The organism is Hymenobacter caeli (assembly GCF_013294115.1).
GTDB lineage: Bacteria > Bacteroidota > Bacteroidia > Cytophagales > Hymenobacteraceae > Hymenobacter > Hymenobacter caeli.
The window spans coordinates 1-226,632 of record NZ_JABSNP010000004.1 but is presented as its reverse complement, the minus strand read 5'-3'; the positions used below and the strand labels follow the sequence as shown (position 1 = coordinate 226,632).

201 protein-coding genes, 2 tRNA genes and 1 pseudogene (1 of these 204 only partly in view) are annotated in these 226,632 nt (G+C 66.3%); 105 read left to right on the top strand and 99 right to left on the bottom strand.

The features are described 5' to 3' along the window. From mfd to HNP98_RS06240, 3 genes are all read left to right on the top strand, one after another. Positions 1-2,790, top strand: the 3' portion of a protein-coding gene (gene mfd, locus HNP98_RS06250) for a transcription-repair coupling factor (protein ID WP_173809182.1). 624 nt of this gene lie to the left of the window's left edge; 2,790 of the gene's 3,414 nt are visible here — the last part of the coding sequence; its start codon lies beyond the left edge, outside the window; it ends in the stop codon at positions 2,788-2,790. A 37-nt stretch (positions 2,791-2,827) separates the two neighbouring features. Beyond that, a complete protein-coding gene (locus HNP98_RS06245) occupies positions 2,828-3,025 on the top strand; it encodes a hypothetical protein (RefSeq protein ID WP_173809181.1) in 198 nt (65 codons plus the stop codon). Positions 3,026-3,309: 284 nt separating this feature from the next. After that, a complete protein-coding gene (locus HNP98_RS06240; RefSeq protein ID WP_173809180.1) occupies positions 3,310-3,525 on the top strand; it encodes a hypothetical protein in 216 nt (71 codons plus the stop codon). A 58-nt stretch (positions 3,526-3,583) separates the two neighbouring features. On the opposite strand, the gene HNP98_RS06235 is transcribed toward HNP98_RS06240, so the two are convergent. Both HNP98_RS06235 and HNP98_RS06230 read right to left on the bottom strand, forming a co-directional pair. Beyond that, on the bottom strand, positions 3,584-6,121 hold the full coding sequence (locus tag HNP98_RS06235) for a TonB-dependent receptor plug domain-containing protein (RefSeq protein WP_173809179.1): 2,538 nt from the start codon (positions 6,119-6,121) through the stop codon (positions 3,584-3,586). A gap of 145 nt (positions 6,122-6,266) precedes the next feature. Further along, positions 6,267-6,977 (bottom strand): DsbA family oxidoreductase, encoded by a 711-nt coding sequence (locus tag HNP98_RS06230; protein WP_173809178.1) that lies wholly within the window; start codon positions 6,975-6,977, stop codon positions 6,267-6,269. 263 nt (positions 6,978-7,240) lie between these two features. On the opposite strand from HNP98_RS06230, the gene HNP98_RS06225 reads away from it, so the two are divergent. From HNP98_RS06225 to HNP98_RS06215, 3 genes are all read left to right on the top strand, one after another. Continuing rightward, positions 7,241-8,245 (top strand): aldo/keto reductase, encoded by a 1,005-nt coding sequence (locus tag HNP98_RS06225; protein ID WP_173809177.1) that lies wholly within the window; start codon positions 7,241-7,243, stop codon positions 8,243-8,245. A 68-nt stretch (positions 8,246-8,313) separates the two neighbouring features. Next, complete coding sequence (gene proB / locus HNP98_RS06220) at positions 8,314-9,405, top strand: glutamate 5-kinase (RefSeq protein WP_173809176.1); 1,092 nt, start codon at positions 8,314-8,316, stop codon at positions 9,403-9,405. A 129-nt stretch (positions 9,406-9,534) separates the two neighbouring features. Next, the gene (locus HNP98_RS06215) at positions 9,535-10,797 is read left to right on the top strand and encodes a glutamate-5-semialdehyde dehydrogenase (protein ID WP_173809175.1); all 1,263 of its coding nucleotides are present in this window, start codon (positions 9,535-9,537) and stop codon (positions 10,795-10,797) included. Between the two features lie 33 nt (positions 10,798-10,830). Here HNP98_RS06215 and HNP98_RS06210 read toward each other — a convergent pair whose 3' ends face one another. Beyond that, positions 10,831-11,283, bottom strand: coding sequence for a DUF2141 domain-containing protein (locus HNP98_RS06210; RefSeq protein WP_173809174.1), 453 nt, complete (start codon positions 11,281-11,283; stop codon positions 10,831-10,833). A 108-nt stretch (positions 11,284-11,391) separates the two neighbouring features. Between HNP98_RS06210 and HNP98_RS06205 the strand changes: the two genes are divergently transcribed. Further along, entirely contained in the window at positions 11,392-12,729 is a 1,338-nt protein-coding gene (locus HNP98_RS06205) for an NAD(P)/FAD-dependent oxidoreductase (RefSeq protein ID WP_173809173.1), read from the top strand. A 131-nt stretch (positions 12,730-12,860) separates the two neighbouring features. Continuing rightward, on the top strand, positions 12,861-13,685 hold the full coding sequence (locus HNP98_RS06200) for an alpha/beta fold hydrolase (protein ID WP_173809172.1): 825 nt from the start codon (positions 12,861-12,863) through the stop codon (positions 13,683-13,685). 42 nt (positions 13,686-13,727) lie between these two features. Here the strand turns inward: HNP98_RS06200 and HNP98_RS06195 are convergent, their stop codons facing one another. Continuing rightward, positions 13,728-14,249, bottom strand: coding sequence for a hypothetical protein (locus tag HNP98_RS06195; protein WP_173809171.1), 522 nt, complete (start codon positions 14,247-14,249; stop codon positions 13,728-13,730). An 81-nt stretch (positions 14,250-14,330) separates the two neighbouring features. On the opposite strand from HNP98_RS06195, the gene HNP98_RS06190 reads away from it, so the two are divergent. Both HNP98_RS06190 and HNP98_RS06185 read left to right on the top strand, forming a co-directional pair. Further along, positions 14,331-14,690, top strand: coding sequence for a winged helix-turn-helix domain-containing protein (locus HNP98_RS06190; RefSeq protein ID WP_173809170.1), 360 nt, complete (start codon positions 14,331-14,333; stop codon positions 14,688-14,690). A 113-nt stretch (positions 14,691-14,803) separates the two neighbouring features. Continuing rightward, positions 14,804-17,461, top strand: coding sequence for a TonB-dependent receptor (locus tag HNP98_RS06185; RefSeq protein WP_217425665.1), 2,658 nt, complete (start codon positions 14,804-14,806; stop codon positions 17,459-17,461). Between the two features lie 194 nt (positions 17,462-17,655). Here HNP98_RS06185 and HNP98_RS06180 read toward each other — a convergent pair whose 3' ends face one another. Then, positions 17,656-18,210: a histidine phosphatase family protein gene (locus HNP98_RS06180; RefSeq protein WP_173809169.1), complete on the bottom strand. Its 555-nt coding sequence runs from the start codon at positions 18,208-18,210 to the stop codon at positions 17,656-17,658. Between the two features lie 247 nt (positions 18,211-18,457). Beyond that, positions 18,458-19,393: an EamA family transporter gene (locus HNP98_RS06175; protein ID WP_173809168.1), complete on the bottom strand. Its 936-nt coding sequence runs from the start codon at positions 19,391-19,393 to the stop codon at positions 18,458-18,460. 221 nt (positions 19,394-19,614) lie between these two features. On the opposite strand from HNP98_RS06175, the gene HNP98_RS06170 reads away from it, so the two are divergent. Beyond that, positions 19,615-20,349, top strand: a complete 735-nt coding sequence (locus HNP98_RS06170) for a head GIN domain-containing protein (protein WP_173809167.1) — start codon at positions 19,615-19,617, stop codon at positions 20,347-20,349. Between the two features lie 141 nt (positions 20,350-20,490). On the opposite strand, the gene HNP98_RS06165 is transcribed toward HNP98_RS06170, so the two are convergent. Continuing rightward, positions 20,491-23,400: a TolB family protein gene (locus HNP98_RS06165; RefSeq protein ID WP_173809166.1), complete on the bottom strand. Its 2,910-nt coding sequence runs from the start codon at positions 23,398-23,400 to the stop codon at positions 20,491-20,493. A gap of 163 nt (positions 23,401-23,563) precedes the next feature. On the opposite strand from HNP98_RS06165, the gene HNP98_RS06160 reads away from it, so the two are divergent. Then, positions 23,564-23,962: a hypothetical protein gene (locus HNP98_RS06160; protein ID WP_173809165.1), complete on the top strand. Its 399-nt coding sequence runs from the start codon at positions 23,564-23,566 to the stop codon at positions 23,960-23,962. Here HNP98_RS06160 and HNP98_RS06155 read toward each other — a convergent pair. From HNP98_RS06155 to HNP98_RS06145, 3 genes are all read right to left on the bottom strand, one after another. Further along, positions 23,959-24,378, bottom strand: coding sequence for a hypothetical protein (locus tag HNP98_RS06155; RefSeq protein ID WP_173809164.1), 420 nt, complete (start codon positions 24,376-24,378; stop codon positions 23,959-23,961). The two genes, HNP98_RS06160 and HNP98_RS06155, sit on opposite strands and share 4 nt — an antisense overlap. A gap of 116 nt (positions 24,379-24,494) precedes the next feature. Continuing rightward, complete coding sequence (locus HNP98_RS06150; protein ID WP_173809163.1) at positions 24,495-25,499, bottom strand: fatty acid desaturase; 1,005 nt, start codon at positions 25,497-25,499, stop codon at positions 24,495-24,497. A 99-nt stretch (positions 25,500-25,598) separates the two neighbouring features. Next, entirely contained in the window at positions 25,599-28,139 is a 2,541-nt protein-coding gene (locus tag HNP98_RS06145; protein ID WP_173809162.1) for a TonB-dependent receptor plug domain-containing protein, read from the bottom strand. A gap of 277 nt (positions 28,140-28,416) precedes the next feature. Here HNP98_RS06145 and msrA point away from each other — a divergent pair, with 277 nt between their 5' ends. From msrA to HNP98_RS06115, 6 genes are all read left to right on the top strand, one after another. Next, the gene (gene msrA / locus HNP98_RS06140; RefSeq protein WP_173809161.1) at positions 28,417-29,100 is read left to right on the top strand and encodes a peptide-methionine (S)-S-oxide reductase MsrA; all 684 of its coding nucleotides are present in this window, start codon (positions 28,417-28,419) and stop codon (positions 29,098-29,100) included. A gap of 165 nt (positions 29,101-29,265) precedes the next feature. Further along, on the top strand, positions 29,266-31,152 hold the full coding sequence (locus tag HNP98_RS06135) for a PAS domain-containing sensor histidine kinase (protein WP_173809160.1): 1,887 nt from the start codon (positions 29,266-29,268) through the stop codon (positions 31,150-31,152). Positions 31,153-31,306: 154 nt separating this feature from the next. Beyond that, positions 31,307-32,506, top strand: coding sequence for a methionine aminotransferase (locus HNP98_RS06130; RefSeq protein ID WP_173809159.1), 1,200 nt, complete (start codon positions 31,307-31,309; stop codon positions 32,504-32,506). A gap of 134 nt (positions 32,507-32,640) precedes the next feature. Beyond that, a complete protein-coding gene (locus HNP98_RS06125) occupies positions 32,641-33,429 on the top strand; it encodes an amidohydrolase (RefSeq protein ID WP_173809158.1) in 789 nt (262 codons plus the stop codon). A gap of 320 nt (positions 33,430-33,749) precedes the next feature. After that, entirely contained in the window at positions 33,750-34,034 is a 285-nt protein-coding gene (locus HNP98_RS06120) for a hypothetical protein (protein WP_173809157.1), read from the top strand. Positions 34,035-34,083: 49 nt separating this feature from the next. Further along, entirely contained in the window at positions 34,084-34,413 is a 330-nt protein-coding gene (locus tag HNP98_RS06115; protein ID WP_173809156.1) for a hypothetical protein, read from the top strand. Between the two features lie 224 nt (positions 34,414-34,637). On the opposite strand, the gene HNP98_RS06110 is transcribed toward HNP98_RS06115, so the two are convergent. After that, positions 34,638-34,790 (bottom strand): T9SS type A sorting domain-containing protein, encoded by a 153-nt coding sequence (locus HNP98_RS06110; protein WP_173809155.1) that lies wholly within the window; start codon positions 34,788-34,790, stop codon positions 34,638-34,640. 685 nt (positions 34,791-35,475) lie between these two features. Here HNP98_RS06110 and HNP98_RS06105 point away from each other — a divergent pair. From HNP98_RS06105 to HNP98_RS06095, 3 genes are read left to right on the top strand one after another with little or no spacing between them, the layout of a single operon-like run. Continuing rightward, positions 35,476-36,225, top strand: a complete 750-nt coding sequence (locus HNP98_RS06105; protein ID WP_173809154.1) for a sigma-70 family RNA polymerase sigma factor — start codon at positions 35,476-35,478, stop codon at positions 36,223-36,225. After that, entirely contained in the window at positions 36,222-37,385 is a 1,164-nt protein-coding gene (locus HNP98_RS06100) for a FecR family protein (RefSeq protein ID WP_173809153.1), read from the top strand. The genes HNP98_RS06105 and HNP98_RS06100 overlap by 4 nt, the downstream gene beginning before the upstream one ends. Continuing rightward, on the top strand, positions 37,382-38,917 hold the full coding sequence (locus tag HNP98_RS06095) for a hypothetical protein (RefSeq protein WP_173809152.1): 1,536 nt from the start codon (positions 37,382-37,384) through the stop codon (positions 38,915-38,917). The genes HNP98_RS06100 and HNP98_RS06095 overlap by 4 nt, the downstream gene beginning before the upstream one ends. Before the next feature lie 52 nt (positions 38,918-38,969). On the opposite strand, the gene HNP98_RS06090 is transcribed toward HNP98_RS06095, so the two are convergent. The 9 genes from HNP98_RS06090 to HNP98_RS06050 form a co-directional block, all read right to left on the bottom strand. Further along, complete coding sequence (locus tag HNP98_RS06090) at positions 38,970-40,217, bottom strand: glycosyltransferase family 4 protein (protein WP_173809151.1); 1,248 nt, start codon at positions 40,215-40,217, stop codon at positions 38,970-38,972. Positions 40,218-40,452: 235 nt separating this feature from the next. Then, positions 40,453-42,597, bottom strand: a complete 2,145-nt coding sequence (locus tag HNP98_RS06085; RefSeq protein WP_173809150.1) for a protein-disulfide reductase DsbD family protein — start codon at positions 42,595-42,597, stop codon at positions 40,453-40,455. Positions 42,598-42,623: 26 nt separating this feature from the next. Next, the gene (locus HNP98_RS06080) at positions 42,624-43,904 is read right to left on the bottom strand and encodes a DUF3570 domain-containing protein (RefSeq protein ID WP_173809149.1); all 1,281 of its coding nucleotides are present in this window, start codon (positions 43,902-43,904) and stop codon (positions 42,624-42,626) included. 39 nt (positions 43,905-43,943) lie between these two features. After that, positions 43,944-44,180, bottom strand: coding sequence for a DUF4266 domain-containing protein (locus HNP98_RS06075; protein WP_173809148.1), 237 nt, complete (start codon positions 44,178-44,180; stop codon positions 43,944-43,946). Further along, complete coding sequence (locus HNP98_RS06070; protein WP_173809147.1) at positions 44,177-45,274, bottom strand: FAD:protein FMN transferase; 1,098 nt, start codon at positions 45,272-45,274, stop codon at positions 44,177-44,179. The genes HNP98_RS06075 and HNP98_RS06070 overlap by 4 nt, the downstream gene beginning before the upstream one ends. A 4-nt stretch (positions 45,275-45,278) precedes the next feature. Further along, positions 45,279-45,737 carry a thioredoxin family protein gene (locus HNP98_RS06065; protein WP_173809146.1) on the bottom strand — a complete coding sequence of 153 codons (459 nt, stop codon included), beginning with the start codon at positions 45,735-45,737 and terminating at the stop codon, positions 45,279-45,281. Positions 45,738-45,780: 43 nt separating this feature from the next. Further along, positions 45,781-46,239, bottom strand: a complete 459-nt coding sequence (locus HNP98_RS06060) for a QcrA and Rieske domain-containing protein (RefSeq protein WP_173809145.1) — start codon at positions 46,237-46,239, stop codon at positions 45,781-45,783. Between the two features lie 417 nt (positions 46,240-46,656). Continuing rightward, positions 46,657-48,981, bottom strand: a complete 2,325-nt coding sequence (locus HNP98_RS06055; RefSeq protein ID WP_173809144.1) for a T9SS type A sorting domain-containing protein — start codon at positions 48,979-48,981, stop codon at positions 46,657-46,659. A 146-nt stretch (positions 48,982-49,127) separates the two neighbouring features. Next, positions 49,128-49,598, bottom strand: coding sequence for a GNAT family N-acetyltransferase (locus HNP98_RS06050; protein WP_246274995.1), 471 nt, complete (start codon positions 49,596-49,598; stop codon positions 49,128-49,130). Positions 49,599-49,712: 114 nt separating this feature from the next. On the opposite strand from HNP98_RS06050, the gene HNP98_RS06045 reads away from it, so the two are divergent. From HNP98_RS06045 to HNP98_RS06035, 3 genes are all read left to right on the top strand, one after another. Further along, complete coding sequence (locus HNP98_RS06045; RefSeq protein ID WP_173809143.1) at positions 49,713-51,032, top strand: UDP-N-acetylmuramoyl-tripeptide--D-alanyl-D-alanine ligase; 1,320 nt, start codon at positions 49,713-49,715, stop codon at positions 51,030-51,032. A 153-nt stretch (positions 51,033-51,185) separates the two neighbouring features. Beyond that, the gene (locus HNP98_RS06040) at positions 51,186-52,331 is read left to right on the top strand and encodes an alpha/beta fold hydrolase (protein ID WP_173809142.1); all 1,146 of its coding nucleotides are present in this window, start codon (positions 51,186-51,188) and stop codon (positions 52,329-52,331) included. A 307-nt stretch (positions 52,332-52,638) separates the two neighbouring features. Then, complete coding sequence (locus HNP98_RS06035) at positions 52,639-54,345, top strand: carbamoyltransferase family protein (protein ID WP_173809141.1); 1,707 nt, start codon at positions 52,639-52,641, stop codon at positions 54,343-54,345. 116 nt (positions 54,346-54,461) lie between these two features. Here HNP98_RS06035 and rfbC read toward each other — a convergent pair whose 3' ends face one another. Together rfbC and HNP98_RS06025 are read right to left on the bottom strand one after the other, a co-directional pair. After that, positions 54,462-55,016 carry a dTDP-4-dehydrorhamnose 3,5-epimerase gene (gene rfbC, locus HNP98_RS06030; protein ID WP_173809140.1) on the bottom strand — a complete coding sequence of 185 codons (555 nt, stop codon included), beginning with the start codon at positions 55,014-55,016 and terminating at the stop codon, positions 54,462-54,464. A 202-nt stretch (positions 55,017-55,218) separates the two neighbouring features. Next, a complete protein-coding gene (locus HNP98_RS06025) occupies positions 55,219-56,334 on the bottom strand; it encodes a glycosyltransferase family 4 protein (RefSeq protein ID WP_173809139.1) in 1,116 nt (371 codons plus the stop codon). Between the two features lie 160 nt (positions 56,335-56,494). On the opposite strand from HNP98_RS06025, the gene HNP98_RS06020 reads away from it, so the two are divergent. Together HNP98_RS06020 and hflX are read left to right on the top strand one after the other, a co-directional pair. Beyond that, entirely contained in the window at positions 56,495-56,785 is a 291-nt protein-coding gene (locus HNP98_RS06020; RefSeq protein ID WP_173809138.1) for a c-type cytochrome, read from the top strand. 123 nt (positions 56,786-56,908) lie between these two features. Next, a complete protein-coding gene (gene hflX / locus HNP98_RS06015) occupies positions 56,909-58,240 on the top strand; it encodes a GTPase HflX (protein WP_173809137.1) in 1,332 nt (443 codons plus the stop codon). Between the two features lie 260 nt (positions 58,241-58,500). Here hflX and HNP98_RS06010 read toward each other — a convergent pair whose 3' ends face one another. Then, positions 58,501-60,225 carry a M28 family metallopeptidase gene (locus HNP98_RS06010; protein ID WP_217425664.1) on the bottom strand — a complete coding sequence of 575 codons (1,725 nt, stop codon included), beginning with the start codon at positions 60,223-60,225 and terminating at the stop codon, positions 58,501-58,503. A 134-nt stretch (positions 60,226-60,359) separates the two neighbouring features. Here HNP98_RS06010 and HNP98_RS06005 point away from each other — a divergent pair, with 134 nt between their 5' ends. Beyond that, positions 60,360-60,548: a hypothetical protein gene (locus tag HNP98_RS06005; protein ID WP_173809136.1), complete on the top strand. Its 189-nt coding sequence runs from the start codon at positions 60,360-60,362 to the stop codon at positions 60,546-60,548. 127 nt (positions 60,549-60,675) lie between these two features. On the opposite strand, the gene HNP98_RS06000 is transcribed toward HNP98_RS06005, so the two are convergent. Beyond that, on the bottom strand, positions 60,676-61,083 hold the full coding sequence (locus HNP98_RS06000; protein ID WP_173809135.1) for a GlcG/HbpS family heme-binding protein: 408 nt from the start codon (positions 61,081-61,083) through the stop codon (positions 60,676-60,678). 183 nt (positions 61,084-61,266) lie between these two features. On the opposite strand from HNP98_RS06000, the gene HNP98_RS05995 reads away from it, so the two are divergent. Further along, on the top strand, positions 61,267-62,655 hold the full coding sequence (locus tag HNP98_RS05995) for a leucine-rich repeat-containing protein kinase family protein (RefSeq protein ID WP_173809134.1): 1,389 nt from the start codon (positions 61,267-61,269) through the stop codon (positions 62,653-62,655). Positions 62,656-62,695: 40 nt separating this feature from the next. Here the strand turns inward: HNP98_RS05995 and treF are convergent, their stop codons facing one another. After that, positions 62,696-64,267, bottom strand: a complete 1,572-nt coding sequence (gene treF, locus HNP98_RS05990) for an alpha,alpha-trehalase TreF (RefSeq protein ID WP_173809133.1) — start codon at positions 64,265-64,267, stop codon at positions 62,696-62,698. Between the two features lie 124 nt (positions 64,268-64,391). Here treF and HNP98_RS05985 point away from each other — a divergent pair, with 124 nt between their 5' ends. The 6 genes from HNP98_RS05985 to HNP98_RS05960 all read left to right on the top strand — a co-directional run bounded on the left by HNP98_RS05985 (position 64,392) and on the right by HNP98_RS05960 (position 72,473). After that, positions 64,392-64,886 (top strand): SixA phosphatase family protein, encoded by a 495-nt coding sequence (locus tag HNP98_RS05985; RefSeq protein WP_173809132.1) that lies wholly within the window; start codon positions 64,392-64,394, stop codon positions 64,884-64,886. A gap of 74 nt (positions 64,887-64,960) precedes the next feature. After that, positions 64,961-67,996, top strand: a complete 3,036-nt coding sequence (locus HNP98_RS05980; RefSeq protein ID WP_173809131.1) for a sensor histidine kinase — start codon at positions 64,961-64,963, stop codon at positions 67,994-67,996. Between the two features lie 94 nt (positions 67,997-68,090). Then, entirely contained in the window at positions 68,091-68,744 is a 654-nt protein-coding gene (locus HNP98_RS05975; protein ID WP_173809130.1) for a response regulator, read from the top strand. 313 nt (positions 68,745-69,057) lie between these two features. Further along, positions 69,058-69,231, top strand: a complete 174-nt coding sequence (locus HNP98_RS05970) for a hypothetical protein (protein ID WP_173809129.1) — start codon at positions 69,058-69,060, stop codon at positions 69,229-69,231. A gap of 154 nt (positions 69,232-69,385) precedes the next feature. After that, the gene (ppk1, locus tag HNP98_RS05965) at positions 69,386-71,458 is read left to right on the top strand and encodes a polyphosphate kinase 1 (RefSeq protein WP_173809128.1); all 2,073 of its coding nucleotides are present in this window, start codon (positions 69,386-69,388) and stop codon (positions 71,456-71,458) included. Positions 71,459-71,537: 79 nt separating this feature from the next. Then, positions 71,538-72,473, top strand: coding sequence for an alpha/beta fold hydrolase (locus tag HNP98_RS05960; RefSeq protein WP_173809127.1), 936 nt, complete (start codon positions 71,538-71,540; stop codon positions 72,471-72,473). A gap of 272 nt (positions 72,474-72,745) precedes the next feature. Here HNP98_RS05960 and HNP98_RS05955 read toward each other — a convergent pair whose 3' ends face one another. From HNP98_RS05955 to HNP98_RS05945, 3 genes are all read right to left on the bottom strand, one after another. Then, positions 72,746-72,970, bottom strand: coding sequence for a hypothetical protein (locus tag HNP98_RS05955; protein ID WP_173809126.1), 225 nt, complete (start codon positions 72,968-72,970; stop codon positions 72,746-72,748). 56 nt (positions 72,971-73,026) lie between these two features. Continuing rightward, positions 73,027-73,383 carry a hypothetical protein gene (locus tag HNP98_RS05950; protein WP_173809125.1) on the bottom strand — a complete coding sequence of 119 codons (357 nt, stop codon included), beginning with the start codon at positions 73,381-73,383 and terminating at the stop codon, positions 73,027-73,029. Positions 73,384-73,622: 239 nt separating this feature from the next. Further along, positions 73,623-73,973, bottom strand: coding sequence for a hypothetical protein (locus HNP98_RS05945; RefSeq protein ID WP_173809124.1), 351 nt, complete (start codon positions 73,971-73,973; stop codon positions 73,623-73,625). A gap of 207 nt (positions 73,974-74,180) precedes the next feature. Here HNP98_RS05945 and HNP98_RS05940 point away from each other — a divergent pair. Beyond that, positions 74,181-75,329: pseudogene (locus tag HNP98_RS05940) on the top strand (acyltransferase family protein). A gap of 247 nt (positions 75,330-75,576) precedes the next feature. Here HNP98_RS05940 and HNP98_RS05935 read toward each other — a convergent pair. Together HNP98_RS05935 and HNP98_RS05930 are read right to left on the bottom strand one after the other, a co-directional pair. Then, positions 75,577-77,094, bottom strand: a complete 1,518-nt coding sequence (locus HNP98_RS05935; protein WP_173809123.1) for a DUF4394 domain-containing protein — start codon at positions 77,092-77,094, stop codon at positions 75,577-75,579. Positions 77,095-77,203: 109 nt separating this feature from the next. Further along, positions 77,204-77,422, bottom strand: coding sequence for a hypothetical protein (locus HNP98_RS05930; protein ID WP_173809122.1), 219 nt, complete (start codon positions 77,420-77,422; stop codon positions 77,204-77,206). Between the two features lie 250 nt (positions 77,423-77,672). Between HNP98_RS05930 and HNP98_RS05925 the strand changes: the two genes are divergently transcribed. Together HNP98_RS05925 and HNP98_RS05920 are read left to right on the top strand one after the other, a co-directional pair. Further along, positions 77,673-78,584: a PDDEXK nuclease domain-containing protein gene (locus tag HNP98_RS05925; RefSeq protein WP_246275009.1), complete on the top strand. Its 912-nt coding sequence runs from the start codon at positions 77,673-77,675 to the stop codon at positions 78,582-78,584. Positions 78,585-78,653: 69 nt separating this feature from the next. Continuing rightward, positions 78,654-79,589 carry an HNH endonuclease gene (locus HNP98_RS05920; RefSeq protein WP_173809121.1) on the top strand — a complete coding sequence of 312 codons (936 nt, stop codon included), beginning with the start codon at positions 78,654-78,656 and terminating at the stop codon, positions 79,587-79,589. A gap of 77 nt (positions 79,590-79,666) precedes the next feature. Here HNP98_RS05920 and HNP98_RS05915 read toward each other — a convergent pair whose 3' ends face one another. Continuing rightward, positions 79,667-83,650 (bottom strand): metallophosphoesterase, encoded by a 3,984-nt coding sequence (locus tag HNP98_RS05915; RefSeq protein WP_173809120.1) that lies wholly within the window; start codon positions 83,648-83,650, stop codon positions 79,667-79,669. Positions 83,651-83,808: 158 nt separating this feature from the next. Between HNP98_RS05915 and HNP98_RS05910 the strand changes: the two genes are divergently transcribed. From HNP98_RS05910 to bglX, 9 genes are all read left to right on the top strand, one after another. After that, positions 83,809-85,122, top strand: coding sequence for a Pycsar system effector family protein (locus tag HNP98_RS05910; RefSeq protein ID WP_173809119.1), 1,314 nt, complete (start codon positions 83,809-83,811; stop codon positions 85,120-85,122). A 38-nt stretch (positions 85,123-85,160) separates the two neighbouring features. Then, positions 85,161-85,235: transfer RNA gene (locus tag HNP98_RS05905), tRNA-Arg, on the top strand. An 80-nt stretch (positions 85,236-85,315) separates the two neighbouring features. Beyond that, complete coding sequence (locus HNP98_RS05900; RefSeq protein WP_173809118.1) at positions 85,316-85,885, top strand: hypothetical protein; 570 nt, start codon at positions 85,316-85,318, stop codon at positions 85,883-85,885. A gap of 205 nt (positions 85,886-86,090) precedes the next feature. After that, complete coding sequence (locus tag HNP98_RS05895; protein ID WP_173809117.1) at positions 86,091-86,699, top strand: RNA polymerase sigma factor; 609 nt, start codon at positions 86,091-86,093, stop codon at positions 86,697-86,699. A 103-nt stretch (positions 86,700-86,802) separates the two neighbouring features. Beyond that, positions 86,803-87,816, top strand: a complete 1,014-nt coding sequence (locus HNP98_RS05890; protein WP_173809116.1) for a FecR family protein — start codon at positions 86,803-86,805, stop codon at positions 87,814-87,816. Between the two features lie 143 nt (positions 87,817-87,959). Beyond that, a complete protein-coding gene (locus tag HNP98_RS05885; protein ID WP_173809115.1) occupies positions 87,960-91,298 on the top strand; it encodes a SusC/RagA family TonB-linked outer membrane protein in 3,339 nt (1,112 codons plus the stop codon). A gap of 120 nt (positions 91,299-91,418) precedes the next feature. Continuing rightward, complete coding sequence (locus tag HNP98_RS05880) at positions 91,419-92,942, top strand: RagB/SusD family nutrient uptake outer membrane protein (RefSeq protein WP_173809114.1); 1,524 nt, start codon at positions 91,419-91,421, stop codon at positions 92,940-92,942. A 230-nt stretch (positions 92,943-93,172) separates the two neighbouring features. Further along, complete coding sequence (locus HNP98_RS05875; protein WP_173809113.1) at positions 93,173-94,531, top strand: glucoamylase family protein; 1,359 nt, start codon at positions 93,173-93,175, stop codon at positions 94,529-94,531. Between the two features lie 222 nt (positions 94,532-94,753). Beyond that, complete coding sequence (bglX, locus tag HNP98_RS05870) at positions 94,754-97,078, top strand: beta-glucosidase BglX (protein WP_173809112.1); 2,325 nt, start codon at positions 94,754-94,756, stop codon at positions 97,076-97,078. A gap of 15 nt (positions 97,079-97,093) precedes the next feature. Here the strand turns inward: bglX and HNP98_RS05865 are convergent, their stop codons facing one another. Continuing rightward, positions 97,094-97,339, bottom strand: coding sequence for a hypothetical protein (locus HNP98_RS05865; RefSeq protein ID WP_173809111.1), 246 nt, complete (start codon positions 97,337-97,339; stop codon positions 97,094-97,096). Positions 97,340-97,651: 312 nt separating this feature from the next. On the opposite strand from HNP98_RS05865, the gene HNP98_RS05860 reads away from it, so the two are divergent. The 5 genes from HNP98_RS05860 (at position 97,652) to HNP98_RS05840 (ending at position 101,952) form a co-directional block, all read left to right on the top strand. Next, positions 97,652-98,086, top strand: coding sequence for a PepSY-like domain-containing protein (locus HNP98_RS05860; protein WP_173809110.1), 435 nt, complete (start codon positions 97,652-97,654; stop codon positions 98,084-98,086). Positions 98,087-98,184: 98 nt separating this feature from the next. Continuing rightward, entirely contained in the window at positions 98,185-98,922 is a 738-nt protein-coding gene (gene pxpB / locus HNP98_RS05855) for a 5-oxoprolinase subunit PxpB (RefSeq protein ID WP_173809109.1), read from the top strand. Continuing rightward, positions 98,912-99,916 carry a 5-oxoprolinase subunit C family protein gene (locus tag HNP98_RS05850; protein WP_173809108.1) on the top strand — a complete coding sequence of 335 codons (1,005 nt, stop codon included), beginning with the start codon at positions 98,912-98,914 and terminating at the stop codon, positions 99,914-99,916. Before pxpB ends, HNP98_RS05850 begins: the two co-directional genes overlap by 11 nt. Positions 99,917-99,982: 66 nt before the next feature. Further along, positions 99,983-100,756, top strand: a complete 774-nt coding sequence (locus HNP98_RS05845; RefSeq protein WP_173809107.1) for a LamB/YcsF family protein — start codon at positions 99,983-99,985, stop codon at positions 100,754-100,756. After that, positions 100,756-101,952 (top strand): NRAMP family divalent metal transporter, encoded by a 1,197-nt coding sequence (locus HNP98_RS05840; RefSeq protein WP_173809106.1) that lies wholly within the window; start codon positions 100,756-100,758, stop codon positions 101,950-101,952. The genes HNP98_RS05845 and HNP98_RS05840 overlap by 1 nt, the downstream gene beginning before the upstream one ends. Positions 101,953-102,092: 140 nt before the next feature. On the opposite strand, the gene HNP98_RS05835 is transcribed toward HNP98_RS05840, so the two are convergent. Continuing rightward, positions 102,093-102,380, bottom strand: a complete 288-nt coding sequence (locus HNP98_RS05835) for a hypothetical protein (RefSeq protein WP_173809105.1) — start codon at positions 102,378-102,380, stop codon at positions 102,093-102,095. A gap of 244 nt (positions 102,381-102,624) precedes the next feature. Between HNP98_RS05835 and HNP98_RS05830 the strand changes: the two genes are divergently transcribed. The 9 genes from HNP98_RS05830 to HNP98_RS05790 all read left to right on the top strand — a co-directional run bounded on the left by HNP98_RS05830 (position 102,625) and on the right by HNP98_RS05790 (position 112,302). Then, on the top strand, positions 102,625-104,076 hold the full coding sequence (locus tag HNP98_RS05830) for a phytoene desaturase family protein (RefSeq protein WP_173809104.1): 1,452 nt from the start codon (positions 102,625-102,627) through the stop codon (positions 104,074-104,076). Positions 104,077-104,202: 126 nt separating this feature from the next. Further along, positions 104,203-105,306: a hypothetical protein gene (locus HNP98_RS21810; RefSeq protein ID WP_173809103.1), complete on the top strand. Its 1,104-nt coding sequence runs from the start codon at positions 104,203-104,205 to the stop codon at positions 105,304-105,306. Then, a complete protein-coding gene (locus HNP98_RS05820) occupies positions 105,303-106,103 on the top strand; it encodes a cytidylyltransferase domain-containing protein (RefSeq protein WP_173809102.1) in 801 nt (266 codons plus the stop codon). Before HNP98_RS21810 ends, HNP98_RS05820 begins: the two co-directional genes overlap by 4 nt. Before the next feature lie 94 nt (positions 106,104-106,197). Next, positions 106,198-107,055, top strand: coding sequence for a transketolase (locus HNP98_RS05815; RefSeq protein WP_173809101.1), 858 nt, complete (start codon positions 106,198-106,200; stop codon positions 107,053-107,055). A 143-nt stretch (positions 107,056-107,198) separates the two neighbouring features. Continuing rightward, the gene (locus HNP98_RS05810; RefSeq protein WP_173809100.1) at positions 107,199-108,152 is read left to right on the top strand and encodes a transketolase family protein; all 954 of its coding nucleotides are present in this window, start codon (positions 107,199-107,201) and stop codon (positions 108,150-108,152) included. A gap of 162 nt (positions 108,153-108,314) precedes the next feature. Continuing rightward, on the top strand, positions 108,315-109,649 hold the full coding sequence (locus HNP98_RS05805) for an aminotransferase class III-fold pyridoxal phosphate-dependent enzyme (protein ID WP_173809099.1): 1,335 nt from the start codon (positions 108,315-108,317) through the stop codon (positions 109,647-109,649). A gap of 208 nt (positions 109,650-109,857) precedes the next feature. Beyond that, positions 109,858-110,664 (top strand): SDR family oxidoreductase, encoded by an 807-nt coding sequence (locus HNP98_RS05800; RefSeq protein WP_173809098.1) that lies wholly within the window; start codon positions 109,858-109,860, stop codon positions 110,662-110,664. A gap of 131 nt (positions 110,665-110,795) precedes the next feature. Further along, positions 110,796-111,290, top strand: a complete 495-nt coding sequence (locus HNP98_RS05795) for a KdsC family phosphatase (RefSeq protein ID WP_173809097.1) — start codon at positions 110,796-110,798, stop codon at positions 111,288-111,290. A gap of 127 nt (positions 111,291-111,417) precedes the next feature. Beyond that, entirely contained in the window at positions 111,418-112,302 is an 885-nt protein-coding gene (locus HNP98_RS05790; protein ID WP_173809096.1) for an N-acetylneuraminate synthase family protein, read from the top strand. A gap of 29 nt (positions 112,303-112,331) precedes the next feature. Here HNP98_RS05790 and HNP98_RS05785 read toward each other — a convergent pair whose 3' ends face one another. Beyond that, entirely contained in the window at positions 112,332-112,547 is a 216-nt protein-coding gene (locus HNP98_RS05785; RefSeq protein WP_173809095.1) for a hypothetical protein, read from the bottom strand. Between the two features lie 21 nt (positions 112,548-112,568). Between HNP98_RS05785 and HNP98_RS05780 the strand changes: the two genes are divergently transcribed. Genes HNP98_RS05780 through HNP98_RS05770 form a run of 3 tightly spaced genes read left to right on the top strand, consistent with a single transcriptional unit; the run spans position 112,569 to position 114,686 of the window. After that, entirely contained in the window at positions 112,569-113,597 is a 1,029-nt protein-coding gene (locus HNP98_RS05780; protein WP_173809094.1) for a sterol desaturase family protein, read from the top strand. Positions 113,598-113,599: 2 nt separating this feature from the next. Further along, positions 113,600-113,977 (top strand): DMT family transporter, encoded by a 378-nt coding sequence (locus HNP98_RS05775; protein WP_173809093.1) that lies wholly within the window; start codon positions 113,600-113,602, stop codon positions 113,975-113,977. 40 nt (positions 113,978-114,017) lie between these two features. Then, positions 114,018-114,686: a response regulator gene (locus tag HNP98_RS05770; protein ID WP_173809092.1), complete on the top strand. Its 669-nt coding sequence runs from the start codon at positions 114,018-114,020 to the stop codon at positions 114,684-114,686. Positions 114,687-114,730: 44 nt separating this feature from the next. On the opposite strand, the gene HNP98_RS05765 is transcribed toward HNP98_RS05770, so the two are convergent. Continuing rightward, positions 114,731-115,474, bottom strand: a complete 744-nt coding sequence (locus tag HNP98_RS05765) for a DUF1345 domain-containing protein (RefSeq protein ID WP_173809091.1) — start codon at positions 115,472-115,474, stop codon at positions 114,731-114,733. 60 nt (positions 115,475-115,534) lie between these two features. On the opposite strand from HNP98_RS05765, the gene HNP98_RS05760 reads away from it, so the two are divergent. After that, positions 115,535-117,025, top strand: a complete 1,491-nt coding sequence (locus HNP98_RS05760; protein ID WP_173809090.1) for a nicotinate phosphoribosyltransferase — start codon at positions 115,535-115,537, stop codon at positions 117,023-117,025. Between the two features lie 176 nt (positions 117,026-117,201). Here HNP98_RS05760 and HNP98_RS05755 read toward each other — a convergent pair whose 3' ends face one another. The 14 genes from HNP98_RS05755 to HNP98_RS05685 all read right to left on the bottom strand — a co-directional run bounded on the left by HNP98_RS05755 (position 117,202) and on the right by HNP98_RS05685 (position 134,159). After that, positions 117,202-117,879, bottom strand: a complete 678-nt coding sequence (locus HNP98_RS05755) for a zinc ribbon domain-containing protein (protein ID WP_217425662.1) — start codon at positions 117,877-117,879, stop codon at positions 117,202-117,204. A gap of 117 nt (positions 117,880-117,996) precedes the next feature. After that, positions 117,997-118,668: a hypothetical protein gene (locus tag HNP98_RS05750; protein WP_173809089.1), complete on the bottom strand. Its 672-nt coding sequence runs from the start codon at positions 118,666-118,668 to the stop codon at positions 117,997-117,999. Between the two features lie 3 nt (positions 118,669-118,671). Beyond that, entirely contained in the window at positions 118,672-119,769 is a 1,098-nt protein-coding gene (locus HNP98_RS05745) for an AIR synthase-related protein (RefSeq protein ID WP_173809088.1), read from the bottom strand. A gap of 68 nt (positions 119,770-119,837) precedes the next feature. Further along, on the bottom strand, positions 119,838-120,200 hold the full coding sequence (locus HNP98_RS05740; protein WP_173809087.1) for a hypothetical protein: 363 nt from the start codon (positions 120,198-120,200) through the stop codon (positions 119,838-119,840). Between the two features lie 6 nt (positions 120,201-120,206). Next, on the bottom strand, positions 120,207-121,715 hold the full coding sequence (purF, locus tag HNP98_RS05735; RefSeq protein WP_173809086.1) for an amidophosphoribosyltransferase: 1,509 nt from the start codon (positions 121,713-121,715) through the stop codon (positions 120,207-120,209). An 87-nt stretch (positions 121,716-121,802) separates the two neighbouring features. Continuing rightward, a complete protein-coding gene (gene purN, locus HNP98_RS05730) occupies positions 121,803-122,507 on the bottom strand; it encodes a phosphoribosylglycinamide formyltransferase (protein ID WP_246274994.1) in 705 nt (234 codons plus the stop codon). Continuing rightward, positions 122,504-123,784 carry a phosphoribosylamine--glycine ligase gene (gene purD / locus HNP98_RS05725; protein ID WP_173809085.1) on the bottom strand — a complete coding sequence of 427 codons (1,281 nt, stop codon included), beginning with the start codon at positions 123,782-123,784 and terminating at the stop codon, positions 122,504-122,506. Before purD ends, purN begins: the two co-directional genes overlap by 4 nt. 74 nt (positions 123,785-123,858) lie before the next feature. Beyond that, complete coding sequence (locus tag HNP98_RS05720) at positions 123,859-124,224, bottom strand: hypothetical protein (RefSeq protein ID WP_173809084.1); 366 nt, start codon at positions 124,222-124,224, stop codon at positions 123,859-123,861. A gap of 289 nt (positions 124,225-124,513) precedes the next feature. Next, complete coding sequence (locus HNP98_RS05715; protein WP_173809083.1) at positions 124,514-125,464, bottom strand: phosphoribosylaminoimidazolesuccinocarboxamide synthase; 951 nt, start codon at positions 125,462-125,464, stop codon at positions 124,514-124,516. A 6-nt stretch (positions 125,465-125,470) separates the two neighbouring features. Further along, positions 125,471-126,304: a phosphoribosylformylglycinamidine synthase subunit PurQ gene (locus tag HNP98_RS05710; protein WP_217425661.1), complete on the bottom strand. Its 834-nt coding sequence runs from the start codon at positions 126,302-126,304 to the stop codon at positions 125,471-125,473. A 101-nt stretch (positions 126,305-126,405) separates the two neighbouring features. Then, positions 126,406-129,480 (bottom strand): phosphoribosylformylglycinamidine synthase subunit PurL, encoded by a 3,075-nt coding sequence (locus HNP98_RS05705; protein ID WP_246274993.1) that lies wholly within the window; start codon positions 129,478-129,480, stop codon positions 126,406-126,408. 39 nt (positions 129,481-129,519) lie between these two features. Then, positions 129,520-130,146, bottom strand: coding sequence for an orotate phosphoribosyltransferase (gene pyrE, locus HNP98_RS05700; RefSeq protein ID WP_173809081.1), 627 nt, complete (start codon positions 130,144-130,146; stop codon positions 129,520-129,522). A gap of 162 nt (positions 130,147-130,308) precedes the next feature. Beyond that, positions 130,309-131,076, bottom strand: a complete 768-nt coding sequence (pyrF, locus tag HNP98_RS05695) for an orotidine-5'-phosphate decarboxylase (protein WP_173809080.1) — start codon at positions 131,074-131,076, stop codon at positions 130,309-130,311. A gap of 815 nt (positions 131,077-131,891) precedes the next feature. Further along, positions 131,892-134,159, bottom strand: a complete 2,268-nt coding sequence (locus tag HNP98_RS05685) for a T9SS type A sorting domain-containing protein (RefSeq protein ID WP_173809079.1) — start codon at positions 134,157-134,159, stop codon at positions 131,892-131,894. A gap of 387 nt (positions 134,160-134,546) precedes the next feature. On the opposite strand from HNP98_RS05685, the gene HNP98_RS05680 reads away from it, so the two are divergent. Next, on the top strand, positions 134,547-135,914 hold the full coding sequence (locus HNP98_RS05680; protein WP_173809078.1) for a sigma-54-dependent transcriptional regulator: 1,368 nt from the start codon (positions 134,547-134,549) through the stop codon (positions 135,912-135,914). 442 nt (positions 135,915-136,356) lie between these two features. Here the strand turns inward: HNP98_RS05680 and HNP98_RS05675 are convergent, their stop codons facing one another. Further along, a complete protein-coding gene (locus HNP98_RS05675; RefSeq protein WP_173809077.1) occupies positions 136,357-136,743 on the bottom strand; it encodes a T9SS type A sorting domain-containing protein in 387 nt (128 codons plus the stop codon). A 189-nt stretch (positions 136,744-136,932) separates the two neighbouring features. Between HNP98_RS05675 and HNP98_RS05670 the strand changes: the two genes are divergently transcribed. The 3 genes from HNP98_RS05670 (at position 136,933) to HNP98_RS05660 (ending at position 140,072) form a co-directional block, all read left to right on the top strand. Next, positions 136,933-138,054 (top strand): NAD(P)/FAD-dependent oxidoreductase, encoded by a 1,122-nt coding sequence (locus HNP98_RS05670; protein WP_173809076.1) that lies wholly within the window; start codon positions 136,933-136,935, stop codon positions 138,052-138,054. 75 nt (positions 138,055-138,129) lie between these two features. After that, positions 138,130-139,308, top strand: a complete 1,179-nt coding sequence (locus tag HNP98_RS05665) for a type III polyketide synthase (RefSeq protein WP_173809075.1) — start codon at positions 138,130-138,132, stop codon at positions 139,306-139,308. Positions 139,309-139,367: 59 nt separating this feature from the next. Continuing rightward, positions 139,368-140,072 (top strand): methyltransferase domain-containing protein, encoded by a 705-nt coding sequence (locus tag HNP98_RS05660; RefSeq protein WP_173809074.1) that lies wholly within the window; start codon positions 139,368-139,370, stop codon positions 140,070-140,072. A 33-nt stretch (positions 140,073-140,105) separates the two neighbouring features. Here HNP98_RS05660 and HNP98_RS05655 read toward each other — a convergent pair whose 3' ends face one another. From HNP98_RS05655 to HNP98_RS05635, 5 genes are all read right to left on the bottom strand, one after another. Further along, entirely contained in the window at positions 140,106-140,531 is a 426-nt protein-coding gene (locus HNP98_RS05655) for an energy transducer TonB (RefSeq protein ID WP_173809073.1), read from the bottom strand. A 92-nt stretch (positions 140,532-140,623) separates the two neighbouring features. Further along, positions 140,624-141,526 (bottom strand): histone deacetylase family protein, encoded by a 903-nt coding sequence (locus HNP98_RS05650; protein WP_173809072.1) that lies wholly within the window; start codon positions 141,524-141,526, stop codon positions 140,624-140,626. A 205-nt stretch (positions 141,527-141,731) separates the two neighbouring features. Then, on the bottom strand, positions 141,732-142,781 hold the full coding sequence (locus HNP98_RS05645; protein ID WP_173809071.1) for a cellulase family glycosylhydrolase: 1,050 nt from the start codon (positions 142,779-142,781) through the stop codon (positions 141,732-141,734). Positions 142,782-142,841: 60 nt separating this feature from the next. Beyond that, a complete protein-coding gene (locus HNP98_RS05640; protein ID WP_173809070.1) occupies positions 142,842-143,321 on the bottom strand; it encodes a BLUF domain-containing protein in 480 nt (159 codons plus the stop codon). Between the two features lie 171 nt (positions 143,322-143,492). Beyond that, positions 143,493-143,567 (bottom strand) — tRNA-Val (locus tag HNP98_RS05635). Between the two features lie 209 nt (positions 143,568-143,776). Here HNP98_RS05635 and HNP98_RS05630 point away from each other — a divergent pair. Together HNP98_RS05630 and HNP98_RS05625 are read left to right on the top strand one after the other, a co-directional pair. After that, on the top strand, positions 143,777-144,460 hold the full coding sequence (locus HNP98_RS05630) for an outer membrane beta-barrel protein (RefSeq protein WP_173809069.1): 684 nt from the start codon (positions 143,777-143,779) through the stop codon (positions 144,458-144,460). A gap of 27 nt (positions 144,461-144,487) precedes the next feature. Beyond that, positions 144,488-144,988 carry a DUF6992 family protein gene (locus HNP98_RS05625; protein WP_173809068.1) on the top strand — a complete coding sequence of 167 codons (501 nt, stop codon included), beginning with the start codon at positions 144,488-144,490 and terminating at the stop codon, positions 144,986-144,988. Between the two features lie 67 nt (positions 144,989-145,055). Here the strand turns inward: HNP98_RS05625 and HNP98_RS05620 are convergent, their stop codons facing one another. From HNP98_RS05620 to HNP98_RS05610, 3 genes are all read right to left on the bottom strand, one after another. Continuing rightward, a complete protein-coding gene (locus tag HNP98_RS05620) occupies positions 145,056-145,634 on the bottom strand; it encodes a type 1 glutamine amidotransferase domain-containing protein (protein ID WP_173809067.1) in 579 nt (192 codons plus the stop codon). A gap of 570 nt (positions 145,635-146,204) precedes the next feature. Beyond that, positions 146,205-148,628 carry a mechanosensitive ion channel family protein gene (locus HNP98_RS05615; protein ID WP_173809066.1) on the bottom strand — a complete coding sequence of 808 codons (2,424 nt, stop codon included), beginning with the start codon at positions 148,626-148,628 and terminating at the stop codon, positions 146,205-146,207. Between the two features lie 64 nt (positions 148,629-148,692). Continuing rightward, the gene (locus HNP98_RS05610; RefSeq protein WP_173809065.1) at positions 148,693-149,217 is read right to left on the bottom strand and encodes an acyl-CoA thioesterase; all 525 of its coding nucleotides are present in this window, start codon (positions 149,215-149,217) and stop codon (positions 148,693-148,695) included. A gap of 102 nt (positions 149,218-149,319) precedes the next feature. On the opposite strand from HNP98_RS05610, the gene HNP98_RS05605 reads away from it, so the two are divergent. The 3 genes from HNP98_RS05605 to HNP98_RS05595 all read left to right on the top strand — a co-directional run bounded on the left by HNP98_RS05605 (position 149,320) and on the right by HNP98_RS05595 (position 152,288). After that, positions 149,320-151,341, top strand: coding sequence for an FAD-dependent oxidoreductase (locus tag HNP98_RS05605; RefSeq protein WP_173809064.1), 2,022 nt, complete (start codon positions 149,320-149,322; stop codon positions 151,339-151,341). Between the two features lie 23 nt (positions 151,342-151,364). Beyond that, positions 151,365-151,748: a hypothetical protein gene (locus HNP98_RS05600; protein ID WP_173809063.1), complete on the top strand. Its 384-nt coding sequence runs from the start codon at positions 151,365-151,367 to the stop codon at positions 151,746-151,748. A gap of 123 nt (positions 151,749-151,871) precedes the next feature. Beyond that, complete coding sequence (locus HNP98_RS05595; protein ID WP_173809062.1) at positions 151,872-152,288, top strand: hypothetical protein; 417 nt, start codon at positions 151,872-151,874, stop codon at positions 152,286-152,288. A gap of 11 nt (positions 152,289-152,299) precedes the next feature. On the opposite strand, the gene HNP98_RS05590 is transcribed toward HNP98_RS05595, so the two are convergent. The 4 genes from HNP98_RS05590 to HNP98_RS05575 form a co-directional block, all read right to left on the bottom strand. Then, entirely contained in the window at positions 152,300-152,803 is a 504-nt protein-coding gene (locus HNP98_RS05590; protein WP_173809061.1) for a hypothetical protein, read from the bottom strand. Between the two features lie 255 nt (positions 152,804-153,058). Next, a complete protein-coding gene (locus tag HNP98_RS05585; RefSeq protein WP_173809060.1) occupies positions 153,059-153,853 on the bottom strand; it encodes an SDR family oxidoreductase in 795 nt (264 codons plus the stop codon). 14 nt (positions 153,854-153,867) lie between these two features. Further along, positions 153,868-154,467, bottom strand: coding sequence for a Uma2 family endonuclease (locus HNP98_RS05580; protein WP_173809059.1), 600 nt, complete (start codon positions 154,465-154,467; stop codon positions 153,868-153,870). A gap of 42 nt (positions 154,468-154,509) precedes the next feature. Beyond that, on the bottom strand, positions 154,510-155,961 hold the full coding sequence (locus HNP98_RS05575) for an aldehyde dehydrogenase family protein (RefSeq protein WP_173809058.1): 1,452 nt from the start codon (positions 155,959-155,961) through the stop codon (positions 154,510-154,512). A 234-nt stretch (positions 155,962-156,195) separates the two neighbouring features. Between HNP98_RS05575 and HNP98_RS05570 the strand changes: the two genes are divergently transcribed. Continuing rightward, positions 156,196-157,326, top strand: a complete 1,131-nt coding sequence (locus tag HNP98_RS05570; RefSeq protein WP_173809057.1) for a phosphatase PAP2 family protein — start codon at positions 156,196-156,198, stop codon at positions 157,324-157,326. Between the two features lie 71 nt (positions 157,327-157,397). On the opposite strand, the gene HNP98_RS05565 is transcribed toward HNP98_RS05570, so the two are convergent. The 3 genes from HNP98_RS05565 to HNP98_RS05555 form a co-directional block, all read right to left on the bottom strand. After that, positions 157,398-158,084 carry a hypothetical protein gene (locus HNP98_RS05565; RefSeq protein WP_173809056.1) on the bottom strand — a complete coding sequence of 229 codons (687 nt, stop codon included), beginning with the start codon at positions 158,082-158,084 and terminating at the stop codon, positions 157,398-157,400. Positions 158,085-158,404: 320 nt separating this feature from the next. Continuing rightward, positions 158,405-159,070 carry a hypothetical protein gene (locus HNP98_RS05560; protein ID WP_173809055.1) on the bottom strand — a complete coding sequence of 222 codons (666 nt, stop codon included), beginning with the start codon at positions 159,068-159,070 and terminating at the stop codon, positions 158,405-158,407. Positions 159,071-159,243: 173 nt separating this feature from the next. Further along, the gene (locus tag HNP98_RS05555; protein ID WP_173809054.1) at positions 159,244-160,113 is read right to left on the bottom strand and encodes an SDR family oxidoreductase; all 870 of its coding nucleotides are present in this window, start codon (positions 160,111-160,113) and stop codon (positions 159,244-159,246) included. Between the two features lie 295 nt (positions 160,114-160,408). Here HNP98_RS05555 and HNP98_RS05550 point away from each other — a divergent pair, with 295 nt between their 5' ends. The 3 genes from HNP98_RS05550 (at position 160,409) to HNP98_RS05540 (ending at position 162,429) form a co-directional block, all read left to right on the top strand. Then, complete coding sequence (locus tag HNP98_RS05550; protein ID WP_173809053.1) at positions 160,409-161,140, top strand: SGNH/GDSL hydrolase family protein; 732 nt, start codon at positions 160,409-160,411, stop codon at positions 161,138-161,140. Positions 161,141-161,199: 59 nt separating this feature from the next. After that, positions 161,200-161,802 carry a pseudouridine synthase gene (locus HNP98_RS05545; protein WP_246274992.1) on the top strand — a complete coding sequence of 201 codons (603 nt, stop codon included), beginning with the start codon at positions 161,200-161,202 and terminating at the stop codon, positions 161,800-161,802. A 123-nt stretch (positions 161,803-161,925) separates the two neighbouring features. Next, positions 161,926-162,429 carry a cold-shock protein gene (locus tag HNP98_RS05540; RefSeq protein ID WP_173809052.1) on the top strand — a complete coding sequence of 168 codons (504 nt, stop codon included), beginning with the start codon at positions 161,926-161,928 and terminating at the stop codon, positions 162,427-162,429. 76 nt (positions 162,430-162,505) lie between these two features. Here HNP98_RS05540 and HNP98_RS05535 read toward each other — a convergent pair whose 3' ends face one another. After that, positions 162,506-164,956: an outer membrane beta-barrel family protein gene (locus HNP98_RS05535; RefSeq protein ID WP_173809051.1), complete on the bottom strand. Its 2,451-nt coding sequence runs from the start codon at positions 164,954-164,956 to the stop codon at positions 162,506-162,508. Positions 164,957-165,183: 227 nt separating this feature from the next. On the opposite strand from HNP98_RS05535, the gene HNP98_RS05530 reads away from it, so the two are divergent. Both HNP98_RS05530 and HNP98_RS05525 read left to right on the top strand, forming a co-directional pair. After that, positions 165,184-166,296, top strand: coding sequence for a sensor histidine kinase (locus HNP98_RS05530; RefSeq protein WP_173809050.1), 1,113 nt, complete (start codon positions 165,184-165,186; stop codon positions 166,294-166,296). A 135-nt stretch (positions 166,297-166,431) separates the two neighbouring features. Then, positions 166,432-167,118 (top strand): LytR/AlgR family response regulator transcription factor, encoded by a 687-nt coding sequence (locus HNP98_RS05525; RefSeq protein ID WP_173809049.1) that lies wholly within the window; start codon positions 166,432-166,434, stop codon positions 167,116-167,118. 236 nt (positions 167,119-167,354) lie between these two features. On the opposite strand, the gene HNP98_RS22190 is transcribed toward HNP98_RS05525, so the two are convergent. From HNP98_RS22190 to HNP98_RS05455, 15 genes are all read right to left on the bottom strand, one after another. Then, positions 167,355-167,477 carry a hypothetical protein gene (locus tag HNP98_RS22190; protein ID WP_262889094.1) on the bottom strand — a complete coding sequence of 41 codons (123 nt, stop codon included), beginning with the start codon at positions 167,475-167,477 and terminating at the stop codon, positions 167,355-167,357. A 227-nt stretch (positions 167,478-167,704) separates the two neighbouring features. Continuing rightward, positions 167,705-168,025, bottom strand: a complete 321-nt coding sequence (locus tag HNP98_RS05520; RefSeq protein WP_173809048.1) for a hypothetical protein — start codon at positions 168,023-168,025, stop codon at positions 167,705-167,707. 48 nt (positions 168,026-168,073) lie between these two features. Then, entirely contained in the window at positions 168,074-169,480 is a 1,407-nt protein-coding gene (gene lpdA, locus HNP98_RS05515; protein ID WP_173809047.1) for a dihydrolipoyl dehydrogenase, read from the bottom strand. Between the two features lie 140 nt (positions 169,481-169,620). Continuing rightward, entirely contained in the window at positions 169,621-170,073 is a 453-nt protein-coding gene (locus tag HNP98_RS05510; protein WP_317171048.1) for a hypothetical protein, read from the bottom strand. A gap of 126 nt (positions 170,074-170,199) precedes the next feature. Further along, positions 170,200-170,892 (bottom strand): carboxypeptidase-like regulatory domain-containing protein, encoded by a 693-nt coding sequence (locus HNP98_RS21510; RefSeq protein ID WP_217425660.1) that lies wholly within the window; start codon positions 170,890-170,892, stop codon positions 170,200-170,202. Positions 170,893-170,954: 62 nt separating this feature from the next. Further along, positions 170,955-171,392, bottom strand: a complete 438-nt coding sequence (locus tag HNP98_RS05500) for a hypothetical protein (RefSeq protein WP_173809046.1) — start codon at positions 171,390-171,392, stop codon at positions 170,955-170,957. Positions 171,393-171,497: 105 nt separating this feature from the next. Next, positions 171,498-171,881, bottom strand: coding sequence for a hypothetical protein (locus HNP98_RS05495; protein WP_173809045.1), 384 nt, complete (start codon positions 171,879-171,881; stop codon positions 171,498-171,500). Positions 171,882-172,516: 635 nt separating this feature from the next. After that, on the bottom strand, positions 172,517-173,224 hold the full coding sequence (locus HNP98_RS05490) for a Crp/Fnr family transcriptional regulator (RefSeq protein WP_173809044.1): 708 nt from the start codon (positions 173,222-173,224) through the stop codon (positions 172,517-172,519). Between the two features lie 193 nt (positions 173,225-173,417). Continuing rightward, entirely contained in the window at positions 173,418-173,972 is a 555-nt protein-coding gene (locus HNP98_RS05485; RefSeq protein WP_173809043.1) for a DUF4126 family protein, read from the bottom strand. 89 nt (positions 173,973-174,061) lie between these two features. After that, positions 174,062-175,771 (bottom strand): 2-oxoglutarate dehydrogenase complex dihydrolipoyllysine-residue succinyltransferase, encoded by a 1,710-nt coding sequence (gene odhB / locus HNP98_RS05480; protein WP_173809042.1) that lies wholly within the window; start codon positions 175,769-175,771, stop codon positions 174,062-174,064. Positions 175,772-175,802: 31 nt separating this feature from the next. Then, on the bottom strand, positions 175,803-176,213 hold the full coding sequence (locus HNP98_RS05475; protein WP_173809041.1) for a HEPN domain-containing protein: 411 nt from the start codon (positions 176,211-176,213) through the stop codon (positions 175,803-175,805). Next, on the bottom strand, positions 176,203-176,523 hold the full coding sequence (locus HNP98_RS05470; RefSeq protein WP_173809040.1) for a nucleotidyltransferase domain-containing protein: 321 nt from the start codon (positions 176,521-176,523) through the stop codon (positions 176,203-176,205). Before HNP98_RS05470 ends, HNP98_RS05475 begins: the two co-directional genes overlap by 11 nt. 62 nt (positions 176,524-176,585) lie before the next feature. Beyond that, complete coding sequence (locus tag HNP98_RS05465; protein WP_173809039.1) at positions 176,586-179,519, bottom strand: 2-oxoglutarate dehydrogenase E1 component; 2,934 nt, start codon at positions 179,517-179,519, stop codon at positions 176,586-176,588. A 214-nt stretch (positions 179,520-179,733) separates the two neighbouring features. Further along, positions 179,734-180,747: a hypothetical protein gene (locus HNP98_RS05460; protein WP_173809038.1), complete on the bottom strand. Its 1,014-nt coding sequence runs from the start codon at positions 180,745-180,747 to the stop codon at positions 179,734-179,736. Positions 180,748-180,885: 138 nt separating this feature from the next. Next, positions 180,886-181,287, bottom strand: a complete 402-nt coding sequence (locus HNP98_RS05455) for a hypothetical protein (protein WP_173809037.1) — start codon at positions 181,285-181,287, stop codon at positions 180,886-180,888. A gap of 154 nt (positions 181,288-181,441) precedes the next feature. On the opposite strand from HNP98_RS05455, the gene HNP98_RS05450 reads away from it, so the two are divergent. Then, positions 181,442-181,927: a hypothetical protein gene (locus tag HNP98_RS05450; RefSeq protein WP_173809036.1), complete on the top strand. Its 486-nt coding sequence runs from the start codon at positions 181,442-181,444 to the stop codon at positions 181,925-181,927. Positions 181,928-182,130: 203 nt separating this feature from the next. Here HNP98_RS05450 and HNP98_RS05445 read toward each other — a convergent pair whose 3' ends face one another. Continuing rightward, the gene (locus HNP98_RS05445; RefSeq protein ID WP_173809035.1) at positions 182,131-183,834 is read right to left on the bottom strand and encodes a hypothetical protein; all 1,704 of its coding nucleotides are present in this window, start codon (positions 183,832-183,834) and stop codon (positions 182,131-182,133) included. A gap of 171 nt (positions 183,835-184,005) precedes the next feature. Between HNP98_RS05445 and HNP98_RS05440 the strand changes: the two genes are divergently transcribed. The 5 genes from HNP98_RS05440 (at position 184,006) to HNP98_RS05415 (ending at position 188,078) form a co-directional block, all read left to right on the top strand. Beyond that, positions 184,006-184,794: a hypothetical protein gene (locus tag HNP98_RS05440; protein WP_173809034.1), complete on the top strand. Its 789-nt coding sequence runs from the start codon at positions 184,006-184,008 to the stop codon at positions 184,792-184,794. A gap of 52 nt (positions 184,795-184,846) precedes the next feature. Next, entirely contained in the window at positions 184,847-185,491 is a 645-nt protein-coding gene (locus HNP98_RS05435; protein ID WP_173809033.1) for a hypothetical protein, read from the top strand. A gap of 144 nt (positions 185,492-185,635) precedes the next feature. Then, complete coding sequence (locus HNP98_RS22425; protein ID WP_380266804.1) at positions 185,636-186,070, top strand: CsbD family protein; 435 nt, start codon at positions 185,636-185,638, stop codon at positions 186,068-186,070. Between the two features lie 121 nt (positions 186,071-186,191). Then, on the top strand, positions 186,192-186,803 hold the full coding sequence (locus tag HNP98_RS05420) for a 3'-5' exonuclease family protein (protein ID WP_173809032.1): 612 nt from the start codon (positions 186,192-186,194) through the stop codon (positions 186,801-186,803). A gap of 72 nt (positions 186,804-186,875) precedes the next feature. Then, positions 186,876-188,078 (top strand): glycoside hydrolase family 130 protein, encoded by a 1,203-nt coding sequence (locus HNP98_RS05415; RefSeq protein ID WP_246274991.1) that lies wholly within the window; start codon positions 186,876-186,878, stop codon positions 188,076-188,078. Here the strand turns inward: HNP98_RS05415 and HNP98_RS05410 are convergent. From HNP98_RS05410 to HNP98_RS05400, 3 genes are all read right to left on the bottom strand, one after another. Further along, on the bottom strand, positions 188,075-188,692 hold the full coding sequence (locus HNP98_RS05410) for a Uma2 family endonuclease (protein ID WP_173809031.1): 618 nt from the start codon (positions 188,690-188,692) through the stop codon (positions 188,075-188,077). The genes HNP98_RS05415 and HNP98_RS05410 overlap by 4 nt on opposite strands. A 119-nt stretch (positions 188,693-188,811) precedes the next feature. Continuing rightward, positions 188,812-189,360, bottom strand: a complete 549-nt coding sequence (locus HNP98_RS05405; RefSeq protein ID WP_173809030.1) for a suppressor of fused domain protein — start codon at positions 189,358-189,360, stop codon at positions 188,812-188,814. 114 nt (positions 189,361-189,474) lie between these two features. Continuing rightward, positions 189,475-190,683: an NAD(P)-dependent oxidoreductase gene (locus HNP98_RS05400; RefSeq protein WP_173809029.1), complete on the bottom strand. Its 1,209-nt coding sequence runs from the start codon at positions 190,681-190,683 to the stop codon at positions 189,475-189,477. 295 nt (positions 190,684-190,978) lie between these two features. Here HNP98_RS05400 and gcvP point away from each other — a divergent pair, with 295 nt between their 5' ends. Further along, positions 190,979-193,894, top strand: coding sequence for an aminomethyl-transferring glycine dehydrogenase (gene gcvP, locus HNP98_RS05395; protein WP_173809028.1), 2,916 nt, complete (start codon positions 190,979-190,981; stop codon positions 193,892-193,894). A gap of 81 nt (positions 193,895-193,975) precedes the next feature. Here the strand turns inward: gcvP and HNP98_RS05390 are convergent, their stop codons facing one another. Continuing rightward, the gene (locus HNP98_RS05390; RefSeq protein ID WP_173809027.1) at positions 193,976-194,284 is read right to left on the bottom strand and encodes an SH3 domain-containing protein; all 309 of its coding nucleotides are present in this window, start codon (positions 194,282-194,284) and stop codon (positions 193,976-193,978) included. 174 nt (positions 194,285-194,458) lie between these two features. Here HNP98_RS05390 and HNP98_RS05385 point away from each other — a divergent pair, with 174 nt between their 5' ends. Both HNP98_RS05385 and HNP98_RS05380 read left to right on the top strand, forming a co-directional pair. Then, positions 194,459-195,064, top strand: coding sequence for a DUF4136 domain-containing protein (locus HNP98_RS05385; protein ID WP_173809026.1), 606 nt, complete (start codon positions 194,459-194,461; stop codon positions 195,062-195,064). 249 nt (positions 195,065-195,313) lie between these two features. Next, on the top strand, positions 195,314-198,226 hold the full coding sequence (locus HNP98_RS05380; protein ID WP_173809025.1) for an MSEP-CTERM sorting domain-containing protein: 2,913 nt from the start codon (positions 195,314-195,316) through the stop codon (positions 198,224-198,226). A 128-nt stretch (positions 198,227-198,354) separates the two neighbouring features. Here HNP98_RS05380 and HNP98_RS05375 read toward each other — a convergent pair whose 3' ends face one another. From HNP98_RS05375 to HNP98_RS05365, 3 genes are all read right to left on the bottom strand, one after another. Continuing rightward, positions 198,355-198,750 carry a DUF805 domain-containing protein gene (locus HNP98_RS05375; RefSeq protein WP_173809024.1) on the bottom strand — a complete coding sequence of 132 codons (396 nt, stop codon included), beginning with the start codon at positions 198,748-198,750 and terminating at the stop codon, positions 198,355-198,357. Positions 198,751-198,761: 11 nt separating this feature from the next. Further along, positions 198,762-199,658 carry a lipoyl synthase gene (gene lipA, locus HNP98_RS05370; RefSeq protein WP_173809023.1) on the bottom strand — a complete coding sequence of 299 codons (897 nt, stop codon included), beginning with the start codon at positions 199,656-199,658 and terminating at the stop codon, positions 198,762-198,764. Positions 199,659-199,760: 102 nt separating this feature from the next. Further along, the gene (locus HNP98_RS05365) at positions 199,761-200,639 is read right to left on the bottom strand and encodes a hypothetical protein (protein ID WP_173809022.1); all 879 of its coding nucleotides are present in this window, start codon (positions 200,637-200,639) and stop codon (positions 199,761-199,763) included. A 130-nt stretch (positions 200,640-200,769) separates the two neighbouring features. Between HNP98_RS05365 and HNP98_RS05360 the strand changes: the two genes are divergently transcribed. Next, positions 200,770-201,180 carry an OsmC family protein gene (locus HNP98_RS05360; RefSeq protein WP_173809021.1) on the top strand — a complete coding sequence of 137 codons (411 nt, stop codon included), beginning with the start codon at positions 200,770-200,772 and terminating at the stop codon, positions 201,178-201,180. A 193-nt stretch (positions 201,181-201,373) separates the two neighbouring features. Here HNP98_RS05360 and ytxJ read toward each other — a convergent pair whose 3' ends face one another. From ytxJ to HNP98_RS05345, 3 genes are all read right to left on the bottom strand, one after another. Further along, on the bottom strand, positions 201,374-201,721 hold the full coding sequence (gene ytxJ, locus HNP98_RS05355; RefSeq protein ID WP_173809020.1) for a bacillithiol system redox-active protein YtxJ: 348 nt from the start codon (positions 201,719-201,721) through the stop codon (positions 201,374-201,376). Between the two features lie 122 nt (positions 201,722-201,843). Continuing rightward, on the bottom strand, positions 201,844-202,188 hold the full coding sequence (locus HNP98_RS05350) for a hypothetical protein (RefSeq protein WP_173809019.1): 345 nt from the start codon (positions 202,186-202,188) through the stop codon (positions 201,844-201,846). Beyond that, positions 202,142-202,585, bottom strand: coding sequence for a hypothetical protein (locus HNP98_RS05345; RefSeq protein WP_173809018.1), 444 nt, complete (start codon positions 202,583-202,585; stop codon positions 202,142-202,144). The genes HNP98_RS05350 and HNP98_RS05345 overlap by 47 nt, the downstream gene beginning before the upstream one ends. A gap of 220 nt (positions 202,586-202,805) precedes the next feature. Here HNP98_RS05345 and HNP98_RS05340 point away from each other — a divergent pair, with 220 nt between their 5' ends. The 4 genes from HNP98_RS05340 to HNP98_RS05325 all read left to right on the top strand — a co-directional run bounded on the left by HNP98_RS05340 (position 202,806) and on the right by HNP98_RS05325 (position 208,702). Beyond that, positions 202,806-205,145 carry a M20/M25/M40 family metallo-hydrolase gene (locus tag HNP98_RS05340; protein ID WP_173809017.1) on the top strand — a complete coding sequence of 780 codons (2,340 nt, stop codon included), beginning with the start codon at positions 202,806-202,808 and terminating at the stop codon, positions 205,143-205,145. 210 nt (positions 205,146-205,355) lie between these two features. Further along, entirely contained in the window at positions 205,356-206,318 is a 963-nt protein-coding gene (locus tag HNP98_RS05335) for a proline iminopeptidase-family hydrolase (RefSeq protein ID WP_173809016.1), read from the top strand. A gap of 52 nt (positions 206,319-206,370) precedes the next feature. After that, positions 206,371-206,829, top strand: coding sequence for a hypothetical protein (locus tag HNP98_RS05330; protein WP_173809015.1), 459 nt, complete (start codon positions 206,371-206,373; stop codon positions 206,827-206,829). Between the two features lie 61 nt (positions 206,830-206,890). Then, complete coding sequence (locus HNP98_RS05325) at positions 206,891-208,702, top strand: ABC transporter ATP-binding protein (RefSeq protein WP_173809014.1); 1,812 nt, start codon at positions 206,891-206,893, stop codon at positions 208,700-208,702. 9 nt (positions 208,703-208,711) lie between these two features. On the opposite strand, the gene HNP98_RS05320 is transcribed toward HNP98_RS05325, so the two are convergent. Then, the gene (locus HNP98_RS05320) at positions 208,712-209,239 is read right to left on the bottom strand and encodes a hypothetical protein (RefSeq protein ID WP_173809013.1); all 528 of its coding nucleotides are present in this window, start codon (positions 209,237-209,239) and stop codon (positions 208,712-208,714) included. A gap of 96 nt (positions 209,240-209,335) precedes the next feature. Here HNP98_RS05320 and HNP98_RS05315 point away from each other — a divergent pair, with 96 nt between their 5' ends. From HNP98_RS05315 to HNP98_RS05305, 3 genes are all read left to right on the top strand, one after another. Then, on the top strand, positions 209,336-209,602 hold the full coding sequence (locus HNP98_RS05315) for a barstar family protein (protein ID WP_173809012.1): 267 nt from the start codon (positions 209,336-209,338) through the stop codon (positions 209,600-209,602). Between the two features lie 69 nt (positions 209,603-209,671). After that, positions 209,672-209,920 (top strand): DUF6364 family protein, encoded by a 249-nt coding sequence (locus HNP98_RS05310; RefSeq protein WP_173809011.1) that lies wholly within the window; start codon positions 209,672-209,674, stop codon positions 209,918-209,920. Next, positions 209,917-210,333, top strand: a complete 417-nt coding sequence (locus HNP98_RS05305) for a type II toxin-antitoxin system VapC family toxin (protein ID WP_173809010.1) — start codon at positions 209,917-209,919, stop codon at positions 210,331-210,333. Before HNP98_RS05310 ends, HNP98_RS05305 begins: the two co-directional genes overlap by 4 nt. 3 nt (positions 210,334-210,336) lie before the next feature. Here the strand turns inward: HNP98_RS05305 and HNP98_RS05300 are convergent, their stop codons facing one another. After that, complete coding sequence (locus tag HNP98_RS05300) at positions 210,337-212,370, bottom strand: alpha-ketoacid dehydrogenase subunit alpha/beta (protein ID WP_173809009.1); 2,034 nt, start codon at positions 212,368-212,370, stop codon at positions 210,337-210,339. A gap of 62 nt (positions 212,371-212,432) precedes the next feature. Between HNP98_RS05300 and HNP98_RS05295 the strand changes: the two genes are divergently transcribed. Together HNP98_RS05295 and HNP98_RS05290 are read left to right on the top strand one after the other, a co-directional pair. Next, on the top strand, positions 212,433-212,825 hold the full coding sequence (locus tag HNP98_RS05295; RefSeq protein ID WP_246275004.1) for a HEPN domain-containing protein: 393 nt from the start codon (positions 212,433-212,435) through the stop codon (positions 212,823-212,825). Next, a complete protein-coding gene (locus tag HNP98_RS05290) occupies positions 212,801-213,112 on the top strand; it encodes a nucleotidyltransferase domain-containing protein (RefSeq protein ID WP_173809007.1) in 312 nt (103 codons plus the stop codon). Before HNP98_RS05295 ends, HNP98_RS05290 begins: the two co-directional genes overlap by 25 nt. A gap of 139 nt (positions 213,113-213,251) precedes the next feature. Here the strand turns inward: HNP98_RS05290 and HNP98_RS05285 are convergent, their stop codons facing one another. Then, the gene (locus tag HNP98_RS05285; protein WP_173808995.1) at positions 213,252-213,398 is read right to left on the bottom strand and encodes a hypothetical protein; all 147 of its coding nucleotides are present in this window, start codon (positions 213,396-213,398) and stop codon (positions 213,252-213,254) included. A gap of 240 nt (positions 213,399-213,638) precedes the next feature. On the opposite strand from HNP98_RS05285, the gene HNP98_RS05280 reads away from it, so the two are divergent. Continuing rightward, positions 213,639-216,245, top strand: a complete 2,607-nt coding sequence (locus HNP98_RS05280; protein WP_173809006.1) for a TonB-dependent receptor plug domain-containing protein — start codon at positions 213,639-213,641, stop codon at positions 216,243-216,245. Between the two features lies 1 nt (position 216,246). Here the strand turns inward: HNP98_RS05280 and HNP98_RS05275 are convergent, their stop codons facing one another. Continuing rightward, a complete protein-coding gene (locus HNP98_RS05275) occupies positions 216,247-217,905 on the bottom strand; it encodes an FAD-binding dehydrogenase (protein WP_173809005.1) in 1,659 nt (552 codons plus the stop codon). Between the two features lie 311 nt (positions 217,906-218,216). Between HNP98_RS05275 and HNP98_RS05270 the strand changes: the two genes are divergently transcribed. Then, on the top strand, positions 218,217-219,491 hold the full coding sequence (locus HNP98_RS05270) for a M16 family metallopeptidase (protein WP_173809004.1): 1,275 nt from the start codon (positions 218,217-218,219) through the stop codon (positions 219,489-219,491). A gap of 165 nt (positions 219,492-219,656) precedes the next feature. Here the strand turns inward: HNP98_RS05270 and HNP98_RS05265 are convergent, their stop codons facing one another. The 3 genes from HNP98_RS05265 to HNP98_RS05255 form a co-directional block, all read right to left on the bottom strand. Then, positions 219,657-219,998: a hypothetical protein gene (locus HNP98_RS05265; protein WP_173809003.1), complete on the bottom strand. Its 342-nt coding sequence runs from the start codon at positions 219,996-219,998 to the stop codon at positions 219,657-219,659. A 90-nt stretch (positions 219,999-220,088) separates the two neighbouring features. Next, positions 220,089-220,481 carry a hypothetical protein gene (locus HNP98_RS05260; RefSeq protein ID WP_173809002.1) on the bottom strand — a complete coding sequence of 131 codons (393 nt, stop codon included), beginning with the start codon at positions 220,479-220,481 and terminating at the stop codon, positions 220,089-220,091. 203 nt (positions 220,482-220,684) lie between these two features. After that, positions 220,685-221,020, bottom strand: a complete 336-nt coding sequence (locus HNP98_RS05255; RefSeq protein ID WP_173809001.1) for a hypothetical protein — start codon at positions 221,018-221,020, stop codon at positions 220,685-220,687. A gap of 114 nt (positions 221,021-221,134) precedes the next feature. Between HNP98_RS05255 and pheS the strand changes: the two genes are divergently transcribed. The 5 genes from pheS to HNP98_RS05230 all read left to right on the top strand — a co-directional run bounded on the left by pheS (position 221,135) and on the right by HNP98_RS05230 (position 226,542). Further along, entirely contained in the window at positions 221,135-222,208 is a 1,074-nt protein-coding gene (gene pheS, locus HNP98_RS05250) for a phenylalanine--tRNA ligase subunit alpha (protein WP_173809000.1), read from the top strand. Positions 222,209-222,254: 46 nt separating this feature from the next. Next, positions 222,255-222,875 (top strand): Uma2 family endonuclease, encoded by a 621-nt coding sequence (locus tag HNP98_RS05245; RefSeq protein ID WP_173808999.1) that lies wholly within the window; start codon positions 222,255-222,257, stop codon positions 222,873-222,875. Positions 222,876-223,004: 129 nt separating this feature from the next. After that, positions 223,005-224,318: a 30S ribosomal protein S12 methylthiotransferase RimO gene (rimO, locus tag HNP98_RS05240; protein WP_173808998.1), complete on the top strand. Its 1,314-nt coding sequence runs from the start codon at positions 223,005-223,007 to the stop codon at positions 224,316-224,318. Between the two features lie 217 nt (positions 224,319-224,535). Next, a complete protein-coding gene (bshC, locus tag HNP98_RS05235) occupies positions 224,536-226,125 on the top strand; it encodes a bacillithiol biosynthesis cysteine-adding enzyme BshC (RefSeq protein WP_173808997.1) in 1,590 nt (529 codons plus the stop codon). A 33-nt stretch (positions 226,126-226,158) separates the two neighbouring features. Then, positions 226,159-226,542, top strand: a complete 384-nt coding sequence (locus HNP98_RS05230) for a hypothetical protein (protein ID WP_173808996.1) — start codon at positions 226,159-226,161, stop codon at positions 226,540-226,542. The last annotated feature ends 90 nt before the right edge of the window (positions 226,543-226,632 follow it).

Here is a 226,632-nt window from a genome sequence, read left to right as displayed (position 1 = left end):
GAGCTGTTCGGCGACGAGATTGAAAGCATCCGCACGTTCAACCCGGAAACGCAGCTGTCGGTGGAGCCGCGGCCGCAGGTGAGCATTATTCCGAACGTGCAAACCAAGCTGTTGCAGGAAAAGCGGGAGGCTTTTTTCGAGTTTTTACCCCCCACGGCCTGCCTGTGGCTGAAGGACGTGCGCCAGACGCTGGACGTGGTGGCGGACCTGTACGAGCGGGCGGAAACCAACTTCCAGGCGATGCTGGGCGAGGGCGGCGGCATGCAGATTGTGAGCAAGCCGGCCGACTTGTTTGAGTCGGGTAAGAACTTCAAGAAGTCGCTCGACGGCTTTGCGGTGGTGGAGTTCGGCAAACGGTTCCACTTCAAAAATGCCGACTCGTTTCAGTTTGGAGCCAAGCCGCAGCCGAGCTTCAACAAGGAATTCCCGCGGATGGCGAAGAACCTGCGCGAGAACCAGGTGCGCGACTTCACCACGATTATTGCCGCCGACACGGTGCGGCAGGCCGACCGGCTGCGCACAATTTTCGACGAGATTGACAACAACGTGCAGTTCCAGCACCTGCTGCTGGCCCTGCGCGAGGGCTTTGTGGACGAGCAGATGGGCCTGGCCGTGTACACCGACCACCAGCTGTTTGAGCGCTACTACCGGGCCCAGGAAACCAAGAAGTTCTCGAAGAAAAAGGCGCTGACGCTGCGCGAGCTAAAGACCTTGCAGCCCGGCGACTACGTGACGCACCAGGACTACGGCATTGCCCGGTTTGCGGGCCTCACGCAGGTAGATATTAACGGGCAGATTCAGGAGGCCATCCGGCTGGTGTACCGCGACGACGACGTGCTGACGGTGAGCATCCACGCGCTGCACAAAATTGCCAAGTACAGCGGCGCCGAGGGGGCCCCACCGAGCATGAGCAAACTGGGCTCGCCGGAGTGGGAGAATAAGAAGCGGGCCGTCAAGAAGAAGGTGAAGGACATTGCGGCCGACCTTATTCGGCTGTACGCCAAGCGGAAGACGGCCCCGGGCTTCGCCTTTTCGGCCGACGGCTTTATGCAGGCCGAGCTGGAATCGAGCTTCATTTACGAGGACACGCCCGACCAGGCCAAGGCCACCGAGGACGTGAAGCACGACATGCAGCAGCCCCACCCGATGGACCGCCTTGTCTGCGGCGACGTGGGCTTCGGCAAGACGGAGGTGGCCATTCGGGCGGCCTTCAAGGCCGTGGCCGACGGCAAGCAGGCGGCGGTGCTGGTGCCGACGACCATCCTGGCGATGCAGCACTATAAGACGTTCCGGGACCGGCTGGCCACGCTGCCGGTGACCGTGGAGTACGTGAACCGCTTCAAAACCACGAAGCAGATCAAGGAAACCTTGCAGCGCGTGGCGGAGGGCAAAACCGATATTCTGATTGGCACGCACCGGCTGACCAATAAGGACATCGTTTTCAAAGACCTCGGCTTGCTGATTATCGACGAGGAGCAGAAGTTCGGCGTGAAGACCAAGGACAAGCTCAAGGAGCTGAAGGTGAACGTGGACACGCTCACGCTCTCGGCCACGCCGATTCCACGGACGCTGCACTTCTCGCTAATGGGGGCCCGGGATTTGAGCGTAATTGCCACGCCCCCGCCCAACCGCCAGCCGGTGCAAACCGAGCTACACGTGTACGACGAGATTCTGATCCGCGACGCGGTGGCCCGGGAGCTGAAGCGCGGCGGGCAGGTGTTCTTCGTGCACAACCGCATCAAGGACATCGAGGAAGTGGCGGGCATGATTCTGCGCCTCGTGCCGGACGCCAAGATCACCTACGCCCACGGCCAGATGGAGGGGGACTTGCTGGAGAAGCGCATGATGAAGTTCGTGGAGGGCGAGTACGACGTGCTGGTGAGCACGAGCATCATCGAGAGCGGGCTCGACATTCCGAACGCCAACACCATCATCATCAACCGGGCGCACCTGGCCGGTCTCAGCGACTTGCACCAGATGCGGGGCCGCGTGGGCCGCTCCAACCGCAAGGCCTACTGCTACCTGCTGACGCCGCCCGTGGCCGGCCTGCCCGCCGACGCCCGTAAGCGCCTGAGCACGCTGGAGGAGTTTTCGGACCTCGGCGCAGGCTTCAACGTGGCCATGCGCGACCTCGACATTCGCGGGGCCGGCAACCTGCTGGGCGGCGAGCAGAGCGGCTTCATCAACGACTTAGGTTACGAAACCTACCACCAGATCCTGGACGAGGCGGTGCGCGAATTGAAGGAAACCGAGTTCAAGGACCTGTTCATGGGCGACTCGAACCAGCGCCTGCAAGCCGCCGCCGGGGCCGCCCGCAACCACGAGTGCAGCGTGGAAACCGACCGCCAGGTGCTGATACCGGACCGCTACGTGAGCAACGTGTCGGAGCGCTTGCAGCTGTACGCCAAGCTCGACCGGGCCGAGAAGCCCGAGGCCCTGCGCAAGCTACTGGCTAGTATGGTAGACCGCTTCGGGCCCCTGCCGGCCGAGGTGGAGCAGCTCGCCGACCTCGTGCGCCTGCGCTGGCAAGCCGGCCGCCTGGGCTTCGCCAAGCTCACGCTGAAGCGCGACACGCTGAAGGGCTACCTGCCCGCGGGCCCCGAGCACCAGGCGTACTTCCAGGGCGACCAATTTGGCGACATTCTTAACTACGTGCAGACCCACGCCCGCAGCGCCAGCATGAAGGAACGCAAAGAGCAGTTGGTCATCACGTTCGAGGAAGTGAAGTCCATCCCGCAGGCCAAAAAGGTACTGGCCGAGCTGGGCAGTGCTGAATTGGTGGAGGCATAAAACCGGATTTCGCTACCTTGCGCAAAACAATTAACCCATGGATTACAACGAGCGTTTTGGACAGATTGAGGCCCTGCTGGCCGACCTGCTGCGCCGCATGGACCGGCACACCGAGCAACAAGGCACCCGCGCCGATGAGCAAGGGGCCCAGATGGATGCGCTACTCCCCATCCTCACCGCCTACGAAGCGCGGTTTCAGCGGCTGGAAGCGGCCGTTTTCAATAAGGCCATCTAGAATTCCGGCGCTTGAGAAACTGATGGATCCCGGCTTGGTGGTTACCGAGCCGGGATTTTTATTACCCTTCCCCACCATTGCTGCTCGCCGCTGACCGAAGCTAAACAGTAGGATTAAACCTGGGAAAAACTTGCTACGGAGCGGGCCAAAACGGCGCGGGAAGTGTTGTTATGGCCTACGCTTTCCCTTCCTTTTTTTTTATGAAAAAGCTCCTTTTCCTGGCTGTCCTGGCGGCTGGTATTGCCACCGCCCAGGCTTAGTCGGGCCCCACCAACCACAAGCCCGTGGTGGGCAACCCCGAAACGGCCGCGCCCAACGGCCCGGTGAACGCCGGCGTGAAGCCCGGCCAGAAAGTGGACACGGCCCCCGCCACGGGGGCCAACCGGGCGTCGCGCTCCAGCTCCACGGCCAAGGCCGCCCGCCAGGGCACAGCCACGGGCAACGACAAACCCCAGTCGATGGGCAAGAACGCGGCCGTGAAGCCGGGCGCGAAGAAGTAGCCCGGGCCACTGCCAGCGCCCCCTGGCCGGCCCCCCGCCCACGCGAGGGGCCGGTTTTTTATTTATTGCCCTGCACCACCACCGTGGCGGTGCCGCGCACGGGCTGGCCGGCGGGCGTGAGCCCTTCGGCCACTACTTGGAAAGTACCGTTAACGTCGGCCGTGAACACTGTGAAGGCGGCCTCGCCGGCGGCGTTGGTGCGCACGTCGGGGTTCCAGTAGAGGGCGGTGCGGCGCGGGTCGGGGCCCGGGGCGGTGAGCGTGGGGGCCCCGTAGCGCGGCGCGTAAAATTCGCGGGCCTGGTAGTAGCCGGGCAGGCGCACGGTGGCAATGCCCGGCGCGGGGCCCTTGTCGGCCCCCTTGTACTTCGAGTCGCCGCGCTTGGTGTAAATGGCGATGGCCCCGCCCGAGCCCCCAAAGATGGCCGCCTCGGTGCCTTTGAAAACTTCCACGGCCTCGATGTCGTTGGACGTGAGGTTGCTGATGAATTCGAGGTCCACCTTCTGGCCGTCCAGGATGAAGATGGGCGTGCCCTGGTTGCGAATCTGCACGCTCATGTTGGGCGGGTTGCCGGTGACGGTGAGGCCGGCGATGCGCCCTTGCAGCACCTGGAGGATGTTCATGCCCGACTGGGCCGAAGGAATTTCGGTGAAATCGACCAGCGTGCCGCCCGTGGCCCCGTAAAGGCGGCGCGAATCGTTGGGCGGCACCACCACGCGCTTGGCCGTCACGGCCACGTTGCCGAGCAGGATGTTGCGCACCACCATGCCCGCGTGCAGGTTGGGGTTCATCTCGTGCTCGTCGGCCTGCTGCTGGCGGCTGCGCTTCATGTAATCGACGATGGCGGGCGGCGGCGCGGGCAGCGGCGGCAGCGGCGGGCCCACGAGGGGCGGCCCGGTGTCGGTGCGGATGACGACGTTGGAACCGCCCTGGGCCCGCCGGGCTTGCAGGGTCACCACGGCCGTGTCGCGGCCGTCGAAGCCCACGAAGTTGAAGCGGCCGCTGGCGTCGGTGGTGCCGGTGGTGACCTGCCGCACGGGCCGGGTCTCAACGAACGTGAGCTGGCTGTTGGGGATGGGGCGGTAGCCGTGCTCGCTCAGCACCTGCCCGCTGAGGGCCAGCGCCTTGTCGGCGGCAAACGGCACAGCGGCCGGCTGGCCGCTCAGCACGTCTTTCCACACGAAACGCCGCCAGCCCTGGGTCAGCAGCAGGTTGTCGAGGGCCTGGGCCGTGGCGGCCGACGGGGCCTGGAAGTAGTAGCCGGGGTTTTCGACGTAGCCCGCCAGGTCCGACGTCAGCAGCAGGTTCGAGGCGATGGTTTCGGCGTTGGGGTCAAGGCCGCCCACGCTGCCTTCGGCCACGGCCACCGAGAAGTGGGCGGCCACGGGCTGGCCGGCGGCGTCGGCCACGCGCACGCGCACCTGCACCGGGGCCCGCAGGCCGTAGCTGGGCCGGTCGGCGGTGATGGTGGCGGGCAGGGCGGCCGGGCCGTTTTGCACGAAGGCCAGCCGCTCGGCCTGGGGCGTGCCCTTCTCGTCAACCAGGGTAATGTGCAGGATGCCGTTGGGGTAGCGCGCCTTGGCGAGCCGCCAGGTGGCCGGCGCGGGCCCGTCGAGCGGGCGCTGGCCGATGTACACCAGGTAGCCGCGCACCTCCGTGAGCAGCATGGCCTGGGCGGGGGCCGTGGTGCCGGGCGCGGCGTGGTAGCGGGCCTCCACCACGTACTCGGCCCCGGCGTCGGCTACGTGCAGCACGTAGCCGCTGGCCTGCGGGGCCGGCAAGGGGTAGTCGGCGGCGCCGCCGCCGGGCAGCGTGAGGTGGGCGTGGTACTGGTGGCCGGCGGCGGGCACGAAGGCGAAGCGCCCCATGCCCAGGTGCGCGGTGGCAAAAGCGGCCACCACCACCGCGTTGCGCTCGTCCAGGATTTGGCCACGCACGTCCACGCCGCGGCCGCCGGGGGCCACGGCCTTGCAGGCCACCACCGCGGGCAGGCCCTCCACCAGGCTGCCGCCTTCGGGGAAAAACTGCACGTCGGGCCGGCCCCCCGGAGCCGCCGCGGGGGCCGGGGCCCCGGCCTTGCGGGCGGCCGAGGCCATCGGCGGCACGGCTTCGGCGGTGTAGGGCGAAGCGGGCCACACCTGCAAGCGCCGGCTGTAGATGAAGTTATCGCCGGCGTTGCGCATCCAGGTGGTGTAGGCCCGCAGCTGGTACACGCCGGCCGCCAGCGTGTCGGTCACGTCGATGTCGCCGGCGGCGCGGCCGCCTTGCAGGCGCAGGGTGCGGCGCGACACGATTTTCTGCTCCGGCGACACCAAATCGACGTACAGCACCCGGCTCGTGGAGTCGGCCTGGTGGCGCAGGGCGTCCACCACGTAGGCGCTGAACCAGATGGTTTCGCCGGTGGCGTACACCGGCTTGTCGAGGTGCAGGTAGGCTTTCTCGGGCAGCACGGCGGCGTAGTACTCGCTCACCTGCCGGGCGATGCGCTGGAGGATGTTCTCTTCGGGGGGGCGGGGCCGGGCGGCCGTCAGGGCCAGCAGGCCGGGACCGGCCAGCAGGGCCAGCGCCCAGCCGTTGCGGAAAAAAGGTGCGTTCATCGGTGAAAGCTACTCAGGATTTGGCCCCCCAACGCGAGGATAAGCCGTTTGGGGGTGGACGCCGGATGAAGCCCCCGGGGCCCCAACGCCAAACGGGCCCCGTCATTGCTGGCGGGGCCCGTTGCAAAGGGCCGGCCGGCCGCGCTTAGTCGCAGCCGTCGGGGCCGCAGGCGGGGCCATCGGCGGCGCCGGCCACGGCCACCAGCTGGGGCCGGGCGGGCTGGGCCTCTTCCCACACCTTGTTCAGTACTTCGGTAAACAGTTCGGCCGGCTGGGCCCCCGACACGGCGTACTTGTCTTCGAATACGAAAAAGGGCACGCCCTGCACGCCGATTTGCTGGGCCTGGTACTCGTCGTAGCGCACGGCTTCGGCGTATGTACCGGCGGCCAGCGCCTGGCGAATCTCGGCGGCGTCGAGGCCCACTTCGGAACCGAGTTGCACCAGGGTGTCCACGTCGTTCAGGTCGCGGCCCTGGGTGTAATAGGCGGCCATCAGGCGCTCCTTGGTGGCATCCTGGCGGCCGTGGTGGGCCCCCAGGTGAATGAGTTGGTGGGCCAGAAAGGTGTTGGCCGGCACGGCACGCTCGAAGTCGTAGTGCAGGCCCACTTCCTTGGCGACGCCGGCCATGTAATCGTTCATTTTGCGGCCCTCGGCCAGGGAAACGCCCTTTTTGGCGGCCAGCGACGCGTGGATGCTCACGCCGGGCTCGGGCACGAAGTCGGGCGTGAGTTGGAAGCTGCGCCACGTCACCTCCACCGTTTCGGGGTGGCCAAACTGCCGGAGGCCCTCTTCGAAGCGGCGCTTGCCGATGTAGCAGAACGGGCACACCACGTCGGACCAGATTTCAACTTTCATAATTACAAGTAGTTGCGGGGTTGAAAAAACCAGCGGCGCGGACCCGCGCGGCGGTTCATTATCCGGTAACAAGCACCGGGGGCCCGAATGTTCACCCCCGCCGCGCCGGGTACCTGGCCGGGCGCCGGGCCCGCGGGGGCCAGCCGTTCCAAGCCCGCCAGGGTTCAGCTTGCGCAAACCGGGGGCAACGTTTTGCACCGGAACCGGGTAAAACGGGTTCGGGCTTGGAAGCCTTTTCATTCGTTTATCAACTCCTCACCATCATGGAATTTCAAGAATTGGGCGCTTCCGGCGTCAAGGTTTCGCGCATCACGTTCGGCAGCTGGGCGGCCGGCGGCTGGATGTGGGGCGGCACCGAGCAGAACGACGCCGTGGGCGCCATCCACGCCAGCTACGACCTGGGCGTGACGAGCATCGACACGGCCCCCATCTACGGGCAGGGCCTGAGCGAAGAGATTGTGGGCGAGGCCATCAAGAGCCTGCCGCGCGACAAGGTGCAGGTGCTCACCAAGTTCGGCATGCGCTGGGACCTGGCCCAGGGCGACTTCGCCATGAAGAGCAAAAACAACCAGGGCGAGGACATCGACGTGTACAAGTACGCCGGCCGCGCCAGCATTATCAAGGAGTGCGAGGACAGCCTGCGCCGCCTGGGCACCGACTACATCGACCTTTACCAGCAGCACTGGCCCGACGTGACCACGCCGATTGACGAGACCATGGAAGCCGTGCAGCGCCTCGTGGAGCAGGGCAAGGTGCGGGCCGTGGGCGTGAGCAACTACTCGGTGGCGCAGATGGAGGAGGCCGAAAAAACCATCAAGCTGGCCTCCAACCAGGTGCCGTACAGCATGTTGCGGCGCGACATTGAGAAGGACGTGGTGCCGTACTGCCGGGCCAACAACAAGGGCATCCTGGTGTACAGCCCCTTGCAGCTGGGCCTGCTGACGGGCAAGATGAAGCCCGGCCAGCACTTCGACGCCAGCGACCTGCGCAGCACCAACAAAATGTTCCGGCCCGAGAGCGTGACGCGGGTGAACGAGTTCCTGAACAAAATCCGGCCCCTGGCCGAAACCAAGGGCGCCACCCTCGGCCAGCTCGTGCTGCGCTGGACGCTGGCGCAGCCCGGCATCACGGTGACGCTGGTGGGGGCCCGCAACCCCGAGCAGGCCGTGCAAAACGCCCGGGCCATCGACGTGCCGCTCTCGTTCGAGGAAATCGACTTCATCGGCAAGCAGCTGCGGGCCCTGGAACCGGCCGCGGCCGCCGCCTAGGGCCAGGGGCCCCGCCCCCGAAAATTGAAAAGGCGCGGCTAGCTTTGGCCGCGCCTTTTTTTGTGTCCATGCCCCTGCCCTACCGCCGCCTCGTCGTCAAAATCGGCTCCAACGTCCTCACCCGGCCCGACGGCCTGCCCGACCTGGCCCGCCTCACCGAGCTGGTGGCCCAGGTGGCCGCGCTGCACGCCCGGGGCCTGGAAATCATTGTGGTATCGTCGGGGGCCGTGGCGGCCGGGCGCAGCCTGCTCACCCTACCGCCCAGAACCGACGCCGTGCGCAGCCGCCAGGTGCTGGCCGCCCTGGGCCAGGTGAAGCTGCTGGGCCTGTACGCCGAGCGCCTGGCCACCCACGGCCTGCTGGGGGCCCAGGTGCTGGTGACGAAGGAAGACTTCCGCGACCGCCGGCACTACCAGAACATGCAAAACTGCTTCCTGGAGCTGCTCCAGCAGCAGGTGGTGCCCATCGTGAACGAGAACGACGTGGTGGCCGTCACCGAGCTGATGTTCACCGACAACGACGAGCTGGCCGGCCTCATCGCCGCCCAGCTCAACGCCGATGCGCTCATCATCCTCAGCAACGTGGACGGCATTTTCGACGGCGACCCGGCGGCCCCGGGCTCGCGGGTGGTTCAGGAAATTGCGCCGGGGGCCACGGGCTTCGCGGGGTTCATCACCACGCAACGCTCGCAGTTTGGGCGCGGCGGCATGCTCACCAAGTGCCATATGGCCCACAAGGTGGCCAAGCTGGGCATCGGCGTGCACATTGCCAACGGCCGCACCGCCGGCATCCTGCCCGCCGTGCTGGCCGGCACCGCCGTGCACACCTGGTTTCGGCCGGGCAAAACGGCCTCGGGCCGCAAGAAGTGGCTGGCCCACGCCCAGGCCGCGGCCCAGGCCGTGGTGCGCGTGAACGCCGGGGCCCGGGCCGCCCTCACCGCGCCCGGCCACGCCAGCAGCCTGCTGCCGGTGGGCGTGGTGGCCATCGAAGGCCCGTTCCAGAAGGGCGACATCGTGCGGCTGACCGACGACGCCACCGGCCAGCCCTTCGCCCTGGGCATAGCCGAGTACGGGGCCGACAAAGCCCTGGAGTGGCTGGGCCAGCAGCACAAAAAGCCGCTGGTGCACTACGATTACCTGTTTTTGAACCCCGAGGCGTAGGGCCCGGCTGCGAACGGGCGGCGGCTCGTTTGTCACCGGGGCCCCGGGGTGGCCTGAACGCAACGGCCGCCCGGCGGCGAGAAGCCGGCCGCCCGGGCCGTTCTTTGCCGGGCTTTCACTCCGCTGCCCATGACTGCCACCGCCACCGACTACCCCGCCCTGTTTGCCGCCACCCAGCGCGCCAGCTACGCGCTGGCGGCCTGCGCGCCCGCCGCCACCGATGCCGTGCTGCGCGAGCTGGCCGCCGCCGTGCGCACCGAAACGCCGTTTTTGCTGGCCGAGAACGCCCGCGACCTGGCCCTGATGCCCGCCGCCGACCCGCGCCACGACCGCCTGCGCCTCAGCGCCGAGCGCCTGGCCGGCATCGCCGCCGACCTGGAGAACGTGGCCGCCCTGCCTTCGCCGCTGGGCCAGGCGCTCAGCGAGCAAACCCTGCCCAACGGCCTGCACCTGAGCAAGGTGCGGGTGCCGCTGGGCGTGGTGGGCATCATCTACGAGGCGCGGCCCAACGTGACCTTCGACAGCCTGGCGCTGTGCCTGAAAACCGGCAACGCCTGCCTGCTGAAGGGCGGCTCCGACGCGGCGCACTCCAACGCGGCGGCCCTGGCCGTGGCGGGGCCCGTGCTGGCCCGCCACGGCCTGCCGCCGGCCGCGGCCACGCTGCTGCCCCCCGACCGCGCCGCTACGGCCGCGCTGCTCGGGGCCGTGGGCTGGGTGGACGTGGTGATTCCGCGGGGCAGCCAGGGGCTGATTGACTACGTGCGCCAAAATGCCCGCGTGCCGGTCATCGAAACCGGGGCCGGCGTGGTGCACACCTACTTCGACGCGAGCGGCGACCTGGCCAAGGGCGCGGCCATCGTCGCCAACGCCAAAACCCGCCGCGTGAGCGTCTGCAACGCGCTCGACTGCCTGCTCATCCACGAAAGCCGCCTGGTTGATTTGCCGGCGCTGGCGGCCCCGCTGGCCGCGGCCGGGGTGGAAATTTTTGCCGACGCGCCGGCCCTCGCCGCGCTGGCCGGCCACTACCCCGCCGCGCTGCTGGCCGCGGCCGGCGAAGCGCACTTCGGCACCGAATTTTTGTCTTTACGCATGGCCATCCGCACCGTGCCCGACCTGGCGGGGGCCCTGGCCCACATTGCCCGCCACGGCTCGCGCCACAGCGAGGCCATCGTGTCGGAAACGCCGGCCCACCTCGATACTTTTTTGCAGCGCGTGGACGCGGCCGCGGTGTACGCCAACGCCTCCACGGCCTTCACCGACGGGGCCCAGTTCGGGCTGGGGGCCGAAATTGGCATCAGCACCCAGAAGCTGCACGCCCGGGGCCCCATGGGCCTGGAAGCGCTGACGAGCTACAAGTGGCTGGTGCGCGGCGACGGGCAGGTGCGGGCCTGACCCCCTTCTTCCGGCGGCGCGGCCGGCGCGGCTTTACGGCACCAGGGTGATGCTCACGACTTTACCGCCGCCCTCGACCAGGAACTTGCACTGCTCGAAGTTGGGGGCTGACAGGTGGGGGCGCACGTTGTTGGAAAACGCGTAGGGCTCGGTGGGGATGCCCAGGAAGTTGCGGTCCATCCGGCCGTTGTCGTTCGTGTCCTGCGACAGGGCCACGGCCCACTCGCCCCTGGCCAGCTCCACGGGCACCGAAATCTCGGTTTTGCCGTTGGGCTTCACCGCCAGCCGCAGCGCCGACTGGCCGGCCTTGAGGAACTTGTCGGGGGCGTTGTAGAAGTTGAGCTTCACCACCGATTCCGTGGACCGCAAGTTGGTTACCACCACCGTCACGGCCACGGTTTCGGCCCGGGGCGCGGGGGCCGGGCCGGCGGTGCCGGGCAGCCCGCCACCGCCGAGCAGCAGCGAAAAAAACAGCAAAGCCTTCATATCGCGGGAATCAGTGAACGGGCAATGGGGTTCGGCCGTAACGTGGGGGCGCCGCGAAAGAGTTCGCCGGACGGGGCCCGCGGTGCGCCCCGCTGCATCTTTACATTTATGGAAGGACTGACGAAGATTGACGATTTGGGCCAGCCGCGGGTGGTCATCATCGGGGGCGGGTTTGGGGGCCTGGCCCTGGCCCAGGCGCTGGCCGGCGTGCCGGTGCAGGTGGTGCTCATCGACAAGCACAACTACCACACGTTCCAGCCGCTGCTCTACCAGGTGGCCACGGCCGGGCTGGCCCCCGACAACATCGTGGCCCCGTTCCGCAAAACGCTGGGCCGCCAGAAAAACTTCTACTTCCGCCTGGCCGAGGTGCAGGCCATCGACGCCACGGCCCAGGTGGTGGAAACCAGCATCGGCCTGCTGCGCTACGACTACCTGGTGCTGGCCACCGGGGCCACCGCCAACTACTTCGGCGACGCCGAGATGCAGCGCCACGCCATCGCCATCAAGAGCGTGGGCGACGCCCTGGAGCTGCGCAACACCGTGCTGGCCAACTTCGAGCAGGCCCTGCAGCTCGGCGACGCCGAAAAGCTCAACAGCCTGCTCGACTTCGTGATTGTGGGCGGCGGCCCCACCGGCGTGGAAATGGCCGGGGCCCTGAGCGAGCTGCGGGCCCACGTGTTTCCGAAGGACTACCGCGAGCTGGACTTCCGGGAGATGGACATCCACGTGGTGCAGAGCGGGCCGGTGCTGCTCAAGGGCATGTCGGCCGAGGCCTCGGCGCAGGCCCTCCTGGACCTGCGGGCCCTGGGGGTGCAGGTGTGGCTCGACGCGCGGGTGAAGTCGTACGACGGCTACACGGCCACGCTCAACAACGGCCAGCAGCTCATTACGCGCACCCTCATTTGGGCGGCGGGCGTGACGGGGGCCCCCGTGGCGGGCCTCGGCCCGGCGTGCCTGGGGCCCGGCAACCGCTACCAGGTGGACGAGCACAACCGCGTGGCGGGCTACGACAACGTGTTCGCCATCGGCGACATCGCCCTGATGAAAACCGCCGCCTACCCCGACGGCCACCCCCAGGTGGCGCAGCCCGCCTTGCAGCAGGGCCGTTTGCTGGGCCAAAACCTCGCCCGCCTGCTGGGCGGCCAGCTGATGCAGCCCTTCGAGTACGCCGACAAGGGCAGCATGGCCACCATTGGCCGCAACCGCGCCGTGGCCGACCTCAAGCTGTTCGGCCGCGAGTACCACCTCGGCGGCTTCCTGGCCTGGATGGCCTGGAGCCTGGTGCACGTCATTGCCCTGGTGAACTACCGCAGCCGCATCGCCGTGGCTTTTACTTGGGCCTGGAACTACTGGAGCCAGGACAAGGGGTTGCGCTACATCCTCGGGCGGGTGAAGGCCGACCCCGTGGTGAACGCCGCTTCCACGGCTGGCAAGGCCATCGTGTAATAAAAAAAGTGAAGTGATGAAATTTTAACGAGAGATACCTACATTTAGTCGCGCGATTTACCTATTTCAACGGGCAATAGGAAAATTGGGCAGGAAACGCGGCTTTATTCACCTATCTTAAGTTGAAACCCATGACTACTACTTTTTTCTCGCCCGTCCAGCGCCACAACGTGCGGGTCACGGGCGCGGGCCCCGGGGCCCCGGCCATCGTTTTCCTGCACGGCCTGGGGGCCGACCAAAGCACGTGGCACTTGCTCGTGCCCGCCTTCGAGCCCCAGTACCAGGTGGTGTGCTTCGACCTGCTGGGCTTTGGGCAGTCGGACCCCACCGCCTACGACCCCGCCCGCCACGACTCGCTCCAGGGCTACGCCACCGACCTGCTGGCGGTGCTGCGCGAGCTGGCGCTGTACAACGTGGTGTTCGTGGGCCACTCGGTCAGCGCGATGATCGGGGTGCTGGCCGCCGTCCGCGAGCCGGAACGCTTCGACCGGCTGGTGCTGCTGGCCCCCTCGCCGCGCTTCATCGACGACGACTGCTACGTGGGCGGCTTCGCCCAGCACGACATCGACGAGCTGCTGGCGGCCATGGAAAACAACTACACCGGTTGGGCCGGGGCCCTGGCCCCGGTTCTGCTGGGCCCCGACCAACCCGAGCTGGTGATGAAGCTGACCAACAGCTTCTGCCGCTCGAACCCCGAGCTGGCGCAGCAGCTGGCCCGCGTCACCTTCCTCTGCGACCACCGCCTCGACCTGCCCTTTCTGGCCACGCCGGCCCTGATTCTGCAAAACGCCCGCGACGTCATCGTGCCGCTCGCCGTGGGCCGGTACCTGCACGAGCAGCTGGCCGACAGCCAGCTGCGCATTATCGACACCACCGGCCACTGCGCCCACCTCACCGCCCCCGCCGAAACCCTGGCGGCCATCGCCCACTTTTTGCCCGAGCGGGTAGCGGCTTAACTCTTCTGCTGGAAAACAAACTTATACGCCCTGCCGGGGCCGCTACGGCGCGGCCGGCAGGGCGTATTGCTGCCCGTCGAGGGCCACGTACCCGGCCAGGAGGAGGCCCCGGTGCCGCGCAGCCACGCGGCCGGGCCCCGGGGCCTGGCTGACCACGAGCCACACCACGCGGCCGTTCAGGCGGCGCTCGTCGAACAGCACCCGGTTGTTCACGGTGGCGTAGAACCGCTCCTGCACGCGGCCGTTGCGGTGGTAGCGGGTTTGCTGGCTCCAGAAAATGAGCACCGGGCGGGCGGCCCCCAGCGGCGCTTCCCCCGGGCGGGCCGCCGGCCGCCGGCCGCCCCGCGCCGTGAAGCCGCTTACCTGGGTGCGCCGCCGGGGGCGGCCCAGGGCGTTGGTGGCGAGCCGCGGGCTGGTTTGCTGCACCTGCTGCCGGAGCTGCTCGGCCTGCCGCAGCAGGGTGTCGCGGGCGGCCAGGGCCCGGGCGGGGTCGGCAATGACCTGGGCGCGGGCCAGGGCCCCGGTAAGCAACAGGAACGACAGGGTAGCCAGGCAACGGAACATGCGGCGCGCGAAAAAGTGGCAGTGGCCCAAAGCTAAGCTTGACGCGGCCTTGCTAGCCGGGCTGGCGGCTACATTGCGGGCATGAAAGACCTCCTGCCCGCCCCCGCTGCCTACCGCCTCGCCGGCCGCGTGTGGGTGCAGGGCCCCGACGACCGGTTCCTGGGCATCGGGCGGCTCGAATTGCTGGGCCACATCCGGGCCACGGGCTCCATCTCGCGGGCCGCGGCGGCCATGGGCATGTCCTACAAGCGGGCCTGGGACCTGGTGCACTCCATGAACACCCAGGCCCGGCAGCCGCTGGTGGCCACCCAAACCGGCGGCAAAAGCGGCGGCGGCGCGGCCCTCACGCCCGCGGGCGAGCAGGCCCTGGCGGCCTTCGAGGCCGTGCAGGCCCGGTTCGAGGCGTTTCTGGCCGAGGAAACCCGGCGGCTGGCCGAATAAAGAGTTTTCGGGGAGCATGCCGCCGCCGCGCCCCCGGCCCGGCAAACAATTGACCGGGCTCACCGTTATATTTGCCAAACTATAACCCTTAGAATTGTCCCTTTTAACCTTGCATGGCGCATAATTTACGTTACCTGTGTGGCACTACGGCCACGGTTTTTGCCTTTGGATTTTTGCTCGGCCCCGCGGCACTGGCCCAGTCGGGGCCCCGCCCGCGCCCCGCCGCCCGCGCCGACTCCGCCCGCTCGCAGGTGGGCCTGGGCGAGGTGGTGGTGGCCGCCTCGCGGGTGGAAGAGAGCATCTTGCAGTCGCCGGTGACGGTGGAGAAGCTCAACCCCCGGGCCCTGCGCCTCACGCCGGCCCCCTCGTTTTTCGACGCCATCGACTACCTCAAGGGCGTGCAGGTGATTACGCCCAGCCTGGGCTTCAAGGTCATCAACGCCCGGGGCTTCGCCAACACCACCAACGTGCGCTTCGCCCAGCTCGTGGACGGCGTGGACAACCAGGCCCCGCACATTGGGGGGGCCATCGGCAACGTGCTGGGGCCGAGCGATTTGGATATTCTGTCGGTGGAAATCGTGCCGGGCACGGCCTCGGCCCTGTACGGGCTGAACGCCATCAACGGGCTGGCCAACTTCGCCACCCGCAACCCCTTCCAGTACCAGGGGTTGAGCGTGCTGCAAAAAACGGGCGTCAACCACCTCGGCGACCCCAACGTGGGGGCCAAGGCGTATTCCGAAACCAGCGTGCGCTTCGCCAAGGCGCTGTCGGACCGGTGGGCCTTTAAAATCAACGGCACCTACCTGCGCGGCTACGACTGGGTGGCCAACGACCAGACCGACATCAACCCCAACGGCAACAGCACCACCGGCTTGTTCGGGCCCGACAACCCCGCCCCGGACCAGGTGAACCGCTACGGCAACGAGTCGTCGGACCGCAGCACGCTCACGCTCGGCGGCAAGCAATACGCGGTGGCCCGCACCGGCTACGACGAAAAAGACGTGACCAGCTACGACCTGCGCACGCTGAAGGGCGACGTGGCCGTGCACTACAAGGTGGGGCCCGAAGCGGAGCTGAGCTACACCTACCGGGTGGCCAGCTTCGACAACGTGTACCAGCGCTCGAACCGCTTCCGCCTGCAAGGCTACCTTTTGCAGCAGCACGCCCTGCAATTGACCGGGCCCGTGGTGCAGGCCCGCGCCTACCTCACCCAGGAAACCACCGGCCAGAGCTACAACCTGCGCTCGGCGGCCGAAAACATCGACCGCAGCTACAAGCCCGATGCCGCCTGGAACCAGGACTTCACCAACGCCTGGAACGCCGCCACGGCGGGCGGCCAGCCCGTGGCGCAGGCCCTGGCCACGGCCCGCGCCGCCGCCGACGCCGGCCGCTACCAGCCCGGCACCGCCGCCTTCGACCAGAAGCTGAAGGACCTGGCCAACATCAACAACTGGGACGTGGGCGCGGCCCTGCGCGTGCGGGCCAGCCTGGCCCACGCCGAGGCCCAGGTGAACCTGGCCGAAGCCCTGCGGCGCGGCGGCCACGCCCTGCCCGCGGGCCTCGACCTGCTGGCCGGGGCCGACCACCGCAGCTACCTCGTGGTGCCCGACGGCAACTACTTCATCAACCCCGAGAAGGAACACGCGCCCACCGACGAGCTGGTGTACAGCAAAACCGGCGGCTTCGTGCAGGCCGGGGCCCACTTGCTGGCCGACAAGCTGCGCCTCACGGCCACGCTGCGGGTGGATAAGAACGACTACTTCAGCGCCAAGCTCAACCCGCGCCTCACGGCCGTGTACTCGCCCACGCAGCGCCACAACTTCCGCCTCAGCTACCAGAGCGGCTACCGCTTCCCGAGCCTGTTCGAGGGCTTCAGCAACGTGAACAGCGGGCAGGTGAAGCGCATCGGGGGCCTGCGGGTGATGTCGGACGGCGTGTTTGAGAACAGCTACCTGCGCACGAGCATCGACGCCTTCAACGCGGCCGTGACGGCCAACGTCAACGCCAACACCTCCACCCAAACCGCGGCGCAGAAGAAGGCGGCGGCCATCCTGGCCAACCAGGGCACGCTCGTCAAAAATCCCTACACGTACATCAAGCCCGAGTACATCCGCTCGCTGGAGCTGGGCTACAAGGCGGCGCTGGGCCCCGGCGGCCGCCTCCAGGCCGACGTGGACTTCTACTACAACGCCTACCGCGACTTCATTGCCCAGGTGGAAGCCTACGTGCCCCAGACCAGCGCCGGCGCGGCCCTGACCACCGGCACCGACCTGAACGTCATCGCCACGGCCCTCAGCGCCCGCGCGGGCCAGGCCCGCTACCGCCTCTGGACCAACTCGCAGAGCCAGGTGTACAACTACGGCGGCTCGCTGGGCCTGCGCTACGAGGCGGCCGGCGGCTACCTGCTGGGGGCCAACGCCACCTTCGCCCGCCTCGACCGCACCGAGAACGGCGACGGCCTGGAAGACGGCTTCAACACCCCGCGCTGGGCCTACAACCTGAGCCTGGGCAACGAAAAAGCCGTGGGCAACTTCGGCTTCGGCCTCAACTACCGCTGGCAGCAGCACTACTACTCGCAAACCTTCCTGGTGAACGGCGACGTGCCCGCCTACAACACGCTCGACGCGCAAATCACTTACGCCGTGCCCGCCCCGGACCTGCGCTTCAAGCTGGGGGCCAGCAACCTCCTCAACAGCTACTACGTGACCTACCTCGGGGGCCCCAGCGTGGGCGGCCTCTACTATTTGGCCGTGACGTACAGCGTGAAGTAGCCTTCACCGCCGGGTTTGGCAAGTGTATTGGGCCGTGAGAATAATTAGCAAAAGAGGCCGTCATGCTGAGCGTAGCCGAAGCATCCCTACTGCGTAAGTAATTATTTACCGCCGCGGGAGAGATGCTTCGACAGGCTCAGCATGACGGCCTTTTTGCCTGTTTTTAATTCCGCAATAATTACCTCCCAGCCGCCCTAATCCGGGCAGATAATGGATGGGTGGATGTGCTCTTTGCTCCTGGCCAGCGTGGGGCGCTTGGCCTTGCCCTTGGCCCCGCCGCCGTGGAAGCTAATGGTCCAGATGCTGTCGAAATCGGCGTCGGGCCAGGCCAGCGGGGTGTTGATGCCCAGCTTCTTGGCAATTTCAAGGATGTTGTTGTGCTCCCAGACCAGCAGCACCGTGCCCCGCTGGCGCCGCAGCATCTTGGCGAGGCCCTTGGCATTGTCGACGGCGTAGTCGCTGTTGATGGTCAGGTTGTGGCGCACCGCGTAGGGCATCACGGTTTGCAACATGCGGATGGTGGTCGTGTCCTTGCCATCGGTGCCGATGAGCGGCACGTAGGTGAAGTCGGGCGGGGTGGGCATCAACTTATTGAGCACGGCGGGCAGGGCCAGGGCCCTATTCAGGCCGGCGCAGGACAGGTTGTCGCCCTCCGCGGGCTTTTCGCCGTGCCGAATGATTACCACCCGCAGCACAGGCGGCTTGGCCGGGGCGGGCTCCTTCAGCGCGAAGGGGCTGAGCAGGTACAATAAATACAAGCGGGATTTATCAACTTCGGTGGGGCAGGCATGCGGGCTGGAACGGGTGGGAATTGTTGGATAGGCAGGGTACAGCTTCAAGAGCAGTTTGTTGGGCAAGCGCACCTAATCTGCGCTTCGGGCGCGGCGCTGGCAGCACGGGTTTGGGCGATTGAGACGCGACACTTCGCGTCTCAATCGCTGCCCAGCAGTTGTTCCAACCCTGAAACGCGCAGTGCCGCGTCTCTACCGCCCAGGGTTACCCCTTTTTCGCTGCCTCCGGGGCCCGGCTGCCCAGCAGCAACAGGCCCACGGCCACCACCACCAGGGCCCCGCCGCCGAGCATGGGCCAGCTCAGCTGCTCGCCGCCGAAGGCCCAGCCCAGGCCCACGGCCACCACCGGGTTCACGAAGGCGTAGGTGCCGGCCAGGGCCGGCGCCACGGCTTGCAGCAGCCACACGTAGGCCGTGAAAGCCACCAGCGAACCGAACGTGACCAGGTATGCATACGCCCACCACGACTTGGCGCTGACCGCCGCCAGGTGCAACTGCTGGGCTTCGCCGCGGGCCAGGCCCAGCACCACCATCACCAAGCCCCCGCACAGCATTTGCATGCCGCCGGCCACGAAGGGCGAGGCCGCCGCGCGGTGCCGCTTGCCGTAGAGCGAGCCGATGGCCCACACCACGGCCGCCGTCAGCACGCACCCGATGCCGAGGGCCTCGTGGCCCGGCAGCGCCACGGCGTGGCTCCCGCCCGCGGCCCGCGCCAGCAAGTACACGCCCGCCAGGCCCAGCCCCAGGCCCAGGGCCGCCAGCGGCGTGGGCCGCCCCGATACCCCACTGGCCCAGCCCAGCAGCGCCAGCAGCATGGGCACCGTGGCCACCAGCAGCGCCGCCAGCCCCGACGGGATATACTGCTCGCCCAGTGTCACGCCGCCGTTGCCAAAGGTGAGCAGGCAAATACCGATCAGCAAGGCCCGCCCCCAGCTGCGCAACGGCGGCCGCGGGGCCCCGCGCAGCCGCATCACGCCGTAGAGCAGGCCCCCGGCCAGGGCGTAGCGGGTGCCGGCCATCAGCAGCGGCGGCAGGCTCTCGATGGCGAACCGAATGCCCAGGTAAGTGGAACCCCAGATGACGTAAACCAGGGCAAAAGCCGTGAATAGCGCCGCGCGCGACGGCTTGGAAGAAACAGGCATAGAAACGCGGCCACGGGCCGTACCGGTTGAAGCCGTAAAAAACGCCTATTTCCAGCAGAGGCGCGGCCTGGCGAGGGCGTTGCAGGCCGGGGGCACGCTTGGAAAGCGGATAAGAAATATATTTTGGGCCCTTTGTAACGCCGGGGGCCCCGGGTCGGTAATCAGCCCCGAACCCCGTACCTTACCTGCTGCCCACCCCCTTACTAACCAACCCTTTCCGCATGGCTACTTCTTCCCTCCTCCCTTACTTGCTGGGCACGGCCCTGGCCCTGGCCACCACCGGGGCCCGCGCCCAGCAGCGGCAGGCCCGCGCCGTGTCCGGCAGCTTCGAGAAAGTCGAGTCCAGCGGCGGCATCGACGTGTACCTCGCGCAGGGCCCCGCGGCGGCCGTGGCGGTGGAGGCCCTGCCCGAGGCCCTGCCCCACGTGGTGACGGAGGTGCGCGACGGCACGCTGCTGATTCATTGGGAGAAGGATTTCTCGTGGAAAAACATGACTTCGTGGAACAGCCTCGCCGGCCGGCAGCGCAGCGTGAAGGTGTACATCACCGCCCCGCGCCTGACGGGCCTCGCGCTGAGCGGCGGGGCCGACGCCCACGGCCAAACCCCGCTGCGGGCCGACGACTTCAGCATCCGGGCCAGCGGCGGCTCCGACGTGACGCTGCAATTGCAGGCCAAAACGGTGCACGCCGAATCGTCGGGCGGCTCCGACGTGACGCTGACCGGCCGGGTGGAGCGGCAGGAAATGCGCTTCAGCGGCGGCTCCGACTACCACGGCTTCGGCCTGCAAAGCACCACGGCCACCGTCAGCGCCAGCGGCGGCTCCGACGCCGACGTGTGGGTGGACGGCGAGCTGACGGCCAACGCCTCGGGCGGCTCCGACCTGCACTACAAAGGCACCGCCCGCCTCCTCAACCCCGGCCGCAACGACGACGACGACGTGAAGCACGTGCGGTGAAGAGTCGGGGCCCATGCGAAAAAACCTCACCCCCGTCCCCTCTCCTGCGGAGAGGGGTGCCGGTCGTCGGCGAATAATTGAACGAGCAAATTGAGCGCACCCCTCTCCGCAGGAGAGGGGCCGGGGGTGAGGTTCCCCGCCTTACAGCCGCACGTTGAGCGCCAGCGGCTGCACCACCCACCGCTGCAAATAGCTGCTGTAGGCCACGCGCAGGCCGGCCTCGATGGGCGTGCGCAGGTGAAACACGTTGAACAGGGCCAGCACGTCCGCGCCGCCGTTGCGGAAATCCTGGGTGGCGCGGGCGTTGGCCGTGCGGCTCACGGGCACCAGGCTGCTGCCCCGGGCCACGTCGGCGAACACGTCGGCCCGCAGGCGCTGCACGTACAGCACCCGGCCCACCGACCAGTGCACGAAGGCCAGCGGCAGGTGATAGTCGGCGCTGGCCGCGGCGAGGCGGTCGAAGCTGAGGTAGCTGGTTTCGGCCCGCGGGTACGAGATGGCGGCCGTGAAATTGTACTGGTTCTGCTGCTGGTACTGGTAGCCGGCGCGCAGGCGCAGGGCGTGGTGCGCGGCCAGGCCGGGCAGGTACACGGCCGCCTGGGCCCCCACCTGGGTGGCCTGCAGGTTGGTGCCGAAGGGCGTAGTGCGGTAGGTGGCCAGCAGCGTGGCCCCGCCGCGGGGGGCCACGTCGCGGGCGCTCTGCTTGAGCTGGCTCGCGTAGGACAGGGAGGTTTGCAGGGCGTGCAGCGGCGTGGTGGGGCCGGTTTCGCTGTACAGGCGCGTGGGCAGGTCGTAGCCATAAACCTGCTCGTGGAGGTAATAGGCCCCCAGCGTGAGGGCCTGCAAATACTTGGATTTAGTGAGCACTAATGGAATGCGGGCCCCGACCAGCAACCGGGCCACCTGCCACTGGTCGCGTCGCAGGCTGTCGAGGGGCAGAGTCCTGTCTACGTAACGCGAAGCGTTGCGCCCGCCGTAGCTGGCCTCCACGTCCAGCACCGGGAAGCGGCCCTGGTAGCTCACAGCCGCGGTGCCGGCGAAGGTGCGCTCCGTCTGGTCGTAGCTCAGGCCGGCAAAGGCCTGGGTAGTGCTCAAAAAATCCTGCGAGCGCAGGCCTACGGTCACGGCGTTGCCGGCCGGGCTCTGCACCACGCCGTAGCTGAACACCCGAAACGCATGGGCCACCGGCCGGTAGCGCCGCACCCCGTAGCGCGGCCCTGCCGAATCGGGGGCGGCCAGCAGCGCCGTGATGCGGGCCGCCCCCGGCTCGCCGGCGGCCAGGGCGGCGGCGTAGGGGCCCGGTGCGTCGGCCAGAGCGGGGGGCCCCAGGAGCGTCCAGGCGGCGGGGTCGAGGGGCATCTCCACGATGCGGGCCCCGGTAGCGCGATAGTCGTGAAAAGTCAGATGCTGGCCGTCGGGTGAAACCGCCGCGTGGTAGGCCCCAAAGGGCCGGTTCGTCACCCGAAATGTCTGGCCCGAAGCGGTGTTGACGGCGTAAATGTTATCCACCCCCGACTGCGGCGAGTTGTAGAGCACGTAGTCGCCCCAGGGCTGGGGGTTGGCCAGGTTCACGTTGGCCACGGGCAACAGGCGCTGGGCCGCGCCGGTGGCGGGGTCGAGGAGTTCCAGGGTTTTACCGGCCGCGCTCAGGGCCACGGCCACGATGCGGCGGCCGTCGGGCGTCCAGCGCGGCTGCTGGTAGAAGTCGTTGCGCGGATTGGGCAGCTCCCGGAGGATGGCCCCGGAGCGGGCGTCGAGCACCACCAGCGCATGGCGGTAGGCCGCGCTGGTGCGCACGGCCACCAACCGGGCCCCGTCGGGCGAGAGGGCCGCGGCGGCGTAGCGCCCGCCCCGGCCCACCGTCCGCAGCCGGCCAGTCGTCAAATCCAGGATTTTCAGCTCCGAAAACACCCGCTCTCCCCAGCGCGGCTGCTGCCGAAACTCGGGCCACACCGCCGCCCCGCCGCCCACCGACAGCATTTCCGGGATGTTCAGCAGGCCCGGCGTGAACACCTTTCGCTCGCGGCCGTGGCGGCCCAGCAGCACCAGCTGCGGCACGTTGTTCAGCCCGCTTTTCAGGGCCAGCACCGTGCTGTCGGTCACGTACTGCGGGTACTGGTACTGCGTAAAAATGTGGGTATCGGCCTGCCCGGCCAGCTCGCGCACCTCCGTGGGCGCGGGCCGGGCGGCCCGCTCGGTGCGCCAGGTCGAGTCGAGGTCGGCCATCGTGCGGGCGTACAAGTCCTCCACCCGCAGGCCGGTGGTGCGGCGGATGCTGTTCGAGAACGAGAACGGGTAGAACGGAAACCGGTAGTACTCGTCCAGCACCCGCGCCCACACGTCGGGCCCCCGGTGCGCCTTCAGGTACGAAGTCATAAAATAGCCCAGCACGTACCAGTCGGGCACGTTGTCGCGCAGCGAGCCGTTCACGGCCTTCTGGTAATTGTAGCGCTGGCCGCTCAGCAGGTTGGCCCGCAGGCCCACCCCGAAGCTGGGGATGCGCCCGCGCCCGCTGCGCGTGAGGGCCGTTTCGGAGCCCACGGCGTCGCCCTCGAAAAACCACTGCGGCACGCCCACCGCCGCCACGCCCAGGGCCCCGTCGCCGAGCAGCGGCACCAGGGCCCGCCCCACGCCCTCCCGCGCTTTATCAAACTGGTTCACGTGCCGGAACTCGTGCACCACCAGCCCGTCGAGCCAGTCCACGGTGCCCAGGCCCTGCCCCTGCTGCGGGGTGGTGAAAAACTCGGCGTGGCGCGGCAGAAACGTCACGAACCCGTTGCTCACGGTCGTCTGGTTTTGCAGCACCACCGCCAGGGGCCGGGCCTGCACGCCCAGCGTGGCCCCGTCGGGCCCGTGCACGGCCTCCAGCCGCCCGGCCGTGCGCTGCGCGGCCGAGTCGAGCCCGGCCGGGTACAGCACCCGGAAGTGCGGCGTGCGCACCTCGCGCCAGCGCAAATCGGGCGGGTTCTGGGCGATGACGGGCAGGCTCTGGGCCCCCGCGGCCCCGGCAAAAAACAAGCCCCCCAGGGCCCCCAGCAACAAACGACGCATGTTTTCCCGAAGCCGTAAAAGCCGTTGGCTGCGCGCCAGGGCCCCGGCCGGCAAGCTACTTACATTCGATGAGTTGCGGCTGAGGTTGGCGCGGGGCCGTGCAACCCTTGGCGGGGCTGGCGGCTCCTGTTTTTGGTTCTTTCCTTCCCCTTTTCTTCCGACTATGCGCCTACACTTACTCCTACCGTCTGCCCTCGTATTTGGCGCGCTACTAGGCTGCAAGCACGACGTCGACACGGCCCCCGCGTGCTACTCGGGTACGGTGCTGTACGGCAGCTGCATCGATGGCTTTTTGGTGCAAGTCGATGAGCAATACGCTATTGGTCAGACGTTGCCGGCCGCGTCGGCTCCCGGAGGCACCGACCTGCCCAACGTCATTGCGGCCGTCAACGCCCTTCCGGACTCGGTGGGTAAGCCCGGGCAGCGCTTTTATTTTACGTACCAAAACGACCCCAAGCGCCAAGCCCCTTACTACTGCTACGTCAACCGGCCGCCGCTGCCCGTTCCGCACTTGGTACTCAGCAACGTGGCCACCACGCCCTGCGCTCCGCTTGTGCCCTAGCCCGCACCTTGCCGCGCCGCCCGCAGCCACGCCCGCGCCTCGGGCACGCCGCCAAAAATGCGCATCTGGAAGCTGCCGGCGATACCGCTGGCCATGGCCTGGGCCGAGAGGGCGGCGAACGACTCGGGGCTGACGACGTGAGCAAAGTGGGTGAGGCCGGCGGCAATGGCCCGGGGCGTCCAGTCCTGGGCAATCCACTCCACGGCGTGGTCCCACGGCCCCAGCACCAGGGTGTTGTCGTTCAGCAGGTACGGGCAGCGGTGTTGGGCAATGATTTCCAGGCCGGCGTTGGCCGCCGTGATGATGCCCTCGCGGGTTTGGTAGCCCATCCAGTTGTTGTACACGAGGTTATCGGCCGGCTCGTATTCCGCCGTCATGATAACCTTGCCGAAGGCGTTTTTTACTTCTGTTTTCATGCGAACGGGGAGACGGCGTAAAGGTAGCGCCCTCAGCGACAGGTAGCATTTTTTCAAGCCCGCAAAAAAAGGGCGGCCCGCGGCGGGCCGCCCTTTTTTTGCGGGGCCCCGGGGCCCTACGCCGATGCCAGTTCCTTATCCGGTACGCTCATATCCTTGAGGGTGGCGGTGCCGCGCTCCTTGCGCATGACGCGCGAGTAGAGGCTGATTTCCTGGTCGAACAGGAACTGAAAAAACAGCTTGGTGTAGCTGGTGTGGGCCAGCAGCGGCTCGTAGAACTCGGGCGCTACCTGCTTGAGCTTGGGCAGGTTGTTCCACGGAATGCTGGGCATGTCGTGGTGCTCGTTGTGGAAGCCCACGTTCAGGTTCACGCCGTTCAGGCGGCCGTAGTAGGAGTAGGTTTCCTGTGTCTCGCTCAGGGTGAGGTAGTGCTCCTGAATCCAGCGGGCCCCGAGCGGGTGCAGGCCCACCGAAAACCAGAAGCTCAGGAACAGGTACAGCATCGCCGTCCAGCCGAAAAAGTACACGATGGCCACGTCGAACACGATTTGGGCCACGATGTTGGCCGCCACGTAGCGGTCGACGACGGCCACCTCGCGGCAGCGCATCGTGCGGATGACCTGGAACACGGGGAAGAAAAACAGCCAGACGGCCTTGCCGATGCTGTAGTTTTTAATCAGCTTGGCCTCGTACCAGTCGGGCAGGTCGGCGTCCAGCTCGTGCACGCCCTGGAACACGTGGTGCTTGATGTGGAAGTTCTTGAAGCTGACGGCCGTGGGAAAAACCGACGGGAAGTTGGCCAGGATGCCCGTGGCCACGTTCTTCCACAAGCCCTTGAACACCAGGTTGTGGGCCGCCTCGTGGATGACCACGAACAGCGTGTGCGAGAAAAACGCCCCCACCAGATAGGCCACCGGCAGGGTCCAGTACCAGGCCTGGTGGCGCAGCAAATACGCAATGAGTACCTGCGCCGCCACGCAGCCCGCCCCAATGAGGAAGGTGGCGGGGTTGCGGGTCATGAGCTGCTTGACCTCGGGGTGGGCCCGCACAATCTGGCGGGTGCGCACGCGGTGCGGCTCGGTGGCGGTGGCCACGGTGAAAGCGGTGGGGGCGGTAGCCATGCGGGTAGGGCGGGGCGAAAAGCACGGCCATCGGCGGCGCGCACTGTCCGGCCAAAGTTACGCCGAATAGGTTCCGCCGCGGGCAAACCCGGGCGGGACCTACGGCCGCGGGGCTACTTGCAGGGCCCCGCGGCCCAAGGCCGGCTGCCCGGCCGCCGACACGCCCTGTGCCACCAACTGGAAGCGCCCGGCCGCATCAGCGGTGTAGAAGGTCAGCTCGGCCTCGCCGGCGGCGTTGGTGCGCACGTCGGGGTTCCAGTACAGGGTGCGGCGGCGCGGGTCGGGGCGCTCGGCGGCGGCGGGCTGGGGCCGGTCGTAGCGGGGCTGGTAAAACTGCCGGGCGCAGGCGTAACCGGGCGCGTTCACGGCCACAATGCCCGGCGCCAGTTCGTCCGACGGCCGGTAGGTGGGCGACCCGCGGCGGGTGTACACGGCCACCACGCCCCCAGCCGCGCGCGACCCGTAAATCGCGGCCTCGGGGCCCTTGAGCACTTCAATGGTTTCGACGTCGCGGGCCGGGAAAAACGTCAGCGCATCTTGGTCCACGGGCACGCCATCGAGTACAAACAGCGGCCGACTATTGCCCGAAATGGACGAGGCTCCCCGGATTTGAACCATCACGTTGGGCTCGGCCCCGGTAATGTTCACGCCCGCAATCCGGCCCTGAAGCACCTGGAACACCGTCAGGTTGGACACGGCCATTTGCGCGGGGTCATCAAGGCGCAGCACGGTGGCGTTGAACGGGTTGTAGAGGCGGCGGCCGTCCGGCACCACCACTCTTTTAGCCCGCACGCTCACGTTGCCCAGCAGGATGGTTTTGGCCGTGTCGCGGCGAAAGCGGCGGTCGGCGGCCACCTGGGCCTGGGCCCCACGCAGGGCCCCGGCCTCGGCGGGCGAGGGCAGGCGGGGCAGCGGCGGCAGGGCCCCCGCGGACACGGGCGGACCGGCGTCGAGGCGCAGCACCACGTTGGCGCCGCCGCGGGCGGTGCGGGCCTGGAGCGTGAAGCGGGCCGTGTCGCCGCAGCCGCCCAGGCCGTTGAACAGGAACCGGCCCTGGTCGTCGGTGGTGGCGGGCAGCACCAGGCGGTGGGGCTGGCTGCGCAGCAGCACCAGCCGGCCGTTGGGCACGGGCTTGCCGCTGGGCGTCAGCACCTGCCCCCGCAGGCCCAGCGACTGCGCGGCGCTGAACGGGCGCGGCGGCAGCTGGCCGGCCAGCACGTCTTGCCAGGCGAAGCGCCGCCAGCCCTGGGTCAGCAGCAGGTCGTCGAGGGCCCCGGCGGTTTCGGCGGTGGGGTCGTCGAAGTAGTAGCCGGGGGCCTCCACGTAGCCCGCCAGGTCGGAGGTCAGCAGCAGGTTCGAGGCGATGGTTTCGGCGTCGGCGGCGGCCCCGGCGGCATCGGCCACGGCCACCGACAGGCGGGTGGCGCCCACCGGCTGGCCGGCGGCGCCGGTCACTTTCACCTGCACGCGCACCGCCTCGCGGGGGCCGTAGGCGGGGCGGTCGGGGGCCAGGGCCACGCGCAGCGGGGCGGCCTCGGGGGCGAAGGCCAGGCGCTCGGCCTGGGGCACCCCGGCCCCATCAAACACGGTAAAGTGCACGATGCCGGCCGCCAGCTTGGCCCGCGGGATGCGCACCATGAACTCGTCCTGGCCCACCACGCTGCCTTGGCCCAGGTAGCCGATGGCGCCCCGCACCTGGGCCAGCAGCAGCACCTGCCCGCTGGGGGCCCCGCGCTGGCGAATGCTCACGCGGAAGGCGTTGGGTTCGGGCGTCACGTGCAGGGCGTAGCCGCTGGCCTGGGCCGCGGGCAGCCGCACCACCAGGGGGCCCCCTTGGGACTGGGCCACCACGGCGCGGTAGCGCTGGCCGGGCTGCGGCACCAGCCGGAACGTGCCCATGCCCAGGTGCGTGCTCCGAAAAGTAGCCACGGGCCGGTCCTGGGCGTCGAGCACCTGGCCCGCCACGTCCAGGCCGCGGCCGGCGTAGTCCACGGCTTTGAAGGCCACCACGCCTTCGAGGCCCTCCACCAGGTTGCCGCCTTCGGGAAAAAACTGCACGTCGGGCGGGGCCCCCAGGCGGCGGGCCTCGGTGCGGGCGGCCGCGGCAGTGGTGTGCTCAGCGGCCTTGGCGTCGGGGCCGTCGGCGGCGGGGTCGGCGGCGGGCCACACGCGCAGGCGGCGGCTATAGAAGAAGTCGGGGCCGGCGTTGCGCATCCAGTCGGTGTAGGCGCGCAGCTGGTAGGTGCCGGGGGCCAGCGTGTCGGGCAGGGCCAGGGCCCCGGGGGCCCGGCCGCCGGCCAGGTGCAGGGCCTGGCGCAGCACCACCCGCCGCTGGGCCGACACCAGCTCGACGTGCAACACCTGGCTCAGCGAGTCGGGCCGGTGCTGCTGGCCGTCCACCAGGTAGGCCCCGAACCACACGGTTTCGCCCGCCGCGTAGGCGTCGTGGTCGAGGTGCAGGTAGGCTTTTTCGGGCCGGGCGTCGGCGTAAAATGTTTGCACGCCCTGCACCAGGCGGCGGATTACTTCGTCGGGGGCCCCGGCGGCGGGGCGCAGGGCCACGGTGCCCAGCCCCAGCAGGCCCAGGCCGGCGAGGGCATAAAATCGAAAGCGACGCGGCACCGGGTAGGGCGTTGGCATGGCACGGAAGGAAAAACAGGAAAGGTAGTGCTATATACGGAAGGAAAAATGGAAAAGGCAGTGCTATATACGGATGCTGCGTGGAAGACACGTGAGCCCACGGGTCTACCGCGAATTACCTGGTCCGGGGAGCCTATTCGGCGGGCTTTTTGTTGAGGAAATAACCGATTCGGGTGGCCCGTGTAAGGTTTGCCCGGCGCGGCCGACTACCGAGTCAGCACGCGCCGCCATCCGGCGGGCAACGCTCTTTCGTACTATAGCTTTCCCCCGCATTCCCATGAAAAACTTATTGCATACGGCTCTCGGCCTGGCCCTGCTGGCCGGGGCCACCGCCTGCGGCTCGCCGCAGGCCCAGGCGCAAGCCAGCACCGCCAAGCCGCCGCGCTCCACGGCCGGCTTTGCCCCGGCCAACCTGGCGGGGTTGTCCACGGCCACCTTTGCCGGGGGCTGCTTCTGGGCCCAGGAGGAGGCGTTTGAAGAGATAAAGGGCGTGAAGCAAGTGGTGAGCGGCTACACCGGCGGCACCGTGGCCCACCCCACCTACGAGCAGGTGGCCGGCCAGGAAACCGGCCACACCGAGGCCGTGGCCATCTACTACGACCCCAAAGTCATCAGCTACCAGCAGCTGGCCGATATCTTCTTCACGGCCTCGCACGACCCCACCCAGCTCAACCGCCAGGGCCCCGACACGGGCCCCGAGTACCGCTCGGCCGTGTTTTACCGCACCCCCGAGGAGAAAAAAGAAATCGAAGCCACCATCGCCAAGGTGAACGCCTCGAAGGAGTACGACGGCAAAATCGTGACCCAGGTGGTGCCCCTCCAGCAGTTCTGGCCCGCCGAAGACTACCACCAGGGCTACTACCGCCTGCACCCCGACAACCCCTACATCGCGGGCGTGTCGGCCCACAAGGTGGAGCACGTGCGCAAGCTATTCCCCAACCTGTTGAAGCCAGTGCTGTAGCGCTGCCCGGGCCCCGGCCAGCAAGTTACCTCAATGCCCCGGCCGTTTGGCCGGGGCATTTTTTTGGGGCCGGCCGGCCGCGCCGGCGGCTAACAGAAGCCCGGGTGGGCGGTTACCTTTGGCCCGGTGCCGTGCCGGTGCTGCCTCACTTTGTTTGCTGCCGCAATGCCTGCCCCCACTGCGCCCGCCCCTGTATTCGATTTCCGGCTCGTGTTTGCCGCCCTGCCCGCGCCCCACGCGCTGTTGGGCTCCGACGGGCGCGTGGAGGCCCTCAACGACGCGTTTCTGGCGCTGCTGCCGGGCCCGGTGGGCGCGGGCCTGCACCAGCAGCCGCTGGCGGCGCTGCTGGCGGCCTGCGAGGCGGCGGGGGCCTGGCTGGCCCCCGCGCCCGTGTGGGCCGAGGTGCTGGCCACGGCCCTGGCCACCGGCCAGGGCCAGACACTGCTGCCCGCCCTGCACCCCGCCGCGCCCGCCGGGGCCCGCTACTGGCGGGGCACTTTGCAGCCCCTGCCCGAGCACTACCCCGCGCCCCGCGGCCTGCTGCTGCGCCTGCTCGACGTGACCGACCAACTGCACCTGGAGGCCGACCCGCTGCGCGGCTACCTGCGGCTGCGGGGCCTCACCGAGCACCTGCCCCAGCAGGTGTGGACGGCCGACGCCGGCGGCCAGATGGAGTTTTTTAACGAGCGCACGGCCGAGTTCCTGGGGCCGGCCACGCGCGAGCGGGCCCGGCACGACTGGCGGCGCGCCATCCACCCCGACGACCAGGCCCCGGTGCTGGCCCGCTGGCAGCGGGCCGTGGCGCAGGGCACCTTTTTTGAGGCCGAGCTGCGGCTGCTGCGCCACGACGGGGCTTACCGCTGGGTGCTGGCCCAGGCCCAGCCCGCCCGCGACGCTCGGGGCCGGGTGCTGCGCTGGTACGGCACCAACACCGACATCCACGAGCTGCACACCCTCACCCACCAGCTGGTGCGGCGCGAGCGGGAGTTCCGCTTCCTGGCCGAAAGCCTGCCCCACCTGGTCTGGGCCGCCGACGCCGACGGCCGCCTCACCTTCGTGAACCAGCGCTGGGTGGAGTACACGGGCCTCACCCTGGCCGAGTCGCAGCGCACGGAGTGGGCCCTGCTGCTGCCCCCCGAGGAGCGGGCCGCCGCCGCCCGCGACCGGGCCGCGTACCTGGCCGCCGGCCAGGAATTCGAGCAGCGCACCCGCTTCCGCGAGGCCGGCACGGGCGCGTACCGCTGGTTTTTGCACCGCGCCCAGGCCCTCTACGACGAGCAGGGGCAGTTCCTGCGCTGGTACGGCACCAGCACCGACGTGGACGACTCGGCCCGCACCCAGGTGCTGCTCGAAGACCAGAACCAGCGCCTGGTGCGGGCCAACCAGGACTTCGACAACTTCGTGTACGCCGCCAGCCACGACCTCAAGCAGCCCATCAACAACATGGCGGGCATTTTTGAGGAGCTGACCCGCACCGCCTACTTCCGCGACCCCGACGCCGTGAAGCTCATCGAGTACTTCGAGCGGGCCCTGGGCCAGATTTACGGCACCATCGACGACCTCACGGCCGTGGTGCAGCTCCAGCGCCCCGAGCCGCCCGCCCCCGAGCCGCTGGCCCTGGAGCCGCTGGTGCGCGACACCATCCACAGCGTGCAAAACCAGGTGACGCGCCTGCAGGCCGCCATCACGCTCGACTTTGCCCAGTGCCCGGAGGTGCGCTACGTGCGGGCCCACCTGCAAAGCGTGCTCTTCAACCTGCTCAGCAACGCCCTTAAGTACGCCGCGCCCGGCCGGCCGCCCCGCATCGGGCTGCGGGCCGCCCCCGACCCCGCCACCGGCCGCCCCGTGCTCACGGTGCAGGACAACGGCCTGGGCATCGACCTCGACCGGTTCGGGGCGCAGCTCTTCCAGCAGTTTGCCCGCTTCCACGCCCACATCGACGGCACCGGCACCGGCCTCTACCTCGTCAACCGCATCGTGCAAAGCCACGGCGGCCGCCTCGAAGTGGCCAGCGTGGTGGACGCCGGCACCACGTTCACCATTTACCTGTGATGGGTGGTTTGGTGCTTGGGAAAAGAACGTCATGCTGAGCGAGGTGAAGCATCTCTCCCGCGGCAGTAAATCAATCGGTTGGATTACTTGCGCAGTAGAAATGCTTCACTTCGCTCAGCATGACGTTCTTTTCCCAAGCACCAAATACCAGAATATGAACTCCAAGCTGCCCGACGTGGGCACCAGCGTCTTCACCCGCATGACCCTGCTGGCCCAGGAAACCGGGGCCCTGAACCTGGCCCAGGGCTTCCCCGACTACGACCCGCCCCGGGCCCTGCGCGAGGCGCTGGCCCGCCACGCCCTGGCCCCCGGCGGCCACCAGTACGCGGCCATGCCGGGGCTGCCGCGGCTGCGGGCGGCCATTGCCGCGCAGGTGGGCCGCCTGCGCCCCGGGGCCCCCGCGCCCGACCCGGACGCGGAAATCACCGTCACGGCCGGGGCCACCGAGGCCCTGTACGCGGTACTGGCGGCCGTGGTGCGGCCCGGCGACGAGGTGCTGGTGCTGGAGCCGGCGTATGATTTGTACGGGCCCGCCATCCGGCTGCAAGGCGGCGTGCCGCGCTACGTGCGCCTGCCCGCCCCCGATTTTCGGCCCGACTGGGACGCGGTGCGGGCGGCCTTTTCGGCCCGCACCCGGCTGGTGCTGGTGAACTCGCCCCACAACCCCAGCGGGGCCGTGTTTTCGGCCGCCGACTGGGACGCGCTGGCCGCCCTCGTGGACGGCACCGACGCGCTGGTGCTCAGCGACGAAGTGTACGAGCACCTGGTGTTCGACGGGGCCCCGGCGCGGAGTGCGCGGCAGCACCCGGGCCTGCGCGGGCGCAGCTTCGTGCTCTCGTCGTTCGGCAAAACCTACCACGCCACCGGCTGGAAGGTGGGCTACTGCGTGGCCCCGCCCGCCCTCACGCGGGAGCTGCGGCGGGTGCACCAGTTCGTGACCTTCAGCGTGAGCACGCCCACCCAGCTGGCCCTGGCCGACACCCTGGAGGCCGACCCCGCCGACGCCCACGCCCGGGGCCTGGCCGGCTTCTACCAGGCCAAGCGCGACCTGTTCCGGGGCCTGCTGGCCGGCGCGGGCTGGGACCTGCTGCCCGTGCCGGCCGGCTACTTCCAGCTGGCGGGCTACGCGGCGCTGTCCGGGGCCCCCGACGGGGCATTCGCCGAGGAGCTGGCCCGGCGCTGGGGCGTGGCCGTGGTGCCGGTGTCGGCCTTTTACCACGACGGCCACGACCCAGGGCTGGTGCGCTTCTGCTTTGCCAAGGAGGCCCCCACGCTGGAAGCCGCCGCCGAGCGGCTGCGGGCCGGTACCCACAAGCTGTTCACGCCCAAAATTGGTCCGGCAGCGGCCGGCTAGTAGCGCGAACTTTGTAGTTCGCGCCGCTGAACGGTGAGTGTACAACAATCATCGCCGCGACGAAGCGAGCGTCGCGAACTACAAAGTTCGCGCTACTAGCCGGCGACTCATTCTACAAAACCGTTTACCATCAAATGGCCCCTGACCTCACCCTTACCCTTGTGCAAGCCGATTTGCATTGGCACGACGCGGCCGCCAACCGCGCCCAGTTCGATGCCCTGCTGGCAGCCCACGCCCAGCCCACCGACTTGATTGTGCTGCCCGAGATGTTCACCACCGGCTTCAGCATGGACGCGGCGGGCCAAGCCGAAACCATGGACGGCCCCACCGTGGCCTGGCTGCGCGCCACCGCCGCCCGCCACGACGCTGTGGTGACGGGCAGCGTCATCATCCGCGAGGGGGGCCACTACTACAACCGCCTGCTGTGGGCACGGCCCGACGGCACGCTGGCGCACTACGACAAGCGCCACCTGTTCACCTTCGCCGGCGAGCACCGCACCTACACGGCCGGCCGGGGGGGCCCGCCGGTGGAGGCGTGGCGCGGCTGGCGCATCTGCCCGCTCGTGTGCTACGATTTGCGCTTCCCGGTGTGGAGCCGCAACCCCGCCGCCGCGCCCTACGACCTGCTGCTGTACGTGGCCAACTGGCCCGCCGTGCGCCGGGGCCCCTGGCAGGTGCTGCTGCAAGCCCGCGCCCTCGAAAACCTGGCCTGCGTGGCCGGCGTGAACCGCGTGGGCACCGACGGCTCCGGCCACGCCTACGCCGGCGACTCGGCCCTGCTCGACGCCCGCGGCCAGTACCTGGCGGAAGCCGGCGACGCCGTGGGCTGCTTCACCCGCACGCTGAGTTGGGCCGATTTACAGGACTTTAGAGCCAAGTTTCCGGCCTTGCAGGACGGGGATGCGTTTGCGCTGACTTTGTAGTGGCGTTTGCGGCGAGTAGAGCATCTGCTTACAGCATAGCAGCCGCTCTACCACCCTACTCTAGGTTTTAATAAAAGTATTATTAGGTCAGGGGAAAGAGAAAATTATGCTAATTTAGAGGGCTTTATATTCATAAAAGTGTTAGCAAAAGATTCTACTAATTATTGTGACAATTAAAAGAAATTTGGTTTTTAATTCAAAGTGAATAACACCATAAAATATTTGTCCATTATATTAATATTTATATTTTTCCCTCTCTTCTAATCCACATTTGATCAACATTGGTCCCGGCGGAAACGCTCTCTGGTGTGAGATTTCGCATGGTCACCTACGACCGGGGTGGAGGAAATCTTGTTTTAGAAGAAGCATTTGATTATAAAAAATCACTTCAAATAAAAACGGCTCTTTTAGACTACAATAAGGATGCTGGTGAAGCTGTAGCCGAAGCTGTTGGATGCGCTGTGAGTATTGGATTTAATAAATTTGGCAAAGCAAAAAGGGTTAATGAAGTCATTAATGAATTAACAGGTATTTCAGTTGCTAATGGCACAGGTGCTTCAATATCAGGGACTGTGAAACAGATGAGAGATGAAGATTCAGGCTAAGAAGGAGTAATTATTTTTACGCCTTGAAATATTTTTGAGTCCCCAACATATGAAGTCCTTCAAACCGCTGAAAGCATTAATTTTTGTGGGATTTGTGGCCTTGGTAGTCGTTTGTTCTGAAATATGGACAAACAAAGTCAAGAGCCAGCTCGACAAAAATGGCGTTAACGTACATGCGAAAATTACAAGAGTAGTCTTTTCAAGAGGATATAATATTGATTTTGAATATAATTATAAGTTAACTCTTTATAAGAATGATAGCGGTACTAGAGAATTTAGTTGTCATGTAGGTGATTCTATTCTCATAAGAATATTACCAGAAGATCCTGACGGGAATGTTTATATAATAAAAAAACTGTATTCATATGACCAAAATTAATTCTAAAATATTGTTTTTTGCTTTTCTAGCCCTAATGGAATGGTCTAGATCATCCTGCACAAACAATCAAATATGTAGTTTTGCCTTGCTTTAGATAACTGTCAGTTTTTTATTTAGTATGGTGTTTTTTTAATTGTACTGTTTTTCTTTTCTATCGTTAACTATTAGCCTGCGCTTACACCCCCCTTTGATCCCAAGCATAAGTTCAGCAACTTGCTCTGCCGCTACTGCACCGCCAGGCGCTGCACCACGGCGCTGCCGTCGGCCGCTTCGGCCCGCACTAAATACACGCCGGGGGCCAGGCCACTCAGGTTCAGCAGGTGCTGGCGGGCCGGGGCGTCGGCGGGGCGCACGCGGCGGCCGGTGAGGTCGAGCATTTTTCCGGCGTACCGAGCGGGCGCAGGGCCTGCATTTCGAGCGACTGCGCCCGGATGCCCCAAAATATGCTGGCCGGCGACGGCCCCACGGAGCCGCTGGCAGTCAATCCAAGGCGGTACCAAGAGCCGTCTGCATGTTGCGCCGGCCGCAGAGAATGGTGCCGGGCTATTGGAAGTACCGGGCCGGGCCCAGCCCTTGGCCGGGCTGGTGGGATTGCCGGCGGGTGCGGCCACTGCGAGGGGCAGGACGGCCAGGGTACCGGCGGGGGTAGGGCCGGCCTTCTTCTGGCAGGCGACTGCCGCAACGAACAGCCCCGCTGCGGCCGTTACCGCAGTAGGTTGCGCAGAAACTTTAGCAGCCATGAAATGAAATCAGGGGGTCAGGACCGCAGGCCGACGAGGGCGGGCGTGCCTGGCAGGGAACAGATGCCCGGCCGGCCCCCGCCCCCGCGCCCCGCCGTTCTTTGGGCAGCCCCGGCCGCGCCTACCTTTAGCCGCGGGGCGCGGATGGCCAACGCCAGCCGCCCCCGACCCGCCGTGGCCGAACCTATTTCCGTAAATTGAACTTGGCGTTCCGGGCGCGGGCCCGGCTCACCCGGAAGCTCGCCCCCCGCGGCCGCGGCCGGGGGCGCTTATGCGCCCGTGTTGAACCACTTATTAACCCGAGCAGCAACGGTTAATTCCTATGGCTAAATTCGACGATGCGGCGCTCGATGCACGCCTGACGCTGCTGCGCCAGACCGACCCGGCGGCGTTTCTCGAACAGCTGTTCCAGGCCTTTTACGCCCCGCTGGGCAGCCTGGTGTACCGCACGGTGCCCGACCGGGCGGCGGTGGAAGACATTTTGCAGGACGTGTTTTTGCGGGTGTGGCAGGGGGTGGCCACGCTGCCGGCCCTCGACTCGCACCGGGCCTACCTCACGCGCATGGCCCTGAACGCCGCCCTGCGCCACCAGCAGCGCGCCCAGCGCCAAGTAGCCTGGGACGAGGCCCCGCTTGCCCCCGCCCCGGTGGCCCCCGACGCCCTGGCCGGCCTGCACGCGGCCGAAGCGGCCGAGGCCGTGGCGGCGGCCCTGGCCCACCTGCCGCCCCAGTGCCGGGCCGTGTTCGAGCTGAGCCGCTACGAGGAGCTGAGCTACCTGCAAATCGCCGAGGCGCTCGAAATCTCGCCCAAAACCGTGGAAAACCAGATGGGCAAGGCCCTGCGCATCCTGCGCCGGGAGCTGGCCGGGGTGCTCAAAAACCTGTACGGGCTGCTGTTCTACCTGCTGGCGTGCCGGGCCCCGGGCGGCGGGTTGGGGCCGGCCGCGCCGGGCATGGCCCGGCCGGCCCCAACCCAGTTTCAGGCTTATTTTTCGGGGCGGCGTGGGGGTAGCGTGCCCGGGGCGTATCTGTCCCTGGGGCCCGTTGCCTTTCCCCCCAGCCTTTCAGCATGACGCAACGCTACCCCGACCCGCCCGATGCCCCCTGGGCACTGCTGGCCCGCCACCTGGCCGCCGAAACCTCGGCCGCCGAGCGGGCCGAGCTGCGTGCCTGGGTGCAGGCCGACCCGGTGCACCTGCAGGTTCTGGCCACCGTGACCCGCGCCTGGGAGCGGGCCGGCGAGGCGCAGGCCGGCCCCGTACTCTTTACGCCGGCCGACGTGGAGGCCGCCTGGCAGCGCTTCCGGCCCCTGATGCAAGCCGTGGCCCCCCCACAAGCGGAGGAGCCGGCAGTTGCCCAAGCCGCGCCGGTGGGGCGGCCGCTGCGGCCCGGCGCGGTGCCGGCCGCCCCCGGCTGGTGGCAGCTGGCCGCCGCGCTCGCGCTGCTGGTGGGCGGCAGCTACCTGTTGACCGACGGGCAGTTCCTGCGCAAGCGCGACGCCGTGACCACCTATGCCAGCGCCGCCCGCCGCCAGCTGGTGCGCTTGCCCGACGGCAGCCGGGTGTGGCTGAATGCCCACTCGCGGCTGCACTACCGGGGGCTGAGCACGCCGGCCAGCGCCGGTACGCGGGCCGTGCAGCTCACGGGCGAGGCGTATTTTGAGGTGGTGCCCGACCCCGCCCGGCCCTTCCTGGTGAGCACGGCCACGGCCCGCGTGCGCGTGACGGGCACGGCCTTCAACGTGCGGGCCTACGCGGCGGAAGACTCGGTGGAAGTGAGCGTGACCCGCGGCCGGGTGTGGCTGCTGCGCCTCGCCGCCCCCGACAGCGTGCTGCTCACGGCCGACACCCGCGCCGCCCTGCGTGCCGCCGATGCCCCCGGCCGCGTGGCCGCCGCGCTGCGCCGCACCCCCACGGCCGACCACAACTTCCGGGCCTGGCAGACCGATACGCTGCGCTTCCGCGACACGCCGGTGGCCCAGGTGGCCCACACGCTGCGGGCCACCTTCGGCACGGCCGTGACGCTGCTGAGCGCCGGCCTGGGCAAGTGCCGCTTCACCGGCACTTTTGCCCGCCCGCAGCCCCACCAGGTGCTGGCCGTGCTGGCCGCCGCCACCGCCAGCCGCCTGGGCCCCGACGGCAGCGGCGGCTACGTGCTGGCCGGCCCCGGCTGCGCCGCGGATACGGCCGCGGCCGGCCTTACGGATTCGGCCACCCTAGTTGCCCAGCCGTGAGCGGGGGCCCGGGGTACTGGCCCGGTGCGGGCCGCGCGTTGCTGGTGCTGGCGGCCGCCGGGCTAGCCGGCGGCGGGCCGGCGCGGGCGCAGCAGCCCAGCCCGCCGCCGGCTGGGCCGGCGGTACTGGCGCGCCCGGTAGCGCCCACGCCCGGCAACCGCCCGCTGGGCGAGGTGCTGGCCGAACTATCGCGCCAGAGCCGGTTGCCGTTCAGCTACAGCAGCTCGCTCATTCCGGTGGGGCGCCGCTACCGGCTGGCAGCGGGGCCGCCGCGCCCGCTGGGCGCGGTGCTGCGCGAAGTGCTGGCCGCCACCCACCTATCCTACGGCTTGCTCGGTGGCCAGCTGGTGCTGTGGCCCGCCGCCGCCGCCCTGCCCGCCGGCGTGACCGCCGTGAACGGCTACCCCGCCCGCAGCGGGCCGCCCCTGCCCGGGCGGGCGGCCTTCGCCGCTCAGCGGCCGGCCCCCACGGCCCGCCCCGCCGCGGCGTTCCCCCCGGCTCGGAAGGATGGGGCCCCGGCGCTTGCCGCCGGCCCGCCGGCGGGTACCGGTGCGCCCCTGGTTGCTTTCTCCACCCCGGGGCCCCGCCGACGGACGAGCAGTGCGCTCGGCACGGCCGGCGGAATGTCAGCCGGGCGGCGGCCGGGCCGGCCAACGGCCGCGCCGCCTAGCCGCGCCGCACCGGCGGAGGCAGCCAATTCCCCGCTTCGCCCCGGCCCCGCCGCCCGGGCCAACGGCCAGGTAGCAGCCGGCGCCGCGCGGGCCGCGGGCCAGTCCTCCGGGGCCCGCCCGCGGCCCGCCCCCCCCGGCAGCGGCGGCGGCCTAGCCAAGCCGCTAAGCCGCGCAGCGGCCGGCCAGCGGGCCAGTGCCTCGCCGCAGACGGACCACGAGGCGGCGCGCGCCCTAACCTTCTTATCGCCGCGAATTAGTCTATTGACAAACAGTAGCTTAGATAATAACGGTTTGCCAATTCCTGCTTCGCTGGCTACCATACAGCCGGCCCGCGCACCGGCTAGCCCCCCGGCGGTGGCCCCTGGCAAGCGCCTGGACCTGGCCAACGCGTGGGGCCACACTTACCTGCGCGGCGAGGCCTGGCTGAGCGAGGGCCTGCCCGTGGGCGGCATGGTCAAAATCGGTGTGCAGCACGCCTACCTGGTGCTGAACGCGGCCATTGGCCCGTTCGACCGGCGCTCGGGCGTGGCCTGGGGGCTGGGCCTGGGCACGGCCGGCCGGGCGCGGGGCCGCTTCACGCCCAGCGTTGACCTGGTGGCGTGGGCGCTGCCGAGCGACGACGACGACGACGACATCCGGCACGCGCGCCTCGTGCAGCTGCGGCCCCTGCTGGCCTGGCAGCTCAAGCGCGACGGCAAGGTTTCGCTGCTGCTCGGCCCCACCCTCAACCTGGCCACGGCCGCCCAGCGAGGGGCCCGCCGCTGGTCGTTTGGCCAGGACCAATGGCTCTGGCTGAATTCGACGGACGACCAATCGGTCAGGCGCCTGTGGCCGGGCGTGCAGGCGGGCGTACGCTTTTAAAAAGATGGTCAACAACTACTAACCAGCTGTAAGCACGGCAACTATGGCGCTGTCAGGTTGTTAGCTTCCCCGTCCCCAACACGCCGGCCGGGGGCAGTGACCAGCCCACCAGCTCGCGGGTGATTTCCTCGACGGGGGCCGGCGGCGGCATTGGGGGGAGGCGGGGGCCCCGCCCCGCCCGGTGGGCCACCAGCTCCTCGTACACGCGCTGCTGCTGGTCCAGGATGGCGGGCCAGGTCTGGCGCTGGGCGAAGGCCAGCCCGTGCCGGGCCATGCGCTTGCGCTGGGGTTCGTTTTGAACCAATTCGTGCAGATTGCGGGCTAGGTCGGCCGCGCAGTGGGGCGCGAACTTGAGGCCCGTGACCCCGTGCTCGACCAGGTCGGCCGAGCCCCCGGCGTCGGCCACCAGGCAGGCCAGGCCCGAGGCCATGGCCTCCAGCGTCACGTTGCCGAAGGTTTCGGTGGCGGAGGGAAACACCAGCGCGTCGCTCGAGGCGTAGGCCGTGGCCAGGGCCTCGCCGGCCTGGTAGCCCAGAAAATGCGCCTGCGGCAGCTGCCGCTGCAAGGCCCCGCGGGCGGGGCCGTCGCCCACAAACACGAAGGCTGCCGTGGGCTGGCCAGCCAGTACCTCGGGCAAGGCCTGCGCCAGCAGGGCCAGGTTTTTTTCCCAGACCAGCCGCCCCACGTACAGCAAGATGCACGCGGCCGGGCCGGCACCGCCCGCGCCGATGGCCCGCCGCCACGCGGCCGAGCGAAAAGCGGGGCTGAATGCCCCCGTATCGACGCCGTGGGGCAGCACCCGCGTGCGCCGGATGCCCTCGGCGGTGAGCGCGGCCTGCATCGTGCGCGAGGGCACCAGCGTGAGCGTGCAGGCGTTGTACACCAGGCGGTTGTGCCAGCGCAGCAGGGGGGCCAGCACGCCGCTGCCGTGGTAGCCCACGTAGCTGGCAAAATCGGTGTGAAAGGTGGCCACGCACGGAATACCCAGGCGCTGGGCCAGCCGGCTGGCCGCCCAGCCCAGCCAGAACGGCGCGTGGATGTGCAGCACGTCGGGCGCAAAGGCGGCGAGCTGGGCCAGCAGGTGGCCCGGCCAGCCCGTGCTCATGCGGTAGGGCGCGTAGCCCGGCACCGGCACGCTGCGGGTGCAAAGCTGGGCTTCGGGCAAGCTGGGGTCGGGCAGGGCCGTAATCCAGCACACGTCGTGGCCCTGGGTGCGGTGGTATAGTACCAGCCGCTGCAACACCCGCGAAACGCCATCCTGGCCGGGCGTCATGCATTCGGAGAAATAGGCAATCCGCATACTCCAGAAACTAAAAAATGAAACGCTGCCGCAGGACCACCCCCGGCCGGCCCCGCGCCCTATACCCAGCTGCTTGGGGGAGGCGCAACTCAGACCCTACCCCCACGCTTTTAGAAAATTTATTCCCTGGCTCCTTAATCAAAGCGCAGCTTTCGGCTCACCTGCTAGCCCTTGTAAAAATCAGCGCATTATCCTTATTTTTAAATTAATAAACTCATTTCCATTTAGTTAAAGACTATCGCGAGCGGGTGAACGAGGCGGTCAACGCGACTCCGACGGCCACGGCCGGCCGGCGGTAGTGGCGCTGGCCCGCGTCGAGGAACTGAGCAAAGGCGGCCGCATCGGGCTGGTAGGCCACGGGCGCCACCAGGGGGCGGGCCAGCGCGTCGGCGGGGTCGAGCAGCACGTAGTAGGGCTGAGCGTTTACGCCGTAGCGGGTCACTTGCAGGTCGGCGTTTTGCTTGCCCAGGGTGGTTTTGAGCTGGTGGTCGCGGGGCGAGGTGTACCACTGGCTGTGGGGCAGTTCGGCCTTGTCGTCCACGTAGAGGGCCACCACCACGTAGTCGCGCTGCAGGCGGGCCAGCACCTGCGGGTCGCGCCACACGCTGGCCTCCATCCGGCGGCAGTTCACGCAGGCGTGGCCGGTGAAGTCGATGAACAGCGGCTTGTGCTGGGCCAGGGCGCAGCGCCGGGCCTGGGCCAGGTCGAAGTAGCCGCGCAGGCCGTTGGGCAGCTCCAGGAAGTCGCCGTAGCGCGGGGCTTCGCACGGGCCGTTGGCCACGGGCAGCGGGGCGGCCGGGGCGGCGGTGGCCAGCGAAAAATCGTGGCTGCTCTGGGGCGGCAGGTAGCCGGCCAGCAGCGGCAGCGGGGCCCCGAAGAGGCCCGGCACCAGGTACACCACAAAGCCCAGCGCGGCCACCGCCAGCAGCAGCCGGCCCACGCTCAGGTGCGCCATGTCGGAATCGTGCGAGAGCTTGAATTTGCCCAGCAGGTAGAGCATCAGCATGCTGGCCAGGGCAATCCAGAGCACCATGTAGAGGTCGCGCGGGAGCAGGCCCCAGTGGTAGGCCAAGTCGGCCATGCTCAGGAACTTGAGGGCGAGCATCAGCTCCACGAAGCCCAGCGTCACCTTCACCGTGTTCAGCCAGCCGCCCGAGCGGGGCAGGCCTTTCAGCCACGAGGGGAAGATGGCAAACAGCGTGAACGGCAGCGCAAACGCCAGCGAGAAGCCCAGCATGCCCACCACCGGCGTGAGCGTTTGGCCCCGCGCGGCCAGGCCCAGGATGGTGGCCACGATGGGCCCGGTGCACGAAAACGACACCAGCACCAGCGTGAAGGCCATGAAAAACACGCCCAGCCAGCCGCCCTTGTCGGCCCGCGCGTCCATCTGGTTCACGAGGCCGTGGGGCAAGGTTATTTCAAAGAGCCCCAGAAACGAGAGCCCGAACACCACGAATACCACGAAAAACACCAGGTTGGGCAGCCAGTGCGTGGCCATGAAATTGGGGCCGTCCTCGCCCAGCAGCCGGGCCACCACTACGCCAATCAGCGTGTAAATCAGGATGATGCTCAGGCCGTACACCAGGGCCTTGGTGATGCTTTGGCGGCGCGTGCCGCTGCTGCCGGTGAAGTACGACACCGTCATGGGCACCATCGGGAACACGCAGGGCGTGAGCAGCGCCGCCAGCCCCGACAGGAAAGCCAGCAGCCCGAAACTCCACAGGCCATCACCGGTGCCCAGCGGCACGGCGGCGCGGGCGCGGGCGGCCGGCAGCGGGGCCAGCGGGGCCGGCGCATTGGCCGCCACCGGAGGGGTAGGGAGTGGTAGAGGGCCAGCGGTAGTCGGCAGGCTAGCAGCCGGCGGCGCGCTGGCGGGCGCGGCGGCCCCGGCCGGGCCGCTCACCGCCAGGGGCCCGAAGGTCAGCGTTTCGCTGCCGGGCACGCAGCGGCCGTCCACGTCGGTGCAGGTCTGGTACTCGACCTCGGCCTTGAGGGTGAGGGCGCCCGGCCGCAGCACCCGAATGCGCTGGCGCACCTGCCCCCTCGTTTCAAAATAGCTAATGGTGCCCTTGAATACGTCGTCGTATTTCTGCTTCGCCCCGACGGATACCGGCTTGCCTACCAGCGCGTAGGCCGGGCTTTTGACGAACGAAAAGGCGAACACCGTGGGGCCCAGCTCGGGGTCGAAATTGGTGGCGTAGAGGTGCCAGCTGGGCTGCACGCGGGCATTTACCAGCAGGTCCAGCTCCTGGCCCACCCGGGCGGTGGGGCGGCTCAGGGCCGGGCGCAACTTGGTGGGCGCGAGCACCTGGGCCCCGGCAGTTTGGCCCAGCAACAGCCACCCGGCCAGCAACAGCCAGCGGCGAAGGGAAGAATCCATGATGGTGGGGACGGGCGGGGCCCGGGTTAGGGCATGACGAAGGAGAAGTCCACGCCGACGATGTTGGCCGTCAGGCCGGTGGTTTGCCAGTAGTGGCCGTAGCGCAAATCAATGGACTTGAACTTGGCCACCCGGTGGCCCAACGGCACCTTGAACCGGCCCAGCCCGTAGAGCGGCGCGTAGCGGAAGCCCAGGCCCAGCTTCTGGGCCGAAAAGGCCGCCAGGTCGTAGTCGGAGGTGTAGTATTCGTCGGCCACCGAGTGCTCGAGGTAGGGCGCAAAGTAGTCGGCCGCCGTCTGGGTGTGGTAGCGGTAGAAGGGGTACACCGTGAAAAACTGCGTCAGCTTGACCGGCGTTTCCAGCTCGAAGGTGTGGGCCTGGATGCCGAAGTTGTCGTTGTAGAACCGGTAAAAACCCCGGAACTGCACCAGGTCGGTGGCGTAGTAGTTCAGGCGCAGGCCCACGGGGTACTTGTTGCGCAGGCGGGGCAGCACCTCGGTTTTGGCGGTGCCCAGCTGGCCGGGCGTGCCCAGCGCGGGGCTGCTGTCGTAGAAGTACACCCGGTGGAAGGGCGTGCTCAGCAGCCCGCGCTGGCTCACCAGCTCGGTGCTCACGGCCACTTGCAGGCGCTTGCTGAGGACCTGCGAGTACACGACGCTCAGGTTGTAGCTCTGGCGGTTGTCGGAGCCCGAGCCGTGCTGCTGGTTGCCGCCGCCGGTGCGCAGCTCCACGGGCCGGATGAGGGTCACCTGGTCGAGGTACACCTGCCCGGCCACGCTCAGCTCGCGGTTGCCGTCGCGCGAGGCGCGGGCCCAGGACCCAACCAAGTTAAACGACTGGTAGTCGTATTCTTTGGAAGCCCCACCGCCAATGCCCACAATGGTGCGCTTGTCCTGGAGGGTGCGGGAATAGCCCAGGTCGAGGTGGACGCGCACGTCGTGCGCCGAGGGCGACGAGAGCACCTGGTCGATGCGGTCGGTCGAGGCCGAGGCGTAGTAGTCGAAGCCGATGTTGGCCGTGATGCGCGCCACCGAGTCGAGCGGCACGTTCAGGACGATGGTGGGGGACACGTCGGTGAGGTGCTGGGTGCCGATGCCGCCCTCCACGGCCCCGTGGTCGCCGTTCTGCTGGTAGTAGCTGCTGAGGACGTCCACGGTGGTTTCGCCGACGGAAACGGGCCCCGCGTTGACCACCACGGGCGCGGCCGGCACGCCCGAGCCGTCGAGGCGGTTGGGGGTGGGCGTGCCCTGCGCCCGGGCCGCGCACGGCACCGCCAGCACCAGGCCGAATAAAAGTAAAAGTCTCATTGACAGTAATTTATCTCACTTGATTTGATTGCCGGGGCCCTAGTTGCAGCCGCAGCCGCCGCCCACCTTGCCGCCGTTGGCCCCGCCCGCGCCTTCGCGGTAGCTCTCGAAGTTCACCTCCGGGGTCTCGACTTTTTTGGTGGCCAGCTGCATGTCCTCGTCGTTGAGGTAGGCCTTCTGGTAGGCGGCCACCGACACGCAGCCGGGCAAGGCCAGGGCCCCGGCCAGCAGCAAGCCCAGCGCGGCCGGGCGGAAAAAACGCGAATTACGGCTCATGGTTTGGGGTTGGCGGCGGCCGTGGGGGCCGCGCTGTGGTAAGAGTTAAGCTGCATTCCTTTGGAGACCAGCGTTTGGCCGGCGTCGGTAATCACGGTGGCGTCTACGCCCTTGAGGCGGTTTATCAGGGCCAGCCCGTCCACGGGGCCCAGCACGAACACGGCGTCGTCGAGGGCGTCGGCCAGCTCCACGTCGGGGCAGATGATGGTGACCGAGCGCAGGCCCGTGGCCGGGTAGCCGGTGTGGGGGTTGATGATGTGGCCGTAGTACACGCCGCCCACCGTGAAGTACTGCTCGTAGTTGCCGGCCGTGACCACCGCCAAATCGCTGACCGTCAGCCACGACGACACCGCGTGCGGCCGGGCCGGGTCGCCGATGGCGATGCGCCAGCCGCTGCCGTCGGCCTGCTTGCCCCAGCAGTACACGTCGCCCGAGCCGTTGATGAGGCCCCCGGCGATGCCCATTTTTTTCATGGTTTCCGCGGCCCGGCGCACTCCGTAGCCTTGCAGCACGCCGGCCAGGTTGATGCGCATCCCCTTCTCGGGCAGGAAAACCGAGTGCGCGGCCGGGTCGAGCCGCACCTTTTGCCAGCCGATGCGCTGCACCGAGCGGCGCACCGTGGCCGAGTCGGGCAGGCCAGGATGTTCTTGCCGGTCGAACTGGTAAATCTTGTCGCCGCTGGCAAAGGTGACGTCGAAGGCCCCGCCGCTGAGCGCCGAAATCTTCAGTGTGCGCTCGATTAAATCGTACACTTCCGGGTCCACCGCCACGGGCCGGACGCCGGCCGAGCGGTTGATTTTGACCACTTGCGAGGTCGAGTCCCAGTAGGAGAAAAGGCGGTCGATGCGCCCGGTTTCGCGCAGGCCCGCGCGCAGCGCCCGCCAGGCCAGCGAGTCGTCGGCCGACACGGCCGTGAACGTGAAGTGCGAGCCCATCAGGTGCGCCGCGCGGGTGTAGGCGCGGGGCACGCGGGCGGCGGCCACGGTGGGGGCCTGCGCCGCCGCCGCCAGGCTGCCGCCGGCGCACAGCCCCACCAGCAGGGCGGCCCGCACCTGCCGCTGCCAGGTAGCCAGGTAGTTCGTTTGTAAGGCCATGCGCTTAGTTTTTGGCGAGGAGCTGGCTCAGGTAAGCGTCGTAGGCGGTGGCCCCGCCGGGGCGGTAGCCGGTGCGGGCCAGCACTTTGCCTTCTGGCGAGAGCAGCACCACGGCCGGGAACACCCCTTCTTTGTTGAGCCGAGCGGCGGCTTCCTCGTTGCGCTTGGTCTGGGCCGGGTCGAGGCGATTTTTCTTGTTGCGCGGGAAATCGAAGCGCGCCAGCACGAACTTGCCCCGGGCGTACTGCGCAAACTCGGGCTGGTCGAACACCTCCTGCTTGAGCATCATGCAGGGCTTGCACCAGTCGGAACCCGAAAACACGGCCAGCACCGGCTCCTGGCTGGCCTGGGCCTGGGCTAGTGCCGCCGAAAGGTCCGAGGTCCAGGCCGGGGCGGGGGCCGTTTGCGCCGACGAGCTGCCGGCCGCCAGTAGTGCGCCGAGCGAAAAAAGGAGGATACGCATAAGGAGAAAGCTAAAGAAAAACAGGAACCAGGCACAGAATGTCCTAGCTGCTGATGGTGAGAATGTTGCCGCTCTGCGCCACGGTGTATTGCCGCAGCCCGCTCGAAACGGGGCCGCTGACCACGGCCCCGCTCAGATTGAAAATGGCGTTGTGGTTGGGGCAAATGAAGCGGCTCTGCGACGGGCTGAAGTACACGCTGGTGCCCTGGTGCGGGCACGGCGCCTGGAAGGCCAGGTAAGTGCCCGCCGTGGTTTTGGCCACGATGATGGCGCGGCTGTCGGCGTAGATGTACCCCACGGCCGCGTCGTTGAGCGGCGTGCTGGTCGTGGCCGTCAGGTCGACGGTAAGGTTGACGTTGGCGGGCGCCGCCGGCACCGCCGCGCTGTCGCTCCCGGTAGCGGCGTTGCAGCCACCCAGGCAGGCCGAAGCCAGCAGCGAGGCCGCGCCCAGGCCAAACAACTGCAAAAAATCTTTGCGGTTCATCTCCGAAATTGTCGCCATCACAAAAGGGGGAAAGTGGGTGAAAAACGTAGAGAACCCTTCATAATTGCTGCCGTCAAAGGTGATGCTTCCTCTACCCAGGTGCAGTGGACGTTAGTAAGATGCGTTAGGACAGGCCAACCCCCACGGGCTGCCCAAGTTTATTTTTTTGGCGGCCGGGCAGGTGCGCAGAGCTAACGACTCAGAAGTTAATAACGACACCCTGCCCTCGTTCGACTAGAAAATTCAACCTGGCCAATCGGCGCTTCCGGCTGATGAGGACCGCCGTTGAAGCAAGTGGAGAACAGTTCACAAAAACTCATTAACCGCTTAACGTACAACGAACTGGAATCAAGTACCTCAAACAGAATGGACCTGCACTTGCACCCCCATTTAATCCTGGGTGCAAGTGCAGCAATCCGGTGCCACCGCTCCCAGTTATTGCACCGCCAGCCGCTGCACCGCGGCGCTGCCGTCGGCCGCTTCGGCGCGCACCAGGTACAGGCCCGGGGCCAATCCACTTAGGTTCAGCAGGTGCTGGCGGGCCGGGGCGTCGGCGGGGCGCACGCGGCGGCCGGTGAGGTCGAGCAGCGACACGCGGGTGGGCTGGGCGGTTTCGGCGGTGGCCTGGGCGCGGGCGGGGTTGGGGTAGAGGGCCAGGCCCAGGGCCGCGGCGGCCGGGCGGGTGGGCGTGGGCACGGCGGCCCCGCGGCGCACGGCGTAGCTGCTCACGCCGCCCGCCTCGGTGCCCACGAACAGCTCGGGCACGCCGTCGGCGTTGAGGTCGGCGGCGGCCAGGCCGTAGCGCACCAGGGGGCCCTGGCCCAGGCGGTTGCCTTCGTACTGGCCCAGCAGGGCGTTCCAGAACAGGTCGGTGCGGGGCGCGGCGGGCCCGGTTACCAGGGTGCGGTAGTTGCTGAAGAACCGGACGGCCCCGGTGTTGTCGGCCGTCACGAGGTCGGGGCGGCCGTCGCCGTCGAAGTCGGCCACGGCGGGGCTGAGGTGGTAAGGCCGGGCCCCGGCCGCGTCGCGGATTTGCCCGAAGTCGTTGTTCACCGCCACGAAGGCGTTTTCCAGGGCCACGCCCGCGCCCTGGTTGCGGAAGTAGCGCAGGGCCATGCCCGGCTCGGTGTAGTTGTCGGTGCCGAGGAGCAGGTCCACGTAGCCGTCGCCGTCCACGTCCGTAAAGCACGGCATGTCGCCGATGAACGAGGGCAACACCCCGCTGCCGGCCGCGCCCTGGGGCTTGAAGTAGTTGGCCGTGGCCGGGTCGAACGCCGCCGGCTGCCCGGCCCGGGCGGTGTTCAGGATGTAGTAGATATAATTGACGTTCTGGTAATTGGCTGCGTAAGCCAAGTCCAGGGCCCCGTCGCGGTTAAGGTCCACCAGCACCGGCTTGAGGGCGTAGAACAGGGCCGGCGCGGTGCCCTTGGCGGCCAGGCCCAGGTAGTCGCGCGTCACGAGGCGGAACACCGGCTGGGTGGCCGTGCCCACGTTGCGGTAGTAGGTGAGGCTGGCGCGGTACTGGCCGTTCACGCGGTCGGCGTAGCTGCCGATGAGCATATCGGCCAGCCCGTCGCCGTCGAGGTCGCCGAAGGCGGGGGCGGCCGCCTCGCTTACGTCCACCATGTCGTTGGTGAGGAAGCCTTGGGGCTGGAAGCTGAACGCCGGGGCCCCGGTGGCGGCCGCGTTGCGGTACAGGCGCACGTTGTCGCGCTGGCTCACGAAATCCTGGCGGTTGTCGAGCGTGTTGGAGGCCACCACCAGGTCCTTGGTGCCGTCGAAATCCGTGTCGATCAGGTAGCCCGCCGGGAACACCGCCAGGCGCACGGGGTTGGCCGCCGACGGGAAATCGGTGCGGATGGCGCTGGCCGTGAGCGCGGCCTGCTGATTGGTGCCCTGGTTGAGCAGCGCCACCAGCTCGGGGCAGTTGTCGCGGCCGTCGAGCACGTCGTACACGCCGTCGCCGTTGAGGTCGAGCGTGAGCAGGTTGTGGCCGCCGGTGTGCTCGGGCCGGGCCGCCGCCCCGCCCCGGCAGGCCAGGCCCGGCAGCTGGTAGGCCGCGCAGCCCACGCAGGCCTGCAGCTGGGCCCAGTAGTTGGTGTCGATTTTAAAGTTCAGGGCCGCCCCGCAGGCGTCGGGGCTGTTGTTGAGGTACAGCTCCACGAGCGTGGCGCTCACGAAGTCGTAGCTGAGAATGTCGAGCTTGCCGTCGCCGTTCACGTCGGCAATGGCGGGCATGTTGTAGCCGCCGATGGTGAGGTTGCTGGTGCCCGTGCCGGCCCCGGTGAACAGAATTTGGTTGGTGGCGAGCACGAAGCTGGGCCGCCCGCCGGCCCCGGCCACGTTGTGAAACACCCGGATGTCGCCCCCGTTCACGTAGCTGAACAGGTCGGGGCGGCCGTCGCAGTCGTAGTCGCGCAGCAGGGCCCACCCCGCCAGGTCCGCCGGAAACAGGGCCTCGTAGTCGGGCGCGTACTGCCAGCGGCGGCTACCGTCCTTTTGTAGGGCGCTCAGAAACGTGTAGCAGCGGCTGCTCTGGCGGTCGAAGGCGAAGAGGTCGTCCTGGCCGTCGCCGTCGAGGTCGATGATGCTGAACTGCGGGGTGCTAAGGCCCCCGGCCCAGGCCTGGCGCAGCGTGTCGGTGCCCTCCACCACCGGGGCCAGGGCCCGGTACTCAAACCCAAACGCGGCCGACTGGGCCCGGGCGGCCCCGGCGCTCAGCACCAGCAAAAACAGGAAAACGGCGGCGCGGCGCAGCATACGGGGCAATAACAAGCGGTTAGCAATCAACAACCAACGGGGCATCTTTATTGTGGCGCGGCGGCCCGCCCCGGCCCGCCGCAGGGGCAACGCACAGCGGGCCGAAAAAGAGCCCGCCGGCCGGTTCGCTCCGGCCCGCGGGGCGCTCAGCCCGCGTCTTTTTGCAGGCACACGCTGTTGGCCACGCCGGCGTACTGCCCGTAGTTGGGGATGCGCTGGTAGCCGCATTTTTGGTACAGGCCAATGGCCTCCGGCTGGTTGAGTCCCGTTTCCAGCACGCAGCCCGCGCAGGGCAGCTCCCGGGCCCACCGTTCCAGCTCGGCCAGCACGGCCTGCGCCACGCCCTGCCCCCGGCTCGCGGGCCGCACGTACATGCGCTTGATTTCCACTTGCTGGCCGGCAAACTCCTTGAAGGCCCCGCAGCCCACGGGCTGGTCGTGGCGGTAGGCCACCACCGCGTGCTTAACCTGGGCCATTGCCGCCTGGTTGAGCGGGGCGTAGAACGCGTGGGCAGGCCCGTCGCGCACCTGCAAATCCTGGTCGAGGAGGCGCACCAGGGCGCGGAAATCGGCGTTGTCGGCGGTGGCCCGGGTCAGGTGCAGCATGGGCGGGGGCATATTTGGATGTTGGGGCGGCGGGGCCGCCCGCGCAAGTAAGCGCCCCCGCGCCGAGTTCGCGGCTAAATTTGCGCCCGCGCCGCGGCCGGGTTTGGCCGCGGTCCTTTCCTGCCCATGCCCGCATTCGACCTACCCGCCCTCTACGCCCACTACCTGGCCGCCCACGGCCAGGTCAGCACCGATTCGCGCCAGCCCCAGCCGGGCACCCTGTTTTTTGCCCTGAACGGGCCCAGCTTCCGGGGGGCCGATTTTGCGCCCCAGGCCCTGGAAAAAGGGGCGCTGGTGGCCGTGGTGGACAATGCCGGTTTAGCGGCTACGGACGCCCGCTACTTCTTCGCCCCCGACGCGCTGGCGGCCCTGCAAGCCCTCGCCGCCCACCACCGCCGGCAGTTTGCGGGCCCCGTGCTGGCCGTGTCGGGCTCGAACGGCAAAACCACCACCAAGGAGCTGCTCACGGCGGTGCTGGCCAAGAAGTTCCGGGTACTGGCCACGCTGGGCAACCTCAACAACCACATCGGCGTGCCCCTCACCCTGCTGCGCCTGCGGCTGGCCGAGCACAACTTCGCCGTGGTGGAGATGGGGGCCAACCACCGGGGCGAAATCGCGGCCTACTGCCAGTGGGCCGCCCCCACCCACGGCCTGCTCACCAACATCGGCAAGGCCCACCTCGAAGGCTTCGGCGGGGCCGCGGGCGTGGCCCTGGGCAAGGGCGAGCTGTTCGATTACCTGGGGGCGCACGGCGGCCTGGCCTTCGTGAACACCCTGGACGCGCAGGTGGTGGCCCGCGCCGCCGCGGTGGCCCAGCGCCGCACCTACCCCGGCCCCGCCGACGACTACCCCGCCACCCTGCTGGCCGCCGACCCCGCCCTGGCCCTGCGCCTGGGCGCCACCGGGCCCGACGTGGCGGTGCACATCACCGGCGACTACAACTTCCCCAACCTGGCCGCCGCCGCCGCCGTGGGCAAGTTTTTTGGCGTGCCCACCGGCGACGTGGCCGCCGCCCTGGCCGCCTACAACCCCCAGAACAACCGCTCGCAGCGGCTGCGCACGGCCAGGGGCAACGAGCTGATTCTGGACGCCTACAACGCCAACCCCAGCAGCATGGCCGCCGCGCTGCGCAGCTTCGCGCAGCGCTCCGCGGCGGCCGGGCAGGGCCAGGTGGCCATCCTCGGCGACATGTTCGAGCTGGGCCCCGAAGCCGAAGCCGAGCACCGGGCCCTGGGCGAGCTGCTGGCCCGCCTGGCCCTGCCCGAGGTGGTGCTGGTGGGCCCCGAAATGGCCCGCGCCCACGCCGTGGCGGGCCCGGGGGCCCGCCACTTCGCCACCAAAGCCGAAGCCGCCGCTTGGCTGGCCGCCGCGCCCCTCGCCGGCCGGCAGGTACTCATCAAAGGCAGCCGCGGCATGGCCCTGGAAACCCTGGTGGAGCTGCTGTAGCTTCGGGGTAGTGCGGCCCGGGGCAACCGAAGCAAGCGGCTGATGTACCGGATAGTTGGCGGCGGCGCGGCCGGGCTTCGCGGCGGGCCGGCGTAGCTTCGCAGCCCACGGCACGCGGCCCCAACGCCCGCGCCGGCACCCCACCCTCCCGCCATGAAACTACTTGCTGCGCCCGCCCTGCTGCTGTGCCTGGCTGCCGCGTTGCTGCTGGGCCCGGCCCCCGCATTTGGGCAGGCCGGCGGCCGCCCCGACGGGTACGCCAAAGCCCGGGCCATCGTCGCCGACCTGGATTCCATCGTGGCCCCCAACGGCGTGCAGGAAGCCTACGCCGTGCCGATTGGCGGCGTCAGGCAGTGGCTGTTCGTGCGGGGGCAGGACCGCCGCAACCCCATCCTGCTGCTCGTGCACGGGGGGCCGGCCTCGCCGCTGGCCCCGGTGGCGTGGGCGTTTCAGCGGCCGCTGGAGGAGTATTTTACGGTGGTAAGCTACGACCAGCGCGGCGCGGGCAAAACCTACGCGGCCAACGACACCGCCGGCCTGGGCCGCACCCTGCGCATCGAGCAGTACGTGCAGGACGCCATTGAAGTAGCCGAACTCGTGCGGCGCAAGTACGGCCAGCCCAAAGTCATCCTGCTGGGGCACAGCTGGGGCACCATCGTGGGGATGCGGGCGGCCCTCAAACGGCCCGACTTGTTTTATGCCTACGTAGGGGCAGGCCAGGTCATCAACGTGCGGGAAAACGAGCGCCTAAGCGTTGAGTACGCCCTCCAGCAAGCCACCGAGCACCGCAACGAAGCCGCCCTGCGCGAGCTGCGCTCCATTGCCCCTTACCCGGGCCGCCAGCCCATCACCCGGGAGCGCATCATCATCGCCCGCAAATGGCCGCAGTACTACGGCGGCCTGGCCGCTTACCGCAACACGTTTGGGTACTTTTTCGACGCGCCGCAGCTCTCCCCGGCCTACACGCCGGCCGAGGTGGCCGCCATCGACCAGGGCAGCCTGTTCACCCTGGCCCGGGTGCTGCCCGAGTTTCTGACCGTTGATTTTACTTCGGTCACCTCCTTTCCCATTCCCGTTTTCATGCTGATGGGCCGCCACGACTTCACCACGCCCTCGGCCCCCACCGCCGCCTGGCTCCAGCGCGTAAAAGCCCCGCTCAAAAAGGGCATCTGGTTTGAAAACTCCGCCCACCTAATCTCTTTGGAAGAGCCGGGCAAGCTGCTCGTCACGCTCCTGACGGAAGTACGGCCCCTGGCCCTACCGGCGGTGAGCGGCAGCAAGCGGCCGGTGCGGCCCTAAGGAAAAATCCGGCGGAGCGCGGGCGGCGGGCCTGATGAAGCTGGCAGTAGCCGCGTGGCCGGGCTTTGCGGCGGGCACCGGCTCCCAGCTCCTGATGGCCCGCAGCTTTAGAGCGGTTTCCAGGTCAGTGCACGGCCGCGAATCAGTAGCGCGAACTTTGTAGTTCGCGTCGCTCGCTTCGTCCTTGCGATGGCCAGCGCGTGTTAACCGTTCAGCGACGCGAACTACAAAGTTCGCGCTACTGCCCCCGGGCGGCCCACGGCCCTAAAACCGCGCTACCCCGGGCCGTGCCTACCTTTCGGCCCGTATGGCGCAGCGCATCCTCGGTATCAATTGCAGCGGGTTTCACTCGTCGGCCTGCCTGCTGGGCCCCGACGGGCAGGTGCAGTTCGCCATTGCCGAGGAGCGTCTGAGCCGCGTCAAGCAGGACAAGGCGTTTCCGCGCCAGGCCATTCGGTACTGCTGCGCGGCGGCGGGCATCGGGGTGGCGGACGTTACGGACGTGTTTGTGGGCTGGAACCCGGCCCCTTACCTGCTCCAGCCCCGGCAGGGCCTGGCCGAGGCCCTGCACGACCGCGGCAAGCTGGCCCAGCTCGCCCTCAACGAGCTGGCGGCCCTGCAAGGCGGCGCGCGTCGCGTCGAGCAGCTGCTGGAGGGGCCCGCCGGCACCCGCACGCGCCTGCACTACGTGGACCACCACCGGGCCCACTTCGCCAACGCCTTTCTCACTTCGGGCTTCGCCGAAGCCGACGTGTTCGTGGCCGACGGCTTCGGCGAGCAAACCACCGGGCTGCTGGGCACGGCCGGGCCCCAGGGCCTATCGGAGTTGGCCGCCAACCGCACGCCCCACTCGCTGGGCCTGTTCTACGGGGCCTTCACCGAGTTTCTGGGCTTCCGGCCCAACGGCGAGGAGTGGAAGGTGATGGCCCTGGCCGCCCGCGGCAACTGGCGCACGTTCTACGACCAGCTCCGGCCCCTGATTAGCGTGGACGACCTGCACTACGAGCTGGATTTGCGCTATTTTGAGTTCTTTCTCTTTTTCACCCCGCACTACTACTCGCCCAAGCTGGTGGCGCTGCTGGGCCCGCCCCGGGCCCCCGGGGCCCCGCTCGGCCCGCGCGACTACGACCTGGTGGCGGCGGTGCAGCGCGTGGTGGAGGACGTGGTGGCCGAGCTGCTCGCCAACCTGCACGCCCGCACCGGGCAGCCGCGCCTGGTGCTGGGCGGCGGCCTGTTCATGAACTCGGTGCTGAACGGCAAGCTGCGCCAGCGCACGCCCTACCAGGAAATCTTCATCGGCGGCACGCCCGACGACACCGGCATCGGCGTGGGCAGCGCCCTGTACGGCCACCGCTACGTGCTGGGGGGCCCCGCGCCCGCCGCCGCAGAGGCCCACAACTTCTTCGGCCGCGACTACCCCGCCGCCGAGCTGGAAGCCGAGCTGCTGCGCCGCAAATTGCGCTACGAGCAGCCCGCCGACCTGCCCGCCGCCGCCGCGGCGCTGTTGCACGGCGGCGGCGTCATCGGCTGGTTTCAGGGGGCTTCGGAGCTGGGGCAGCGGGCCCTGGGCCACCGCAGCATTTTGGCCGACCCCACCCGGCCCGACATGAAGGCCCGGGTGAACGCCAGCATCAAGTACCGCGAGGCGTTCCGGCCCTTCGCGCCGGCCGTGCCCGCCGAGCGCCAGCACGAGTTTTTCGACCTGCCCGCCGGCGAAACGGCCTTTTTTATGGAAAAGGTGTTTGCCCTGCGGCCCGCCGCCCGGGCCCGCCTGCCCGCCGTGACCCACGACGACGGCACCGGCCGCCTGCAAACCGTGGCCGCGGCCGGCAACCCGCTGTTCCACCAGCTGTTACTGGCCTTCGAGCAGCTCAGCGGCGTGCCCGTGCTGCTCAACACCTCCTTCAACCTGAACGGCATGCCGATGGTGGAGTCGCCCGCCGACGCACTAAATTGCTACCTCGGCTCGGGCCTGGACGCGCTGGTGCTGGGGCCGTTCCTGCTGCGCAAATAGTAGCGCGGCTGTTGGCGCGGCGGTAGCGCGAACTTGGTAGTTCGCGTCGCTCGCTTCGTCCTGCCGACGGCTGTAGCAACGATTGCCGGGCAGCGACGCGAACTACGCAGTTCGCGCTACAGCGAAAACGGGCTGTCCAAATCGGCCAGCGTGGGCAGGATGGCGTCTTTGGGCGAAATCGTGGGGTTTTCCACGTTCCAATCGATGCCCAGCGCCGGGTCGTTCCAGAGCAGGCCGCCCTCGGCCGCCGGGGCGTAGTAATCCGAGCATTTGTAGAGAAACAGCGTGTCTTCCTCCAGGGCTACGAAGCCGTGGGCGAAGCCGACGGGCACGTAGAAAATGTTGCCCAGCGCGGCGCTCAGCTCCACGGCCACGTGCTGGCCGTAGGTGGGCGAGCCGCGGCGGATGTCCACCACCACGTCCAGGGCCCGGCCCTGGGCCACGCGCACCAGCTTGGCCTGGGCGTGCGGCGGCTTTTGAAAATGCAGGCCCCGCAGCACCCCGGGCTGCGACTTGCTCTGGTTGTCCTGCACCCAATCGAGGCCCGCGGGCAGGCCGGATTCCTGCATCAGCCGGGCGCTAAAGGTTTCGTAAAAAACCCCGCGCGGGTCGCCGAACAAGCGGGGAATGAACTCGATAAGGCCGGCTACGGGATACTGTTTTACTTGCATGAATTAATTTTTACTTGCATGAATTAATTGGGGAAGAATTTAAAATGAGCAAAAAGGAACGTCATGCTCATCTGGCGTCCGCGCAGCGGAGCGGAGTCGAAGCATCTCTACTGCGGCAGTAAACCAATCGATTGAATCAGTCAGCGGTAGAGATGCTTCGACTCCGCTCCGCTGCGCTCAGCATGACGGTCAATTTATTTTATTACGCATGGCCGATTGCTTGCACGGCAGCCAGGTACTGGGCCAGCACCAGCTTTTCGTCAAAAGTAGTTTCGGCCAGCGCGCGGCTGGCCTGGCCCATTTGCTGCAATTCCGGGGGCCCCAGGCGCAGCACTTGCAGCATTTTGGTGGCCAGGTCGGGGCCCGAGCGCACCTGGCAGAGGTAGCCGTTCTGGCCGTCGCGCACGGTGTCGCGGCAGCCGGGCACGTCGGTAGTCACCAGGGGCTTGCCGCAGGCGGCCGCTTCGAGCAAGGTTTTGGGCGTGCCCTCGCGGTAGCTGGGCAGCACCACGCAGTCGGCCCGGTGCAGGTGGCCGGCCACGTCGTCGGCGCGGCCCAGGTACTCTATGTCGCCGCCCGCGAGCCAGCCCTCGAACACGGCCCGGGCCACGCCCACGCCGCCGGCCTCGTCCAGGGCCCCGAGCAGCTGCACCCGGGTGCCAGGCGCGGCCTGGCGCACCAGCTTGGCGGCCTCAAAGTATTCCTGAATGCCTTTCTCGTAGAGCACCCGCGCCACCATCAGGAACACGAACGGCTCGTTGCGCGTGAACGCCGCAGCCGGCCGGAACCGGGCCGTGTCCACGCCCGAGCCGGGCAGCAGGCCGGCAATTTCGGCCCGCACCAGGCCGCGCGCAATGAAGAGCTGGCGGTCGTCGGCGTTCTGGAAAAACACCCGGCGCGGAAACCGGAACGCCACCCGGTACAGGCCCAGGGCCACCCGGCTGGCCAGGCTGGGCACCAGAAACACCGTGCCCAACCCGCTCACGTTATTGATGCTGGGCACGCCCGCCAGCCGCGCCGCCAGCGTGCCGTAGATGTTGGGCTTGATGGTGTAGTGCAGCACCACGTCGGGTTTCTCCCGCCGGTAAATCTTGTAAAAGCGGCGCGTCAGCTGGGCATCTTTGGCGGGGTTGGTGCCCTTGTTTTCCATCAAAATCGGCACGTAGCGGCAGCCCAGCTCGGTTTCGAGACGCGCGGAGTAGTCGTCGGGCGGGGCAATGGCCAGCACCTCGTGGCCGGCGGCTTGCAGGGCCCTAACCAGGCCGGCGCGGAAATTCCAGATGTTCCAGCTGGTGTTAATAACGAGGGCGACGCGCATTCGGGGGCAATGGGTGAAGGAGTGAATGGGTGAATGAGCGAATGAATCAGGAAGGCCCCATTCACTCATTCACTCATTTGCTCATTCACTGACGGGGCAAAGGTCGCGACAACCGCGCCGCCGCGCCGACCTTTACGGGCCTAATCTTTGTTGTTGCGGTATGATGCTTTGCGCCCTGTTGTCCGTTTTCGTTTTGGCCCCCGCCCCGCCGCGGGCCGCGCCGCCCGCGCTAGCGGGCCAGGTCCTGTTCCAGCAGAACTGCACCCGCTGCCACGGGGCCAACGGCAAGCTAGGCCGCAATGGGGCCCACGACCTCACCAAAAGCAACCTCAACGACTTTGGCCGCACCTACCTGGTCACCAACGGCCTGGGCAAAATGCCAGCCTTCAAAACCAAGCTCACCGCCGCCCAGATTGCGCAGGTGGTGGCCTACTCGCAGACGCTGAAGTAAGGGCCCCAGGGCCCCGGCTCAGCCATTGCGCGGCGGCGGCCGTAGATTCTTTTTTAGTGGCGGCCCCGCCGGGGACCCCGCCGTACCGGGCCGCCCACAGGCCGCGCCCATCGCCTTTCCCACATGGCCAACAAACCGAACTCGAACAGCCGCAATACCGGTAGCACCCGCAACTTCAACACCGACACCACCCAGGCCCACACCTCGGCCGGCACGGGCAAGAGCCGCGTGCACGCCACCGCCGCCGAGCACGAAACCGCCGTGCTGGTAAGCGTGCCCCCGCGCCGCCAAACCGAGGCCCAGACCACCGAGTACATGGACGAGCTGGCCTTCCTGATCGAAACCGCCGGGGCCACCGCCACCGAGCGGTTCGTGCAGCGCCTCGAAAAGCCCGACATCCGCAGCTACGTGGGCGAGGGCAAGCTGGGCGAAATCAAGGCTTACGTGAAGCACCACGGCACGAGCATGGTGGTGTTCGACGACGACCTCTCGCCCTCGCAGCTGCGCAACCTGGAGGCCGAGCTGAAGGTGAAAATCGTGGACCGCTCGCTGCTGATTCTGGACATCTTTGCCCTGCGGGCGAAGTCGGCCACGGCCCGCACGCAGGTCGAGCTGGCCCAGTACCAGTACCTGCTGCCCCGCCTCACCGGCCTCTGGACGCACTTGGACAAGCAGCGCGGCGGCGTGGGCATGAAGGGCCCCGGCGAGACGGAAATCGAAACCGACCGCCGCATCGTGCGCGACCGGATTGCCTTCCTCAAGGAGAAGCTCGAAACCCTGGACAAGCAGGCCACCACCCGGCGCAAAGACCGCCAGGGCCTCATCCGCGTGTCGCTGGTGGGCTACACCAACGTGGGCAAAAGCACGCTGATGAACGCGCTGGGCAAGGCCGAGGTATTCGCCGAAAACAAGCTCTTCGCCACCGTCGACGCCACCACCCGCAAGGTGGTGCTGAACAACACGCCGTTCCTGCTTTCCGACACCGTGGGCTTCATCCGCAAGCTGCCCACCAAGCTGATTGAGAGCTTCAAAAGCACCCTCGATGAGATTCGGGAGGCCGACCTGCTGCTGCACGTGGTGGACATTTCGCACCCCAACTTCGAGGAGCAAATCCAGGTGGTGCACGATACGCTGCTCGAAATCGGGGCCGCCGAGAAGCCCGTGCTGCTGGTGTTCAACAAAATCGACCAGTACCGGCCCGACGACATCCCGGCCGACGACTTCGCCGCCGAGGCTGCCGAAGCCGAGCGCCAAACCGCCGCCCGCCCGCCCCTGGCCCAGCTGCAGGCCACCTACATGGCCCAGCTGCACGACCCGGTGGTGTTCGTCTCGGCCCAAACCAAGGAGAACCTCGACGAGCTGCGCCAGCTGCTGGGGCAGCGCGTGGCGGCCCTGCACCAGCAGCGCTACCCGCACCTGGCGGCGGGCGAGTACGGGGAATACGAGGCCGAATAGCCCGGGGCCCCTGTGGGTGGTCTGACTGCGTATAAGAATAAAAAGCTCCCCGCCCGACCATTTGCACGGTCGCGCGGGGAGCTTTTTTACATGCGGTGGGCTGAAACGGGTGGTCCGGCGAATTGCCCGAAGGGCTTCGTCGGGCCACTCTGACTAAAAAACAGCGGCTCCGGGGTATCGCCAGAGTGGCCCGACGAAGCCCTTCGGGCAATTCGCCGGACCACCCCGCTTTAAATCATTCCCTTTTCCAGAAAAGCTACCTATTGCGGCCGGCTTTTCAGGCGCACGGCCCGGAATTCGGAGCTGGCTTTCCACTGCGGGAAGGTGGTTTCGGCGGCCAGCTTCTGGCCGATGCGGAACAGCAGGCGGGCGTCCTGGGCGGCGCCGCGCAGGTCCCACTTGGGGTCGTACTGGTCGGAGGGCTGGTGGTAGTTGTGGGCCTCGAAGTCTTCGCGCTCCTTTTCGGCGAAGGCCTTGCCGTGCAGGCGGCTGTCGAACGAGCCGCTGGCGTAGAGGGCCGGGATGCCCACCTTGGCGAAGCTGAAGTGGTCGGAGCGGTAGAAGCTGCCGGTTTCGGGGTGCTGGTAGGGGATGACGTAGCGGTTTTGCTCCTTGGCGGCGGCCCGGGCGTAGTCGTCCAGGTCCGACTGGCCGTAGCCGGTGATGGTGAGGTCGCGCATGGGCCCGAAGGCCAGCAGCTCGTCCATGTTAATGTCGGCCACCGTGTTAGCCACCGGAAACAGCGGGTGCTGGGCGTAGTAGTCCGAGCCCAGCAGGCCCTGCTCTTCGCCCGTCACGGCCAGGAACACGATGCTGCGCTGCGGCTTCTCCTTGGCTTGCTCGAAGGCGGTGGCAATGGCCAGCAGGCCGGCGCAGCCGCTGGCGTTGTCCAGGGCCCCGTTGTAAATCGAGTCGCCCTTGATGGCCGGGCCGATGCCCAGATGGTCCCAGTGGGCCGAGTAAATAATGTACTCTTTGGGCCGGGTGGCGCCGGGCAGCACGGCCACCACGTTCTTCGAGGTTTTGTAGGTGATTTTGTTGTGCAGCGTGGTCGTCAGGCTCAGGCCCAGCGCCTTGCCCTTGAAGCCGCGCTGGTTGGCGGCGGCGTACAGCGCGTCGTAGTTCTGGCCGGCGGCGGCGAAGATGCGCTTGGCGGCGTCCAGCGTCATCCAGCCTTCGAGGGCCACTTTGCTCGCGCCGTGGTCGGGCGTGGTGGGGTGCAGCTTGGCCCCGCCGTTGCTGCTCTGCACCACCGTCCAGGGGTAGGAGGCGGGCTTGGTGTCGTGGACGATGAGCAGGCCGGTGGCCCCGTGGCGGGCGGCCTCCTCGTACTTGTAGCCCCAGCGGCCGTAGTACGTCATGGCCTTGCCCTGGAACATGGTGGTGTCGTTGCCCGCGTTGCCGGGGTCGTTGATGAGCACCACCACGGTCTTGCCCTTCACGTCGAGGCCGGCGTAGTCGTCCCACTTATACTCGGGGGCCGTCACGCCGTAGCCGGCGAACACCAGCGGCGAATCCTTGATTGCCACCGTGGGCTGCTCGTGCTCGGTGAGGAACATGAAGTCGGTGCGGTACTTGAGGGCCAGGCTTTTGCCGTTGCCGGCCACCGTGGCCACCGAGTCGGGTCGGCCGGCAATTTCCACCAGCGGCACCGGCTGGAAGTAGCTGCCGCCAGGGCCCCCGGGCTTTAGGCCCAGCTTCTTGAACTCGGCGGCCAGGTAGGCGGTGGCCTTGTCTTCGCCCGGCGTGAACGGCCGCCGGCCCTGAAACGCATCCGAGGCCAGCACCTGGATGTGCCGGGCCAGCAGCGCGGGCGTGATGCCGTCGGCGGGCGTGGGCACGCTGGCCGTGTCGGTGGGCGCGGCTTCGGCCGCGGGGGCCCCGGCGGCGGTGTCCGCGGTAGTGGTTTTGCCCTGGCAGCCGGCCAGCAGCAGGCCAGCCACGGCCGGGGCCAGCCAGGCGCGCATCGTCAGTAAGTGCATCATAAGTTGGGAAAAATGATAAATGGTCCCGGCGGGGGCCCGCCGCGAATGTAGGAACCGAACCGCCCGGCGGCGGGCAACGCCCGCCGCGCCCCCGCGTAGAAAGCCCATCTTCTAACCTTAACCTGATTTCACTGATGAGCGATAACACCACACCGGGCAGCACGCTGGGCGACCTGGTTTCGAGCCTATTTGGCGGCAACAAGACCGGCAGCGACGTGGCCAAGGGCTTCACTTCGCGCCACAAGCTGCTGAGCGGCGCGCTGCTGGCCGCCGGGGCCTTCTACCTCTACAAGCGCGTCAAAAACAAGGAAACCGCTTTCTAAGCCGCCTTGCAAAAGCAAGCGGGTTGTCGGACAAATCTTCGCCCGTAAAAAAACCGGCTGGCAAAACGGTCGTGCGGCACTTGCTCCGCACGGCCGTTTTGCCAGCCGGTTTGATTAACCAGCTACCCTAGCGGGGGCCCACGGCGTTGGCCCCGGCCTCGGCCACGGCGTGGTCGTCTTCCACGGTGCTGCCCGACACGCCGATGCCGCCCATCATCAGCCCGCCGTCGCCCTTCAGGGGAATGCCGCCGGGGAAGGTGATGAGGCCGCCGTTGGAGTGCTCGATGCCGAAGAGCGGGCCGCCGGGCTGCGAAAGGCCGCCGATGGCCCCGGTGGGCATGTCGAAGTAGCGGGCCGTTTTGGCCTTCTTGATGGCGATGTCGAGCGAGCCGAGCCAGGCGTCGTCCATGCGAATCAAGGCGACGAGGTTGGCCCCGGCGTCGACCACGGCGATGTTCATTTTCACGCCCATTTCGAGGGCTTTTTCGTGCGCGGCCTGCACGGCGGCTTGTGCTTGTTTGAGGGTGAGACCCATGGTGTGGTGGTGGGGAAGGGGGGTGAGTAAAAAACGTGTGCGCAAGTAACCAAATTTTGGCCCCCCGGGTTGGCCCGGCCCACGCTTTGCGACGATACCCGGCCCGCTTTGCGACAATAGCACCGCCGGCCCCGGGCGGGGCTCCGCCCGAACCGGCCGCCCGCTTTGCCCCACCTTTGCCCCATGCACACCCTCGCCCAACTCCGCGCCGGGGCCCTGGCCGGCCTCACCCGCCTCGATTTATCCGAAGGCCTGACGGAGTTTCCCGCCGAAATTTTTGATTTGGCCGACTCGCTCGAAGTCCTCAACCTGTCGGGCAACGCCCTGTCGGCCCTGCCCGCCGACTTGCCCCGCCTGCACAAGCTGCGCGTGCTATTCTGCTCCGATAATCAATTCACCGAAGTGCCGGCCGTGCTGGGGCAATGCCCGCGGCTGAGCATGGTGGGCTTTAAGGCCAACCGGATTCGGACGCTGCCCGCCGGGGCCCTGCCGCCGGCCCTGCGCTGGCTCATCCTCACGGATAATCAGCTCGAAGCCCTGCCGCCCGAAATCGGGAACTGCGCCAAGCTGCAAAAGCTGCTGCTGGCCGGCAACCGCCTCGCCCACCTGCCCGCCGAGCTGGCGAATTGCACCCGGCTGGAACTGCTGCGCCTGGCCGCCAACCGCCTAACAGCGCTGCCCGCGTGGCTGCCGCAGCTGCCGCGCCTGGCCTGGCTGGCCTACGCCGGCAACCCGTTTTGCGCCGCCACCGAGGCCGCCGTCGAAGCCCGCCACCCCATCGGCACCATCGACTGGGCCGCGCTGGAATTGGAAGAGCAGCTCGGCGAGGGCGCGTCGGGCGTCATCTCCCGGGCCCGGTGGGCGGGGGCCCCGAACGGCCCCCGGGAAGTGGCGGTGAAAGTGTTCAAGGGCGCGGTAACCAGCGACGGGCTGCCGCAGAGCGAGCTGGCAGCCTGTATCAGCGCCGGTACCCACGCTAACCTGATTCCCGTGCTCGGCAAAATCGGCCACCACCCCGCCGGGGCCCAGGGCCTGGTACTGGCGCTGGTGGGCCCGGAATACGGCAACCTGGCCGGCCCGCCCAGCCTGGCCACCTGCACCCGCGACGTGTACGCGCCCGGCACCGCCTTCGGCCTGGCGGCCGTGCTGCGCCTGGCGCGGGGCGTGGCCGCGGCCACCGCGCACCTGCACGCCCAGGGCATCCTGCACGGCGATTTGTACGCCCACAACATCCTCCACGCCCCCGACGGCACCGCCCTGCTCGGCGACTTCGGGGCCGCCGGCTTCTTCGACCCCGCTGGCCCCGGGGCCCCCGCCCTGCAACGCCTGGAGGCGCGGGCCTTCGCCTGCCTGCTCGACGAGCTGCTGAACCACTGCAACGCGCCCGCCACCTCGCAGGTGGTGCGGGCCCTGCGCGAGGTGCAGCGCCGCTGCGCCCAGCCCCGGGTGGCCGACCGGCCGCTGTTTGCCGAAATTGAGGCGGCGCTGGCCGCCGCCGGCAGCGCCGGCCGCCGCGCTCCCGCCGGCCCCCCGGAAGCCGCAGAAACCGCAGAACCCGTGCCCCAGCAGTAGCGCCGTAGCGCCGTAGCGCCGCATCGGGGCGCGGCGGCCGCTACTGCCCCGGGGCGGCGGCCGGGTAGTGGTTCAGCAGGTTCAGCAGCACGCCGTTGGTCCAGCCGAAGCCGTCTTGCAGGGGGTACTCGCCACCGCCGGCCTTCAGCTGGGTGTCCACCACGTTGTACTTCTCCAGCAGCTTGCCGGTTTGCTCGAACACACGCACGTTCAGGGCGGTCCAGCGCTGGGCCACGGTGCGGGCCAGCGCGGGCTGCTGGTAGCGGGCCAGGCCCTGCACGGCCAGCCACTGCAAGGGGGCCCAGGCGTTGGGCGCGTCCCACTGCTGGCGGGTGGTGGCCAGGGTGGTGGCCAGCCCCCCGGGCTTGAGAAAATCCTTGCCCAACTTGGCCGCCACCAACTGGGCCTGGGGCGCGGTGGCCAGCCCGAAGGCCAGCGGGTACACGCCGGCCAGCGTGGGCTGCGGGGCCGGGCGGCGCGTGCGCCAGTTGTAGTCCACGAACCAGCCCAGCTGCGGGCTCCAGCAGCGGGCCAGCACGGCCCGGGCGCGGCGGGCGGCGGCGGTTTGGAAGTCGCGGGCCCGCGCGGCGTTGCCTTGCAGGGCGTAGGTGCGGGCCAGCAGCTGCTCGGTGCGGTAGAGCAGGCAGTTGAGGTCGACCGGCACCAAGTCGGTGGTTTGGATGGAGGCCAGCGTGCCGGCCGGCCCGAACCAGCGGCTGCTGAAGTCCCAGCCCGAGGCGGCGGCGGCCCGCACGTTGCGGTAGAACTGCGCGGCCGGCTGCGCACTCAGCTGTTGGGCGGCCACGTCTTCGGCGTACGACTCCTCGCGGGGCGCGGTGCTGGCGTCCCAGTAGCGGTTGAGCAGGGTGCCGTCGGGCAGGCGCACCACGGGGCCCCGGGCCTGGCCGGCGGGCACGGCGGCGGCGTCGGCCATCCAGTAGCAGTACTCGCGCAGCAGCGGGGCCTGGTAGCGCAGCAGCACGGTGTCGCCCTCGGTCTGGGCCAGCAGGGCCACCATCGCCCCAAAAAACGGCGGCTGCGAGCGGGTGAGGTAGTAGGTGCGGTTGCCGTTGGGCACGAAGCCGTAGCGCCCGATCAGGTAGGCGAAGTTGTCGAGCATGTGCCGCACCAGGGCCAGGCGGTGGCTTTCCACCAGGCCCAGCATGGTGAAGTACGAGTCCCAGTAGTACACCTCGCGGAAGCGCCCGCCGGGCACGATGTATGGGTGCGGCAGCGGCACCAGCGACGAGCCCGCGGGCAGCGCCGCGTCGTCGGCGCGGCGGGCCAGCACCGTCCACAGCGTGTCGAGGTGGTGGCGGATGCCGGCCGGCACGTCGCTCTGGTAGCCGCCGGCCGCCGCCCCGGGGGCCCGGAAGTGGGCGTCGGCGAAGGCCTTCAGGTCGAAGCCCGGGCGGGTGTGCTCGGCCTGGTAGGCCTGCTCGATGGCGGCGGGCGGCTGCAAGGGCGTCGCGTCCACGAAGGTTTTGCCGTCGGCGTACACGTGGCCGAGCTGCACGGCCTCGAACAGGCCCGGGTAGAGCTGCCGGGGCGAGGGCTGCCCGGCGGCGCGGCCGGCGCCCAGCAGCAGGGCGGCGAAAAACAGGTGTTTCATGAGCGGGCGAGGGTGGGAGGCCCGGAAGATAGGGCCGTTTCGGGCCCGGGGCCCCGCCCCGCGTTAATAAATAGTAACGTTGCGGCAACCTTACGCCGCGCGCCGCCGCGCTAGCTTCGCCCCCATGAAAACGCTTTACCTGCTCCGCCACGCCAAGTCCAGCTGGAGCTTCGACGACCTCACCGACCAGGAACGCCCCCTCAACGACCGGGGCCGCGACGACGCCCCGCGCATGGGCCAGGCCCTGGCCCGGCGCGGCATCGTGCTCGACGCGCTGGTCAGCTCCTCGGCGGTGCGGGCCCTGAGCACGGCCGTGCTGGTGGCCCGCGAGCTGAAGTTTCCGCACGAGAAAATCACCGTGGAGCCCGCCATCTACCGCGCCGACGCCGATGCCCTGGTGGCCCTCGTGCAGGCCCTGCCCGCCGCGGCCGACGCGGTGCTGCTCGTGGGCCACAACCCCACCATCACCGACGCGGCCAACGCCCTCTCCCCCACTTCTTTCAACGAGCTGCCCACGGCCGCCGTTGTCTGCCTGCGCTTCAGCACCGACACCTGGGAAGCGGCCAGCCGCGCCAACGCCGAGTTTTACTTCTACGACTACCCGAAGAACGCGGGGTAGGGCCCGCCCCCCGGCGGCGCTGGCCCCGGTGGTAGTACATTCGCTTTTAAACCAAGCGTTTACTCTGCCTGCCGATGACGCACGCCCGGGCTTCAATCGCAACGTGGTACGGCGGGGCCCTGCTGCTGGCGCTGGCCGGCCCGGCCCGCGCCCAGGGCCCCGCCGGCCGGCTGCTGACCACCGCCGACGGCCTGGCCGACAACACCGTGCAGTGCATTGCCCAGGACCGGCAGGGCTTCCTGTGGGTGGGCACCCAGGACGGGCTGAGCCGCTACGACGGCAGCGCTTTCCGCACGTTTCGGGCCGATGCGCGGCAGCCGGGGGCGCTGGCCGGCAACTTCGTGCGGGCCCTGGCCCCCGACGCGGCCCGCGGCGGCCTGTGGGTGGGCACCGGCAGCGGCGTGTGCTACTACGAGCCGCGCACCGAGCGCTTTGCCCGCGTGCCCGCCGATTCTTCGGCCAGCTACTTCGTGAACGCCCTGCTGCCCGACCCGGCGGGCGGCGTCTGGATTGGCACCGAAACCGGGCTGTGGCGCTACGCCCCCGCCCGCCGGCAGCTGGCCCGCTACCAATACGTTGCCGCTGGGGCAGCGGCCAGCGCCGGCCGGCGCAACTCGGTGCGGGCCCTGGCCCGCGACGGCGCGGGCACCCTGTGGGCCGGCACCGGCGAGGGCCGGCTTTGCCGCTTCGACGCCGCCACCGGCACCCTGCGCCCCGAGCCCCGCTACGGCCCCCCGGGCCCGGCCCCGCTGAGCGCCCTGGCCGCCGCGCCCGGCGGCGGCCTGTGGGCCGGCACCGAAGCCGGGGGCCTGCGCTACCTGCCGCCCGGCGGGCCGGCCGTCGAGGTCATCAGGCCCCGGCCCGGCGGCCCGGCCGTGCGCGGCATTTGGGTGGACGCCCGGGGCGGGGCGTGGGTGGCCACGGCGGCCGGCCTGCGCTGCTGGCCGGCCCCGCCCGGGCCAGCCGCAGCGGGCCCCGGCCCGCTGCGGCTGGCCGGCGACGTGCAGGCGCTGGGGCCCGACCGCACCGGCCAGCTGTGGGCGGGCACCAGCGCGGGCCTGCGCCGGCTCGACACCCGCCCCTCGCCGTTTGCCCGGCTGGCCCCCGCCGCCACGGGCCCCGTGTGGGCGGTGGCCGCGGCCCCCGGCGGCCTGTGGGTGGGCACCGAGCAGCAGGGGCTGCTCCGCCTCGACCCGCGCACCGGGGCCGTGGCCGAGCGCCTGCGCCACCGCCCCCGGGACCCCGCCAGCCTGGCCGACGACTACGTGCGGTGCGTGCTGCCCGACGCCGCCGGGGGCCTGTGGGCCGGCACCCAGCACCAGGGGCTCGACTACCGCCCGCCCGGGGCCGCCGGCTTCCGGCACTTCCGGCACGCGGCGGCCCAGGCCGCCTCGCTGGCCGACGATTTTGTGCGCTGCCTCTACCGCGACCCGCGCGACGGGGCCCTGTGGGTGGGCACCGAGGGCGGCCTGAGCCGCTTGGCGGACGAAAAAAATGGCCGCTTCGTGACGTACCGCCACCGGGCCGGCGACCCGCGCGGCCTGCCCAACAACTTCGTGCGCTGCGTGCTGCGCGACCGCGCCGGCCGCCTGTGGGTGGGCACCGGCGGCGGGGGCCTCTGCCGGCTCGACGACCCCGCCACCGGGCGCTTCACGGCCTTTACCGCCAACGCCCGCGACGCGCGCAGCCTGCCCGGCAACTTCGTGCGGGCCCTGTGCCTCGACGCCGCCGGCCGCCTCTGGGTGGGCACGGAAGACGGCGGCCTGGCCCGCCTCGACGACGCCCGCACCGGGCGCTTCACCGCGTTTGGCGAAGCCCAGGGCCTGCCCAACGGCGTGGTGTACGCCGTGGTGCCCGACTCGGCGGCCTTGGCCCTGTGGGTGAGCACCAACCGGGGCCTGGCCCGCCTCGACCTGGCCACCGACCGCCTGACCGCCTTCGACGCCCGCGACGGCCTGCCCCAGGACGAGTACAACGCCGGCGCGGCCGGCCAGGGCCCCGGCGGCCGCTTCTACTTCGGCGGGCCGGGGGGGCTGGTGGGCTTCCGGGCCGCCGCCTTGCCGCCGCCGCCGGCCCCACCGGTGCTGCTCACCGGCCTGCGCCGCATGAACCAGGCCGTGACGCTGCCCGACACGGCCGTGGGCCAGCGCCGCCTGCTGCGCCTGGGCCCCCGCGACTACGTGCTGACGCTGGACTTCGCGGCCCTGGACCTGCGCCGGGCAAGCCGCTACCGGCTGTTTTACCAACTCGAAGGCTTCGACCCCGACTGGGTTGCGGCCGGCCCCCGGCGCGAGGCCACCTACACCAACCTCGGCCCCGGCCAGTACACGTTTCGGGTGCGGGGGGCCGGCGCGCCGCCCGGCGCGGGGGCGGCCCTGCGCCTGGTGGTGGCCCCGCCCTGGTACGGCACCTGGTGGTTCCGGGCGCTGGCGGCGGGCGCGGCGGCGGGCGCGGCCTGGCTGGCCTACCGCCAGCGCGTGGGCCAGCTGCTGGCCCTGGAGCGGGTGCGCCACCGCATTGCCCGCGACCTGCACGACGACATGGGCTCGACGCTGAGCAGCATCAACCTGCTCAGCGAGCTGGCCCGCCAGCACCAGCTGGGCCAGCGCCCCGCGCAGGCCGCCGGCCTGCTCACCCAAATCCAGGACGCCTCGCGCCAGATGCTCGACGCCATGGACGACATCGTGTGGGCCATCAACCCGGCCCACGACGGCATGGCCGACGTCACGGCCCGGATGCGGGCCTTCGCCGCCGAGCTGCTGGAGGCCCGCGGCATGGCCCTGGCCTTCGACGTGGACCCCGCTGTGGGGGCCCTGCGCCTGCCCATGGAGCGCCGCCGCGAGTTCTTCCTGGTCTTCAAGGAGGCCGTCAACAACGTGGCCAAGTACGCCGGCGGCCAGCACGCCCGCGTGGCGCTCACCTACGCCCCCGGCCAGCTCTCGCTGCTGGTGGCCGACGACGGCGTGGGCTTCGACCCCGCCGCGCCCGCGCGGGGCGGCGGCCACGGCCTGGCCAACATGCGGGCCCGCGCCGCCGCCCTGCGCGGCGAGCTGACCCTGACTTCGGCCCCCGGCCGGGGCACGGCGGTGCGGCTGCGGCTGCCGCTGTAGCGCCGGGGCGGGCGGCTCAGTACCACATGTTTATGTGGTTGCGCCGGGCGCGGGCCCGCCTTACCTTCACCGGGCACCCGCCGCCCCCCGCCCGATGGACCCCACCCGCCTGGTTCTGTACGAAGACAACGCCGGCCTGCGGGCCAGCCTGGGCGCGTTTCTGGCCGGGGCCCCGGGGCTGCTGCTGGTGGGCGAGTTTGCCTCGTGCGCGCAGGCCGGGGCCGACGCGGCCCGCCTGCGGCCCGACGTGGTGCTGATGGACATCGACATGCCCGACTGCTCGGGCATCGAGGGCCTGCGGCGGGTGAAGGCCGCCGCCCCGGCCACCCTGGTGGTGATGCTGACCGTGTTCGAGGACAACGACCGGGTGTTCGACGCCATTTGCGCCGGGGCCGACGGCTACCTGCTGAAGAAAACCCCGCCCGCCCGCCTGCTCGAGGCCATTGCCGAAGTGCGGGCCGGCGGGGCCCCCATGACGCCCGTGGTGGCCCGGCAGGTGCTGCGCCTGTTTCCGCGGCCGGGAGCCGCCCGCTCCCCGGCCGCGGCCTCCGAAGCCCCCCCCCTCAGCGCCCGCGAGCTGGAAATCCTGGGCCTGCTGGTGGAAGGCTACAGCTACAAGATGATTGCCGCCCGGTGCTTCATCAGCCTCGACACGGTGCGCTCGCACATCAAAAAAATCTACGAGAAGCTGCACGTGCGCTCCAGCACGGAAGCCGTGAGCAAGGCCCTGCGCGAGGGCCTGGCCTGAGGGGCCCCGCCCGGCAGGCCGCCCGGCCGGCCAGGCAGCATCGAATCACATGAATATGTGATTGACAGCATTTAATCGGGGCCCTACCTTCGTTAAGGTGGTCAAGCAGTTGATAACCAAGATGAAATTTTACCAGCCTTGCCCGCCCGCTGGCCTTTGCGGCGGGTGCCTCCCTTCCTTTTTTCAGCTATGTGCTACTATACTATTCCCCTGGCCAGCGGCCAGGTGCTGGTCGTGTTTCGGCCCAAGTAGGCCGGGCCGCCCGGCCCGGCCCCAGGGTTTTTTGCCCGTCTCCACCCCTCCCTTCTTTGCTATGGAAACCTTCGTTCCTTTCCCTTCGGGGCCGGCCGCGCTGACGGCGGCCCGCTTTTACGCCCGCCCCACGGCCGCCCCCGAGCCCGCCGCTGGCCCGCACTGGTCGTGGTGGCTGTTTTTGCTCGGCGTGCTGGCCTGCACTTTCGCGGGGCCGGCGTGCGCCCTGGGCTAGGCGGCCCATTTGGCGGCCAACGCCCGGCCCCACAACGCGCTGGCGGGCCTTGGCGCCCCCCGCCGGCCGGGGGTAACAAAAGGGTAACGCATCGCGGGGCGGGCGGGCCCCGGCGGGACTGCTGGCGGGGCGGGCGCTGGCTGATATTTGCGGGATGAAAACCCTTTCCCGCGACCTGAGCTGGCTGCGCTTCAACGCCCGCGTGCTGCAAGAGGCCCAGTCCGACGCGGTGCCGCTGCTGGAGCGCCTCAAGTTCCTGGCCATTTTCAGCAGCAACCTCGACGAGTTTTTCAAGGTGCGGGTGGCCACGCTGCGGCGGCTGGTCAAGCTCAAGAAAAAAACCCGCGCCCAGCTCGAGGAGAGCCCCCGGCGGCAGCTCAAGGCGGTGCTGGCCGAGGTGCAGCGCCAGCAGGAGGCCTTCGGGGCCACCTACCGCGAGCAGCTGCTGCCGGCCCTCGCGGCGGCCCGTATCCACCTGCTGGGCGAGGCCGCGCTGAGCGCCGCGCAGCGGGCCTGGGTGCTGGAATATTTTGCGGAATCGGTGCGCGACCTGCTCTCGCCGGTGGGGCTCGACGACACCCTGCACCACCTGTTTTTGAAGGACCAGGCGGTGTACCTCACCTTTTTTCTGACGAAGCCCCGCGCCGCGCCGGGCAAGGGCAAGGGCAAGGGCCCCGAAGCCGAGCGGGTGCTGGTGCTGGAGCTGCCCACCAAGCGCCACGGCGGCCGCTTCGTGCAGCTGCCGGCGGTGGGCGACGAGCGCTACGTGATGTTCCTGGACGACGTTATCCGGGCGGGGGCCCCCGGCCTGTTTCCGGCCTACGCCGGGGTGGCGGTGCACGCCGTGAAGCTGAGCCGCGACGCCGAGCTGGACCTGGAAGACGAGGTGAGCGACGATTTGCTGGCCAAAATCCGCAGCAGCCTGGCCAAGCGCGCCACCGGCTACCCGGCCCGCCTGCTCTACGACCCCGAACTGCCCCGCGAGGTGCTGCGGGCCCTCAAAGCCAAAACCGGCATCACCGACGACGAGCTGGTGGCGGGCAGCCGCTACCACAACTTCCGCGACTTTTTCGGCTTTCCCGGCTTCGGGCCGGCCGACTTGTGCTACCCCGCCCGGCCGCCCCTGCCCCACCCCACGCTGCCGCGCACGGGCTCCCTGCTGGCCGCCATCGGCCGGCGCGACCACCTGCTGCACCTGCCCTACCAGCCCTTCGACTACGTGACGCGCCTGCTGCGCGAGGCCGCCGCCGACCCGCAGGTGTCGGCCGTGGCCATCACCCTCTACCGGGTGGCCGCCAAAAGCGCCGTGGCCAAGGCCCTGCTGAAAGCCGTGAAAAACGGCAAGCAGGTGACGGTGGTGGTGGAGCTGAAGGCCCGCTTCGACGAGGAAGCCAACATCCACTGGGCCGAGAAGCTGCAACGCGCCGGGGCCCACGTCATCTTCACGCCGCCCGAGCAGAAGGTGCACGCCAAGCTGCTGCTCATTACCCGGCGCGAGGCGGCCGAAACCACCCGCCGCTACGCCTACCTCAGCACCGGCAACTTCAACGAGGACACCGCCGCGCTCTACACCGACCACGGCCTGTTCACGGCCGACGAGCGGCTGACGCGCGAGGTGGCCGCCGTGTTCGCCTACTGCCACGACCGCCAAACCCCGCCCGTGCTCGAGCACCTGCTGCTGGCCCCCTTCGCGCTGCGCGACCGCCTGACCGAGCTGGTGGACCACGAAATCAAGTTGGCCCACAAGGGCCAGCCAGCGTCCATCATCCTCAAAATCAACGCCCTGCAAGACCCTGGCCTCATTACTAAGCTTTACGCCGCCAGCAAAGCCGGCGTGCGTGTCGAGTTGATTGTGCGCGGCATTGGCTGCCTGGTGCCGGGCCAGCCCGAGCTGAGTGAAAACATTGCCCAGCGCGGCCTCGTGGACCGCAACCTGGAGCACAGCCGGGTGTACGTGTTCGGCAACGGCGGCGCGGAAAAAGTGTTCGTCTCGTCGGCCGACTGGATGACGCGCAACCTTGACCGCCGGGTGGAGGTGGCCTTCCCGCTCTTCGACGAAACCCTGCGGGCCGAGGTGCGCCAGCTGCTCGATTTCCAGCGCGCAGACAACGTGAAGGCCCGCGACTTCGACAATTGCTTCATCGGCCCCGAGCCCGCCGACGCGCCCCGCGTGCGGGCCCAGGAAGCCACCTACCAGTGGCTGAAGAAGCGCAAGCGGCGGCCGTAGCGGTGCCCCCGGCATTAATATACGAAATATTTCGTACTTATGTGCGCCAGTTCCCCAACGCTCATTCAGCCCGTCTTCCATGCCTGCTTATTTGCTTTGCTTCAAGTTTTTGTGCCGCCCCGCGCCTACTCTGAGAGCCGTATTCTTCCTGGGCCTGCTGCTCGGTTGCGGGCGGGCCTTTGCGCAGAGCCCCGCCGCCAAAGAAGCCGCCTACGAGCGTTTGCAAAAGACGACCACTTACGGCCGGGACGCCAAAGCGGGCAAGTTTTACCGCCTCCGGGGGTTTGGCATGTACTGCGAGGTGTACGGGGCGGGGCCGCCGCTGCTGCTCATCCACGGCAACGGGAGCAGCATCAGCGCGTTTGCAAAGCAAATTCCGTACTTCGCCAAAACCTACCGGGTCATCGTAGCCGACAGCCGGGGGCACGGCAAATCGGTGAACCGGATTGATTCGCTTTCATACGAGATGATGGCCGACGACTACGCGGCCCTGCTAACGGCGTTGCACGTCGATTCGGCCCGGGTGCTGGGCTGGAGCGACGGGGGCATCAACGGGCTGCTGCTGGCCATCCGGCACCCCGAAAAAGTGAAAATGCTGGCCGTGACGGGGGCCAACCTGCGCCCCGACACCACGGCCGTCGAGCCCGACGTGCTCCGGCGCGTGACGCGCACGTACACGAAGTTCAACGCGCTGTTCAAGCAGCCGCAGCCGAAAACCCCGCTGGACTCGCTGGTGCACAAGTACTTCCGGCTGCTGGTGGAGCAGCCCCACATCTCCCGGGCCGCGCTCCACCAGATTGCCGTTCCTACGCTCGTCATCGGCGGCGACCACGACGTGATTCGCCCGGCCCACACGCTGGAAATCTTTGCCAGCCTCCGCCAAGCGTACCTATGGATTCTGCCCAACTCCGGGCACAGCACGCTGGTGGCGTACGCCGAGGAATTCAACAAGACCGTGGATGCCTTCTTCAAAACCCCGTACCGGAAAATTGAGGACCGGGCCCGGGAGTTCTGAGTGGCGTGGTAAGCTCAGCTGCGCGGCCATGCGTTTTGAAGCCAGCACTTGCTTACCCCCCCCGTTTCGCTTCTCCCTCCAGGATTAAGTTTGCGCAGCAGCTGCTAGAGCGGCTGGCGCGGCTGAGGGAAGCCTCGGCGCCAACTTAAAATGGCGCAGGGCTTAACGCGTGAAGGCATAACCACTCGCCGGGCCCCGGCTACGCCAACGGCCCCGCCCTTCGGGCGAAAGGCGGGGCCGTTGGCGTAGCCGGGGCGGCGGGGCCCCGGCGGCTAGTGGCCGCGGTGGTCATCGTGGCGGTGCTGGGCTTCCCAGCGGGCCCGCTCCTGGTCGCGGCGGCGCTCCAGGTCGCGCTGCTCGCGCTCGTAGCGGATGCGTTCCGTGCGCGACATGTGGCGCGGGTCGTGGTCACGGTCGAAAGGAGCGGCCGAAGCGGCCGTGGCAGTGGCGGCCAGCAGGCCCAGGGCGGTAACGAACGAAAGCAGGGCAGTTTTCATGGGGATGGGGTTAAGGGGGTTGAAAAGATGAAAGGAAACGAAAAGCGGTGAAGTAGTTACAAGTGGATTTGGATGGCCACGGCCACGGGGCGGCGCGGCTGGGGCTGGGGCTGCGGATAAGCCCGCTGCGGGTAGGCTACCTGCGCGGGCTCGTAGCCGTAGCGCGGGCCGCGGTCGTCGCGGTTGGAAGCGCGGTCGTAGCGGTAGGCCGCGCGGCGGTCTTGCTCCCGCCGGTAGTCCGGGCGGGGGCCGCGGTCGTAGTCCCCGTCAAAACGGTGGTCGCCGTAGTGGGCCGGGCCCTGCGCCACGGGCGGGCGGCGGGGGCCCTCCTGGTTCGTAGCAGGGGCAGCGAAGGCGCTGGCGGCCGTAAGCAAAGCAGCGGCGGCAAACGAGGCAGACAGGATATTTTTCATGGCGTTTTACGATAAAGTGTTTAAAAGACAGCTGGTTGTGATACCAAAAACCAGCAACCGCTGCCTAAACTACCTTATGCAAACCCACGGCCGGAAATGGCCCCAGCGGAAAATCTCCGGGCGTAGGCCCCCAAAACCTCGACCAGTAGCCCGGATGTCCAGACCCTGCCGCCGTAATGGCCGCGCTGGCCGGGGCCCGGCCCGGGTTCGGCAAGCCCGGGCCCCGCTGGGGCACGCGGTTAGTACCGGCAATCGGTCCAGTGCAGGAGCTGGCCGTGAAAGGGCATCTGGTCCGCGAAAAAGGCCAGTAGCGCGGCCGCCGTGGCAAACCCATCGGCCCGGGCCAGTACCAGCAGCTCGGCCGGGCCCAGCGGGCGGCCGTCGATGCGCAGCCCGGTGGCCGTCAGCTCCACCTCCTGCACCCGCACGATGGGCCAGGGGCCCCAGAACTCGTAGCAATCCGGCTGCTGGGCCCGGGCGCAGAACTGCGCCACCGCTCCCATCCGCCACCGCTGCCCTGACCGGATGGTGTGGATTTTGGTGCCCGCCACGATGGCGGGGATGAAGGCTTCGTTGAAACCAAGAACCATGAGCGGGCGGGTTGGGGGCCCAAAATTACGCGGCAGGGCCCCGGGGAACCGGTTTTGGCCCAGTGGCGGCCCGGCTTCTTTTGCCACGCGCGGAGGCTGCCGTGCGCAGGGGCAGGGCGGGCCACCCGCTGGTGTATCTTACGGCCCGCTTCGCGCGGCCAGCCGGTGGATCAGGCGACTTAAACCACTAGCAAACAGCTTAATTACATGAAACCACGGGTAGCGGCCGGGCCGGCCACCAGCACGCTGGGCGCCAAGCCGCACTACGCCATTCTGGACGGGCTGCGGGGCGTGGCGGCGCTGCTGGTGGTGGCCTTTCACCTGTGCGAGGCGCACGCCACCAGCCACCTCGACCAGGTCATCAACCACGGCTACCTGGCCGTCGATTTTTTCTTTTTGCTCTCCGGCTTCGTCATCGGCTACGCCTACGACGACCGGTAGGGCCGGCTGACGCTCAAGGACTTCTTCAAGGCCCGGCTCATCCGCCTGCAACCGATGGTGGTGCTGGGCATGGTGGTGGGGGCCGCGTGCTTCTACTTCCAGGCAGGGCCCCTGTGGCCCGCCATCGCCCAGGTGCCGGTGTGGAAAATGCTGCTGGTGATGGCCATCGGGTGCACCCTGCTGCCGGTGCCGTTGTCGCTGGATATTCGGGGCTGGCAGGAGATGCACCCGCTCAACGGGCCCGGCTGGTCGTTGTTCTTCGAATACGTGGCCAACCTGCTGTACGCGCTCGGGGCCCGGCGGCTGTCCAAGGGGGCCCTGGCGGTGCTGGTGGCGCTGGCCGGGGCAGCCCTGGTGCACCTGGCCGTCAGCAGCCCCACCGGCGACGTCATCGGCGGCTGGTCGCTGAACGCCGAGCAGCTGCGCATCGGCTTCACCCGGATGCTGTACCCGTTTTTTGCCGGCTTGCTGCTGTCCCGCGTGGCGGTGTTGGGCCGGGTGCCGCACGCTTTTCTCGGGTGCAGCCTGCTGCTGGTGGCGGTACTGGCCTGCCCGCGGGTGGGCGGGGCCGCGCACCTGTGGCAAAACGGCCTCTACGATTCGCTGAGCATCATCCTACTGTTTCCGCTGGTGGTGTGGCTGGGGGCCAGCGGGCAGGTAGCCGGGGCGGCGGCGGGGCGGCTCTGCACGTTCCTGGGGGCCCTGTCCTACCCCATCTACATCACGCACTACCCCCTCATCTACACGTACACCGCTTGGGTGAGCCGGCACAAGCCGCCGCTGGCGCTGGCGCTGCCCGTGGCCCTGCTCACGTTTGCCGCCGCCATTGCCCTGGCCTACGCCTGCCTCAAGCTGTACGACGAGCCGGTGCGGCGGTGGCTGAAAGGAAAGTTTTTGACCCCAAAAACCGCCTGAGCCGCAGGCCAGTGGCGGAGCAGCAGCTTACAGCGCAGGCGCAGCAAAAGCCGCTTGGGGCCCGGCGCAATTTCCCCGTCAGCCCGCCCCGGCCCCAGGGCCCGCCCGGCTCGCCCGGGCCTTGCCGCGGCCGCGTCATTACGCAGCACAACGGCGCAAAAAAGCCCCGCACCATGGCTGGTACGGGGCCTTTGGTGGCGGTGGCCCGCCCGGCACACGGGCCGCGGGGGGCCCGTAGGGCGCCGGGCTAGAACCCGAGGCCCACGGCCATGGCCTGCAACGGCCGGGGCAAATCGGCCCCTTTGGCGGCGGCGCCCGTGGTCAGGTTGATGGTGTAGACGCTGGCGGTGGTGCCCACGGTCAGCACGGCGAAGCCGGTGCCGCTGGTGCCCCCGATGTCAAAGCCGTTGACGCCGGTGGTGTTCACGCCCAGGGCCCCCACCGATACCAGCGTGCCGGCGTTCGGCGGGTCTTGCCGGTAGAGGGCATCCGTGTTGGAATCAATGGCGAACAGCACGGTGGTGGTGGCGCCCGCGAAATTGTTGGTGTAAGCGGCGGCCGTCACGCTGGGCGTGCCGGGGTTCAGGTTGCCGTCCACAATGGCCACCCCATCGGCGGGGTTAACGCGCAGGTTAACGCCGGCGTCGCTGACGATGCGGATCCGGTCCACCGTGGGGTTGAAGTCGAAGCCGAAGTTGGTGCCGGTCAGCGCCAGGGGCGTACCCGTGCCCACCACCGCGGCGGCCCCGGAAGACGAGTTAATGGTGTAGAGGCGGTTGGTACTGCCCAGGCCGTAGAGCTGCCCGTTGAGGGGCCGCATGTCGAGGCCCACGATGCGCTCCCCGGTCTGCAAGCCCGTCAGGGGCTTGGCCACCTGGGTTTGGGGGGCCGTCGGGTTGAAGGCCACGAAGTTGTTGTCGGCATCCACGCCGTAGGCCACGGCCTGCGTCGGAATGGCCACCCCGATGATGTTCGTGCCGGCCGGGAAGTTGTCGTAGCGCGTGGCGCGGCCCGTGGCCAGGTCAATTTTGTACAGCCCGGCGCGGTTGTCCACGGTCAGGGCGGCGAAGGCGTTGTTGTCCACGGCGGCAATGTCGAAGCCGGCCGCGCCGGTCACGTTCACGCCCAGGTCGCCGATGGCCACCAGCGTGCCGTCGTTGGGGGGGTCCTGGCGGTACAGCTTGTCGGTGGCCGGGTCGATGTCGTAGAGCACCGTGGTGCTGGCCCCCGCCACCGGGTTGGTGTAGGCGGCGGCCGCCACGGTGGCGCCCGCCGCGCCGTTGATGCTGCCATCCGTAGCAGCCACGGCGCCGGTTTCCGGGTTCAGGCGCAGGTTTTGGCCCGTGTTGCTCACCAGGCGCAGGCGGTCCACGGTGGGGTTGAAGTCGATGGTGGCCGACGTGCCGCTGATGGCCGGCGTGAAGGCCCCCGCCCCTATCGCGCGGGCCACGCCGGTGGCGGGGTTGATGACGTACAGGCGGCTGGTGCTGCCCAGGCCGTAGAGCTGGCCCGTGGCCGGCCGGTAGTCCACGCTCAGGATGCGCTCGTTGCTTTGCAACCCGGTAATGGTAACGGCCGCCGGGGCCGTGGCCACGTTGTTGGCGTTGAACTGGAGCAGCTGGTTGTTGTCGGAGAGGGCCTGGAAAGTCAGGTCTATTTTGTTGATGGTAACCGTATCCGAATCGTCTTGGCAGGCAGTGAACAGGCCGGTCAGGCCCAGCAGCAGGGAAAGCGAACCGACGCTTTTGAGCGAAGAATATCTCATGCAAAATGAATATTTGGTGAATTCATTTTCTTACGATGGGCACCTCCATTCGGATTGAATAAGCTGGATACTAACGCCAATACACTGATTTACATGCATTAAAATCGTATTAAAATCGTATTTTACGCCTTTTCACCCCATGGCCAGGGCGCTTGCAATGCCCCGGGGCCCGTGCCCCGCCGGGCAGTAGCGGGCCCCAAAACAGGAAATCGAACCCGACGAACACCAGCTTTTCCTCGCCCACCGAGTAGGTCACGTTCACCACGGCTTGCTTGAGCACGTCCACGTACACGCCGCCGCCGAAGCCGGGGGCCCGTTGCACAAGCACAAGCCGGCCAAAAGCAACTACTACGTGAACCAGCCGCTGTTTGAGCTGCTGGCGCGGCTGGGGTAGCGGATTTGCCGGGTGCTGTTAGCGGTTGTAAGTTGCTGTTCCACCCCCGTTCGCCCCCCCCCTTATGCAGCCCACGCCTGCCGACTATTCCACCCTGCTACTGGCCGTGAAGCAGCGCGTGCGCGAGGCGCAGTACCGCGCCTTGCAGCAGGTGAACCAGCAGCAAATCCAGCTTTACTAGGACCTGGGCCGCCTTATTGCCGAGCGCCAGCAGCAGCACGGCTGGGGCAAAAGCGTGGTCGAAACCCTGGCCCGCGACCTGCAGATGGAGTTTGTGGGCGTAAGTGGATTTTCCGCTTCCAACTTGTGGCGAATGCGCTCGTTTTTTCTGGAATACCGGGCTGATGAATTTCTCGCACCATTGGTGCGAGAAATTAGCTGGACTCATAATGTGCTGATTTTCGAGAAGTGCAAGACTTCCGCAGAGCGGCTTTATTACCTGACGCAGACCAGAAATAACAGCTGGACCAAAGCCGTATTGGAGCAGCAAATCCGCGCCCGCGCTTACGACAACACGGTGCTGGCCCAACAGAATTTTGCTGCTACCCTGCCACCAGCGCAGCTGCCCGCCGCTACCCTGGCCCTGCGCGACGAGTACACCTTCGGCTTCCTGGCCCTGGCGCCCGAGCACTCCGAGCACGAGCTGGAACAGGCCCTGCTCGGCAACGTGCGCCGCTTTTTGATTGAGATGGGCGGCGACTTCACCTTTATCGGCAACCAGTACCGGCTGGAGCTGGAAGGGCAGGAGTATTTTATCGACCTGCTGCTTTTTCACCGCGAGCTGCAATGCCTCGTAGCCGTGGAGTTGAAAGTAACTGAGTTCCGGCCCGAGTACGCGGGCAAGGTGAACTTCTACCTCTCGCTGCTGAACGAGACGGTGCGCAAGCCGCACGAGCAGCCCAGCATCGGCATCATTATTTGCCAGAGCAAGCAGCGCACCGTGGTCGAGTTTGCCCTGCGCGACGTGCAAAAGCCCATCGGCGTGGCCACCTACTCCCTCACCGACACGCTGCCCGCCGAGCTCCGCCCCTTCTTCCCCAGCAACGAGGAGCTGGTGCTCCGCCTCGATGCCGTGACGGCCGCGCTGCGGGGGTAAATGGTGCCGTGAACCAGCCGCTGTTTGAGCGGCGGGCGCGGCGGGGGTAGCGAGACTAACTTGCAGGCTATGAAATATTATCTCGGCGCTACCGATTGGCGATGGTATAATTATTTGAGTGGCCGCACGCCAGAAGATGTAAACTTCTGGCGGCCCGGTGGGCAAACAGCTTTTCGGGTTTTAGAACCAGGTGGCCCCTTCTTATTCAAGCTAAAAAGCCCTCACAATACAATTGGCGGAATGGGCTTTTTTGCGGCCCAAAGCCAACTGCCCCTCTCGTTGGCCTGGAATACTTTTCAGAGCCGTAACGGGTTTGATACCCTGGAGCAGTTTCGGACTGCTATTCAGCAGTACCGAGGCGATGCAGACCGCAACCCTTTAATTGGCTGCATCGCGCTTACTAATCCAGTATTTTTTAGAGAGGAGGACTGGATACCAGCTCCCACTAACTGGAGCAATAGCATTGTGCAGGGCAAAACGTACAACACGCAGGACAGTGTTGGTGCCGCTTTATGGCAGCGACTGGAAGCAACGGTAGCAAATTATCTTACCAATGTTCCGACTACCAGCAGCAACGCCTTCGTGGTTGCCGAAGACACTCCGCAGTACGGGGAATCGGTTTTACGCAAAGTGCGCATTGGTCAGGGTGCTTTCCGGCTTTCGGTGACCGATGCCTATGCGAAGCGGTGCGCCATAACTGGTGAGAAAACATTGCCCGTATTGGAAGCAGCGCACATCAGGCCCTATGCTTCAGCGGGGCCAAACCTGACCACTAATGGGCTATTGCTACGCTCCGATATGCACAAGCTATTTGACGAAGGCTACCTCACAATAACACCTGATTTCAAGGTTGAAGTCAGCAAGCGTATTCGCGAAGAATTTGATAATGGCAAAGAGTATTACCAGTACCACGGAAAAGACCTGCTGATATTACCAAGGGCAGTCAATAACAAACCATCGGCACTTTATTTGGAATACCATAACAGCAATATCTTTCAGGCTTGAGGGACCCGGCAGTGCCCGCAAAAAGCCCCGGCCGCCACACTGGCAGCCGGGGCTTCTTGCTGAAACTGCTGGGGGCCCTAAAACAAAAAATTAAACCCCACGAACACCAGCTTCTCCTCCCCCACCGAGTAGGTCACGTTGATGATAGCCTGCTTGAGAATGCCCACGTACACGCCGCCGCCGAAGCCGGTGTGGAAGGCGTCGAGGCCCCGGCGCACGTCCGCGTCGGAGTACACGCGGCCCGCGTCGGCCAGGCCCAGGACGCCGAGCGTGCCGGGAAATAGGTAAGCGTTGAAGCTAAAGAGCTGCAGGCGGGCCTCGAAGTTGCCATAGAGGGACGTGCGGCCGGCGTAGCGGGTGCGGCGGTAGCCGCGCAGGTTGGTGGTGCCGCCCAGCGTGTTGGCCTGGTAGAAGCGGTAGTCGCCCAGGTTGTGCTGCACGCCCACGCGCCCGGCGTAGGTGATGCGGAAGGGGAAGCTGGGCGTGAGGTAGGCGCTGATTTCCGAGCTGAGACGGCCGTAGGTCAGCTTCTCGCTGTTGAGCTGGAAGTTGTACTGGGCCTCGTTGTGCCAGCGCAGGCCGATGCGCGTGTCCTTGTCGGCGTCCACGGCGTCGATGTTGAAGTAGAACAGGCCCCCGAGGTACTCGTTGGATTTGAAGTCAGAGGAGCGCACGCCGAAGCGGCGGTTTTCGTTGCCGGGCCCGATGCTGTCCTGAATCACCTTGCCAATGGGGTCGGTTTCGACCCGGAACTGCTCGTACTGGGGCCCCACGCCCACCTTGATGAAGTTCAGGATGTGCCGCTCGAAGGTGGGGGCCACGGAGAAGCGGTTGAAGCGCACCCGGTACGAGTTGTTGACGGTGTAGTTGGTGGCCCGGGGCTGGTCGGGGGGGCGCACCGCGAGGTTGCGCGTGTCGTTGCCCAGGCCGAAGAAATTGTAGAGCAGCTGGGGGCCGTAGAACTGGGCCGCCACGTGCAGGTCGACGTGCCCGAACACGCGGGTGAACTGGCCGGTGTAGCGCAGGTTGTAGGCCTCGCGGGCCGGGGCGAAGTTGGCCGTCAGGGTTTGCTCCGAGCCGAAGGGGTCGCGCCGGAAGCCGTAGCGCCGGTGCGTGACGCCGCCGCCCAGCAGCAGGCCGTCGTCGATGTTGTAGCCGAAGAACACGGCCGGGCCGGTGTAGTTCAGGCGGTAGTCCTTGAGGTCGAAGCGCTTGGGGTGGTCGTAGCGGCTCACGTCCACGCCCGGCTCCAGGCGCAGGCGGGCCTCGGAGCCGGTCAGCACCACGTTGCCGGTGTCGGCGTCGTACACCTGGGTGCGGTGGCGGATGCCGGCCACGTGCGAGCGGTCGATGATGGAGTCGCGCCCCGTGCCGCCGATGATGCGCAGCTTAATGGCGTTCTGCACGTCGCCGCGCACCTCAAATACGTCCTGCCCGGCGATGCCGTAGAGGCGCAGCTCGTCGGTGATTCTCACGTCGAGCGTGCGGTCGTAAATCGTGCTCAGCTTGCCCTTCTTGCTGATTTTCTCCACCGTCACGCGGGTGGTGCCGTCGGGCCGGCGGTCCACCGTGAACTTCTCGTTCTTCTTCGTGCCGCGCACTTCCACGATGTCGGCCAGCAGGTCGGCGTACTTGCCGGCCACGTCGGGCAGCAGGGCCCGGCGGCTCTTGAGCTTGGCCACGATTTCGGCCCCGTGCAGGGCGTAAATCTGGGCCGGCCACCGGTCTTTGAAGGCTTTCTCGATGACCTCATCCGTCAAATGGGCCTTCAGGTACTCGGCCTGCTCCACCCACTGCGCCCGGCTCACGCCCCCCAGAAAAGTACGGTCGTTGCTCAGGGCCGTCTGGTTCAGGCCCTTGTAGTCGGCGTAGTCGTAGCCGAAGTTTTGGAAGTTGCGCACCGCGAACTTGCGGCTGCTGAGGTAGGGCAGCACCCCGTCGCCCTTAAAAAAGGCGATGTCGCGGTCCTTGGGCACGGCCACGTAGGTGCGGGCCCCGTCCGCGCCCTTCTGCTCGCTCCAGCGCCACTGGTCCTCGTGGCGGTCCCAGTCGCCAATCCACATATCAAACAGGCGCGAGCGGGCAAAGGCCACCCCGTCCACGCGGTTGTCGTTGTCGTCGAGCAGCTTTTCCAGCATCTTGTCGGTGTCCACCAGCTTCGTGGCGAAGTCGAGGCTGGCTACGTTGCTCTGGCTGTCCTTCACGTCCTCTTCCAGGGCCACCGGCGTGTTGGCAAACTGCCGGTAGTACTGGCCCAGCAGCGGGTCGGCGGGGATGTAGCGCGGCACCGGGTTGGTGTGCAGGATGCCGGCCGCCGTGCCCAGCGGCGGCAGCGCAAACGAGGCGTAGGGGTGCTGGGCCGACACCTGGTCTTGCAGCACGGCCTTGGCCAGGCCGGTGCGCAGGGCCTCGGGCAGCACCGCGGCGGGGTCTTTGTCAATCGTGCGCAGCGTGAAGCCGTGGCCGGCCTCGTTGCGCAATTTCAGGGAGGCGGTTTGCTTGCCGCCGCCGGTTTTGTAGGGCGTCAGGCCCCCTTTTTCGGTGGCGATGTCCAGCACCCGGAAGGCCACCGGCGTGGCCCACTCTGCGCGGTAGTGCCGGCCCAGCAGCCAGTCGTGGAACTTGCCGTGGCGGTTGTAGGCCGGGTTCACGGCCAGCGTGCGCAGGCTGTCGCGGCCGAAGTCGGGCCGCTGGGCGGGCAGGCCGGCCACGGGCGCTTCGGACTGGTCGTCGTCGTCCTTTTTCTTCTTCTTTTTCTTCTTGCCCGACTTGCCGGCGGCCGCGGCCACCACGCCCCGGTCGGCGCGGGTGTACATCAGGGTGCGGTACACCTGGTGGGCGGTTTCGCCCTTGCCGTCGGGCACGATGAACTCGGCCCACACTTGGCCGTTGTCGTAGTAGTTCACCCGGGCGAAGCCCTTTTCCTTGTCCGAAAACAGGGCCCCGCCGGCGCGGCCGGGCTTCACGTGCTGGGTTTTGCAGCCCGAGCCGCTGGTGATGTAGCTCGTGTTGCCCTCCTTGAAGTACTGAAGGTTGTGCTCGTGCCCGTTGGAGTACACCACGTTGGGGTATTTGTCAAAAATCGTGGTCAGGGCCTTTTTGTACGCCTGGTAGGCCGGGTAGGCCAGGTCCTGGCTGATGCCGCCGTACTTGCGGGCCAGCGGGTAAATCGAGCCGATGACGGGCAGCGGCACGAAGGCGTACTTGAACACGATGCTGAGCGGAAACAAGTGGTCGGCAAAGGTGAAGTAGCCGCCGTGCACGCCGTCGGAGTACAGCGGGTGGTGGGCAATCACCATGATGTGCTTGTCCTGGTTGCGGGCGATGATGTCGTCCACCTCGGCGTAGATGTCGGCGTCGGTGGCGATGCCGCAGAAGCCGTTGGCGGCCCGGAACTCGGGCGGCGTCAGGAACCACTGCGAGTTCAGGAAAATCAGCACCAGGTTGTCCTGCACCCGCACCTCGTAGGGCCCCGGGCAGCCGTCGCGCGGCAGCCAGAAGTCGCCGGTGTAGGCAAACTTGGTCGAGTCCTGCTTAAGGTAGTTTTCCGTGAACTCCTGCTCGCGGTTCACCTGGGCCAGGCCGTTGCGGGTGCCCTGGATCCAGTCGTGGTTGCCGGGCGTCATGTACTTCTCGCCCCGGTAGCCCTTCAAAATATCAAGCTGGGCGGTGATGCGGCCCTCGGCCGTTTTGCGGTCCACGGCCCCCACCGGCGGCATGCCCTGGTTGTAAATGTTGTCGCCGAGAAACACGGTGGTGCTCCGGGCCCCGGCCCGCAGAATCTGCCGGTGCAGGAAGTTGAGCGAAGGCTCGCCGCCGTTGGCCGGCAGCACGGGGTTGCCCACGTCGCCAATCAGGAACACGGAGTAGGTAAGGTGGCTGGAGTCGGGCAGCGGGGTGTTTTTCCAGGCGCGGCCGGCGCGGCGGTAGTTGGGCTTGGGGTGCAGCGGGTTGTCGGGCGACTCGCCGGCCTCGCCAATCTCTTCCAGCTGGGCCCGCACCGGGGCCGGGCGGGCGGCGAGCAGGCCGAGCAGAATAATGAAGCGGAAAAATGTCTTCATCGAAGAATATATGGCAAAATAACTATTTAAAGGCCGCCCCGGACCGGGGTTCCGCAAAACTAACCGGGCCGGGGCACGTTGGCCGGGCCGGCGGGTTTAACTTGCCCGCCCGCGTTTGCGTTGAAAGCAGTTGCGCGGCCCTTTCGTCCCGCCCCCGCATGGATATTTCCCCCCTTCCGGCTTCGCCCCCGGCCGCCGCGCCGGCCCCGGCGGCCGGCCCCGACCCGGCCTTGCCCGCCAAAGCCCCCAAAGCCGCTAAGGCCCCCAAGCCCGAGCCTTCGGCCCTGGCCAAGGCCGCGCAGGCCTACGTCACGCCCCTGCTCGAAACCCAGCTGCCCGCCACCCTCACCTACCACACGCTGCGCCACACCGCCGCCGTGGCCAAGGAGGCCCGGGCCCTGGCCGCCGCCGCCGCCCTCGACGCCCCCGACACCGAGGCCCTGCTGGTGGCCGCCTGGTTCCACGACACCGGCTACCTCGACGTGTACGACGGCCACGAGTACCGCTCCATGGAGCGGGCCGACGCCTGGCTGGCCACCCAAAACGTGCCCGCCGCCCGCCGCCAGCTGGTGCAGGACCTCATCCGGGCCACCCACCGCGACGAGCCGGCCGACACCGAGCTGCAAAAGCTGCTCGTGGACGCCGACCTGAGCAACCTGGCCCGCGACGACTTCCGCGCCAGCGCCGAGCTGCTGCGCACCGAGTGGGAGGTGGCCCTGGGCAAAACCTACGCCAGCGAGGACTGGGCCGAGCTGCAGCTCGAATTCATGCGGGGCCACAAGTTTCGCTCCGAGGCCGGCAAAGAGCGCTACGGCAAAGACTTCAAAGCCAACAAAAAGGAGCAGCGGAAGGAGCTTAAAAAGATTGAGAAAAAGACCAAAAAGCGCGCCGAGGCCAAAACCGAAACCTTCGCCGAGCCCAAGCGCGGCATCGAAACCATGTTTCGGACCATGTACGGCAACCACATGAAGCTGAGCGACATGGCCGACAAAAAGGCGAGCATGATGATTTCGCTCAACGCCGTGCTGCTCTCGGTCATCATCACCTACCTGGGGGCCAAAAGCTCGGCCCTGGGGCCCTCCTTCACCCGCAACCCCATGCTGGCCGTGCCGATGGGCATCCTGCTGCTCACCTCGCTGGGCTCGGTGGTAACGGCCATCCTCTCGGCCCAGCCCGACGTGACGAGCTTCAAGTGGCTCAAGAAAAGTCCCGAAATTGCCAGCAACCGCCGCGTCAACCTCCTGTTCTTCGGCAACTTCACCAAGCTCAGCCTCGACAACTTCCAGGCCGGCATGCGCGAGCTGATGCGCGAGAAAGACGCCCTCTACACCAACATGGTCACCGACGTGTACTACCTCGGCGAGGTGCTGGCCCGCAAGTACGGCCTGCTGCGCAAAAGCTACTCCATCTTCATGGTGGGCCTCATCCTCACGGTGCTCTCCTTCGGCATTGTGCTGGTGTATAAGTCGTAAGAAACCGCCGGGTGGGCCGTACTTTTGCCGGCCGCTACGGCCCCGTAGTTCAACGGATAGAACAAGGGTTTCCTAAACTTTAGATGTGAGTTCGATTCTCGCCGGGGCCACCAATTAATTTTGTAAATTTTTAATCAGCAGTATTTTACTCGTTAAAAATACAGTTTTTTTTACTTTTACCTTACTGATTGCTATGAAAAACTATTCCGCTCTACTGCTGCTACCGGCCGGCTTGCTGCTGGCCCAGTGCGCCAAGGCCCCCGAAGTGGCCCCCAAGGTGGATTACGACCAGAAAAGTGCGGACATTGTACAGGCGGTGAGCCCCTCGGTGGCGGGCACGTGGGCGATGCGGCGCCTGGCCTTTAAGGCACAGCCCGTCAGTTACTTCCGGAAGGATAGCGTGTACGAAGACTTTGCCACCATCGACATTCGGCCGGCGGCCGTGGCCCGGCACTCGCCGGCCGACCCGCGCTATGCCGATTTCACCGGCTTGTTGCACTACAAGAGCAAAACCTACCCCGTTCAATTTGAACTAACGGCCAGCCCCGAGCGCCTTGTCCACGACCAGGGCCCCCCAGCGCTGTTTTTATTCGAGTACAACTTCCCCGTCGGCTCGCATCCTACCGAAGAGGAAGAGGCCTTCTTGCAATACCTGGGGCTGATCGGCGATAATTTCACCCTAGAAGTAGCGCAGGGGCCGCCGGCCATGACCTGGCGGGGCACGAGCCGGGGCGTCGATAAAATCGACCTCGTAAAAAAGTAACGGCTTTCCACCGGCGGGCTTTCCGGACGGCGGCCGTTTGGTGCCGCAACGGCGCTCCCTGGCCGGGGGCACCGTCTGCATTATTGGCCCGTCATTATTCTACCAATAATTTAGAATAATTGATTAACATTGTAGAGGGCCGCGCATGATTAGGCAGGTACGCCGGGCCCCACGCTGTGGCCCGGCCCTGCTTTTCCGATTCGGTATGCCCCTGTTTGCCTCGTCTGCGCCCCGCGTGCCCCGGCCCCTGGCCGGGCACGACGACGCGGCCCTGGTGCGGGCCCTGGGCGCGGGCAGCGAGGCGGCCTTTGCGGAAATCTACGAGCGCTACTGGTACGAGCTTTACGTCGTGGCCTACCGCAAGCTGGGGGCCCCCGAGCTGGCCGAAGAAGTGGTGCACGACGTGCTGGCCGCCCTCTGGCAGCGGCGCGCCCAGCTGGCCATCGACTACCTCAAGGCCTACCTGCTGGGCGCGGCCCGCTACCGCATCATTGATGCGCTGCGGGCCCGCCTGGCCCACGCCGGCTACCTCGACCAGCAGCGCCCCCGCCAGGCCGCCGCCGACCACGGCACCGAAGATGCCTTGGCGGCCAGCGACTTGTCGGCCGCGCTGCTGGCCGGCCTGCGCCAGCTGCCCGCCCACACCCAGGCCGTGTTCCGGCTCAGCCGCTTCGAGCACCGCTCGGTGCCGGAAATCGCCAGCCGCCTCCGGCTCTCGCCCAAAACCGTGGAGTACCACCTCACCCGGGCCCTCAAGCTGCTGCGCGTGAGCCTGCGCGACTTCGTGCTGCTGGCCCTTGTCTGGCTGTGGTAGAGCCCCGGGGCCGGGAGTTTTATTTTTTACGGGCCGGCCAGGGTAACGGGGTTGTTCTCCGACTTACAAAATGAACCCGGCCTCGCCGGCCGTTTCCCTTCCCATGCCCCCCACCGAACTCCAGGCCCTGTTGCACCGCTACCGCGAAGGCACCTGCACCCCCGCCGAGATGCGGGCCGTGGAAGCCTGGTACGCCGCCCAGCCCGACGGGCCGGCCCCGGCCCTGTCGGCGGACGGGCGCGAGGCGCTCCGGCGGGCCCTGTGGCAGCAGCTGCGGCCCGCCCGCCGGCTAAGTAGCTGGCCGCCTGCAGCCTGGCAGTGGCTGGCCGCGGCCGCCGTGGCCGCGGGCCTTGGCGTGGGCAGCCGGTGGCTGGGGGCCCCGGCCGCCGGGCCCAAAGCGCCGCGGGCGGCCGCGCCGGCCGCTGCCCGGCCGTGGCTGGTGCGGCAAAACGCCACCGCCGGGGCCCTGGCCGTGCGGCTGCCCGACGGCAGCCGCGCCACGTTGCGGCCGGCCAGCCAGCTGCGCTACCGCCCGGGGTTTGCCGGCGGGCGGCGCACGGTGTACCTCGTGGGCGAGGCGTTCTTTCAGGTGGCGCACGACGCGGCCCGTCCCTTCCAGGTGTACACCGCCGACGTGGTGACGCGCGTGCTGGGGACCAGCTTCACGGTGCGGGCCTACCCGGCACAGGCCGAAACCGTGGTGCAAGTGCGCACGGGCCAAGTGCGCGTGAGCCCCCTGCGGCCCGCGGCAGGGGGGGCCACCGCGGCCGCCGTACCGGGGCCCATCCTGCTGCTGCCCAACCAGCAGGCCGTGTACGCCCCGGCGCGCCAGCAGCTGCACCGCGAGCTGGTGGCCCAGCCGGTGCTGCTGGCCCCCCAGCCGTTTGCCTTCGACAACCGGCCGGTGGCCGAGGTGCTCGAAGCCCTGAAAACGGCCTACGGCGTGGACATCCGCTACAGCCCGGCGGCCGTGGCGGGCTGCACCGTCAACCTCAACCTGCGCCGGCAGGCCTCGCTCTTCGCGAAGCTCGACGTGCTGTGCCAGGCCACGGGGGCCACCTACTCGCAGGCCGACGCGCAAATTACTTTTCATTCGACCGGCTGTCAGGCAATTTAATTCTGATTAAATCACGCATATTCATTGCAATCGTTTGCATAATCCCGGCTGCGGGCCTGGACACCCGGGATGAATAACACCGAGCATTCTCGTTCTGCGCGGCGGCAGCTCCGCCCATTGATTCACTTTTTTCTTCCCACCCTATGCTACCAAGGCTACTTCCCTCACCGAGCCGGCCCTGCCTCAAGCGGGCCGCCTTGCTCCAGCCCCTGTGCCTCACGCTGTTGAGCACCATCAGCATCGCGGCGGCCGGCCCCACGGCTGCCCAGCCCTCGCTGACCCAGGCCGTGACCCTCAACGCCCGGGACGCGGCGGTGTACCGGGTGCTGGCCGACATTAAGAAGCAGACGGACGCGCACTTTCAGTACAGCCGCCAGCTCATCCGGGCCGACCGCCATGTGAGCCTGAAAGCCACCGGGCAACCCCTGGGCCAGGTGCTGACGGCCCTGCTCGGGCCCCTGCGCATCGGCTACACCCTCACCGACGACGGCATCGTGCTGAAGCCCGAAGCGGCCGGTACCGTGACGGGCCGCGTGGTGGACGAGAAAGGCCAGGGCCTGCCCGGCGTGAACGTGGTGGTGAAGGGCGGCACCACCGGCACCGCCACCGACCCCGACGGCAACTTCAGCCTGGCCGTGCCCGATGGGGCCACGCTCGTGTTCAGCTTCGTGGGCTACGCGCCGCAGGAAGTGGTGGTGGGCAGCCAGACGACCCTCAGCGTGGCGCTGGCCCCGGACGCCAGGTCGCTGAGCGAAGTGGTGGTGGTGGGCTACGGCACCCAGCGCCGCCGCGACCTGACCGGGGCCGTGGCCCGGGTGGAGGGTTCCGAAATCGTGAACCAGCCGGTGCAAACGCCCACCCAGGCCCTGCAAGGCAAAATTGCCGGCGTGCAGATCATCAGCGACGGCTCGCCCAACTCGCAGCCCACGGTGCGCATCCGCGGCACGGGCACGCTGCTGGCCGGCGCCAACCCGCTCTACGTGGTGGACGGCGTGCAGACCACCGACATCCGCAACCTGAGCAACGCCGACATCGCCTCGATTGACGTGCTGAAGGACGCCTCGGCCGCCGCCATCTACGGGGTGCGCGGGGCCAACGGCGTCATCATCGTGACCACCAAGAAGGGGGCCCTGGGCAAGCCGGTGCTCAGCTACAGCGGCACCTACGGCTTCAAGGAAGCGGCCCACATCGTGGAGATGGCCAACGCCGACCAGTACAAGAGCTACATCACCGACACGTCGCCGGGCACCACCTTTCCGAGCTACCCGGGCTTCACGGGCAGCACCAACTGGTACAAGGAAATCCTGAAGCGCGGCACCTTCCAGAACCACAACCTGGCCGTGTCGGGGGCCACGGACAACGTGCGCTACTACTTCTCGGGCAACCTGTTGCAGGACGACGGCATCGTGACGCAGAACAAATTCCAGCGCCTGACGGTGCGCTCCAATACCTCGTTCTCGCTCTCGGATAAAGTCACCATCAGCTCGCAGGCCTCGTACAGCCACGCCGACACGCGCGACGTGAACCTGGGCGCGGCCTACCTCAACGCCTACCGGGCGGCCCCCATCATCCCGGCCCGGCAGGGCGAGCTGTACGGCAACACCGCCGCCTACGGCAACGTGGGCAACCCCCTGCTCGACATCGACAAAAACAACAACCGCTCGCTCGAAAACCGCTTGCAGGGCAACATCGGCCTCGACGTGCGGCCCGTGGAGTGGCTCACCCTGCGCTCGGCCATTAACCTGGATTTGAACTTCAACAACCGCACGACTTACAACTACCAGTTCAACAACGACGCCGCCACGTTCATCGTCGCCGGCGGCAACCAGCAAAGCCCCACCAGCAGCCTGGGCGTGATGCAGAACAACTCCTACCGCTATTTGTGGGAGAACACGGCCACGTTTCACAAGACCTTTGGCGAGAAGCACGACCTGACGGTGCTGGCCGGCACCACCACCGAGGAAGGCCAGACCACGCCGCTCTACGGCTTCCGCCGCGGCGTGCCCGCCGACCCCAACCAGTGGTACCTGAACACCGGCGACCCCAACACGTCGGTGGTGAACCCCTACGACCCCAACGCCCCCGACCCGGGGATGCTGCCCTCGAAAGACCGCCGCTTCTCGGTGCTGGGCCGCGTGAACTACGCCTACGCGGGCAAGTACCTGCTCACGGCCAACCTGCGCTACGACGCCTCGTCGAAGTTCGCGTCCGACCGCCGCGAGGGCGTGTTTCCGTCGCTGGGCGTGGGCTGGGTGCTCTCGGACGAAGACTTCCTGAAAGACGTGAAGGCCCTGAGCTTTCTGAAGCTGCGCGGCAGCTACGGCCGCCTCGGCAACGACCAGATTCCGACCAACTCCTACGTGACCACGGCCGACATCAACGTGCCCTACGTCATCAACGGCCAGCCCACGCTGGGGGCCGTCATCAGCCAGTTGAAGGACGGCAGCGTGCACTGGGAAACCACCAGCGAGTACGACGCGGCCGTGGAGTTCGGCTTCCTCGACAACCGCCTCACCGGCGAACTGACCTACTACAGCAAGCGCACCAGCAACGCCCTGATTCCGATTACCATCCCCGGCATCCTCGGCGACCCCGACAACCAGCTCATCACCAACGCCGCCGACATCACCAACAAGGGCGTGGAAGCAGCCCTGAACTGGCGGGCCAAGGTGGGCGAGGGCTTCAGCTACAATTTTGGGGTGAACGCCACTTTCAACCAAAACCGCATCGCCAACCTCAACGGCGGGCAGGCCCTGTTCGCGGGGGCCAACCTGGTGACGAAGTCCGACAACGGCCAGCCGGCCGGGGCGTTCTTCCTGCTCGACGCCATCGGGGTGTACCAGACGGCCGACGAGATTGCGAAGTCGCCCAAATCGACCTTCGGCACCGGGCCCAACGGGGGCCCCCAGGTGGGCGACCTGAAGTACGCCGACACCAACGGCGACGGCGTGATTGACCTCAACGACCGCAGCTACTTCGGCTCGTACCAGCCGCCGGTGTACTTCGGCGTCAACGGCGGCGTCAACGTGCGCAACTTCGACCTCTCGTTCGTGTTTTCGGGCAACCTCAACAACAAGGTGTACAACGCCAAGAAGCAGGCCCGCTACGCCGGCACCGACAACGTGGAGGCCAGCTTCGCCAACGACCGCTACACGGCCGCCCACCCCTCGAACACCAACCCCAGCACCCTGGCCAGCAGCCTGCCCAACTCGACGTACTTCCTGGAATCGGGCTCGTACCTGCGCCTGACCAACGTCATCGTGGGCTACACCTTCCCGGCCGCCGGCCTCGACAAGGCCCACATTGCCACGCTGCGGCTGTTTTTGTCGGGCCAGAACATCTTCACGGCCACCAAGTACACGGGCTTCACGCCCGAGCTGCCCGGCGGGCCCCTCAACTCGGGCATCGAGCTGGTGGGCGACACCAGCAGCTACCCCACCCCCCGCACCCTCACGGTGGGCCTGACCGCTAACTTCAAATAGATTGGTTGTTAAATTGTTGATTATTAAATTGTTGATTCTAATAACCTAGCGGTTACCAATCAACCATTTAACAATCAGCCACCAACAATTTAACAATCAACAATGAATCAATCCTCCCCTATGAAATCCTCCTCCCTATCCCTGGGCCGCCGGGCCGGCGTGGCCGCCCTGGCCGTGTCGTTGGCCGTGGCCAGCGGCTGCAAGCAGTTCCTCGACGTGGCCCCGCAGGGCCAGCTCAGCGAAGACGCCATCAAGGCCGACCCCGCCGCCGCCCAGAAGCTGGTGGACGGCGTGTACAACGCCCTGTACCTCGGCGGCTTCGGGCCCGACGTGAGCGGCTTCCAGTACATCATCCTCACCGACATTGCCTCCGACGACGCCGACAAGGGCAGCACGCCGTCGGACTACACCGACGCGCTGAACATCGACAACTTCACGGCCACCTCGTCCAACGGCAACGTCAACAATTCCTGGAACGGCTTTTTCCAGGCCGTGGCCCGCGCCAACCAGGCCCTGGACAAGATTCCGCTGAGCCCGGCCGCCGACGTCGTCAAGAACCGGCAAATCGGCGAGGTGCGCTTCCTGCGCGCCTACTTCTACTTCAACCTGGTGCGCCTGTTCGGGCCCGTGCCGCTGCTCAACGGCGTGCCCACGGCCGGCGACGCCAACAACCCGGCGCTCCAGACCCGGGCCTCGGTGGCCGACATCTACGCCTTCCTCATCGGCGACCTGCAATTTGCCGTGGACAACCTGCCGGCCAAGGCCACCGCCGACGTGGGCCGCGCCAACAAGCAGTCGGCCGAGGCCATGCTGGCCAAGGTGTACCTCTACCAGAAAAACTACCAGAAGGCCTTCGACCTGACCGCCGACGTCATCGCCAACGGCGGCTACGCCCTGTACCCCACCTACGCCGACATCTGGCGCACGGTGGGCAACAACAACTCGGAGTCGGTGTTCGAGGTGCAGACCGGGGTGAACGCGGCCTGCAACAACTCGGCCGTGCCGATTTACACCATCTGCCAGGGGCCCCGGGCCGGCGGCAAGTACGGCTGGTCGGACCTGGGCTACGGCTTCAACACGCCCAGCCTGGCCCTGGCCAACGCCTACGAGGCCGGCGACGTGCGCAAGGCCGGCACCATCATCACCATCACCAACCAGGGCACGGTGCTCTGGGACGGCTTCCGCATCCCGAGCCAGGACTCGGTGGAAGGGTCGCGCTACAGCTACAAGGCCTACCACAGCCGCACCAAGGAGCCCAACTGCGGCAACACCGACTACCTGCCCAAGAACGTCCGCATCATGCGCTACGCCGAGGTGCTGCTCATCCACGCCGAAGCCGCCCTGCAAATCGGCAACGCCGGGGCCGCCGCCGCCGACCTCACCGCCGTGCGCACCCGCGCCGGCCTGGGCCCCAAGGCCGCCACGCTGGCCAACATCTGGCAGGAGCGCCGCGTGGAGCTGGCCATGGAGCACGACCGCTTCTTCGACCTCGTGCGCCAGGAAAGCGTAACGCCCGGGCGCATCGTGCCCATTTTCGCGGCCCAGGGCAAAACCTTCGTGAAGGGCAAGCACGAGATTTTCCCCATCCCGCAGCCCCAGATTGACCTGAGCGGCGGCGTGCTGACCCAGAACCCGGGGTATTGATTTCACTTTTAGACCATTCAGCGGTGCGCCTCACGGGACCCCTCTGGGGCCGGCCCCCTCTCCGTTGGAGAGGGGGTGCGTTCAACGATTGAATAGGGTAAACCAGTAATTTGAACAAGCAAATTGAACGCACCCCCTCTCCAACGGAGAGGGGGCCGGCCCCAGAGGGGTCCCGTGAGGCGCACCGCTGAACGACAAATACACGTCCTAAAAAAACGGCCTGCTACCAAATGCGCATACTACTCCTGCTTCTGCTGCTGCTGCCCGGCCTCCTAGCCGCCCAGCCCACGCCGAAACCCGCCAAAAAACCCGCCGCGCCGGCCGCCTTCGACCCGCGCCAGCGGCCCCGCCACCTCAGCGACGAGCAGCTGCTCGACCAGGTGCAGCGGCAGACGTTCCGGTACTTCTGGGACTTTGGGCACCCGGTGAGCGGCATGGCGCGGGAGCGCAGCAACAAGTCGTATGACTACGGGGCGGAGGTGGTGACGACCGGCGGCACGGGCTTCGGCATCCTGGCCATCATCGTGGCCGCCGAGCGGGGCTGGATTACCCGGGCCCAGGCGGCGGCGCGGGTGAGCAAAATTGTGAATTTCCTGTGGAAGGCCGACCAGTACCACGGCGCGTTTCCGCACTGGTACGACGGGGCCACGGGCCACACCATCCGCTTCAGCCCCAAAGACGACGGGGCCGACCTCGTGGAAACCTCCTTTATGTACGAGGGCCTGCTCTGCGCCCGCCAGTACTTTACCCAGGACACGCCCGACGAAAGCAACGTGCGCAACAAGGTGGGCTGGATGTGGGAGGGGGTGGAGTGGAGCTGGTTCACCCAAGGCCAGAACGTGCTGTACTGGCACTGGAGCCCCAACAACGGCTGGAGCATGAACCACCAGCTGCACGGCTGGAACGAGGCCCTGGTGACCTACGTGCTGGCCGCCGGCTCGCCCCGCTACGCCATCGACAAGGCCGTGTACGACCAGGGCTGGGCCACGGGCCCCGACTACCTGAACGGCAAAACCTACTACGGCCAGCCGCTGCCCCTGGGCCCCGAGCTGGGGGGCCCCCTGTTCTTCTCGCACTACTCGTTTTTAGGCCTCAACCCCCACGGCCTGAAGGACGCGCACGCCGACTACTGGGCGCAGAACCAAAACCACACGCGCATCAACTACGCCTACTGCGTGGCCAACCCCAGGCACTACCCCGGCTACGGCCCCAACGCCTGGGGCCTCACGGCTTCAGACAGTTACCAGGGCTACGCCGCCCACTCGCCCACCGAGGATTTGGGCGTGATTTCGCCCACCGCGGCCCTCTCGGCCATGCCCTACGCGCCGGCCGAGTCGATGCGGGCCCTGCGCCATTTCTACGACGATTTGGGGGATAAAATCTGGGGGCCCTACGGCTTCGTGGACGGCTACAGCGAGGCGCACAACTGGTACGCCACCTCGTACCTGGCCATCGACGAGGGGCCCATCGTGGCCATGATGGAGAACCACCGCAGCGGCTTGCTTTGGAAGCTCTTCATGAGCGCCCCGGAGGTGCAGCGCGGCCTGACCAAACTGGGGTTTGAGAGCCCGGATGTCAAGAAGCCATAGGCAATTTCGCGCCGGCACGGGGTGGCGCGGGGCGCGGTGGGGCGGTGGGGCGGCGGGGTGGTCCGGCGACTTTTTCAGTCGTCGGACCACTCTTACAACGCCCCGAAACCGCTGTTCAATCGTCAACCGTTCACGGATAAGAGTGGCCCGACGACTGAAAAAGTCGCCGGACCACCCCGCCCCACCCCGCCCTTCTACCAATTCTTTTCCCTTTTCCTTCTCATGACCCACCCCACCCGTACCCTGCGCGCCGCCCTACTGCTGCTCGCGCTGGGGGCCCTGCCGGCGGCGGCCCAGCAAGCCGCCGCGCCCCAAACCGCGCTGCCCGCGCCCGACGCTAAAATGACGGCCTTCATCGATAACCTGTTGGGCAAGATGACGCCCGAGGAGAAGATTGGCCAGCTCAACCTCGTGTCCGTGGGCTTCGACGTGACGGGGCCCGTGGTGAGCAAGGACGTGGACGCCAACATCCGCAAGGGCCGCGTGGGGGCCGTGCTGAACACCTACACCCCGGTGGCGGCCCGCAAGCTCCAGGCCCTGGCCGTCAAGGAGTCGCGGCTGCACATCCCGCTGCTGCTGGGCTACGACGTGATTCACGGGCACCGCACCATTTTCCCGGTACCGCTGGGCCTGGCCGCGTCGTGGGACCTGCCGGCCATGGAGAAAACCGCCCGCATTGCCGCCGACGAGGCCAGCGCCGACGGCGTGAACTGGGTGTACTCGCCGATGGTGGACATTGCCCGCGACCCGCGCTGGGGCCGCATCATGGAGGGCAGCGGCGAAGACCCCTACCTGGGGTCGCAGATTGCCCGGGCCATGGTGCGCGGCTACCAGGGCCCCGACAACGACCTGACCCGGCCCAACCGCGTGATGGCCTGCCTCAAGCACTTCGCCCTGTACGGGGCCGCCGAGGCCGGGCGCGACTACAACACGACCGACATGAGCCTCCAGCGCATGTACAACGAGTACCTGCCGCCCTACAAGGCGGCCGTGGAGGCCGGCGTGGGCTCGGTGATGTCGTCGTTCAACGACGTGAACGGCATCCCGGCCACGGCCAACAAGTTCCTGATGACCGACTTGCTACGCACGCAGTGGGGCTTCCGGGGCTTCGTGGCCACCGACTACACTGCTATTAACGAGTTGGAGGCCCACGGCCTGGGCGACGACAAAAAGGTATCGGAGCTGGCGCTGAAGGCGGGCATCGACCAGGACATGGTGGGCGAGATTTTCCTCAACAACCTGGCGAAGAACCTGGCCGACGGCACCGTGGCCCAGGCCGACATCGACCTGGCCTGCCGCCGCGTGCTGGAAGCCAAGTACCGCCTCGGCCTCTTCACCGACCCCTACCACGGCGTGAGCGAGAAGCGCGCCAAGGCCACGCTGATGAAGCCCGCCTACCTGGCCGACGCGCGCGACGTGGCCCGCCGCAGCTTCGTGCTGCTCAAAAACGACAAGCAGACGCTGCCCCTCAAAAAGACCGGCACCATTGCCCTGGTGGGGCCCCTGGCCAACCGCCAGCGCGACATGATCGGGAGCTGGAGCGGGGCCGGCGACTGGAAGCAGGCCGTGTCGGTGGAGCAGGGCCTGCGGGCCGCCGCCCCGGGCGTGAAAATCGTAATGGCCCAGGGCGCCAACGTGGCCGACGACCCGCAGATGATTGACCGCCTGAACGCCCACGGCGGCGAGCTGAACATTGATACCAGGGCCCCCGAATCCCTGATTGCCGAAGCCGTGGCCGCCGCCCAGAGCGCCGACGTGGTGGTGGCCGTGGTGGGCGAAAGCCAGGGCATGACCGGCGAGGCCGCCAGCCGCGCCGACATAGGCCTGCCCGGCCGCCAGCTCGACCTGCTCAAGGCCCTGAAAGCCACCGGCAAGCCCCTGGTGGTGGTGCTCATGAACGGCCGCCCCCTGACGCTGCCCTGGGAAGACCAAAACGCCGACGCCATCCTCGAAACCTGGTTTTCGGGCACGCAGGGCGGCCACGCCGTGGCCGACGTGCTGTTCGGGGCCTACAATCCGTCCGGCAAGCTCACGGCCACCTTCCCGCGGGCGGTGGGCCAGATTCCGATTTACTACAACCACAAAAGCACCGGCCGCCCCTACGCCGGCGTCAAGCTCGACAAGTACAAGTCGCGCTACCTCGACATCCCCAACGACCCGCTTTACCCCTTCGGCTACGGCCTGAGCTACACCACGTTCAGCGTATCCAGACCCACGCTCAGCGCCGCCAGCATCGGCATGGCCGGGGCCCTCGACGTGACGGCCACCGTGCAAAACACCGGCCCCGCCGACGGCGAAGAAGTGGTGCAGCTGTACCTGCGCGACGTGGTAGGCACCAGCACCCGCCCGGTGCAGGAGCTGAAAAACTTCCAGAAAGTGCTGCTAAAAAAGGGCGAAAGCCGCACGCTCACCTTCCACCTCACGGTGGAGGATTTGAAGTTCTACAACAACGACCTGAAGTTCGTGGCCGAGCCCGGCGAGTTCCAGGTGATGGTGGGCAGCAACTCGCGCGACGTGCAGATGGCCTCGTTCATGCTCACGCAATAGAGGCCCGGCGGGGCCCTATTTTGGACGGGGCAGAACCTTGGCCGATACGGGGCCGTCGGTGGGGCGGCTGTGCTGGATGAACTTCTGGCCCAATGCCTTGGTATCTTTCACCACGTGCGGGCCCTGGTACGCGCCAGGCTCGCGGGCGGCCGCGCCGGTCACTTTGGGGCGGGGCCCGGCGGCCGGGGCCGTTTGGGCACGGGCGGGGAGCCGCAGGCTCACCAAGGCCAGGCCAACCAGTAGGGTTAGGGCAATTTTCATTGTTTGGGAAATGAAAGGTGATGGCTATCTGGCTATAAAGACACAATCCCCGCGTCCGGGCTGCGTGCAATTTTTCGGCGGGCAGTGGCCCCGTACCGGTTGATTATTTCGAGGGTAGTCAATAACTTATTCGAGGGTAGTCAATAACTTAATGGGGTTAAAACCCGCCTGATTGGGGCGGCTTCAGGACGTTATCCGGCCGGCCCGCTGAATGACCCACCAGGAGGTGCGATGTTTACCTAAACCACAGAGAATCCACAACATCAGGCAATAGCTTCGGGAGTATTTTCATTTATTTGCCCCTAACTGCCCATGAAGCCTCTGTTGATTGCCGCCGCCATGGCGCTGGCGGCCGCTGGCCCGGCCCGCGCCCAAAGGCTGCCCTCCGCCCGGGTACCCGCCGCGGCCCGCGCCACGTTCAAAGCCAGGTTTCCGACCGTGCGGGCCACCACCTGGGAGCAGGAAGGCGGCAACTACGAGGCCGGCTTTAAAATGAACGGCCGAACGATGTCGGCCGTCATCACCCCCGCCGGGAAACTGCTGGAAACCGAAACCGGCGTAGCACCCGCCCAGCTGCCGGCCGCCGTGCGCGCCGCCCTGGCCCGCAGCTACCGCACCCACAAAATCAACGAAGCGGCCGCCATCGTGCGGGCCGATGGGGCCACCGTGTACGAGGCCGAAGTAACCAAAAACGGCCGGGCCCAGGACGTGCTTTTCAACGCCGACGGCACGCTGACCAAACCCTAAAATTGCCCTTTCGGCAGCAGCCGCAACCGGGGGCGGGGCACCACGGCTCCACTCCCGCTATGTTTACGGGCCGGCCAGGTGGTCGCCCAGCCCCCCGCATGAACCAAGCCTGTCCGCCGCCCGCGCTGCCCGTGCAGTTGTTTCCGCTGGGCGACGCGGCCATGGTGGTGCAGTTCGGCGCGGGCATCAGCCCGGCCACGCACCGCGCCGTTCAGGCGTTCGACGCCTACCTGGCGGCGCACCCGTTCGTGGGCCTGCGCGAATGCGTGCCCGCCTTCACCACCCTCACCGTGTACTACGACCCGTGGCTGGTGAGCGCCGGCGGCCGGCACCAACCGTACGAAACAGTGGCGCAGACGCTGCGCGAAATGCTACCCGCCGCAGGGCCCCCAGCCGCCGCCACCGCCGCCGATTCGGTGGAAATCCCGGTCTGTTATGGTGGAGAATTTGGACCGGATTTGGCCTTCGTGGCCCGCCACACCGGCCTCTCGGCCGCCGAGGTAATTGCCCGGCACACCGCCCCCGACTACCTGGTGTACATGGTTGGCTTCGCGCCCGGCTTCCCCTACTTGGGCGGGCTGGACGCGGGCCTGGCCACGCCCCGCAAGGCCCGGCCGCGCCCGCTGGTGCCGGCCGGCGCGGTGGGCATCGCGGGGGCCCAAACCGGCATCTACTCCTTGCCCACGCCCGGCGGCTGGCAGCTCATCGGCCGCACGCCGCTCCAGTTGTTCAACCCCGCCTGGGCCGGCCCCAGCCGGCTGCACGCGGGCCAAACCTTGCGCTTCGTGCCCGTCAGCGCGGCGGAGTACGCCCGCACCCAGCAGCATGAGCCTTAGTATTTTGCGCCCCGGCCTGCTCACCACCGTGCAAGACCTGGGCCGGCCCGGCTACCAGCACATCGGCATGGTGGTGGGCGGCGCAATGGATGCCCCGGCCCTGCGCGTGGCCAACCTGCTGGTGGGCAACGCCGACGGCGCGGCGGGCCTGGAAATTACTCTCCAGGGCCCCCGCCTGCGCTTCGCCGCCGGCCACCTGTTTGCGCTCACGGGCGCGCGCCTCTCGCCCACCCTCGACGGCCAGCCGGTGGAAATGAACCGGCCCGTGTGGGCCCCGGCCGGCGCGGAGCTGGCCTTTGGGGCCCCCGTGGCGGGCGGCCGGGCCTACCTGGCGGTGGCGGGCGGCCTGGCCGTGGCCCCGGTGCTGGGCAGCCGCGCCACCTACCTGCGCGCCGGCCTGGGCGGGCTGCACGGCCGGGCGCTGCGGGCCGGCGACGAGCTGCCCGTGGGGGCCCCCAGCGCGGTGGGCCAGCGCCTGGGCCAGGCGCTGGCGGGCAGCCGGTGGGCCCAGGCCCGCTGGACGGTGGGGCCCCGGCTCTGCCCCGTGCCCCGGCCGCACCCCGTCGTCCGCGCCGTGCGCGGGCCGGAATACGAGCAGTTTTCGGCCGGCAGCCAGCAGGCCTTCTGGCAGCAGCCGTTTGTGGTGACGGCGGCGGCCGACCGCATGGGCTACCGGCTGCAAGGCCCGGACCTGGCCCGGCTGACGGCAACCGAGTTGCTGTCGAGTGCCGTCACCTTCGGCACCGTGCAGGTGCCGGCCGACGGCCAGGCCATCGTGCTGCTCGCCGACCGCCAAACCACCGGCGGCTACCCACGCCTGGCGCAGGTCATCACCGCCGATTTTGGGGCCCTGGCGCAGGCACGGCCGGGCCAGGCGCTGCGCTTTCAGGAAGTTTCACTGGCCGAGGCCCAGGCGCTGTACCTTGCGCAGGAGCGCGCCATCAGGGCGTTGCCGGGGGCCATTGCTTTCAAAGCATTGGGTGGAAGCAAGTAAAACGGTCATGCTCCGCTGCGCTCCGCATGACCGTTTTTTAGTTGGCGTTCTTTTCACTTTGTTTCAATGACGTACTCCGTTGACCTGAACTGCGACATGGGCGAGAGCTTCGGGGCCTGGACCCTGGGCCAGGACGCGGCCGTGCTGCCCTTCGTCACGTCGGCCAACATTGCCTGCGGCTTCCACGCCGGCGACCCGGGCGTGATGCGGCAAACCGTGCGCGCCGCGCTCAGCCACCACGTGGCCCTGGGGGTGCACCCGGGGCTGCCCGATTTGGTGGGGTTTGGGCGGCGTAATATGGATATTTCGCCCGAAGAGGCCTTTGACATGGTGGTCTACCAGCTGGGGGCCCTGGGGGCCGTGGCCCGGGCCGAGGGCGGGCGGCTGCACCACCTCAAGCCCCACGGGGCCCTCTACAACATGGCCGCCACCAACGCCGCCCTCGCCCAGGCCATTGCCGAAGCCGTGCACCGGGTGCAGCCCGAGCTGGTGCTCTACGGCCTGGCGGGCAGCGAATTAACCCGGGCCGGCGAGCGGCTGGGCCTGAAAACCGCCCACGAAGTATTCGCCGACCGCACCTACCAGGCCAACGGTACCCTCACCCCGCGCCGCCAGCCCGACGCCCTGGTAACCGACGCCGACGCGGCCGTGGCCCAGGTGCTGCGGATGGTGCGCACGGGCCAGGTGCGCAGCCAGCAGGGCCCCGACGTGGCCATCCGGGCCGATACGGTGTGCCTGCACGGCGACGGGGCCCACGCCGTGGAATTTGCCCAGCGGCTGCACGGGGCCCTGCGCGAGGCGGGGGTGCGCCTGGGGGCCGATTTCAGCGGCGCGCGCTGATGGGGGCGGGCAAGCGGTGGTTCGGCGGGGCCAGCCTGGGGGCGGCGTTTCTGATGGCCAACTCGTCCATCGGGCCGGGGTTTCTGACGCAGACGACGGTGTTCACCCAGCAGCTGCTCACCAGCTTCGGGTTCGTGATTCTGGTGTCGGTGGTGCTCGACGTGGGGGCCCAGCTCAATACCTGGCGAATCCTTACCGTGAGCGAGTTGCGGGCCCAGGACCTGGCCAACCGACTGCTGCCGGGGCTGGGCTACGGGCTGGCGGCCCTGGTTATCCTGGGCGGCTTCGCCTTCAACATTGCCAACATTGCCGGCTGCGGGCTGGGCCTGAACGTGCTCACGGGCATGAGCTACGCGCACGGGGCCCTGGCGAGCTGCGCGGTGGCCCTGACCCTGTTTTGGGTGCAGGAAATCGGCAAAATGCTCGACGGCTTCACCAAAATCCTCGGCACGGTCAAAATTCTGCTCACGCTCGGCATTGCCTTCAGCGCGCACCCGCCCCTGCTGCTGGCGCTGCACCACACGCTGCTGCCGGCCCACGTCAGCGCGGCGGCCATCGTCACCATCGTGGGCGGCACGGTGGGCGGCTACATCACGTTTTCGGGGGCCCACCGGCTGCTTGATGCGGGCATTAAGGGGCCGGCTCAACAGGATGCGGTGACGCGCAGCGCCGTCAGCGGCATTGTTATTTCCACGGTCATGCGGTTCGTGCTGTTCCTGGCCATCGTGGGCGTGCTCAGCCGCGGGGCCGTGCTCGACGCTGACAACCCCGCGGCGGGCGTGTTCCGCTCGGCGGCGGGCGAAGTAGGTTTCCGCATTTTCGGCGTCATTCTGTGGAGCGCGGCCATCTCGTCGGTGGTGGGCGCGGCCTACACGTCGGTGTCGTTTTTCAAGACGTTCCACCCCGTTTTCGCCCGCCACGAGCGGGCCTGCATCTCGGTTTTTATCGTGCTCTCAACGGGTATTTTCGTGCTCGTCGGCAAGCCCGCGCAGCTGCTGGTGCTGGCCGGGGCCGTGAACGGGCTGATTTTGCCCATCGCGCTGGGCATCGTGCTGGTGGCCGCCACCCGCCCCCGCCTCATGGGCCCCTACCGCCACCCCCGCTGGATGCTGGCCGCCGGCTGGGCGGTGGTGGCCATCATGGGGGCCCTGAGCGTGCCCGTGCTGGTGGCGCAGCTCGGGGCCCTGCTGCATTAAGCGCCCATTCCGCACAGGCCGTCAGGCCTCGGCTGCGCTCGGCATGATGGCCCCTTTTATATCCGTTCGCATAGCCTCTCACCCCATCAAAAAGCCCCGCCGCAAGTGCTTGCGGCGGGGCTTTTTCGCAGTCGGAGAAGCTAGTTCTGCGGCTTCACTTTTATCTTCTTGCGGTTGCCTTTCACCTTGGCACCGACGGGCACGGTCATGGTTTTGGAGGGGTCCGTGGCGGTGGTGGTCGATTCGGTGGTGGTAGTGGTAGCGGCGGGAGTCGCGTCCGGGGTCATGGCCGGGGCCGGCGTCATGGCCGGGGCGGGGGGAGTGGCGGGCGCGGTGGTCTGCTGGGTCGTGGTCGTGGTGGTTTGCGCACTGGCCGAGTAGCTACCGGCGGCGATGAACAGGGCAAGGAGGATGAGTTGCTTTTTCAAAATAGCTGGGGTTTGGTGAAAGGATGAACCCGCACCAATAAAAGGCGGGTTTTGAAGTACGCATAACGAAGCCTGTCGCGGAAAAAGTGCCGGTTATTCATTGATATTTCATATAAGCCAAAATTCTACACCTTGCCGGCGGCGGGGCCCGCGCCCCCGATTCGGGCGTTTCCCCGAGCCTGGCCGTATATGCGCCGCGCCCGCGCCGGCCCCAAATGCCCGCCAAACCAGCGCTTCTTTTGGCATGAGCAACTCAAATTTTGACGCCGTGGTGGTCGGCTCGGGGCCCAACGGGCTGGCGGCGGCCATCGTGCTGCAACAGGCCGGCCTGGCGGTGCTGCTGCTCGAAGGCAGCCCGCAGCTGGGCGGCGGCCTGCGCACGGCCGAGCTGACGCTGCCCGGCTTCCGCCACGACCTCGGCTCGGCCATTCACCCGCTGGCGGTGGCCTCGCCGTTTTTCCAAACCCTGCCGCTGGCCAGCTACGGCCTCCGGTTCATCACGCCGCCGGTGGCCGTGGCCCACCCCTTCGACGACGGCACGGCCGCCGCGGCCACGGGCTCGCTGGCCGACACCGCCCGCCAGCTGGGGCCCGACGCGGGCGCTTACCGCCGCTTGCTGGAGCCGCTGGTGGCCGACTGGCCGGGCATTGCCCCCGACGTGCTGGGGCCCCTGGGCTGGCCCCGGCACCCGCTGCCAATGGCCCGGTTTGGGCTGTCGGCCCTGCTGCCGGCCACGGTGCTGGCCCGCCGCTTCCGGGGCCCGGCGGCGCGGGGCCTGCTGGCCGGGGCCGCCGCCCACAGCATGCTGCCGCTGAATAAGCTGGCCACGTCGGCGGCCGGACTGGTGCTGCTCATCGCGGCCCACCGCGCCGGCTGGCCGCTGCCCCTAGGCGGCGCGCAGGCCATTGCCGACGCGCTGGTGGCGCACTTCCGGGCCCTGGGCGGCCAAGTGGAAACGGGCACCTTCGTCGCCTCGCTGGCGCAGCTGCCCCCGGCGCGGGCCGTGCTCTTCGACGTGACGCCCGCGCAGCTGCTCCAGATTGCCGGGCACAGCCTCTCCAGCATCTACCGCTGGCAGCTGGGGCGCTACCGCTACGGCATGGGCGCGTTCAAGGTGGATTGGGCCCTGGACGGGCCGATTCCGTTCGCGGCCCCCGACTGCGCCCGAGCCGGCACGCTGCACCTGGGCGGCACGCTGGAAGAAATTGCCGCCGGCGAGCGGGCCACGGCGCGGGGCCAGCACCCGGCGCGGCCCTTTGTGCTGCTGGCCCAGCCCAGCCGCTTCGACGCCACCCGGGCCCCCGCCGGCCGGCACACGGCCTGGGCCTACTGCCACGTGCCCAACGGCTCGCGGGTGGACCGGACGGCCGCCATCGAGGCGCAGGTGGAGCGCTTCGCCCCCGGCTTCCGCGACCGCATCGTCGGCCGCCACACCTTCGACCCGGCCCAGCTGGAGGCCCTCAACCCCAACTGCGTGGGCGGCGACATCAACGGGGGCCGGCTGGACATCACGCAGCTGTTCACGCGGCCGGCCCTGCGGGCCTCGCCCTACCGCACCTCGCGGCCGGGGCTCTACCTGTGCTCGTCGGCCACGCCGCCCGGCGGGGGCGTGCACGGCATGTGCGGCTACCACGCCGCCCGCCGGGCCCTGCGCGACGTGTTCAAGTTGCCCGCGTTGCCGCTGCGCCGGGGTTGAATCTGTAGGGGAAAGGCCGGGCCGGGAAAAAGGGGCGTCTTCGCAGGGCAGCGGGCCGAATGACGCGCTGCCGCAACCCGCCGTAGCTTTGGGGCCCGCCCGCCGCCGCTTTCCCGCCCTTGCCGTATGACGCGCAAAAAAGTACTGTTTCTCATCGGTTCGCCCAACCAAACCACCCAGATGCACCGCGTCGCCGAGCTGCTCGGCGACGAGTTCGACGCTTACTACAGCCAGCTGTACTACGACGGCTGGCAGCGCCGCTTCTACGAGTTCCTGCTCTGGGCCAATCTGTTGAAGGGCACCATCGTCACGGGCCACATCAAGGAAAAAGCCGACCGCTACCTGGCCGCCCACGGCCTGCCCAACGACTTCGAGGCCCGTGTGTACGGTAACGCCTACGACCTAATCGTGTGCTGCTCCGACATCATCGTGCCCTGGAACCTGCTGGCCACCACCAAGTCGGTGTTCGTGCAGGAGGGCATGACCGACCCGCTCAACCTGTGGGCCCGCCTGGTCAAGCGCTTCACCCGCTACCCCATCCTCACCATCAGCACGGCCCTGAACGGGATGAACAACTGCTGCGACGTGTACTGCGTGGCGTCGGAGGGCTACGCCGAGCACTTCCGGCGGGTGGGCGTGGACGCGGGCAAGCTCGTGGTGACCGGCATCCCCAACTTCGACGACGTGGAGCAGCTGCGCCGCAACGCCTTCCCGCACCGCGGCTACGTGCTGGTGGCCACCACCGACATGCGAGAAACCTACCGGCCCGACAACCGCAAGCGCTTCATCCGCGAGGCCGTGCGCATCGCCGCCGGCCGGCCCCTGTTTTTCAAGTTTCACCCCAACGAAAACATGGCCCGCGCCACCGCCGAGGTGCAGCGCTGGGCCCCCGCCGGCACGCGCATCTACACCGAGGGCAACACCGAGGAGATGATTGCCAACTGCGCCGAGCTGATAACGCAGTACAGCACGGTGGCCTTCGTGGGCCTGGCGCTGGGCATCCCGGTGCATTCGTACTTCGACCTGGCCGACCTGAAGCGCAAGCTGCCCTGGCAAAACCACGGCACCTCGGCCCGCCGCATTGCCGACGTGTGCCGCCGCTACGCCGGCTTTGCGGGCAGCGGCCCGGCGTTCCTGAAGCAGTACCGGCCCGAAGATTTTGCCGGCACCGCCGCCGGGGTCCCCACCGCCGCCGCGGCCGTTCCGCAGGCCCAAACCGCCCGTTCGTGAACATCCTCACCGTCGTCCAGGCCCGCCGCGGCTCCTCGCGCCTTCCCGATAAAGTCAGCCTGCCGCTGGCCGGCCAGCCCCTGCTCGTGCGCATGGTGCAGCGCGTGCAACTGGCCCGGCTGGCCGGCCAAATCGTGGTGGCCACCACCACCGACGCGGCCGACGACGCCTTAGTGGCCATGTGCGAGGCCCACGGCCTCAACGTGTTCCGCGGCTCGCCCACCGACCTGCTCGACCGCCACTACCAGGCGGCGCTGGCCTTCGGGCCGGTGGATGCGGTGGTGAAAATCCCGTCCGACTGCCCCCTCATCGACCCCGCCGTGATTGACCGCGTGCTGGCCTATTATATAGCTACCGCCGGGCAGTTTGACTTCGTAAGCAACCTGCACCCCGCCACCTACCCCGACGGCAACGACGTGGAGGTGGTGCCCCTGGGGGCCCTGGCCACGGCCTGGCGCGAGGCCCGCCGCCCCTTGGAGCGCGAGCACACCACGCCCTTCTTCTGGGAAAACCCCGGCCGCTTCCGCCTCGCCAACGTAGCCTGGGAAACCGGGCTCGACTACTCCATGTCGCACCGCTTCACAATTGACTACCGCGAGGATTATGAATTTATTAAGGCCGTGTTTGAGGCGCTGTATTCGGCCAATCCAGCCTTCGGTTTGGCCGACATTCTAACTTTATTAAAGCAAAGGCCAGACATTTACGCCCTCAACGCCAGCCTGGCCGGCGTGAACTGGTACCGCAACCACCTGGACGAGCTAAAAACCGTGGCCGCTGGGCAAACCAAGCGTATCTAAGCTGTTAGCTATTAGCGACTAGCCATTAGCTTCTTTCAAAGAAGCCAGTCGCCAAAAGCTAACAGCTAATAGCCAACAGCTAATAGCCAAAAGAATGACCTCCGAAAAACAAGACGAACTGAAAGCCCTGGCCCTGCGCGTGCGCGAGCACATCGTGCGCCTGAGCACCGACGGCGGCTGCTTCACCGGCGCTTCGCTGAGCTGCGCCGACCTGCTGGTGTACCTCTACGCCGACTTCCTGAACATCAGCCCCGCCACGGTGGACGCGCCCGACCGCGACTTCCTGTTCCTGAGCAAGGGCCACGACGTGCCGGCCCTCTACGGCACGTTCGCCGAGCTGGGCTTCATGCCCAAAGAGCGCCTGGCCAACCACTTGAAGGCCAACGACAGCATCTACTGGCACCCCAACCGCGCGGTGCCGGGCGTCGAGTTTCATTCGGGCTCGCTGGGCCACCTGCCCTCCGTGGGCCTGGGCGTGGCGCTCGACAACCGGATGCGGGGCCTGAAAAACCACACCATCGTCATCACCGGCGACGGCGAGCTGAACGAGGGCTCCGTGTGGGAAACCGTGCTGGTGGCCGCCGCCCACAAGCTCAGCAACTTCACGCTGGTCGTGGACCGCAACCACTTCCAGGCCAACGTGGCCACCGAAGACCTGATTCCGCTGGAGCCCCTGGGGCCCAAATTCGAGGCCTTCGGCTGGGCCGTGCAGCGCATCGACGGCCACGACTTCGCGCAGCTCGAAGCCGCCTTCGGGGCCCTGCCCTTCGCCGCCGACCGGCCCTCCGTCATCATCTGCGACACGGTGCGCGGCCGCGGCCTGCCCAGCATCGAGGCCCGCGCCGACCGCTGGTTCTGCAACTTCTCCGCCGATGAAGTAGTGGAGCTGCTGAAGGAGCTGCACAGCCAGGAATCTACCACGCTAACGAGCGAAACCCTGACGGTCCGATAATCGCTGATTATGCAGATTTAAGCAGATTTCGCAGATTTAAACAGCACCCCAGGGGCCACAAATGGCTCTTTCGCTCCGGTGCTGCTCCCTGCTTCTCTCGCTTCGTCTGCATCTGCGAAATCACCTTTTAATCTGCATAATCTGTGATCTACGAAGAATTAATTAAAGAAACGGCCCTGGCCGACGACCGCCTCATCGTGATGACGGCCGAAAACCGCGCCCTCATCCGCAACCTGCCGGCCGTGCTGGGGCCCCGATTCATCGACACCGGCATCACCGAGCAAACCCTGATCGGGGCGGCGGCCGGGCTGGCCCTGCGCGGGCGCATCCCGGTGGTGCACGCGCTGGCCACCTTCCTCACGCTCAGGGCGTTTGAGTTCATCCGCACCGACGTGGGCATCGGCCAGCTGCCAGTAAAAATCAGCAGCTTCGTGCCCGGCTTTTTGTCGGATGGCAACGGCCCCACCCACCAGGCCATCGAGGACGTGGCCCTGATGCGCGGCATCCCGGGCATGACCGTTTTCGCCCCCGCCGACGAGGCCGACATGCTGGGCATGCTGCCCCAGATTTGGGCCTCGCCCAGCCCGGCCTACGTGCGCATCAACACCCGCCCCGGCACCTACCAGCACGCCCCCTTCGAGATGGGCAAGGCCGAAGTAGTGGCCACCGGCACCGACGCCACCATCCTCGTCTACGGCATGCTGTTCGAGCAGGCCCTCATCGCCCGCGAGCTGCTCGAAGCCCAGGGCAAGTCGGTGGGCCTCATCAACATGCGCACCCTCAAGCCCGTGGACGAGGCCGCGCTGCTGCAAGTAGTGCAGGCCGGCGGCCTGGTCGTGACGCTGGAAGACCACTTCCAGACCGGCGGCCTCTACTCCATCCTGGCCGAGGTGCTGCTGAAGAATGAGCTGACGGCCAAGGTGCTGCCCATCGCCTTGAACGAGCGGTGGTACAAGCCCGGCCTGCTGAGCGAAGTGCTCGAATACGAAGGCTTCACCGGCCAGCACATTGCCCGCCGCATCGCCGAAAAGCTGGGCGCCAACCCCGCCGCCATCACCACCAAAACGGCAGTGGTGGAAAACCAATTTGCCGAGTAGAGACGCCACACTTGGCGTCTCAATCGTTGAACGATTCAATCGTTGCACGGCGCTTTGGCCAACCATGCTCAATCGTTGAACGGCGCTTTGGCCAACCGTGCAGCGGCCGAGACGCGAAGTGTCGCGTCTCTACGTTCCATTATAAACAATCCTGAAATAGCCATGCCCAACACCGTTTCTTCCAACGCTAACTACCCCGATTTCACCGAGTCGGATGCGCTGTACGCCCGCGCCACTTCCATTATGACGCCGGTGACCCAGACCCTGGCCAAGGGCCCCGGGCAGTACACCAAGGGCGGGGCCCCCAAGTACGTGAAGCGCGGCAAGGGCGCCCACGTCTGGGACGTGGACGGCAACGAGTACCTTGATTTCCAGATGGGTATCGGCCCCATCTCGCTGGGCTACGCCTACCCGCGGGTGGACGACGCCATCCGGGCGCAGCTCGAAGACGGCATCACGTTTTCGATGATGCACGAGCTGGAAGTGCAGTTTGCCGAACTTATCCACGAGGTTATCCCCAACGCCGAGAGCATCCGCATCAGCAAAACCGGGGCCGACGTGTGCTCGGCGGCGGTGCGGGTGGCGCGCGCCTTCACGGGGCGGCCCCACGTGCTGTGCTGCGGCTACCACGGCTGGCACGACTGGTACATCGGCACCACGAGCCGCGACAAAGGCATCCCCCAGGAAAGCAAGGACTTGGTGGACGCCTTCGAGTACAACAACCTCGATTCGTTTAAGCAATTGCTGACGCCCGACGTGGCCTGCGTCATTCTGGAGCCCTTCATTTTTGACGAGCCCAAGGACAACTTCCTGCACGAAGTAGCCCGCCTCTGCAAGGAGAACGGCACGCTGCTGATTTTCGACGAGATGTGGACCGGCTTCCGCATCGCCGTGGGCGGGGCCCAGGAGCACTTCGGCATCAAGGCCGACCTGGCGGTGTTCTCGAAGGCGTTTGCCAACGGGATGCCGATTTCGCTGCTCACCGGCCGCCGCGACGTGATGCAGCTCTTCGAGCAGGACGTGTTCTTCTTCACCACGTTCGGCGGCGAGGCCCTGAGCCTAGCGGCGGCCATGGCCACCATCGCCGAGATGCGCGAAAAGAACGTGCCCGCCCGCCTCGCCGAGCAGGGCAATAAGCTGAAAGTCGGCTACAACAAAATCGCCGTCGACCTCGGCCTGAGCCAGTACACCAAGTGTTACGGCTACGACTGCCGCAGTATCGTCACCTTCGACGCCAGCGCCGGCAACCCCCTGGAAGTGAAGGCCTACGTGCAGCAGGAGCTGTTCAAGCGCGGCATCATGTGGGGCGGTTTCCACAACATGTGCTTCTCGCACACCGACGCCGACGTGGCCCACGCCCTGGCCATGTACGCCGAGGTGCTCCCGTTGCTGAAAGAGGCCATCGAAGCCGGCGACGTAGCCGCCCGCCTCCACGGCGAGCCGGTGGAAGCCGTGTTCCGCAAGGTGACCAACGCCGCGCCGGTGAAGGCGAAGTAGGGGCCCCTGAAGGAACCTCACCCCCTAGCCCCCTCTCCAAAAGAGAGGGGGAACTAGTTTCTAGTTTTAGCTCATAGTTTTTTACGTAGTGAGCGCGGCCTCATTTCATTCTAGCCCTAATTCTAGCCCTAAAAACTAGAAGCTAGTTCCCCCTCTCTTTTGGAGAGGGGGCTAGGGGGTGAGGCCCCCGCCAGGACGATACAACTGCATGACCCTCTTCGACCTTACCAACAAAACGGCCATCGTCACCGGCGCGTGCGGCCTCATTGGCCGGCAGCACTGCGCGGCGCTGGCCGCCGCCAGTGCCAACGTGGTGGTGGCCGACATCAACCAGGCCGCAGCGGAAGCGGTGGCGGCCGGCTTGCCCGGGGGCCCCCACCTGCCGCTGGCCGTGGACGTAACCAAGCCTGAGTCGCTGGCCGCGGCGCGCGACCAGATTATCAAGCAGTTTGGGCACATCGACGTGCTGGTGAACAACGCGGCCATCAACGACATGTTCGAGAACCCGGCGCTGGCCGCCGACCTCAGCAAGTTCGAGAACTTCCCGCTCGCCACCTTCCAGCAAGTGCTGGAGGTGAACGTGACGGGGATTTTCCTGGCGGCGCAGGTCTTCGGCACGCCGATGGCCGTGCAGGGCAGTGGCTCCATCATCAACGTGGCCAGCACCTACGGCATTGTGGGGCCCGACCAGAGCATCTACCGCAACGAGGCCGGCGAGCAAACCTTCTATAAGTCACCCTCTTACCCCATGACCAAGGGCGCGGTGGTGAACTTCACCCGCTACCTGGCGGCCTACTGGGGCCCCCAGGGCGTGCGGGTAAACACGCTCTCGCCGGGCGGCGTGGAGAACAGCCAGGACGCCTTTTTCGTGAAGCAGTACAGCGCCAAAACGCCTCTGGGCCGCATGGCCGCCGTCACCGATTACCAGGGCGCCGTGGTGTTCCTGGCCTCCGAAGCCTCGGCCTACATGACCGGCGCCAACCTGGTGGTGGACGGCGGCTGGACGGCCATTTAGCACTGTACCACGACTTGTAGCGCGGACTTTGTAGTCCGCGGCTCTCGCTTCGTCCTGCCGATTTCCCTTATACAACCGTTCAAAAACGCGGACTACAAGGTCCGCGCTACAGCCCTTCAACTCTCCCCTTAGTGAACCTAACCGAACTGCAAGCCCGCGCCCGGCGCATCAAACTGTTGCTGACCGACTGCGACGGCGTGCTCACCGACAACGGCGTGTACTACTCCGAGCGCGGCGAGGAGATGAAGCGCTTCAGCATCCGCGACGGCATGGGCGTGGAGCGCCTGCGGGCCGTGGGCGTGGACACCGGCATCATGACCGGCGAAACGTCGGGCTCGGTGCAGCGGCGGGCCGATAAGCTGCGCATCACCGAGCTGCACCTGGGCATCAAGGACAAGCCGGCGCGGCTGCACGAGATTATGGCCCGCACGGGCCTGACGGCCGAGGAAATTGCCTTCATCGGCGACGACACCAACGACGTGGAAATTCTGAAGCTGGTGGGCCTGGCCGCCTGCCCCGGCGACGCCACCCGCTTCGCGCGGGCCGTGGCCGACTTCCACTGCGAAACGGCGGGCGGGCACGGCTGCTTCCGCGAAGTGGCCGAGTTTATTATCGCCAGCCGGTAAAATAAAACCGCTGGGCGCACGTCTGGGGCCCCGGGGCCCCGAACAATCCCGCGGCTCTGCTTATTTCGTATCATTACTTCTCTTATTTGGCCAGCTCCTGGCTTCACTCCCACCCCACCCGCTTGGCATGAGCACCGTACAAATCAAGAAAAACCGCAGCATTGGCCCTGGCCAGCCCTGTTACATCATCGCCGAAATAGGCATCAACCACAACGGCTCGCTCGACATTGCCCGCCAGCTGATTGATGCGGCCGTGAGCGCCGGCTGCGACGCCGTGAAGTTCCAGAAGCGCACCCCCGAGCTGTGCGTGCCCAAAGACCAGTGGGAGAAGCAGCGCGACACCCCCTGGGGCCGCATGAGCTACATCGACTACAAGCGCAAAACCGAGTTTGGCCAGCCGGAATACACCGCCATCGACGACTACTGCAAGGCCCGGGGCATCGACTGGTTTGCCTCGTGCTGGGACGAGCCGTCGGTGGATTTCATGGAGCAATTCCAGCCCGTGCTCTACAAGATGGCGTCGGCCTCGCTCACCGACAAGCCCCTGCTCGACCGCGTGCGGGCCACCGGCCGCCCGCTGATGCTGAGCACCGGCATGAGCACCCAGAACGAAATCACCGACGCCGTGGCCTACGTGGGCCTCGATAAGCTGATGATTGCCCACTCAACTTCGGCCTACCCCTGCCCCCCGGCCGAGCTGAACCTGCGCATGATTCAAACCCTGATGGCGCAATTCCCAAATACGCCCATCGGCTACTCGGGCCACGAAACCGGCCTGAGCACCACCGTGACGGCCGTGGCCCTGGGCGCGACGTTCGTGGAGCGCCACTTCACCCTCGACCGCGCCATGTGGGGCTCCGACCACGCGGCCAGCGTGGAGCCCGGCGGCATGGCCAAGATGGTGCGCGACATCCGCGACACCGAAGCCGGCCTCGGCGACGGCGTGAAGGTGGTGTACGAGAGCGAGAAAGAGCCCCTGCGCCGCCTGCGCCGCGAGGTGACGGCCGCTTAAATTAGCTGTTAGCCATTGGCTGTTAGCTGTTAGCTTTTTTGCTGGTTCACAATGGCTTGCTGCTGATTTTTTTTGCGGGCTTGTTTCTGAGAAAGCGCTTGCCGGATAACCACAATATACCGTTGAGTTGAAACTATTCGGGCCGCTCGCTTTTTTAGTGAGCGGCCCGCTTTCGTAAAGCCAATCAGGCGCTGGCCGCCCTGACTTTTGACCAAAATACCCGTAGGCTGGTAGCTAACCGCCATCAGCTAAAAGCTTAAATAACCATGCTGGAAACGCTGAGCAACTTTTACCACGGCCTCAACGCCGTGGGCCGCACCACGGCCATCACCACGCCGCTGCTGCTGCTGGCGGTGGCGGTGCTGCTGGTGCTGGAGCGCAAGTACCCGTACCGCAAGGGCCTACCGTTCTTCCGCGAGGGGCTGTTCCTCGACTTGTTCTGGTACACACTGGTGCAGAGCTACTTCCTGCAAATCCTGATTTTCGGGTTCATCATCGCGCCGCTGGCCCGGCACTTCGGGGCCCAGTTCCACTGGGTGAGCGACTGGCCGGTGGCGGCGCAGGTGGGCTTTTTCGTCGTTACGCACGACTTCTACATCTACTGGTTTCACCGCTTCCAGCACAACAGCGCGTTTTTCTGGCGTACCCACGAGGCGCACCACTCAGGCAAGCAGGTGGACTGGCTGGCCGGCTCCCGCTCGCACGCCGTCGAAATTATCATCAACCAAACCATCGAGTTTGCGCCCATCATCCTGCTGGGGGCCAACCCGATTGTGGTGCCCATCAAGGCCCTGATTGACGCCGTGTGGGGCATGTACATCCACGCCAACGTGGACGTGCACTCGGGCAAGCTCCAGTACGTCATCAACGGGCCCGAAATGCACCTCTGGCACCACGCCGACCACGAGGAGGTGTACTTCGCCAACTTCTCGACCAAGTTTGCGGTGTGGGACTGGCTTTTCGGCACCGCTTACCTGCCCGAGGGCCGCAAGCCCGTGCGCTGGGGCCTGCCCTATGCGTTTCCGAAGGACTACTTTTTGCAGCACGCCTTTTCGGTGCGCCGCTTCGACGAGGCGGCCCTGGCCGAGCGGTCGGCCTGGTTCCGGGGCTACCACGGGGTGCGCTTCCGGCTGCTGGGCTGGCTGGGCCGGCGCGTGCCCGCCGCCCGGGCCCTGCAAGGCTGGGACGTGCCCGACGGGGCCCCCGAGACCGTGGCCCGCCGCCCCGGCAACAACCCCGCGCCCGTTGCCGTTACTTCGGCCGAACCTTCCCGCCCCGTCGCTACCCCGTCTTGAATTTGCTCGTTAATTCCGCCTGGTTCTACCTGTTCCTGGCTTCCGTGATGGAGGTGTGCTGGAACTACAGCCTTAAGTACGCCAGCGTGGCCAAAATCAGGGCCATCCACTGGTCGCAGTTTTTCGCCGACCCGGCCGGAATTTATACCTTGCTGCCCGCCATCGGCTACGTGGCGTTTGGGGTGGCCAACGTGTTCTTTTTTTCCAAGGCCCTGAATTCCATTCCGGCGGGCACGGCCTTCGCCATCTGGATGGGCATGGCCCTGGTCGGCATCAAATTGGTGGACACGCTGGTGCTGAAAGAGCCGTTCAGCGCTTGGCACGTGCTGTTCATCGGGCTCATCCTGGTGGGCATCGTGGGGCTCAAGCGCACCGCGTAGGCCGCTGCCGGCCGCGTTTCTTTCACTTTTACCGCCCGCCATGCTCCGCCTCGTACTCGCCGACGACCACGCCATTCTCCGCGACGGCCTCCGCTCGCTGCTCGCCGCCGAGCCCGGCTTCGACGTGGTGGGCGAGGCCGGCAACGGCACCGAGCTGCTGGCGCTGCTGGCCACCACCCCCGCCGACGTGGTGCTAATGGACGTGAACATGCCCGTGCTCGACGGCTTCGCCACCATGCCCGAGCTGCGGCAACGCTTCCCCAACCTGAAAGTGCTGGTGCTGACCATGCTCGACAACGAGCACTACGTGGCCCGGATGCTGGCCGCCGGGGCCCTGGGCTACGTGCTGAAAAACGCTTCGTTTCGCGAAATCACCCACGCCATCCACACGGTGGCCGCTGGGCACCTGTTTCTGTGCACCGACATCGGGCTAGCCATGCTCTACAAAGCCCTGGGGGCGGCGGCCCCGGCCACCCCGGCGGCCCCCGGCGAAGACGTCGCCGGCACGCCCATCGCCGACCTCACGGCCCGCGAGCTGGAGGTGCTCAAGCTCATCGCGGAGGGCCTCACCAACAACGAAATCGCCGACAAGCTGTTCACCAGCAAGCGCACCGTCGAAACCCACCGCCAGAACATCATCGGCAAAACCCGCGCGAAGAACACCGCCGCCCTCATCAAAATGGCCATCAGCCGCGGGCTGATTAGTTAATTCAGTCAGGGGGTGGGCGCTTGGGCTTGAAAAATGTTCCTGGCTCAGTTGAGCACGCCGCCGATGGTGCCGATGGTGAGGGCCACGATAGCCGTGTTGAACAGGAAGGAAATGAGGCCGTGCAACAGGGCGATTTTGCGGATGTCGCGGTTGCTGATGCCGATATCGGCCGTCTGGGCCGTCATGCCCACCACGAAGGAGAAATAGGCAAAATCCAGGTAGTTGGGCTCCATCTTGTCCTGGTCGTCCTTGCCCGCGTCGTCGGGAAACACCAGGCCGCCCTGGTCGTGGCCTTGCTCGTCGGCGTCGTAGTAGCTGTGGGCGTAGCGCAGCGTGAACACGCAGTGCACCAGCAGCCAGGCCAGGGCCACGGCCCCCACGCCCAGCACTAGGTGCAGGGCTTTGGCGGCTTCGGGCAGGTTTTTGAGCGTGCCCAGCAGGCCCACCACGGCCACGAGGCTGGCCAGGGCCCCGGCAAGGACCACGAAGGAAGCGGCGGTGCGGGGCAGGTCGTCGCTGGCGGCCACCTGGCGGATGTCGTCGACGTCGGCCACGCGCATGTTCACCAGAATCAGGCCCAGCATCACGGCCGCGAAGGCGTCCCAGCCGGCCACGGCGCGGGCCAGGGGCCCCAGGGCGGCGGGGGCCAGCCACACGGCCAGGCCGGCTGCCCCGGTGGCCAGGCCCAGCCGCCACGGCAGGCGTAAAATCGTGCGCCAGGGGGCGGGCACAGCCTTGGCCACCGGGGCCGGGGCGGAGGCAGGTTTCGGGGCGGCTTGCTTTTTCATTGTGAGGGATAAGGTAGGGCCGGTGCGAGCTGCGCCAAATACTTTGTTTCCTTTGCCGCCATGAACTCCGCCCCGCTCTCCGGCCTGTACGGCCCGTCGCTCGCCCTCGTTACCGATTTGTACCAGCTCACGATGGCCTACGGCTACTGGCAGCAGGGGATGCAGGACCGCGAGGCCGTGTTCCACCTCTACTTCCGCAAAGCCCCGTTTCAGGGCGGCTACGCGGTGGCCGCCGGCCTGGCCCTGGCCGTGGACTGGCTCGAGCACCTGCGCTTTTCAGACGACGACCTGGCCTACCTCGGCGGGCTGCGCGGCAGCCAGGGCACCCCGCTGTTCCCACCCGCTTTCCTGGCCTACCTGCGCGATTTGAAGTTTACCTGCAATGTGGACGCCGTGCCCGAGGGCACCGTGGTGTTCGGCAACGAGCCGCTGCTGCGCATCCAGGGGCCCCTGCTACAGGCCCAGCTGGTGGAAACGGCCCTGCTCACGCTCGTCAACTTCCAGACGCTCATCGCCACCAAGGCCGCCCGCATCCGCGAAGCCGCCGGGCCCGACGACCAGGTGCTGGAGTTCGGCCTGCGCCGCGCCCAGGGCTTCGACGGGGGCCTGGGGGCCAGCCGGGCGGCTTACCTCGGCGGGGCCAATGCCACCAGCAACGTGCTGGCCGGCCAGCGCTACGGCATTCCGGTGCGCGGCACCCACGCCCACAGCTGGGTCATGTCGTTCGGCGACGAGGAAAAAGCGTTTGCGGCCTACGCCCAGGCGTTTCCCGACGACTCGGTGTTTCTGGTCGATACCTACGACACGCTCGACGGGGTGCGCCACGCCATCGAAGTGGCCCGGCAGATGCGCCAGAACGGCCACGAATTGGGCGGCATCCGCCTCGATTCGGGCGACCTGGCCTACCTCAGCCGGGGGGCCCGGGCGCTGCTGGATGAAGCAGGTTTTGATAAGGTGCACATCGTGGCCAGCAACGATTTGGAGGAAAACCTCATCGCCAGCCTCCGGCAGCAGGGGGCCCGCATCGACACCTGGGGCGTGGGCACCCAGCTCGTGACGGCCTATAACCAGGCGGCCCTGGGGGGCGTGTACAAGCTGGCCGCCCTGCGCCCGGCCGACGGCACCGGCTGGGACTTCACCATCAAGCTCAGCGAGCAGCTCGCTAAAACCAGCATCCCTGGCATCCTGCAGGTGCGCCGCTACCTCGACGACCACGGCCGCCCGCGGGCCGACATGCTCTACAACACCGCCGCGCCCCTGCCCGAAACCCTTACCTTGGTCGACCCCAACGACGCCACCCGCCGCCGCCCCGTGCGCCCCGGGGCCCCCTTTCGCGAGCTGCTCGAGCCCGTGTTCCGCCAGGGCCAGCGCGTGCTGGAGCTGCCCACCCTGGCCGAAAGCCGCGCCTTGGCCCAGCGCGAAGTGGCCAGCCTCGACCCCGCCGTGCGCCGCTTCCTCAACCCCCACACCTACCCCGTAGGCCTGGAGCTGAGCCTGTACGACTACCGCACCCAACTGATTTTGGAGAAGCGGCCCCAGCGCCCGGCGTGAGGAGCAACGCGCCGGCCCACATCGGCCAAAACGGCGGGGCGAACAACGCGCAAACCTGGGCCATGGCTTTGGCCCGAATTTGCGCGTTGTTCGCCCCGCTAAGGTTACTCAAGCCTTCCATCGACAACTCTGGCAACAGGCCACTAAGCCACTAAGCCTCGGTTTATCGATTCTACCTAATTCTTCGCGCCGCAGTCGGCGCAGAATTTCTGGTCGGGTTTCAGGCCCGTGCCGCAGCCGGTGCAAAACCGCCCCGGCACCTGGGCCGCGGCGTTGGGGGCCCCGCAGCTGGGGCAGAACTTCTGGCCGGCGGCCAGCTTGGCCTGGCAATTGGCGCACTGCACCAGCGGGGTGCGGCCCAGGAAATCAAGGTTTTGGGTATAGTCCTGGGCGCGGGTTTTGGTTTGGATTTGCTCGCGGGTGGCCTGGGCCTGCTGGGCCCGCAGCTCCTCCTGCTCGTCGGGGGCGCAGTCTTCGCAGAGGCCGGCGCCGGCGTTCCAGCACACGTCGGGGCACACCCAGTGGCCGCAGCGCGTGCACTGCTTGAAGTAGGTTTTGCCCTCGGCCACGGCCGTTTCCAGGGCCCCGTCGTGGGCCTTGCCCCCAATGGCCCGCTGGATGTGGTAAGCCGCGTTTTCGGCTCCGCCCAAACTCCCAAAGATGCTACTGGCCGCCTGCAACAAGCCCCCGGCAATGCCGATGGCGTTGGGCTGAAACCGCGACATGTACCCGTTGCGGCACTTGTCGCAATGAAACTTGAACTGGTAGCCCTTATCAGTGGAGAGGTCGTCGTAGTTGGCAACGAACTGAATCATGGTGCTCATGGCGGTTTGGGGGAAGTATGGCGTGGGCAAAAGTAGCGCGGAGCAGGTAGCGTGGCAGTTATCCACTACATGCTATTCTGAGCTTGTATTACCACCGCACCCAGCTGATTTTGGCGAAGTGACCTCAGCGCTTGGCGTAGGAGCGATTTACAGAGTAGCCTGCCAGTCCGTGGCTCGGAGTTCGTCAGTTAGGAAGCGAATTTTCCCCTCTATTTCCCGTTTTTCCAAGAGGTATTGCTTCAACGTCAACACACCAGTACTCCGTTGCTCCAGCAGTATCTCAAGTTGGCGATGCAACCGCCGAATGTCCGTTGATTTCTGGCGCAAAGCAAAATCAACCTCCTTTAACCGCATCACCTCTTTAGACGCAACAAAATCCAGTTCTGGAACAGTGCTGAAGCTTGAACTACCACGTTCTTCTGGCAATAATTGCTGGCCGATTTGCAACGTTGGCAAACGACGCACTATTTGGCGGAAGGTTTTTGCAGTGATACTAATATCGCCCTGATGAGTCTCCAAGCACCACTGCGTGTCGCCCATTGCCGAAGTGCGCCGGTGCAAATCCTCAATTTCGATTTGCTGTCCAAACTGAAAATCAAGGTCAAACTTGATAACAGTCGGCTCGCAAAAGATAAGTGTTACAGGTGCGACCATAAATGAGAGAAACTCATTCTTATCCGCCTGTACCCACTCAAAAATATAGTCGAGGTCAAAGCTTACGTCTTTACCAAATTCTATGGCATAAATGGTGGCATCATGCCAGCCCATCTGCTCAAAATCAGCTTCCGACCAATTCCACTTTTCTAACAGGTAAGCCATTTCTTATGCATACCGCAACTCCAGGGGCCCCACGCGCAGCGTCACGCCGGCTTCGGCGGTGAGGTGGCCGGCCACTTGGGCATCGTAGCCGCTGGCTTGCAGGGCGGCCACCACGGCGGCGGCGCTGGCGGCTTCGGTCACGACGAGCATACCGGTGCCCATGTTCCAGTAGAGGTAGGCGGTTTCGGGGCTGATGCCGCCCACTTCGCAGAGGCGCTGCATGGCGGGCAGCGGCGCAAACAGGTTATCCAACAGGGCCCCCAGGCCGTTTTTGAGGACGCGCTGGAAGTTGTCGGCCACGCCGCCGCCGGTGATGTGGGCCACGCCGTGCAGCGGCAAGCCGGCGTCGAGCAGGGCCGCGATGCCGGGCGAGTAGATGAGCGAGGGCGCCAGCATGGCGTCGCCCCAAGTGGGGAATTCGGCGGCGTCGGGGCCGTCGTAGGGGGCCTCGTGCCAGTTGTCGCCGAACAGCTTTTGCAGGGTTTTGCGGGCCAGCGAGTAGCCGTTGGAGCGGAACGAGGGCGAGCGCAGGGCCACCACCGCGTGGCCGGCCCGGGCGGTTTTGCCGCTCAGGGGCTGGGCCAGGCGGGGGTGCAGCACGCCGATGGCCGTAGAGCACCAGTTGAAGTTCATCTGGGCCCCGGCCCAGCCGCCGATGCGGTTGCCCAGCTCGGCAATCTCGCCGCCCGTGATGGCGATTTTGGCGAAGTTGGCCGCGTCGTGCAGGCCGCGCATCAGCTGGTCCACCACGCCGTAGTCGAGGTGGTTCACGTCGATGATGTTCGACAGGTTGGTGGGCACAAAGCCGGCGGCGATGAGGTCGTCGGCCGTCATGGCGATGAGGTCGTAGCCCAGCGTGTCGTAGCGGTTCAGGCGCTCGGCCACCTCAATCTTGGTCCCGATGCCGTCGGAGCTGATGCCCAGGCGCTCGGCCCCGAACCGGATTTCGTTCGAGAAGCCACCGTCCAGGTCCTGGGCGGGCTCGCCGGGCAGGCCGGTGCGGTTAGCGAAGGTTTTCTTGGCCCAGCCGTAGGCGTTGCGCGAGGCGGCGTTGCCTTCTTCAATGGAGTAGCCGGCGGGGTTTTCGGAGGGGTTGCTCATAGTAATTACCCGATTTTCCAAGCTGTTGGCGAAGGAATAGAAAGGGGGATTAAGCTCAAGAAAGTGTTCTAAATTTCAACAAAGACCCGAAGACCTTTTACTGAATTATTTGGCAAATAATACTTTTCGCCGCTGCCGAATCCCAAGTCAATCAGCAGGCCGTCCGGAGCCCAATCCCGGATGTAAACTTTCGTACCAGGCCACAACTTAAAATACCGTCCACTAGCGGTATCAGCAGGTTGATGGTAGGCATGCGTAACACGCTCCAACACCATATATCTAGGATTAGCAGAATGGCGGAGAGTTTCTGCTATATCTATACTAGGTGTTTTCACTTTAACCAGCTCATCAGGCAAAGGGGCTACCTGCGATTTTGCGGAAAATGCTAGGCTCAGCCCAAGCAGCAGCAGGAATAAATTCGCCGGTTTCATGGGCCGCTAGTGCTCCGTGGGCTCGGGGGCCTTGGCGCTCACCGAGGCGCTTACTGCCTTTTTCTCTTTCTTGTCGCCGCGGTGGCTTTGGCGCTCCTCCTGGATGTGGCGCAGGTAGTGCGTCACGTCGCCGGTGGGGTACTTGCCCGAGAAGCAGGCGAAGCACGAGCCACCGTGGCCGCGCTCCTCGGCGAAGAGCTGCTCCAAGTCGGCCAGGTCCTGGTAAATCACCCGGTCGGCCTCGATGTAGCGGCAGATTTCGTCCTCCGAATAGTTGGCGGCAATCAGCTCGGTGCTCATGGCCATGTCGATGCCGTAGATGCAGGGCGACACGATGGGCGGCGCGCTCGAAATGAAGTACACCTCCAGGGCCCCCGCCTCGCGCAGCAGCCGCACGATGCGCCGCGACGTGGTGCCGCGCACGATGCTGTCGTCCACCACGGCCACCTTTTTGCCGCGCACGAAGTCGCGGATGGGGTTCAGCTTTTTCTTCACCACGTCCTCGCGCCCGGCCTGGGTGGGCACGATGAACGAGCGGCCCATGTGGTTGTTTTTCACCAGGGCCCGGCGGTAGGGCACGCCGATGGCCTCGGCCAGGCCGGAGGCGGCGAAGTAGCCGCTGCTGGGCACGTCAATCACCATGTCGGGTTTCAGGCCGGCGTCGGCCACCTTGCGGGCCAGCAGCTTGCCCAGGCGCACCCGCTCGCGGGCCACCAGGCGGCCGTGAATTACGGAGTCTTCGCGGGCGAAATAAATCTGCTCGAAGGCGCAGAAATTCTTGGGCAGCGCGTAGGGATTCTTGTAGTGAACGTGGAAGTTGTTGTCGATGAAAATGGCCTGGCCGGGGCCCACGTTTTCGATGAATTCAAAGTCCAGATAATCAAAGCAGGTGCTCTCCGACACGAAGGCGAACACGGGGCCCTCGGGCGTGTCGCGCCGGCCCAGCACCAACGGCCGGATGCCCAGCGGGTCGGTGAAGGCCAGCAGGCCGTGCCCGGCAATCATGGTGATGGTGGCGTAGGCCCCCTCCACCAGGGCCTGGGTGGTTTCCACGGCATCAAAAATGTCCACCACCGAAATGTGGTCCAGGTCCTTCACGCGCAGCTCCGAGGCGAAGGTGTACATGATGAGTTCCAAGTCGTTGGTGGTTTTGGGCAGCACGTGGTAGTGGTCGTGCAGGCGCTTGGCCACGTCGCGGAAGTTGATGACGTTGCCGTTGTGTACCATCGCCAGCCCGAACGGGTAGCTGGTGGTGAAGGGCTGGGCCAGGTCGGAATCGTTGGCCCCCTGCGTGGTGTAGCGCACGTGCCCGATGCCGGTGTGGCCCTTCAGCTTCTTGATGTGCTTGGGCTTGAACACGTCGTTCACCAGCCCCTGCCCCTTGTGCAGGTGAAACGAATCGTCGAACGTGGCGATGCCGGCTGCGTCCTGCCCCCGGTGCTGGAGGGCGGTGAGGCCGATGATCATGTCGGCGACGACGTTATCGGGACCGTGAAAACCTACTATTCCGCACATATGCTTTTTAATTATGAGTTATGAATTAAAAATTAAAAATTTGGCGCATTAAATCATAAAAATGAATTGCAACAGGGTCGGAATTAATTAACCCGTCAATTCATTTTTAATTTTTAATTCATAATTTTTAATTAACTCCGCCAGCGTTTCGGCATACAGTTCGTGCTCCACGGCCAGGCCGCGGCGCTCCACTTCGTCCAGCGTATCGGCCCCGCGCAGGTCCACCGTTTGCTGGGCGAGGATGCGGCCTGTATCGAGGCCTTCGTCCACGAGGTGCACGGTGATTTTGGTCGCCGGCAGGTGGTTATCAAACGCCCATTCGTAGGCGTGCAGGCCCTGGTGCTGGTGCGTGTCGGCGGGATGAATGTTGATGATGCGCCCCGCAAACGGCTGGATGAAGGCCGGCGACAAGATGCGCATGTAGCCCGCCAGCACCACAAAATCGGGCCGGTACTGCTGGAGCAGCGCGGCGGCTTCGGCGTCGAATTCGGCCCGCTTGCGGCCCTGGCTGGGCAGTGCTGCGGTAGGGCAGCCCAGGGCCCCAGCGGCTTCGAGGCCGGGCGCGTCGGGCTTGTTACTGAACACTACGGCCACCTCCGCTAGGTCGCGCAGCGGGCCGGTTTGGGTAGCGCGCACCACGGCCAGCATGTTGGAGCCGCGGCCCGAGAGTAGAATGGCCAGCCGCGCTTTGGCGGGGGCCCCGGGCGCGGGGCCCCCGGCGGGAGCGGCGGGGGACGGGCGGCGGTCGTACTGCGGCGAGGTCGGCGTCATGGCAGCGGGTTCGAGCTTCAATTTACGGCGCGTTGGGTTAGCACCGGCGCCGGGCGCTGGGCAATGTCGGGCCGCACGTATTTGTCCTGGAAACTAACCAGCGCCGCAGCCTCGTAGGCGAGGGCCGTGGCGGCGGCCAGCGTGGGGCCCTGGGCGCTGAGCACCAGCACCCGTCCGCCGTTGGTAACCAACTGGCCATCAGCGCCCCGCCTGGTAGCGCCGTGGAAAGCCTCCACGCCCGCCGGCAGATTATCCAGTCCCGTGATGGGGAAGCCCGTGGGAAAGCCGCTGGCCGGGTAGCCGCCCGAGGCCAGCACGACGCCCACGTAGGCCCCCGGCCGCTGCCGCACCACCTGGCGGGCCAGGCTGCCGTCGAGCGTCGCCTCAATCAGGGCCAGCAGGCTGCTGTCCATGGCGGGCAGCAGCACTTCGGCCTCGGGGTCGCCAAGGCGCACGTTGTATTCGAGCAGCTTGGGGCCCGTGGGCGTCAGCATGATGCCGAAATAGAGGAAGCCGCGGAACTCGAACTGCTCGTTTTGCAGCCCGCGCAGGGTGGGCTCCACGATGTCGCGCCGAATGTCGGCCAGCACGTTGTCGTCGGCAAACGGCACCGGGCAATAGGCGCCCATGCCGCCGGTGTTGGGGCCCTCATCACCCGCCAGCAGCTGCTTGTGGTCTTGCGAGGTGGCCAGCAGCTTCATCTCGTGGCCATCGGTGAGGCCGATGATGCTTATTTCGGGGCCCGTGAGCCGTTCTTCCAGCAGGAAGGAATACCAGCCGGTGTAGTGCGCCTGCAAGTCGTCGAGCGCCGCGGTGGCCTCGGCCGGCGAGCCGCACACGTACACGCCCTTGCCGGCGGCCAGGCCGTCGTACTTCACCACCACCTGGCCACCCAACTCGGCGGCCTTGGCGCGGGCGGCATCCACTTCGTCGCTGCGAAACGGCCAGGCCTGAGCCGTGGCCACGCCGTGGCGCCGCATGAAGTCCTTGCTCCACACCTTGGAGCTTTCCAGCAGGGCCCCCGCCTTGGTCGGCCCAAACACCTTAATGTCGGAGCCGGCGAAGTAGTCGGCCACGCCGGCGGCCAGCGGCGCCTCGGGGCCCACCACAATCAGCCGCACGCCCTGGTGCCGGGCATAAGCTTCCAGCGCCGCAAAGTCGAGCGGGTCGAGGCCGGGGTGACTGTTGGGGATGCCGGCGTTGCCGGGCACCACCTGCACCGACGCGCCGTCGCGGGTCAGCTTGGCGGCCATGGCGTGCTCGCGGGCCCCGGAACCGAGGAGAATGATGGGTTTCAAAGGCGTAGGTTCAGTGGATTCTATACCTGTTTCTTTCTCGATTGGAAGTGAAGGCAAGCAGGTTTAAAAATGATTTATTGGAATGGATTTTCGTCGTTTATATGCTGCTTGACAAAGGTTATAACGGCTTCTGAAGTGTCAAAAAATCGTTTTTTATCATTACTGATATCAGAAGCAACATATTGAAAATCATAATAATACAGGCATACAAAGTCATCCGCAAGTCCTCTTTCGTAGGCATCATAACGCCATAATCCCAAGCGCCCTAAGCTAATAAATGGGATTAGCTGCCGCAATTGCTTCGATGCCCGACATAGATTAAGCAATTCAACTTCTTTATCAGTGTGAAAACTCGGTGGAAAATTTGTTAGAAAGCGACTGCGGACATCGGCCCAGTTTTCATTGTTATTGACCATCTTCTGCACTTCAATAGGTGACATAAGCATTTCAACAATAACAATGAAAAGCCCCTTCCTGAGTCAGGTCACTAACGCTTACAGCGCCTTCAGCTCCGCGTCAGCGGCCCGCAGCTTGGCTTTGGTAGCGGCGATATCCTGGCGCAGGCGCTCGCGCAAACGCGGCGTGTTGAGGGCCCTGAGGGCGGCCTGGGCGGCGGTCGAAGTGCACCACGGTAAGGTTGGGTGTGTCCGAAGGCACGACGACCAACGAATTCAAGTTCATAACCAGCTCGGCATTATCCTTCCACGGCGGGCACATCACGCTGCTCACCTAAGCGTCCTTCATGATACCGGCTTGCACCAGGTTGGCCACCAGGCGGGCGCGGGCATCCTGGCGGTCCGAGTCGGGAGCGCCGGCTTCAGCAGTTTCCGCCGTGGGCAGGGCCTGGCCGGTGATGCGCTGGTAAATGTCGAGGTAGCGGCGGCTGGCTTCCTGGGCCACTTCCGGGGTGAGGGCGCGGGGGTACTGGCCGTCTTTCTTGTTGGCAATCAGCCACTGGCGCACGTATTCTTTGTCCATCTGCGTAGCAGTGAGCGGGTTGGCTGCGTAGTCGTCGGCCGCCCAGAAGCGCGACGAGTCCGGCGTGTGCATCTCGTCGATGAGAATCAGCTGGTCGTCGAGCAAGCCGAACTCGTACTTGGTATCAACCAGGATGATGCCCTTCTCGGCAAGCAGCTGCGAGCCTAAAGCGAACAGGGCCAGCGACTTCTCGCCCATCTGGTCGTACAGCTCCTTGCTCACCCAGCCCTCGCTCACGAGGTTTTCGGGGGTAATTTCGCGGTCGGACTCCTCCTTGGTAGTAGGCGTCAGAATGGCTTGCGGGAAGGCCTGGTTTTGAGTGAGCCCGTCGGGCACCGTCACGCCCGAAAACGTGCGCTGGCCGGCCTGGTAGCCGCGCCACATCGAACCCGTCAGGTACTGGCGCACCACCATTTCCACCTTAATTGGCTGCGCTTCCTTCACCAGCATGGCGTTGGCGTCCACCAGCTTCAGCACGTGGTTGGGGATGATGTGCGCGGTTTTGGCAAACCAGAAATCCGCCAGGCCGTTCAGCACCGCGCCCTTGTGCGGGATGGCCGTTTCAAGCACCGAATCGAATGCCGAAAGGCGGTCCGTCACGACGATGAGGCGGTCACCCGACGGGGCCCGGAGGCTGTCGCGGACTTTGCCGCGGTGCAGCAGTTGGAGCTGGGGGGTATCGAAAGACGAAAGAGTGTTCATGAAGACTTAGCTGGCCAAAACTGAATGCTTTTGAGCGATGTGCTCCACAATATTCCTGAAAATCTGCAGCCCCTCCCCCTCTTCCGGGGCCCCCGGGTTTTGGCGGCGGCGGCGGGCCCAGTCGGGGTGGTTGAAGGCCGAGAGGAACGCCTCGGGGTGCGGCATCAGGCCAAACACCTGCCCGGTGGGGTCGGTGAGGCCGGCGCAGTTGAGGTCGGCGCCGTTGGGGTTGTGCGGGTATTCGCTGGTGCCGTCGCCGGCCGCATCTATATAGGAGAGGCAGTTGAGGCCGGCCGCTTCCAGGGCCCCCCGGGTGGCGGCGTCGGGCACCACGAGGCGGCCTTCGCCGTGGCGCACGGGCACCTCCAGCACGTCGAGGCCCTTGAGGAAAGGCGTTTTTGACAATGGATTAACGCGCAGGCGCACCCAGCGGTCCTCGTAGCGGCCCGAGGCGTTGTGCGTCAAGGTCACTTCGGGCGTCACGTCGCCGCCCAGGTTGGGCAGCAGGCCCAGCTTCACCAGCACCTGGAAGCCGTTGCAGATGCCGAGCACGAACTTGCCGTCGGCCACGAACTGCTTGAGGTCATCGAGCAGCGTGCGGCCGCCGGGGCCCGTCTGGCGGTAGCGCAGCTTGTTGGCCAGCACCACGCCCGAACCCAGGTCGTCGCCGAACGAGAACCCGCCGGGGAAGGTCAGCACGTCGAAGTCGTGGATGCTCACCGCGCCGTGCAGCACTTGGTTGAGGTGCACGATGGTGGCCTGGGCCCCGGCGAGCCGGTAGGCGGCCGCAATTTCCTCTTCGCAGTTGATACCGAAGCCGGTGAGCACGAGGGCCCGCACGGCGCCATCTTGTGCCGGTAATTGAACTTTATGTACTAGCTTCTGCGAGTCTTGTGCCATCTGATTGGGGTTTTGGGCCGAAGCGCCAGCAGTTTGTGCCATTAGTGCCCGGTCGACTCGCCGAAGCCTGCTAGCTCGTCCACGCCAAGCAATTGATTAACAGGCCCATTTGACCAGGTGTGCCGCAGCGCAGTGGTGGGGGCCCCAATGACCGTTTGGCCGGCGTAGCGCACGGTCAGTTGGCCGTCGTCGGTGACGACGCCCAGGCGCGTGGCACGGCCGCCCATTAGCGCCTCAAAGGCCAACACATCGGCCGGAGCCACGGTGGCCACGAAGCGCGAGTGCGACTCCGAAAACAGCTGCGTGGCCAACGGCAACGCGGTTTCGGGCAGCTCCACCGAAGCGCCGCAGCCGTACCCGAACGTGGCCTCGGCCAGCGCCACGGCGAGACCGCCGTCGCTCAGGTCGTGGCACGATTGGATGAGAGCCCCGTCGTTGGCCTGGCCGATGAGGGTGTAGAGCGCCTTGGCTTCCGCGAAGCGCACCCGGGGCACCTGGGCCCCCAGTTCGCCGTGCAGGGCGTAGAACTCGGAGCCGCCCAGCTCATCGTAGGTTTCGCCCAGCAGGTAGATGACGTCGCCGGCTTCCTTAAAATCAGAGGTGATGGCGCGGCGCACGTCCTCCATCTTCGCCGTCATGGAGTAAAGTACAGTAGGCGGCACGGAAATCTTCACGCCGTCGGCCTTGAAGTCGTTCTTCATGCTGTCCTTGCCGCTCGTGAGCGGGATGCAGTAGGCGGCCGTGGCGTCGCGCAGGGCCTCGCACATCTGCACCAGCTTAGCCAGTTTCTGCTTGCCGTCGGGGTTGATGGCGGGGTCGTACACCGAATCGGGCACACAGAAGTTGTCGTTCACCGACCAGAAAATATTGTCGCCCGGCGTGAGGTTGGGCAGCTTGCCGCCCACGGCAATAATCTGGCGCACGGCCTCGTCGAACGAGCCAGCCGACATCTGGTAAGCGTCCAGGTCGCCGTAGCGGGGCAAAATGCCGTTGCTCACGGCCACGCCCTCCCAGCTCTCGAAGTTGAAGCGCACCACGGCCGCGTCCTGCGGGGCCTGGCCGGTGGCGCCCATCAGCGGCTTCACAATCGTGCGGCCCTTCACCTCGTGGTCGTACTGCCGGATAACCGATTCGCGCGAGCAGATATTCAGGGCCCCCAGCAACTGGCGCAGCGTGCCGGTGTAGTCGCGCAGACCCGGGATTTTCGGCTCAGTGGCCGCGAGTTTTTCGTACTCGGCTTCCAGCGTTTTGCGCGGCACGCCGTCGTGCAAAAACGCCAGCGCGAGGCGCGCCACGGGCTGCCCGTCGAAGTTCACGTCCAGCGAGCCGTCGTTGGTGAAGTGGCCGATGTCGGTCAGCTCCACCTCCATTTCCTGGCCCAGCGCCAGCAGCTCGGCCAGGCGGGCGGGCTCCACCACCAGCGTAAACCGCTCCTGCGACTCGCTCACGAAAATCTCCCAGGGCCGCAAGCCCGGATATTTCAAAGGCACTTTTTCCAGCTCCACCACCGCACCGCCACTGATGCCGGCCAGCTCGCCCACGGACGACGACAAGCCGCCCGCGCCGTTGTCGGTGCTGCACTTGAGCAGGCCCCGGCGGGCGGCAATCAGCAGGAAGTCCATCGCCAGCTTTTGGGTGATGGGCGAGCCGATTTGCACGGCCGTGGCGGGGGCACTTTCGTCCAGCTCGATGCTGGAGAACGTGGCGCCGTGGATGCCGTCCTTGCCCACGCGGCCGCCGGCCATCACAATCCGGTCGCCGGCGTCAATCTTTTTCTCCCACGAGTCGAGGCCCGCGAACTGCATCGGCATCACGGCGCCGGTGCCGCAGTACACCAGCGGCTTGCCGCGGTAGCGGTCGTCAAACACGATGGCGCCGTTCACCGTGGGCACGCCCGACTTGTTGCCGCCGTCCTCGATGCCCTTGCGCACGCCTTCCAGAATGCGGCGCGGGTGCAGCTGGCCGGTCAGCAGGGGCCCGTCGTAGGCGGGGTTGCCGAAGCAGAGCACGTTGGTGTTGAACAGCAGCCGGGCCCCGCCGATGCCGGTGGCCAGCGGGTCGCGGTTGTTGCCCAAAATGCCGGTGATGGCCCCGCCGTAGGGGTCGATGGCCGAGGGCGAGTTGTGGGTTTCCACCTTCCACACAAACAGCGAGTCGGCGTTAATGCGCACGGCCCCCGCGTTGTCGCTGAACACTTTAATGAGCCAGTCGTTGCCGTTGGCACGCAGCTGGCGGTCCACTTCCGAAGTAGCGTCCTTAATGTAGGTTTTGAAGAGCGAGTCAATCTGCTTCTCCTCCCCCGTCGCCAAATCGCGGTAATTGATAACGGCGCTGAACTCCTTGTGCTTGCAGTGCTCCGACCACGTTTGGGCGATAATTTCCAGCTCGCAATCGGTGGGGTCGGCGGGCAGGCCCTGGGCGCGGCGCGTGGCCTGTGTTTCGGCCGAAGCGTAGTAATCGCGCACGGCGCGCATTTCCTCCAGGTTCAGCGCGTAGATATTGTCCTTCGAGAGCTGCACCAGGGCCCCATCGCTGAGACCGTTGAGCGAAATCGTCTCTGTAATAGCTTCCGCGCCGCCGCCGGGCCGCGGCGTGTAGTCGCGGATGCCGTCGGCCACGCGGCCCACCTCGAAGCGGTTGATCATCTTGTTGCCCAGCAGCTCCTCGGCCAAGCGGCGCAGGTCGGTGGTGGGCAGGTCGTGCTCCAGCAAGTACAGGCGCTTGCTGAAAATGTGCTGCGTGCGCGTGTCCATCGGCTCGTTCAGGAAGTCGGCCAGCGCGTTCTGGGCGCTGGTGCCCTCGTCGTCGGTCACGCCGGGGCCCCTGGCCACCAGGATGTAAGCAGCAAAGCCGGGCACTGGGGCCACGGCTTCGTTCAGGGTTACGTCGTGCAAAACCGGGTCGGCGAGGCAGCGGGTGGCAAAGGCGCGCAATTGCTCCGTGCTGAGGGCCCCGTAGCGCACCGTGTAGCGGGCGGCGGTGCGCACGCGGCCGGTGGCCAGGCCCAGGTGGCGCGCCGCGGCGGCCGCCACCCGGTGGCCATCGCCGTCGTGCTGGCCCGGTTTGAGGGTGAGTTGGATGGTATGGGTGGTCGGTTCCAAATCCGTCAAAGTCATAAGTCCTCGCTAAAAAGCTGCCTTCCCAAGCAATTGAATCTAAGCGGCTTTCTCGGGCCGGCTGCCTGGCTTCACGGCCGGCACTCCAGCCAAATGCGCCGGAATGTGGTCGGCGTCAAACACGGCGGCGTTCACCGCCAACAGCGCAAAGTTCGGGAACGGGAGCTTCACCGCACCACCCGTCCGGTCAATTAATGAGGCCACCGCCAAAACTTCCACCCCCATCTCGCCCAAAACCCGCGCTACTTCCAAGGTGCTCTTGCCGGTCGTAACTACGTCTTCCGCAATGATTACCCGCTCGCCCGGCCGCAGCGTGAAGCCGCGCCGCAAAGTCATTTCGCCCTGCGCGTCGCGCTCCGTAAAAAGGGAGGGCACGCCCAGCTGGCGGGCCAGCTCGTAGCTCACCACCACGCCGCCCATGGCGGGGCCCACCACGGTATCGGGCACCAGGCCAGCCGCCCGCAGCTGCGCCGCCAGCACGGCCATGGCCGGGGCCGCCAGCTCGGGCCGCCGCAAAAAGCGGGCGCACTGCACGTAGGTATCCGAGTGCAGGCCCGACGACAACTTAAAGTGGCCACTCAGCAGCGCATCTTCCTGGCGCAACTGCGCTTCCAGAATAGTGGCCACTTCGGCGGCGGGCAGGTCGGGGGTGAGGGTTAGGGTCATGGTTATTGCGTGATTCAATCACTGCGTCCGGGGAACCTCACCCCCGGCCCCTCTCCAAAAGAGAGGGGTGCGTTCAACGATTCAGGTACTGGCACCCCTCTCTTTTGGAGAGGGGCCGGGGGTGAGGTTCCCCGGTGCAATGCATTTGTAGAAAAGCTTCGATCAAGCCTTTATCACACGAAATTCATTAATCTGGTCACGCAGCTCCTGCGCCGCCTTGCCGGCATTGGCCGCTTGCCAGATGCTGCGCGATGCGTTGATGAGCACGCCGCTGCCGTCTTTGCGCAGGCCGGCCTTGAGCGTGGCGGCCAGGTCGCCGCCCTGGGCCCCGATGCCGGGCACCAGGAACCACTGCCGCGGGCAGGCGGCCCGTACGCGGGCCATGGCCATGGGCTCGGTGGCGCCCACCACGAGGCCGATGATGGCCTCGGGCAGCTCCTCGTCGAGCTGCCGGGCCACCTGGGCGGCCAAGTCGCTGAGGTGGCCGCCGTGGGCCAGGGCCTGGTCTTGCAGGTTGTGGGCGGGCTTGTTGGAGGTTTTGGCCAGCGAAAACACCAACTTGCCGGGCCGGGCGAAGGGCCGGATGGCGTCGTCGCCCATGTAGGGGTTCACGGTCACGCCGTGGGCCCCCACCACGTCGTAGGCGAAGCGGGCATAGTGGTCGGCGGTGTTGGCAATGTCGCCAAACTTACCGTCCAGAATCACCGGAATATCGGCTGGAATGCCCTGGATGGTGCTTTTTAGCAGCGCCACACCGTCTTCCCGGCTCAGAAAAAAAGCCAGATTTGGCTTGAAAGCCGCCGCGTAGGCGTGGGTTTCGGCCACTACCTCGCGCAAGCGGGCGGCCGCTTGGGCATCGTCGCCCACGGGGTCGAGGCCCACGCAGAGCAGTGAATTGACGGCTTGAACGCGGGTAATCAGTTGTTGCACAAAAGCGAATAAGGAGTGAGTGGCCCCAAAAGTAAAGCCGCCCGGCTTGCACCGGGCGGCTCGCTTCAGCGGGTCAACTAGATAACGTTCTCGCGGTTGATGAGGAACGGCACGCAGTCGCGGATGCCCGTCTGGCCGAGGATGAACTGGGCCACGCGGGCCATGCCCACGCCGGCACCCGAGTGCTGCTGCACTTCGTTCTGCTCGTGGAAACCCAGGTACCAATCGAAGTCTTCGAGTCGGTGCTCAGGTCACGGTTGCCGGTGGGGGCCGAGGCGATGGTAGCGGCGGCTACTTTTGGGGCAAGCGTGTTGGCATCCATAAAATGAGAAACGAGGGGAGCGGCAGGAGCCTATTTTAATTAAAAGTGGAGCCGCACGGGCATAAAAAAACCGTTTCGGAAAACCGAAACGGTAGCGGAGTAAAAACCAGAAAAAACGCCAAAATCAACGACCGGTTGGCCCTCGCACCGAACGGCTTGTGGCAGCGTTTCGCACTTCGTCAGGTGATGATTGGGGCGAATCATGGGGCAAAATTACGACAGTTTTGTGCCCCGCAACGGTTTCGTAACGTTAAATTTTTTTCCGCCCAAGAATTCAGGTTTTTTTAAGCCTTGAAATCGGGCGGGTTAATTACACCCACCCCGATTTTTTCCGAATAGCGGCGGCCCATAATTTTTTGTCGGCCGCCGGCCGGTTGCGCCCCCGGGCCCGGGCACCGTAGCTTTGGCTCTTTATTTCGCCCGGGGGGCCCAACGCACGGGGCCCGGCCGACTGACTGTCGGCCGGGCCCCGTGGCATTTGCGGCGGGGGCGGCTACTGGGCCACCACCAGGCGCTGGGCAGCCACTTGGTGGCCGGCCCCGTCGCGCACCACCACGTGGTAGAGGCCGCCGGGCAGCGTGGGCAGCGTGAGGGCCGCGCCAGCTTCGGTGGGCAGGGGCAGCTGGCGCACCAGCTGGCCCAGCTCGGAGTAAATAATGGCCGTACCGCCCGCGGTGGCGGCGTCGCAGCGCAGCGAAACGGCGGCCGAAGCCGGCGCGGGGTTGGGGTACACTTGCAGGCTGCCAGCGGCTTGGGCCAGGGCCCCGGCCGCGAGGGCCACCACCGGCGAGTACGCCGTGGTGCCGTCGATGTCCACCTGGCGCAGGCGGTAGTAGAGCACCGATGCGGTCAGCGACGCGGCGCTGGCGTCGGCGTACTGGTAGCGGATGGGGGCGGTGCTGGTGCCGGCGGCGGCGACCTGCCCCACGGCCTGGAATTCGCCGGTGGTGCCGGCGCGGCGCTCCACCACAAACAAGCTGCTGTTGTGTTCCGAAGCGGTGGCCCAGTTCAGGTCGGCTCCGGTGGCGGTGCGGTGGCCGGCAAAGGCCGTGAGCACCACTGGCAGGGGCAGAATGATGGTGGGCAACCCGCTGCCGCGGTTGTCGGCGAAGGCGTTGTAAATCGACAGGTTGCTGGACAGGGCCAGCCCGGAGGCGGCCGTGAGCTGCACAGAAGCAAAGGACTGAGTGGTATTGAAGGAGATTTCCTGGCGGCCGTTGGGCAGCAGGTCGAGGCTCAGCAGCGAGGCCCCCGACGCGCTTTCGAGCAGCTTACCGTTTTTGTCGTAGGTCGACACCGTCATCTTGGCCAGGGAGCTGGCGTCGAGCAGGCCGCTGCCCATGCCCACCACCATGCCGGCGCGGCTGCCCGCGGCCCCGGCGGGGTTGGTACCGGTGGGGTCGGGGTTGTTGAGGTTGAGGCGCAGGGCGGTGTCGGTGTTCAGGCCTACCGTTTGGCCGATCATGGCCGGGGAAGTGGTGCCGCTGTTGGCCGCGTTTTGCGGGTTGGTCACGCCGCAGTTGCTCGTCGAGCCGTCGCCGTTAATGGTCACCGTGCCGCAGGCGTTCAACGGCACGGCCGTGATGGCGTCGCCGCCCGTGAACACCTGGTACTGGCCGGCCGGGCTGGCAAATTTCGACAGCACGTTGGTGGTGGCCGTGAAGGCCGCGGGCTCCACCCCAAACCCGTAGTACAGCTGCAAGTTGTCGAGCACGCTCAGGAGCGAGGCCCGGCTGATGGTTACCTGGTTAAAAGGTTTCGTCGAGGGAAAGCTGATTTCCTGCTTGCCGTCGGGCAGCAGCTTCAGCTCCAGCACGCCCACCCCGGTGAAGGAATCGCCGGTGGGCACGCCGTTCAGCGACGTGCTCAGGCGCAGCCCCGACAGGGCGCTGGCGTCGAGCAGGCCCGCGCCGCCCACCACAAAGCCGGCGTAGTAGCCCGCCGGCACCTGGGTGCCGCCGGCCAGGTTCACGCGCAGCGTGGACGGGCACGACACGCCGACCAGGCTGTTGAACTGGGCGTAGTCCGTGGGGCTGTTGCTCACGGCGTTTTGCGGGTTGGTGACGCCCGTGTTCACGCACACGCTCAGGCCGTCGGTGCCGGTGCCGGCCGTGCTGTAATAAGGCGTCAGGTCGGTGGTGCCGGCCGGAAATTCCGACACGAGGCCCTTGGCGGTGGGCCGCGTCAGCGACGACACGGAGTAAGCGTAGTACAGGCGCAAGTCGCTGCCCACGCCGGCCCCCGTGATGGCCACCTGCACCTGGTCGAACGCCTTGCTGGCGATGAACTCCAGCGCGCTGGGGTTGGTCTGGGTGAGGGCCGCGGCCAGTACGCTGGCCGACACCACTTGCGCTTCTTGCTGGGTGCCGCCCAGGTAGGTGGTGATGATGACGCCGCCGGCCAGGTTCAGGCTGGTAACGCCAAGCACGGCTTTCACGGGGGCCAGCAGCACCCCGGCGCGGTCGCCGGGCTGCCCCGCGCCGCTCAGGCCGAGGCGCAGGAAAGGATTCGTTACCAGGCCGTTCACCAGCGTGGCGTAGTTGCTCAGGTCGGCGTCGGCCGCGTTGTTCGCGTTCACTACCGACGACGTGGACAGCAGGCCCAGCACGTTGTTTAGCGGCAAGGACGAATTGCTCTGCCCCACAACATTGTTAGAATAAAAAGCGCTGGCCCACGCATGCGTCGCGGAGGCAAGCAGCAGCACCAGTACGCACACCAGCCGTTGGCGAGTAAAAGCGGACGTTGAATTGGAATAGTACATGATTGGCCGAGAAAGTAGAGATGCGACGATAAATTCTGGTATGGTTGATACCACGCTTTACAATCAGTCGTCCATTTCCTCAAAAAACCTATAAGTTATTGATAATCACATAATAAATAATTAATGCTTCTAGGATATCGCTAAAATTAAAACCGATTTGGGATTTTTATTCCTAAATTGGGAAAGGGTTCATTAAAAACAATTGAAATTATTTTTATTAACGCAATCCAAAGGGTTAATTTTGGCGTAGGTAAGTCTTTTTAGCAAATTTTAACCTAAATCTCATGAAATTCTAAAGTATAATTATTTCAATAATATTCCTCATTTTTTCTATTTGCCCGACGCGGGCTATGCGACGTCGGCTTACGCTTTATTTCCTCCGCTTATATGGAAGCACCTCTTCCTTTAAACATATTTATCGTAGAAGACAACGAATGGTACGGCGAGCTGCTGCTGCACCAGCTGGGGCGCAACCCCGACCACCACGTGCGGCGCTTCGGCACGGCCCGCGAGTGCCTGGAGCAAATGGCCAAGGAGACGCCCGATGTCGTCACCCTCGACTACTCCCTGCCCGACAGCGACGGGGAGCACACCCTGCGCCAGCTGCGCGAACGGGCCCCGCAGGCCGCCGTCGTCGTCATTTCGGGGCAGGAAGACGTGGCCACGGCCGTGGCCCTGCTGCGCCAGGGGGCCTACGACTACCTCGTGAAGGACGCCTCCACCGGCGAGCGGCTGTGGAGCCTGCTGGGCAAGGTGCGCCAGCAGGTGCGCCTGCGCCGCGAAAACGAGCAGCTGCGCCTGCAGCTCGACGCCCGCGACCTCGGCAACAGCGCCCCCATTCTGGGCGCGCACCCCACCATGCTGCGCCTGCAAGAGTTGATTGGCAAAGCGGCCCGCACCACCATCACGGTGAGCGTGAGCGGCGAAACCGGCACCGGCAAGGAGCTGGTGGCCCAGGCCATCCACGCCCGCTCGGAGCGGGCGGGCCGGCCGTTCGTGGCCGTGAACATGGCCGCCATTCCGCGCGAATTGCTGGAGAGCGAGCTGTTCGGGCACGAAAAAGGGGCCTTCACCGGGGCCGTGACGCGGCGCGTGGGCCGGTTTGAGGAAGCCGACGGCGGCACGCTGTTCCTCGACGAGGTGGCCGACCTGGAGCTGGGCCTGCAAGCCAAGCTGCTGCGGGTGCTGCAAGAGCGCGAGCTGGTGCGGGTGGGCGGCCGCCAGCGCGTGGCCTTCGACGTGCGCCTGGTGGTGGCCACCCACCACGATTTGCTGACCGAGGTGCGGGCCGGGCGCTTCCGCGAAGACCTGTACTACCGCCTGCTGGGCCTGCCCATCACGCTACCGCCGCTGCGCGAGCGCGGCACCGACGTGCTGCTGCTCGCCGAAGCCTTCGTGCAGACCTTTTGCCAGCGCAACAACCTGCCCGCGCGCCACCTCGGCGAAGACGCCCAGCAGCGCCTGCTGGCCCACCCGTTTCCCGGCAACGTGCGCGAGCTGAAGGCCGTGGTGGAGCTGGGGGCCGTGCTGGCCGAAGGCGACCTGATTCGCAGCCCCGACTTGTCGCTGCGCTCGCCGGCCGCGGCGGCCGGGGCGGCGGCCCAGTCGCTCACCCTGCGCGAGCAAGCCAACCGCCTGGTGCAGGAATGCCTCGACGAGCTGGGCGGCGACGTGCTGGCCACCGCCGACCGCCTGGGCGTGGGCAAGTCCACCATCTACCGCATGATCAAGCACCACCACGTGCAGGTACGCTGAGCCTTCGCCGCCGCGCATGGCCAGTCCGTAGCTCGCCTCGCCGTCGTTGGGCGAGTTGCGGCGCACCGTAGTGCAAGTATTCGCGGGCCTGGCCCACAAATTTCGATTCCTTAACAAGCAAGGCCCGAATGTTATACGCCGCCCAAACAACTTAACCGCGGCCCCCGCAGTTGTACTTGCAATCCAAACTGGCCCCGTGGCGGGGCCGGTTGCTTATTTGAACATTTATTCATCTCCAGCTATGTTACCCCTCCTTCTTGGCCTATTGGGCGCTGCTGCCCTGGTTGCCCGCCGCGCTGCCCGCGCCCCCCGCCCCGAGCTGGTGCCCGTGCCGGTGCGCAACTCGTAGCGCTGCGGTTGCTACCCACAAAAAAAGCAGCCCGGGGGCTGCTTTTTTATTGTTTGGTTCGATACAAAACCCGGCCGCCTGGTCGTTGAGCCGCTAGTGAATGACCAATTTGCACATTTGGTTGGCGCCGCTGCCTTCCAGCTTCACGTAGTACAGGCCGTTGGCGAAACGGCTCAAATCAAGCACTTTGGTTACCCGGTCGTTGAGGTCGGTCATCGTTTCGCGGTATATCACCGAGCCGATGACGTTCAGCACTTGCAGCTCGACGCGGCGGCCTTCCTGGCCGTTGATGGTGAGGTGCACGATACCGGTGCTGGGGTTGGGGTACACCACCAGCGTTTTGTCGTCGGTGCTGGGGCGCGCCTGCACGATGGCGGTGCGCACGGCCGCGCCGGGCACCACCGGCCGGGCCAGGCCGCTGGCCAAGCTGCCGGTAGCCAAGGCGATGAAGAAGGAAAGGGTAAGTAGGCGTGGCATCATATAAGGATTCAGGGTAGCAAACCGGCCCGGCGCATGTGAAGCAGCGGCGAGCCGATTGGATTAACGGTGGGAATTGATTTTAGTTGACAAAGATAATCTAAAACACCTATGTTGTTGACGAAAAAGCTATTATTACCGACGGAATCTAACCTTTTCACGGTTGGTCAACACTTTTTACCGACGAGCTAAGTGGACGTTCTCATCATCGGCGGGGGCCTGGCCGGGCTGGCGGCGGCCCTCGACCTGGCCGGGCGCGGCCACGCGGTGGCCGTGGCCGAGCGCCGCCCCTACCCCTTCCACCGGGTGTGCGGCGAGTACGTGAGCAACGAGGTGCGGCCCTACCTGGCCCGCCTCGGGGCCGACCCCGCCCCGCTGGGCCCGGCCGCCATTGGCCGGTTCGAGCTGTCGTCGCCGGCCGGGCGCGTGCTGCGCAGCCCCCTGGACCTGGGCGGCTTCGGGGTGAGCCGCTACGCGCTGGACGAGTTTTTGTACCGCCGGGCCCTGGCCGCGGGCGTGCAGTTTTACCTGCCCGCCACGGTGGCCGGCGTGGCCTTCGACGCGGCCGCCGGCCGCCACGCGGTGGCCCTGGCCGACGGCCGCACGCTGGCCCCGCGCGTGGTGCTGGGGGCCTACGGCAAACGCGCCAACCTGGACCGCCAGCTGGCGCGGCCGTTTTTTCGGCAGCGCTCGCCCTACCTCGGGGTGAAGTACCACCTGCGCCTGCCGGGCCACGCCCGCGACGTGATTGCCCTGCACAACTTCCGCGACGGCTACGCGGGCATTTCGGCCATCGAGGGCGACAAGCTGTGCTTCTGCTACCTCACCACGCGCCAGAACCTGAAGGCCCACGGCGGCACCGTGGCGGCGATGGAGGCGGCCGTGCTGCACCGCAACCCGCACCTGCGGGCCATTTTCCACGAGGCCGAGTTTTTGTACCCGCAGCCGGAGGTCATCAACGAAATTTCCTTCGCCCCGAAGCAGCCCGTGGAGCAGCACGTGCTGATGTGCGGCGACGCGGCCGGGCTCATCACGCCCCTGTGCGGCAACGGCATGGCCATGGCCCTGCACGGGGCGGCGCTGGCCAGCGCCGCCGCCCACGATTTTTTGGCCGAAAAAACCGGCCGCGCCGGGATGGAAACGGCCTACGCCGGGGCCTGGCAGGCGCAGTTCGGGGCCCGGCTGCGGGTGGGCCGGGCGGTGCAGGGCTTGTTTGGCGGGCCGGTGCTGAGCGAGGCCGCGGTGGGGGCCCTGCGCCACTGGCCGGGGGCCGTGCGGGCCCTGATGCGGCGCACCCACGGCGCGGCATTTTAGGCCATATTCTGCTAAAGGGCCCCGGCCAAAATCTTTTCCCCCCGCGCACGTCGTATTTTGCGTAAACTGCGCCCAATGACTAGCTATTTAGGGGCCATCGGCACCGCCAACCCGCCGCACTGCATCGCCCAGCAGCACATCGCCGACTTTATGGCCCGGGCCCTCCAGTTTGGCGACGCCGAGGCGCGCCGGCTGCGGGCCCTGTACCGGGTGTCGGGCATTGCGCAGCGCTACTCGGTGCTGCCCGACTACGGCCGGCCCGACGGGGAGTACACGTTTTTTCCGAACACGCCCGGCCTGGAGCCCTTCCCCAGCGTGGGCCAGCGCATGGCCGTGTACCGCCGCGAGGCCCTGCCCCTGGCCCTGGCCGCGGTGGCCGACTGCCGCCGCCAGGTGCCGGGCGTGGGCCTGGCCAGCATCACCCACCTCATCACGGTGAGCTGCACGGGCATGTACGCGCCGGGGCTCGACATTGAGCTGGTGCAGGCCCTGGGCCTGCCCGCCGCCGTGCGACGCACCTGCGTGAACTTCATGGGCTGTTACGCCGCCGTGAACGCCCTGAAGCTGGCCGACGACGCCTGCCGCGCCGACCCCGCCGCCCGCGTGCTGGTGGTGAGCGTGGAGCTGTGCACGCTGCACTTCCAGAAGAGCGCCGAGGACGACCACCTCGTCAGCAACGCCCTGTTTGGCGACGGCGCGGCGGCCTGCTTGGTGCAGGCCGGGCCGCTGCCCGACGGGGCCCCCAGCCTAGCGCTGGCGGCGTTCCACTGCGGGTTGGAGCCCGACGGCCACGCCGACATGGCCTGGCACATCAACGACTTCGGGTTTGAGATGACGCTGAGCAGCTACGTGCCCAAGCTGATTCAGCGCGGCATCGGGCGGCTCACGGAGCAGCTGCTGGCGACGCTGCCGGTGGAGCGGGCCGACATCCACCACTTCGCCATTCACCCCGGCGGGCGTAAAATCCTGGAAACCATCGAGCAGGCCCTGGACTTGACGCCCGACGACAACCGCTTTGCCTACCGCGTGCTGCGCGACTACGGCAACATGTCGTCGGCCACGGTGCTGTTTGTGCTGCGCGACGTGCTGGCCGCCGCCACCCCCGCCGACCACGGGGCCCCGGTGCTCAGCTTCGCCTTCGGCCCGGGCCTGACGCTGGAAGCCATGCTGCTGGAAATTGCCGTGAGCACCGAACGGCCCGCGGCGGCCAAGCGGCACCGGGAAACCCTGCTCCTGGAAGATGCCGCCACGTAGCCCCGCCCACCGCGCCCCGGCCAGCCGTTGGCCGGCCCCACCCGCTGACGCCCGCCCGCATGCTGGCTGAACGCGCGCCGGGCCCCGAGCTGATGGACGACCTGACGCTGGCCTCGGACGAGTTGCGCCGCAACCTCGACGAGCTGGCCGTCATCAACACCTGGCTGGGCGGCTACCGCCCGGTGCTGGACGCGCTGGCCCGGCTGCGGCCCCGCTACCCCGCCGGCCGGGCCCTGCGCGTGGCCGACCTGGGCAGCGGCGGCGGCGACACGCTGCGCCACGTGGCCCGCTGGGCCCGCAAAAACGGCGTAGCGGTGGAACTGACGGGCATCGACGCTAATGCTTTCATGCTGGACTACGCCCGCGCCAAAAGCGCCGACTACCCGGAAATCAGCTACCGGCAATTCGATATTTTTTCGGCCGAATTTCAGGCCCAGCCCTACGACGTGCTGACGTGCAGCCTGTTCTGCCACCACTTCGGCGACGACGAGCTGGTGGGCCTGCTGCGGCAGTGGGCCCGGCAGGCGCGGGTGGCGGTGGTCGTCAACGACCTGCACCGGCACTGGCTGGCCTACGGCAGCATCTGGGCCCTGACGCGGCTGCTGGGCGGCTCGTACCTGGTGCGGCACGACGCGCCGCTGTCGGTGGCCCGCGCCTTCCGCCGCGCCGATTGGGTGCGGCTGCTGGCCCGGGCCGGCCTCACGAAGTACGAGCTGCGCTGGCGCTGGGCGTTTCGGTGGCAGCTGGTTATTTGGCCAAGCTGAGGGCCCCGGCGGCCCGTAAAGGGGCTTTTGCCCTTACCGGAAAGTAATTGGCACAGTGAAAATGACCGACACCGGCCGCCCGTTTTGTCGACCCGGCTCGAAGCGCGGTAGCTGGTGGATGGCCGTCAGCACGGCTTCGCTGCAACTCGCGCCCAGTCCTTTAATGATTTTGGCATCGCGCACCACCCCGCTAGGCCCCACGATGAACGAGGCGAATACCCGGCCGCTGCAACCGCCCGTGGGCACCACCCGCGCCTGAATGGCCGCCACGATGGCTGCCGAGCCGCCCCCACCCGGCACGTGCGGCATCTGCTCGACGTAGGTGTACACCTTGGCCGAATCGGGCGTGTGCACGACCTGGTAAGCATTCGGCATGGTTTGGGCCGCGGCGGCGCCGGTAGCGGCCAGGAAAACGCTGGCGGCCAGCGCCAATCGGCGCGATGAGCGGGAAAGAGTCATGCCGCAAGGTACACGACGAGCGGCACAGCGGGCTACTTGCGTAGCCGCCGAGCCGCCGGGGCCCTGACTGGCCCGTTTCCCGGGGCCCATTTTCAACCCCACAGCGCCGCCGCCGCCCGAAACGTGTTGGCGTGGGCTTCCACGATGTCGGCGATGCGGGCGGAGTAACCGCCGCCCATGCCCACGGCCACGGGTAGGCCCCGGGCGTGGCAGAGGCCGAGCACCAGCTCGTCGCGCCGGCGGCAGCCGTCGCGGCTCAGGGCCAGGTGGCCGAGCTTGTCGGTGGCCAGCACGTCGACGCCGGCCAGGTAGAACACGAAATCGGGGCGCACTTCGGCCAGCAGGCGGGGCAGGGTTTCGGCCAGCAGGGCGAGGTACTCGGCGTCGGCGGTGCCGTCGGGCAGGGGCAGGTCGAGGTCGGAGGCTTCCTTGCGGGCGGGGTAGTTACGGGCCCCGTGCATTGAGAACGTGAACACGCGGGGCTCGCCCTGGAAGATGGCGGCCGTGCCGTTGCCCTGGTGCACGTCCAAATCCACTATCAACACCTGCTTGGCCAGCCCGTGGGCCAGCAGCCAGGCCGCGCCCGCCGCCTGGTCGTTGAGCAGGCAAAAGCCTTCGCCCCGGGCGCGGAAGGCGTGGTGGGTGCCACCGGCGATGTTCAGGGCCACGCCGTGGGCCAGGGCCCGGCGGGCGCACTCAATGGTGCCGCCCAGGATGGTGACTTCGCGCGCGAATAGCTCCGGCGACCACGGGAAGCCGGTGGCCCGCTCTTCCGGCCGCGTGAGCTGGCCGCGGCGCAGGCGCTCGTAGTAGCCGGCGTCGTGCACCCGCAGGATGTCGGCGTCGGGCGGGGGCACGGGCACGAAGAAATCGGCGGGCGTGGCCGTGCCTTCGTGCAGCAGCTGCTGGGGCAGCAGCTCGTACTTCAGCATGGGGAAGCGGTGGGCGGCCGGCAGCGGGTGGGCGTAGCACGGGGCAAAGGCAATGGAGAGCATTGGTTTTTAGTGGTCGGGCTTCCGTTCGTCATCACCAACAACTGACAACTGGTTTTCTTTTGCACAACTGCCCAGCGCTTATTTAAACAAGTACTTGTCGTTCCAACAAAGGAGGAATTCAAGAACGGTCTTTCACTGGTTTTACCCAGATTCCTCCTTCGTCGGAATAGCAAGTACCTGTTCGGCTAGGCTCTTAATATCCCACTTAGTGAGCCGCTTCGAAGCTGAGGCTGCCCAGCACGGGGCCGGCGTCGTTCACCGTCAGGCGCAGGGTGTGGGGGCCGGCGGGCAGCCCCAGGGGGCCCGGGGCGGCGGGCCGCAGGGGCCAGTCGGTGGCGGGCACGTTGCCCGATAATTCAAAGGTCCCGAGCGGGGCCCCGTCGAGCGTCAGGGCGAGGCGAACGGGGCGGGGCGTGGGGTTGGCGGCGCGCAGGCGCACCGCGTAGAGTCCCGGTTTGGCAATGCTCACCGCGTAGCTCAGCCACTCGCCGGCGGCGGTGTGGTTCACCACGAAGCCGGGGCCGGCGGGGTTGGCGCTGAGGTCCACGCCGTCGTTGCGACAGGCCCCGCCGGCGTTGGGGTCGGGGGCTTGCAGGCCCTCGGTTTTTTCGGCGTAGATATCGAAGTACGCCTGGCCGTTGCGGCCCAGGTCGTAGTCGGCGGCGGGCACGGTGCCGGGAACAACGAGGGCGGCGTGCAGGTCCAGCACCACGTACATATTCCGCGCCGCGCACCACTGGATTACGTCGTCGAGCAGGGCAAAGCCGGGGGCCTGGTCGGGGCTCGTGAACAGCTCGTTGCGGTCGTAGTAGCCGGCCAGGGCCTGCACGTAGGCGGCCACGTTGCCGGTGGCCAGGGCCTGGTTGCGGGCGTGGCGCTGGGCGGACGTCAGCAGCAGGTCGTAGTGAAACGGCACCCGCACGCAGTTAAAGCCCTGGTCGGCCAGAAAGTTGATGTCGGCCTGCGTGACGTAGCTGGCCCGGTAATCGGCGTAGAACTGCTCGACGGCGGCCTCGGGCAGGGTGCGCAGCAGCGCCCGCTTGATGCGGCCCTGCGAGCCCAGCGAGTCGGTGCGCAGCATGTAGCTTTCCTGGAGCAGCCAGCCGCCCACGTTCACGCCGCGCAGGCGCACCGCGCGGCCGGCCGCGTCCACTATTTGGGGGCCCTGGGCGTGCAGCGGCGGCAAAGCCGGGGCCTGGGCAAAAGCCGGGGCCCCGGGCAGCGCGAAAAGCAGGGCGGCGAGTAGGTGCTTCATGGGTTCAAACCTACGCCAAGCGCCGGCCCGCACCAGCCGGGGCCGGCTGGCCGGGCACCGTTACTCCAGGAAGTGGGGCCACACGGGGTACTCGTCCAGCACTGCCTGCATGCGCTGCCGCAGCTCGGGGCTCATGGTTTGGGCGCGGGGCAGCGAAGCAGCGCCCCACTGCCCGCGGAGGTAGTCGGTGAGGCGGTCGAGGTCGGGCGGCACCACGGCCACGAAGCCCATGGCCCACTCGGGGAACAAGCGCTCGGCCACGGGCCCGTCGGCCAGCACCCGAACCCGCACGTTGCGCGTGTCGAGCCGGATGTTCGACACCAGGCCGCGGAGCACGTCCTCGGGGCCCTCCAGGATTTGCAGGAACGCGCCGGCGCTGTTTTCGCCGGCCCCGTCGCTGTAAAACAGCAGGCCGGTGACGTGGTGGGCGTGGTTGTAGGCCCGCGCCTTGCGCAGCAGCAGTTGCAACGCTTCCACCGTCAGGGGCCCCGTGGCGTCGCTGACGTAAACGAACTGGTGAAGTTTGGCAGGGGCGGGCATCGGGCAGGCAGGGGCAGCAAAGGGGCAGAATACGCTAGACGGCCAGCCGGGGCCCGGGGTTGCAACCGCTGGCCCGGGCCAAGGTTACGCCCCGGGCCCCGCCAACGGCAACCCGCCGGCGAGAAATGATGCAAAAAAAAGCCTCCCCGCGCGGGCGGGGAGGCTTCTTTGTGAGGCGTATTGGGCTCGAACCAACGACCTCCACCGTGTCAGGGTGGCGCTCTGAACCAACTGAGCTAACACCCCGGGTCGTGCCCGCCGCCGGGGGCGGTGGGCGGGGCAAAGGTAGCACGGGCCGCCCCGATTTGGCGGCGGGCCGCCTTTTTTTTGGGCGTGGGGCGCGGCGGCGGGCAACTTTCCCCACGCGGTGAAGTATAGGGCAGCACCGGTACCCGATGCCGGGGCCCCGGGGCTGGGGCCGCTTTTACTTTATTGTTTTCTTCCCTTTTTATTTTATGAAAAACCTTCTCCTCACCCTCTTACTAACTTCCGCGACGGCCCCCGCGGCCATGGCCCAGGCCCGGGCCGGCGGCAACCTTAGCTCGAAAGATTACACCGGCGGCGCGGTCACCGACTCGCGCAACACCGGCTTCGGCGTCAAGGGCGGCTACAACTTGTCGAGCATCTACGGCTCGGGCAAGGACCTGTTCAAACCCGACGCCCTCAGCGCTTTCCACGGCGGGGTGTACGGCCAGTTCGGGTTCAACCAGTTCTCGTCGGTGCAAATCGAGCTGCTGTACTCGCGCAAGGGCTACCTCACGCACTACCCCGCCTTCGGCCAGCAGACCACCCACCTCGACTACCTCCAGCTGCCCGTCCTGTACGTGGGCAACTTCACCAAAAACCTGAGCTTTCACGTGGGCCCGCAGGTGGCCCTGCTCACCCAAACCAAGGTGGCCGGCCAAGACTACGCCATTGCCGCCGGCGGCTTCAACAGCCTCGACTACGGCGCGGTGGCCGGCCTGGAAGCCCGCATCGGCCCCGCCCGCCTGGGCGTGCGCTACGACCTGGGCCTGGGCAACGTGTACAAGGACGGCGTGTCGGTGAAGTACAACGGGACCACCGTGGCCGACCTCGCCAGCAGCAACATCCACAACCAGACCTTCCAGGTGTACCTGGGCCTGGGCTTCACCCAGTAAGCCGCCCCCCGGCCCGGTGCCCGCCCCATGCCCACCCTCGACCCCGTTGCCCTGCACCACGCCCGCGAGCTTTTTGAAGGGCGCGGCTTGGCGGTGCTCGCCGCCTGGGTGCTCGGCAACGTGCTGGGGAGCGGCTACTACGTGAGCGAAACCGACCGGCGCACGCCCGCCCACCACTTCCATCTCATGAACGTGTGCTGGGGCCTGGTGAACGCGGGCATTGCCGCCTGGGGCGTGCTCAACCTGTACCGGGCCGTGCCCGCCGGCCTGGCCCTGGCCACCGAGGCCGCCGCGCACCACCACGACGAGCGGCTGTTTCTCTTCAACGCCGGGCTCGACGTGCTCTACGTGGCCACCGGCTTCTGGCTGGCCCGCCGCGCCGCCGCGCCCGGCGCGGGCCACCCCGCCCGCCTGGCCGGCTTCGGCCGCTCGCTGAAGTGGCAAGGCGGCTTCCTGCTGGCGTTCGATTTGGCGATGTGGGCCGGGCTTTTTGCCTCGGCCGGGCCCCTGCGGGCCGCCGGCGTGTAGCTGGTTTTATTACGCAGAAAAGCCCGCTACTGCATAGTAGCGGGCTTTTCTAATGCGTGACAACAGCTTAGTTGTGGCCGCCGTGCTGGGGCTCCAGCATCTCTTCCACAATTTTCTTGTTGAAGGCGGGCAGGTCGCCGGGCTTGCGGCTGGTGATGAGGCCGTGGTCGGTTACCACTTCCGAGTCTTCCCAGTGGGCCCCGGCGTTTTTGAGGTCGGTGTGCAGGCTGGGCCAGCTGGTCATTTTCTTGCCGCGCACCACATCGGCCTCAATCAGCGTCCAGGGGCCGTGGCAGATGGCGGCCACCACCTTGCCCGAGCCGGCAAACTCGCGCACGAAGCTCACCACGTCCTTGTCGAGGCGCAGCAGGTCGGGGTTCATCTGGCCGCCGGGCAGCACCAGGGCGTCGTAGTCGGCCGGCTTCACGTCGCCGATGACTTTATCGACGCTCACCTTGTCGCCCCAGTCGTTGTTGGGGCCGTCCCAGCCCTTGATGGAGCCGCTTTTGAGGGAGATGACGTGCGTGGTGGCGCCCTCGCCTTCGAGGTATTTTTTGGGCTCGGTCAGCTCAACCTGCTCGAAACCGTCGGTGGCAATGATGGCAATTTTCTTGCCCTTGAGCTTATCGCTGCTGAAGATGGACATGGGTGGGGAATGGTAAAAGGAAAGGGCCGGGGATAGTCCCGGCCCTTTCTTTTACGCCCGCGGGGGCTTTGGGTTTCTCTTATAAATCAGCAGGCTTCAACCCCGTTTTCTTGGCAATGCGGCCCAGCATCACCGGCCCAATCTCGTCGCCGTCGTGAAAAGCAAACGCATAATCGTCCCAATCGGGCCGGGCCAAGGTGCGGGGCGAACCCGATTGCCGCTTCTGCTCCTAGCCAATCCGCAGCAGGGCGGCCAGCACCAGCCGGGCCTTCGTTGCGCCGAACTAATTCACGCAGCAACGGAGAATACGCCCGCTAAATCGGGCACTTTCTCGCCCAACTCCAAGCGCTCAGCGATTACGCGCAGGGCTAGGGCCTGCACGTTGCACGTTAGCAATGGCATGTGCCCGCGTGGGCCCATAAGACAGGGCCCCGGCTATTTCCACTACCTCGGCCAGCCAGCGGCCGCCTACCTCACATTTGGTTTCAATGATCATGGTAATTGCTGCGCTAAGTATTAGAATTTACGCGGTTATCAGACGATACGCTTCCGGTTTGCATTTAAGCTGCTTTAACTCAGCTGCAAGCCCTTATTTGTAAAGCGGCGGTAGATGCCGGCCAGGATTTCGCTTTTGGTGAGCTCCTGCTGGCGGATGTTGGTGATCCAGAAGAGCACTTTCACCTCGTACACCTGGCCGTTGATGCTATTGAGCAGGATTTCGGGGGCCAGCGTGTGCATGGTGTAGGGGCTGGCCTTGATTTCTTCCTGGATTTGCTCGCGGGCGGTTTGCAGGGCCACTTGCAGGTCGGTTTCCTGCGCGGCGTTGGGGGTAATTTTCAGGGTCAGGTCCACGCGGATGTGGTCGTTGGTGCGCGTCCAGTTGATGACGTGGCTGGAGAGCAGGTCGCCGTTGGGCACGATAATTTCGGAGCCCGTGACGGAAGTGAGCTTGCTGGAGCGGATGCCGATGTCCTGCACCCGGCCCGCCTTGCCGGCCACCTCGATGAAGTCGCCCACGTGAAACGGCCGCTCGAAGATGAGGATGATGCCCGAGACCAGGTTGTTGACGATGCTTTGCAGGCCCAGGCCGATGCCCACGCTGAGGGCCCCGAACACGATGGCGATTTTGCTGAGCGGCAGGCCCGTGGCGGCCGTGGCCAGCGCGAAGCCCACGATGACCAGCAGCAGCCGCAGCGCCACCAGCCACGAGCCGCGCTGCCGGGTGTCGGCGCTGTCGTCCTCGCTGTCCACCTCCCCAAAAAAGTAGCCCACGTAGCGCTGCAACAGGGCCGAAATGTACAGAATCAGGAAGAACATCAGGATGTTGCCGACCGTGAACTCGGTGCTGCCCAGCAGGCGCGGGGCCGTCAGGAAGTGCGCAAAGGCGTTGTAGAGCACCGCGTACAGGTTCAGGTTGGACGTGAACACCAGCAGCCACAGGGCCCCGGCCACCACCGTGAGCAGGCGCAGCAGCTGGGGCCCGATTTTGTCGTAGTCGAAGTGCGCCGCCCCGCCGGTCGTGACCCGGCTGGCGATGATTTGGAGGTGGAACGCCTCGGTGAACAGCCCGATGAACACGGCCAGCCCGATGCCCTGCGTGAGCCCAAAAATGGCCGTCGTGCTGAACATCTTGGCCAGGCTCAGCCGCCCCAGCACGTTGCACCCCGCTGCCAGCGCGTTCAGGGCCATGAACACGCCCGCGATGGGCACCACGAACTGCGGCAGCCCCGCCGCCTTGCGGATGCGCAGCAGCAGCAGGGCCCCGATGCCCACGGCCGCCACGTTGAGCAGCAGCAGGCCCCAGCGCGCCATTAATCCCGAGGTCGCGTTGGCGTTGACGACGGCCAGCACCACGAAAAACGCCACCAGCCCCAGCCAGTACCAAAACGCCACCCGGGGCCAGCTGCGGGCAAACACCGCCGTGAGGGCCCCCAGCAGCAGCACTTGCAGCAGGGCCAGGTACACGGGCGGCGGGTGCAGCTCCAGGGCCGGGGCCAGGCTGAACGTCACGACCAGCGCGGCCGCCACGGGCCCCGGCCGCAGGTAGCGGAAGGGCTGCGCCACGGCCAGCGCCTGCCGCTGCACCCGGCGGTAGTTGAACGCCACCCACCCGTAGAACACGGCCCCGATGAGCACCATGTAGGCCCAGTTGTCCCAGTTGTTGGCGAAGTAGAAGTCGATGATTTCCCGCCGGTACGTGGCCGCGCGGCGGGCGCTGGTGTCGGCCGGGGCCGCCGGGGCGGCCCGCGCCGCCCACAGCGGCGGGTAGGCCGCCTTGATGGTGGCGCGCCCGAAGCGGCGCAGCTGGTCGCCCACCTTGTCCTGCAGCTCCAGCGTCTGGATGTAGTTGGCCGACACCTGGGTTTGCAGCTGCTTCACGCGCTGCAAGCGCTTGGCCAGCAGCCCGCCAATGCGCTGCTGCCGGACTTGCAGCGCCGAATCGGCCCGCTCCAGGGCCAGCGTGGCGGCATCGGCGGGGCGCGGGGCGCGGGCCGCCGGGCCGGCCAGGGTCCCCAGGCGCTTTTGCATGGCCGCCAGCTGCTTGCCGGCCACGCCCAGGGCCGCCCGCCACTCGGCCAGCTGGTCCTGGATGTTGGTCAGCATCAGCTGGCACATTTGCAGCTGCTTGAGGTCGACCACCTGCCCGGGCTCGGCGAGGCTGTGCTCGATGGCTTTCAGGTTTTCGCTCAGGTCGGGCAACTCGTCGGCCACGTCGCGGGTGTCGTACACGTTGCGCACCTGCCCCGAAATGCCGCTCAGCGTGGTGTAGCCCACCTCCAGCCGGTGCGACTCGTCGAGCGCCACCGTGTCGGACGGGGCCGCCGCCGGCGCGGCCACCGGGGCCACCGCGAGGGCAACCGCCGCCCTGGGCGCGGCGGGCTGGGCCGCGGCACCGAAGGAAGCCAGCAGCGCCAGCAGGGCCCCCGCCCCGACAACCTTTCGTGGGCACCGGCCCGATAAACCACTTATAATCAAACTAATTAGAAGAAACATAATGGGAAGGAACAATAATAAATAAGAACCGGAAATGTACGCCCAATTGGCCCGGGCGGGGCCCTCACTCGGGGCTGCCGGCGGCGCGGCGCTGCTTCTTGAGTTCCTGGCGCACGGTTTTCACCCGCTCGTCGAAGCCGTCGGGATCGTAGTCGATGGCCTCCACGTCGAGCTGGTCGAGCAGGTCCATCAGGGCGTTGGAGTGGTCGGTGCGGGTGCCGGCGGGGGTGGTCACGAAGGCCATTTCCGACCACAGCAGGGCCAGCAGGCGCAGGCCGTCGGCCGCGCGCATCTGCATTTCCAGCACCAGGTTAGAGTTGTCGTAGTGAATGATTTGGCTGCGAATGCGCACCTGCGCGCCCTGCCGCGCCGGCCGCAGGTAGCTGAGGTGGTGCTTGGTGATGACCCAGGCGGCCTGTTGCTCGCGGGCCAGCTCGCCCATGTTCAGCTGGTAGTGGGCGGCGGCGTGGTCTTCGCGGGCGTTGAGGAAGTAGTCGAGGTAGCGGGCGTTGTTGAGGTGGCCCAGCATGTCGCAGTCCTGGAAGTGGACGCGGTGGCTGGATTCGGGGGTTTGCACAAGGTCGGACATGGCGCAAAGGTACCAGGGCCGCCCGGCAGGGCCCAAACTGCTCGGCACGCCTACTACTTTGCCAGAATTGGCGTACCTTTTCCTGCCCAACATTCCCGCCCCATGTTCCAGCTCACCCCCGCCCGCGCCGCCACGCTCCGCGCCGTGGCCGACACGTTTCTGCCGCCCGCGCCCGGCCTGCCGTCGGGGGCCGAAGGCGTGGACCTGGAGCAGTTCGCGGCCGCCATCCGGGCCCAGCCCGCCGGGGCCCAGGCCGAGTTTGGGCAGCTGCTCGACCTGATGGCCAGGCCCGCGCTGGGCCTCACGTGGCTGGGGCCCCTGCGGCCGTTTGCGCAGCTCAGCGCCGCCCAGCGCGAGCAGCTGCTGCAAAGCTGGGCCGCCTCGCGGCTGCCGCCGCTGCGCAAGGGGTTTCAGGCGCTGCGCAAGCTGTGCCTGTTTTTGTACTACGGCGGCAGCCGCCCCGGCCGCCCCGCCGCCTGGGCCGCCCTGGGCTACCCCGGCCCCGCCGACGCCCCCGCCGACGCCCCCCGGCCCCTGGAAACCCTGCGGCCCCGCGTGGACACGACCTACGACTGCGACGTGCTGGTGGTGGGCTCCGGGGCGGGCGGGGGCGTGGTGGCCGGCGAGCTGGCCGCCGCCGGCTTCGACGTGCTGGTGCTGGAAAAAGGCCCTTACTACCACGGGCGCGACTTCACGCAGCGCGAAGCCGACATGATGGGGGCCCTCTACGACGCCCGCGGCACCCTGGGCACCCAGGACGGCGGCATCGGCATCCTGGCCGGGGCCTGCCTGGGCGGCGGCACCACCGTGAACTGGGCCGGGGCCTTCCGCACCCCCGATTATATCCTGGAAGAATGGGCCCGCGAGCACAACGCCCCGCACTTCCTCGGCCCCGACTTCCAAAGCAGCCTCGCCGCCGTGAGCGGGGCCCTGGGCGTGAACACCGACTACGCCCGCCACAACGGCCAGAACCAGGCCCTGTGGGACGGCTCGCAGCGCCTGGGCCAGGACGTAAAATTGATTCCGCGCAACGAGCGGGGCGTGGACGGCTCCGACGGCCACTTCCGGGCGCTGGGCTACTCCTCGCTCGGCGATGGGCACGGCCACAAGCAGGGCACCCTGACCACCTACCTGCCCCTGGCCGCCCGCCACGGGGCCCGCCTGCTGGCCGATGCCCGGGTGGAGCGCGTCACCCGGGCCCAGGGCCGCGCCGCCGGGGCCGAGGCCGTGTACGCCCCCGCCGACGGGCCCGCCGTGCGCGTGCGGGTGCGGGCCCGCTGCGTGGTGGTGGCCGCCGGGGCCATCCAGACGCCGGCCCTGCTGCTGCGCTCGGGCCTGCGCCACCCGCACCTGGGCCGCCACCTGCACCTGCACCCCACGGTGGTGGTGGGGGCCCGCTACCCCTGGCCCATGCACTCGTGGCACGGCCCCAGCATGAGCGTGGTGAACGATACCTACACCCGCCTGCACGGCACCAACTTCGGGGCGAAGCTCGAAACGCCCCCCACCCACCCCGGCCTGCTGAGCACCGTGCTGCCCTGGCAAAGCGGGGCCCAGCACCGCGCCCTGATGGCCGGGGCCGACCACCTGGGCTCGTTCATCGTCCTCACCCGCGACCGGGACGGCGGCCGCGTGCGCGTGGACAAGCACGGGGCCCCGCTGATTGACTACGCCCTGTCGGACTTCGACCGGGGCAATATGCTGGCCGGGGTGGCGGCGGCGGCCGAAATCCACGCCGCCGCCGGGGCCCGCACCATCTACCTGCCCCACGGCACGCTGCCCACGTTGCACGCCGAAAACGGGGCCCTGCGCCACCCCGAGCGGCTGGCCCGGCTACCGGCCCTGGGCTGGCGGCCCAACCAGTTCGGCCTCTACAGCGCCCACCAGATGAGCACCGCCCGCATGGGCGGCGACGCCGCCACCCACCCCGTGCGCGTGACCGGCGAAACCGTGGAGCTGCCCGGCCTGTACGTGGCCGACGGCGCGGCCTTCCCGGCGTGCTCGGGCGTGAACCCCATGCTCACCATCATGGCCCTGGCCCACCACACGGCCCAGGGCCTCAAGGCCAGCCTGGGGCCCCAAGCGGACCGGCTCGGCACCGCCGCGCGGCGGGTGGTAGCTTAGGGCCAGCATTCTACGCCCCACCGATGACGAACCGCCCGCCCTGGCCCTACCTGCCGTTGCTGCCGCTGCTGGTGCTGCTGCTGTTTGGCAACTGCGGCGGCGGGGTGCGCGGCCTCCTCAGCGCCACGGATGCTGAGCACCGCCTGCGGCTGCGCGCCATTTTGGTGCAGGAGCGCACCAACCGGTCCGCGGCCCGGCGCCAGCGCACGGGCAAGAATCGCCACCTCGCCAACAGCCGCGTTGATTCCGTCAAAGCGGTCCGCCTCGACAGCTTTTTCCGCCACGACTACGGCGGCTACCTAAGGGACAAATACCAGCACCGCCGCCGCAAGTTGGAGCGCCAGGCGCTGCGCGTCAATAACCGGGCGCTGATTCCCGCCATCCGCATCCCCCTCGACACCCGCTGAAACTGCGGCCCCAACGGCCCGGGGGCCCGGTAGCCAGGGGGCCCCAAAACCGGTTTTTTGGGTGGGCAGCGTCCTCAGGAGTGGTTTTTGCGTAACCATGCGGGTATTGCTATTTTCCCGCTTATGCATTCTGCTCGTCTTTCCACCTTAGTACTGGCCCTGGGCCTGACGGCTTCGGGCTGCTCCATCTTCCACAAGCGCGCCAAAGCCCCGGCCCCGGTGACGGAAGCGGCCCCCGCGCCGGCTCCCGTGGCCCCCACGCCCGTGGCCGCCGCCCGCGACCTGGCCGATGCCATGACCACGGTCCTCAAACTCACCCCCGACCAGACCGACCGCATTCGCGGCGTGCTCAGGGGCACCGTGGAGCAGGTGAACGCCGCCCGCCAGCAGCACCCCGCCCAATCGCCCGAGCTGGCCGCCGCCCTCAAGCGCATCAACATCTCTTCCCAGGCCGAGCTACAGAAGATTATGGGCCCGGCCAAGTACAGCGAATTCAAAACCAAGCAAGCCCAGGTGCAGGCCGAAATGGCCCGGCCGTAGCGGCGCTCAAGCTAAAGTGTTCCCGCGTTTTTCTGCCCATTTCGCTCCTGGCGCTGGTACTCGCCCGCCGGTAGCCACAGGCCGTCGTAGCCGTGCACCTGCCGGGTGGCGCGGCCGGGCCGGGGGTCGAGGGTAAAGTACAGGGTGCCTTGGTTGCGCCGCAGCCGCACCGTGGCCGGGTCCAGGGCCCGGATGCGCAGGGTGTCGGGGTTGAAGCCTTGCAGGGAAAACCGGCCATCCGCCGCCGCCCGCCGCTGCACCGTCCAGGCCGTCGAATCGGCTGGGCCCGCGGTGCTGAGGTAATACCGGCGCTGGTAGCGCCGCAGCTTCGTGCGGGGGCCCAGGGCAGCCAGGGTGTCTTGCTCCTGCCAGCGCAGCCGAGCGGAATCGGCCCCGACGGCCTGCACCTGGTAACCCACGCCGCTGGGGCCCTGCCCTTGGTCGGCGCGCGGCGAGAGGCCCATCGAATCGAGCTGCCGCGCCGTAACCAGCAGGCTAAAAGCACGCTGGCTCACCAATAGCCGGTGGCTAACGGATAAGTGAAGCGCGGTATCATTGGCCGCGGCGTACTGCCCCTGCCACCGGGCGGGAAATTCGTGCAAGTCCGGCGCGTTGGCCGGGAAAGGCCGGGCAAAATCCACTTCCGCTTCCGGCGCACCGCAGCCGGTTAACAAGCCGCTCAGGGCCAGGACCCAACCGCAAACCGATGCACGAGTAATTACCATACGGCTTCATACCCAACGGCTTCAAACGTAACCCGGCCGGGGCCCTCAGCGCACCCGGGCCCGGGGTAGCAGCCGCGCAAACAGGCCCGGCACCCAGCGCTTGAGCAGCACGCCGTAGGTTTCGCGGCCGCCGATGTTGGCCTCGCGCACGCCCCGGGCCAGGGCCCGCACCGCCCGGCGGGCAAACTCCGCGGGGGCCAGGCCGCCGGCCGTGGCCGCGTCCATGGTGCCCAGCGGCTGGCCGTCGCCGGCCAGCGCGTTCACCGACACGTTGGTGTGGATGAAGCCCGGGCAGAGAATGGTGATGCCCACGCCGGTGCCCGCCAGCTCGGCCCGCAGCGAATCGAAGAAGCCGTGCAGCGCGTGCTTCGAGGCCGCGTAGGCGCTGCGGTAGGGCGTGCCGAACTTGCCCACCAGGCTGCTGATGGCCACCACGCGCCCGCTGCCCTGGGCCAGCAGCCGCGGCAGCACGGCCTTCGTGAGGCCCACCGTGCCGAAGTAGTTCACCTCCATCAGGCGGCGGTCCACGGCCGGGGCGGTGTCCAGGGCCAGGGCCCGCTGGCTGATACCGCCGGCGTTAATCAGCAGGTCGAGGCGGCCGTAGCGGGCCCACACCGCCGCCACGGCGGCGGCGAACTGGTCGGGCTGGCTGACGTCGAGCGGCAGCACCAGGGCCTCGGCCGGGGCGCAGGCGGCCTGCACGCGGCCCAGCGCGTCGGCGTTGCGGGCCGAGAGCACCAGCCGGGCCCCGTGCCGGGCCAGCTCCCGCGCCAGCGCCTCGCCGATACCGGAGGAAGCGCCCGTTATCCAAACCACCTGGTTGTTAAAGCTCGTCATCATGAATCCGCGCCAGGCTACTGCGCCAGGGGGGCTACGCGCAGCGGGGCCACGTCGGTGTCGTCGTACAGCTCAGCGAGCGGCAGGTGCAGGCCCAGGTCCGGGATTTCGAGCACGTCGGTCGGCTCGCTCAATAGCGTGTAAATCCACTGCCCAACCTCATCGCGCCGAAACCACTCCACCACCCAGGCCGTCTGCGACACCAGCAGGTAGTGGCGCAGGCTGGGCAGCTTTTGGTACTGCGCAAATTTCTCCGTCCGGTCGTACTCAGCGGTGGAAGGTGATAGGACCTCGACGATTAGCACCAGCTGGCGTACCAAGTATGGATCGCGGCGGTCGTCCGGGTCGCAGCTTACCAGCACGTCGGGGTAGGCGTAGTGGTTATTTTCTTTCACCACCAAGCGCACGTCTTCCATAAATACCTGACACCCTTTGCCACGTAGGCCCCCCCGCAGGCCTGAGGCTACGTTTTGGGCCAATAAGTTATGCGACTTGCTGGCCCCCGCCATAGCAAATATTTCGCCATCGAAGTACTCGTGGCGCACCTCGCTGGCCGCTTCCAGCGCGAAATATTCCTCGGCGGTGTAGCGGCGCGTTTGCAGTTCGGCGTGTCCCATAGTCGTTGTCATTAACCCGTTAAAGGTACTTCCCCCGGGGCCCTACAAATACGCCACCAGCCAGCCAATCAGCCGCTTCACCCGGCTGGTGTAGGGCGGGTACATGGCCTTGAGGGCGGTGCGGCCCACGCGCTGCGTGAGCACCCCTTTCTCGTTGCTGAAGGCCAGGAAGCCGGCGTGCCCGTGGGCCTTGCCCACGCCGGAGTTGCCCACGCCGCCGAAGGGCAGGTCGGGGTGGGCCAGGTGCAGGATGGTTTCGTTCACGGCCGCGCCGCCGGCCGAGATATTGCCCAGCAGGTAGCGCCGGTTGGCCGCGCTGGCGGTGAAAATGTACTGCGCCAGCGGCTTGGGGCGGGCGTTGACGTAGGCCACCGTTTCGCTCAGCTCGTCGAAGGCCAGCACGGGCAGCAGGGGCCCGAAAATCTCTTCTTCGAGCACGGCGGCCCCGGCGGGCACGTCCGTCAAAAGGGTGGGCTCGAGGTAGCACTGGGCCGCGTCGAGGGCCCCGCCGGCGGCTACGGTGGCCCCGCGCGTCTCGGCGTCTTCCAGCAAGGCGGCCAGGCGCTGGAAGTGGTGCGCGTTCACCACCCGGGCGTAGGAATCAGAGGCCTTGATGCCGGCCCCGGCGGGGTTGTAGTAGCGGCCGATGGCGGCCTTCATTTCCTCGAGGAGCGGCGCTTGCACGGCCCGCTGCACCAGCAGGTAATCGGGGGCTACGCAGGTCTGGCCGGCGTTGAGGAACTTGCCCCACACGATTTTCTCGGCCGCGTCGCGCAGGTTGGCGGTGGCGTCCACAATGGCCGGGCTCTTGCCGCCCAGCTCCAGCGTCACGCCGCTGAGGTGCTCGGCGGCGGCCCGCATCACGACTTTGCCCACCGCGGGCGAGCCGGTGAAGAAAATATGGTCCCAGGGCAGGCGCAGCAGCGCGGTGGCCACGTCCTTGCCGCCCTCCAGCACCAGCACCTCGTCGGGCCGGAACAGTTCTTCGGCCAGCCGGCGCAGCAAGGCCGAGGTGGCGGGCGTCTGCTCGGCGGGCTTGATGGCCACGGCGTTGCCCGCCGCGATGGCCGAGGCCAGCGGGTCCACGGCCAGGTAGAACGGGTAGTTCCAGGGGGCGATGATGAGCACCACGCCCTTGGGCTCGACCTGCACCCACGAACGGGTGCCCAGCAGGGCCAGCGGCGTGCCCACCCGGCGGCGGCCCATCCACTTTTTGAGGCGGGCCGCGGTGTGCTTGATTTCGACCAGCGAAGCCCAGATTTCGGAGATGTCGGTTTCCGCGGTGGGCTTGCGAAAGTCGGCGTACAGCGCCGCCTGGATGGCCGCGCGGTTAGCCCCCAGCCAGTCGCTGAGCCGGCGCAGGCGGGCGCGGCGGGCGGCCACGTCCTCGGCCCGCAGGGCCGGGGCCCGGCGGCGCAGCGCCTCGAACTGGGCCTGAAACGGGGGGGCAGCGGCGGCAGCCGGCGGGGCCAGGGCGGCGGGGGTAGCGTCCATGTCAGCAGCGGGTGGGGTGGGAAGCGGGCGGCACCGGCGCAGGCCGCCGGCTGGCGGCAAGGTACGCGCCGGGCCGCGTACCCGCCCTGGCCCCGGCCGACGTTGCGTCCATGTTATCTTTGTGTTGGCATTGCCCACCGGGGCCGCCCGTCGGGTGGGTGCCGAAGCGTATTTGGGCCGTCAATTTCCGCGTGTCGGTACCCGCTAGTATATTTTATTGATTTGATTATTACCATGTTACCACGCTATCCGCGTTGGCGGTGGCCGAAGCCGCGCCTGGCGCTGCTGTTGACCTTACTGCTGCCCCTGGGGGCCCCCGCCGCTACCTTGGCCACGGCCCGCCCCGCCGATTCCACCGCCGCTCCGGTCCTTGCCGACACCCTCCGCCCCCGGCCCGCGGCGGCCCCGGCCCCGGCCGACTCGGGGGCCCAGCGCCGCGCCCGGCGCACCGACTACGCCGTGGCCCCGGGCGTGAGCTGGCACTACGAGCGGCCCCGGCCGTTTCAGTGGCTCTACCACATCCCGCGCGACGTGGCCGAGATGCCCGGCTACGCGTTTCAGAAGAAAAACGTGCCCCTGCTGGCCGGCATTGCGGGCAGCAGCGCCGTGCTTTTTCTCTTCGACCAAGTCATCATCGACGGCGTGCAGCGCGGCGGCCGGGGCCTGGGCATCACCGCCGAGGACAAGCAGCGCAACCTGTTCCGGCTGCCGTTCCACATCGGCAGCGTCAACCTGCCCATCGAGTACAACGCGCCCGACAACTTCAACACGTCGCTCTACTTCCTCGGCGACGGCTGGACGCACCTCACCATCGCCACCAGCTTCTTTGCCTACGGGCTGATTGGGCGCGACAACCGGGCCCTGCAAACCTCCAGCCAGCTCGGCGAGGCCATCCTCACCACGGGCCTGGCCACGCAGCTGCTCAAGCACCTCACCGGCCGCGAAAGCCCCAACGTGTCGACCCAGGCCCGCGGCAAGTGGGACCTGCTGCCCAACTACAACGACTACCAGCACGCCGTGCCCGCGCACGACGCCTTCCCCACCGGGCACCTGGCCACGGCCATGGCCACGGTCACGGTCATCGCCGACAACTACCCCGAGTACCGGTTCATCCGCCCCGTGGGCTACGGCCTGATGACCATACTGGGCGCGGCCATGCTCAACAACGGCGTGCACTGGGCCTCCGATTACCCGCTGGGCATTGCCCTGGGCTACGGCTTCGCCAAAATTGCGGTGGCCCACGGCCGCACCCGCGTGGGCCCGGCCACGGGGCTGGCCCGGCCCAAGCCCTGGTACCGGCGGGCGCAGCCGTCGCCCTTCGTCTACGGGCCCTTCACCGGGGCCACCTTGGCCTGGCACTGGTAGGCGGCCGGGGCGGCCCCGGGCCCGAGCGCAAAAGCGGCCCCTGCTCCGGCGAGCAGGGGCCGCTTTTTAGTTTAGAACAGCCCGGTTTTCACCGTGCGGCGGCCATTTTTATCAATCTTGATTTTCGTGCCGTCGGCCTGCCGGATTTTCAACGAGCCGTCGGCGTTGCGCTTGATTTTCGCGCCGTTCAGGTACTTCACCTTGTGATACGCCCCTTCGTCGCGCTGGCCGCGGGGGCGCCCCCCCGCGCTTTGCAGCTTTTTGATGCCCAGCGCCTTGAGGTCGCCGGGGCTCAGGGTGGGGGCCAAGGGTGCCAGGGATTGCACGTCCGTGTACGACCGCGCGTAGTAGGTGCCCTGCCGCGCGGCGTAGGTCTGGTACTGGCCGGGGGTGAGGGCGGTGCGCAGGTGCTGGCTGGTTCGGTTGTTGGCCGCCCGGACGGCGGCGTACCGGCCCGCGGTGTCGGCGGCGTACCGGGTGGCGTAGCCCCCCAGCACGCGGCCCCGGGCGTAGTACTCGTTCTTGATGCGCGTGAGCAAGGCCGGGTCGGTGATGTGCAGCTCGCGGGCCACGCGCACGGCCAGCACGTCGGCTTCGGTGCGGTACACCACCGTGTCCAGGGCCGAAACGGCCGGGGTAGCCGCCGCGGCAGAAACCGGGTACGCGGGCGTCGCCGCGGTGCTTTCGGCTTCTCGCTCCGGCGAGCAAGCCGCGACAGCAAGTGCCCCGACGAGTAAAAAAACCGGTAGTTTAAGCATTGCAAACAACGGCAGATTGTATTTTAGGCTGCTTTCGACATTGACAAGGCCGCCGCCCCCGGGCCCGGGCAACCGGTACCAGGCCCGCCGGCCACCGGCCGGCGTCCCGGCCGCGGGCTTTGCTTTTGGCCCGGGGGCCCATTAGCACATTGCGGGCCAAAAGCGCAGCCCGCCACTGCCCCCCCTTGCGTCGGACGCGGCTGGCGCGACGGGAGGCGCAGAAGCCGGCAGTGCCATAAAACCACAAAAAAGTCCATCCCCGGCCGGGGATGGACTTTTTTACGCGCAACGACGCCGTTCTGCGCTCGTGGCTGCTTGGCCTAGAGCAACGGCTTTTTCACGGTGCGGTGGCCGTCTTCGTCAATTTTAATTTTGGTGCCGTCAGCGCGTTTGATTTTCAGCGAGCCGTCGTCGCTGCGCTTGATTTTCGCGCCGTTCTCGTACTTCACCTTGTGGTCGTCGTCGGTATTTTCCAGCTTCTTCACGCCCGAGCCCTGGCCCACGCGGGCCCCCAGGCTGGCCTTGTGGGCCGGAGCGGCTCCGGCCGCGGTGTAGGGCCCCACGTAGTACGTGCCCTCCTTGAGGGTGTAAACCTTGTACTGGTCGGCGGTGAGGGCGGCTTTCAGGTTCTGGCTGGCTTGGTCGTTGGCAGCCTTGATGGCGGCGTATTGGCCGGTGGTGTCGGTGGCGTACTGGGTGGTGTAGCCTTGCAGGGCACGGCCCCGGGCGTAGTACTCGTTCTTGATGCGCGTGACCACGGCCGGGTCGGTAATTTTAAGGTCTTGGGCCACGCGGGCGGCCAGGGCGTCGGCGTCGGTGCGGTAAGCCACCGTGTCCACGGCCGTGGTGGTGGTGGTGCTCGTCACCTTGGTGCTGTCGGCAGACACGACGGGCGCGGTAGTGGTGGTTTCGGTTTTTTTCTCCTGCGAGCAGGCAGCGGTGGCCAGGGCCCCAGCGGCCAACAGGCCCAGCAATTTGGTATTCATAAATTCAAGAAATTAAAATTGTAAACCCTCTTTTGTTGAGGCTTTAAGGGCCTGATACGGCCGGGCCCGGCCAGGGTTGCCGGGCCCCCGCGCCGGCCGCTTCAGGCGCGGGGCCAGGGGGCCGTGGCGCAAACTACCGAGCCCGCGCTGCGGCCCCCGGCCCCGAATCTGCTTTAGGCGTTCACCACCGAGCCGCCGTTGGGGTGCAGCGTCTGGCCCGAGAAATACGAAGCGTCTTCCGAGGCCAGGAATACGTAGGCCGGGGCCACTTCGGAAGGCTGGCCGGCGCGGCCCATGGGCGTGTCGTGCCCGAAGAGCGGCAGCTTCAGCAGGCCCACGCCCACGATGAAGGGCGTCCAGATGGGCCCCGGGGCCACCGAGTTCACCCGGATGCCTTTTTTGATGAGCTGGAGCGAAAGCGCCCGTGTGAAGGCCTCGATGGCGCCCTTGGTGGAGGTATAGTCGAGCAGCATCTCGTTGCCTTTGTAAGCATTCACCGAAGTGGTGTTGATGATGGCCGCGCCTTCCTTGAGGTGCTGGAGCGCCGCCCGCGTGATGCGGAACATGGCGATGATGTTGAGGCTGAAGATGCTGTCCAGCTCGTCGTCCGTGATGTCTTCCAGCGTGTCGTGCCAGTTTTGCTCGGCGGCGTTGTTCACCAGCACGTCCAGCTGGCCGTATTCGGCCACGGTGCGCTCCACAATCTCCTTGCAGAACTCGCGCTGCTTGAGGTCGCCGGGCAGCAGCAGGCAGCGGCGGCCGTGGCCCCGCACCAGCTCCTGGGTTTTTTCGGCGTCTTCCTGCTCGGTGGGGAAGTAGCAAATGGCCACGTCGGCCCCTTCCACGGCGAAGTGCACGGCCACGGCCCGGCCAATGCCCGAGTCGCCGCCCGTAATCAGGGCCACTTTGCCCTTGAGTTTATCGGCCCCTTTGTAGCCCGGGCGAATGAATTCGGGCTCGGGGGTCATTTTGAATTCCAGGCCGGGCTGGCCGGCCCCCGCGTCCTGGTGCTGGGGCGGGAAAATGGTGGGTTTATCGGACATAAAAAAGATTGAAAAGGAATTAAGCGTGCTTTCCTAACGGCGGGCGGCCCGGTGGGGTTAGCGCGGTGGCCCATTTTTAATCCGGCCCACAAAAAATTATTTTATTGTAATTCAACGATATAAGGGCCGAAGCTGGGCCTTATGCCCCGCGCCCGGCGGCCTTTGACTTAAACGACTGCCCGCGCCCGGCATCTAACCACTGCGGCCGCTGGCCCGCCCATCCGTTCACCGTTGGCCCCGCACCCGCGGCGTAAAAAAACCGCTCTGCGCGCGGCCACCGTTCTTTCCCTCGGCGATGAAACAGGTTGAGATTGTGGTGCTGGGCGGCTGCCACGTGCTGGGCTGGCCCAACAGTGAAACCCGGGCCTTTCCCGCGCTGCTCAGCGAATTAATCGGTGCCGCCATCGTGGCCCGCGTTCCGCACCTGAAACTGGTGCAGCTGGCCGAAAAACTGGCGGTGGTGGACGAGCTGCGCCCCTCGCACGTCGTCTTGCAGCTCGGCAACTACGAATTCACCGCTTACCTGAAGAGCTTAATTCACCAGTTCAGCCAGGTTTTCGATGCGCCGTTCGTTGCGCAGAACCTGGGGCTGTGCGCCGCCGAAGCCCCCGCGGGCGCGGGCCCGGCGGCGGGGGCCACACCCCCCGCCGGCCGGCCCGCGCACTGCGCCCGCGTGGCCGCGGCGGGCGCGCTGGTCGGCGCGTCGTGGCTGTTTTCGCGGCGGTACCGCGCCAGTTTCCGCGCCTTGCGGGCGTGCGTGCAGCGGCACCCGGCCACAAATTTTATTTTTCTTTCGCCCCTGCCCTGCCTGCCGCCGGCCGACAACGCCCTGCGGCGCTTGGGGGGCTGGCTGCTGCGGCACCGGATGCCGGCGCGGCCCAACGTGCATTGGCTCGATTCGCACCAGCTGCTGCCCCTTGGCCGCGGGGTGTTTGCCGACCCCTCGCACCTCAACGACCGCGGCCACCGGGTGCTGGCCTACGGCTTGGCCGCCGCCTTCTTCAACCACCTCGACTACCTGTGCTGAGGCGCGGCGCGGCCTTGGGGCCCCGGGCCGACCTTTGCGGCCCACCCGCCCCGTTTCCGTTGGAAGTTTCGCCCCCCGCCCCGCTGCCCCGGCACTTCGTGCTGCACAAGCCCTACGGCTACCTCAGCCAGTTTCGGAGCGAAGCGGTGAAGGAAGCGAAGAAGCGGTTTTTGGGCGAGCTGCACGCTTTTCCGCCCGGCACCATGGCCATCGGCCGCCTCGACGAGGCCAGCGAGGGCCTGCTGCTGCTCACCACCGACGGCCGCACGAGCGACGCGGTGCGCGGCCCCGGCGTGGAAAAAGAATACTACGCCCAGGTGGACGGCCTCGTGACCGACGCGGCCCTGGCGCAGCTGCGGGCGGGCGTGGCCATCGGGCGGCCGGGCGGCGGGCAGCACCAAACGGCCCCCTGCCAGGCCCGCCGCCTGGCCCCCGCGCCGGACTTCGCGCCCCGCACCCGCCGCGTGCGCGACGACCGCCACGGGCCCACCAGCTGGGTGGCCCTGGTGCTCACGGAGGGCAAGTTCCGGCAGGTGCGCAAGATGACGGCCGCCGTGGGCTTCCCCACCCTGCGCCTGGTGCGGGTGCGGGTGGGCGGCGAGTGGCTCGGCGACCTGGCCCCCGGCGCGGTGCGCGAGGTGGCCGCGTTTGCCAGCGGCTAGCGGCGGGGCCCGGCGGGCGGGCGCGTTCGGCCGGTATTTCGTACTTTCGGCGGAATCAAATTGGCGGTTTTATCCTTTTAGTTAGTAATTTGGCGAAGCAGCTACCCCAACCCCCAACCCCCTATGGCGAGAGCACAAGAAACGTTCAGCAAAAAAGAGAACGAAAAAAAGCGACTGAAAAAGAAAAACGACAAGGAGGAGAAGCGCGAACAGCGCAAAGCCTCGGCTAAAACCGGCCAGAGCCTGGACGAGATGCTCGCCTACGTGGACGAGAACGGCAACATCTCCGCGACGCCTCCCGACCCCACCAAGCGGAAAGCCATCAAAACCGAGGACATCCGCATCGGCATCGCCCGGCAGGAAGACCTGCCTCAGGAAGACCCGGTGCGCACCGGCACCGTGGCGTTCTTCAACGACTCGAAGGGCTACGGGTTCATTAAAGATTCGCAGACCCAGGAGAGCATCTTTGTGCACGCCAACGGCCTGGCCGGGGGCCCCATCAAAGAAGGCGACAAGGTAAACTTCGAGGTAGAGATGGGCCAGAAAGGTCCCACCGCCGTGCGCGTGAAAGCCGCCAGCGCCACCCCGCCGCCGGCTCCGGCTGCCCCAGCTCCGGCTGCTCAGTAACAACATTTTTTTCAGCGCGAAAGCGGCCGCAGCTCCCAGGAGCCGCGGCCGCTTTCGCATTTCGGAGCCGCCGGGCTTAGTTGTCCATGCGGGCGCGTTCGGCTTCGGTGCCGGTGTCGCGGCGCGGGCTGGCTTTCACGTTCTTGTTGCCGAACTTGTAGCTGAAGCCGAGCTTGACGAAGCGGCTTTCGGTTTTGGTGACGTTGGTGGAATTGACGCCGCCGGCGAGCACGTCGAAGCGGTTTTGCTGGGTGTTGAAAAGGTCGGTGACGTTGAGCGTGAGCGTGCCGGTGCCGTGCAGCACCGTTTTGGATACCCCGACGCTGCTCACGAAGCTGGCCCGGATGGCCAGGCCGCCAAAGGTCATCGGCGACATGTACATGGCCGATACTTCGGCCTTGAAGCCGTGGGGCAACGACAGGGTGTGGTTGGTGGAGAGGAAGGCGGCGGGACGGGCGGCACCCAGGCCGAGGGCCCCAGGGCCGGCGTTCACCTTGGCGTATAGCACAAACAAGGTGGTCACGGTCTGCCACTTATCGTTCAGCAAGGGCTTCATCAGCGTCATCGTGGCGTTCAGCTCGTGGGCACTGCGGAAGTTCTGGTGGGAGTCGACCACGATTTGGGTGGCGTCGTCCTTCGTGTAGGTGTCGATGAGCACATCGGTGTGGTAGCCGTAGCTGACGGCGGTGGAGAGCAGGCTGCCGTAGGTGTGACTCAGCTCGAAGTTGTGCGAGAACGAGGGGCGGATGTTGGGGTTGCCTTGGCTGTAGCGGTAGGGGCTGAGGTAGGTGACGAAGGGGTTGACGATGCCGAACTGGAAGCGGTCGATTTGGCGGCGGTAGGCAAAGCCGAGCTGCACTTTTTCGGACTGGTTGTACTGCACCGACGCGCTGGGAAACAGGTTGAAGTAGCTGCGTGCGGTGGTTTGGTCCAGCGTGAGCGAGGTGCCGGTGGTGTTGGTTTGCTCGGCGCGCAGGCCCACCTGGGCTTCCACTTTCTTCAGGGTCCGGCTGAAGGTGGCGTAGGCGGCGTTGATGTTTTCGCGGTAGATGAAGTGGTTGGTTTTGCCCAGGTCGGGGGCCCAGGGCTGGCCGGCGGCGGCGGCTTGCTCCCAGCGGATGTCGTTGTCGGTGGTGGTAGCAACGGTTTTCAGGCCGGCTTCGAGCGTGCCTTTGTAGAGCGGCTGGGCGTAGTCAGCCGACAAGGATTTGACCGAGTTGCGGGCCGGCGAGTTGTCGCGCAGCAGGTCGGCGGGGCCGGCGGGGGCCCCGGCGGCGTCGAAGGCCGTGGTGGCGTAGTCATTGCGCCAGTTCTTGGCGTAGCCGAAGTAGTCGGCGTTCACGCGCAGCGTTTTCGTGGGGGCCCCGAGCGTGGTTTTGTAGTAGGCGCTCACGGCGGGGCTGAAGAACTGGGCCGCGCCCGCGGTGGCCACCGCCGCGCCCGACTGCGGTGCCCCGGTGGGGCCGTTGAGCAGGGCCAGGTTGTCGGCGGTGCGGGTGCGCTGGTTGTACATGCCCTTCACCAGCACGCCCACCGAGGCGGTTTTGCTCAGGTTGTAGTCGAGGCCCAGCTTGGCGGAGTTGTTGCGGTTGCGGCGCAGCTCCAGGCCGTTTTCGGCAATTTGCACCTCCGGGGTGGCGGCGCGTACGGCGCTGGTGGCGGTGTAGGTTTGGTTGTCGAGGCGGTCGTAGCTGCCGTACACGTTCAGGGGCTCGGTGCGGTGGTTGAGGCTGAGGCCGGCGGTGGCGCGGCCGTAGCGGCCGGCGCCGGCGCCCAGCGTGGCAGTGCCGTTGGTGCCCAGCTTCAGGCTTTTGGTGGTCACCAGGTTGATGACGGCCCCGCCCTTGGCGTCGTACTTGGCCGAAGGATTCGAGATGATTTCGACCTTATCAAGCGAGTTGGCGGGCAGCGAGGCGAGCATGTTTTTCAGCTCCTCGCTGCTCAGGTTGGTGTACTTGCCGTCGAGCAGCACCTCCACCGATTTGCCGCGCAGCGCGTAGCCGCCGCCCTGCTCCAGTACGCCGGGGGCCCTACTGAGCACGTCGGCCGCGCTGCCGCCGGTGGCGATGGGGCTGGCGGCCACGTTCAGTACCAGCTTACCAGCCTGCTGCTCAATGAACGGCTTGGCGGCCGTCACCGTCACTTCGGCCAGGGCGTGGTGGTCGGGGGCCAGCGCCACGGCTACGGCGGCGGGGGCCCCGGGGCCGACTTGCACGGCTACGGGGGGCCCGGTGCGGTAGCCCAGGTAGCGCAACACCAGCGTGTAGGACCCGGCCGGCACCCCGGCGAAGCGGAAGGCGCCGCGCTCGTCGGCCATGGTGCTCAGCGGGTTTTGGGGGCCCGTGGCGGGCGTCAGCACGGCGGTGGCGAAGGCCAGCGGCTGGCCCGATACGCTGTCGGTGGCGGTGCCGGTGAGGCTGCCGAGGCCGGCGGCGGCGGGGGCCCCGGCGGCGGTTTGGGCGGTGGCGGGAGTGGCGGCGGCGGCCAGGGCAGCGGCGAGGAACAGGGCGGCGGAAGCGTTTTTCATGGCGGGGGAGTGGAGGGGTTGCGGAAGGAGTTGCCCCGGCCTCATGCGGCGGGGAGTGGGACAAAGCAACGGCGGCCCTTCCCCCTTTTTTCGCGTTTTTCGACCATTACGGGCCCGGTTTCGACCAAGCGGGGCCCCGGCTTTTTTGGTCGAAAAAATCCCCCGGTTGGTCGAAAACCGCCTGCCCGGGTGCCGCGCTGGGACCTAAAACCTGCCACCTTCGCCCCATGCAAACCACCCCCGCCGACCGGCCCAGCCGCTTCCCCCTCGTTTTTGAGCTGCTGGTGTGGGCGCTGTATGTGGGGCTGTACAAGTACAACTACTACATGGAGGAAGCGATTCGCCGGCACCCGCTCGCCGAGCGCGCCAACTTCCCGTACCCGCAGCTCATCCTCTTTGCCCTGGCGGCCACGCTGTACGCGGTGCCCTACTACCGCGGCCTAATCCCCTGGCTGCTGCGGCGGCGGCGCTACGCCCTGCTGGTGGTGGGCGGAGTGGTGTACTTGTGGTGGGGCGTCAAGCTCAACGTTTGGCTGGCGGCGCAGCTGTTTGGCCCCCTGGCCGTGCCGCCGGTGCTGGCCGATTTCTACCGGCTGTACGCCGGCCCGTGGGGGCGGGTGCTCGCCATCGGGCAACCCAACATGAAGGTGCTGCTTACCGATTTCCTGGCCTTCAGCTGCGTGGCCTTCGTGCGCTACGCCTTCGAGAATGAAGCCCACCGCCGGCGCATCGAGCGCGACCACCTGGCCTTGCAGATGGACCAGCTGAAGGCCCAGCTCCAGCCGCACTTCCTGTTCAACACGCTCAACAGCATCTACGGCCTGAGCCTGGCCGGCTCGTCCGAAACGCCGCGCTTCATCCTGCTGCTCTCGGAGCTGATGCGCTACGTGCTGTATGACAGCGGCAAGGACGACATTGCGCTGGTGGAGGAGGTGGCGTTCCTCGAAAACTACTTCGAGATGGAGCAGCGCAAGTACGCCGGGGCCCGCATCCGCTTCGCCGCCGGGGGCCCCGGGCTGGCGGCGCTGCGCGTGCCGCCGCTGCTGCTGCTGCCGCTGGTGGAGAACAGCTTCAAGCACGGCCGCCACCACTTCGCCGATGGCGCCAGCGTAGAGGCTACCCTCGTGGCGGGCCCCGACACGCTGCACTTCGTCATCGAAAACGACATGCTGCCCGCCGCCCCGCCCGCCGCCCCGGGGCCCCGCCGCAGCGGCGGCATCGGGCTGGTCAACATCCGCCAGCGCCTGCGCCTGTACTACCCCGGGGCCCACGAGCTGCTGCTCTCCGAGCACGGCGGCCGCTACCGGGCCGAGCTTACTTTGCGCCTGCCCCCGCGGTAATTTTAGTTGTTCGTTGTCAGTTGTCAGTTGTGCAGGAGGCTGCGCGGACGCCGGATGAGCATGACGTTCTAACAGTTTTTTAAACAGCTTCGACCCGTTGACCAATAACTGACAATTAGCAACGAATAACCAGCCATGACCTCCCCCACCCTTCGCTGCCTCGTCGTGGACGACGAGCCGCTGGCCCACCAGGTGCTTGCCCAGTTCATCGGCCAAACGCCCGGCCTGGCGCTGGCCGGGGCCTGCCGCCACGCCATGGAGGCCCACGAGCACCTCACGCAGCACCCCGTCGACCTGCTGTTTCTCGACATTGAGATGCCGCTGATGAACGGCCTGAGCTTTTTGCGCACGCTCAAGCACCCGCCCAAAACCATCCTCACCACCGCCTACCGCGAGTACGCCTACGAAGGCTACGAGCTGGCCGTGCTCGACTACCTGCTCAAGCCCTTCAGCTACGAGCGGTTCCTGAAGGCCGTGGCCCGCGCCCAGCCCGCCCCGCCCACCGCCCCCGAGGAGGCCCACGTGCTGGTGAAGGACGCCCGCGGCCTGCTGAAGGTGCCGCACCGCGACATCCTCTACGTGGAGGGCTGCAAGGACTACGTGAAGCTGGTGACGGCCGCCAAAACCCACCTGCTGCACGAAACCATGAAGGACATGGCAGACACCCTGGGCGGGCGGTTCGTGCGCGTGCACCGCTCGTTCATCGTGGCCGGGGCCCACATCAAGCTGCTCCAGCCCGAGCAAGTAGTGCTGGCCGACGGCAGCACCCTGCCCATCGGCAGCTCCTACAAGCCCGATTTGCTGGCCTGGTTCAAGAAGTAACCGGCCACCGCAGGGCCCCCAGCCCCGCGCAGAAATACCGGAAGCTGGCAGAGGCGTTGCGGGCCGGGTCGAAGTGCGGGGCAGATAATTGGATGGATAAATAAAATAATTATCTACCCGGCCCGTAAGTGCCCGTACAATTAATAACTTCAAACGCAAAGAGGCCGAAGCTCCCGTGGCCCCAGCCTCTTTGCGTTTTGGCCGCTGGGGCCCCATTACCCATGAATCGTCCGGTTCTAGGTGGCGGTGGGCTTCCACTCGCCGATGACGATGCCGGTGCGCTTGATTTCCCGCACGAAGGGGTTCCAATCCGTGAACTGGGCGGGCGAGAAGGTTTGCGGCTCGATGTCGACAAACAACTTCCGAGCAACGGTGGGCGGCCCGGCCAGAACAGCAGCAAGTTGCAGACCCGTTGATTTCAGCAGCGTGGGACGAGAAGATAGCAGCTGCCAGCACTGTACCGACAAGCCATCAAGTTCTTGGGCAAACGGCTACTACGTTACCAAAGCGACGGTGATACGGAGCACAAAAAAGCGGCGGAAGCGTTTGAATCCTCAGCCGCTTTTACGGTACCTCACCAGCTCATCTATACTTTTTTGGAGGTGTAATGCATTGTTAAATACTCAAAAATATTATTGCGGGGAGCCATGGCGTCTTTAACAATTGCCCGCGTTGCTAGTGCTCCTAACAGCCCCAAGTTAGCAACCAATGCATTTCCCCACACCGACGGAATGCCATAGCCTACGGTTACCTCTTTTTTGGTTAGCGCAATCCGAGCCCCCCGGAACCCGGTTTGTTTCGCCATCAGGGTTTTACCGAACAGCTGTTTCTGGATAGTGTAGCTGTATTCGGGCAGGGCACGTTGCAACTCTTCCTGCAATACTTCTAAAGAGACGGGCAATTCCATTGGTTAGTTAGTTACAGTTTGTAGGACAGGCCAAGGTTAACCCCAACGCTACATGTGCAGCGCCCGGTTCTCGGTGGCGGCGAGGCAGGCTTCCTTCATGGCCTCGGCGTAGGTGGGGTGGGCGTGGCTCATGCGGGCCACGTCCTCGGCGGAGGCGCGGAACTCCATCGCCGTCACGGCCTCGGCGATGAGGTCGGCGATGCGGGGCCCAATCATGTGCACGCCCAGGATTTCGTCGGTCGTTTTGTCGGCCAGCACCTTCACGAAGCCGTCGGTATCGCCGCTGGCGCGGGCGCGGCCGCTGGCCTTGAAGGGGAACGAGCCCACCTTGTAGGCCTTGCCCTGCTCCTTTAGCTGCTCCTCGGTGTAGCCCACGCCGGCCACCTCGGGCCAGGTGTACACCACGCCCGGGATGAGCAGGTAGTTGATGTGCGGCTTCTGGCCGGCGATGGTTTCGGCCACGAACGTGCCTTCCTCCTCGGCCTTGTGGGCCAGCATGGCCCCGCGCACCACGTCGCCGATGGCGTAGATGCCCGGCACGTTGGTTTGCATGTGGGCGTCCACGTTCACGCGGCCGCGCTCCTCCATCTGCACGCCGGCGGCTTCCAGGTTGAGGCCCTGGGTGTAGGCCGAGCGGCCCACGGCCACCAGGCAGTAGTCGCCCACGAGCTTGATTTCCTCGCCCTTGGGCGAGGTGGCCGTCACGGTCACGGTGTCGCCCTCGCGGACGGCCCCGGTCACCTTGTGGCTCATGTAGAACTGGATGCCGATTTTGCCCAGCACCCGCTTCAGCTCCTTGCCCAGCGACAAATCCATGGTCGGGATGATGCTGTCGGTGTACTCCACGATGGACACCTTCGTGCCCAGGCGGGCGTACACCGAGGCCAGCTCCAGGCCGATGACGCCGCCGCCCACCACCACCATGCTGCCCGGCACCTCGCGGATGTTCAGGGCCTCGGTGCTGGTGATGATGCGCTGCTTGTCCTGCTGAATGAACGGCAGCACCGTGGGCTTCGAGCCGGTGGCGATGATGACGTTCTTGGTTTCGATGGTTTGGGCCGCGCCGCCGCCGGTGGGCGCGACGCTGATGTGGGTTTTGTCGACGAACGAGCCGAGGCCTTGCAGCACCTCGATTTTGTTCTTCTTCATCAGGTAGGCGATGCCGTCCACGTTGGCCTTCACCACACCGGCTTTGCGGTCCACCATCTGCGGCATGTTCACCCGCAGGTTTTCCAAGTCGATGCCGTGCTCCCGGAACGTGGTGTGGGCGTTGTGGTAGTGCTCGGTGCTGTCGAGCAGCGCCTTGCTCGGGATGCAGCCCACGTTGAGGCAGGTGCCGCCCAGGGTGGGGTATTTTTCAATCAGGGCCGTTTTCAAGCCCAGCTGGGCGCAGCGAATGGCGGCCACGTAGCCGCCCGGGCCGCTACCGATTACCGTAACGTCGTATTGGTTCATGAATGAGAATAAGTCGGTTAAAGGGCTAAAGGTACGGCGAAACCCGCCGCGCCGGGGCCCGCGGCGGGCCCCGGCGCGGCCCGAAAACACGAAAAAAGCTCACCCGGAACCGGATGAGCTTCTCAAGATGCCGCCGGTCGTCAGTCCAAGCCGCTGGCGTTGGCGCGGAGGACTTCGCGGGCGATGGCCAGGTTGGTGTCGCGCATGTTGACGACGAGGTAGATGAACTTGGTGCCGCTGGTGCTGAGCTTGATCAGGTGCAGCTGGTTGGTGAGCGTGATGAGGATGTCCTCGATCGTCTCGCCCTGGAGCTTGAGGGCGGCCATCGCCTTTTGCTTTTGCTTGACGACCTCCGTGTTGTAGGCGGCCGCCGTGTCGGGGTTGATGGCCGGCGAGTTCGAGTGCGAGGCCAGGCTCATGCCCGAGGTCACGTCCACGATGGCCACCGCCATCAGCTGCGGCAAGTCGGCGAGGATATTTTGCACGGCCCCCGCCGCGGCCGGGTGGGGGCCGGCCGGCACCGCCGCCGCGGACGCGAGGGCGAGTTCCTGGTTTTTCTTCTCGACTAATTTGCGGTAGGTCCTGGCTTTCACGCGGGGCAGCCGGGGGGCCGGTTAAATTATCAGTTGCTCGTTGGGGACCGGCCGCCAAAAATCTGACGGACGGCCCCCAACGAGCAACTGATAACCTGTTTATTTTCGAGCAATTGCCCGCCTGATTTAAAAGAACAGCCAGTGCCGGCGCTTGGGGGCCGGGGCATTGGGCTGGAGCGTTACGGCCACCGGGGCGTTGCCGCGCACGGCCACGTCTTGCTCGGCGTAGCCGGCGTAGCCGTATTGCAGCGTGGTGGCCGCCCCCGCCGGCACGGGCAGCAGGTAGTCGCCGGTGGCGTTGGTGCTGGCCCCGAAGTGGGTGCCTTTGCGGAGCACGGTGGCCCCCACCAGCGGCTGGCCGGCTTCGTCCAGGATGCGGCCGTGCACCAGCACGGTGCGGGCGGCGGCCAGGTCGGCGGCTTCGAGGGAAAGGACGGCGGCGGGGGCCGCGGCCAGCAGGTCGTGGGCGGCGGCCAGGCGCAGCTGGTGCACGGGCAGGCGGGTGCCGGCCATCGACGCCCCCGCGGCCAGGGCCCCCACGGCCACCAGGGCCAGGGCCCGGTGGCGGAAGCGCACCGGCTGGGCCCGCACAAACTGCAGCTGCTTCTGCACCCAGGTCGGGGTAGCGGTGGCGTCGGAGCCGGCCCCCAGCTGGTGCCAGCGGGTGAGGGTGGCGTGGGCCCGGTCGCCGTCCTGGCTCAGGTATTTTTCCACGGCCCGGGCCGACGAGCGGGCCAGGTCGCCGCGCAAGTAAGCGTCCCGGTACACCGGCAGCAATTCGCCGGTCTGGGCGTCGAAGGGAGTAGCAGTTAAGTTCATAGGAGCAAAAGGAAAAAGGGTGAGAGGTGAAACAAAAAAGGCGATAAATAGCAAATGAAGGGTTAGCCAATTAACGTTTCGAACCGCTCCAGGCTGCTGCGCATCACTTCCCGGGCAATGGCCAGGTTGGTATCCCGGCAATCCACGGCCAGGTACAAAAACTGTCGGTTCTGAGGCAGCAACCGCAGCAAGTGCACCTGCGAGCGCAGCGTTACCATTACTTCTTCCAGCTGTTCCTGCTGTTCGGGCAGGGCCCCCAGCAGCGCGTGCAGCTGGCGCACCACCTCGGCGTTGGGGCCCGCCACCGCGCCGGGGCGGAATTCGCGGCTGGCGGCGTAGCCGGCCAGCACCTGCCCCGTGGCCACGTCCACCACGGCGGTGGCCAGCAGCTCGGGCAACTCGGCCAGCACCCGGCGCAGCACGCGCTCGATGCCGGCGCGGGCCGGGCCCGCGGCGGCCACCACCAGCTGCCGCACGGGTTGACCGGCCCAGTTTTGCAACTGTTGAAAAAACGGGATTTTCATGGCCTGCAAACCGGCGCGGCCGCCGGGGCCGCTGGCCACCACCGCACGAGGCGTGGCCAGCGGCCCGTTGCGACGGCCGCTTTAGCTGTTGATGTGCTCCACGTTGGCGCGGAGGACTTCGCGGGCGATGGCCAGGTTGGTGTCGCGCATGTTGACGACGAGGTAGATGAACTTGGTGCCGCTGGTGCTGAGCTTGATCAGGTGCAGCTGGTTGGTGAGCGTGATGAGGATGTCCTCGATCGTCTCGCCCTGGAGCTTGAGGGCGGCCATCGCCTTTTGCTTTTGCTTGACGACCTCCGTGTTGTAGGCGGCCGCCGTGTCGGGGTTGATGGCCGGCGAGTTCGAGTGCGAGGCCAGGCTCATGCCCGAGGTCACGTCCACGATGGCCACCGCCATCAGCTGCGGCAAGTCGGCGAGGATATTTTGCACGGCCTGGCCGGCGGGGGAATTAGCAGAGTAAGCCATTGGGAATACGGGTATTGAAAAAAGGAAACGAATAAATATGACGTGATACGGAGGTTTCAGCCGCTGACCAACCCATTGTTCATTTAGGTAAACGAACCTGGTTTTTTGACGAGACTTCTAATGAGGATATTTTTATATTTTATTAATGTTAAAGGGTTAGTGATAGAAAGACGCCTAGCTGGTTCTAATTAGCACTTATAGCAGAGTGCCTGACAAACATACTAGAAAAATTTGAATTTTTATAGAATGGTCTAAAAAATTTCATCCGTCTATCCCAATCATTCAACGTCTTTAATACCTCCTTCAACCGGTATTTTCACCCCCTTTTTGGTGTTACAAATATCTCGCTCCCTGGGATTATCTAAAAATGATATCCGTCACTTTCAAAAATGATTAACCCCCGCAATGCCGTATTTGCATGGCAAAAGTATGATTAAAGCAATATCATGCCTGCGCAAAATCGTGTTGCCCAAATAGTATTAATCCGTTTTACCGGTGGGTTGATGGCCGCGCTCCCCCGGGTGCTGGGCGCTCCGTCACGGATTTTGGCGGAAGGCCCGTGGCGGACGGTATGCCCAGCCGGGCCCGCGCCGCTGCCATGCGAAGCACGGGGGGCCGCCGCGCCCGGCCCGCCGTTAGTCGTACTGGCTGGAAATGCGCGCCAGGCGCTCGGGGGCCAGCAGGGTGATGCGGCTGCCGCGCGTGTCGATGGTGCCGTCTTCGCGCAGCTCTGACAGCAGGCGGGTGGCCGTTTCTTTGGCTGTGCCCACGAGGGCGGCCAAGTCGTCGCGCGAGAAAAGGATGCTGAACGGCTCGGCCCCGTCCTCCTGCCCAAACGTGCGCTGCAAAAGCAGCAGCGCTTCGGCCAGCCGTTCGCGCACCGGCTTGTAGGCCAGTTGCAGCATCCGCTGCTCGGCCTCGCCCAGGCTTTGGGCCAGCTGCTGCATCAGCGCCACCGAGAACTGGAGGTTGGACTGCACCAGCTGCAAAAAATCGGTGCGCGGCACCACGCACACCACGCAGTCGTCGAGGGCCACGGCCGACGTCGAGTAACGGGCTTCGGTCAGCAGCGAGCGGATGCCCATGCTGTCGCCGCCCTTCACCAGGCCCACAATCTGCTCTTTGCCGTCGCCGCCGGCCCGCGTCACCTTGATGCGGCCGTGGTGCACGCAGTGCATGCCCAGCGTGGCGCTGCCCTCGCTGAAAATGACTTGCCCCTTCTGGTACGCGTGCGCCACCTTGTTGCCGGCAATCCTACCGAGTTCTTCCAGCTGGCAACACCCCATCAACGGCCCCTTGCGGCGGGGGCAATCCGAGCACATGGGGCTTTGGAAGCGACTCATTCGGCACTTGAATAAAATATGACATAACAAATCTACGGATTTATAAAATAGCAGTAGCGCAAAATTTATTTAACCAGTAAAATTAGCCATTCAACACTCTATTTTACCGCTTTAACCGTCTAAAAACAGAATACTCAACTTGCTTATTGCAAGTTGAGTATTCTGTTTAAATAATATTTTTTCAATAAATATTTTACCTCGCCGCTTGCGTTTTTACCCAGGCTATGCCCCCGGCCACTACCAGCGCGTCCTCGCCTAAGCCCACGATGGAAGTATGCGTCCCGGTGCGCTCACTGATGGTTTTGCGCAGCCAGAAGCTGGCGAACGTGGCGGCAACGGCCGCCAGGGCCCCCACCAGGGCCCCGCCCCCCGCGCTGCCGCCCCGCGCCTTGTAGAGCGCAGCGCCCACAAGGGCCCCCGAGGCCGCCCGGGCCCCTACTTGCTGGGGCTCGGTGCGGTTGCCGCCTTTCGGGTTTTTGTCGCCCACCAGTTCCAGGGCCAACAGCCCTTTGAGGGTGCTGGCCACGGTGGCGTTTTGCAGGAAGCGCAGGGGCGATTGGGCCAAGCCCTTGGGGCGGGCCTGGCCGCTCAGGTAGTGGCTCAAAAAGGTAGGGCCGCTGGTGGTGCGCATGCCGGTGAAGGCCGCCAGGCCCAGCACGGGCCAGAAGCGGGAAGTATTGGCGGGCTTCGGCGGCCCGGGGTTTTTGCGCAACTTTGCTCGTTCGGCTTTGATTTTTTTATCTTTCATAAAATGGAAAAGGCCAGGAGCCGGGCACGTGCGCCCGGCTCCTGGCCTTAACGAAAAACACTGCTCAAAGGCCAGGTTTTTTTACCGCCTTACACGCCCAGCAGCAGGCGCGTGGGGTCTTCGAGCAGCTCCTTCACCCGCACCAGGAAGCTGACGGATTCGCGGCCGTCGATGATGCGGTGGTCGTAGCTCAGGGCCAGGTACATCATGGGGCGAATTACGACCTGCCCGTTCTCGGCCACCGGGCGCTGGATGATGTTGTGCATCCCGAGGATGGCCGACTGCGGCGCATTAATAATCGGCGTGCTCAGCATGGAGCCGAAAATGCCGCCGTTGGTGAGGGTGAACGTGCCGCCCGTCATCTGCTCGATGGTGAGCTTGTTGTCGCGGGCCAGGCCGGCCAGGCGCACTACTTCCTTTTCGATGCCGTCGAACGAAAGCTGTTCGGCATTGCGAATCACCGGCACCACCAGGCCCTTGGGGGCCGACACGGCGATGCTGATGTCGCAGAAGTCGTTGAACACGATGTCGGTCCCGTCAATCTGCGCGTTCACCGACGGCCACTCCTTCAGGGCCACGCACACGGCCTTGGTGAAGAACGACATAAAGCCCAGGCCCACGCCGTTCTTCTCCTTGAACTTGTCCTTGAATTTGGTGCGCAAGTCCATGATGGGCTGCATATTCACCTCGTTGAAGGTGGTGAGCATGGCCGTTTCGTTCTTCACGGCCACCAAGCGGCGGGCCACTGTTTTGCGCAGGTTGCTCATCCGCTCGCGGCGCTGGCCGCGGCCGCCAGCCGGGGCCAGCGCCGCTGGGGCAGCCGGGGCGGCCACGGGGGCCGAGGCTACTGCCGGCGCGGGGGCGGCGGGCCTGGCCTGGGCGTTCTGCGCGTCCTCCTTGGTGATGCGGCCGTCGCGGCCCGAGCCCGCCACGTCGGCCGCGGCTACGCCCTTTTCATCCAGGATTTTGCCGGCGGCCGGCGAGGGCACGCCCGTGGCGTAAGTGGCGGCGGTAGCCGTGGCGGCCGCGGGCGGGGCGGGGGCCTGGGCCAGCGGCACGGCGGCGGCGGGCGCGGCCGCCGCGGCCGGAGCCGCCGCGCCCGCCGCGACTCCGCCGCCGCTTTCGATGCGGGCAATGAGGGCCCCGATGCCGATGGTTTCGCCTTCCTGAGCGGCGTGGCGCAGAATGCCTTCCGCGTCGGCGGGCAGCTCAAACGTGGCCTTGTCCGATTCCAGCTCGGCAATGACTTCGTCGCGCTTCACGGCGGCACCGTCCGGCTTCAGCCACTTGGCAATGGTCACCTCGGTGATGGACTCGCCCACGGCGGGAATGGTCATTTCAATCGTGCCGCCGCCAGCAGTTGCCACCGCCGGGGCCGGGGATGCAGGGCTCCCCCCGGGCCGGTCGGCGGGGGTCCCGCCGTAACCGGCCTGGTCGCTGGCCCGGGGGTTTTCTTCGCCTTTGGCCAGCGGGTCGGCCGCCGGAGCCGGGACTGGGGCAGGAGCCGCGGCGGAGGCTGCCGGGGACGCACCCGCAGTGGGCGCAGCCGGAGCCGCGCCGCTACCGTCGCCGTCGAGGTCGGCAATCACGGTGCCGATGCCGATGGTTTCGCCCTCGGCCACCCGAATCTTTAGCACGCCGTCGGCTTCGGCGGGCAGCTCAAACGTGGCTTTGTCGGACTCCAGCTCGGCAATTACTTCGTCGCGCCGCACGGCCTCGCCGTCTTTTTTCAGCCATTTGGCAATGGTTACTTCCGTGATGGACTCACCAACGGCGGGAATTTTGATTTCGGTGGGCATGGGAAGCTAGGCGCAAAAACGTGAAGAATAATTAAGGTAAAAAAGCCACGGCCAGCGGCCGGAGCTTGTCGCGAAAACGGTGCGCCATGACGAGCAGTTCAGTAGAGGTGTAGCTGGGTGCATCGTCGGTTTCGTAGCGCCATTCCACCGCAAAACTTTGCAAAATAGCCGCTGAGTCCATTTCTGCTCCGCCAAGGGTGATGATGGAGGCTTGCACTAAGGGCACCAGCAGCTTAACCAGAACATGGATGAATGGCGCGGGTAGGCCGTTGGCGACTAGCACTGCTTTCGCGTACTTTTCGACCAATTGCTGGCAGCTGAATCCTACGCTTTCGTAGAGGTGGGGCGAATATCTGACCAATGTTTCGGCAGTTTCCGTGTCGCGGTCAGCGGCTCGCAACAGCACTTCCACGCGGGTTTGGTCGGCTGATTTAGGCTGCATACAAAAGTCGTCCTTGTTGTAGCGCCGTATTTTCTACCGAATAGGCCACGTCGGCCGCCTCAGTCATTTCGGCTGGGGTCCGAACCAAAATATCCATTGCTGGCAAGCTGGCATCCCACAAATGCCGCCAGACGGCCACGGCACGCTCGGTACGCTTGGCTTCAGCATTTTGCTTAATAATCAGCAAGTCCAGGTCCGAGTCGTCGGTGGGCGTACCGTAGGCGTAGGAACCGAACAGAATAATCCGGTCGGGCGCATAGCCCGCCACGATGCGGGCCACCACGGCCTGGATTTGCGCTTCGGTTATCATCGGCGGGCGGCTTGGGATGGAAAAATGGGAAGCGGCGGCCCGGGGGCCCCAGTTGCTCCCCGCTAGTCTTGCTTCTTGGCGATTTCGACGGTTTCCTTGATGTTGGCGGCGGCCACGTCGTTTTGGGGCTTGTCGAAGGCGCGGGCCACCAGGTCTTTTTGCTCCTTTACGTGGATTTTGTTGTAGCCGGTGGCCGGCGAGGCCGAGGGCTTGCGGGCCACCACGTCTTCCAGCTCGCGGCGCATGAAGCGCAGCAGGTAGTTCCAATAGCCCATGTTTTCGGGCTCTTCTTGCACCCAGTACGGCTTGGCCTTGGGGTACTTGGCCAGCTCGGCCTGCAACTGCTGCTGCGGGAAGGGGTGCAGCTGCTCCAGGCGCACAATGGCCACGTCGCGGCGGTCGGCGGTGCGCTGCTCGTCCAGCAGGTCGTAGTACACCTTGCCCGAGCACAGCAGCACGCGCTTCACCTTTTTAGCGTCGGCAAAGTCGTCGCCCAGCACCTCGCGGAACCGGCCGCTGATGAACTCCTCCACCGGCGACACGCACAGCGGGTGGCGCAGCATGCTTTTGGGCGACATCACCACCAGCGGCTTGCGGAAGCTCCACGTCAGCTGCCGGCGCAGGGCGTGGAAGAAGTTGGCCGGCGTGGTCAGGTTGGCCACCACGATGTTGTTTTCGGCGGCCAGCTGGAGGAAGCGCTCGGGGCGGGCGTTGGAGTGCTCGGGGCCCTGGCCCTCGTAGCCGTGGGGCAGCAGCATCACCAGGCCGTTCATGCGTTGCCACTTGCTCTCGCTGCTCACCACAAACTGGTCAATCATCGTCTGGGCCCCGTTGGCGAAGTCGCCGAACTGGGCCTCCCAGACCACCAGGGCCGTGGGGTTGGCCATGCCGTAGCCAAATTCAAAGCCCAGCACCGCGTACTCGCTCAGCAGCGAGTTGAAGATGCTCAGCTGCTGGTGCTCACCTTCCAGGTGGTTGAGCGAGTTGTACGGGGCGCTCGTTTCGGCGTCGTGCAGCACGGCGTGGCGGTGCGAGAACGTGCCGCGCTGCACGTCCTGGCCGCTCACGCGCACGATGTGGTTTTCGGCCAGCAGCGAGCCGTAGGCCAGCAGCTCGCCGGCGGCCCAGTTCAGCACGCGGGTTTCGTAAAACATCTTGCGGCGCTCCTTCAGCAGGTTGTCAATCTGCTTGATGGGCTTGAAGCCGTCGGGGATGGTGGTCAGGGCCTTGGCCACGCGTTCCACGGTTTCGGCCGGGATGCCGGTTTCGGGCGACTGGTGGAAGTCGTCGGGCGTGCTGCGGCGCAGGCTGCGCCACTCGTTTTCCAGGGCCTGGTACTTGTAGGGCAGGGGCTTCTGCTTCACCATGTCGAGGCGGGCCTGGAGGGTATCGCGGAACTCCTTGTCCATCTGGCTGGCCAGGGCGGCGTCCACGTCGCCGCGCTGCACCAGCGTGGCGTTGTACACCTCGCGCGGGTTCTGGTGCTTCGAGATGAGGTTGTAGAGCGTGGGCTGGGTAAACTTGGGCTCGTCGGACTCGTTGTGGCCGTGGCGGCGGTAGCACACCATGTCGATGAAGATGTCGGCGTGGAACTGCTGGCGGTACTCGACGGCCAGCTGCGCGGCGAACACCACGGCTTCGGGGTCGTCGCCGTTCACGTGCACCACCGGCGCGTCGATCATCTTGGCCAGGTCGGTGCAGTAAATGGACGAGCGGGCGTCCTCAAAATCAGTAGTAAAGCCCACCTGGTTGTTGATGACGAAGTGCACCGTGCCGCCGGTTTTGTAGCCTTCCAGCAGCGACATCTGGGTCAGCTCGTAGCCGATGCCCTGGCCGGCCAGGGCCGCGTCGCCGTGGATGAGGATGGGCAGGATTTTGTGGTAGTCGCCGGCGTACTGGTGCTCGATTTTGGCCCGCACGAAGCCTTCCACCACCGGGTTCACCGCCTCCAGGTGCGAGGGGTTGGGGGCCAGCTTGAGGTTGACTTTCTTGCCGTTGGCCGTTTTCACCTCCGACGAGTAGCCCATGTGGTACTTCACGTCGCCGTCGCCCATCGTGAGGTCGGGCACGGCGGTGCCCTCAAACTCCGAGAAAATCTGCTCGTAGGTTTTGCCCATGATGTTGGCCAGCACGTTCAGGCGGCCGCGGTGGGCCATGCCAATCATCACTTCCTGCACCCCCAAATCGGCCCCTTTGCCGATGATGGCGTCCAGGGCCGGAATGGTCGTCTCGCCGCCCTCAAGCGAAAACCGCTTCTGCCCCAAGAACTTGGTGTGCAGGAAGTTCTCGAACACCACCGCCTCGTTCAACTTCTTCAGGATACGCTTCTTGTACTCCACGCCGGGGTTGAAGGCCAGGGCCTCGCGCTCCACCTTCTCGCGGAACCAGTCGAGAATCTGCGGGTCGCGGATGTACATGTACTCGAAGCCCACCGTGCCGGTGTAAATCTTTTCCAGCGCCGCCACGATGTCGCGCAGCGTGGCCTTGGGGCCCAGGCCCAAGGTTTCGCCGTTGCGGAACGCCGTGTCCAGGTCGGCGTCGCTCAGGCCAAAATCGGGCAGGTCGAGGCGGGCGTGGCGGTCCTTGCGCTCGCGCACGGGGTTGGTTTTGGCCCGCAGGTGGCCCCGGCTGCGGTAGGCGTGGATGAGGTTGCGCACGGCCGTTTCCTTGTCGCCGGGCGCGTCGTCGCCGGTGGCCAGGCTGTCCGGGGCATTGTTGGTCGAGGCAGCGGTGTTCAGTACACCATAGTCGTCGGCCTGGGGCAGCCCGGGCGCGGCGGGGGCAGCCACGGGGGCCGCTGGAGCGTAGGCCGCGCCGTTGCCGTTGCTGCCGGGGGCGGCGGGGGCCCCCTCCGGCGGGAACTGCTGCGAAAAATCGAACCCCTCGAAGAACTTGCGCCAGCCAAAGTCCACCGATTCGGGATCCTGCTGGTACGAGCGGTACAAGGTTTCGATGGCTACCGCATCGGCGTTGGCAATATAGGAGTAAGCGTCCATGAGCGAGGGTGCTGGGTTGGGAGGCGCAAAATTAAAAGCGCTGGCAGCAAGGCGCAAACCCACAAACGGATTTACAAATAAACTTGTCAATCAGCGCTATGCGCGAAGTGTTATCGCAAAACCGAAGGGTTCGCACTGGCAAGCTATCAACAAAACGGCCACGGGCCGCGCTGGTTGCCTAAAATGTTTGGAAATGGTTTGCGCTGGCCTTCAACTAGCTACCGGCGGGCGCGGGCCAGCGCGGCAGCTGCCGGGGGGCCCCGTCGGCGGTGTAGAGCAGGCTCAGCGGCTGGGCGGGGTCGCGGGCAATTTCGGCGGGCGTGATGCCCCAGCGGTGCCACATTTCGGCCAGGGCCTGGGCGTAGGCGGCGTTTTCCCAGGGGTTGAAGATGGCCGCGCCCACGTCGTCAATCAGGGCGTCGAACACCAAATGCGTGTCGCCGGGGCGCGGGTGGCGCGGGTAGAGGTCGGGCACCATGTGCAGCAGGTGGGCCCCGTAGTACACCCGCGCCTTGAACTCGGCCACCTGCACCGGGTGCAGCGGGCGCTGGGCGTCGGCGTACACCTGGCGCATGGCCTGGCCAATCAGGCCGATGTCGGCGAGGCAGGCCACCAGCACGGCCCGGTCCAGCTTTATGCTGAACACCAGGGTATTGAGGTCGTCGTCGTACTCGAACGGCACCACGTCTTCGGCCGGGTCCACTTCCAGCACAAACACCGAAGCGGGCACGAAGTCGGCGTATTCGGTGGGCACCCGCAGCCCCTGCAAGAGCTGGAAAAACACCTGAAACTTGCGCAGCAGCGCCGCGTTTTCGGCCAGCGGGTAGCGGGACTTGATGAGCGGCTCGAACTCGTTGAGCAGCTCGGTGATGAAGATGCCGTAGAACATCTTGCCCAGCCACAGAAATAGCGTGTCGTCGCCGAGGGCCCGCAGGGCCCCGGGGCCCTGCGCGGCCGCCGCGGCCACAGTAGCCTCCAGCGCATCAAGGCGTTGGCGCACGGCGGGGCTGGCGGGCAGGCGCAGGTCGCGGAAGGCCACAGTGCTTTGGTCGAGCAGCTGGATGGGCCGGTCGGCCAGCCCGTAGCGGGCTTGCAGCCAGTCGGCAAACACGGGCACGGTGTCGGCGGGCCCCACGGGCTGGCCGCTGAGAAAACAGGTGGCGGGACCGAAGCGCATGCCCTCAAACGGGTCGTAGGGCGTGAGGTCGGCGGGGGTTAAGACGGGCATAAATAAGGGGCGCGGCCCTTGCCGCAACCAGCGGCAAAGGTCGCGCCCCGCGTTTTGAGTTGTTCATTTCCAGTTGTTCGTTGCCAGTAATCGGGCCATTTTACGACAGCTCACAACCGATGACCAGCAACCAGAAGATTAGCGCGACAGCGAGTTGGCGGCTTTGCGCAGCAGCGTGCCCAGGTTGCCGAGGGGGCCGGAATAGTCGCCGGGGGCCGTTTCGGCCACCTTGATGGTTTCGGCACTGAGGCTGGCCAGCAACTCGGCGACTTCGTGGGCGGCGGCCTGGGGGCTGGCCAGCAGCTCGCCGAGTTGACTCAACTCCTGGGTAATTTTGGCCAGGCCGGGGCGGTCGGAGGCGGCCAGCACGGCGGCCCAGCGCTCAATTTCGGCGGTGCCCTGGCCGGCGGCCTTGTCGGGCAGGCCGTGGCCGAGCAAGGCGAGGGTGTCGTCGAGCAAGGCGCTGGTTTGCTGGTCGCTCACGGTGAGGGGCACGGCGGGCTGAGCGGCGTTGGACGGGGTGGCGGCGGTGGAATCCATGAGTAGGCGGTTTGGAAAAGGTACCCGGGCTATACTTGCCCGCCGCCGAAAAAGTTGAAACCCCCGCCCTATCGCCCGCCCGCGGCCGGGTTACCTTTTGGCCCCGCGGCCCATTAACGGTCGTATTCTCCCTTCACTTCTTAAATTCCCAGTCATGCAAATTTCCTTCAAAACCCTCGTTGCCGCCGCCGCCGTAGCCCTGGCCGCCACTGCCTGCACCAGCAACACCGAAAAAGCTACCGAGCAAACGGCCGACGGCACCACGACGACCAAAACCACCACCGTGGAGCCTTCGGCCGACGCAAACGCCGCCGCCGACCAGGCCGGGGCAAAAATGGACGAGGCCGGGGCGAAAATGAACGCGGCCGGAGCCGAAGCCGGAGCCAAAATGGACGCCGCCGGGGCCAAGATGGACGCCAAGATGGACGAGGCCGGAGCTAAGATGGACGCCGCTGGGGATAAAATGGGCGCAAAAATGGACGCCGCCGGAGCCAAGATGGACGCCCAAGCCGCCGAAGCTAAAGCCAACGCCAAGGCGGCCGCCGACAAAGCCGGCCACCGCATGGACGCCCTGGGCGACGCCGCTGCCAAGTCGGCCGCCGAAACCAAAGCCAACCTCAAACAAGGCATGAAGAACTAAGTAGCCGCGCGCGTTGTCAGCTGCGCGTCAGAGCCGTTCGGCGCAGCCGAAGAAATGCTCGGGCTGCGCTCAGATACAGCGCAAAGTTTATATTTTTTAGCTAACCTATTGGCCTATAGTTGACAAGCCTAAGTATTAGCGCTGCCCCGAAGCCCGAACCCCCTCACAGGGTTCGGGCTTTTTTTGGGTTTGGAGCCAGGGCCCTAGCCGGCGGCTATTTCCAGCAGCACTTCGTAGTAAGGACGGCCCAGCATGCGGGCGTGCAGCCAGGCGTAGAAGCTGCGGGCTTGCAGGTCTTCGCGTTGCAGGGGCACGAAATCGGGCAGCTGGGCCACTTTTTCGGCAAATTCGGGGCGGCGGGCGGCGAGCGGGTCGTCGAGAATTTTGCGCACCAGGGCCAGGTAGCCCAGCACGTAGCGGTAGGGCCCCCCGGCGGGGGTTAGCTCCACGGCCGGCGGTGCGGGGGCAGTGGCCGCGGCGGCATCGGCGGTTTCTGCCGCGCCGTCGCCGCTGGGCGCGACGCTTTCAACGGCTGCTTCTTCGGGCTCGGGCACAGGTTCGGGCTCGGGGGCGTAGGTGGCCGGGAACTGCTCGCGCAGCGTGCGCTCGATGGCCTGGAGGCGGTTCTGGGCCAGGTCGGTGTTGCCCAGCTCGAGTTGGATGAGCATCTCGCCGAGGTTGCGGTTCAGCAGCCACTCCAGGCCCAGGTGCTGTTCGAGCCAGTGGTCGGTGCGGGCGATGCCCATCAGCGCGTGGTTGGCCTTGGCAAACGCCCCCTCGGCGAAGTAGTGGAAGGTGAGCTGCAGGCGGGCCGTGAGGTCGTCGGGCACGGGCAGCGGCGGGGCGGCCCGCAGGGTATTTTCCAGCAGCCCGATGCTGTCGGCGTTGCGGTGCAGGAAGGCGTAGTTGGCCGCCAGCAGCATCGTGAAGCGGGGCCCGAACTCGCCGTGCTGCCGGCTGGGGCCCGCCGCCAGCAGGGCCCGCCCCTGCTCGAGGTAGGCCACCGACGCGGCAAATTGCCGCGAGCGGTACAGGGCGTGGGCCAGCATGTAGAGCAGCCGGAGCTGGTAGCCGCGCTGGGCGGGCGCGAAGCCGTGGCGGCGGGCCATCAGCTGGTAGCAGCGCTCGATGAAGGGCGCGAAGGTGGCAAAGTCGCGCCGCACCAGCATGGCGCTGCGGGCAATGGACATGAGCCGGCACAGCAGCGAGGGCGAGCGGGCGAAGGCTTCCTGCAAGTCGTACTCGGCCAGGATTTCGTGCATGATGGCGTCGAACGAGGCCGCCGCCCGGCCCCGCACCCGGGCTTCGCGCAGGCGCAGGCGCAGCAGGCTGTCGGCGATGTTGGCCCGCTCCTCCTCGTCGGCGGCCTTTTTGTTGGCGTGGCGGCGGGCGATGACGGCGGCCAGGTCGGGGGCGTGGGCCGCGTCGGCGTGCTGAATCTGGAGGTTGTACACGGCGTTGAGCGGCTCGTACTGCTCGTTGGCGCGGGCCACTTTTTCGGCCTTGGCCAGCACGCTCCAGGCCAGGCGCGGGATGCCGGCCTCGAACAGGTACTGGGCCAGGGTGAGCTGCCCGCGCACCGAGGCGGCGGCCGTGGTGTCGAGCTGGCGCTGGCGCAGCAGCAAAAAATCGGTGAGGTGGCGCAGCAGGCGCTTGCGCAGGGCGTAGTAGGCCACGGCGTTGGCCCGGGCGGGGTAGAGCCGGGCGATGAGCTGGGCCGGCGTCAGGGCCCCGGGCTGGGTGAGCAGCGCGAAGAGCTGCGAGTCGAGCCGGCCCACGGTTTTGCGGCGCTGCCGCAGCAAAAACACGTCGAAGTCGCGCCGGTCGTCGGGGCCAAGGGTGAGCAGGGTGGTGCGCAGGTCGTCCATCGGGGCAGAAGCGGGGCCGTTCTGGCAACGCCTGAGCAAGTTAGCAGGAAATAACAATGTCCCATATTATTTAATTATCTCCTTGGCTATCAAGCATAATTTTATCTAAACAGGTATTTTCCAGGGTCGGACTATCCCGTTTTTTGATTAGCACGGGCCGAATGGGTACCCGCACCTTTGGGCCACCCCTTCACCAAAACCCCATTTGCCATGGCCCCCCGCTTACTCATTTTGGCCCTCGCCCTGCTGGCCGCCGGCCGCGCCCACGCCCAAGACCTGCTCACCAAGCGCAACGGCGACAAGCTGGCGGTAAAGGTGCTAGAAATCACCCCGCTGGAGGTGAAGTATCGCCGCACCGACAACCCCGACGGCCCGCTCATCAGCGTGTATAAGAGCGAAGTGTTCATGATTCGCTACGCCAACGGCGCGAAGGACGTGTTCGGGGCGGCCCCCACCCCGGTCCTGTACCCGGCCGTGCCCCGGGTGTCCCCCACCCCGGCCCCGACCGCCGCGGCGGTGCCGCCCGGCCCCGTGGTGCCCGGCGACGTGGTGCTGCCCGACGAGGAAATCCACCTCAGCGGGCCGCGCCTGGGCTTCACCGTGCTCACCGACGGGCCCCTGAACCGGGGCCGCCAGGAGGCGGGCTACGGCAACCTCAACCCGTTTCTCACGCAGTTCGGGTGGCAGTTTGAAACGCGCCTGTTCCGGCTGCCCAACGGCGTGAGCGGCCTGGCCGAGTTCGTGCCCCTGGTGGGCGGCCTGGAGCAGGGCAAGTTCGTGCCGAGCGTGAGCGGCATCCTGGGCGTGCGGGGGCCCAAGGGATTCGAGTTCGGGCTGGGCCCCAACCTGACGCCGCTGGGGGCCAACGTGGTGCTGGCGCTGGGCACGTCGTTTCGCACCAGCAGCGGCCTCAACTTCCCCGTGAACCTGGCCGTGGTGCCCGGCAACGGCGGGGCCCGCATCAGCCTGCTGTTCGGCTTCAATTCGCGGCACCGCTAAGGCCGCGCATTATACCAATACCAAGACAATCAACGGTTTATTGTTTTCTACCATGCGTTTATTTCTACTCCTGGCCGCCGCGCTTTGCGCGTTGCTGCCCGCCCGCGCCCAGGCCCCGGTGCGCCCCGGGGCGGCCCCGTGCCTCGACACCATTTTGCGCCTCGACGGCGAGGAAGTCCGCGGCCGGGTGCTCGTGCTCACGCCCACCGCGCTGCGCTACCTGCCCGCCGCCCCGGCCGCCCCCGATACCCTGACGCTACCCGTGGCCGAGGTGTTTCTGGTGCGCTACGCCAACGGCACCCGCGAGCTGCTGCACCCCGCGGCCGGGGCCCCGGCCCCCGACGGCCCCCCGGATTTGCTGCCGGGCCTCACGCCCGGGCAGCGGCTGGCCTACGGCCGGCGCGACGCCCTGGGCCACTACACCGACCACGGCCCGTACTGGGCCACGCTGGGGGCCACGCTCTACGCGGGCCCGCTGTTCGGCGTCGTCGCGCCGGCCATCATCAGCGGCAAGGCGGTGAAGGCCGAAAACCTTCGGCCCCCCACCCCGGCCCTGCTCGCCGACCCCGACTACCGGCGCGGCTACCAGGAGCAGGCCAACCGCCGCAAGCGCCAGCGCAGCTGGGGCGGCTACGGTACCGGCGTGGGCGTATTTGTGGTGCTGTTTGCCGTGCTGGTGGGCAGCCTAGCGAATTAGCCGCGGCCCGCCCCGGGCGGGAACAACAAAATTTAGGGTTGGCCCCGCCGGGCCTTAACCCAACCTCAAACGCCGCCGTACAAGGGTGCACAGTGCTTCTTTCCCACCCCCATCATTCCTTTTTCAACTTAAACATTCCCCGTCATGGACGTTAATCAGAACAACATTAGCGACAACACCGAGCTGCAAGCCCGGGGCAACTGGAACCAGCTCAAAGGCGAAGCCAAACAGAAATGGGCCGGCCTGACCGACGACGACCTGACCTACGCCAACGGCAAGCAGGACGAGTGGTACGGCAAGCTGCAAGAGAAAACCGGCAGCACGATTGACGAAATCAAGAGCTGGTTCAACAGCAAAACCAGCGACGCCAGCACCCAGGCCGACGTGAAAAGCACCGAGTACCAGGCCCGCGGCGACTGGAACCAAATCAAAGGCCAGGCCAAGCAGAAGTGGGGCAACCTCACCGACGACGACCTAACGTATAAGGAAGGCCAGCAGGACGAGTGGTTCGGCCAGCTGCAGGAGAAGACCGGCCACGCCATCGACGACATCAAAGGCTGGTTCCAGAAGACGTTCTAAGCCCCGCTTAGCTAAGTCACCAGATTTGCGAGAAGCCCCTTTCCGAGCGAAAGGGGCTTCTTTTGTTCATACGGCGGCCCCGGCCCGTTAGCCAGCCTGCTGTTCCTCGCCGTTTTTTGCTATGCGCTACGTTTCCCTCGACCTCGAAACCAGCGGCTCCGACCCCGCCCGCCACCAGGTATTAGAGCTGGCCGCCGTGGTGGAAGACACCAAGCGCCCGCGCCCGCTGGCGGAGCTACCCGCCTTCCGCCGGCTGCTGGTGCACCCCGAAATTGTGGGCACGCCCGGGGCCCTGGTGCTGAACGCCCGCCTGCTGGCCGAGCTGGCCGACCCCGCCCTGGGGCCCCCGGCCGAGCGCTGTACCCCCGCCGAGGTGCTGCCGCAGCTGCGTGCGTTTCTGGTGGCCGAGGGCTTCCGGCCCGACCCCAGGGACCGGGTGCGCTTCATTCTGGCGGGCAAGAACGTGGCCGTGTTCGACCTGCTCTTTTTGCAGCAGCTGCCCGGCTGGGGCACCATCGTCAAGTCGGAGCCCGCCACCATCGACCCCGCCCTGCTCTACCTCAACTGGCGCAAGGACAGCCGCTTGCCCAGTATGGCTATTGCCAAGGTTCGTGCCCAATTTGAGGATACCACCGTGGCCCACGAAGCCCTGGCCGACGCCCTCGACGTGGTGCGCCTGTTGCGTCCGTTCTATGAGTTTGCGGTGTACAAGCGGGTGCGGGGCGAAGAGTAGGGCCCCGGTGGGCGGCTCTGAAATGCGCTACTTGCAGCGGCGTACCGCCGCCGTTTTTAACCCCGCGAACGAATGAGTTCTTTCGATGAGTACGCCCGCCGCGCCTGGGGCCCCGCGCTGCTGTTGCTGGCCGGCTGCAACGGCACGCCCAACGCCGCCACCGTGGCCACGGCGCCGGTGGCCACCGCCCAGCCGGCCCAGGCCAACCGCTGGGCCCTGCTGAACTTCACGAAAGTGGACAGCGCCAACCCCATTATGGGCCCCAGCCCGGTGGGCAAGTTCACCGACCCCGTACTGAAGAGGATCGTGCTGTGGGAAGAAAAGGACGTGTTCAACCCCGCCGTGGTGGTGCGCGGCGGCAAGGTGTACATGCTGTACCGGGCCGAAAACAAGGTTACCACCTTCGGCAAGGCTTCCCGCATCGGCCTGGCCAGCAGCACCGACGGCATCCACTTCGTGCGCGAACCAGCGCCGGTGCTCTACCCCGCCCACGACGCCCAGCAGCCGTACGAAACCGGCGGCACCGAGGACCCGCGGGTGGTGGAGGATGCCAGCGGCACCTACTACATGACCTACACGGCCTACGACGGCAAGCTGGCCCGCCTGCACGTGGCCTCCTCGCCCGACCTGCGGCACTGGACGAAGTACGGCAACGCCTTCGCCCGGGCCGCCGGCGGCAAGTACCTGGGCAAGTGGAGCAAATCGGGCGCCATCGTGTCCACGTACGAGCCCGACGGGCGCATTGTGGCCACCAAAATCAAGGGCAAGTACTGGATGTACTGGGGCGACGCCCAAATCTGGCTGGCCACCTCCGACGACCTCATCCACTGGACACCGCTGGAAATGGGCCCCGGCGAGCAGCCGCCCGTGCCGCTGCGCGCCCAGGCCCTCACCCTGCCCCACCTGAAGGTGGTGCTGCCCACCCGCGCCGGCAAGTTCGACAGCGACCTGGTGGAATCAGGCCCCCCGGCCATGCTCACCGACCAGGGCATCTGCCTGATTTACAACAGCCGCAACGTGCCCGCCATCGGCGACAAGTCGCTGCCAGAAGGCATCTACACGGCGGCTCAAGCACTGTTCGACAAGAACGACCCCAGCAAGCTGCTCCAGCGCACCGACACCTACTTCATGCGCCCCGACAAGCTTTACGAGCGCACCGGCCAAGTTAACCAGGTGGTATTTTTGGAAGGGCTGGCGCGTTTCAAGTCCACCTGGTTTCTATACTATGGCACCGCCGATTCTAAGATTGCCGTGGCCACCCGGCCGGTGGACTAGAGGCGAGGTTCAGACTCCTGGAAATCGTCGAACACGTCGGCCCACTCCACGGCCAGGCCGGGCAGGGTTGCCACGGGCATAGGGCCCGGCGCGGCGTACTCGGCCGCCAGGATATACTGCTCGTTTTCGAGCACGTAGGTCGTCACCGAGTTAATGCCGGGGAACACAATCCAGTACTCGCGCACCCCGCTTTCCTGGTAGAGGTCGAACTTGGTTTTGATGTCGCGATTTACGAAACCGGGCGAGAGGATTTCAATCACCCAGTCGGGGGCCCCAAAACAGCCGCGTTCGGCCAGCTTGGCCGGGTCGTGCACTACTATCAAGTCGGGCTGTACCACCGTCAAAATCTGGTCGTCGGCCTGGCCGGGACGGTACGTTGGGCACACGTCAAATGGAATCTGGACCATCGCGCCGGGCCGTCCTTTCAGGAACGCATTTACCGCCACCATGAGGTTGAGCAGGTAGTGCTGGTGCTGCGGGCTGCGCCCCGGCATCGGTGGCAGCACCCGCCCGCCCACCAGCTCCACGTACTGCGGAAACTTCCAGCTCAGGTAGTCGGCGTAATTGTAGAAGCCACTCAGGTCGAGCTGCGAAAGCTGGGTAATGGTGGCCATTATCGAAATTCTGGGTGCTCGGCGAAGGTAAAGCTTGGCGTTGAGGGCCAGCACGCCCCCCCAGCCGGCATTAGGCTGTACCGGGTACGGTAGGGGCCCTAGTACGGTAGGGGCCCTAATTAGAAGAGAGAAGGTCTATTTAAATCCCAGAAATCGACTTCCACATCTTCTAGATAATCCTCAAAATAATTCCACCCTTTTGCAGTAATTACTTCGATTTCCGCTCTGCAAATCGGCAGTAACCAAACAAAAACTGTTTTGGGGGAAGAACCTTCGAAAACATGTAATTCTTCGGGCCACAAAACTGGTATTGAAGCGTATACACCGGTTGTCATCACATCCTGTATTAACGGCTTTTCCGCTATGACCTCTCCTCGCAGCAGGCCACGGCCTCCAACAGCTATGCCCTCTGCGAATGTTATCAAAAAAGAGGCAACGTCATCTATAGGATAGGTGTTGGAAACCCCAAACAGAAGCTCCTGACGTACTTGCTTGTTGCCAATGGCAAGGATATGATTGCTTAGGCCGAGCGTAGAGAAAGTATTCATTCCTACTTCTGGGATATTCTCGAACAAGGAAACTTCAATCCCAAAAGCATTTCCTGACGGGGGTCCCCAGCCTCGCGTAATGTGCCCTAAGTGGGCCTCCATGTGCTCATAAATCTTCATGATTATAGCGGGGGAATTATATTAATCGGCGCAAATGAAATAGGTAGTCGTCTAATTGATTGTATGAAATAATCAGAAAAATCGTCTTCGCACAAGGCCCCAAAGCCTCTGTAGTTAAACACCTGCGTATCCCGCCAAATACCCAAACCGCTCCGTCAATTCCCCATCCTGCGCGATGGTGGCGCGGGCCAGCACGCCGCCCGCGTCGCCGTTGAAAAACTGGGGGAACACGTGGTCGAGCAGCTGGCGGCCGAAGTCGCGGCTGGCATTGCGGGGCAGCTCGCAGGGCAGGTTGTCCACGGCCATCACCGTGATGGTTTGGGGCCCCGAGTAGGGCGGCGCCAGGGCCCCGGTGGCGGGGTCGTAGTCGAAGGCCGGGGCGGGAATGGTGCTGCTGCGCTGCGTGACGGGGATGGAGCCGTTCACGTCGCAGGTCACGTCGGCGATGGTGTTGATGCGGAAGTTGGGGCCCCCAACGTCGGCCAGCGCGAACAGGCGCGGGGCCGCCGGGTGCCAGAACGCGCAGGCAATCAGCAGGTCAGTGACGGGCGCGAACAGGCCGAACGTGGATTCGTAGGCCTCCGGGTGGCGGTGGAAGTCGGGCGTGTCCCAGACGCGGCCGTCGCGGCGGCTGTTGTAGTCGGCCGAGCCCAGCTGGGTGTACACCGGCTCGCGGAAATCGTGGTAGAGGTAGTCGTACACGCTCACCCGCCGGATGCCCACGCGGTCGAGCACCTCCAGGGCCCCCTGGGCCACGCGGCCCGTGCCGGTCACGGCTATCTTGATGGGCGGCAGCGCTTTGACTTTGAAGTATTCCTCCTGCATGTCGTCCATGTCCACGCACTGGTAGGCCGGCTTGAGGGCAAACAGGCCGTGCTTGCGGCCGTAGGTGAGCAGGCCGTTGTAGGCCCCCACGATGCCGGCGTAGCGCCCGAAGGCCACTACCCGCTCGCCGCGCCCGTTGGTAATCAGCTCGTAGTCAATGAGCTTAATGTGGTGGTCCAGCACCGCGCGTAGCAGCGGCTGGTTGGCGGGCTGCGCCTTGATGGTGTGCGAGAAAAACAGGTACGTTTGGTGCGGCAGCAGTTGGGCCACGGGCACCTCCTTCACGCCCAGCAGCACGTCGCAGCCGGCCACGTCGTCGCGCACCTCTATGCCCAGGTCGCGGTACTCCTGGTCGGCGTAGCTCCGGTGCGGGCTGCTCTGCACCGCAATTTGCAGGCCGGGGAAGGTGCTTTGGGCCTCCACACACTTCTTGGGCGTGAGGGGCACGCGGCGGTCGGGGGGCGTTTTGCCTTCGCGGAGCAGGCCAATGGTGAGCATAAAGCGGTGGGAAAGTGAGTAGGGAGAACGAGGTTTGGGGTGGTCCGGCGACTTTTTCTGTCGTCGGACCACTCTTACCATTGAACAGCGGCCCCGGGCAGTAGCTAGAGTGGCCCCGGGCAGTAGCCAGCGTGGCCCGACGACTGAAAAAGTCGCCGGACCACCCCGTGCTGGGCCCGTGCACTGAGTGGAAACGTTGGACAAAGCTACCGATTAGGGCCCCGGCCGGGACGTTTAGACCGTACCTTTGTTGTAGGGTTTCACACCCCGCCACCCCCACTTCATACCCCTGCCGATGTCGCTGAAACCCCAGCCCGCCGATGTTTTTGAAGCCCGCCACAACGCCCCCGGCGCCGCCGACCAGGCGGCCATGCTCCGCACCATCGGGGTGGCCAGCGTGGCCCAGCTGATCGACGAAACCGTGCCGCCCGCCATCCGCCTGCCGCGCCCGTTGGATTTGCCCGCCGCCCTCAGCGAGCGGGCTTTTTTGGCGAAGTTCAAGCAGATTGCCAGCCAGAACCAGGTGTTTAAGAGCTACATCGGCCTGGGCTACCACGACACCACGCTGCCGCCGGTCATCCAGCGCAACATCCTCGAAAACCCCGGCTGGTACACCGCCTACACGCCCTACCAGGCCGAAATTGCCCAGGGCCGCCTCGAAGCCCTCATCAATTACCAGACGATGGTGATTGACCTCACGGGCCTCGAAATTGCCAACGCCAGCCTGCTCGACGAGGGCACCGCCGCCGCCGAGGCCATGCACATGCTGCACAGCCAAACGAAGAAAAAAGGGGCTTATAAATACTTCGTCTCGGAGCAGGTGCTGCCCCAAACCATCGACCTGCTGCGCACCCGCGCCACGCCGGTGGGCATCGAGCTGGTCGTAGGCGACCACCGCGAGGCCGACCTCAGCGGCCCCGATTTCTTCGGCGCCATGGTGCAGTACCCGGCGGCCGACGGCGAGATTTTCGACTACAAAGACTTCATCGCCAGCGCGCAAAAAGAGAACGTGTTCGTGGTGATGGCGGCCGACTTGCTGGCCCTCACGCTGCTCACCTCGCCCGGCGAGCTGGGCGCCGACGTGTGCGTGGGCAACTCGCAGCGCTTCGGCGTGCCGATGGGCTACGGGGGGCCCCACGCGGGCTTCTTCTCGTGCCGCGACCAGTTCAAGCGCGTCATCCCCGGCCGCCTGATCGGGCAGAGCATCGACGCGGCCGGCAACAAGGCCTACCGCATGGCCCTGCAAACCCGCGAGCAGCACATCCGCCGCGAAAAAGCCACCTCCAACATCTGCACCGCGCAGGTGCTGCTGAGCGTGTTGGCCGGCATGTACGCCGTGTACCACGGGCCCCAGCGCCTGCGGCAGTTCGCCATCAACACCCACGCGCTGGCCCAAACGCTAGCCACCGGCCTGGGGGCCCTGGGCGTGGAACAAACCAACGCCTTCTACTTCGACACCCTGAACCTGCGCCTGGAAAGCGCCGAGATGCAGCAGGCCGTGCGCCAGGAAGCCGAGGCCCGGGGCCTCAACTTCCGCTACTTCGGCGAGGTGCGGGTGGGCCTGTCGCTCAACCAAAACACCGAGCTGCACGACGTGGCCGACATCCTCGACGTGTTCGGCAAGGTGCTGGGCAAGGAGACGGAGAAGCCCGCGCCGCTGGAAGAAGTGGAGCTGCTGGCCCCCGCCGGCCTGGCCCGCACCAGCGAGTACCTCACCCACCCGGTCTTCAACACGCATCAGACAGAGCACGAGCTGCTGCGCTACATGAAGCAGCTCGAAAACAAGGACCTGAGCTTGGCCCACAGCATGATTGCCCTGGGCTCGTGCACGATGAAGCTGAACGCCACCGCCGAAATGATTCCGGTGACCTGGGCCGAAATCGGGGGCCTGCACCCTTTCGCGCCCGTGGAGCAAGCCAAGGGCTACCAGCAGATTTTCAGCGACCTGCAAGCCTGGCTGTGCGAAGTCACCGGCTTTGCCGCCGTCAGTCTCCAGCCCAACTCGGGGGCCCAGGGCGAGTACGCCGGCCTGCTGGCCATCCGCGGCTACCACGAGGCCCGCGGCGACCACCACCGCAAGGTGGCCCTCATCCCGTCCTCGGCCCATGGCACCAACCCCGCCTCGGCCGTGATGGCGGGCATGGAAGTCGTCGTGGTGAAAAGTAGCGAGGACGGCAACATCGACCTGGCCGACCTGCGGGCCCAGGCCGACAAGCACGCCGACCGCCTCGCCGCCCTCATGGTCACCTACCCCAGCACACACGGCGTGTACGAGGAAACCATCATCGAAATCTGCGCGATGATTCACGCCCACGGCGGCCGCGTGTACATGGACGGCGCCAACATGAACGCCCAGGTGGGCCTCACTTCGCCCGCCATCATCGGCGCCGACGTGTGCCACCTGAACCTGCACAAAACCTTCTGCATCCCGCACGGCGGCGGGGGCCCCGGCGTGGGCCCCATCGGCGTGGTGGCCGACCTGGCCCCCTACCTGCCCGGCCACGCCGTGGTGCCGGTGGAAGGCCGCAGCAGCGGCGCGGTGTCGGCGGCGCCCTGGGGCTCGGCCAGCATTTTGCCCATCAGCTACGCCTACATTTCGATGATGGGCGGCGACGGCTTGCAGCGCGCCACGGAGCTGGCCATCCTGAACGCCAACTACATCAAGGCCCGCCTGGAGGCCCACTACCCGGTGCTGTACACCGGCAGCCACGGCCGCTGCGCCCACGAGATGATTCTGGACTGCCGCCACTTCAAAAAGGCCGGCATCGAGGTCGAAGACATCGCCAAGCGCCTGATGGATTACGGGTTCCACGCGCCCACCGTGAGCTTCCCCGTGGCCGGCACGCTGATGGTGGAGCCCACCGAAAGCGAGAGCAAGGCCGAGCTGGACCGCTTCTGCGACGCCATGATTGCCATCCGCAAGGAGATTGCCGAGGTGGAAGCCGGCCGCGCCGACGCCAAGGACAACGTGCTCAAGCACGCCCCGCACACCGCCGCCACCGTGCTCGTGCACGACTGGACCCGCCCCTACTCGCGCGAGCAGGCCGTGTACCCCCTGGAATCGGTGCGCGCCAACAAGTTCTGGCCCAGCGTGAGCCGCATCGACTCGGCCTACGGCGACCGCAACCTGATTTGCAGCTGCACGCCCATCGAGCAGTACGTGGACCAGGAAGAAGAGCTGGTGCAGGCCGACAAAGGCCCTTCTTATTAGGAGTTAAAAGTTGGGGGTTAAAAATTAAGAGGCCCGTCTGAATTACCGGACGGGCCTCTTACCTTTTAACTCTCTTTTAACTTACTTATCGCCCCGCACGCCGAAGCAGCGGCGGTCCATGTAGCCGGTGGTGGTTTTGCCGTCTTTGTCGAGGCGCACCTTCACGAAATAGGCGTTGATGGTGTCGGTGACCTGTACCTCGGTGCCGGTGGGCGACTGCGCCAGCACGGTCGAGGTTTTGGTCATGCCGTCGTACACGGGGCAATCCACGATGGTGGTGTGGGGCTGCGGGGTGCGGTTGGCGTTGGCCGTGCGCAGGCGTTCGTCGCGGGCGGCGGTGCAGGAACCCAGCCCGGCGGCGACCAATAAGAGCAATGCAATTCGAGTCATTGGAATGAGAGAGGAGGAGAACAGCGCGGTAAGATAGAAAGATTGCTGGATTATCCAGTAGCATTCTTGTTGCGCCGGAACGCGGACCGGTAGTTTTTCGTTGAAATAATGACCGCCGGCCGCCGTTGTACCCCCGGAGCCGCCAGGCTATTTTCTCGTCCTTTTTATTCCGCCATGAACCCTATTTCCCGTTATCTTACCCGTCCTACCGCGCTGGTAGCCACGGGCCTGGCCCTGCTGCTGGGGGCCGTTGGCTGCACCACGTCGCACGTGGGCGTATCCAACGATTTTGACCACGCCGTCAACTTCCGCGCCTACAAAACCTGGTCCTGGTACCCCCGCCAATCCGGCGACACCCAGGGCGGCCCCGCCAAGGGCTACGAGTCGTTCGTTGACCAACGCATTCGCGCCGCGGTATCGGCCGACCTGGCCAACAAAGGCCTGACCGAAGCCGCCCCGGGCCAGGCCCCCGACGTGTTCATCGCCTACACCGCCCGCGTGGAGAACAAGCAAGAGGTGTCTCCGTACTACGGGGGCTACCCCTACGGTGGCTACGGCTACGGTTACGGCGGCTTTGGCCGCGGCTACGGCGGCGTTTCGCAGTACAAAGCCGGCACGGTCATCATCGACATCGTGGACGCCCGCCGCAAGGAGTTGGCTTGGCGCGGCACGGGCATGGCCCAGCTCAACCAGAACAACATCACCCAGGAGGAAGCCACCCGCATCGTGACCGGCATCCTCGAGACCTACCCGCCCACCGACAACCAGGTGCGCCGCTAGGCCGCGTTGCTGCTTATTACCAGAAAGGCCCTTTCCGACTTGGAAAGGGCCTTTTTTGTTTGAAGAAATCTTCGATTTAGAAGCGGCTGGTCGTTGAATATTGCTCGTAACACGGGGAAAAAATCTTATTTGGGCACATTTACTTTGAAATTCAAAGTTCTTTATAATACATTTGTCATGCTGCCAGGATAGCCGTCGCTGGCCGCAGCAGGCAATTTTTCCTTCTATCCGCGACCGGCATTTTTCCTTATGCGTACCCTGCAAAACCCCCGGTGGCTACTCGTCGTCAGCACCGGCCCGCTTGTGTTGCTGGCGCTGCTGTGCGGCGGGGAGTACGGCGTCATCCAGTCGCTACTGCCGCCGGCGAGCCTGTTGCGGTGGCAGCAGTGCGGGCTGGGCTGGGCCGTTTTGGCGGGCTTCACGCTGGGCTATGCGGGCTGGAGCTGGGCCACCGGGCGGCGACTCGGGGCCCGGTACGCCGGGGCCGCGCTGGTGGCCGGCGGCGCATTTCTGTGGCTCTGCACGGCCTGCGGCGACGAGCTGCTGCCCCGCAGCGTGCCGCGCTGGATGGTGCCCACCGATGTTCTGGTGTACGCCTGGACGTTTGTGATGCCCACCCTGGCCCACGCGCTGTTGCTGCTGGTGGTGCACGCCACACCCGCCGACCGCCCGCACCGGGCCCTGCCGAGCTTTGGGCTGGCCGCGGCGGTGCCCCTGGCCGCGTGGCTGCTGGGATTGTTGCTGTCTTCGCTCCGCTTTTTTGATAGATGGGATGGGATGTTGCCGGGCCAAGATCTGCTTAGCGGGGCGTTGCTCGTGGCCGCGCTGGCGCTGGGGCCCTGTGCTTTCCTCTTCTTCCTGGTGCGCGGGGCGTACATCATCGGCCTGAACCGCCCGGACGCCGCGCTGGGGATTGCTTGGAAAGTGGTGGTTTCGCTCGTGCTGCCCGTGCTGGGCCTGGCCGTAAACGCGGGAGCCTTTTGGGGAGGCCTGGGACACGAGGCGGGGATTTTCGGCAACTTTTGCAGCCCGTGGTTCTACGGCCTGGCGGTGCTGAACGGGGCGCTGCTGTGCTGCCCAAACCCGCAGCGGCCCGGGTGGCGGCTGGCCCTGCTGGCGGGGCGCAGCGCCCTGTTGGGCTACACATTCTATTTTTTCCTGGTGTTCCTGCCGTTTCTGCCGTTGTCGGTGCTGGCGGTTATTGCCGTCGGCACGGGCTTTTTGATGCTTGCGCCGCTGGTGCTGCTCGTGCTGCACGTGCAGGTGCTGAGCGACGACCTGGAAGCACTGCGGCCCCGTTTTGCCCGCTGGGTGGGCCGTGCCGCGCTGGCGGGCGGCGCGGCCCTGCTGCCGCTGCTCGTCACGGCCAGCTACTGGCACGACCGCCAGGTGCTGCACGCGGCGCTGGCCTACGTGTACCGGCCCGACTACGCCCGGGCCTACGCCCTCAACGCGCCCGCGCTGGCCCGCACGCTGGCCGTGGTGCGGCAGCACAAAGCCGGCACCCGCGACCTTTTCATGGGTTCGCAGCAGCCCTACCTGTCGGCCTATTACAACTGGCTGGTGCTGGACAACCTGACTTTGTCGGACAGTAAGATGGCGCACCTGGAAGCCGTGTTCGCGCAGCGTACGGCGGCGGCGGAAGAGGGCCCCGGCGGCAGCGTCTTTCCTCGCCCGGGGCCCGCACCGGCCCCGGCGGTGTTGCGCCGGCTCACGGCCCGCAGCCGCTACGATGCCCGCCAGCAGGCCTGGGTGAGCTGGGTGGATTTGGAGGTAGCCAACGCCGACGGGGGCCCGGTCCCGGGCGAGTACCGCACCGCGTTTGCGCTGCCGGCCGGCTGCTGGGTCGGCGGCTATTACCTCGACATCAACGGCCGCCGCGAGTCCGGCCTCCTGGCCGAGCAAAAGGCCGCCGATTGGGTGTACGCCCAGATTTTGCACCAGCAAGACCGCCGCGACCCGGGCCTGCTGGCCTACGCCGGGCCCGGCCGCCTGCGGCTCAGCGTGTACCCGGTAGTGGGGGCCGCCGTGCGCCGCACGGGCTTCCAGCTGCTGCACAAAGAACCGCTGGCGCTGGCCATCGACGGCCAAACCGTGGCGCTGGGCACCGTGGCCGGGGCCCCCGCGCCCGCCGGGCCCGTGGCCACCGCCGGCGGCGCAGTGGTGTACCTGAGCGCGGCGGCCAAACAGCGGTTGCCGCTGGTGCAGCGCCAGCCGTACTACCATTTCCTCATCGACGCATCGGCGGGCAAGGGCGGGCTGAAAGCGGCGTATGAGCAGCGGGTGGCCGATTTTCTGCGCAGCGGGACCGAGGGTCTGCGCAACGGGGCCCCGGGCCTGGGCCCGCCCCGCTTCACGCTGGTGAACACCTACGCCCACCCCGTGCCGGCCGGGGCCGACTGGCAACAGCAGCTCGACGCGTTTCCCAACGCGGGCGGCTGCTACCTCACCGGGGCCGTGCAGCGCGTGCTGGCCGACGCCCAGCTGCACCCGGGCCCCGGCTACCCGGTGCTGGTGGTGGTGACCGACGCGGTAGCCGCCACGGTACTGGCCCCCGACTTCGACGAGCTGGCGGCGGCCTACCCGGAAAGCGACGAATTTCTGGTGCTGAGCCCCGGCCGCCGCGCCGAAACCCGCTCGCTGCACCGGGCCCTGGTGCCCCAGCCGCTGGGTGCCGCGGCGGCCGGGGCCCGGGGCGTGCGGGCCTGGCCCACCGCGGCCCGCCCCCGCGCCTACCTGCCCGACGACGGCCGCCCCGCCGTGGTGCTGGCCCAGCCGCAGGCCGCGCTGTCGCTGGGCCCCGGCCCCGGCCCGGCCACGCGCTGGCTGGCGGGCCTGTGGCTGAGCGGCTACGGCCAGTGGCAGGCCCTGCACCCCGCCGCGGCCGATGCCCAGCGCCTGGCTTTCATCCAGGCCAGCTTCCAAAACCAATTGCTGACGCCGCTGACCTCCTTCCTGGCGCTCGAAAACGAAGCGCAAAAGGCCGCCCTCCGCCGCAAGCAGGCCCAGACCCTCGCCGCCAACGCCAGCCTCGACGCCCAGGAAACCCCGCTCGATGCGCCCACCGCCGTGCCGCTCGACGACTACGCCGGGTGGCTGCTGCTGCTGGGCCTATGGGCCGGCTACTGGAAGCTGCGGCAAAAATCCCTACAACGGGCCTGAGAAGCTGTTTAAGTTAGCACCCGCTGCGTTCAGCGACGCCGCTTGGCGTCTGCTGTTAGGCCGAAACCGGGCAGCGAGGAGACACCAAGAGGATTCTTTACCGCGCGTGCGGGGCCCCACAAATTAATTCAAACAGCTTCTGAGGCAAGGTCCTCGCCGAGGGCTGGCGGTGCGGGGGCCGCCGGACGCAGCCCGGGCCGCTTAGGGTCGGGCCCGAAGCGGTTGGGGCCCACGGTGCCCGGCACCAGCTGCAGCCCGGCCCCTAGCACATAGCTCACCACGGGCAATAAGCTCGTGAGGGCCCACCAGGCCCGCAGGTCCAGGTCGTGCAGGCGCTGCAACATTTGAATGATGAGCAGGTAGCCCACGGCCACCAAACCTCCCACGGCCACGGGTTCGATGGTTGGTATCTGCGGCAGCAGCGTGGGCAGCGCGTAGCACCCGATGCCCGCGGCGTACAGCAGCGCGATGCGCCCAAAGTAGTGCCGCCGCCGCAGGCGGCCCCGCGCGGTAAAGAACGCCATCCGCTGCTTGGCTAAACCGGCACGTTCACGTGGCGCTCGGCGTGGTAGGAGCTGCGCACCAGGGGGCCGCTTTCCACGTATTTCAGGCCCCGGCGCAGGCCTTCCTCGCGGTAGTGGGCAAACTGGTCGGGGGTGATGAACTCGGCCACGGCCAGGTGGCGCTTGGTGGGCTGGAGGTACTGGCCCAGGGTGAGGATGTCGAGGCCGTTGGCTACGAGGTCGTCCATGGCTTGGTACAGCTCGTCGGGCTGCTCGCCCAGGCCCAGCATGATGCCCGACTTGGTGCGGTGGCCGGCCAGCTTCGTGCGGCGGATTTGCTCCAGGCTGCGGTCGTAGCGGCCCTGCGGGCGCACGAGGCGGTAGAGGCTGCCCACGGTTTCCATGTTGTGCGAAATCACCTCCTGGCCGCCCGAAATCATGGTTTCCAGGGCTGCCCAGTTGGCTTTCACGTCGGGGATGAGGGTTTCGATGGTGGTGGTGGGCGAGAGCTGCTTGGTGAGCACCACGGTTTCGTGCCACACGGCGGCGCCGCGGTCCTTCAGCTCGTCGCGGTTCACGCTGGTCAGCACGGCGTGCTTCACCTTCATCAGGGCAATGGCCTCGGCCACGCGGCGGGGCTCGTCGAGGTCGAGCTCGGTGGGGCGGCCGGTGGCCACGGCGCAAAACGAGCACGAGCGGGTGCAGATGTTGCCCAAAATCATGAACGTGGCCGTGCCCGCGCCCCAGCACTCGCCCATGTTGGGGCAGTTGCCGCTCTCGCAGATGGTGTGCAGCTTGTGCTCGTCCACGAGCTTGCGCACGGCGGCGTACTCGGGGCCCACGGGCAGCTTCACGCGCAGCCAGTCGGGCTTGCGGGGGCGGGCCGGGGCGGCCGTTTCGGGCTGGTTGAGGATGGGCAGGTCAATCATTATATCAGCTGTTGGCTACTAGCTGTTGGCTATTAGCTTGATGGGGTAATTTCATTCTAAAAAAAGCTAACGGCTAACAGCCAGCAGCTAATGGCTACTGCCCTACGAGCGGTGGCCGATGTAGAGCGTGAGGTACACCGAGGGGAAAAACCGGTTGTTGACGAGCGCCGGGTCGCCGAGCGTGCCGGGGCTGAGCACGAGCAGGCGCTTGGTGTAGGCCTCCACCAGGAAGCCGGCCTCGATGCCCGCCACGGCGTCGCGGTAGCGGCCGTACTCGAAGCTAAGGGCCCCGCGCAGGTGCAGCCCGGGCACGAACTGCAGCTTGCCGATGCCGCTAAAAAACGGCGCGTGGTCAATAATGGCCCCCTCCTGCACGTGGATGCTGGGGTCGTACTGCTCGTCGCGGATGTCGTCGCCGTTGCCGAAGCGCCCGGTGTTGGCGGCGGTGTAGTCGTAGCTGATGTAGTAGGGCATCAGCAGCCCAATGGAAGGGCCCGCGCTGAGCAGCGCGTTCACCTGCACCCCCGCGTCGGCGGCTTTGCGGAACAGGATGCGCTGCACGCCCACCGAGGGCCGCAGCGCGAAAGCGTAGTTGGTCTTGTGGTAGATAAAGCTGCCGCCGGTGGCGCTGTTGGTGACGCGCTCTTCCTTTTGGTTTTTCAGCGATACGCCCTCCAGGCTCCAGAACCGCAGCCACCGGTCGTCAATTACCCGCGTCGAGCGGATGGACAGGCCCCCGATGAGGCCGCCCTGGGTGTTGAAGTTGATGCCGTACACGAACTCCTTGCGGTACGACTGCTCGTCGGACGGAGCCGCCGTGACCACCGGTGGACGCACCGGGGCCGGGGCCGGCACCCGGGCGCGGGCGGGCGCCACCGGCGCGGCGCGGGCCGCGGTATCGGCGGGGGTTTGGGCCCGGGCGGCCAGGGGCAGGGCCCCGGCCAGCAGCAGGCCGGACAGTAGGCGGCAAAAAGACGGCATGGGCAACGAAGTTAGGCGCGGGACGGAACAAAGGTAGGCTGCCTGCGAAACCCGCGCGCGGCCCGTTGGGTTCGGCCGTTCGGCTACCTTTGCGCTGCCCCCGGCTCCACCCCTAGTAAAGATACGCGCAATGCCCACCGCCACCGCCCAGTATTTGGGCCAGCTCCGCACCGAAGCCACCCACGTGGCCTCGGGCACCGTTATCCAAACCGACGCCCCCGTGGACAACCACGGCAAGGGCGAGGCCTTTTCGCCCACCGACCTGGTGTGCGTGGCCCTCGCCTCGTGCATCGTCACCACGATGGGCATCGTGGCCGAGCGCCACCACGTGGACCTGGCCGGCAGCACCTACGCCACCACCAAGCACATGAGCACCGCGCCGCCGCGCCGCATTGCCCGCATCGAAGTGGCGCTGCGGCTGCCCGCCGCCCTCGCCCCCGCCGACCGGGCCCTGATGGAGCGCACCGCCCGCACCTGCCCCGTGGCCCTGAGCCTGCACCCCGACGTGGACAAGCACATCGTGTTCGACTACGCGCTGTAGCGTTCCATCCCCTAGAAGCTGTTTGAGTTAATAAAGTGGTCATGCCCATCTACGACACTTTCTAGCTAACTCAGCTTCTTAGCAAAGGCATGAAAACGGCCCAGCAGGCCCGTTTAGGTAGCTTCCTTCAGAAATGAGCGGGCCCCCGGCGCAAGTTGCGCCGGGGGCCCGCTGCTGTTGGGGCGCGGCCGAACTAGCCGGCTACCGCCGCCTTCACGGCGTCCAGCCGGATGCCCATGTGCGAGGCGTTGAAGGTGGCCTCGCCGTTCTGGATGAGCAGCAGCTGCGGCGACTGGTGCTCCACGCCAAACTGCTCGGTGATTTGAGCCGAGAGGGGACGGAAGCGCAGCAGGTCGAGGTAGTAAATCGGCACGCCGTCGAGGCCGCTGGCGGCCCACTGGCGCTCAATTTTGGCCTTGGCCGCCGCGCTGATGGAGCAGGTCGTGCTGTGCTTGAAAACGATGACCGGGTGCTGGCGCGATTCATCGGCCAGGGCGGTTACTTGGGCGGCATCGGTCAGGGGGAGCCAGGGAGTGGACATGGGCAGGCGTTTAAGTTACTGGTTGAGTGAGAATGAGCCAAGAAACGAGCCACAGTTGGCCCCGGGGCGCGGGCTACAACACCGGCCGCGGCCAATCATTCCCCGGCGCAACAAGTTGGCGCTCATTTTTGCTTGCGGCCCCGGCTCAGAAATTTCTTTTTGCGGGCCACCACGGGGGCCCCGTGGCGGTAGCGCAGGGCGTCGGCCCCGTCGGGGCGGGGCTGGTCGCCGTCGCCGCGCTGCAGGCGGGTGCGGGCCACGTCGAGGTGGCTGTCTTTGTAAGGCGCGGGGGTGCGGCGGGCCTCGCGCTGGGCGCGGCGGCTGTCGGCGTCGAGTTGGCGCGGGGTTTCGGGCACAATTTGGGCGGGGGCGGGCAGGGCCGCGCCGGTCAGCACCAGGCCCAGCAGCCAGCGGCCGGCGCTAAGGAGCCGGGGCGGGGCGCGGCGAACTGGGTTTGGGGTTGGCATGGGGGTGGGATTTGGGGTGGAAGAGGTTGCCGATGGCCTCGAAGGGCTTGAACGGCTTTTTGGGCGCTTTGTGCACGCGGCGGCGCATCAGCTTGGGCTTTTTCACGAGCCCGGTTTTCTTGTCGTACTTCACCTTGTTGGCCGCCGACGGCTCTTTGGCGGGGGCGGCGTCGGCCGCGGCGGGGGCGGCCCCGGGGGGCGGGGCAGCAGCGGCTTCTTCCTTTTGCTTGCGGTGCTTGCCCGCGGCCCGGGCGCTTTGCTGGCGGGCCCGCTCGGCGGCCTTGCGCTGCGCCTTCAGCTCGGGCGACACGGGCGGCGTGGGCAGCCGGTAGGGGTGCAGGAGGGTACACGCGCCCAGCAGCAAGCTTAGCAGCAGGAGAATAAATAAGCGGTTCACGGGGGGCATAGCATAGGATAAGGGCCGGAAGATAAGCACGGCCCCGCCGCGGCCGTGCCCTGCCGCGGCCCATCTTGGCGGCTCCCTATTCCATCTTGCCACCTTGCTATTCCGCCCCGCCGCCGGCCGGGCGCGGGGGCCCCGGCCGGCGGCGGGCGGGCGGCTTTGGATTGCTGGGGGCCAGTGCGTTGCTTTGGTGCTCATTCCGAACGCTTTGCTTATGCCCCCATTTCTACGCCGCTGGCTGCCGTTGCTCGGGCTGCTGCTGTTTGCCGCGCTGGCCCTGTACCTGGCGCGGGCGCCGCGGCCGGTGCCGGCCGGGGCCCCGGCCACCGCGTTTTCGGCCGAGCGGGCGCTGCGCGAGGTGGCCGTGATGGCCCGGGTGCCCCACAGCATCGGCACGCCGGCCAACGGGGCGGTGCGCGACTACCTGCTGCGCCGCTGCCGGGCCCTGGGCCTGCGCGCCACCGTGCAGGACACCACCGTGGTGGTGGCCGGGGGCCCCGGGTCCCTCACCGGGGCGCGGGTGCAGAACGTGGTGGCCCGCCTGCCCGGCCGCGTGCCCGGGGGCCCCGCCGTGCTGGTGCTCACGCACTACGACTCGCAGCCCCACACGCCCGGGGCCAGCGACGACGGCGCGGGCGTGGCCGCCGCCCTCGAAACCCTGCGGGCCCTGCGCGCCGGCCCGCCCCTGGCCCACGACGTGCGCTGGGTATTCACCGACGGCGAGGAAGTGGGCCTGCTGGGGGCCCTGGCCTACACCGCCGACACCGCCCGGCTGCGGCGTGAAGTGGGCGTGGTGCTGAACTTTGAGGCGCGGGGCAACGGGGGACCCAGCCTGTTGTTCGAAGTAAGCAGCGGCAATACCTGGGTATTGGAAGAATTTGCCAAGGCCGCGCCTCCGGCACCGCTGGGTTCGTCGCTGGCCTACGAAATCTACCGCTACCTGCCCAACGGCACCGATTTTACCGCCTTCCGCGCCGCGGGCCTGCCGGGGCTGAATTTCGCCTTCACCGGCGGCTACGCCTACTACCACAGCCCGGCCGACACGCCCGCGCACCTCAATTTGGCCTCGCTCCAGCACCAGGGCGACTACCTGCTGCCCCTGGTGCGGCACTTCGCCAGCATTTCGCTCACCCACGCGCCCACGGCCGACAGCTCGTTCTTCAACCCGCTGGGCACCTGGCTAGTGGTGTACCCCGCCGGCTGGAACTGGGGGCTGAACATCATCGGCGGGCTGCTGCTGCTGGCGGCCATTGCGCAGGCCCGGCGGCGGGGCCGCCTGCGCCTGGCGGGCCTGCTGGGCGGGGCCCTGGCCTGGGCCGTGGGCACGGCGCTGGTGCTGGCCGCGGGCTGGTACCTGGCGCGCGCCGTGGTAGCCGCCTACCCGCAGTACGCGGCGTTCTACGACCACGCCTTTTACAACGTGGGCTGGTACCACCTGGCGCTGGTGGCCCTGGGCACGGCCGTGTTCGCGGCCTACTGCGGGGCCCTGCGCCAGTGGCTACGGCCCGATTCGCTAACGGGCGGCGTGCTGCTGGTGCTGGCCGGGCTGCAAGCCTTTTTGCAAATGAAAGCGCCCACGTTGGGCTTCCTGCTGGGCATTCCCATCGTGTGCGGGGCCCTGGCCTGGCTCTGGCAGACGGTGACCACCCAGCGGCCGTTCATTGGGCCCCGGGGCCGGCGCGAGGTGTATTCGCTGCCCCTGGGCCCCGTGGGCGCGCTGCTGGCCGTGCCGGCCGTGGCACTGCTGGCCCCCAACCTGCGCGCGCTGCTCACGCTGGCCGGCCTGGGGCCCCTGCTGCTGGCCGGCCTGTTTTTTCTGGCGGTGCTGCTGGGCCTGCTGCTGCCGGCGCTGCTGCCCGCCCTGGGCCGCACCGAAACCACCCGCGCCCGCTGGGGCCTGCCGCTGCTGGCCGCCGCCGGGGCCCTGGGGGCCCTGGCCGCCGCCCACGCCGCCAGCCGCCCCACCGCCGAGCACCCGCAGCAAACGCACGTCTTTTACACCCTCGACGCCAATCACGGGCAAGCCTACTGGCTCAGCAGCCTGGCCCAGCCCGACGCCTGGACGCGGCAGTTTTTCTCCGCGCCTACCCTGGGGCCCCTGCCCGCGCTATTCCCCGGCTCGGCGCTGCCCGTGCTGCACCAGGAAGCCCCGCGCCTACCGCTGGCTCCGCCCATCATCACCGTGCTGGCCGATACTACCTTGCCCACCGGCCGCCGCCTGCGCCTGCAAGTGCGCCCGGGGCGGCCCGGCGTGGTAAGCCTGCGCTTGGTATGGGTTGGAATACCGTCGCGCAGCTTGCGTGTAGCCGGGCACGCTGTAGATTCAACTAGCCTTGTTGCCCGTTACAAAGTCCTTACTTTTTTCGCTCCTGGCGCGGCCGGCGTTACAGTGGAATTAGAAACTGGTACCACACAGCCCATCGAGTTTACCCTCACCGACCGCAGCCTGGGCCTACCCGCCGCCGCTAAAGCGCAGCCCCTCCCCGCCGAAACGGTTGCCGCGCCCGGCTACAACAGCTTCACCACGCAGGTTATGAAGCGGTTTGAGTTGTGAGTTTTAGACATGCCAAGGCAACGGGGGAACCTCACGAGACCCCTGCGGGGCGGGCCCCTCTCCTGCGGAGAGGGGTGCCAGTACCTGAACGTTATTAACTGAACAAGCAAATTGAACGCACCCCTCTCCGCAGGAGAGGGGCCCGCCCCGCAGGGGTCTCGTGAGGTTCCCCCGCCCGGGCCCTAAAGGCCCCCTATCCCCCACCGCCCCATGCCCATCCGCGCCACCCTTTCCCTCCTGCTATTCCTGCTCCTCCCGCTGCTGGCCCGGGCCCAGGCCAAAGACAGCAGCTACGCGGCCAAAATGCGGGCCCCGGGCGTCAAAATGATTACCGTGGACGGCAAGTACCGGGTGTGGACGCAGCGGGTAGGCAAGGGCAAAATCAAGCTCCTGCTGCTGCACGGGGGCCCCGCCAATACCCACGAGTACTTCGAGAATTTCCCCGAGTACCTGGGCAAGGAAGGCGTCGAAATCTACTTCTACGACCAGCTCGGCTCCTACCACTCCGACCAGCCCAAGGATACCGCTATCTGGCGCATCAGCCGCTTCGTGGCTGAGGTGGAGCAGGTGCGCCGGGCCCTCAGGCTCAAGCACTTCTACCTACTGGGCCACTCCTGGGGCGGCCTGCTGGCCCTGGAGTACGCCGCCCGCTACCCCAAGCACCTGGGCGGCCTCATCGTCTCGAACATGGGCTACAGCGCCCCCATCTACAACAAATACCGCTTCGGCCTCTACGCCGACATCATCCGCGAGCAGCGCCACGGCCGCCCCGCCGCCCCCGACAGCCTGCAAGGCGACAGCAAAATGATGCCGCTGATAACCAAGCCCGTGCAGGACGAATTCTTCCACCAGCACATGCTGCGCCTCCCCCCAGGCCAGGAACCGGGGCCCTACGCCCGCAACCTCGCCCATATCAACAAAGCCGACAGGGCCCCCATCTTCCCCTTCATGGCCACCTGGGATTTCACCGCCCGCCTGGCCACCATCCGCACGCCCACCCTATTACTGGGGGCCCAATACGATTTTATTCCCCCTTCGGCCTACGCATACATGCACCAGCAAATGCCCCACAGCCAAGTTTATATCTGCCCCAACGGCTCCCACTTCGCCATGTGGGACGACCCCCAGCATTATTTCCCCGCGCTGCTGGCGTTTCTGAAGGAACATCGATAAATATAGTGAGTAAAACCTATCGGCAATAATTAATTACAAAATAAGAATACAAATGAGATTTGCATCTTTAAAAAGCAAATGCTTTGGATTTTACTGCTTATTTCTTATTTCAGCATGTAGTGGAATTCAGAACGGTAATCAACTTTCTGAAAGCGATACGAAAAGATTAAAGAAGATTGGTTTAATAGAACGAAATGAGAAAATTATAAAATTTTATTCTGTGTATAAAAAAGATATTGCTGGCAGTTTCTTTACAAATAGAAGAATGGCTTCGTACTGGCTTGATAAAGACAAACCTAAGAAAACGTCAATTCATTTCACTTACTATAAAGATATTATGGCTATTGATACCAATTACATGAGAAACTCTTTTACGTACTCCCCTTACATGGAAGTCACTAAAATTGATAGCACCAAGTTTAAAGTTTTTGCTGGGGGAAAACATAGAGATGTCAAGCTCTTTTTTGAAGAGGCAATTGCCAAGTGGCAGGATTCACGAACTTTAAAATAAATAACCCCAACACTCCCGCCCGCGTCTAACGCAGCTACCGCCACACTGTAGTTGCTTGCTTATGAGCCTTTGGGAGATAATTCGCCGCCTATACCCCTACGTGCGGCCGCACCGGAAGCTCGTCATCGGCACGCTGCTGCTGACGCTGGTGGGCTCGCTGGCCGCCCAGGTAAACCCGTTCGTGCTGCGCTACACCGTGGATGCGGTGCAGGGCATGCTCAACCGCAACCAGGGCCTCGGGCAGGGCCTACCGCTGCTGCTGTCGGTGAGCGCGCTGCTGCTGGGCAAGGAAATCATCAACACCGGCATCCAGTTCGGGCAGAAATACTACGGCGAGAAAATCCGCATCAACGTCTCCACCCAACTCTCGGAAGACGCGGTGCACAAGGTACTGGGCTACCAGCTAGGGTTTTACGCCGACAACGGCAACCAGACCGGCAAACTCCAAACCCGCATTGACCGCGGCGTGGAGAGCCTGATGAAGCTGGTGCAAAACTTCTTCATCGACATCCTGCCGCTCTTTGCCAATGCCCTGGTCGCCCTGGTAGTCATGTTTTTTGCTAATGTGTACGTGGGCCTGGTGGCCGTAGCGGTGCTGCCCGTGTACTTCTGGCTGAGCTACCGGCAGGCCGACCGCCTCAACGGCTCGCGCCGGTCCCTGCGCACCCTGCGCGAGGCCAAAAGCCAGGGCCTGGTCAACCTCATCGACTCGGCGGTGGTCATCAAAAGCTTCGTGCGCGAGGCCTACGAGGAAGAAAAGCAAACCCGCTTGCAGCAGGAATTGCAGGACGCCCAGCTCGAAACCCGCAAGGTCAACTTCCGCTACGACGGCCTGAAAACCTTCACCGAATCCATCGGCGTGGTGCTCATCATCGTGCTCACGGCCTACCTGGTGCTCGACCGGCAGATTTCCATCGGCGCCATCATGTTCCACATCCTGCTGTTCAACAACGTGTCGGCCCCCATCCGGCAGCTCCACCGCATCTACGACGAGATGAACGACGCCCTCACTTACTCCGAGGGCTTCTTCGACATCCTCGACGCCGCCGACGCCACCGAGCCCACGGGGCCCCGGCTGCCCGACCACCTGCGCGGCACCTTCGAGCTGCGCCACGTCGATTTCACCTACCCCGGCGGCACCCAGGCCCTGCACGACGTGAGCCTGACCATCGAAGCCGGCAAAACCACCGCCCTGGTGGGCCTCAGCGGGGCCGGCAAAAGCACCATCATCAACCTGCTCTGCAAGTTCTACGCTCCCGACCGCGGGGCCCTGTTGCTCGACGGCCAGCCCCTGGCCGACTACAACACCCACGCCCTGCGCCAGCAAATTGGCCTGGTGCTCCAAAAAAACCACATTTTCAAGGGCACCATCGAGGAGAACATCCGCTACGGCGTGATGAACGCCGACTTGGCGCAAATCCAGGCCGCCGCCCGCCAGGCCTACCTGCACGACCAAATCATGCAGCTGCCCAAGCAGTACCAGAGCGATGCCCAGCAGCTTTCCGGCGGCCAGCAGCAGCGCATTGCCATTGCCCGGCTGTTCCTCAAAAACCCGCCCATCATCTTCCTCGACGAGCCCACCGCCTCGCTCGACGCCATCGCCACCGAGCAAATCAAGAACTCGCTCGAAGCCATCAAGCAGGGCCGCACCGTGGTCATCATCTCCCACAGCCTCGCCCAAATCGTCGATTCCGACTGTATCTACGTCATGCAGCAAGGCCGCGCCGTGGAAAGCGGCACCCACGAAGAACTCTACGACCAGCGCGGCACCTACCGCGAAATCTTCGACGCCTCGGCGAGGAGTTTAAATATCGAAAAACTAGCCCGTGTAATGGTAGACGATGGGGATGACGTGGCCGATACGGCGGGGTGATTAATAGAATTAATTATTTGGCAGATATATTTTGACAGGTACATCAAAAATGTTAGCGACGTCATTTGCAAATTGAGTGGCTTCCTGTTCCTTATCAGCAGAAAATCGCGTGATAATAATCCCAGTGAAGGAATTTTGCACGGAAAACATGATAACTAATTCTTCGGAACGTGTTGAGGCATTATTCCAAATACCCCAACTGTCCCTCGTTGGCGTGAACGGAGTTACTTGCGAAAAATATTTCAGCGTTATGCCAGCTATGTTCGGTAATTGCTTCCAGGTGCCAACTCGCCAACTAAATAGGCAATAGTATTGGCGGAAGAAATGCAAGTCTTGACTGACTTCTAGCCCTGAGCGGCCAAGAAAAACGAGCAAACAACCGCATAAACTAATTCCAGCGCTGAGTAGGGCATCGACGCCAAATACCGTCAAAAAGCAAAATAAACCAACTGGAATAGCGAAGAAACTGGGCGGAAGTGCAGTGCGGGTCAATAAATTATTCAATTGATATAAAATTGGGATTGTGTTGGGAGTCATTTATAATCCAGCGCGAGTTTAACACAATACAACTCGTGACGAGCGGGGCGGCGATCCTACTGTCGCGACGCGGCAAACGCCATTTATAACCAGCAAATGACCATCGACCTTACCAATATCAATACCAAAGCGGGTTTTCACATGACGATGAAGCGCGAGCTGGGATTTCCGGACTGGTACGGCGTGAGTTGGGACGCCTTTTGGGATGCCATTATCGCCGTGGTCAAAATGCCGAATTGCGTGGTTTTGCGAAACTGGGAAACGTTCGCCCAAGCCTGCCCCAAAGACATGCAGATTCTGCGTCAAGTCATTGCTGACTACCACCACGAGGTACCGGGCAAGCAGCTAGTGCTGGAAGAATAGGGGCTGGGGGCCCTAATACCCTTGCAGTCGTTGTTCTTCGTATCTTCCTTAGCTAAAATTCTCACCGCCATGTCTACTAACCTCACCCTCACGCTTGATTCCCAGGTTGTGGAACAAGCTCAGGCCTATGCCCAAGCGACAGGCAGAAGCTTAGATGAGCTAATCGAGGCTATGCTTAGAGCTAGCATTTCGCCAGCAGCTACAACGCCAACTCTTTCGCCGGCTGTACAGGCATTGTTTGGTTCTTTGAAAGTGCCTAACGACTTCGATTATAAGGAAAGTCTGACAGAAGCTTTGCTGGAACGTTACAGCAAATGAGGCATTTTTTCCTTGATACCAACGTAATAATCGACTTCCTAACCCATCGGGGAGTTTTTGCAGTAGCCGCCGCTGAATTGTTTCAGGCGTCGGTTGAGGGCCGGGTTATTCTTTATGTAGCTAGCCTGTCATTCAGCCACATTTATTATACCCTGCGCAAGGACAACACGCCGGCTGAACGCACTGATAAATTGGTCAAATTATCAGCATTGGTGCAAATCATCGCGGTAGATAGCAACACAATTCGACAATCCTTGGCCGCCGGCTTCACGGATTTTGAGGACGCACTGCAAAGTTTCGCAGCGGCTTCAGTTCCCGCTATCGAAGCCATCGTCACCCGCGACCCGAAGGGCTTTCGCGGCAGCTCGCTGCGCGTACTCACGCCCGCCGAGGCGGTAACGGAAGCGCTGTAAACCTCAATACCCTTGCAGCCACATCAGCCGCTCCTTCAGCCGCTGCTGGGGCAGGAAGCCGGCTTCGAGGGGCGGGGCGAAGGGGATGGGCGTGTCGAGTCCTGCTACGCGCTGCACGGGGGCGTCGAGGTGCTGGAAGCAGTGCTCGGCCACCCAGGCCACGATTTCGCCGCCCAGGCCCCCGGTGAGGGTGTCTTCGTGCAGCACCAGCAGGCGGCCGTTTTTGGCCACGGTGCGGCGCACGGCTTCGGTGTCCCAGGGCAGCAGGGTGCGCAGGTCGAGGATGTCGGCGCTGATTTTTAGCTCGTCGCAGGCCGCCAGGGCCCAGTGCACGCCCATGCCGTAGGTGACGATGCTCAGCTCGGAGCCCTCGCGCACCAGGGCCGCCTCGCCGATGGGCGTGGTGTAGAAGGCCTCGGGCACGGGGCCGCTGAGGCTGCGGTAGAGCAGCTTGTGCTCGAAGTACAGGACGGGGTTGGGGTCGTCGAAGGCGGCGCAGAGCAAGCCCTTGGCGTCGTGCGGGTTGCTGGGGTACACCACCTTCAGGCCGGGCACGTGGGTGAACCACGCCTCGTTGCTTTGCGAGTGGAAAGGCCCCGCGGCGGTGCCCGCGCCGGTGGGCATGCGGATGACCACGTCGGCGGCCTGGCCCCAGCGGTAGTGGCTCTTGGCCAGGTTGTTCACGATCTGGTTGAAGCCGCAGGTCACGAAGTCGGCAAACTGCATTTCCACCATCGACTTCTTGCCGCGCACGCTCAGCCCCAGCCCGGCCCCCACAATGGCCGATTCGCACAGCGGCGTGTTGCGCACGCGCCCCTTGCCAAACTCGGCCACGAAGCCCTCGGTAATCTTGAACACGCCGCCGTATTCGGCAATGTCCTGGCCCATGAGCACCAGATCGGGGTGGCGCACCATGCTCTGGCGCAGCCCGTCGGAAATGGCGTCGATGAAGCGCAGGGTTTTGGTTATGGGTTCTGAGTTATGAGTTATGGGTTGGGAATCATCGGAAGCATCCGGCGAACTCATAACTCCTAACTCATAACTCATAACTTCCCGAAGGGGCGCGTACACGTCGGCCAGCTCGTGGGCGGTGTCGGCGGTGGGCATGGGGGCCCCATCGGCTTCGGCCAGGGCCTCTTCGATTTCCTTTTTGAACTGTTCGCGCAGGCTGTGGCGGGCGGTTTCGGTGAGGATGCCCTCGGCCAGCAGCCACCTTTCGTAGCAGTCCACGGGGTCTTTCTGGGCCCACTCCTGGAGCAGCTCGGCAGGCACGTACTTGGTGCCGCTGGCTTCCTCGTGGCCGCGCATACGAAAGGTGAGGGCCTCCACCAGCACGGGGCGCGGGTTTTGGCGCAGGTCCACGGCCAGGCGGTGGATGGTGTCGAACACGTCGAGCACGTTGTTGCCGTCCACCTGCACGGCCTCCATGCCGTAGGCGGGGCCCTTGTCCACGAACGACTTAAACCGGAACTGCTCGTTGGAGGGCGTGCTGAGGCCGTAGCCGTTGTTTTCGATTAGGAAAATAACCGGCAGCTGCCATACCGCGGCCACGTTCAGGGCCTCGTGGAAGTCGCCTTCCGAAGCCCCGCCGTCGCCGGAATACGTGAGCGTGACGCGCGGCTTCTCGTCGAGCACGTCGGCCAGGGCAATGCCGTCGGCCATGGCCAGCTGGGGCCCCAGGTGCGAAATCATGCCCACGATGTGGTAGTCGTTGGTGCCGAAGTGGAAGCTGCGGTCGCGCCCCTTCGTGAAGCCCGCCGGCTTGCCCTGCCACTGCGCAAAGAGCCGGGCCAGCGGCACCTGCCGGGCCGTGAACACCCCCAGGTTGCGGTGCAGCGGCAGAATGTACTCGTCGGCCTCCAGGGCCAGGGTGCTGCCCACCGAAATGGCTTCCTGCCCGATGCCCGAAAACCACTTGCTGACCTTACCCTGGCGCAGCAGAATCAGCATTTTCTCCTCAATCAGGCGCGGCTTGAGCAGCTCGCGGTACAGGTGCAGCAGGGTGTCGTTGGCGTAGGCGCGGCGGTCGAAGGTCATGGGGGAGGGAAAGGCAGGATACCGGGCAAAGGTAATTTAAGGTTCTGCCTTACCTTGTGGCCATGACCAAGGCCGACCACATCGCCTACTGGAAGGACACTGCGGCCTTCGACTGGCCGGCCGTGCAGCGCATGATGGCGGCCGGCGACTTCGTGCATGGCCTGTTTTTCGCGCACCTGGTCATCGAAAAGCTCAGCAAGGCGCACTGGGTGCAGGACAATGCCGATGATATTCCGCCCCGCACCCACAACATTCTGCGGCTGTGGCAGGCCACGCAGTTGGCCCCTACGCCCGACCATGTAAGGATTGCTACTGAGCTGAACGACTACCAACTGGAAGGGCGTTACCCAGATTACGCGCAGCAGCTGTACGCAGCTACTACGGCTGTTCTCGCCCGCCAGCTTCTCACCGACATAACCGCCCTCCGCACATGGCTACTCAGCAGTTTGCCCTAGAAGAAGTCAGGGCCTTTGTGGACGACCTGCACGAACTAGGCATTCACCCGCAGCAGGTTATCTTATTTGGCTCGTTTGCCCGCAACGAGCAGCGCGAATGGTCGGATATTGACGTGGCCATCGTAGCGGAAGAGTTCAGTAGCTTCCGGCCTGAAAACTCGGGGCGTATGTCGCCAGCCTTGTGGAAGCACGCAGACATCGAACCGCATTCCTTCCGACCCGAGGACTTCACCGACTGGAACCCGTTCGTGGCGGAAATCCTGCGCACGGGCATCCGGGTGGTGTAGCGGCGGCACCTACTGCCATCCCCATCACCGAAGTCCCAGGGCCCCAACTTCCGGCCAAAGCCGCCTGCAAGGCGTCGTTCGCAACCGGCCTCACCTAAGGCACTCGGCAGCGGTGGCAACTACTGCTGTGCGCCGGAATTTAATTGAGGTAGGGCAAGCAGCACCCGACAACCTTACCCTGGCGCAGCAGGATCAGCATTTTCTCCTCAATCAGGCGCGGCTTGAGCAGCTCGCGGTACAGGTGCAGCAGGGTCTCGTTGGCGTAGGCGCGGCGGTCAAAGGTCATGGGAAGGCGGGGTGGGCGGACGAGGGCCAAAATAGCGGTGGCCGTTTCCTCGAATAAGGTGAATAAATTATGAGGCTTGGGGGCCCTGGCTGTGGAATATGGCTTGCGGCGGCATCTACCTTCGTGTCCCTTTCCTTCCACATTTATTCCCTCACCATGTCCCGGTTTCTACCCATCTTTTTTCTCCTAACAACAGCCACTCAAGCGCAGCAGATAGATACACTGAGGCCCCGGCAACCCATGCCACCACTTCAGACAGTAACCACCACGCAGAGAGTTAATAATCTTGACGAGTCTCCTGTCATTACTAAACTTGAAATAAAAATTCCTCCCTTCACCACCATCCAGCCGGCGCTGAGCCGGGTGGCGGGGGTGCAATACACGCCCAATTCGGGGGCCCCGGGGGCGTGGGCGGCGGTACGCATCCGGGGCAGCAGCAACGTGACCGGCAACAGCCAGCCGCTGTACGTGGTGGACGGCGTGCCGGTGTACAACACCGAAATAACGCCGGAGGACTGGAGCGGCGCGGAGGCCTTTTTCCGCAACCAGTATCCGTCTTCCACCAACGGCAGCTTCTACGCCGGCACCACGCCCCACACGCCGGCCGCCAACCCGCTGCTGGACGTGCCGGTGGAAGACGTAGCGCAGGTGGAAATATTAAAGGGCGCGGCGGCCACCGCCCGCTACGGGATGCAGGGGGCCAACGGCGTCGTGCTCATCAGCACCCGGCGCGGGGCCGACGGGCAGGCCGGGCCCCAGCCGCTGCGGGTGCGCTACGCCGGCTGGGGCGGCGTGCAGCAGGTGCGCCAGCGCTACGAAGTGCTCGGGGCCCGCCCCTACGCCGAGCTGGCCAACGTGGCGGCGGCCAACAACGGCCAACCCCCGGCGTACTCGGCCGCGGCCCTCAACAACCTGGGCGAAGTGGACCAGCAAGACCAGGTGCTGCGGGTGGCGGGCGTCCAGAACCACCACCTGAGCGTGGACGGCCTCCACGGCAACACCCGCTACTACGCCTCGGCCGACTACCTGCGCCAGGCCGGCGTGGTGGACGGCTCCGACCTGAGCCGCTACCACCTGCGCCTCAACCTCGACCAGCAGCTAACCCCCAAGCTCAGCCTGGGGCTGAAGGCCAGCGTGGGCCAGACGGACGCGCACTACGCCGGCACCGAGCCCGACGCGGGGCCCCTGTTGCAGGGGGCCCTGCTGGCCCCGCCCCTCGCGCAATCCGGCCGCACGGGCGGCAGCCCGTATTACAGCGACCCGTTGCGCGAGTTCAAATTTTTTGCCCGCGCCCCGCGCACCCGCCGCCTGCTCATGCAGCTGAGCGCCACCTATCAGTTCAGCGACGCGCTGAGCCTGAGCGTGCGCGGCGGCTACGAGCAGGCAAACGCCCGGGAGCTGGGCTACGCGCCCGACGACATCATGGCCCCGGCCCCGAACCTGGTCGAATCCAGCACCTTCACCACCACTGCACACAACTGGGTGGCCGATGCGGTCCTGCGCTACCGGCGCACGTTTGCCGACCGGCACGCCCTCACGGCGTCGCTTACTTACCTGCTCCAGCAACGCCAGCGCCAGTTAGAAAACAGCCAATACAGCGGTTCCGGCCCATCGGCTTCGCGCAGCTACTACCAGGAAACGTTGCGGGGCAACGGCGTGCACAGCCCGACGGTGGGCGTGGGCTACACCTACGACGGACGCTACGAAGTGCAGGGCTCGCTGCGCACCGAGGCGGTTTACAATGAAGCTTATAGCCGGAGCCAATACCAATGGTTCCCGGGGGCCCAGCTGAGCTGGCACGCCAACAAGGAAGCCTTCCTGGCCGCGGCCACGGGCCTGAGCGACCTGACGCTGTGGGCCGGCGTGGGCAAAACCGGGACGTATTTCGCCCCCGACCTCACCACCCACTACGACGCGGGCCTGCGCCTGGGCGTGCTCGGCGGCCGGCTCACGCTCGATGCCGAAGCCTACCAGCGCCGCACCCGCCACGCCCAAACCCTGCTGGTTTTCTCGACATTTTTCCAGTCTGGCTCCGGTCAGAATTTCTATTACTTATTTCCCGACGTGACGCTACTCAACCAGGGCCTGGAGCTGACGCTGAGCGGCACCTGGCAGCTGGGGCCCCTGGCCGGCACCACTAGCCTGGCCGCTGCCACCAACCACAACCAGGTGGAAACCGTGAATTCATTCGCGACTAACGCATCCTTCTTTGGACTGGAAGCGGGCCAGCCCCTGGCCCGCTTCTTCGTGTACGAACCCGATGGTACTTACCCCGCCGGCTCGCCCAACGCCGGGCAGCTGCGCTACCGCGACGTGAACAACGACGGCCAAGTGGACGCGCGCGACGGCCGCTACCAGGGCAGCGGCCTGCCCCGCTACACCCTCGACTTCTACCAGCAGCTGCATCTGCGCCGGTTCCAGCTGGATGCCCAGCTCGACGGCCTTTTCGGCTACCAGCTGCTCAACCCCACGCTCGGTACCCTGGACACGCCCACGGGATTTACCAACAGCTCGCCGCGGGCCCTCGACTATTGGACCCCCTCCCACCAGGATACCTCGGTGCCCCGGCCCGGGGTCCGGCAGTCGTACCTCACCAGCAGCCAGGCCCTGGAAAGCGGCAACCACGTGCGCCTCACCCAGCTCACCCTGGCCTACGAGGTGCTGACTACGGGGCCCCGGCGGGCCAGCGTGTGGGTGGGTGGCCAAAACCTGTTCGTAACCGGCCACTACCGGGGCTTCGATCCCAACGTGAGCAGCGGCGGCAGCGCCCAGCTATTTGCCGGCCAGGACGCCAGCGTGTACCCGGTGGCCCGCGTGTGGCAAGTGGGCGTGCGCGGCTCCTTCTGAGCTAGCTAACGCCCGCCGCGGCCCGGCCCGCCGCCCGGCCCGAGAAGATGCAGCCGCCCAGAAACGTGCCTTCCAGGGCCCTATACCCGTGCATGCCGCCGCCGCCGAAGCCGGCCACTTCGCCCGCCGCGTACAGGCCGGCAATGGGCTGGCCGTCCGCGCCCAGCACCCGGCCTTGCAGGTCGGTGAGCAGGCCGCCGAGGGTTTTGCGGGTGATGATGTTCAGGCGCACGGCGATGAGCGGGCCGTTGGCGGGGTCGAGCAGGGCGTGGGGCTTGGCGGTGCGGATGAGGCGGTCGCCGAGGTACTTGCGGGCCCCGCGCACGGCCGTCAGCTGCTCGTCTTTGCCGAAGGGGTTGGTGAGCTGGCGGTCGCGGTTTTCGATTTCGGCCTGGATGGCGGCCAGGTCCAGCAGCGGCTCGGGGGTGAGGGCGTTCATGCCGCGCACGAGGTCGGGCAGGTTGTCCTTCACTACGAAATCGATGCCCTTTTCCAGGAAGGCCCGCAGCGGCGGCGTACCCCCGCCGCGCACCCGGCCCAGCGTCTGGAAGATGCTTTTGTTGGTCAGGTCGGGGTTTTGCTCCGAGCCCGAGAGGGCAAATTCCTTCTCGATAATCTTCTGGGTGAGGATGAACCAGGTGTAGTCGTAGCCCGTGGTTTGGATGTGGGCCAGCGTGCCCAGCGTGTCGAAGCCCGGGTACAGGGGCCCCGGCAGCCGCCGCCCCCGGGCGTCGAACCACAGCGACGAGGGCCCCGGCAGAATGCGGATGCCGTGCATGGGCCAGATGGGGTCCCAGTTTTGCACGCCCTCGGTGTAGTGCCACATCCGGTCGGAGTTAATCAGCTGGCCGCCCGCCGCTTCCGTGATGCCCAGCATCCGGCCATCGACGTGCGCCGGCACGCCCGAAATCATGTTTTTGGGGGCCGTGCCCAGGCGGGCGGGCCAGTTCTTGCGCACCATTTCGTGGTTGCCCCCAATGCCGCCGGCCGTGACGATGACGGCCCCGGCGCTCAGCTCGAAGTCGGCGGCTTTCTCGCGGCTGCTCGACTGGCCCCGGGGCGCACTGCTGGCCACCAGCACCTCGCCGCGCACGCCGGTCACGGCCCCGTTGGTCAGCACCAGCTCGTTCACCCGGTGGCGGAACGCGAAGGTTAGCAAGCCCTTGGCCTCGGCGGCGCGGGCCTGGTGGATGAACGGGGCCACCACGCCGGGGCCCGTGCCCCAGGTCACGTGGAAGCGCGGCACCGAGTTGCCGGGCCCGCTGGCCCCGGCCCCGCCGCGCTCGGCCCAGCCCACCACCGGGAAGAACCGCACGCCCCGCTCGCGCAGCCAGCCGCGCTTTTCGGTGGCCGCCCACTGCACGTAGGCCTCGGCCCAGCGGCGCGGCCAGGCGTCCTCGGCGCGGTCGAAGCCGGCCGTGGCCAGCCAGTCGTGCCAGGCCAGGTCGAAGCCGTCGCGGATGCCCAACCGCCGCTGCTCGGGCGAGTTCACCAGGAAGATGCCGCCGAACGACCAAAAGGCCTGGCCGCCCAGGTTTTGCTCCGCCTCCTGGTCGAGCACGAGCACTTTTTTGCCGGCGGCGGTAGCTTCGGCGGCGGCCACGAGGCCGGAGAGGCCGGCCCCAATGATGAGAACGTCAGCAGCGGTGGGACTTTGCATGCCGCAAGGTAGTCGGCATGCCGACTATTTTATCGTACACTATTTTGCCTTCCGGGTTGTTACCGGGCCGGTGAAAGCCGCTACCCGTAAATTTGCGCTGCCGTCGTTGTTTGCCGATTCTAAAAACGGTCATGCTGAGCGCAGCGGAGCGGAGTCGAAGCATCTCTACTGCGTAACTAACCCAATCGAGCGGATTACTGCCGCGGTGGAGATGCTTCGACTCCGCTCCGCTGCGCTCAGCATGACGGCCTAAATGAGTTTGAAAGTTCTAAAACATCCCCACAGTAGCAAGTCCCCCTCTTAGCGTTATAATGATTAATTTCCAGGAATTTACCCTTGCCAACGGCCTGCGCTGCATCGTGCACGAAGATTTCAGCACCCCGATGGCCGTGCTGAACGTGATGTACGACGTGGGGGCCCGCGACGAAGACCCCGACCACACCGGCTTCGCGCACCTGTTTGAGCACCTGATGTTTTCGGGCTCCATAAACATCCCCAGCTACGACGAGCCCTTGCAGCGCGTGGGCGGCGAAAACAACGCCTTCACCTCGCAGGACGTCACCAACTACTACCTCTCGCTGCCCGCCGCCAACCTCGAAACCGGCTTTTGGCTCGAATCGGACCGGATGCTGAGCCTGGCGTTTTCGGAAAACGGCCTGGAGGTGCAGCGCAAAGTGGTGGTCGAGGAGTTCAAGCAGAGCTACCTCAACCAGCCCTACGGCGACGTGTGGCTGAAGGTGCTGCCGCTGGCCTACCAGGTGCACCCCTACCAGTGGAACACCATCGGCAAGGAAATTGCGCACATCGAAAACGCGGTGATGGACGACGTGCGCGGCTTCTTCAACAAGCACTACGCGCCCCAGAACGCCATTCTGGTGCTGGCCGGGGCCGTGAGCTTCGACGAAGCCCAGCGCCTGGCCGAGAAGTGGTTCGGGCCCATTGCCGGGGGCCCCGCCTACGTGCGCGACCTGCCCCAGGAGCCCGTCCAAACCCAGGCCCGCACCCAGACCGTGCAGGCCCCGGTGCCACTTTCGGCCCTCTACAAGGCCTACCACGCCCCCGCCCGCCGCGACGATAACTACTACGCCGCCGACCTGCTGGCCGACATGCTGGGCCGCGGCAAGTCGAGCCGCCTGCACCAGCGCCTGGTGAAAGAGCTGGCGCTGTTCAACAACATCTCGGCCTCCCTCACCGGGGCCCTCGACGCGGGCCTGCTCGTGGTGAGCGGCAAGCTGAACGCCGGCGTGGACCTGCACGAAGCCAACGCCGCCGTGGAAGCCGTGGTGGCCGAGTTCGTGGCCGCCGACGTGGACGCCCGCGAGCTGGAAAAGGTAAAAAACCAGGCCGAAAGCCACCTGGTGTTCGGCGAAATCGACCTGCTGCACCGGGCCCTTAGCCTGGCCTACAGCAAGCTCATCGGCGACGCCAACCTGGTGAACGACGAAAGCCGCCGCATCCAGGCCGTGGACGTGGCCGCCGTGCGCGCCGCCGCCGCCCAGGTGCTCCGCCCTGAAAATTGCAACACCCTCTACTACGAAGCCGTGGGCGAATTCGTAGCTGAAGAAGTGGAAATGGAAACCGAATAAAACGGCCGCAACAGGCGGGCAGTGATGCACAACAGGCCGTCATGCTGAGCGCAGCCGAGGCATCTCTACCGCTGACTAACTCAATCTATTTGGTTAGTCAGCGGTAGAGATGCTTCGGCTGCGCTCAGCATGACGGCCTATTCTTGTCTACTACGCCGCTACCACCTACTTCCTTGCCGGGCTGAGGGTGCTGTTGCCGCCGGGGGCCCCGGGGACGGGTTTCTTGGCGTAGTGCTTGCGCGGGGGCACGTCGCCCATGTAGCTGTCGATGTGCCGGTGGTCGGTTTGGGGCATGGGCATGCCGGGGGCCAGGTAATAGTCGCCGCGCGACACCTCCAGCTTGCGCTTGCCGGCGCCGGTGGCCTTGAGGGTGCCAGCGCGGTAGTACTTGCCTTTTTTACGGCTCGTTTGACGCACCGAGCGCTTATAGTTTTTGGTACCGGTTTGGGCCTGGGCCCCCAGTAATACGGCGAGCACGAGGGCCCCGGCGAGGAAAGAACGCAGCATATGGTACAGTAAGTTAGAATAAAGAAGTGGGCCCCAGCCGTTAGCCAGGGCCCACTTTACGTGTAATCGTCAGCCGTGGATTAGCCCGGCCTAGCGGGGGCTGGGCGAGAGCGTGGTCTGCTTCGTGCTGACCGGGGCTTTGCGGGGCGTACCGTCGTAATTGTCCATTTCGTGGCCCGTGCGGATGTGCACGCTCATGCCCGGGGCAGCGTACACCGCGTCGCGGCCCTGGCGGGCCTGCGCGTCGTCGTAGGCCTCCCAGCCGGTGGGCTCGGTTACGGCGGCCATTACCGGCGTGGCGGGGTCGGGAGCGGGCCAGGCGGCCGCGGCTTGGCGGGTGGTTTTGCGCACGGTGCGCTGCGTTTTTTTGGCCACGCGGCGGGTGGTGCGGGTGGTTTTTTTGGTGACGGCCGGCGTGGTTTGGGCGCTGGCTTCGGCGATTAAGAACACCGACAAGGCGAGGGTAACGATGGAGCGGAACATGGGCGAAGCGGGTTTGAGGAGTGGGGAGTTGCGTACCCAAAATCGAAGACCGTGCCAAACTTCTTTTTTGCTGCTTGGGGCCTTGGTCCGTCGCTAAAACCATCCGGGGCCCCACGCCCAAATTCAACCAAAAACGCCCCGCCCGGCTGTGCAAGCCAAGCGGGGCGCTTTGGAAAAGACGAACAGCGCGGGGGCCCCGGCGCTTACTTCGGCGAGAGCGTGGTGGTGCCGGTGCGCCTGGCGGGCGTGGCCTTGTCGGTGGTGCCTTTGTAGGAGCCCACTTCTTTGCCTGACGTCACGTCCACGGGCATGCCGGGCGCGGCGTACACGCCCTGGCCCTTGCCGCCGTCGTTGGCCGACGAGCTGGGGGCCCCGTTGCCGAAGCCGCCGTCGGTGGCAGTGGCGTCGGAAGTGGCGGCTGGTACGGGCTTGGTTTTGGCCGTGGTGGTAGCGGGCTTGGCGGCGCGGCGCGGGGCCGTTTGGGCGGTGGCGGCGAGGGCAGAGGCGGCCAGCAACACAGCGAGCAGGGAACGGAGCATATAAACGAGGAACAAGGATGAAAAAGAAGCCGTTGGCCCCGCCTTCCGGCCGCCCAACGGGGTGCCTACGCGAAACCGCCCGCCGGGGTGCCGCCCGGCCGTAACTTTGTGCCTATGCTACAGGATTCCATTGCCGGCCTCGAGGCCGAAATCAGCGCCCAGGAGCTGGCCAGCGCGGCCCAGCTCGACGCTTTCCGCATTGCCTACCTCGGCCGCAAGGGCCGCCTGGCCGACTTGTTCGACCAGCTCAAAACCGTGCCCGCCGACGAGAAGCGCGCCGTGGGCCAGCAGCTCAACCAGCTCAAGCAAGCCGCCCAGGCCCGCCACGACGAAGCCCTGGGGGCCCTGGAGGCCGCCACCGCCAACCAGCCCGCCGACGCCAGCTACGACTACACCCTGCCGCCCGTGCCCAACGCCCTGGGCACCCGCCACCCCCTGAGCCTGGTGCGCGAGGAGATGCTGCGCATCTTCGGCCGCATCGGCTTCTCGGTGGCCGAGGGCCCCGAAATTGAGGACGACTGGCACAACTTCACGGCCCTCAACTTCCCCGAAAACCACCCGGCGCGCGACATGCAGGACACCTTTTTCATCGCCCCGCCCGCCCCCAAAAGCCCGATTCATGCCGCCGACTCCGGGGCCCCCGACGTGCCGCTACTACTGCGCACCCACACCAGCAACGTGCAGGTGCGGGTGATGGAAACCCAGGCCCCGCCCATCCGGTCCGTGATGCCGGGGCGCGTGTACCGCAACGAGGCCATTTCGGCCCGCGCCCACATGATGTTCCACCAGGTAGAAGGCCTGTTCGTGGACGAGGGCGTGAGCTTCGCCGACCTCAAGCAGACGGTGTATTACTTTGTGAGTGAGATGTTTGGCTCTGACATCAACATCCGGTTCCGGCCCAGCTTCTTCCCCTTCACCGAGCCCAGCGCCGAGATTGACATTACCTGCCTCATTTGCAAGGGCAAGGGCTGCAACATCTGCAAGTACTCGGGCTGGGTGGAAATCGGCGGCTGCGGCATGGTGGACCCCAACGTGCTCGAAAACAGCGGCATCGACCCCGAGAAATACTCCGGCTACGCCTGGGGCATGGGCATCGAGCGCATCGCCATGCTCAAGTACCAAATCAAGGATTTGCGCCTGTTCACGGAAAACGACCTGCGCTTTTTGCGGCAGTTCGAGGCCGTGTAGGGCCCCGGGGTGAATCATTTATAATCAGGCCTTTGTTGTCTACGCCATGACTGTTATGCACCCCGTTCCGCTGCCGGCCACGGAAGCCGTTCCGGCCGGCCGTCAGACCCTGGCCGAATACCTGCAACGCCTCAGTGAAGACGAATTCTACGCCTTCTGCCAACAAAACCGCGCGCAAAAATTTGAGCGCCGCGCCGACGGGACCATTGAGCTTATGCCGTTAACCGGAGGCGAATCGGGTCGCCGCAGCAGTGAAATAACTACTGACCTGACCATCTGGAACCGGCAGCATCGGCTGGGCCAGGTATTCGATTCCTCCACCGGTTTCCGACTGCCCAACGGGACCGTGCGCTCGCCCGATGCAGCTTGGGTGAGCCAGGCAGTCTGGGAAGCGCTCAGCGACGAGCAGCGCCGCAAGCACCTGCCCCTGTGCCCCGATTTCGCGGTGGAGCTACTCAGCGAAACCGACAGCATTTCCGACACAATCATCAAAATGCAGGAATACCTCAACAACGGCCTGCGCCTGGGCTGGCTCATCGACCCCAAGACGGAAACCGCCCGCGTTTTCCGCGCCGATGGCAGCGTAGAGGTAAAATCCTTCGCCGATACTTTAAGCGGCGAGGACGTGCTACCCGGCTTCCAGTTTGCCTTGGCTACCCTGCGTTAATTAAATTAAAAATCAAGCATAAATAATTAATAGAATCCGGATTTTGCCAAGATTCAGGAGGTGTTAATTCGGCAGTTTCTGAAAATAAAAATCAGCGAAATCACGGTTAATCAGTAAAAATCAGCGATAGTGAAAGTTAGAAATCAAAACCAAAACAAGGTCAACGTCATCACGCTGGGCTGCTCGAAGAACATTGTGGACAGCGAGGTGCTGATGGGCCAGCTCCAGGCCAACGACTTTGACGTGACGCACGAGGCGACGAAAAGCGACGCCAACATCGTCATTATCAACACCTGCGGCTTCATCGACAACGCCAAGCAGGAGAGCATCGACACCATTCTGCGCTACGCCGACGAGAAGGAGGCCGGCCGCCTGGAGAAGCTCTACGTGACGGGCTGCCTCTCGCAGCGCTACAAGGACGAGCTGGAGGTGGAAATCCCGCAGGTGGACGCCTACTTCGGCACCCTGGAGCTGCCCCAGATGCTGAAGGTGCTGAACGCCGACTACAAGCACGAGCTGGTGGGCGAGCGCCTGCTCACCACGCCGCGCCACTACGCCTACTTCAAAATTGCCGAGGGCTGCAACCGCCCCTGCTCGTTCTGCGCCATCCCGCTGATGCGCGGCAAGCACGTGGACCGCACCATGGACGACCTCGTGCGCGACGCCAGCCGCCTGGCCGCCCAGGGTACCAAGGAGCTGATCCTCATTGCCCAGGACCTGACCTACTACGGCCTGCAAGCCTACGGCGAGCGCAAGCTGCCCGAGCTGCTGCGCCGCCTCTCCGACGTGAACGGCATCGACTGGATTCGGATGCAGTACGCCTACCCGTCGCAGTTTCCGCTGGAGGCGCTGGACGTGATGGCCGAGCGCGCCAACATCTGCAAGTACCTCGACATGCCCTTGCAGCACGGCTCGGATAACATGCTGAAAACCATGCGCCGCGGCATCACCCGCCGCCGCACCTCGGAGCTCGTGGACACCATTCGGCAGCGGGTGCCGGGCATTGCGCTGCGCACCACGCTCATCAGCGGCCACCCCGGCGAAACCGAGGCCGACTTCGAGGAAATGTACGAGTTTGTACGCCAGACGCGGTTCGAGCGGCTGGGCATTTTCACGTACTCGCACGAGGATAATACGCACTCCTACACCCTGGAAGACACCGTGCCCGCCGAGCTTAAGCAGGAGCGCGCCGACGCCATCATGGAACTGCAGCAGGGCATTTCGCTGGAGCTGAACGAGGAGCGCGTGGGCCAGACCTACAAGGTGCTATTCGACCGCAAGGAGAGCGGCCATTTCGTGGGCCGCACCGAGTTCGACTCGCCCGAGGTGGACAACGAGGTGCTGGTGCCGGTAGAAAAGGATACGTTCGTGCGCCTCGGCGATTTTGCGAACGTGAAAATCACCTCGGCCACGGATTTCGACCTGTACGGCGTACTTGTCTGAACCACGGATTTATCGGATTGAGCGGATTCGTCGGATTTTGGGGACGATTGGAGGCGGCGTTGCGCGCTTTGCCCTGGGGCCCCATTGCATATCCAGTTTACAAAAGGCAGCCAAACGGCTGCCTTTTTTGTTTAGTCCCGACCTTTACGGCGCGGCACCGCCGCACCGCCTCCAATCGTCCCCAAAATCCGACGAATCCGCTCAATCCGATAAATCCGTGGTTCAGACACTTTCCTACGCCGACACCGGCGCTTTCTCCGGCCTTCTCACCGATTACCTGGCCCAAAAGCCCGCGCTGGCGCCCTTCTACCACCGCTGGCCGGCGCTGGAAAATTTCACCGCCCAAATCGAGGAGAAGCAAGCCACCTACTCGCCCGAGGCGCGGCAGCGGCTGGTGGGGGCCCTGCGCGCCCAGTACGCGGCCGGTGAGGTGCCCGCCACCGTGGCCGCCAATATTGAGCTGCTGGCGAAGGATACCACCTTCACCATCACCACCGGCCACCAGCTCAACCTGCTCACGGGGCCCCTGTACTTCGTGTATAAAATCGTGTCGGCCATCAAGTTGAGCCGCGAATTGAAGGCCCAGTACCCGCAGTACGACTTCGTGCCCGTGTACTGGATGGCCACCGAAGACCACGACTTTGCCGAAATCAACCACTTTTCGCTCTTCGGCAAAACCTACCAGTGGGACGCCGAAGGCACCGGGGGCCCCGTGGGCCGTCTGCCCCTGGCCGGCCTGGAAGAGCAGCTGCTGAGCCAGCTGCCGCCTGAGGTACCGGCTCTGTTCCGCGAGGCCTACCTGGGGGCCCCCACCCTGGCCGCCGCCACCCAGCGCCTGGCCGATGGCCTGTTTGGCCAGTACGGCTTGGTGACGCTCGACGCCGACCGGCCCAACTTGAAGCAGGCGCTGGTACCAGTGCTGGAGCAGGAAATCCAGCACCAAACCTCCAACGCCGCCGTGCAGGCCACCAACGCCCGCCTCACCGCCGCCGGCTACAAGCCGCAGGTGTATTCGCGGCCCCTCAACCTATTCTTTATCACCGACAACGGCTTGCGCGAGCGGCTGGAGCCCGACGCCAACGGCGCCGACTGCGTGGAGGTGACCGTGCGCAACACCGCCCGCTGCCACAGCCAGGCCGAGCTGCTGGAGCTGGCCCGCGAGCAGCCCGAGCGTTTCAGCCCCAACGTGGTGCTGCGCCCGCTGTACCAGGAAATATTGCTGCCCAACCTGGCTTACATCGGTGGGGGCGCGGAGGTGGCGTACTGGTTCCAGCTGAAGGACGTATTTGCCGCTTTCGGGGTGCCGTTTCCCATCGTGCTGCCCCGCAACTCGGCCCTGTACGTGAGCCGCGCCAACGGCGGCAAACTGAAGAAATTAGGCCTTAGCACCACCGATATTTTCCGGTCGCTGCCCGAGCTGAAGAAGCAAGTCGGCGCCGCCCTGGGCCAGGAAGAAATCAGCCTGAAGGAGCAGCAGGAAGCCCTGGCCGCCACCTTCCAGCAAGTGCAGGATCTGGCCCAGCGCCTCGATGCCTCGCTGGTGCGCACCGTGGCCGCCGAAGCCCAAAAAGCCGCCGCGGGCCTCGCCGGCCTCGAAAAGCGCCTCAGCAAAGCCGCCGAAACCAAGCACGAAACCGCCTACGCCCAGCTCGCCGCCATCAAGGAAAAACTCTTCCCCGGCGGCGGCCTGCAAGAGCGCACCGACAACGTGCTGAACGTGTTAATTAATAACCCCGGCTTTATCGATCAGCTGCTGGGGGCCCTGGAGCCGCTGGCGCTGGACTTTGCGGTAATTGAGGAGGAGTAGATTTAGTTTGGTCAATTAGAATATCGTTTGACTATGAGAATCTTGTGTTTTATTTTTACTTTAACCCTAAAAGGGATAAGTGGGTTTAGCCAGCAAATCCCTACTGGTGATTACGAGGTTTATTCCGATATAATCCGAACTGAGTTAGTAGCATCAACTACAGTTGTTGTTGTAGTTAATGAGTTGGTGAATGAACAAGATTCTAAAATCGTTGCTTCGGCGCTAAGCAGCAACGATCTCAGCACATTGGCTAGCATCTCGCATGAATATCAGTTCGATTCAGCAAGTGTGAACGCCTTAAATAATTATTTCAGCCGTGACACCACTAAGATTACGCTTGAAAACAAATTTTTAACTCCAATTCCTGTGCGAACCATTGCAAATGAAGCATTTGACGCTTATTTTAAGAAGGGGTAGTGGCTTAAAGCAGGGTGATTTCCAAATTATGCTGGTCAATAGCAATTTTAATTCGGTTATAATGGCTCGCGCGGCACTTGCTGAACGAGC

Coding starts and splice junctions, on each gene's coding strand:
- HNP98_RS06245 (WP_173809181.1), top strand. CDS start 2,828: ATGGATTACAACGAGCGTTTTGGACAGATTGAGGCCCTGCTGGCCGAC.
- HNP98_RS06235 (WP_173809179.1), bottom strand. CDS start 6,121: ATGAACGCACCTTTTTTCCGCAACGGCTGGGCGCTGGCCCTGCTGGCC.
- HNP98_RS06230 (WP_173809178.1), bottom strand. CDS start 6,977: ATGAAAGTTGAAATCTGGTCCGACGTGGTGTGCCCGTTCTGCTACATC.
- HNP98_RS06225 (WP_173809177.1), top strand. CDS start 7,241: ATGGAATTTCAAGAATTGGGCGCTTCCGGCGTCAAGGTTTCGCGCATC.
- proB (WP_173809176.1), top strand. CDS start 8,314: ATGCCCCTGCCCTACCGCCGCCTCGTCGTCAAAATCGGCTCCAACGTC.
- HNP98_RS06215 (WP_173809175.1), top strand. CDS start 9,535: ATGACTGCCACCGCCACCGACTACCCCGCCCTGTTTGCCGCCACCCAG.
- HNP98_RS06210 (WP_173809174.1), bottom strand. CDS start 11,283: ATGAAGGCTTTGCTGTTTTTTTCGCTGCTGCTCGGCGGTGGCGGGCTG.
- HNP98_RS06205 (WP_173809173.1), top strand. CDS start 11,392: ATGGAAGGACTGACGAAGATTGACGATTTGGGCCAGCCGCGGGTGGTC.
- HNP98_RS06200 (WP_173809172.1), top strand. CDS start 12,861: ATGACTACTACTTTTTTCTCGCCCGTCCAGCGCCACAACGTGCGGGTC.
- HNP98_RS06195 (WP_173809171.1), bottom strand. CDS start 14,249: ATGTTCCGTTGCCTGGCTACCCTGTCGTTCCTGTTGCTTACCGGGGCC.
- HNP98_RS06190 (WP_173809170.1), top strand. CDS start 14,331: ATGAAAGACCTCCTGCCCGCCCCCGCTGCCTACCGCCTCGCCGGCCGC.
- HNP98_RS06185 (WP_217425665.1), top strand. CDS start 14,804: ATGGCGCATAATTTACGTTACCTGTGTGGCACTACGGCCACGGTTTTT.
- HNP98_RS06175 (WP_173809168.1), bottom strand. CDS start 19,393: ATGCCTGTTTCTTCCAAGCCGTCGCGCGCGGCGCTATTCACGGCTTTT.
- HNP98_RS06170 (WP_173809167.1), top strand. CDS start 19,615: ATGGCTACTTCTTCCCTCCTCCCTTACTTGCTGGGCACGGCCCTGGCC.
- HNP98_RS06165 (WP_173809166.1), bottom strand. CDS start 23,400: ATGCGTCGTTTGTTGCTGGGGGCCCTGGGGGGCTTGTTTTTTGCCGGG.
- HNP98_RS06160 (WP_173809165.1), top strand. CDS start 23,564: ATGCGCCTACACTTACTCCTACCGTCTGCCCTCGTATTTGGCGCGCTA.
- HNP98_RS06155 (WP_173809164.1), bottom strand. CDS start 24,378: ATGAAAACAGAAGTAAAAAACGCCTTCGGCAAGGTTATCATGACGGCG.
- HNP98_RS06150 (WP_173809163.1), bottom strand. CDS start 25,499: ATGGCTACCGCCCCCACCGCTTTCACCGTGGCCACCGCCACCGAGCCG.
- HNP98_RS06145 (WP_173809162.1), bottom strand. CDS start 28,139: ATGCCAACGCCCTACCCGGTGCCGCGTCGCTTTCGATTTTATGCCCTC.
- msrA (WP_173809161.1), top strand. CDS start 28,417: ATGAAAAACTTATTGCATACGGCTCTCGGCCTGGCCCTGCTGGCCGGG.
- HNP98_RS06135 (WP_173809160.1), top strand. CDS start 29,266: ATGCCTGCCCCCACTGCGCCCGCCCCTGTATTCGATTTCCGGCTCGTG.
- HNP98_RS06130 (WP_173809159.1), top strand. CDS start 31,307: ATGAACTCCAAGCTGCCCGACGTGGGCACCAGCGTCTTCACCCGCATG.
- HNP98_RS06125 (WP_173809158.1), top strand. CDS start 32,641: ATGGCCCCTGACCTCACCCTTACCCTTGTGCAAGCCGATTTGCATTGG.
- HNP98_RS06120 (WP_173809157.1), top strand. CDS start 33,750: ATGGTCACCTACGACCGGGGTGGAGGAAATCTTGTTTTAGAAGAAGCA.
- HNP98_RS06115 (WP_173809156.1), top strand. CDS start 34,084: ATGAAGTCCTTCAAACCGCTGAAAGCATTAATTTTTGTGGGATTTGTG.
- HNP98_RS06110 (WP_173809155.1), bottom strand. CDS start 34,790: ATGCTCGACCTCACCGGCCGCCGCGTGCGCCCCGCCGACGCCCCGGCC.
- HNP98_RS06105 (WP_173809154.1), top strand. CDS start 35,476: ATGGCTAAATTCGACGATGCGGCGCTCGATGCACGCCTGACGCTGCTG.
- HNP98_RS06100 (WP_173809153.1), top strand. CDS start 36,222: ATGACGCAACGCTACCCCGACCCGCCCGATGCCCCCTGGGCACTGCTG.
- HNP98_RS06090 (WP_173809151.1), bottom strand. CDS start 40,217: ATGCGGATTGCCTATTTCTCCGAATGCATGACGCCCGGCCAGGATGGC.
- HNP98_RS06085 (WP_173809150.1), bottom strand. CDS start 42,597: ATGGATTCTTCCCTTCGCCGCTGGCTGTTGCTGGCCGGGTGGCTGTTG.
- HNP98_RS06080 (WP_173809149.1), bottom strand. CDS start 43,904: ATGAGACTTTTACTTTTATTCGGCCTGGTGCTGGCGGTGCCGTGCGCG.
- HNP98_RS06075 (WP_173809148.1), bottom strand. CDS start 44,180: ATGAGCCGTAATTCGCGTTTTTTCCGCCCGGCCGCGCTGGGCTTGCTG.
- HNP98_RS06070 (WP_173809147.1), bottom strand. CDS start 45,274: ATGGCCTTACAAACGAACTACCTGGCTACCTGGCAGCGGCAGGTGCGG.
- HNP98_RS06065 (WP_173809146.1), bottom strand. CDS start 45,737: ATGCGTATCCTCCTTTTTTCGCTCGGCGCACTACTGGCGGCCGGCAGC.
- HNP98_RS06060 (WP_173809145.1), bottom strand. CDS start 46,239: ATGGCGACAATTTCGGAGATGAACCGCAAAGATTTTTTGCAGTTGTTT.
- HNP98_RS06055 (WP_173809144.1), bottom strand. CDS start 48,981: ATGCTGCGCCGCGCCGCCGTTTTCCTGTTTTTGCTGGTGCTGAGCGCC.
- HNP98_RS06050 (WP_246274995.1), bottom strand. CDS start 49,598: ATGCCCCCGCCCATGCTGCACCTGACCCGGGCCACCGCCGACAACGCC.
- HNP98_RS06045 (WP_173809143.1), top strand. CDS start 49,713: ATGCCCGCATTCGACCTACCCGCCCTCTACGCCCACTACCTGGCCGCC.
- HNP98_RS06040 (WP_173809142.1), top strand. CDS start 51,186: ATGAAACTACTTGCTGCGCCCGCCCTGCTGCTGTGCCTGGCTGCCGCG.
- HNP98_RS06035 (WP_173809141.1), top strand. CDS start 52,639: ATGGCGCAGCGCATCCTCGGTATCAATTGCAGCGGGTTTCACTCGTCG.
- rfbC (WP_173809140.1), bottom strand. CDS start 55,016: ATGCAAGTAAAACAGTATCCCGTAGCCGGCCTTATCGAGTTCATTCCC.
- HNP98_RS06025 (WP_173809139.1), bottom strand. CDS start 56,334: ATGCGCGTCGCCCTCGTTATTAACACCAGCTGGAACATCTGGAATTTC.
- HNP98_RS06020 (WP_173809138.1), top strand. CDS start 56,495: ATGATGCTTTGCGCCCTGTTGTCCGTTTTCGTTTTGGCCCCCGCCCCG.
- hflX (WP_173809137.1), top strand. CDS start 56,909: ATGGCCAACAAACCGAACTCGAACAGCCGCAATACCGGTAGCACCCGC.
- HNP98_RS06010 (WP_217425664.1), bottom strand. CDS start 60,225: ATGATGCACTTACTGACGATGCGCGCCTGGCTGGCCCCGGCCGTGGCT.
- HNP98_RS06005 (WP_173809136.1), top strand. CDS start 60,360: ATGAGCGATAACACCACACCGGGCAGCACGCTGGGCGACCTGGTTTCG.
- HNP98_RS06000 (WP_173809135.1), bottom strand. CDS start 61,083: ATGGGTCTCACCCTCAAACAAGCACAAGCCGCCGTGCAGGCCGCGCAC.
- HNP98_RS05995 (WP_173809134.1), top strand. CDS start 61,267: ATGCACACCCTCGCCCAACTCCGCGCCGGGGCCCTGGCCGGCCTCACC.
- treF (WP_173809133.1), bottom strand. CDS start 64,267: ATGAAACACCTGTTTTTCGCCGCCCTGCTGCTGGGCGCCGGCCGCGCC.
- HNP98_RS05985 (WP_173809132.1), top strand. CDS start 64,392: ATGAAAACGCTTTACCTGCTCCGCCACGCCAAGTCCAGCTGGAGCTTC.
- HNP98_RS05980 (WP_173809131.1), top strand. CDS start 64,961: ATGACGCACGCCCGGGCTTCAATCGCAACGTGGTACGGCGGGGCCCTG.
- HNP98_RS05975 (WP_173809130.1), top strand. CDS start 68,091: ATGGACCCCACCCGCCTGGTTCTGTACGAAGACAACGCCGGCCTGCGG.
- HNP98_RS05970 (WP_173809129.1), top strand. CDS start 69,058: ATGGAAACCTTCGTTCCTTTCCCTTCGGGGCCGGCCGCGCTGACGGCG.
- ppk1 (WP_173809128.1), top strand. CDS start 69,386: ATGAAAACCCTTTCCCGCGACCTGAGCTGGCTGCGCTTCAACGCCCGC.
- HNP98_RS05960 (WP_173809127.1), top strand. CDS start 71,538: ATGCCTGCTTATTTGCTTTGCTTCAAGTTTTTGTGCCGCCCCGCGCCT.
- HNP98_RS05955 (WP_173809126.1), bottom strand. CDS start 72,970: ATGAAAACTGCCCTGCTTTCGTTCGTTACCGCCCTGGGCCTGCTGGCC.
- HNP98_RS05950 (WP_173809125.1), bottom strand. CDS start 73,383: ATGAAAAATATCCTGTCTGCCTCGTTTGCCGCCGCTGCTTTGCTTACG.
- HNP98_RS05945 (WP_173809124.1), bottom strand. CDS start 73,973: ATGGTTCTTGGTTTCAACGAAGCCTTCATCCCCGCCATCGTGGCGGGC.
- HNP98_RS05935 (WP_173809123.1), bottom strand. CDS start 77,094: ATGAGATATTCTTCGCTCAAAAGCGTCGGTTCGCTTTCCCTGCTGCTG.
- HNP98_RS05920 (WP_173809121.1), top strand. CDS start 78,654: ATGAAATATTATCTCGGCGCTACCGATTGGCGATGGTATAATTATTTG.
- HNP98_RS05915 (WP_173809120.1), bottom strand. CDS start 83,650: ATGAAGACATTTTTCCGCTTCATTATTCTGCTCGGCCTGCTCGCCGCC.
- HNP98_RS05910 (WP_173809119.1), top strand. CDS start 83,809: ATGGATATTTCCCCCCTTCCGGCTTCGCCCCCGGCCGCCGCGCCGGCC.
- HNP98_RS05900 (WP_173809118.1), top strand. CDS start 85,316: ATGAAAAACTATTCCGCTCTACTGCTGCTACCGGCCGGCTTGCTGCTG.
- HNP98_RS05895 (WP_173809117.1), top strand. CDS start 86,091: ATGCCCCTGTTTGCCTCGTCTGCGCCCCGCGTGCCCCGGCCCCTGGCC.
- HNP98_RS05890 (WP_173809116.1), top strand. CDS start 86,803: ATGCCCCCCACCGAACTCCAGGCCCTGTTGCACCGCTACCGCGAAGGC.
- HNP98_RS05885 (WP_173809115.1), top strand. CDS start 87,960: ATGCTACCAAGGCTACTTCCCTCACCGAGCCGGCCCTGCCTCAAGCGG.
- HNP98_RS05880 (WP_173809114.1), top strand. CDS start 91,419: ATGAAATCCTCCTCCCTATCCCTGGGCCGCCGGGCCGGCGTGGCCGCC.
- HNP98_RS05875 (WP_173809113.1), top strand. CDS start 93,173: ATGCGCATACTACTCCTGCTTCTGCTGCTGCTGCCCGGCCTCCTAGCC.
- bglX (WP_173809112.1), top strand. CDS start 94,754: ATGACCCACCCCACCCGTACCCTGCGCGCCGCCCTACTGCTGCTCGCG.
- HNP98_RS05865 (WP_173809111.1), bottom strand. CDS start 97,339: ATGAAAATTGCCCTAACCCTACTGGTTGGCCTGGCCTTGGTGAGCCTG.
- HNP98_RS05860 (WP_173809110.1), top strand. CDS start 97,652: ATGAAGCCTCTGTTGATTGCCGCCGCCATGGCGCTGGCGGCCGCTGGC.
- pxpB (WP_173809109.1), top strand. CDS start 98,185: ATGAACCAAGCCTGTCCGCCGCCCGCGCTGCCCGTGCAGTTGTTTCCG.
- HNP98_RS05850 (WP_173809108.1), top strand. CDS start 98,912: ATGAGCCTTAGTATTTTGCGCCCCGGCCTGCTCACCACCGTGCAAGAC.
- HNP98_RS05845 (WP_173809107.1), top strand. CDS start 99,983: ATGACGTACTCCGTTGACCTGAACTGCGACATGGGCGAGAGCTTCGGG.
- HNP98_RS05840 (WP_173809106.1), top strand. CDS start 100,756: ATGGGGGCGGGCAAGCGGTGGTTCGGCGGGGCCAGCCTGGGGGCGGCG.
- HNP98_RS05830 (WP_173809104.1), top strand. CDS start 102,625: ATGAGCAACTCAAATTTTGACGCCGTGGTGGTCGGCTCGGGGCCCAAC.
- HNP98_RS21810 (WP_173809103.1), top strand. CDS start 104,203: ATGACGCGCAAAAAAGTACTGTTTCTCATCGGTTCGCCCAACCAAACC.
- HNP98_RS05815 (WP_173809101.1), top strand. CDS start 106,198: ATGACCTCCGAAAAACAAGACGAACTGAAAGCCCTGGCCCTGCGCGTG.
- HNP98_RS05805 (WP_173809099.1), top strand. CDS start 108,315: ATGCCCAACACCGTTTCTTCCAACGCTAACTACCCCGATTTCACCGAG.
- HNP98_RS05800 (WP_173809098.1), top strand. CDS start 109,858: ATGACCCTCTTCGACCTTACCAACAAAACGGCCATCGTCACCGGCGCG.
- HNP98_RS05790 (WP_173809096.1), top strand. CDS start 111,418: ATGAGCACCGTACAAATCAAGAAAAACCGCAGCATTGGCCCTGGCCAG.
- HNP98_RS05785 (WP_173809095.1), bottom strand. CDS start 112,547: ATGGCGGTTAGCTACCAGCCTACGGGTATTTTGGTCAAAAGTCAGGGC.
- HNP98_RS05780 (WP_173809094.1), top strand. CDS start 112,569: ATGCTGGAAACGCTGAGCAACTTTTACCACGGCCTCAACGCCGTGGGC.
- HNP98_RS05770 (WP_173809092.1), top strand. CDS start 114,018: ATGCTCCGCCTCGTACTCGCCGACGACCACGCCATTCTCCGCGACGGC.
- HNP98_RS05765 (WP_173809091.1), bottom strand. CDS start 115,474: ATGAAAAAGCAAGCCGCCCCGAAACCTGCCTCCGCCCCGGCCCCGGTG.
- HNP98_RS05760 (WP_173809090.1), top strand. CDS start 115,535: ATGAACTCCGCCCCGCTCTCCGGCCTGTACGGCCCGTCGCTCGCCCTC.
- HNP98_RS05750 (WP_173809089.1), bottom strand. CDS start 118,668: ATGGCTTACCTGTTAGAAAAGTGGAATTGGTCGGAAGCTGATTTTGAG.
- HNP98_RS05745 (WP_173809088.1), bottom strand. CDS start 119,769: ATGAGCAACCCCTCCGAAAACCCCGCCGGCTACTCCATTGAAGAAGGC.
- HNP98_RS05740 (WP_173809087.1), bottom strand. CDS start 120,200: ATGAAACCGGCGAATTTATTCCTGCTGCTGCTTGGGCTGAGCCTAGCA.
- purF (WP_173809086.1), bottom strand. CDS start 121,715: ATGTGCGGAATAGTAGGTTTTCACGGTCCCGATAACGTCGTCGCCGAC.
- HNP98_RS05720 (WP_173809084.1), bottom strand. CDS start 124,224: ATGTCACCTATTGAAGTGCAGAAGATGGTCAATAACAATGAAAACTGG.
- HNP98_RS05715 (WP_173809083.1), bottom strand. CDS start 125,464: ATGAACACTCTTTCGTCTTTCGATACCCCCCAGCTCCAACTGCTGCAC.
- HNP98_RS05705 (WP_246274993.1), bottom strand. CDS start 129,480: ATGACTTTGACGGATTTGGAACCGACCACCCATACCATCCAACTCACC.
- pyrE (WP_173809081.1), bottom strand. CDS start 130,146: ATGACCCTAACCCTCACCCCCGACCTGCCCGCCGCCGAAGTGGCCACT.
- HNP98_RS05685 (WP_173809079.1), bottom strand. CDS start 134,159: ATGTACTATTCCAATTCAACGTCCGCTTTTACTCGCCAACGGCTGGTG.
- HNP98_RS05680 (WP_173809078.1), top strand. CDS start 134,547: ATGGAAGCACCTCTTCCTTTAAACATATTTATCGTAGAAGACAACGAA.
- HNP98_RS05675 (WP_173809077.1), bottom strand. CDS start 136,743: ATGATGCCACGCCTACTTACCCTTTCCTTCTTCATCGCCTTGGCTACC.
- HNP98_RS05665 (WP_173809075.1), top strand. CDS start 138,130: ATGACTAGCTATTTAGGGGCCATCGGCACCGCCAACCCGCCGCACTGC.
- HNP98_RS05660 (WP_173809074.1), top strand. CDS start 139,368: ATGCTGGCTGAACGCGCGCCGGGCCCCGAGCTGATGGACGACCTGACG.
- HNP98_RS05655 (WP_173809073.1), bottom strand. CDS start 140,531: ATGACTCTTTCCCGCTCATCGCGCCGATTGGCGCTGGCCGCCAGCGTT.
- HNP98_RS05650 (WP_173809072.1), bottom strand. CDS start 141,526: ATGCTCTCCATTGCCTTTGCCCCGTGCTACGCCCACCCGCTGCCGGCC.
- HNP98_RS05645 (WP_173809071.1), bottom strand. CDS start 142,781: ATGAAGCACCTACTCGCCGCCCTGCTTTTCGCGCTGCCCGGGGCCCCG.
- HNP98_RS05640 (WP_173809070.1), bottom strand. CDS start 143,321: ATGCCCGCCCCTGCCAAACTTCACCAGTTCGTTTACGTCAGCGACGCC.
- HNP98_RS05630 (WP_173809069.1), top strand. CDS start 143,777: ATGAAAAACCTTCTCCTCACCCTCTTACTAACTTCCGCGACGGCCCCC.
- HNP98_RS05625 (WP_173809068.1), top strand. CDS start 144,488: ATGCCCACCCTCGACCCCGTTGCCCTGCACCACGCCCGCGAGCTTTTT.
- HNP98_RS05620 (WP_173809067.1), bottom strand. CDS start 145,634: ATGTCCATCTTCAGCAGCGATAAGCTCAAGGGCAAGAAAATTGCCATC.
- HNP98_RS05615 (WP_173809066.1), bottom strand. CDS start 148,628: ATGTTTCTTCTAATTAGTTTGATTATAAGTGGTTTATCGGGCCGGTGC.
- HNP98_RS05610 (WP_173809065.1), bottom strand. CDS start 149,217: ATGTCCGACCTTGTGCAAACCCCCGAATCCAGCCACCGCGTCCACTTC.
- HNP98_RS05605 (WP_173809064.1), top strand. CDS start 149,320: ATGTTCCAGCTCACCCCCGCCCGCGCCGCCACGCTCCGCGCCGTGGCC.
- HNP98_RS05600 (WP_173809063.1), top strand. CDS start 151,365: ATGACGAACCGCCCGCCCTGGCCCTACCTGCCGTTGCTGCCGCTGCTG.
- HNP98_RS05595 (WP_173809062.1), top strand. CDS start 151,872: ATGCATTCTGCTCGTCTTTCCACCTTAGTACTGGCCCTGGGCCTGACG.
- HNP98_RS05585 (WP_173809060.1), bottom strand. CDS start 153,853: ATGATGACGAGCTTTAACAACCAGGTGGTTTGGATAACGGGCGCTTCC.
- HNP98_RS05580 (WP_173809059.1), bottom strand. CDS start 154,467: ATGGGACACGCCGAACTGCAAACGCGCCGCTACACCGCCGAGGAATAT.
- HNP98_RS05575 (WP_173809058.1), bottom strand. CDS start 155,961: ATGGACGCTACCCCCGCCGCCCTGGCCCCGCCGGCTGCCGCCGCTGCC.
- HNP98_RS05570 (WP_173809057.1), top strand. CDS start 156,196: ATGTTACCACGCTATCCGCGTTGGCGGTGGCCGAAGCCGCGCCTGGCG.
- HNP98_RS05565 (WP_173809056.1), bottom strand. CDS start 158,084: ATGCTTAAACTACCGGTTTTTTTACTCGTCGGGGCACTTGCTGTCGCG.
- HNP98_RS05560 (WP_173809055.1), bottom strand. CDS start 159,070: ATGAATACCAAATTGCTGGGCCTGTTGGCCGCTGGGGCCCTGGCCACC.
- HNP98_RS05555 (WP_173809054.1), bottom strand. CDS start 160,113: ATGTCCGATAAACCCACCATTTTCCCGCCCCAGCACCAGGACGCGGGG.
- HNP98_RS05550 (WP_173809053.1), top strand. CDS start 160,409: ATGAAACAGGTTGAGATTGTGGTGCTGGGCGGCTGCCACGTGCTGGGC.
- HNP98_RS05540 (WP_173809052.1), top strand. CDS start 161,926: ATGGCGAGAGCACAAGAAACGTTCAGCAAAAAAGAGAACGAAAAAAAG.
- HNP98_RS05535 (WP_173809051.1), bottom strand. CDS start 164,956: ATGAAAAACGCTTCCGCCGCCCTGTTCCTCGCCGCTGCCCTGGCCGCC.
- HNP98_RS05530 (WP_173809050.1), top strand. CDS start 165,184: ATGCAAACCACCCCCGCCGACCGGCCCAGCCGCTTCCCCCTCGTTTTT.
- HNP98_RS05525 (WP_173809049.1), top strand. CDS start 166,432: ATGACCTCCCCCACCCTTCGCTGCCTCGTCGTGGACGACGAGCCGCTG.
- HNP98_RS05520 (WP_173809048.1), bottom strand. CDS start 168,025: ATGGAATTGCCCGTCTCTTTAGAAGTATTGCAGGAAGAGTTGCAACGT.
- lpdA (WP_173809047.1), bottom strand. CDS start 169,480: ATGAACCAATACGACGTTACGGTAATCGGTAGCGGCCCGGGCGGCTAC.
- HNP98_RS21510 (WP_217425660.1), bottom strand. CDS start 170,892: ATGAACTTAACTGCTACTCCCTTCGACGCCCAGACCGGCGAATTGCTG.
- HNP98_RS05495 (WP_173809045.1), bottom strand. CDS start 171,881: ATGGCTTACTCTGCTAATTCCCCCGCCGGCCAGGCCGTGCAAAATATC.
- HNP98_RS05490 (WP_173809044.1), bottom strand. CDS start 173,224: ATGAGTCGCTTCCAAAGCCCCATGTGCTCGGATTGCCCCCGCCGCAAG.
- HNP98_RS05485 (WP_173809043.1), bottom strand. CDS start 173,972: ATGAAAGATAAAAAAATCAAAGCCGAACGAGCAAAGTTGCGCAAAAAC.
- odhB (WP_173809042.1), bottom strand. CDS start 175,771: ATGCCCACCGAAATCAAAATTCCCGCCGTTGGTGAGTCCATCACGGAA.
- HNP98_RS05475 (WP_173809041.1), bottom strand. CDS start 176,213: ATGCAGCCTAAATCAGCCGACCAAACCCGCGTGGAAGTGCTGTTGCGA.
- HNP98_RS05470 (WP_173809040.1), bottom strand. CDS start 176,523: ATGATAACCGAAGCGCAAATCCAGGCCGTGGTGGCCCGCATCGTGGCG.
- HNP98_RS05465 (WP_173809039.1), bottom strand. CDS start 179,519: ATGGACGCTTACTCCTATATTGCCAACGCCGATGCGGTAGCCATCGAA.
- HNP98_RS05460 (WP_173809038.1), bottom strand. CDS start 180,747: ATGCCCGTCTTAACCCCCGCCGACCTCACGCCCTACGACCCGTTTGAG.
- HNP98_RS05455 (WP_173809037.1), bottom strand. CDS start 181,287: ATGGATTCCACCGCCGCCACCCCGTCCAACGCCGCTCAGCCCGCCGTG.
- HNP98_RS05450 (WP_173809036.1), top strand. CDS start 181,442: ATGCAAATTTCCTTCAAAACCCTCGTTGCCGCCGCCGCCGTAGCCCTG.
- HNP98_RS05440 (WP_173809034.1), top strand. CDS start 184,006: ATGGCCCCCCGCTTACTCATTTTGGCCCTCGCCCTGCTGGCCGCCGGC.
- HNP98_RS05435 (WP_173809033.1), top strand. CDS start 184,847: ATGCGTTTATTTCTACTCCTGGCCGCCGCGCTTTGCGCGTTGCTGCCC.
- HNP98_RS22425 (WP_380266804.1), top strand. CDS start 185,636: ATGGACGTTAATCAGAACAACATTAGCGACAACACCGAGCTGCAAGCC.
- HNP98_RS05420 (WP_173809032.1), top strand. CDS start 186,192: ATGCGCTACGTTTCCCTCGACCTCGAAACCAGCGGCTCCGACCCCGCC.
- HNP98_RS05415 (WP_246274991.1), top strand. CDS start 186,876: ATGAGTTCTTTCGATGAGTACGCCCGCCGCGCCTGGGGCCCCGCGCTG.
- HNP98_RS05410 (WP_173809031.1), bottom strand. CDS start 188,692: ATGGCCACCATTACCCAGCTTTCGCAGCTCGACCTGAGTGGCTTCTAC.
- HNP98_RS05405 (WP_173809030.1), bottom strand. CDS start 189,360: ATGAAGATTTATGAGCACATGGAGGCCCACTTAGGGCACATTACGCGA.
- HNP98_RS05400 (WP_173809029.1), bottom strand. CDS start 190,683: ATGCTCACCATTGGCCTGCTCCGCGAAGGCAAAACGCCCCCCGACCGC.
- gcvP (WP_173809028.1), top strand. CDS start 190,979: ATGTCGCTGAAACCCCAGCCCGCCGATGTTTTTGAAGCCCGCCACAAC.
- HNP98_RS05390 (WP_173809027.1), bottom strand. CDS start 194,284: ATGACTCGAATTGCATTGCTCTTATTGGTCGCCGCCGGGCTGGGTTCC.
- HNP98_RS05385 (WP_173809026.1), top strand. CDS start 194,459: ATGAACCCTATTTCCCGTTATCTTACCCGTCCTACCGCGCTGGTAGCC.
- HNP98_RS05380 (WP_173809025.1), top strand. CDS start 195,314: ATGCGTACCCTGCAAAACCCCCGGTGGCTACTCGTCGTCAGCACCGGC.
- HNP98_RS05375 (WP_173809024.1), bottom strand. CDS start 198,750: ATGGCGTTCTTTACCGCGCGGGGCCGCCTGCGGCGGCGGCACTACTTT.
- lipA (WP_173809023.1), bottom strand. CDS start 199,658: ATGATTGACCTGCCCATCCTCAACCAGCCCGAAACGGCCGCCCCGGCC.
- HNP98_RS05365 (WP_173809022.1), bottom strand. CDS start 200,639: ATGCCGTCTTTTTGCCGCCTACTGTCCGGCCTGCTGCTGGCCGGGGCC.
- HNP98_RS05360 (WP_173809021.1), top strand. CDS start 200,770: ATGCCCACCGCCACCGCCCAGTATTTGGGCCAGCTCCGCACCGAAGCC.
- ytxJ (WP_173809020.1), bottom strand. CDS start 201,721: ATGTCCACTCCCTGGCTCCCCCTGACCGATGCCGCCCAAGTAACCGCC.
- HNP98_RS05350 (WP_173809019.1), bottom strand. CDS start 202,188: ATGCCAACCCCAAACCCAGTTCGCCGCGCCCCGCCCCGGCTCCTTAGC.
- HNP98_RS05340 (WP_173809017.1), top strand. CDS start 202,806: ATGCCCCCATTTCTACGCCGCTGGCTGCCGTTGCTCGGGCTGCTGCTG.
- HNP98_RS05335 (WP_173809016.1), top strand. CDS start 205,356: ATGCCCATCCGCGCCACCCTTTCCCTCCTGCTATTCCTGCTCCTCCCG.
- HNP98_RS05330 (WP_173809015.1), top strand. CDS start 206,371: ATGAGATTTGCATCTTTAAAAAGCAAATGCTTTGGATTTTACTGCTTA.
- HNP98_RS05325 (WP_173809014.1), top strand. CDS start 206,891: ATGAGCCTTTGGGAGATAATTCGCCGCCTATACCCCTACGTGCGGCCG.
- HNP98_RS05320 (WP_173809013.1), bottom strand. CDS start 209,239: ATGACTCCCAACACAATCCCAATTTTATATCAATTGAATAATTTATTG.
- HNP98_RS05315 (WP_173809012.1), top strand. CDS start 209,336: ATGACCATCGACCTTACCAATATCAATACCAAAGCGGGTTTTCACATG.
- HNP98_RS05310 (WP_173809011.1), top strand. CDS start 209,672: ATGTCTACTAACCTCACCCTCACGCTTGATTCCCAGGTTGTGGAACAA.
- HNP98_RS05305 (WP_173809010.1), top strand. CDS start 209,917: ATGAGGCATTTTTTCCTTGATACCAACGTAATAATCGACTTCCTAACC.
- HNP98_RS05300 (WP_173809009.1), bottom strand. CDS start 212,370: ATGACCTTCGACCGCCGCGCCTACGCCAACGACACCCTGCTGCACCTG.
- HNP98_RS05295 (WP_246275004.1), top strand. CDS start 212,433: ATGACCAAGGCCGACCACATCGCCTACTGGAAGGACACTGCGGCCTTC.
- HNP98_RS05290 (WP_173809007.1), top strand. CDS start 212,801: ATGGCTACTCAGCAGTTTGCCCTAGAAGAAGTCAGGGCCTTTGTGGAC.
- HNP98_RS05285 (WP_173808995.1), bottom strand. CDS start 213,398: ATGACCTTTGACCGCCGCGCCTACGCCAACGAGACCCTGCTGCACCTG.
- HNP98_RS05280 (WP_173809006.1), top strand. CDS start 213,639: ATGCCACCACTTCAGACAGTAACCACCACGCAGAGAGTTAATAATCTT.
- HNP98_RS05275 (WP_173809005.1), bottom strand. CDS start 217,905: ATGCAAAGTCCCACCGCTGCTGACGTTCTCATCATTGGGGCCGGCCTC.
- HNP98_RS05270 (WP_173809004.1), top strand. CDS start 218,217: ATGATTAATTTCCAGGAATTTACCCTTGCCAACGGCCTGCGCTGCATC.
- HNP98_RS05265 (WP_173809003.1), bottom strand. CDS start 219,998: ATGCTGCGTTCTTTCCTCGCCGGGGCCCTCGTGCTCGCCGTATTACTG.
- HNP98_RS05260 (WP_173809002.1), bottom strand. CDS start 220,481: ATGTTCCGCTCCATCGTTACCCTCGCCTTGTCGGTGTTCTTAATCGCC.
- HNP98_RS05255 (WP_173809001.1), bottom strand. CDS start 221,020: ATGCTCCGTTCCCTGCTCGCTGTGTTGCTGGCCGCCTCTGCCCTCGCC.
- pheS (WP_173809000.1), top strand. CDS start 221,135: ATGCTACAGGATTCCATTGCCGGCCTCGAGGCCGAAATCAGCGCCCAG.
- HNP98_RS05245 (WP_173808999.1), top strand. CDS start 222,255: ATGACTGTTATGCACCCCGTTCCGCTGCCGGCCACGGAAGCCGTTCCG.
- HNP98_RS05230 (WP_173808996.1), top strand. CDS start 226,159: ATGAGAATCTTGTGTTTTATTTTTACTTTAACCCTAAAAGGGATAAGT.